Source organism: Corallococcus caeni, from assembly GCF_036245865.1.
Classification (GTDB): domain Bacteria; phylum Myxococcota; class Myxococcia; order Myxococcales; family Myxococcaceae; genus Corallococcus; species Corallococcus caeni.
In genome coordinates this window covers 970112-1200797 of sequence record NZ_BTTW01000001.1, presented here as the reverse complement: position 1 = coordinate 1200797, position 230686 = coordinate 970112, and the positions used below count along the sequence as shown (strand labels likewise).

168 protein-coding genes and 2 pseudogenes (2 of these 170 cut by a window edge) are annotated in these 230686 nt (G+C 71.0%); 76 read left to right on the top strand and 94 right to left on the bottom strand.

Going from position 1 to position 230686, the window contains the following annotated elements; all coding sequences use genetic code 11:
- Together AABA78_RS04745 and AABA78_RS04740 are read right to left on the bottom strand one after the other, a co-directional pair.
- Window positions 1-1030 carry the 5' portion of a S9 family peptidase gene (locus tag AABA78_RS04745; RefSeq protein WP_338261837.1) on the bottom strand. It extends 959 nt beyond the left edge of the window, so only the first 1030 of its 1989 coding nucleotides appear in the window; its start codon is at window positions 1028-1030; the stop codon falls past the left edge of the window.
- 130 nt (window positions 1031-1160) lie between these two features.
- The gene (locus tag AABA78_RS04740; protein ID WP_338261836.1) at window positions 1161-3155 is read right to left on the bottom strand and encodes a S8 family serine peptidase; all 1995 of its coding nucleotides are present in this window, start codon (window positions 3153-3155) and stop codon (window positions 1161-1163) included.
- Between the two features lie 141 nt (window positions 3156-3296).
- Between AABA78_RS04740 and AABA78_RS04735 the strand changes: the two genes are divergently transcribed.
- The 6 genes from AABA78_RS04735 to AABA78_RS04710 all read left to right on the top strand — a co-directional run bounded on the left by AABA78_RS04735 (window position 3297) and on the right by AABA78_RS04710 (window position 8749).
- Window positions 3297-3716: a MarR family transcriptional regulator gene (locus AABA78_RS04735; RefSeq protein WP_338261835.1), complete on the top strand. Its 420-nt coding sequence runs from the start codon at window positions 3297-3299 to the stop codon at window positions 3714-3716.
- A 60-nt stretch (window positions 3717-3776) separates the two neighbouring features.
- A complete protein-coding gene (locus tag AABA78_RS04730) occupies window positions 3777-4190 on the top strand; it encodes a hypothetical protein (RefSeq protein ID WP_338261834.1) in 414 nt (137 codons plus the stop codon).
- A 27-nt stretch (window positions 4191-4217) separates the two neighbouring features.
- Complete coding sequence (locus AABA78_RS04725) at window positions 4218-4823, top strand: TetR/AcrR family transcriptional regulator (RefSeq protein ID WP_338261833.1); 606 nt, start codon at window positions 4218-4220, stop codon at window positions 4821-4823.
- Window positions 4820-5662, top strand: a complete 843-nt coding sequence (locus tag AABA78_RS04720; protein WP_338261832.1) for an alpha/beta fold hydrolase — start codon at window positions 4820-4822, stop codon at window positions 5660-5662. The genes AABA78_RS04725 and AABA78_RS04720 overlap by 4 nt, the downstream gene beginning before the upstream one ends.
- A gap of 81 nt (window positions 5663-5743) precedes the next feature.
- Window positions 5744-6997 (top strand): hypothetical protein, encoded by a 1254-nt coding sequence (locus AABA78_RS04715; protein WP_338261831.1) that lies wholly within the window; start codon window positions 5744-5746, stop codon window positions 6995-6997.
- 84 nt (window positions 6998-7081) lie between these two features.
- Window positions 7082-8749, top strand: coding sequence for a lipase family protein (locus AABA78_RS04710; RefSeq protein WP_338261830.1), 1668 nt, complete (start codon window positions 7082-7084; stop codon window positions 8747-8749).
- A gap of 182 nt (window positions 8750-8931) precedes the next feature.
- Here AABA78_RS04710 and AABA78_RS04705 read toward each other — a convergent pair whose 3' ends face one another.
- Window positions 8932-9843: a TPR end-of-group domain-containing protein gene (locus tag AABA78_RS04705; RefSeq protein WP_338261829.1), complete on the bottom strand. Its 912-nt coding sequence runs from the start codon at window positions 9841-9843 to the stop codon at window positions 8932-8934.
- Between the two features lie 62 nt (window positions 9844-9905).
- A complete protein-coding gene (gene tam, locus AABA78_RS04700; protein ID WP_338261828.1) occupies window positions 9906-10676 on the bottom strand; it encodes a trans-aconitate 2-methyltransferase in 771 nt (256 codons plus the stop codon).
- A 107-nt stretch (window positions 10677-10783) separates the two neighbouring features.
- On the opposite strand from tam, the gene AABA78_RS04695 reads away from it, so the two are divergent.
- On the top strand, window positions 10784-14380 hold the full coding sequence (locus AABA78_RS04695; RefSeq protein ID WP_338261827.1) for a DUF2135 domain-containing protein: 3597 nt from the start codon (window positions 10784-10786) through the stop codon (window positions 14378-14380).
- Here the strand turns inward: AABA78_RS04695 and AABA78_RS04690 are convergent.
- Complete coding sequence (locus AABA78_RS04690; RefSeq protein ID WP_338261826.1) at window positions 14372-15439, bottom strand: alpha/beta hydrolase; 1068 nt, start codon at window positions 15437-15439, stop codon at window positions 14372-14374. The genes AABA78_RS04695 and AABA78_RS04690 overlap by 9 nt on opposite strands.
- Before the next feature lie 122 nt (window positions 15440-15561).
- Window positions 15562-15798, bottom strand: coding sequence for a hypothetical protein (locus AABA78_RS04685; protein WP_338261825.1), 237 nt, complete (start codon window positions 15796-15798; stop codon window positions 15562-15564).
- A gap of 181 nt (window positions 15799-15979) precedes the next feature.
- On the opposite strand from AABA78_RS04685, the gene aac(3) reads away from it, so the two are divergent.
- Entirely contained in the window at window positions 15980-16780 is an 801-nt protein-coding gene (aac(3), locus tag AABA78_RS04680; protein WP_338261824.1) for an aminoglycoside 3-N-acetyltransferase, read from the top strand.
- A gap of 11 nt (window positions 16781-16791) precedes the next feature.
- Window positions 16792-17454 carry a hypothetical protein gene (locus AABA78_RS04675; RefSeq protein ID WP_338261823.1) on the top strand — a complete coding sequence of 221 codons (663 nt, stop codon included), beginning with the start codon at window positions 16792-16794 and terminating at the stop codon, window positions 17452-17454.
- A gap of 88 nt (window positions 17455-17542) precedes the next feature.
- Here AABA78_RS04675 and AABA78_RS04670 read toward each other — a convergent pair whose 3' ends face one another.
- The 4 genes from AABA78_RS04670 to AABA78_RS04655 form a co-directional block, all read right to left on the bottom strand.
- Entirely contained in the window at window positions 17543-18421 is an 879-nt protein-coding gene (locus tag AABA78_RS04670; protein ID WP_338261822.1) for a hypothetical protein, read from the bottom strand.
- Between the two features lie 103 nt (window positions 18422-18524).
- Window positions 18525-18968 carry a putative immunity protein gene (locus AABA78_RS04665; protein ID WP_338261821.1) on the bottom strand — a complete coding sequence of 148 codons (444 nt, stop codon included), beginning with the start codon at window positions 18966-18968 and terminating at the stop codon, window positions 18525-18527.
- Between the two features lie 193 nt (window positions 18969-19161).
- A complete protein-coding gene (locus tag AABA78_RS04660; protein ID WP_338261820.1) occupies window positions 19162-20526 on the bottom strand; it encodes a sigma-54-dependent transcriptional regulator in 1365 nt (454 codons plus the stop codon).
- Window positions 20523-21872, bottom strand: coding sequence for a sensor histidine kinase (locus AABA78_RS04655; protein ID WP_338261819.1), 1350 nt, complete (start codon window positions 21870-21872; stop codon window positions 20523-20525). The genes AABA78_RS04660 and AABA78_RS04655 overlap by 4 nt, the downstream gene beginning before the upstream one ends.
- Window positions 21873-22202: 330 nt before the next feature.
- On the opposite strand from AABA78_RS04655, the gene AABA78_RS04650 reads away from it, so the two are divergent.
- The 7 genes from AABA78_RS04650 to AABA78_RS04620 all read left to right on the top strand — a co-directional run bounded on the left by AABA78_RS04650 (window position 22203) and on the right by AABA78_RS04620 (window position 30764).
- Window positions 22203-23201 carry an HlyD family secretion protein gene (locus AABA78_RS04650; RefSeq protein ID WP_338261818.1) on the top strand — a complete coding sequence of 333 codons (999 nt, stop codon included), beginning with the start codon at window positions 22203-22205 and terminating at the stop codon, window positions 23199-23201.
- Complete coding sequence (locus tag AABA78_RS04645) at window positions 23198-24124, top strand: ABC transporter ATP-binding protein (protein WP_338261817.1); 927 nt, start codon at window positions 23198-23200, stop codon at window positions 24122-24124. Before AABA78_RS04650 ends, AABA78_RS04645 begins: the two co-directional genes overlap by 4 nt.
- On the top strand, window positions 24121-25257 hold the full coding sequence (locus AABA78_RS04640) for an ABC transporter permease (RefSeq protein WP_338261816.1): 1137 nt from the start codon (window positions 24121-24123) through the stop codon (window positions 25255-25257). The genes AABA78_RS04645 and AABA78_RS04640 overlap by 4 nt, the downstream gene beginning before the upstream one ends.
- A 242-nt stretch (window positions 25258-25499) precedes the next feature.
- Window positions 25500-27533, top strand: coding sequence for a hypothetical protein (locus AABA78_RS04635; protein WP_338261815.1), 2034 nt, complete (start codon window positions 25500-25502; stop codon window positions 27531-27533).
- A gap of 221 nt (window positions 27534-27754) precedes the next feature.
- Entirely contained in the window at window positions 27755-28906 is a 1152-nt protein-coding gene (locus tag AABA78_RS04630; RefSeq protein ID WP_338261814.1) for a M4 family metallopeptidase, read from the top strand.
- A 17-nt stretch (window positions 28907-28923) separates the two neighbouring features.
- A complete protein-coding gene (locus AABA78_RS04625; protein WP_338261813.1) occupies window positions 28924-29244 on the top strand; it encodes a protealysin inhibitor emfourin in 321 nt (106 codons plus the stop codon).
- Between the two features lie 191 nt (window positions 29245-29435).
- Window positions 29436-30764, top strand: a complete 1329-nt coding sequence (locus AABA78_RS04620; protein ID WP_338261812.1) for a porin — start codon at window positions 29436-29438, stop codon at window positions 30762-30764.
- Window position 30765: 1 nt separating this feature from the next.
- On the opposite strand, the gene AABA78_RS04615 is transcribed toward AABA78_RS04620, so the two are convergent.
- The 5 genes from AABA78_RS04615 to AABA78_RS04595 form a co-directional block, all read right to left on the bottom strand.
- Complete coding sequence (locus tag AABA78_RS04615) at window positions 30766-33324, bottom strand: polynucleotide kinase-phosphatase (RefSeq protein ID WP_338261811.1); 2559 nt, start codon at window positions 33322-33324, stop codon at window positions 30766-30768.
- Window positions 33321-34721, bottom strand: coding sequence for a 3' terminal RNA ribose 2'-O-methyltransferase Hen1 (locus AABA78_RS04610; protein ID WP_338261810.1), 1401 nt, complete (start codon window positions 34719-34721; stop codon window positions 33321-33323). Before AABA78_RS04610 ends, AABA78_RS04615 begins: the two co-directional genes overlap by 4 nt.
- Before the next feature lie 79 nt (window positions 34722-34800).
- Window positions 34801-35805: a fumarylacetoacetate hydrolase family protein gene (locus AABA78_RS04605; protein ID WP_338261809.1), complete on the bottom strand. Its 1005-nt coding sequence runs from the start codon at window positions 35803-35805 to the stop codon at window positions 34801-34803.
- A complete protein-coding gene (gene hmgA / locus AABA78_RS04600; protein WP_338261808.1) occupies window positions 35802-37112 on the bottom strand; it encodes a homogentisate 1,2-dioxygenase in 1311 nt (436 codons plus the stop codon). Before hmgA ends, AABA78_RS04605 begins: the two co-directional genes overlap by 4 nt.
- Window positions 37113-37153: 41 nt before the next feature.
- Window positions 37154-37621, bottom strand: coding sequence for a MarR family winged helix-turn-helix transcriptional regulator (locus tag AABA78_RS04595; protein WP_338261807.1), 468 nt, complete (start codon window positions 37619-37621; stop codon window positions 37154-37156).
- A 104-nt stretch (window positions 37622-37725) separates the two neighbouring features.
- Here AABA78_RS04595 and AABA78_RS04590 point away from each other — a divergent pair, with 104 nt between their 5' ends.
- The 5 genes from AABA78_RS04590 to AABA78_RS04570 all read left to right on the top strand — a co-directional run bounded on the left by AABA78_RS04590 (window position 37726) and on the right by AABA78_RS04570 (window position 42050).
- Window positions 37726-37887 (top strand): hypothetical protein, encoded by a 162-nt coding sequence (locus AABA78_RS04590; protein ID WP_338261806.1) that lies wholly within the window; start codon window positions 37726-37728, stop codon window positions 37885-37887.
- A 34-nt stretch (window positions 37888-37921) separates the two neighbouring features.
- Window positions 37922-38377: a ZIP family metal transporter gene (locus tag AABA78_RS04585; RefSeq protein ID WP_338261805.1), complete on the top strand. Its 456-nt coding sequence runs from the start codon at window positions 37922-37924 to the stop codon at window positions 38375-38377.
- Between the two features lie 81 nt (window positions 38378-38458).
- Complete coding sequence (locus tag AABA78_RS04580) at window positions 38459-39064, top strand: hypothetical protein (RefSeq protein ID WP_338261804.1); 606 nt, start codon at window positions 38459-38461, stop codon at window positions 39062-39064.
- A gap of 179 nt (window positions 39065-39243) precedes the next feature.
- Window positions 39244-40215, top strand: coding sequence for a M91 family zinc metallopeptidase (locus tag AABA78_RS04575; RefSeq protein ID WP_338261803.1), 972 nt, complete (start codon window positions 39244-39246; stop codon window positions 40213-40215).
- 125 nt (window positions 40216-40340) lie between these two features.
- On the top strand, window positions 40341-42050 hold the full coding sequence (locus AABA78_RS04570; protein WP_338261802.1) for a tetratricopeptide repeat protein: 1710 nt from the start codon (window positions 40341-40343) through the stop codon (window positions 42048-42050).
- 3 nt (window positions 42051-42053) lie between these two features.
- On the opposite strand, the gene AABA78_RS04565 is transcribed toward AABA78_RS04570, so the two are convergent.
- From AABA78_RS04565 to AABA78_RS04550, 4 genes are all read right to left on the bottom strand, one after another.
- Window positions 42054-42545 (bottom strand): styrene oxide isomerase, encoded by a 492-nt coding sequence (locus AABA78_RS04565; RefSeq protein ID WP_338261801.1) that lies wholly within the window; start codon window positions 42543-42545, stop codon window positions 42054-42056.
- 69 nt (window positions 42546-42614) lie between these two features.
- Window positions 42615-44012 carry a hypothetical protein gene (locus AABA78_RS04560; RefSeq protein WP_338261800.1) on the bottom strand — a complete coding sequence of 466 codons (1398 nt, stop codon included), beginning with the start codon at window positions 44010-44012 and terminating at the stop codon, window positions 42615-42617.
- A 52-nt stretch (window positions 44013-44064) separates the two neighbouring features.
- The gene (locus AABA78_RS04555; protein ID WP_338261799.1) at window positions 44065-45345 is read right to left on the bottom strand and encodes an MFS transporter; all 1281 of its coding nucleotides are present in this window, start codon (window positions 45343-45345) and stop codon (window positions 44065-44067) included.
- 11 nt (window positions 45346-45356) lie between these two features.
- On the bottom strand, window positions 45357-46094 hold the full coding sequence (locus tag AABA78_RS04550; protein WP_338261798.1) for a dienelactone hydrolase family protein: 738 nt from the start codon (window positions 46092-46094) through the stop codon (window positions 45357-45359).
- 208 nt (window positions 46095-46302) lie between these two features.
- Between AABA78_RS04550 and AABA78_RS04545 the strand changes: the two genes are divergently transcribed.
- The gene (locus tag AABA78_RS04545) at window positions 46303-47418 is read left to right on the top strand and encodes an alpha/beta fold hydrolase (protein ID WP_338261797.1); all 1116 of its coding nucleotides are present in this window, start codon (window positions 46303-46305) and stop codon (window positions 47416-47418) included.
- A gap of 12 nt (window positions 47419-47430) precedes the next feature.
- On the opposite strand, the gene AABA78_RS04540 is transcribed toward AABA78_RS04545, so the two are convergent.
- Complete coding sequence (locus AABA78_RS04540) at window positions 47431-48180, bottom strand: AraC family transcriptional regulator (RefSeq protein WP_338261796.1); 750 nt, start codon at window positions 48178-48180, stop codon at window positions 47431-47433.
- Between the two features lie 70 nt (window positions 48181-48250).
- On the opposite strand from AABA78_RS04540, the gene AABA78_RS04535 reads away from it, so the two are divergent.
- Window positions 48251-48970 (top strand): hypothetical protein, encoded by a 720-nt coding sequence (locus AABA78_RS04535; protein ID WP_338261795.1) that lies wholly within the window; start codon window positions 48251-48253, stop codon window positions 48968-48970.
- A gap of 18 nt (window positions 48971-48988) precedes the next feature.
- Window positions 48989-49504, top strand: coding sequence for a GNAT family N-acetyltransferase (locus tag AABA78_RS04530; RefSeq protein ID WP_338261794.1), 516 nt, complete (start codon window positions 48989-48991; stop codon window positions 49502-49504).
- A gap of 72 nt (window positions 49505-49576) precedes the next feature.
- On the opposite strand, the gene AABA78_RS04525 is transcribed toward AABA78_RS04530, so the two are convergent.
- The 5 genes from AABA78_RS04525 to AABA78_RS04505 all read right to left on the bottom strand — a co-directional run bounded on the left by AABA78_RS04525 (window position 49577) and on the right by AABA78_RS04505 (window position 56879).
- A complete protein-coding gene (locus AABA78_RS04525) occupies window positions 49577-52009 on the bottom strand; it encodes an ABC transporter permease (protein ID WP_338261793.1) in 2433 nt (810 codons plus the stop codon).
- Between the two features lie 181 nt (window positions 52010-52190).
- Window positions 52191-54917, bottom strand: a complete 2727-nt coding sequence (locus AABA78_RS04520) for a PQQ-dependent sugar dehydrogenase (protein WP_338261792.1) — start codon at window positions 54915-54917, stop codon at window positions 52191-52193.
- A 55-nt stretch (window positions 54918-54972) separates the two neighbouring features.
- Window positions 54973-55512, bottom strand: coding sequence for a hypothetical protein (locus tag AABA78_RS04515; protein WP_338261791.1), 540 nt, complete (start codon window positions 55510-55512; stop codon window positions 54973-54975).
- 99 nt (window positions 55513-55611) lie between these two features.
- Window positions 55612-56148, bottom strand: a complete 537-nt coding sequence (locus AABA78_RS04510) for a hypothetical protein (RefSeq protein ID WP_338261790.1) — start codon at window positions 56146-56148, stop codon at window positions 55612-55614.
- Between the two features lie 176 nt (window positions 56149-56324).
- Window positions 56325-56879, bottom strand: coding sequence for a hypothetical protein (locus tag AABA78_RS04505; RefSeq protein WP_338261789.1), 555 nt, complete (start codon window positions 56877-56879; stop codon window positions 56325-56327).
- A 190-nt stretch (window positions 56880-57069) separates the two neighbouring features.
- Between AABA78_RS04505 and AABA78_RS04500 the strand changes: the two genes are divergently transcribed.
- Entirely contained in the window at window positions 57070-58407 is a 1338-nt protein-coding gene (locus AABA78_RS04500) for an alpha/beta hydrolase family protein (protein ID WP_338261788.1), read from the top strand.
- Between the two features lie 8 nt (window positions 58408-58415).
- On the opposite strand, the gene AABA78_RS04495 is transcribed toward AABA78_RS04500, so the two are convergent.
- Together AABA78_RS04495 and AABA78_RS04490 are read right to left on the bottom strand one after the other, a co-directional pair.
- The gene (locus tag AABA78_RS04495) at window positions 58416-59441 is read right to left on the bottom strand and encodes a prephenate dehydrogenase/arogenate dehydrogenase family protein (protein ID WP_338261787.1); all 1026 of its coding nucleotides are present in this window, start codon (window positions 59439-59441) and stop codon (window positions 58416-58418) included.
- Window positions 59442-59541: 100 nt separating this feature from the next.
- Window positions 59542-61044 (bottom strand): zinc metalloprotease, encoded by a 1503-nt coding sequence (locus AABA78_RS04490; RefSeq protein ID WP_171413170.1) that lies wholly within the window; start codon window positions 61042-61044, stop codon window positions 59542-59544.
- Between the two features lie 485 nt (window positions 61045-61529).
- On the opposite strand from AABA78_RS04490, the gene fusA reads away from it, so the two are divergent.
- Complete coding sequence (fusA, locus tag AABA78_RS04485; protein WP_338261786.1) at window positions 61530-63635, top strand: elongation factor G; 2106 nt, start codon at window positions 61530-61532, stop codon at window positions 63633-63635.
- A gap of 122 nt (window positions 63636-63757) precedes the next feature.
- Window positions 63758-65020, top strand: a complete 1263-nt coding sequence (locus AABA78_RS04480; protein ID WP_338261785.1) for an RNA polymerase sigma factor — start codon at window positions 63758-63760, stop codon at window positions 65018-65020.
- A 64-nt stretch (window positions 65021-65084) separates the two neighbouring features.
- Here AABA78_RS04480 and AABA78_RS04475 read toward each other — a convergent pair whose 3' ends face one another.
- The 3 genes from AABA78_RS04475 to AABA78_RS04465 all read right to left on the bottom strand — a co-directional run bounded on the left by AABA78_RS04475 (window position 65085) and on the right by AABA78_RS04465 (window position 68710).
- Window positions 65085-67247 (bottom strand): DUF4082 domain-containing protein, encoded by a 2163-nt coding sequence (locus AABA78_RS04475; protein WP_338261784.1) that lies wholly within the window; start codon window positions 67245-67247, stop codon window positions 65085-65087.
- Window positions 67248-67394: 147 nt separating this feature from the next.
- The gene (locus AABA78_RS04470; RefSeq protein WP_338261783.1) at window positions 67395-68129 is read right to left on the bottom strand and encodes an alpha/beta hydrolase; all 735 of its coding nucleotides are present in this window, start codon (window positions 68127-68129) and stop codon (window positions 67395-67397) included.
- A 56-nt stretch (window positions 68130-68185) separates the two neighbouring features.
- Window positions 68186-68710 (bottom strand): putative signal transducing protein, encoded by a 525-nt coding sequence (locus AABA78_RS04465; protein WP_338261782.1) that lies wholly within the window; start codon window positions 68708-68710, stop codon window positions 68186-68188.
- A 220-nt stretch (window positions 68711-68930) separates the two neighbouring features.
- Between AABA78_RS04465 and AABA78_RS04460 the strand changes: the two genes are divergently transcribed.
- Together AABA78_RS04460 and AABA78_RS04455 are read left to right on the top strand one after the other, a co-directional pair.
- On the top strand, window positions 68931-70070 hold the full coding sequence (locus AABA78_RS04460) for a glycosyltransferase family 4 protein (RefSeq protein ID WP_338261781.1): 1140 nt from the start codon (window positions 68931-68933) through the stop codon (window positions 70068-70070).
- Between the two features lie 20 nt (window positions 70071-70090).
- The gene (locus AABA78_RS04455; RefSeq protein ID WP_338261780.1) at window positions 70091-71227 is read left to right on the top strand and encodes a glycosyltransferase family 4 protein; all 1137 of its coding nucleotides are present in this window, start codon (window positions 70091-70093) and stop codon (window positions 71225-71227) included.
- A gap of 437 nt (window positions 71228-71664) precedes the next feature.
- Here the strand turns inward: AABA78_RS04455 and AABA78_RS04450 are convergent, their stop codons facing one another.
- Window positions 71665-72909: a glycosyltransferase family 4 protein gene (locus AABA78_RS04450; RefSeq protein ID WP_338261779.1), complete on the bottom strand. Its 1245-nt coding sequence runs from the start codon at window positions 72907-72909 to the stop codon at window positions 71665-71667.
- Window positions 72910-73206: 297 nt separating this feature from the next.
- Between AABA78_RS04450 and AABA78_RS04445 the strand changes: the two genes are divergently transcribed.
- From AABA78_RS04445 to AABA78_RS04430, 4 genes are all read left to right on the top strand, one after another.
- Complete coding sequence (locus AABA78_RS04445) at window positions 73207-75027, top strand: aminopeptidase P family protein (RefSeq protein WP_338261778.1); 1821 nt, start codon at window positions 73207-73209, stop codon at window positions 75025-75027.
- Between the two features lie 142 nt (window positions 75028-75169).
- Window positions 75170-75541 (top strand): hypothetical protein, encoded by a 372-nt coding sequence (locus AABA78_RS04440; RefSeq protein WP_338261777.1) that lies wholly within the window; start codon window positions 75170-75172, stop codon window positions 75539-75541.
- Between the two features lie 229 nt (window positions 75542-75770).
- Complete coding sequence (locus tag AABA78_RS04435; RefSeq protein ID WP_338261776.1) at window positions 75771-79124, top strand: Dauer Up-regulated; 3354 nt, start codon at window positions 75771-75773, stop codon at window positions 79122-79124.
- Between the two features lie 247 nt (window positions 79125-79371).
- Window positions 79372-80958 (top strand): peptidoglycan-binding protein, encoded by a 1587-nt coding sequence (locus AABA78_RS04430; RefSeq protein ID WP_338261775.1) that lies wholly within the window; start codon window positions 79372-79374, stop codon window positions 80956-80958.
- Between the two features lie 60 nt (window positions 80959-81018).
- Here AABA78_RS04430 and AABA78_RS04425 read toward each other — a convergent pair whose 3' ends face one another.
- The 6 genes from AABA78_RS04425 to AABA78_RS04400 form a co-directional block, all read right to left on the bottom strand.
- Window positions 81019-81606 (bottom strand): TetR/AcrR family transcriptional regulator, encoded by a 588-nt coding sequence (locus tag AABA78_RS04425; RefSeq protein ID WP_338261774.1) that lies wholly within the window; start codon window positions 81604-81606, stop codon window positions 81019-81021.
- 60 nt (window positions 81607-81666) lie between these two features.
- Window positions 81667-82860, bottom strand: coding sequence for a toxin-antitoxin system YwqK family antitoxin (locus AABA78_RS04420; protein ID WP_338261773.1), 1194 nt, complete (start codon window positions 82858-82860; stop codon window positions 81667-81669).
- A 93-nt stretch (window positions 82861-82953) separates the two neighbouring features.
- The gene (locus tag AABA78_RS04415) at window positions 82954-84336 is read right to left on the bottom strand and encodes a hypothetical protein (protein ID WP_338261772.1); all 1383 of its coding nucleotides are present in this window, start codon (window positions 84334-84336) and stop codon (window positions 82954-82956) included.
- 124 nt (window positions 84337-84460) lie between these two features.
- Window positions 84461-85690 carry a S8 family serine peptidase gene (locus tag AABA78_RS04410; RefSeq protein WP_338261771.1) on the bottom strand — a complete coding sequence of 410 codons (1230 nt, stop codon included), beginning with the start codon at window positions 85688-85690 and terminating at the stop codon, window positions 84461-84463.
- Between the two features lie 154 nt (window positions 85691-85844).
- Entirely contained in the window at window positions 85845-88001 is a 2157-nt protein-coding gene (locus tag AABA78_RS04405; RefSeq protein WP_338261770.1) for a M13 family metallopeptidase, read from the bottom strand.
- A 167-nt stretch (window positions 88002-88168) separates the two neighbouring features.
- Window positions 88169-90634 (bottom strand): PQQ-dependent sugar dehydrogenase, encoded by a 2466-nt coding sequence (locus AABA78_RS04400; protein ID WP_338261769.1) that lies wholly within the window; start codon window positions 90632-90634, stop codon window positions 88169-88171.
- Between the two features lie 216 nt (window positions 90635-90850).
- Between AABA78_RS04400 and AABA78_RS04395 the strand changes: the two genes are divergently transcribed.
- From AABA78_RS04395 to AABA78_RS04385, 3 genes are all read left to right on the top strand, one after another.
- Entirely contained in the window at window positions 90851-91429 is a 579-nt protein-coding gene (locus AABA78_RS04395; protein ID WP_338261768.1) for a GNAT family N-acetyltransferase, read from the top strand.
- 70 nt (window positions 91430-91499) lie between these two features.
- A complete protein-coding gene (locus AABA78_RS04390) occupies window positions 91500-93026 on the top strand; it encodes a CocE/NonD family hydrolase (protein WP_338261767.1) in 1527 nt (508 codons plus the stop codon).
- A gap of 88 nt (window positions 93027-93114) precedes the next feature.
- Entirely contained in the window at window positions 93115-94722 is a 1608-nt protein-coding gene (locus tag AABA78_RS04385) for a DUF2339 domain-containing protein (RefSeq protein WP_338261766.1), read from the top strand.
- A gap of 24 nt (window positions 94723-94746) precedes the next feature.
- Here the strand turns inward: AABA78_RS04385 and AABA78_RS04380 are convergent, their stop codons facing one another.
- The 22 genes from AABA78_RS04380 to AABA78_RS04275 form a co-directional block, all read right to left on the bottom strand.
- Window positions 94747-95178: an excinuclease ATPase subunit gene (locus AABA78_RS04380; RefSeq protein ID WP_171414110.1), complete on the bottom strand. Its 432-nt coding sequence runs from the start codon at window positions 95176-95178 to the stop codon at window positions 94747-94749.
- A gap of 17 nt (window positions 95179-95195) precedes the next feature.
- Entirely contained in the window at window positions 95196-96434 is a 1239-nt protein-coding gene (locus tag AABA78_RS04375) for a beta-ketoacyl-ACP synthase (protein ID WP_171414111.1), read from the bottom strand.
- Window positions 96431-97162 carry a 3-oxoacyl-ACP reductase FabG gene (gene fabG / locus AABA78_RS04370; RefSeq protein ID WP_338261765.1) on the bottom strand — a complete coding sequence of 244 codons (732 nt, stop codon included), beginning with the start codon at window positions 97160-97162 and terminating at the stop codon, window positions 96431-96433. Before fabG ends, AABA78_RS04375 begins: the two co-directional genes overlap by 4 nt.
- Window positions 97155-97622, bottom strand: coding sequence for a hotdog family protein (locus tag AABA78_RS04365; RefSeq protein ID WP_338261764.1), 468 nt, complete (start codon window positions 97620-97622; stop codon window positions 97155-97157). The genes fabG and AABA78_RS04365 overlap by 8 nt, the downstream gene beginning before the upstream one ends.
- Window positions 97619-98797 (bottom strand): beta-ketoacyl-ACP synthase, encoded by a 1179-nt coding sequence (locus AABA78_RS04360; RefSeq protein ID WP_338261763.1) that lies wholly within the window; start codon window positions 98795-98797, stop codon window positions 97619-97621. Before AABA78_RS04360 ends, AABA78_RS04365 begins: the two co-directional genes overlap by 4 nt.
- Before the next feature lie 6 nt (window positions 98798-98803).
- Window positions 98804-99373, bottom strand: coding sequence for a DUF3261 domain-containing protein (locus tag AABA78_RS04355; protein ID WP_338261762.1), 570 nt, complete (start codon window positions 99371-99373; stop codon window positions 98804-98806).
- Complete coding sequence (locus AABA78_RS04350; protein WP_338261761.1) at window positions 99361-100590, bottom strand: NAD(P)/FAD-dependent oxidoreductase; 1230 nt, start codon at window positions 100588-100590, stop codon at window positions 99361-99363. Before AABA78_RS04350 ends, AABA78_RS04355 begins: the two co-directional genes overlap by 13 nt.
- Window positions 100587-102884: an MMPL family transporter gene (locus tag AABA78_RS04345; RefSeq protein ID WP_338261760.1), complete on the bottom strand. Its 2298-nt coding sequence runs from the start codon at window positions 102882-102884 to the stop codon at window positions 100587-100589. Before AABA78_RS04345 ends, AABA78_RS04350 begins: the two co-directional genes overlap by 4 nt.
- Window positions 102874-103482, bottom strand: coding sequence for an outer membrane lipoprotein carrier protein LolA (locus tag AABA78_RS04340; RefSeq protein ID WP_171414118.1), 609 nt, complete (start codon window positions 103480-103482; stop codon window positions 102874-102876). Before AABA78_RS04340 ends, AABA78_RS04345 begins: the two co-directional genes overlap by 11 nt.
- Window positions 103479-103898, bottom strand: a complete 420-nt coding sequence (locus AABA78_RS04335; RefSeq protein ID WP_338261759.1) for an acyl-CoA thioesterase — start codon at window positions 103896-103898, stop codon at window positions 103479-103481. The genes AABA78_RS04340 and AABA78_RS04335 overlap by 4 nt, the downstream gene beginning before the upstream one ends.
- Window positions 103888-105447 (bottom strand): HAL/PAL/TAL family ammonia-lyase, encoded by a 1560-nt coding sequence (locus AABA78_RS04330; protein ID WP_338261758.1) that lies wholly within the window; start codon window positions 105445-105447, stop codon window positions 103888-103890. Before AABA78_RS04330 ends, AABA78_RS04335 begins: the two co-directional genes overlap by 11 nt.
- Window positions 105419-106366 (bottom strand): lysophospholipid acyltransferase family protein, encoded by a 948-nt coding sequence (locus AABA78_RS04325; RefSeq protein WP_338261757.1) that lies wholly within the window; start codon window positions 106364-106366, stop codon window positions 105419-105421. The genes AABA78_RS04330 and AABA78_RS04325 overlap by 29 nt, the downstream gene beginning before the upstream one ends.
- Window positions 106363-107100: a glycosyltransferase family 2 protein gene (locus AABA78_RS04320; protein ID WP_338261756.1), complete on the bottom strand. Its 738-nt coding sequence runs from the start codon at window positions 107098-107100 to the stop codon at window positions 106363-106365. Before AABA78_RS04320 ends, AABA78_RS04325 begins: the two co-directional genes overlap by 4 nt.
- On the bottom strand, window positions 107097-108800 hold the full coding sequence (locus AABA78_RS04315; RefSeq protein WP_338261755.1) for an ApeI family dehydratase: 1704 nt from the start codon (window positions 108798-108800) through the stop codon (window positions 107097-107099). The genes AABA78_RS04320 and AABA78_RS04315 overlap by 4 nt, the downstream gene beginning before the upstream one ends.
- On the bottom strand, window positions 108793-109344 hold the full coding sequence (locus tag AABA78_RS04310; protein WP_338261754.1) for a COG4648 family protein: 552 nt from the start codon (window positions 109342-109344) through the stop codon (window positions 108793-108795). The genes AABA78_RS04315 and AABA78_RS04310 overlap by 8 nt, the downstream gene beginning before the upstream one ends.
- Window positions 109341-109601: an acyl carrier protein gene (locus AABA78_RS04305; RefSeq protein ID WP_120528038.1), complete on the bottom strand. Its 261-nt coding sequence runs from the start codon at window positions 109599-109601 to the stop codon at window positions 109341-109343. Before AABA78_RS04305 ends, AABA78_RS04310 begins: the two co-directional genes overlap by 4 nt.
- 38 nt (window positions 109602-109639) lie before the next feature.
- Window positions 109640-109903 carry a phosphopantetheine-binding protein gene (locus tag AABA78_RS04300; RefSeq protein WP_171414124.1) on the bottom strand — a complete coding sequence of 88 codons (264 nt, stop codon included), beginning with the start codon at window positions 109901-109903 and terminating at the stop codon, window positions 109640-109642.
- Window positions 109890-110669 carry a lysophospholipid acyltransferase family protein gene (locus tag AABA78_RS04295; RefSeq protein WP_338261753.1) on the bottom strand — a complete coding sequence of 260 codons (780 nt, stop codon included), beginning with the start codon at window positions 110667-110669 and terminating at the stop codon, window positions 109890-109892. Before AABA78_RS04295 ends, AABA78_RS04300 begins: the two co-directional genes overlap by 14 nt.
- Window positions 110662-111399, bottom strand: a complete 738-nt coding sequence (locus tag AABA78_RS04290) for a beta-ketoacyl synthase chain length factor (RefSeq protein WP_338262373.1) — start codon at window positions 111397-111399, stop codon at window positions 110662-110664. The genes AABA78_RS04295 and AABA78_RS04290 overlap by 8 nt, the downstream gene beginning before the upstream one ends.
- 346 nt (window positions 111400-111745) lie before the next feature.
- A complete protein-coding gene (gene mdcG, locus AABA78_RS04285; protein ID WP_338261752.1) occupies window positions 111746-112405 on the bottom strand; it encodes a malonate decarboxylase holo-[acyl-carrier-protein] synthase in 660 nt (219 codons plus the stop codon).
- Between the two features lie 274 nt (window positions 112406-112679).
- A complete protein-coding gene (locus AABA78_RS04280) occupies window positions 112680-114218 on the bottom strand; it encodes a hypothetical protein (RefSeq protein ID WP_338261751.1) in 1539 nt (512 codons plus the stop codon).
- A gap of 85 nt (window positions 114219-114303) precedes the next feature.
- Complete coding sequence (locus tag AABA78_RS04275; protein ID WP_338261750.1) at window positions 114304-116787, bottom strand: ribonuclease H-like domain-containing protein; 2484 nt, start codon at window positions 116785-116787, stop codon at window positions 114304-114306.
- Window positions 116788-116979: 192 nt separating this feature from the next.
- Between AABA78_RS04275 and AABA78_RS04270 the strand changes: the two genes are divergently transcribed.
- A complete protein-coding gene (locus AABA78_RS04270; protein ID WP_014398634.1) occupies window positions 116980-117615 on the top strand; it encodes a helix-turn-helix transcriptional regulator in 636 nt (211 codons plus the stop codon).
- 52 nt (window positions 117616-117667) lie between these two features.
- Here the strand turns inward: AABA78_RS04270 and AABA78_RS04265 are convergent, their stop codons facing one another.
- On the bottom strand, window positions 117668-118192 hold the full coding sequence (locus AABA78_RS04265; protein ID WP_338261749.1) for a phage tail protein: 525 nt from the start codon (window positions 118190-118192) through the stop codon (window positions 117668-117670).
- Between the two features lie 380 nt (window positions 118193-118572).
- Between AABA78_RS04265 and AABA78_RS04260 the strand changes: the two genes are divergently transcribed.
- Window positions 118573-120312 (top strand): collagen-like protein, encoded by a 1740-nt coding sequence (locus AABA78_RS04260; protein ID WP_338261748.1) that lies wholly within the window; start codon window positions 118573-118575, stop codon window positions 120310-120312.
- Window positions 120313-120339: 27 nt separating this feature from the next.
- On the opposite strand, the gene AABA78_RS04255 is transcribed toward AABA78_RS04260, so the two are convergent.
- Complete coding sequence (locus AABA78_RS04255; protein WP_338261747.1) at window positions 120340-120861, bottom strand: GNAT family N-acetyltransferase; 522 nt, start codon at window positions 120859-120861, stop codon at window positions 120340-120342.
- Between the two features lie 201 nt (window positions 120862-121062).
- Between AABA78_RS04255 and AABA78_RS04250 the strand changes: the two genes are divergently transcribed.
- Window positions 121063-121914, top strand: a complete 852-nt coding sequence (locus AABA78_RS04250) for a hypothetical protein (protein WP_338261746.1) — start codon at window positions 121063-121065, stop codon at window positions 121912-121914.
- A gap of 96 nt (window positions 121915-122010) precedes the next feature.
- Window positions 122011-122604 carry a hypothetical protein gene (locus AABA78_RS04245; protein WP_171421255.1) on the top strand — a complete coding sequence of 198 codons (594 nt, stop codon included), beginning with the start codon at window positions 122011-122013 and terminating at the stop codon, window positions 122602-122604.
- 5 nt (window positions 122605-122609) lie between these two features.
- On the opposite strand, the gene AABA78_RS04240 is transcribed toward AABA78_RS04245, so the two are convergent.
- Window positions 122610-123086 carry a DUF6321 domain-containing protein gene (locus AABA78_RS04240; protein WP_338261745.1) on the bottom strand — a complete coding sequence of 159 codons (477 nt, stop codon included), beginning with the start codon at window positions 123084-123086 and terminating at the stop codon, window positions 122610-122612.
- Window positions 123087-123179: 93 nt separating this feature from the next.
- Window positions 123180-124700: a S41 family peptidase gene (locus AABA78_RS04235; protein WP_338261744.1), complete on the bottom strand. Its 1521-nt coding sequence runs from the start codon at window positions 124698-124700 to the stop codon at window positions 123180-123182.
- A gap of 28 nt (window positions 124701-124728) precedes the next feature.
- Between AABA78_RS04235 and AABA78_RS04230 the strand changes: the two genes are divergently transcribed.
- The 4 genes from AABA78_RS04230 to AABA78_RS04215 all read left to right on the top strand — a co-directional run bounded on the left by AABA78_RS04230 (window position 124729) and on the right by AABA78_RS04215 (window position 129882).
- Window positions 124729-126765 carry a carbon starvation CstA family protein gene (locus tag AABA78_RS04230; RefSeq protein ID WP_338261743.1) on the top strand — a complete coding sequence of 679 codons (2037 nt, stop codon included), beginning with the start codon at window positions 124729-124731 and terminating at the stop codon, window positions 126763-126765.
- Window positions 126766-126770: 5 nt separating this feature from the next.
- Window positions 126771-126962, top strand: coding sequence for a YbdD/YjiX family protein (locus AABA78_RS04225; RefSeq protein WP_171420473.1), 192 nt, complete (start codon window positions 126771-126773; stop codon window positions 126960-126962).
- An 86-nt stretch (window positions 126963-127048) separates the two neighbouring features.
- Window positions 127049-128470, top strand: a complete 1422-nt coding sequence (locus AABA78_RS04220; RefSeq protein ID WP_338261742.1) for an RICIN domain-containing protein — start codon at window positions 127049-127051, stop codon at window positions 128468-128470.
- Window positions 128471-128544: 74 nt separating this feature from the next.
- Window positions 128545-129882, top strand: a complete 1338-nt coding sequence (locus tag AABA78_RS04215) for a hypothetical protein (RefSeq protein ID WP_338261741.1) — start codon at window positions 128545-128547, stop codon at window positions 129880-129882.
- 6 nt (window positions 129883-129888) lie between these two features.
- Here AABA78_RS04215 and AABA78_RS04210 read toward each other — a convergent pair whose 3' ends face one another.
- The 5 genes from AABA78_RS04210 to AABA78_RS04190 form a co-directional block, all read right to left on the bottom strand.
- Window positions 129889-143343: a non-ribosomal peptide synthetase gene (locus AABA78_RS04210; RefSeq protein WP_338261740.1), complete on the bottom strand. Its 13455-nt coding sequence runs from the start codon at window positions 143341-143343 to the stop codon at window positions 129889-129891.
- Window positions 143344-143356: 13 nt separating this feature from the next.
- Complete coding sequence (locus AABA78_RS04205; protein WP_338261739.1) at window positions 143357-144592, bottom strand: MFS transporter; 1236 nt, start codon at window positions 144590-144592, stop codon at window positions 143357-143359.
- Between the two features lie 94 nt (window positions 144593-144686).
- Window positions 144687-145763: an ATP-binding response regulator gene (locus tag AABA78_RS04200; protein WP_338261738.1), complete on the bottom strand. Its 1077-nt coding sequence runs from the start codon at window positions 145761-145763 to the stop codon at window positions 144687-144689.
- On the bottom strand, window positions 145760-147229 hold the full coding sequence (locus AABA78_RS04195) for an ATPase domain-containing protein (RefSeq protein WP_338261737.1): 1470 nt from the start codon (window positions 147227-147229) through the stop codon (window positions 145760-145762). The genes AABA78_RS04200 and AABA78_RS04195 overlap by 4 nt, the downstream gene beginning before the upstream one ends.
- A 222-nt stretch (window positions 147230-147451) precedes the next feature.
- Window positions 147452-148786, bottom strand: a complete 1335-nt coding sequence (locus tag AABA78_RS04190; RefSeq protein ID WP_338261736.1) for an MFS transporter — start codon at window positions 148784-148786, stop codon at window positions 147452-147454.
- Between the two features lie 167 nt (window positions 148787-148953).
- On the opposite strand from AABA78_RS04190, the gene AABA78_RS04185 reads away from it, so the two are divergent.
- The 4 genes from AABA78_RS04185 to AABA78_RS04170 all read left to right on the top strand — a co-directional run bounded on the left by AABA78_RS04185 (window position 148954) and on the right by AABA78_RS04170 (window position 156560).
- A complete protein-coding gene (locus AABA78_RS04185) occupies window positions 148954-150222 on the top strand; it encodes a serine/threonine-protein kinase (protein WP_338261735.1) in 1269 nt (422 codons plus the stop codon).
- Window positions 150223-150265: 43 nt separating this feature from the next.
- Window positions 150266-151345, top strand: coding sequence for a PEGA domain-containing protein (locus AABA78_RS04180; protein WP_338261734.1), 1080 nt, complete (start codon window positions 150266-150268; stop codon window positions 151343-151345).
- 173 nt (window positions 151346-151518) lie between these two features.
- Window positions 151519-153543, top strand: a complete 2025-nt coding sequence (locus AABA78_RS04175) for a TonB-dependent receptor plug domain-containing protein (RefSeq protein WP_338261733.1) — start codon at window positions 151519-151521, stop codon at window positions 153541-153543.
- A gap of 71 nt (window positions 153544-153614) precedes the next feature.
- Window positions 153615-156560 (top strand): DEAD/DEAH box helicase, encoded by a 2946-nt coding sequence (locus tag AABA78_RS04170; RefSeq protein WP_338261732.1) that lies wholly within the window; start codon window positions 153615-153617, stop codon window positions 156558-156560.
- Window positions 156561-156585: 25 nt separating this feature from the next.
- Here AABA78_RS04170 and AABA78_RS04165 read toward each other — a convergent pair whose 3' ends face one another.
- From AABA78_RS04165 to AABA78_RS04145, 5 genes are all read right to left on the bottom strand, one after another.
- Complete coding sequence (locus AABA78_RS04165) at window positions 156586-156936, bottom strand: DUF2019 domain-containing protein (protein ID WP_338261731.1); 351 nt, start codon at window positions 156934-156936, stop codon at window positions 156586-156588.
- Complete coding sequence (locus AABA78_RS04160) at window positions 156936-158495, bottom strand: hypothetical protein (RefSeq protein ID WP_338261730.1); 1560 nt, start codon at window positions 158493-158495, stop codon at window positions 156936-156938. Before AABA78_RS04160 ends, AABA78_RS04165 begins: the two co-directional genes overlap by 1 nt.
- Window positions 158485-159798, bottom strand: a complete 1314-nt coding sequence (locus tag AABA78_RS04155; RefSeq protein ID WP_338262372.1) for a hypothetical protein — start codon at window positions 159796-159798, stop codon at window positions 158485-158487. Before AABA78_RS04155 ends, AABA78_RS04160 begins: the two co-directional genes overlap by 11 nt.
- A 225-nt stretch (window positions 159799-160023) precedes the next feature.
- Window positions 160024-161127, bottom strand: a complete 1104-nt coding sequence (locus tag AABA78_RS04150) for a winged helix DNA-binding domain-containing protein (RefSeq protein WP_338261729.1) — start codon at window positions 161125-161127, stop codon at window positions 160024-160026.
- Window positions 161128-161151: 24 nt separating this feature from the next.
- Complete coding sequence (locus AABA78_RS04145; protein WP_338261728.1) at window positions 161152-162114, bottom strand: TIGR03885 family FMN-dependent LLM class oxidoreductase; 963 nt, start codon at window positions 162112-162114, stop codon at window positions 161152-161154.
- 157 nt (window positions 162115-162271) lie between these two features.
- On the opposite strand from AABA78_RS04145, the gene AABA78_RS04140 reads away from it, so the two are divergent.
- Window positions 162272-163936 (top strand): alpha-amylase family protein, encoded by a 1665-nt coding sequence (locus AABA78_RS04140; protein WP_338261727.1) that lies wholly within the window; start codon window positions 162272-162274, stop codon window positions 163934-163936.
- Between the two features lie 43 nt (window positions 163937-163979).
- Here AABA78_RS04140 and AABA78_RS04135 read toward each other — a convergent pair whose 3' ends face one another.
- Window positions 163980-166604: a M12 family metallopeptidase gene (locus tag AABA78_RS04135; RefSeq protein ID WP_338261726.1), complete on the bottom strand. Its 2625-nt coding sequence runs from the start codon at window positions 166602-166604 to the stop codon at window positions 163980-163982.
- Between the two features lie 111 nt (window positions 166605-166715).
- Between AABA78_RS04135 and AABA78_RS04130 the strand changes: the two genes are divergently transcribed.
- Genes AABA78_RS04130 through AABA78_RS04120 form a run of 3 tightly spaced genes read left to right on the top strand, consistent with a single transcriptional unit; the run spans window position 166716 to window position 171203 of the window.
- On the top strand, window positions 166716-167492 hold the full coding sequence (locus AABA78_RS04130; protein WP_338261725.1) for a CPBP family intramembrane glutamic endopeptidase: 777 nt from the start codon (window positions 166716-166718) through the stop codon (window positions 167490-167492).
- 50 nt (window positions 167493-167542) lie between these two features.
- Window positions 167543-169204 carry a DUF262 domain-containing protein gene (locus AABA78_RS04125; protein WP_338261724.1) on the top strand — a complete coding sequence of 554 codons (1662 nt, stop codon included), beginning with the start codon at window positions 167543-167545 and terminating at the stop codon, window positions 169202-169204.
- 1 nt (window position 169205) lies between these two features.
- Entirely contained in the window at window positions 169206-171203 is a 1998-nt protein-coding gene (locus tag AABA78_RS04120; RefSeq protein WP_338261722.1) for a HipA domain-containing protein, read from the top strand.
- Window positions 171204-171207: 4 nt separating this feature from the next.
- On the opposite strand, the gene AABA78_RS04115 is transcribed toward AABA78_RS04120, so the two are convergent.
- Complete coding sequence (locus tag AABA78_RS04115; RefSeq protein ID WP_338261721.1) at window positions 171208-173097, bottom strand: Hint domain-containing protein; 1890 nt, start codon at window positions 173095-173097, stop codon at window positions 171208-171210.
- Between the two features lie 222 nt (window positions 173098-173319).
- Between AABA78_RS04115 and AABA78_RS04110 the strand changes: the two genes are divergently transcribed.
- From AABA78_RS04110 to AABA78_RS04095, 4 genes are all read left to right on the top strand, one after another.
- Window positions 173320-175176, top strand: coding sequence for an OPT family oligopeptide transporter (locus tag AABA78_RS04110; protein WP_338261720.1), 1857 nt, complete (start codon window positions 173320-173322; stop codon window positions 175174-175176).
- A gap of 15 nt (window positions 175177-175191) precedes the next feature.
- Complete coding sequence (locus AABA78_RS04105; RefSeq protein WP_338261719.1) at window positions 175192-179052, top strand: serine/threonine-protein kinase; 3861 nt, start codon at window positions 175192-175194, stop codon at window positions 179050-179052.
- Window positions 179053-179171: 119 nt separating this feature from the next.
- A complete protein-coding gene (locus tag AABA78_RS04100; RefSeq protein WP_338261718.1) occupies window positions 179172-180737 on the top strand; it encodes a hypothetical protein in 1566 nt (521 codons plus the stop codon).
- A 3-nt stretch (window positions 180738-180740) separates the two neighbouring features.
- A complete protein-coding gene (locus tag AABA78_RS04095; protein ID WP_338261717.1) occupies window positions 180741-182156 on the top strand; it encodes a serine/threonine-protein kinase in 1416 nt (471 codons plus the stop codon).
- A 97-nt stretch (window positions 182157-182253) separates the two neighbouring features.
- Here the strand turns inward: AABA78_RS04095 and AABA78_RS04090 are convergent, their stop codons facing one another.
- The 5 genes from AABA78_RS04090 to AABA78_RS04070 all read right to left on the bottom strand — a co-directional run bounded on the left by AABA78_RS04090 (window position 182254) and on the right by AABA78_RS04070 (window position 187464).
- Window positions 182254-183669, bottom strand: coding sequence for a sigma 54-interacting transcriptional regulator (locus tag AABA78_RS04090; protein WP_253895587.1), 1416 nt, complete (start codon window positions 183667-183669; stop codon window positions 182254-182256).
- A gap of 88 nt (window positions 183670-183757) precedes the next feature.
- Window positions 183758-184555 carry a ZIP family metal transporter gene (locus tag AABA78_RS04085; protein WP_338261716.1) on the bottom strand — a complete coding sequence of 266 codons (798 nt, stop codon included), beginning with the start codon at window positions 184553-184555 and terminating at the stop codon, window positions 183758-183760.
- Window positions 184556-184658: 103 nt separating this feature from the next.
- The gene (locus AABA78_RS04080; protein WP_338261715.1) at window positions 184659-185639 is read right to left on the bottom strand and encodes a HEAT repeat domain-containing protein; all 981 of its coding nucleotides are present in this window, start codon (window positions 185637-185639) and stop codon (window positions 184659-184661) included.
- Window positions 185639-186802 (bottom strand): HEAT repeat domain-containing protein, encoded by a 1164-nt coding sequence (locus tag AABA78_RS04075; protein WP_338261714.1) that lies wholly within the window; start codon window positions 186800-186802, stop codon window positions 185639-185641. The genes AABA78_RS04080 and AABA78_RS04075 overlap by 1 nt, the downstream gene beginning before the upstream one ends.
- Window positions 186803-186918: 116 nt before the next feature.
- The gene (locus AABA78_RS04070; protein ID WP_120524240.1) at window positions 186919-187464 is read right to left on the bottom strand and encodes a M23 family metallopeptidase; all 546 of its coding nucleotides are present in this window, start codon (window positions 187462-187464) and stop codon (window positions 186919-186921) included.
- A gap of 278 nt (window positions 187465-187742) precedes the next feature.
- On the opposite strand from AABA78_RS04070, the gene AABA78_RS04065 reads away from it, so the two are divergent.
- From AABA78_RS04065 to AABA78_RS04045, 5 genes are all read left to right on the top strand, one after another.
- A complete protein-coding gene (locus AABA78_RS04065; RefSeq protein WP_338261713.1) occupies window positions 187743-189263 on the top strand; it encodes a M91 family zinc metallopeptidase in 1521 nt (506 codons plus the stop codon).
- Window positions 189264-189273: 10 nt separating this feature from the next.
- A complete protein-coding gene (locus tag AABA78_RS04060) occupies window positions 189274-189930 on the top strand; it encodes a hypothetical protein (RefSeq protein ID WP_338261712.1) in 657 nt (218 codons plus the stop codon).
- Window positions 189931-190051: 121 nt separating this feature from the next.
- On the top strand, window positions 190052-190771 hold the full coding sequence (locus AABA78_RS04055) for a fused MFS/spermidine synthase (protein ID WP_338261711.1): 720 nt from the start codon (window positions 190052-190054) through the stop codon (window positions 190769-190771).
- An 85-nt stretch (window positions 190772-190856) separates the two neighbouring features.
- On the top strand, window positions 190857-192080 hold the full coding sequence (locus tag AABA78_RS04050; RefSeq protein WP_338261710.1) for an NAD(P)H-dependent flavin oxidoreductase: 1224 nt from the start codon (window positions 190857-190859) through the stop codon (window positions 192078-192080).
- A gap of 1219 nt (window positions 192081-193299) precedes the next feature.
- Window positions 193300-194001, top strand: coding sequence for a hypothetical protein (locus AABA78_RS04045; RefSeq protein ID WP_338261709.1), 702 nt, complete (start codon window positions 193300-193302; stop codon window positions 193999-194001).
- Window positions 194002-194345: 344 nt separating this feature from the next.
- On the opposite strand, the gene AABA78_RS04040 is transcribed toward AABA78_RS04045, so the two are convergent.
- Together AABA78_RS04040 and AABA78_RS04035 are read right to left on the bottom strand one after the other, a co-directional pair.
- On the bottom strand, window positions 194346-196184 hold the full coding sequence (locus AABA78_RS04040) for a serine/threonine-protein kinase (protein ID WP_338261708.1): 1839 nt from the start codon (window positions 196182-196184) through the stop codon (window positions 194346-194348).
- 150 nt (window positions 196185-196334) lie between these two features.
- Window positions 196335-198134 (bottom strand): serine/threonine-protein kinase, encoded by a 1800-nt coding sequence (locus tag AABA78_RS04035; RefSeq protein ID WP_338261707.1) that lies wholly within the window; start codon window positions 198132-198134, stop codon window positions 196335-196337.
- 251 nt (window positions 198135-198385) lie between these two features.
- Here AABA78_RS04035 and AABA78_RS04030 point away from each other — a divergent pair, with 251 nt between their 5' ends.
- The 4 genes from AABA78_RS04030 to AABA78_RS04015 all read left to right on the top strand — a co-directional run bounded on the left by AABA78_RS04030 (window position 198386) and on the right by AABA78_RS04015 (window position 204483).
- Entirely contained in the window at window positions 198386-200746 is a 2361-nt protein-coding gene (locus AABA78_RS04030) for a GMC family oxidoreductase N-terminal domain-containing protein (protein WP_338261706.1), read from the top strand.
- A gap of 18 nt (window positions 200747-200764) precedes the next feature.
- The gene (locus tag AABA78_RS04025) at window positions 200765-202306 is read left to right on the top strand and encodes an FAD-dependent oxidoreductase (RefSeq protein ID WP_338261705.1); all 1542 of its coding nucleotides are present in this window, start codon (window positions 200765-200767) and stop codon (window positions 202304-202306) included.
- Window positions 202296-203402, top strand: coding sequence for an alpha/beta fold hydrolase (locus AABA78_RS04020; RefSeq protein ID WP_338261704.1), 1107 nt, complete (start codon window positions 202296-202298; stop codon window positions 203400-203402). Before AABA78_RS04025 ends, AABA78_RS04020 begins: the two co-directional genes overlap by 11 nt.
- A 175-nt stretch (window positions 203403-203577) precedes the next feature.
- Window positions 203578-204483, top strand: coding sequence for an NADP-dependent oxidoreductase (locus AABA78_RS04015; RefSeq protein ID WP_338261703.1), 906 nt, complete (start codon window positions 203578-203580; stop codon window positions 204481-204483).
- 10 nt (window positions 204484-204493) lie between these two features.
- Here AABA78_RS04015 and AABA78_RS04010 read toward each other — a convergent pair.
- Window positions 204494-204667: pseudogene (locus AABA78_RS04010) on the bottom strand (RluA family pseudouridine synthase); the annotation flags it as partial.
- A pseudogene (locus AABA78_RS04005) lies at window positions 204654-205262 on the bottom strand (IS630 family transposase); the annotation flags it as partial. The pseudogenes AABA78_RS04010 and AABA78_RS04005, both read right to left, overlap by 14 nt.
- Window positions 205263-205314: 52 nt before the next feature.
- On the opposite strand from AABA78_RS04005, the gene AABA78_RS04000 reads away from it, so the two are divergent.
- Window positions 205315-205569 (top strand): LexA family protein, encoded by a 255-nt coding sequence (locus AABA78_RS04000; protein WP_338261702.1) that lies wholly within the window; start codon window positions 205315-205317, stop codon window positions 205567-205569.
- Window positions 205570-205625: 56 nt separating this feature from the next.
- Here the strand turns inward: AABA78_RS04000 and AABA78_RS03995 are convergent, their stop codons facing one another.
- Genes AABA78_RS03995 through AABA78_RS03985 form a run of 3 tightly spaced genes read right to left on the bottom strand, consistent with a single transcriptional unit; the run spans window position 205626 to window position 209730 of the window.
- Entirely contained in the window at window positions 205626-206546 is a 921-nt protein-coding gene (locus AABA78_RS03995; protein ID WP_338261701.1) for a hypothetical protein, read from the bottom strand.
- Window positions 206546-207799 (bottom strand): hypothetical protein, encoded by a 1254-nt coding sequence (locus AABA78_RS03990; protein ID WP_338261700.1) that lies wholly within the window; start codon window positions 207797-207799, stop codon window positions 206546-206548. Before AABA78_RS03990 ends, AABA78_RS03995 begins: the two co-directional genes overlap by 1 nt.
- The gene (locus AABA78_RS03985) at window positions 207799-209730 is read right to left on the bottom strand and encodes a hypothetical protein (RefSeq protein ID WP_338261699.1); all 1932 of its coding nucleotides are present in this window, start codon (window positions 209728-209730) and stop codon (window positions 207799-207801) included. Before AABA78_RS03985 ends, AABA78_RS03990 begins: the two co-directional genes overlap by 1 nt.
- A 321-nt stretch (window positions 209731-210051) precedes the next feature.
- Here AABA78_RS03985 and AABA78_RS03980 point away from each other — a divergent pair, with 321 nt between their 5' ends.
- Window positions 210052-210528 (top strand): zinc-binding dehydrogenase, encoded by a 477-nt coding sequence (locus AABA78_RS03980; protein WP_338261698.1) that lies wholly within the window; start codon window positions 210052-210054, stop codon window positions 210526-210528.
- A gap of 10 nt (window positions 210529-210538) precedes the next feature.
- Here AABA78_RS03980 and AABA78_RS03975 read toward each other — a convergent pair whose 3' ends face one another.
- Window positions 210539-212236: an RluA family pseudouridine synthase gene (locus AABA78_RS03975; RefSeq protein WP_338261697.1), complete on the bottom strand. Its 1698-nt coding sequence runs from the start codon at window positions 212234-212236 to the stop codon at window positions 210539-210541.
- 152 nt (window positions 212237-212388) lie between these two features.
- Here AABA78_RS03975 and AABA78_RS03970 point away from each other — a divergent pair, with 152 nt between their 5' ends.
- Window positions 212389-213279, top strand: a complete 891-nt coding sequence (locus AABA78_RS03970) for a hypothetical protein (RefSeq protein WP_338261696.1) — start codon at window positions 212389-212391, stop codon at window positions 213277-213279.
- Between the two features lie 148 nt (window positions 213280-213427).
- On the top strand, window positions 213428-214738 hold the full coding sequence (locus AABA78_RS03965; RefSeq protein WP_338261695.1) for a glycoside hydrolase family 2 TIM barrel-domain containing protein: 1311 nt from the start codon (window positions 213428-213430) through the stop codon (window positions 214736-214738).
- A gap of 10 nt (window positions 214739-214748) precedes the next feature.
- Here AABA78_RS03965 and AABA78_RS03960 read toward each other — a convergent pair whose 3' ends face one another.
- Complete coding sequence (locus AABA78_RS03960; RefSeq protein ID WP_338261694.1) at window positions 214749-217214, bottom strand: hypothetical protein; 2466 nt, start codon at window positions 217212-217214, stop codon at window positions 214749-214751.
- A 196-nt stretch (window positions 217215-217410) separates the two neighbouring features.
- Here AABA78_RS03960 and AABA78_RS03955 point away from each other — a divergent pair, with 196 nt between their 5' ends.
- Window positions 217411-218559: a tetratricopeptide repeat protein gene (locus AABA78_RS03955; RefSeq protein ID WP_338261693.1), complete on the top strand. Its 1149-nt coding sequence runs from the start codon at window positions 217411-217413 to the stop codon at window positions 218557-218559.
- On the opposite strand, the gene AABA78_RS03950 is transcribed toward AABA78_RS03955, so the two are convergent.
- The 3 genes from AABA78_RS03950 to AABA78_RS03940 form a co-directional block, all read right to left on the bottom strand.
- Entirely contained in the window at window positions 218534-220717 is a 2184-nt protein-coding gene (locus tag AABA78_RS03950; protein WP_338261692.1) for an FUSC family protein, read from the bottom strand. The two genes, AABA78_RS03955 and AABA78_RS03950, sit on opposite strands and share 26 nt — an antisense overlap.
- Window positions 220718-220831: 114 nt before the next feature.
- Window positions 220832-221917 carry a hypothetical protein gene (locus AABA78_RS03945; protein ID WP_338261691.1) on the bottom strand — a complete coding sequence of 362 codons (1086 nt, stop codon included), beginning with the start codon at window positions 221915-221917 and terminating at the stop codon, window positions 220832-220834.
- A 133-nt stretch (window positions 221918-222050) separates the two neighbouring features.
- A complete protein-coding gene (locus AABA78_RS03940) occupies window positions 222051-222611 on the bottom strand; it encodes a DUF2378 family protein (RefSeq protein WP_171421927.1) in 561 nt (186 codons plus the stop codon).
- 240 nt (window positions 222612-222851) lie between these two features.
- Between AABA78_RS03940 and AABA78_RS03935 the strand changes: the two genes are divergently transcribed.
- Window positions 222852-224294, top strand: a complete 1443-nt coding sequence (locus AABA78_RS03935; RefSeq protein WP_338261690.1) for a hypothetical protein — start codon at window positions 222852-222854, stop codon at window positions 224292-224294.
- Window positions 224295-224387: 93 nt separating this feature from the next.
- Complete coding sequence (locus AABA78_RS03930) at window positions 224388-225251, top strand: ATP adenylyltransferase family protein (protein ID WP_338261689.1); 864 nt, start codon at window positions 224388-224390, stop codon at window positions 225249-225251.
- A 16-nt stretch (window positions 225252-225267) separates the two neighbouring features.
- On the opposite strand, the gene AABA78_RS03925 is transcribed toward AABA78_RS03930, so the two are convergent.
- Window positions 225268-226482 carry an MFS transporter gene (locus AABA78_RS03925; RefSeq protein ID WP_338261688.1) on the bottom strand — a complete coding sequence of 405 codons (1215 nt, stop codon included), beginning with the start codon at window positions 226480-226482 and terminating at the stop codon, window positions 225268-225270.
- 13 nt (window positions 226483-226495) lie between these two features.
- A complete protein-coding gene (locus AABA78_RS03920; RefSeq protein ID WP_338261687.1) occupies window positions 226496-227044 on the bottom strand; it encodes a hypothetical protein in 549 nt (182 codons plus the stop codon).
- A 146-nt stretch (window positions 227045-227190) separates the two neighbouring features.
- Here AABA78_RS03920 and AABA78_RS03915 point away from each other — a divergent pair, with 146 nt between their 5' ends.
- From AABA78_RS03915 to AABA78_RS03900, 4 genes are all read left to right on the top strand, one after another.
- Window positions 227191-227703: an RNA polymerase sigma factor gene (locus AABA78_RS03915; protein ID WP_338261686.1), complete on the top strand. Its 513-nt coding sequence runs from the start codon at window positions 227191-227193 to the stop codon at window positions 227701-227703.
- On the top strand, window positions 227696-228415 hold the full coding sequence (locus tag AABA78_RS03910) for a hypothetical protein (protein ID WP_338261685.1): 720 nt from the start codon (window positions 227696-227698) through the stop codon (window positions 228413-228415). The genes AABA78_RS03915 and AABA78_RS03910 overlap by 8 nt, the downstream gene beginning before the upstream one ends.
- Before the next feature lie 272 nt (window positions 228416-228687).
- Window positions 228688-230229, top strand: coding sequence for a caspase family protein (locus tag AABA78_RS03905; RefSeq protein ID WP_338261684.1), 1542 nt, complete (start codon window positions 228688-228690; stop codon window positions 230227-230229).
- A gap of 250 nt (window positions 230230-230479) precedes the next feature.
- Window positions 230480-230686, top strand: partial view of an FmdE family protein gene (locus AABA78_RS03900; RefSeq protein WP_338261683.1) — the 5' portion only. 303 nt of this gene lie beyond the right edge of the window; the window shows 207 of its 510 coding nt (coding positions 1-207); the start codon lies at window positions 230480-230482; its stop codon lies beyond the right edge, outside the window.

The following is a 230686-nucleotide window of genomic DNA, read 5'->3' as shown; positions in this document are numbered from 1 at the left end:
CGGCGTCCTGCTCGAAGGCCACCACCCACCGGCGGTCCGCGCGGTCACGGCTGACCAGGGAGAAGTCCCCGTCCGCCACGCGGCCCAGCGCCTCGAAATCCTCGCGCAGGCTCGCGTCCAGCACCTTCCACCGCAGGTGGCCGTCGGTGTTGAAGGCCACCGCCTGGACCACCTTGCGCTCGGGGTGGAAGAGGACGTCCATCACATCCGAGCCCGCGTCCTCCGCGAGCACCTTCTCCGCGCCCGTGCGCAGCACCTTCTCCACCACTCTTGAGGTGTTGGAGCCGTGCGGACTCTTCAGGTACACCCTGGCGCCGTCGCGCGAGAAGCCGATGAAGCCCATGTACTGCGGGAAGACGTTCTCGCGCAGGGGCACCTCCAGCAGCGTCCGCCACGGGGTCCGTACGGAGTCCCGGACGCGCAGCACCGTGGTGCCGTCCGGCTTCTGCGCCAGCGCGCCGCGCACGCTCAGCTTCGCGTCCGCCGTCCAGGTCATCACGTCGCCCGGGTCCTGCGTGTCGAGCGTGATGGCGCCGGTGTCGAGCGACACGCGGTAGATGTCCGAGCCCGTGCGCTCCCGGAGGTTCATCGTCACCAGGACCTCACGCGGCGCGGTGGGCGAGGCCTCCAGCAGCCGGGCGCGGATGCCCTGGAAGGGCGTCAGGTCGCGCACCACGCCAGTCGACAGGTCGGCGGCGTAGACATGGGTGTTCTCGTCGCCGTCGGAGTCTTGAGGGTAGAGGAGGGTGCGCGAGTCCTGCGCCCATTCGTAATACCGGACGCCCCGCTCGGGCTCCTTCGTGATGGCGCGGGTGTCGTCCTTGCCTTGCAGCGTCCGCACCCAGACCTGCATGACGCCCTTCGCATCGGGCGCGACCCAGGCCAGCTTCTCGCCGTCCGGGGACAGCGTCGGATCATCCCGGACGGGGTTGCCGAAGAGCAGCTCCCGGGGAATCACGGGCGGCACGTCCGCCGCCAGCGCGGGCACGGCCCACAGCATCAACACCAGCACCCCAGGGCGCGGCAGCATCGGGTCTCCCTCTATCGTCGTGGCTCGGGACGGAGCGTGGCCAAAGAAAAGCCCAGCAACCCGGTGGGGTTGCTGGGCCCTGGAACAACGCACTTTCGTGCGTGTTCCCGGTTTCGTTTCGTCCGGAGGACTACCGGACGATGTTCAGCGCGGTGTCATCCAGGAAGAAGCTCGTCTGCAGCGACGAGTCCTCCGTGCCGTTGAAGTAGATGCGGACGGTCTGGCCCTTGTACGCGGCCAGGTCGAACGTCCGCTGCACGTAGGCCGTGCCCTTGTCCAGGTTGCTGTACGTGGCCAGCGTGGCCAGCACCGTGCCCGCGCTGTTGCGCACCTGGACGGCCAGCTTGTCGTAGGCCGTGCTGGTCGTGGTCTCCGCCGTGGTGATGCGCGCCCAGAAGGTGAGCGTGGCGCTGCACGCGGAGGCGGGGATGGTGACGTCCTGGTAGGCGAACTCGGTGCGCGTGGCGCCGTAGCCGTTCAGGTAGGCCTTGTAAGTGCCCGTGCGCGGCGCGCTGCCGGACGTGGTGCCGTCGATGACGCCCGACGAGGTGGTCCAGCCCGTGTTGCCGCTCTCGAAGCCCGGGTTGAGCAGGAGCTGCTCGGAGATGGAGCAACTGCCCGTGCCGTTGTTCACCGTCACCGACACCGTGGACGACGTGCCCACGTTGTTCGCCGCGTCATACGCCTTCGTGGTCAGCGCGTAGGTGCCGTTGGCCACCGCCGTCGTGTTCCACGCGAAGCTGTACGGGGCGGCCGTCGCCGTGCCCAGCAGCGCGGTGCCCGCGTAGAACTCCACGCGCGACACGCCCACGTTGTCGGAGGCGCTGGCGCTCAGGGGCGCGGTGCCGCTCAGCGTGGAGCCGCCCGCGGGCGAGGTGATGGACGTCGTGGGCGGGGTGGTGTCACTGCCGCCGCCGCCGGTGATGAAGAGCGTGTACAGCAGCTTGTTGGGCGAGCCCGTCCCCGGGCTGGTGACCTTGTTCGGCGTGGCGTTGTTCACCAGCGCGTCCCGCACCTGCGCGGGCGTCGCGCTGGGGTTGGCGCTCAGGTAGAGCGCCGCGGCGCCAGCCACGTGCGGCGAGGCCATGGACGTGCCGCTCATCGAGGTGCTCGACGTGTTGCCGGAGTTCGAGGCGGAGGTGATGCTCGAGCCCGGCGCGAAGATGTCCACGCACGTCCCGTAATTGGAGAACGACGAGCGGCCGTCGCTGCTGGTGGTGGAGCCCACGGTGATGGCGTTGGGCGCACGGGCGGGCGAGTAGTCGCAGGCGTTGGCGCTGTCGTTGCCGGCGGCGACGACCGTCGTGACGCCCGCGGCGATCAACCGCTCCGTCGCGTCATCGATGGCCTGGATGCCGACGTCGCCCAGGCTCATGTTGGCGACCGCGGGCTTGACGTGGTTGGCCGCCACCCAGTCGATACCGCCGATGACCTGCGCGTCGTTGCCGTAGCCCGTGCAGTCCAGCACCCGCACGCCGTGGAGGGTGACCTTCTTCGCCACGCCCCAGGTCGTGCCGCCCACCGTGCCCGACACGTGCGTGCCGTGGCCGTGGCAGTCCGAGGGGTCGCTGTCGTTGTCGATGAAGTCGTAGCCGTTGCCCAGGCGACCGGTGAACTCCGTGTGGGTCAGCCGGATGCCGGTGTCGATGACGTACGCATGCACGCCGGTGCCGTCGACGTTGTAGGTGTAGGAGCTGTTGCGCGGCAGGTCCCGCTGGTCGATGCGGTCGATGCCCCAGGTGGCGTTGGTCTGCGTCGCCGACACGTGGATGAGGCCGTTCTCCTGCACGTACGCCACGCGCGGGTCGGATAGGAGGCGCTGGGCCTCCGCCTCGCTCATGTTCGCCAGGAAGCCGTGGATGGAGTGCTCATAGGTCCGCAGCACCTTGCCCCCGCCCAGGGACACCAGCTCCCGGGCGATGTTCGCCGCCCCTTGCTGCCGGACCTCCTGGGTGGAGTCGCGCAGGACGACGATGTACTCGTTGGGAACGGCCCGGGCGCGGCGGATCATCTGCGCCGTGTGACCGATCTGCTCGCTGTCGGGCTCCTGGCCTTCTGGCATCGGGCCGCATGCCGCGGCCAGCAACGAGAGGGCACTCACCGCCTGGGTCAGTTTCAGTTTCATTCGGCCTCACGGGAACGTGCGGGCACCGGGACGGATGCCCTCGCACAGTCCGTGTAGTTAGCTTTTCTTGAAAAACCGGTCAATGCGGCCCCAGGCACGGCGGAAGGGTAGAGTCCGCTGTCCCAGGGAGGTGGGAGAACGGTGGCTGCATCCAAGTCGATGGTGGGGTTGACCGCGGGGCTGCTCGTCGGCGGACACAAGGCGGCGCGGCTGTTGGAAGCCGAACTCGAAGCCACCGGGCTCGGTGCGGGCGAAGCCGTGCTCCTGTCCGTGCTCACGGCGGGCCCCATGACGATGACCGGCGTCATGGCCGCGCTGCACATTGGCGCGTCCACGGCGACCAGCCTGGTGTCGCGGCTGGAGAAGCACGGCTACGTGCGGCGCTCCCGCAACCCCGAGGACGGACGCTCCCTGCTCGTCGCCATCACCGGCCCCGGCGAGGTGCTGTGCAAGGAGGCGGAGGCCGCCTTCACGCGACTCGACGCCAGGCTCGCGGAGGCGGGCCGCGACGCCGTCCGGGGCCACCACGCGCTGATGAAGCTGCTGACCGACCTCTCCTGAGCTGCTTCCTTCTACTACGAAAGCGTAGTACGTTTTCGTAGTAAAGAAAGGGAGGCGGCCATGGATGACGACGTATTCCTGGAGCGGTTTTCGCGCGGGGAGGTGAGCGGGTTCGCCCACCGGGACCATGTGCGGGTGGTCTACCTCTACACGCGCAAGGCTGGCGGTGAGGCCGCCGTCGCGCTCACCCGCGCGGGGCTGCGGGCGCTGACAAGCCGGCTCGGGGTGCCGGAGAAGTACCACGAGACCGTGACGGTCGCGTGGGCGCGGCTCGTCAGCGAGCAGGTGGAGGCCGCTCCGGGGCGGGACATCGCCGCGTTCATCGACGAGCACCCACGCTTCCTGCGCAAGGACCTGCTCGACGACTACTACTCCCGAGAGGTCCTCTCCGGCGCCGAGGCGCGGAGCCGGTTCGTCGAACCGGACCTGCGGCCCCTGCGCCTCCCCGGTTCCGAGGTGCGCCCTTTACATTGAGCGAACGTTCACTCAAAGATGCGGGGCATGCCTCGTACGGCGGACGCCAACGCAGCCCTCCGGGAGAAGACGCGGGAGCGCGTGCTCCAGGCCTCGGTGCGGCTCTTCTCCCGACACGGCTTTGATGGGACCCGCGTGCGCGCGCTCGCCGAGGAGGCGGGCATCGCCGTGGGGCTGCTCTATTCGCACTTCGAGTCGAAGGAGGCGGTGCTCCTCGCGCTGATGCAGGCGTCGATGCTGGACGTCGCGCGGACGCTGGAGGACGCGGACCGCGAACCCACCGCGCGAGGGTTCGTCACGGCTCTGCTCACGTCCACTGTGGCGATGCTGGACGCGCACCGGGACCTCTGGCGGCTGAGCCAGGGCCTGCGTCACCAGCCGGAGGTGCTGGCGCGGCTGAAGCTGCCGCTGGAGCACTTCCTGGGCGCCACGCACCAGCGGCTGGAGCAGGCGCTGGCGGCGCGCGGGGTTCCGGAGGCTGACATCGAGGCGCGGGTGCTCTTCGCCACGGTGGAAGGCCTCACCCAGCAGTACCTGCAGCACGAAGGCGGCTACCCCGCCGCCGAGGTGATTCGCGCCATGGCCCAGCGGTGGCCCGGTGCTCTTCGCAAGCGAAAGGCGGACGCCCCATGAAGCGGCTGAAGGTTCCTGGCGGTGAGATGGCGTGGTGGGAGGAAGGGCAGGGCACGCCGGTGGTGCTGGTGCACGGCACGCCCTCGTCCTCGCGCGAGTGGCGGGACGTGGCCCGGCAGCTCACGCCGTCGTACCGCGTGCTCGCGCCGGACCACCTGGGCTTCGGGGACAGCGAGCGGCCCGGGGACTGGCGCACCTATTCACTGCCCTGGCACGTGGAGAACCTGCGCGCGTGGTTCGACCAGCTGGCGTTGGGGCCGTTCCACCTGGTGGTGCATGACTTCGGTGGGCCCATCGCGCTGCCGCTCGCCATCGCGGCGCCGGAGCACGTGCTGAGCCTCACCGTGGTGCAGAGCTGGCAGTGGGACCTGAAGGGGCCCAACGTCGACAACGCGCTGATGCGGTGGCTGTACCTGTCCTGGAACTTCTCCGCGCGGATGCTGGTGAAGATGTCCTGGGGACGCCGCACGAAGCTGACGCGCGAGCTGCACCAGTCCTTCCTGTCGCAGTTTCCCGACCGGGCGTCGCGGATGGGCACCTGGGGCTTCGCGCGCTCCATCTCCCACGAAGGCCCGTGGATGGAGGAGCAGGGCAAGGGCCTGGGCCGGCTCGCGGACGTGCCGGCGCTCGTCGTCTGGGGCAAGGCTGACAAGGTCGTGAAGCCCGAGCACCTGTCGCGGTGGAGGCAGGCCCTGCCCCGGGCTCGCGTGCTGGAGCTGGAGGACGTGGGCCACTTCCCGCAGCTGGAAGCACCTGATGCGTTGGGCACCGCGCTCCGCGAGCACCTGGCGTCAGTGCCGGGCCGTCAGGCCCGGGGAACGGCCACCCCGGGGACGTAGCCGGCGAGCCTGGATGTCAGTCCCTTCCGGGATGATGAGACCTTCCTTGTCATCCGTGAATCATCCCGGGAGGTTGAATACATGAGACAGCTCATCCTGCTCGCGGCGCTCGCCGTCGCGACGACGGCCGGCGCGAAGCCCAATACCTCGCTGTACGCCACGGGGGCGGGACCGGGCGGAGGCCCGGCGGTCAAGACGTTCGACCCGAACAGCAACGTCAACTGGGTCTCCTTCTACGCCTACGAATCGAGCATGAGCACGGGCGTGGAGCTGGCCACGGGCCGTGTCACCACGAACTGGCGTCCGGACATCGTGACCGGCACGAGCGAGGGGGGCGGCCCGCTGGTGAAGGTGATGGACCCGAACAACGGCGCGGTGCTGGCGCAATGGTTCGCCTACGACTCCAACTTCCGGGGCGGCGTCTTCGTGGCCACGGGTGACGTGGACGCGGACGGCTTCGACGAGGTCATCACCGCGCCGGGCCGGGGCATGGGGCCGCTGGTGCGCGTGTGGAAGGTGAACGGCGGCCTGCGGCTGATCAACGAGTTCTGGGCCTATGACCCTGGCTTCACCGGCGGCGTGCGACTGGGCGCGGGCGACGTGACGCATGACAACGTGGCGGAGATCGTCACGGCGCCGGGCTTCGGCGGCGGCCCGCACGTGCGGGTGTTCAACCGCCTGGGCGGCGAGGTGTATGGCTTCATCGCGCCGGTGCCGCGCCGTCCGTATGACAATGGCTTCTACACGAATGGCTACCGTGTGGCGGTGGGCAGCGACCCGTGGGGCACGCCGGAGCTCTATGTCTCCGGCAGCGACTGGCGCTTCTTCACCCACTACCAGCGCAGCGACGACTGCCAGATTCCGCCCATCTTCGTGTCGCCCAACTTCGTGCGGAAGGCCTACTGGGTGCTGACGCCCTACACGCTGGTGATGCGCCTGCCGGACGGTGCCGCCCTGGCGCGCTTCTCCACGGAGGACCTCAACACGGGCTTCCTGGGGCAGGAGGTGTCCTATGGGGACTACAAGAACCTCTGCGAACCCAACGGGCAGGTCGGGTGCAACGTCTTCTCGTTCCCGTACCTGTACGGGGGCCTGGGCTCGGAGCCGGACTACTCGGCGCAGGTGGCTTCGCTGCAGCAGCCGGGCGTGGGACCGCGCCTGCTCGCCGGCAGCCCGGAGTTGAAGCTCGGCAACGGCGTCGCCGGCTGCTACTACCAGACGATGTTCAACCCCGGCACGCTCAAGACCTACGAGCGCTGGGGTGCGCAGCTCGCTTCCTTCCAGCCGTATGGTGCCTTCAACGGCGGAGTGCGGCCCGGCACGAACAACGACTGAGTGGGTCCGGCTCGCTCCCTTGACTCGCTGTCGCGAACGCCTGTTTGATTTCAACTCCTGATACAAGTTCCCAGGAGTCACCCCGTGCCCCACCCCAATGCCGAGACGGCGCTGGAGATGCTGGAGTACTGCCGCTTCGCCTACAAGGCGTACGCCCAGTCCTGCGTCTACCCGATGGATCCGTTCTATGAATCCCACGGGGCCGGGCTGTGGCAGGGCGCGCGGGACCGGGTGCTGGCCCGGGTGCACAAGCTGCGCGGCAGCGAAGCGCACGTCCACAAGTTCGATCCCATCGAATACGACCTGACGACTCCGCCAGACCCCACGTACGGGGTCGTGTACCGGGGGGGCACCGGCGACTCGCCGTACATCCTCTTCCAGCCGCGAGAGCTCGACCGCTCCATCTCCTTCTCGAAGGGCGTGGACCTGGCGGGCGAGGACATCCCCATCAAGGTCCAGGACTTCTTCGGGGAGCAGACCCTGCTGGGCCGCGAGCACTCCCAGGCGACCGGCTCGAAGCGGTGCTGCTATTTCCAGGGCAAGACGGGGATGACCCAGACGCACCCGAAGGCGGGCTGGCCCAGCTGGCTGGGGGCCGCCATCTACGACCCCGAGCACTCGCGGCTGGTGGTGGTCTTTCGCGGGAGCCGGAGCGGCAGCGGTGGACGTGCCCTGGGCCAGGCGCTGGTCAAGAGCACGGGGAGCCCGGACTGGGTCACCGACATGAACCACCTGAAGGAGGTCCGGGTCGGCCGGTTCAGCAACGCGACGCTCTCCGCCGGCTTCTGGTACGCCTACGAGAGCTGCCAGGAGTCGCTGGCCGCGGCCTGCCTGGAGGCGATGCACGGCCGGGTCCCCAAGGAGATCCTCTTCACCGGCCACAGCCTGGGGGGCGCGCTCGCGCAGTGCGCCTACCTGGACCTGGTGGGGGGCGAGCTGCTGGAGAAGGTCTACGCGAAGATCCGGAAGCAGGTGAGCGTCTCCTGCTACGCCCTCTCCGCGCCGCCCGTCGTGCTCGGCGCGAAGGCGAAGGAGCTGCTCACGCTGCACCTCGGCGGGGAGCCGCAGGTGTTCCACCACTTCTCGCCGCACGACGCCGTGCACAACAGCAAGAAGGTGAACCTCTCCACGGTGACGGCCGTGAACTCGGTGGTGGGGACCCTCACCCATCCGCTCACGACCTCCACCCATCTGGGGACGGAGATTCCCCTCAAGGACTGCACCAAGGCCTTCCCGGACGCGCATGAGCCCGAGGAGGTGCGAGCAGGCCTCGTCGCGCTCGTCCGGAGGGAGACCGGAGCGCGCCTGCCGGCGGATCCGGGCTTCTGGCCCACGTTCGACTTCAACCCGACGGGCATGTGGGGGATGTCGGTGCGGCCGGGCGTGGATTCGCTCGCGCAGCATCTGAAGATCGCGCTCATCACCAGTGTCTCGGAAGAGCGGGCGCGGGTGCGCGCGCAGCTCTGGGCGGACGTGGTCAAGGGCAGCGGGAAGAAGAAGGACGACTACGCGGTCCTGGAGGAAACGGACGGCGGCTCCTTCGACGCCTTCGCCAGTGCCTGTGAGCTGGTCGCGGAGCTGAGCAATCCCTTCACGGAGAACCGCAAGCAGAACAAGGACCAGCTGCGGGAGCTGCGCAACGAGATGATCAAATCCTACCAGGGGGCCTCGGGTCACAAGGCCACCTCCAGCGTCTACTTCGTCATGCTCCAGTACCTGACCGCGGCGCAGTACGGGCTCGACATCGTGTGACGCTGGCTCAACTTGCTCATCCGCGCAGTCGAGCAATCACCACGACGTCGCCATCATTGCCAATGCCGCGGCACGCCCCGCTGCCCAGGGCGAGCCTTCTTCGCCCGGGCCCTTCCACCTCGCCTTCGAGGCCGGGACCCCGACGGAATCCCAGGTCAGGGAGGGCGGCGTGCCCTTCGGCGTCACTGCATGCGCAGGACGGTGGGAATCTCTGCGAGTGGCGGGAAGCCCCAACGGGCGCGCTCCTCGTCCGTCACGCTGGGGTCCACCGGGTAGAGCTTCACGACCTTGTCCGCCGGATCGAGCTTGTACTGGGTGCCGAAGCGCTGCGGGCGGTTGGCATTCATCAGCCACCGGTCCCACGCCGCCGCGGCCAGCCACAGGCCCTTGGGGTGACCGCGCTTCGCGGCCTCCGCGCCCATCCGCCGCGCCAGGGCGTAGTCCTCCTGCGTGTCACCGTGCTGGAAGATGAACCCTGCCGCGAGGAAGTCCGCTCCCTCCTTCAGGGCGCCCTGGTCCAGCAGCTCCCGTGCGCGCCGCAGCCGCATGGCATCCCGCTCCGCGATCTTCTTCCAGGCCTCTGGACTCGGCGGGGGGGGCTGACGGTCCGCCTGGTCCTCCGCGAAGAGTCGCTTCAGCTCTTCGTTGGAATAGGGATGAGGCTCCGGCAGCGTGGGCATCCGCTCGGCCAGCGCGACAAACGCCGGGTCGTCGCGCAGCGGCGCGAGGTCCCCGTCCTGCTTCATCCAGGCCACGTCGCGGAAGCCGGACTGGACCGAGTGGGACAGCCAGTCCAGCGCATCCTTCGGCTTCCCGAGGCGCGCCGCCGCGCACGCGGCCGAGTACGCGGCGTCCGGATCCGCGTTGCCCGCGGCCCGGGCCTGCTCATAGAGGGACAGCGCCTCCGCGTACTTCTCCTCGCGAATCAGGGCGGAGGCCCTCCGCGCCTGCGTCCAGCCCGCCATCGGTGCCGAAGGGGCTTCGATGGTCGGAAGGTCGGCGGTCTTCTCCTCGGCGGCCGTGGGCGCGGTGGCTGGGGGATGTGCACATGCGACGGTCAACAGGCAGGACAGGGCGAGGGTCGGGATTCGCATGGCGCGAACTCTACGCGAGGCGGTCTGTCGCGACGCCGCGGAACAAGGCCGCCAGTGGAACGCTAACGCGTCGCGACGATGAACAGCCGGGGGAAGGGCAGCAGGACCGTTCCATCCGGCAGGGCAGGGTAGGCCCTGGCAATCCCTGCCTGATAGCGATTGAGGAAGTCCGCCTTCTCTCCCGCATCGAGCGGTTCGAGGAAGGGCCGGAGTCCTGAGCCCTTGAACCACTCCACCACCGCCCCGGCGCCTCCGGTCAGCGGGTGGAAGTAGGTCGTGCGCCAGACGTCCACCGTGGCCCCGGCGTCGCGCAGCGTGCGGAAGTACCAGTCGGCCTCATGGCGGACCGTCCGTGCGTTCGCGGCGGACCCCAGCTTGCCGGCCCACGGGCCCGCGCTGGCGGTCTCCCGCATCAGCCGGTGCGACGGCTCGTCCAGGTTGTCCGGCATCTGCACGGCGAGGCTTCCGCCCTGGGCCAGCTTGCTCAGGAGCGCGGGCATGACGGCGGAATGGTCTGGCACCCATTGCAGCACCGCGTTCGCCAGGATGACGTCGTAGGGGCCCGGGTCGCTCCAGGTCGCGATGTCTCCCTGTTCGAACCGGAGGTCCGGCAGGCGCTTGCGCGCGGCGGCCAGCATGTCCGGCGAGCTGTCCATTCCGGTGACGGCCGCTTGTGGGAAGCGGGCGCGCAGCAGCTCCGTGGAGTTGCCGGGGCCGCAGCCGAGGTCCGCCGCGCGCTTCACCTCGGACGTGGCAATCCGGGCCAGCAGGTCACGGATGGGACGGTTCCGCTCGTCTTCGAATCGCGTGTACTGCGCCGCTGACCAGTCCATGGGCATCTCCCTGGCCAGGAACCTACTGCGTCATGGCCGCGTCATGGGCGGTCCATGTCTTGGCTGTCGTGCGCTGGCCAGACACGGATGGAGTAGCGTCCCGGCGCATGCGACTCCTCCGCGTTTCCGCCGTCGTGTTGCTGATGGGGCTTCTCGCCTCGGGCTGCAAACGGGACCCGGACGCTCGTCCGCCCGGGGCCGCCGCTCCGGCCGAAGCTCCGGTCGAAGCTCCCGCCAAGGCTCCGGCGTCCTTCATCCAGGCGGGACTGGTGGCCCCCGTCACCGCCGCGGGACAACCGGACACGGGCGAGGTGGACCTCGCGGCGCTGCGCGACTCCGTGGCGGATCCGCAGGTGCTCTCCGAAGCGGAGCTGCAGAAGCTCACGTCGAGGGCCGCGCCTGAACCGGAGGCCGTGACGCCTGCGCCCAGAAGCGCCGCCGACGCTCCCGGGTTGGGGGAGGCGGAGGTGTTGGATACCGAGATGGGCGAGGACATGGCGCTTCGCGAGAACAGTGTTCGCGAGGAACGTGCCCGGCTCCAAGGGCAGCGCTCCGCGGGAGCGCCTCCCGCGGCGGAGCCCGGTGGGGTGGAGGGCGGCGTGGTGGGAGGTGTCCTCGGGGGAGCCCTGGGCGGCCAGCCCGCGGCGCCGCCTCCCAGGGTGGCTCAGCGCGTCCGCTCGGCCCTCCCGAACAGCAAGGGCGGCGGTGATGGCTCCGCCGGGCCGGAGGCTCCCGTGCCCGTGCTGCCTCGCGTGGAGGCCGCGCCTCGCGCCGCCAAGGTGCTGGTGATGAGCGACGACGGCCGCTACCAGCCACTCAAGGCCCGCGCCGTGCGCGTCGTCACGTACATCCAGGGCTCGCGCGCGCGCACCGTGGTCGACCACCTCTTCGAGAACGACACCGGCCGCAGCCTCGAAGGCACGTTCTATTACCCGCTGCCCGGCGGCGCGACGGTGGCGGGCTTCGCGCTGTACTCGGGCGCGGTGACGGTGGACACGCCCTCGCTGTTCCAGTCGCCGGACCTGCTGCCTCCCCTGGGGGATGACTCGACGGAGTCGGAGCGGCTGGCCGCCTCCGCGCCTCCGGCGGCCCGTGGGGCGAAGCGCTCCTGGGGCGACATCCAGGAGGCCCGCGTCGTGGAGCAGAAGCGCGCACGGGAGGTGTACGAGGACGTCGTGCGCCGCAACGTGGACCCCGCGCTGCTCGAATGGTCGGGCGCGTCCACCTTCAGCGCCCGCGTCTTCCCCCTGCCTCCGAAGTCGCTCAAGCGCGTCGTCATCGCGTACGAGCAGACGCTCCTCTTCGACGGCACCCGCCTGCGCTACACGTGGCCGCTGCCTCCGGGCGCGGGCAAGGAGCTGCGCGTCACCGCTCGCGTCCACGTGGACCCGCGTCAGGCGCCGGAGGTCACGGTGCAGCCGGACTCGGGCGCGAAGGCCCGCACGGTGGGCGCGTGGCAGGTCTACGACTTCCCGAAGCTCACGGGGGACGGCGCGCTGGGCCTGGCCCTGAAGCCTCGCGGCGAGGACGCGGACGTGCTGGTGGGGGCCGACAACGCGGGCCTCCCGGGCCGCGCCTTCCACGCGCGGGTGCGGCTGCCGGGCCGGCTCACCTCCGGCGCGGAGGGCCCTCCCACGGGCCGCGCGGTGCTGGTGGTGGACACCTCGCTGTCCTCCGAGGACGGCAACGCGTGGGCCATCCAGGCGGCCACGCTGCGCGCCCTCCTGGAGAAGGACGCGACGTTGAAGGAGTACGCGGTGCTCCTCTTCGACGTGCGCCCCCGCTGGCTGCACGGGCCGGGCTTCCGCCCGAACGACGCCGCCCACCGGCAGGCGAGCTTCGCGGAGCTGGAGCACGTCTTCCTGGAGGGCGCGTCCCACGTGGACGGCGCGCTGGAGGAGCTGGACCGTGCCGGACGTGAATGGCTCAAGCCCGCCGCTCCCGGGGAGCGCGTGACGGCCTTCCTGCTCTCCGACGGCAACATCACCTGGGGGCAGAGCCGCGTGGACGCGCTGCTCTCCCGGCACCCGTGCGTGGAGTCGCTGCGCTGGGTGACGTATCGCTTTGGCGAGGCGGCGGTGAACACCGAACTCTTCGACGCGCTGGCGCGCTCCAGCGGGGGGCGCGTCGTGAACGTCCTGTCCGCGGCGGAGGTGGACGCCGCGGCGAAGGCGCACCGCGCGGCGTCCGTGGTGCTGTCCCGCGTGGCCGTGGTGGGCGCGGACGTGAAGGACCTGGTGGTGGCGGGGCGGCCTCGGCTCGTCTTCCCCGGGCAGGAGTTGCAGGTGGCGGGACGGCTGCCGGGCAAGGGCGACGCGGCGCTGGAGGTGGTGACCCAGGCGGGCACCGGGCCCGAGCGCACGCTGCGCATCCCGCTGCCGTCCGGCGAGGACAGCGCCTTCGCGCCCCGGGCGTGGGCGGAGCTCTTCGTGTCCCGGCTGGTGTCCCTGGATGACGAGCGGTTGGACCGGATGGTGGTGGCGCTCAGCCAGCACTACCGGCTGGCCAACGCCCGCGCGTCCATGCTCGTGCTGGAGTCCGAGGGTGACTACACGCGCTACGCCGTGCGCGACGAGCAGGTGGACCTGGAGAACCTGGAGTCGCTGCGGCGCCGGGAGGAGGACCAGCGCCGCGACAAGCTCCTGGGCATCGCGCTGGATGACGTTCACTCCTCGGGCCGCGCGGTGGTGGCCCGCCTCGCCGAACTGAAGAACGTGCCCGCGCTCCTGCGGCGCCAGCCGCTGCGGGACATGCCCTACGCGGGCGGTGACGAGCGGCTCCAGGCGGAGCTGGCCTACCGCAAGGCGCGGCGGGAGAACCGGGACGACGTGATGATCTACGAGGCCGTGGCCCGCAGGCGCGCCTTCTCCGGCGACACCTGGGGCGCGGTGCGCGCGCTGTCGTCGCCCGTGGAGCTGCGGCCCCGCGACGCGGAGGCGCTGCGGCTGGTGGGGTACGGCCTGCTGGCGCTGGGGCAGTACCCGGCGGCGGCGGAGCTCTTCGAGCACGTGCGCCTCAACCGTCCCTTCGAGGCGCAGGCCTTCCTGGAGGAGGCGCTCGCGCTGGACGCGGCGGGGCGCTACTCGGAGGCCGCGCGCAACTACGAGATCGTCCTGGCGCGCCCGTGGCCGCGTCATGGCGACGAGCTGCGGACGGTGGCGAGCTTCCACTACGCGCGCATGCTGGCGGGGCTGGAGCGGCAGCCCGGGCTCGCGCAGGTGGCCTCCGTGCTCCGTGAGCGCCGCGCCGGCCTGCGGGGCCCCGACGGTGACGCGCTGTTCGCGGACGCGCGGCCCATCGACTACCAGCTCACCACGCACTGGAACTCGGACAACACGGACATCGACCTGTGGGTCATCGAGCCGAACGGGGAGAAGTGCTTCTACCAGCACATGCGCTCGTCGCTGGGCGGCCAGCTGTACTGGGACATCACGGATGGCCTGGGGCCGGAGCTGTACCACGCCCGGAAGGCGGCGCCGGGGCCGTACCACGTGGTGGTGCACTACTACGGCAACCACTCGGCGCGGTACGTGGTGCCCACGGCGCTGCTGCTCGTGAGCGACCGCAACGTCTTCACCCCCGAGGACATGGCCCAGCGGCGCTTCCAGGTGCGCATCCTGCCCAACGCGAACGCACGGCTGTTGTTGCGGCGCGAGGAGCTGGTGGCGGCGAAGGACCGCGTGTCGGCGCAGCCCTCACCGTGACGCCCGGCCTTCCTGCCGGAGCAGCCATGCGCGGATGGCTTCCTCGCAGGCGGCATGGCGGTCCAGGAAGGCGAAGTGCCCGCTGTCCACCTCGAACCAGGTCGCGCGCTTCCCCATGCGCGCGGCCACGTCGCGGGCGAGGCGCGCGGGCATCATCGTGTCGCGCGTCCCCTGCACGAGCAGCACCGGGACCGCTGGCGCCGAAGCCCGGCGCTCCGCGCCGGAGATCAACACCAACCCCCGCAGCTCGATGCCCGAGGACGCGACCCGGCTGCTGAGCACGTGAGCTCCCATGGCTCCGTTGGACAGCCCCGCCAGGTACACGCGGCGGATGCCCCGGCCCTTGAGCCACGCCAGGGTCCGCTCCAGCGTCCTCGCCCCGTCGGCGGTCCACCAGGCTCCCGAGGGGCCCACGGAGGGACAGACGGTCGTCGCGGAGATGGCCCGGGCGGCCTGGGCCAGCTGCCAGCAATACACGGTGAAGTTGCCGGCGAAGCCGTGAAGCATCACCACGGCCGTGTCGGGGCTGGGGTGCTCCGGGGTGATGACCACCGCGTCGAAGGACTCGGGTGACTGGAGCCCCAGCCACGTCGCGATGGCGGGCGTGGCCACCGGGCCCTCCTCCCGGGCGAGCCGCGCGAAGGCGGACTCCAGCGCGGGAAGGAACCCGGCCGCGTCCGAGGCGGGGAGCCGCCGAGCGCGCAAAAGGGCGTGGGCCGCGACGAGCGTCCCGTCCCGTTCGTCCACCAGCCGGTTCAGGTAGCGTGTTCCCGCCGCCGGCAGCTGTTCGGTGTGCACTCGGGGGCTGTCCGCCACCGCGAGCCGGACCGCCGCGACCGCGACGATGAGCCCCAGCCCCGCGCGCGACAGGCCACGGCGCGTCCGCCAGCTCTTCGTGAGGAGGCCCAGCGAGAGCAGGACGCCTCCCAGCGCGTATCCCCATCCGGAGGCCGACGCGCCGATGCAGGCCGCCAGCACGAAGAGGCCGAAGGTGACGGGGGCCGTGACGAGCCCGAGGGCGAAGGCCCATCGGGAGAGAGGATGCCGCGAGGCGTTCATGCCACCAGCATCGCGGTGGGGGCCGCCCGGAGGTCCTTCCCGTGACCGGGCGGTCCCGCGTCAGGCCTGAGCGGTCGCATTCCAGGGCCCGGCGGTGCCAGTCCCTCCAGCGCGAAGCGCGGTCAGGGAGGGCACTGCGAGATGCAGAACGCGCGATAGCTGTTGCAGTAGTACGGGTCGCCGCCGCCGAAGTAGCACTGGTAGTACTTCGCGTCGCACGCGTCGGTACAGGCGCTGGGCACCGCCATCTCGACGACGCGGTTGGCTTCCTCGGGGCTCATCGGCTCCGCGTCCTCGGCGCCGCCACAGCCCGCGAGCACACCGACAGCCATCAGCCCGGCAATGATTGCCTTTCGCATTCGCTTCTCCTGGGTTTTGGGGGAAGGGTGTTGCCCTGTCAGGATAGCGCTGTCTATCAATGCGGGACAATGGGCAGGCGTCTCCTGGAAAGACTCGCGGTCCCCGGAGACCCCTTCAATGCCCGCGCGGGCAGCGCTGTTGCTATCCTCCGCTCCGACGCGACAGGAAGGACGGCTCACCATGACGAAGGCACCCGCGACCCGGACCGACTTGAAGGAGGCGCTCTGGCGGCTGGGCCTGGCAGAGGGCGACCTCGTGATGATCCACGCCGGCCTCCGGAGCCTGGGGCCCGTCCTGGGCGGGGTGAACACCGTGGTGCAGGCGCTGTTCGACGCGGTGGGCACCCGGGGCACGCTCATGGCGTACCTGGACTGGGAGATGGGCGTGGAGCCGGAGGACTTCGAGGACCCGCGCCTTCGGGAGGAGATCCCCACCTTCGACAAGCGCACCGCGCGGGCCAGCCGCGACCACGGCATCCTCGCGGAGACGCTGCGGACGTGGCCCGGCGCGGTCCGCAGCGACCATCCGGACGCGGGCATGGTCGCCATCGGCGCGCGGGCGGAGTGGCTCTGCGCGGACCACCCCTTCCACTACGGCTACGGCCCCGGCTCGCCGCTGGCCCGGCTGGTGGAGGCCGGGGGCAAGGTGCTGATGCTCGGAGCCCCGCTGGAGAAGCTCACGCTGCTGCACCACGCGGAGCACCTGGCGGACCTCCCCGGCAAGCGGGTGGTCCGCTACCAGCGAGCGCTCCTCGTCGACGGGGAGCGGCGCTGGGTGGACTTCGAGGAGTTCGACACCAGCGAGCCGGTGACGGACGCCCTGCGTGCGTCCCGCGTGGACCCCTTCACGCTCATTGGAGAGCAATGCCTGACGGAAGGGATTGGGCGCTCGGGAACGGTCGCCCAGGCGCCATCCCATCTCTTCGATGCACGCGGGCTGTTGCGCCGCGGCGTCGCATGGTTGGAGGAGTACCCCCGCTGAAAGGAGCCGCCGTGATTCTCTTGAAAGCCGCCCTCATCCTGGCCCTGACCTCCGCCAACCCCGAAGCCGCGCCCGCGAAGGCTGGCGCGTCCGCGGGCTGCGCCACCACGAACATCGAGGTCGCGCTCCGCCACCTGTTCGAGCGCTACAAGGACGGGGGGACGCTGGACGTCGCCCGGGACTCCGGCGAGCCCATCACGCCCCAGTTCATCGCGGAGTCCCTCAAGGTGCGCGACGTGCCGAATGGCTACGCGCTGGTGGAGAGCCCGGACCTCATCGAGACCTACGAGGCCGCCCTGTTCAAGAACCCGAACGGCTACCACCTGGTGGTGGTGTCGTCGGGCGCGTCCGTGAGCCGCACGGCGGTCTTCAAGTGCGACGCGGACGGGCTGAAGGCCGACAACACGGCCCTGCAGCTGTCCGACGCGGACGCCATCCAGCTCTACGCCGACGCCGGACTCCTCAAGGCGAACGCGAAGAAGGGCCTGAGCGAAAAGACCCTCAAGGACTGGGCGGGCTCCATCGTCACCCTCGGCCTGCCGCGCAAGGGCCGCGTCATCACCATCAAGGCCAACGTGGACGAGCCGGCCGGCGTGTATGGGAAGAAGCTGGGCACCGTCGACTACGTCGATGGCCGGTTCGTCGTGAGCTCGCTCGCGAAGAAGGCCCGCTGAGGGGCGGGGCCCGCGTCCTGGGACGCGGGCATGCTCGCCGTGAACGGCACGGTCTGCAAGGTTGTCGTCGAGCGGTGCGACAGGCGTCTCAAGGGCAGCCGGAGCTGACCTCGAGCGCGTCGTAGGCCATCCAGCCGTTGCGGCGGGTGCCGGTGGCGGCGATGACGTAGCCGTAGATGAACTTCATGGTCCCCGACTGCTGGCGGTAGCGCCCCACGCTGTCCTGCACCCAGAGCGGGATGTCGATGGAGGGCGCGCCCGAGTTCGTCGGCACGTCCAAGCGCTGGAACTTCGTCCCCGCGGGGAAGTGGTCCACCGCCACGCCGCCCAGGCCGAAGCCCGGCACGTTGAAGGTGAGGTTCACCGAGCGCAGGCCGTTGGCGCGCACGAGCGGCAGGTAGTCACCCGCGCGCTCGTGCTCCGCCGTGCTGTCGTAGACCACCTTCTTGAACTCCAGGGTGGTGTCGTGCGAGTTGCGCACGGCGTAGCACGCCATCGTGCTCAGCCCGGAGCTCAGCGCGGAGACGTGGCCGACCTTCTCCTCGAAGGAGGTGCGCCCCAGGATGGCGGACATGGGCAGCCAGCCCGCACTGCCGTTGGACGTCGACGTCGCGAACGCGTGCAGCTCACCCGCGAAGGTGCGCGTCTGGCCGTAGTTGAAGAGGGAGCGCGTCCGGGTGGACGTGCCCAGGATGGTGCCGTTGCCGTCGCGGATGGGGACGCCCGTGACGATGCCCCACGAGTCGTCGTCGCTCGTGTCGTTGGTCTGCACGCGGTTGCCGCCAGAGGGGCGCAGCTTGCAGTTGTAGGGGCTCTCCTCGCACACCGTCCCGTTCACGCCGGAGAAGGCCGCCTGCCGCGTGGTGGCCAGGTCCTCCGCCGCGATCGTGTCCTCCTCGAACGCCTGGCCGCCACAGGCGACGGAGGCCAGCACCACGGTGCACGACACTGCTCGTTTGAAGTTCATGATAAAAATGGAAATCTGATTTTACCTGCTTTGTCAAACGACAGGGCCGTGGCAGTGCTCGCCAGGTGGCATGGCCGGGTTGCGTCGCGCACGCGCGGTGCGTTCAGGGATTGGAGCGCGCCGGAAACGCCAGCGCGTGGAGGTGCTCCGGTAGCTGTTGTCGCTGCCAGGCGCGCTCGCGGGCGGTGGCCTCCGCGACGTCGGTGGCGTCAGCCGCGCCGTGGGCCGCGGCGGTGGCCGCGTAGGTGGCGGCCTGTGGCGCGTGGGTGACGACGTGGGCGGTGGCGGCGGCATGGCCCGCGGCGCGGGCCGCGGCGCAGGCGGCGGCGTGCGCGCTGGCGTCGCGGGCGGCGGCGTGCGCGGCGAAGGCGGCGCCGCGTGCCTCGCTCATCGTCAGCGCTCCCTGGGCCCAGGCCCGTATGGCTTCAAGGGCCCGGCGGGGACGGAGGTCCTCCGGGAACTTCTGTTCGAAGTGGGGGAGCACGTGCTCGGCGCAGTCAGCGGCCCAGCGGGCCAGGGACTCGTGGTCGGATTTGTCGCGCTGCATGCCCCCGCTCCTTCCAGCGTCATCCACCTCTCGCGTTCTCTGTCATTCCGTGCGGACAGGTCAATGCGGGGGCTGACGCATCAACGCCAAGCGTCCAGGAAGCTACGTGGAAGTCCCACCACGCCGTCACCGTTGCCAGGGTTCATCGAGGTCGCGTTAGGCTCCCGCCATGTCCCGTCGGAGCCGTGAGCCTTCACGGCGCGGGCTCCTCGTCTTCGTTCAAGAGGCCGTGCTTGCGGAGCTTGTCGTGCAGCGTGGCGCGGCCGATGCCCAGCGCCTTCGCGGCCTCCGTGCGCTGACCCTTGGACGCCGCGAGCGCCGCGAGGATGAGCTCCCGCTCATGCGCATCCAGCTTCTCGCGCAGCGTGGCGCCGGTGGACGGGGCCTGGGGCGTGCTGGAGCCTCCGTCGGGTAGCAGCTCCAGGTCCAGCGTGCCGTCGGGGGACAGCACCACGGCGCTCTCCAGGGCGTTCTCCAACTCGCGCACGTTGCCGGGCCAGGGGTGGGTCGTGAGGCGCTCCAGGAGCGCGGGTGTCAGTGGCACCGGCGGCATGCGGAAGCGCTCCGTGTGACGAGCGAGGAAGTGTTTCGCGAGCGCGGCGATGTCCTCCGGGCGGCTTCGCAGCGGGGGCACCTGGAGCGTCACGACCTTGAGGCGGTAGTACAGGTCCTCGCGGAAGCGGCCCTCCGCCACGCGCTGGGGCAGGTCGCGGTGGGTGGCGGCCAGGACGCGGACGTCCACCGGGAAGGAGCGGTCCTCGCCCACGGGCCGGACTTCTCCCTCCTGGAGGACGCGCAGGAGCTTCGCCTGGAGGGGCAGGGCGAGCTCTCCTACTTCGTCCAGGAGCAGGGTGCCGCCGGAGGCCTCGCGGAAGAGGCCTGGACGGGCGCGCACGGCGCCGGTGAACGCGCCCCGCGCGTGGCCGAAGAGCTCCGCCTCCGCGAGCTCCGGAGTGAGGGCGGCGCAGTTGAAGCGCACGTAGGGCTTGTCCGCGCGCGGGGAGGCGCGCACCAGGGCCTCGGCGACGCGCTCCTTGCCGGTGCCGCTCTCGCCGGTGATCAGCACGGTGACGTCGCGGGGGCCCACGCGTTGGATGAGCAGGGCGAGCCGCGCCATCGCGGGCGACACGAAGACCAGCGAGCGCAGCAGGTTCACTTCGCCGGACAGCCGCTCGTTCTCCGCCTCCAGCTGGACCCGCCCGAGCGCGCGACGCACCACGGCCAGCACGTCGTCCACGTCGAAGGGTTTGCGGAAGTAGTCCAGCGCGCCCAGCTTCATGGCCTCCACGGCGTGGCGCTCCGAGCCGTGCGCGGTGATGAGGATGACGCGGGGCGCATGCGGGCGCGCGGCGACACGGCGCAGGAGCTCCATTCCATCCACGCGCGGCATGCGCAGGTCGCTGAGCACCAGGTCCACGGGAGGCTCCACCTCCAGGCGAGCGAGCGCGGCCTCACCGTCCACGGCTTCTTCCACGGTGAGCCCGTCGTCCTCCAGCAGGCCACGCAGTGTGTAGCGCACGCCCGCGTCGTCATCCGCCACCAGCACGCGTGCCTTCACGACAGGGCCTCCTTTCGCGGCGCTTCCACGGCCTGGGACGCAGCCGGAAGGAGCAACTCCGCCACGCAGCCTCCGCCGTTGCGTGCGCGCAGGCTCAACTCTCCGCCGTGCTGGCGCATCAGCGCCCGCGACAGCGCGAGCCCCAGCCCGGAGCCATGGGGCTTCGTGGTGATGCCCGGTTCGAAGACGCGCTCCCGCACCTCCTCCGCGAGCCCGGGCCCCCGGTCGCGCACCTCCACGCGGCCCTCGCCTCCCGGCAGCGTCCAGGCCTGGAGCTCCACCGTGGTGCCCCTGGGCGCGGCGTCCAGCGCGTTCTGCACGACGTCGATCAACACCTGCCGCACCTTGCGCGCGTCGCACCACGCTTCGACTGGCGGCCCCTCCGTGACCCTCAGCGCCACGCCCCTCTCTCCCGCCATGCCCTCGTGCAGCTCGGCCACCTGACGACACAGGCCGTCCAAGGGCACGTGCGCTTCGTTGAGCGGGAGCAGCGGCCGGGAGAAGTTGAGGAACCCTTCGAGGATCTCCTGCATCCGGTCCACCTCCCGGCGCAGCACCGCCAGCCGCTCCGCGGGCCGGCCCTCCACCTCGCGGGCGATCATCGCCGCCAGGCCCTTCACGCTCGCCAGCGGGTTCTTCAGCTCGTGGGCAATCTCTCCCGACAACGTGGTGAGCGAGCGCACCCGTTCCTCGTGGGCCTTCAGGGCTTCATCCCGCGCGTCCAGCGCCGTGCGCACCATGCCCCGGAACGTGTGCCGCATCGTCGTGCCGATGAAGTTCGCCCAGAGCACGAGGAACGTCGTCACCACCAGCATCGTTACGAGCAGGGCGTCGCTGTGCCCCGCGCGCTGTCCTCCTCCAAAGACCGCGGGCACCAGGTCCCTCACCACGCCCGTGAAGGTCACCGCCGCCTGCACGCCCACCAGCGCGAGCAGGTAGCCCGCCCACCTCCGAGCCCTGGCCGGTGGAAAGAGGATCGCCGTGGCGAAGGCCACCGGCAGCACGAGGGGAATGAGCGGGCTCTCCAGTCCTCCCAGCGACAGGTTCACCACCGTGAACAGGGGGAACGCCACCAGCGGCAAGGCCGTGCCCTGCTCGTGTGACAGCACCGGCTGCCGCCGCCACGACGCCGCGACCCCCAGCCCCACCAGCACGAGCCCCAACGCCAGCGCCACGCACCACCGGCGCCACTCCGCCGTGTCGCCGATGAGCCCCAGCGAGCCCATCACCACCGGGAGGGGGCTCAGGAACAACAGCACCTTCGTCACCTGCCGGAACATCCGCGAGAAGGCCTCGCGCTGGACCTGCTCGACGCCGGCGGCCGTGGGCTGGGGTAGGGAATGCAAGGCGCGGCCTCCTGGACCGTGGGCGCTACCCTATGCCCAAGCAAGGCGGATGCCCCAGCCCGCGTGCCCTGGGGCCGCTCCCGCTTCGCCCCTTCCTGTTCGGAGGCCCGTCGCCCGGCGTCGGAAATCCGAACAGGAGAAGGCCCTGCCCCCGGGGGCTCCCCTGGCGTTCAGTGCTGGCACGTCCGGTGCTCAAGGTGACGCCAGGACACAGGGCCTGGACGGCCCCGTGCGCCGGACGCGGACTCCCCGGGACGGGCAGGCGTAGCGTGGAGCCGCCGCGCTCCGGGGGCGCTTCATTCGCGGCATGGGCCGCGCCAGGAGGCTGGGGTGTCGGGACCGGGCAGGGAGTCGAAACACTCGAAGCGAGGCATCATCGCCGGGGCCATCCTGGTCGCCGTCATCGTCAGCGGCATCCTCTGGCTGCGGCGGCCGGTCCCGGAACCGCCGCCGCGCTTCACCGGCTTCGTCGTCAGCGACAACGTCTACATGTCCTCGCCGGTGGCCGGCATGGTGGCGTCCGTCGCGGTGGTGCGAGGACAGCGCGTGGCGGTGGGCACGCCGCTGTTCCGCATGGAGCCCACGTCGCTGGTGGCGCGCGCCGACCAGGCGCGGGCACAGGTGGGGCAGACGGAAGCCCAGTTGCTCGCGCGCCAGTCCGACGTGGCCCGCGCCCGCGCCTCGCTCGCCGCAGCGCAGGCGGAAGCGGACCGCGCGGACGCGGATCTGGCCCGGCTCGTCGCCGTCCAGAAGGCGATGGAGGGCGCCGTGACGCCCCAGCAACTGGACCTGCTGCGCGCCACCGCGACCCGGGCGCACGCCCTGCGCGACGCGGCCCGCACGGACGTGGCCGCGGCGGGCGCGCAGCTGGAAGTCGTCCGCGCCCAGCTCGCCAGCGGGCGCGCGGGCGTCACCGCCGCGGAGCAGCAGGTCGTGGAGCTGGCGCCCGTGTCCCCCGTGGTGGGACGCGTGGAGGACGTCCTCTTCCAGCAGGGCGAGTGGGCCATGCCCAACGCGCCCATCGTCAGCATCATCCCGGACGCGCAGCTGAAGGTGCGCTTCTACGTGCCGCAGGGACGGGTGGCGTCCTTCCCGCCCGGCACCGCCGTGAACATCGCCTGCGACGGCTGCGACCCCGGGATGACGGCGCGCGTGGACTACGTCGCCTCGCGCCCGGAGTACACGCCGCCCATCATCTACAGCCTGGAGACGCGGCAGAAGCTGGTGTTCCTGGTGGAGGCCGTGCCCTCCGCGCCCACGCGGCTGCTGCCGGGACAGCCCATCGACGTGACGCCGCTGAAGCAGGCCCCGGTGGAGGCGGACCGATGAACGAGCGGGCCATCGACGTGCGCGGGCTCAACAAGTCCTTCGGGGACCGGCACGTCGTGCGGGACGTCTCCATCGCCGTGGACACCGGGCGCATCACCGGCTTCCTGGGCCCCAACGGCTCCGGCAAGACGACGACACTGCGGCTGTTGTGCGGCCTGCTCACGCCCGACAGCGGAGAGGGCACCGTGCTGGGCCTGGACTTCCGCGCCCGGGGCGACGCCATCAAGCGCCAGACGGGCTACATGACGCAGCGGTTCTCCCTCTACGAGGACATGACGCTGGAGGAGAACCTGGCCTTCGTCGCGCGCGTCCACGGGTTGGAGCAGCGGCGCGAGCGGGTGGAGGACACGCTCCACCGGCTGGGCCTCTTCGACCGGCGCCGGCAGCTGGCGGGTGCGCTCTCCGGAGGCTGGAAGCAGCGCCTGGCCCTGGCCGCCGCGACGCTGCATGAGCCCCGGCTGCTGCTTTTGGACGAACCCACCGCGGGCGTGGACCCCAAGGCCCGCCGCGAGTTCTGGGACGAAATCCACACGCTCGCCGCGGAGGGCCTCACGGTGCTGGTGTCCACGCACTACATGGACGAAGCCGAGCGTTGCCACGACATCGGTTACATCCTGTATGGCCGCCTCATCGCCCGGGGCACCGCGGACGCGCTCATCCGCGACTCGGGGCTGGTGACGTTCCTGGGGGAGGGGCCGGGCATCGACCGCGCGGCGCACCTGCTGGCCCGGGCGGACGGCGTGCTCAGCGCCTCCGCGTTCGGCGCCGCCGTGCACGTCAGCGGGCTGCAGCGCGAAGCCCTGGAGGCCGCGCTCGCCCCCTGGCGCAAGGAGCCCTTCCGGTGGACCGAGGTGCCGCCCTCCCTGGAGGACGTCTTCATCCAGCTCATGGGTCGCGAGCGCGACGAACGGTACACGTCATGACGGGCTCGCTTTCGCGCATCCTGGCCGTGCTGCTCAAGGAGTTCACGCAGCTGCGGCGCGACCGCATCACGTACGCGATGATCCTCGTGATGCCGGTGATGCAGCTGCTCATCTTCGGCTATGCCATCAACATGGATCCCCGGCACCTGCCCGCCGCGGTGCTGTCCCACGACACCAGTACCCTGGCGGACTCCGTCGTCGCCGCGCTGGAGCGCACCGGCTACGTGGACGTGCGCTACCTGCCGCGCTCCGACGCGGAGCTGGACCAGCTCATCCGCCGGGGACAGGTGATGCTGGGCATCACCATCCCCCCGGACTTCACCCGGCGGCTGCTCAAGGGGGAGCGCGCGCAGATATTGGCGGAGGCGGACGCGTCCGACCCGCAGGCCGCCGCGGGCGCGCTGGCCGCGGTGAGCGTGCTGCCCACGGAGGCGCTGCGCAACGAACGGCTGGGGCTGGGGACGCCCCGGTCCACCGCGCCCGCCTTCGAGGTGGTGGTGCACCGGCGCTACAACCCGGAGAGCCGCTCGCCGTTCCACATCGTGCCGGGCCTGCTGGGCATCATCCTGTCCATGACGCTGGTGATGATGACCGCCATGGCCGTCACCCGCGAGCGCGAGCGCGGCACCATGGAGACGCTCCTGTCCACGCCCGCCACGCCCGCGGAGATCATGGTGGGCAAGCTCACGCCGTACGTCGTCGTGGGGCTGGTGCAGACCGTCGTCGTGCTCGGCATGGCGCGGGGGCTGTTCTCGGTGCCCATGGCGCGCACGCCCGCGGGATGGCTGGCGTTGGCGTGCGGCATCGTGCTGTTCATCGTGGGCAACCTGTCGCTGGGCTACCTCATCTCCACCGTGGCGCGCAGTCAGCTGCAGGCGATGCAGATGTCCATGTTCTACATGCTGCCGTCCATCTTCCTCTCCGGCTTCGCCTTCCCCTTCCTGGGGCTGCCCCGGTGGGCGCGGGCCCTGGGGGAGATCATCCCCGTGACTCACTTCCTGCGCATCGTCCGGGGCGTGCTGCTCAAGGACCAGGTGCTCGCGGACATGGGCAATGACCTGCTGGCGCTGGGGCTGTTCGTGCTCGCGGTGGCGGGCGCGGCGCTCGCGCGTTCGCGCACCACCCTGGATTGACGCCCCACGTCGAACATGACGCATCCGCGAAAGTGAAGGGGCTGGAGCGCCGGGCGATCCAAACGGACCGCTGATTGCAACCTTCTCCGCACCGGAGCCACGCCCCACGTGGTTTCGCGGGTTTCACGCCCGCGTCCGGCCTGGAGATGCCCATGTCCCGTGACAACTCCTTCGCGGCAGGTGCGGTGCGGACTTCGCGCCGGCAGGATGCGCCGCGCTCAAGCCTCTATCGGTGGGGGAGGGTGGTCCTCCCACCCGTGCTCCTGTTCATGACGGCGCTCGCCGCCGGCTGTGGCGACGAGGACTGCGTTCCCCGGACGTGCGAGTCGCAGGGCTTCAACTGCGGTGAGGCGACGGATGGCTGTGGCCAGCCGCTCGAGTGCGGCACCTGTTCGGCGCCCGCCTCCTGTGGTGGAGGCGGCCAGGAGAACGTCTGTGGCTGCACCGCGCAGAAGAAGGAGTGCAGCGCCGGCGTGGAGTGCGGCGTCGAACCGGATGACTGCGGTGGCACCATCAGCTGCGGGACCTGCACGGCGCCGGAGGTGTGCGGCGGGCGCGGCGTGGAGAAGACGTGCGGCATCCCCGCCGCCGCGCGTGAGTGCAGCGACGGCTGGTGCTGGGAGTATCCGCTGCCCCATGGCTACAGCTTCCAGGGCGCGCACTTCCGCGCTCCCGATGATGGGTGGGCGGTGGGTGAGGACGGCTTCATCCAGCACTGGGATGGGACGCGGTGGACGCGCGTGGCCAGCGGAACGCTGAACACGCTGCGCGACGTGCATGCCCTCTCCCCGACGGACGTGTGGATGGTGGGCGAGGGCGGCACCGTGCTCCACTCCACGACGGGCGGGGCCTTCGCGCCCGTGAGCTCCGGGACGACGCGCGACCTGAAGTCCGTGTGGGCCTCCGGCCCGAGCGACGTCTGGGCCGTGGGCGCGAGCGGCACCGTGCGGCGCGACCGGGGCAGCGGCTTCCAGGGCGTGGACGCGTCCACGACGAAGGACCTGAACGGCGTGTGGGGCAGCGGGCCCGCGGATGTCTGGATGGTGGGACAGTCCGGCACGCTGCGCCGCTACGATGGCAACACCGTCGCCGGCATCGACGCGGGCACGACGGACATCGACTTCCACGAGGTGACGGGCACCGGCCCGAACGACGTCTGGACCGTCGCCTCGGATGACCCCTGCATCTTCTGTGACGACTTCGGTCAGGTGTTCCGCACCACGCCCGCCGGCATCGAGCAGTCGCTGCGCTCGTCGGATCAGCTCTTCTATGTGTACGCCGCTTCGCCCTCGCTGGTGCTGACCGGCGGGGAGGACTTCGGCTACGTCTACAACGGCACGAAGTGGACGGACACGGACGAGGACGCCGTGGGCCCCATCACCGGCAGCGGGCCTGACAACGTGTGGTCTTTTGGCCGGGGCGGACAGATGCAGAAGTGGACCGGGCAGGCGTGGAGCTCCACGGCGCCGCTGCGCACCCTGAACGCGGCGCGGGCCATCCATGGCACGGGGCCGTCGGACGTGTGGGCGGTGGGGGACTCGGGCCGCGTGCTGCACTGGAACGGCGGCGGCTGGATTGAGCCGAAGCTGGACTACTCCCCCGTCGACAGCGTGTCGGGTGTCTACGCGGCCTCCCCGACGGCCGTCTGGCTGACGTCAACGTTCCACGACCGCATCTACCGGTTCGACGGAGCCCGCTTCAACACGGAGTTCGTTCCGGAGGGAGGGAAGGACCTGTACGCCATCCACGGCGCATCGGCGACGGACCTCTGGGCGGTGGGCGCGTCCGGCCAGGCCGTCCACTCCGACGGCGCCACCTGGACGCGGCAGCCCACGGGAACCGAGGCGAACCTCAACGGCGTCTGGGTGCAGGGCCCCTCGCTGGCCATCGCGGTGGGCGACGCCGGCAACATCCTGCGCTGGGACGGCGCCGCCTGGAGCGCGATGACCTCCAACACCAGCGCGTCCCTGAAGGCCGTCTGGGGCAGCGGGCCCACGGACATCTGGGCCGCGGGCGCGGGGGGCACGCTGCTGCGCTACAACGGCACGCTCTGGCTCCCCGTGGCCAGCGGCACCTCGTCCCAGCTCAACGGCCTGATGGGGCGCTCCGCCACCGAGGTCTGGGCCGTGGGGGACAACGGCACGCTGCTGCGCTTCGACGGCGGCAAGTGGACCGCGGAGACCACCGGCACCCGCCGCGTCCTCCGGGGCGTGTGGGCGCCGTCGTCCTCGGAGCTGTGGCTGGTGGGGGACACGGCGGTCCTGCACAAGCCCTGACACCGGCCCTTCGCGCGGGGGGAAGCGCGAAGGACCGTGGCCATGCCTGACCGGCTGCGCGAAGCGCCGCGCGGCGGGTCATGACACCGCGCGAGCAGGCCCGGGCGCGAGGCGCCGCACGGGTTCCCTGGCGACCGGGGAGCCCTTGCCGCCCCGTGTCCCGAATCCGGCTTGCCGTCATCACCATCGTCTTCGTGTACCCCCACAGAAGGAGATGGGTGATGTGTTGCAACACTCGAATCTGGCATTCCCACCACTGCATCCTGCCGCCGTACGTCAGCCGTCAGATTGCCCAGAACGGTTCGCCACAGCAGCGCGCGCAGGCCCTGCGGACGCTCTCCATCGACAACACCCTGCGCGCCATCCGCCTGTCGAGCAGCGGTGCGCCCCAGGCGGCGAAGCGCCTCATCCCGGGGCCCATGGTCGTGGAGAGCCAGAAGCGCCGCACCATCTACAACGTGAAGAACTCCGAAGCCCTTCCGGGACTGGAGGTCCGCAGCGAGGGAGCGAATGACACCGGCGACGCGGCGGTCGACGAGGCCTACCTCGGCCTGGGCGCGACCTACGACCTCTACTGGGATGTCTACGGGCGCAACTCCATTGACGGGAACGGAATGCCCCTCAACGGGCACGTCCACTATGGCAGCGGCTACGACAACGCCTTCTGGGACGGCGAGCGCATGGTGTTCGGCGACGGCGACGGCGAGCTCTTCAACCGCTTCACCATCTCGGTGGACGTCATCGGGCACGAGCTGACCCACGGCGTGACGGAGCACGAGGGCCCGCTTGCCTACTTCTCCCAGGCGGGCGCGCTCAACGAGCACATGTCGGACTGCTTCGGCTCGCTCGTGAAGCAGCGCCTGTTGAACCAGACGGCGGACCAGGCCGACTGGCTCATTGGCGCGGGGCTCCTGACGGACAAGGTCCAGGGCAAGGCCCTGCGCTCCATGAAGGACCCAGGCACCGCGTTCGATGATCCGGTGCTCGGCAAGGATCCGCAGCCGGCCCTGATGAAGGACTTCGTGAGCACGTGGGAGGACAACGGCGGCGTGCACATCAACTCCGGCATCCCCAACAAGGCCTTCTGCCTCGCGGCCATCAACCTGAAGGGCTTCGCGTGGGAGAAGGCGGGCCTCATCTGGCTGGAGACGCTGCGCGACTCCCGGCTGAAGCCCAACGCCTCGTTCCTCTCCTTCGCCCGGCTCACCGTGACGGCGGCCGTCCGGCTCTTCGGCAGCGGCGACGAGGAGCAGATCGTGCGCGACGCCTGGAACCAGGTGGGCATCAAGGTCTCCAAGGAGCGCGCGGGCGCGCCGGCCTGGACGCCGCAGCTGCCGAAGCAGGCCACGCAGCCGGTGCAGCGCAAGCACTAGCCCCTGGGGTCGACGGAATGCGAATCGAGCTCAAACGGGACGGGGGCATCGCCTTCTTCCCGGGCCTCGCCAGGCCCCGCACGGTGGACCTGGCGGCCCTGCCTCCCGCCACCGCGGAAGCGCTCCAGCGGAAGGTGCGGGAGGCCCGTTTCTTCGAACAGCCGGCCACCGTGGGAGGAGGGCCCACGGCCGGCGCGGACCGGACGCGCTACACCGTCACCATCGAGGACGACGGCGGACGGCGGCACTCGGTCCAGATGGTGGAGCCGGTGACGGAGCCGCACCTGCGCTCCCTGCTGGAGCTCATCCAGAAGGCCGCGCGGGGCAGCGCCCGGTAGCGCAAGCCCTGGCCCGTGTCACGAACGTGTGACACGCAGCGCTCGTTCCTGTGACAGGGCGGCGTCTCCGGTAACGGTGTGGCAACAACGGCCCGCGGTGTGTGGCGGAGGGCCGCTCCCTTCGGTAACGGGAGCGCCACATCGGGACCGGGCGGGTCCCTCCCCGTTCCCCGCCCGGCTCCCACGCACCCATGACCTTCACCTCGTCCCACCGCTCCGTCCTTCAGGCCCTGCTGGCTGGTACCGCGCTCCTCTTCTCCTCCGCCGCCCTGGCGCTGGCCCAGGAGACTCCGCCCGAGTCCGCGCCCGTGGGGGAGGCTCCGCCGCCCGCGGAAGCTCCCTCGCCGGTGACTCCCGCCGTCGCGCCGCCCCCGGAGGAGGAGAAGAAGAAGGACAAGCCCTGGTACGAGACGCTCCGCCTCCGGGGCTACACGCAGGTCCGCTACAACCGGCTGCCCAGCTTCCGGGTGAACGACTCGCTCATCAACGAGCAGGGGGACCGCTTCCTGGGCAAGGACACCGGGTTCGGCATCCGTCGCGCGCGGCTGGTCATCTCCGGTGACGTGCACCCGCACGTGTCCGTGTACCTGCAGCCGGACTTCGCCTCCGTCATCGGGGACCAGTACAACGTCGCCATCATGCGGGACTGGTACGCGGACATCTTCGTCGACTCGGCGAAGGAGTTCCGCTTCCGCGTGGGCCAGTCCAAGGTGCCCTTCGGCTTCGAGAACCTCCAGTCCAGCCAGAACCGTCTGGCATTGGACCGCAACGACGCCATCAACAGCGCGCTGAAGGACGAGCGCGACCTGGGCGTGTTCTTCTACTGGGCGCCCGCGTACATCCGCGAGCGCTTCAAGTTCCTCGTCGACAGCGGCCTCAAGGGCTCCGGCGACTACGGCGTCGTGGGCCTGGGTGTCTACAACGGCCAGACGGCCAACCGCGCCGAGCGCAACAACAGCCCGCACGGCGTCGCGCGCGTCACCTGGCCCTTCCTCTTCGGCTCCCAGTACGTGGAGGTCGGCGGCGGCGCCTACTACGGCCGCTTCAACCTGAGCGCGGCCCCGCGCGAGGACGCGGCCTATGCGCTCGCGCGCGGCAACAACCTGGTGGATGCGCGCGCCATCGTCAGCCTGACCGTCTACCCGCAGCCCCTGGGCTTCCAGGCGGAATACAACGTGGGCCGGGGCCCGTCGCTGGGCACGGGGCCGGATGACTCGCTGCTCATCGACAGCCGCAACCTGCAGGGCGGCTACGCGCAGCTCATGTACAAGCTGGACGGCGTGGTGGGCGTGTCGCTCATCCCCTACGTGCGCGGCACCCTCTACAAGGGCGGCAAGAAGTTCGAGACCAACGCCCCGCGCTACGACGTGCGCGAGCTGGAGCTGGGCGCGGAGTGGCAGATCTGGAAGGCCCTGGAGCTGACGGCCGCCTACGTCATCGCCAACCGCACGTCGTCGCGCTACCCGTATGAACAGGAGCAGGGGCACGTGACGCGCCTCCAGCTCCAGTTCAACTACTGAATCAGAGCCGCGGATCCACGGGCTCGCTCTCCAGGGCGAGCACGCCGAAGACGCACTCGTGCACGCGGCGGAGCGAGTCCTTCTTCGTGAAGCGCTCCAGGCCCTCCACGCCCAGCGCGAACTCACGCAGCGCGAGCGAGCGCTTGGTGGACAGGCCTCGCTGGCGCAGCCGGTCCAGGTTCGCGGGCGCGGTGTACTCCGGGCCGTAGATGATGCGCAGGTACTCCGGGCCGCGGGACTTGATGGCGGGCTGCACCACGCCCCGCCGTCCGCGCACCGCGAAGCCCAGGGGCTTCACCACCATGCCCTCGCCGCCGCGCGCGGTGAGCTCCTCCCACCACCGCACGCCGCCGGCCACCGCGTCCGCGTCCTCCAGCGCGACGAGGCGGTAGGGCGTGGCCATGAGGAAGGACGGATCCGCGCGGCACACGCGCGCCAGCGTCTCCATGTGCCAGACATGGTCCTTGTCCACGTGGGTCGCGCCCTCCGTGGCCAGCAGGTGGAACGGCGCCAGCCGCACGTCGTCCAGCGACGCCACCGGCCAGCAGTAGCGCCGGTAGGCCTCCACGTAGCGCTGCACGTGGGACGCCTTGTCCGTGAAGCGCGTGGACAGCTCGCCCAGCGGCAGCCCCCGCGCCGTGGCCTGACCCAGCACCGCCACCACGTCCTTCAGCGCCGCGCGGGAGGCCGCGCCCACGGCGGCGTACGGGTCGCGCAGCAGTTCCTGGGCCTTGAGCGACCAGGGCATCAGCTCGCAGTCCAGGCAGGCCCAGTCCGTCTTCAGCTCCTCCCAGAATCCGGACGCGTCCAGCGCCGCCCGGACGCGCGCGAGGAACGCGGCCTCCAGGGCCTCGTCGGTGAAGAAGCGCCGGCCCGTGCGCGTGTAGCAGACGCCCGTCTCGCCGGACGTGACGCCGAAGCGCCGTCGCGCGGCCTCCGCGTCGCGCGCCAGGACGACGACGGCGCGCGAGCCCATGTGCTTCTCCTCGCAGACGACCTGGGCCACGCCCTCCTTGCGGTAGTAGTCGAACGCCTCCTGGGGATGCTCCAGGAAGCCGGGCCGGTCGCTCGTCTCCGACGGGGACATGGTGGGCGGCAGGTAGATGAGCCAGCGTGGGTCGATGGCGAAGCGGCTCATCGCCTCCAGCGCGGCGGTGGTGTTCTCCTCGCGCAGGGTGACGTTCGAGGCCAGCCGCGTGGAGATGATGCGCTTGCCCCGGACGTCCTCCAGGTCGAGCACGTCATCCGCCTGCTGTTGCGCGCTCAGGCCCGACGGGGCGGTGGCGCCCAGCGGCTTCACCGCCTCGCAGTACGCGCGCAGGGCGGGCACGGACACCAGCTCCCGCTCCGGGTAGCGCAGGGCGCTGAGCTGGCCGCCGTAGACGCAGCCGGTGTCCACGCACAGCGTGTTGTTGACCCACTCGGCCTCCAGCACGGGCTGGTGGCCGTACACCACCGACGCGCGGCCCCGGTACTCCGCCGCCCAGTTGAAGCGCACCGGAAAGCCGTACTCGTCCGTCTCGCCCGTCGTCTCTCCGTACAGGGCGAAGGCGCGCACCCGGCCGGAGCCCCGGCCCTGCATGCTCTCCTTCATGCCCGCGTGCGCCACCACCAGGCGCCCGTCGTCCAGCACGTAGTGGGACACGAGCCCGTCGATGAACTTCGCCACCCGCTGGTGGAACTCCGGCGGCTCCTTCTCCAGCTGTTCCAGCGTCTGGGCCATGCCGTGGGACACGTTGACCTTGCCGCCGCGCAGCTTGCGCAGCAGCTTCATCTCGTGGTTGCCCGGCACGCACAGCGCGGCGCCGGCCTCCACCATGTCCATCACCAGCCGCAGCACGCCCGGGATGTCCGGGCCGCGGTCCACCAGGTCGCCCAGGAAGACGGCCTTGCGGCCCTCCGGTGCGCGCACGTCGAAGCCCGGCGTGCCGTCTGAGCGCGGATGCACCGCGTAGCCCAGCTTCGTGAGCAGTGCCTCCAGCTCCTCACGGCAGCCGTGGATGTCGCCGATGATGTCGAACGGCCCGCGCTCGTGCTTGAGGTTGCACCAGAGCGGCTGACGCTCCAGCACGACGGTGTCGATGGCGTCCGGCTTGAGGACGTGGAGGTGGCGGAAGCCCTCGCGCTCCAGACCGCGCATCGAGCGGTGCATCTGCGACACCTGGTTGCGCACGAAGCGGAAGCTGGCGGCGCGGTCCGGCCGCTGCTGGTTGCGCTCGATGCAGGTGCGCTCCGGCACGTCCAGCACCAGCGCCACGGGCAGCACGTGGTACTCGCGCGCCAGCTCCACGAAGGCCTTGCGGGACTCCGGCTGCACGTTGGTGGCGTCCACCACGGTGAGCAGGCCCCGCGCCAGCCGCTTCGCGGCGACGTAGCGCAGCGTCTCGAAGGCGTCCTTCGTCGCCTCCTGGTTGTTCTCGTCGTCGGACACGAAGCCCCGGTAGGTGTCCGAGGAGAGCACCTCCGTGGGCTTGAAGTGCCGGCGCGCGAAGGTCGTCTTGCCCGAACCGGACGGCCCGATGAGCACCACGAGGGACAGCTCTGGAATGTGGACGTTCATCGCGCGAAGACCGCCATCTGCGTCGGCGCGCCGACCTCCGCGTCGTTTTCTCCCACGGGCAGCAGGCGCACGGTGTAGCCGAAGCGCTCGCACATGCGGGCCGCCCAGGCCTCGAACTCGGCGCGGGTCCACTCGAAGCGGTGGTCGCGGTGGCGGAAGGTGCCGGCGGGGAGCGAGGTGAAGCGCACGTTGTACTCGGCGTTGGGGGTGGTGAGGAGGATGAGGCCCGGCCGCGTGTGCTCGAACAGCACGCGTTCGAAGGCCGCGAGGCGCGGCAGGTCCAGGTGCTCGATGACCTCGATGACGGTGGCGGCGTCGAAGCCCGCGAGCCGCTGGTCCCGGTAGAACAGCGAGCCGTGCAGCAGCTTCACGCGCTTGCGCTGCAGGTCCGGCATCTTCTCGATGCCGAGCCGGTCCTGGGCGATCTCCAGCGTGCGGTGGGACACGTCCATGCCGACGACCTCCGTGAAGCGCCGGTCCTTCAGGAGGGCCTTGAGCAGCCGCCCCTCGCCGCAGCCCAGGTCCACCACGCGCGCGGCGCCTTGCTCCTGGAGGACGGTCATCACCGCCTGGAGGCGCTGCTCGTTGAGGCTCAGGCGTGACTCGAGCACGGCCTCTTCCGCGTTGCGCGCCTCCTGGCGCTCCTCCGGCTCCGGGGCCTCGTCGCCCGCGAGCCGCTCCAGGGCCTCGCGCGCCAGGCTGTGGCGGTGGCGCAGGTAGCGGCGGGCAATCTGTTCGCGCTCCGGGTGCGCGGCGAGCCAGCCCTCGCCGTGGCGCAGGAGCTTCTCCACCTCCTCGTCGCCGACCCAGTAGTGCTTGTCGTCGTCGAGCACCGGGATGAGGACGTACAGGTGCGAGAGCAGGTCGCCCAGGCGCACGTGGCCCTCCAGCGTCACGGTGAAGTAGCGGCTGTCTCCCCACGCGGGAACGGTCTCATCCAGCGCGTGGCGGGTCGCGGTGACGGTGTACCCGAGCGGCTCGAAGAGGCGGCGCAGGAACGTCTCACCGCCCCGGCAGGGCAGCACCGACAGGCGCGCGGAGAAGGGCAGCGGTTGCGCGGCCAGCTCCGGCCGGTCCTTGCTGCGTCCCGACAGGGCGGTGCCGAAGACGCGGGACAGCGCCACGCTCATGAAGGACGACGCCACGTAGGGCCGGTCGTTGACGTACTGGTCCAGCGTGCCGCCCTGGCCGCTGGACGACGGCCGGCCGCGCACCAGGGCGACCGGATCCACCTCCAGGAGGAGCGCGGCCGTGGTGCGGCCCGCGGAGGCCTCCGGGTAGAAGACGTGCGCCAGTCCGAAGGGAAGCTCGAAGGACTGGGGCCGGTCGGGGTTCTTGTGCAGCAGGTAGCCCAGGTCCGTCGCGGGCGTGTGGGTCGTCGATAGGGTCAGGAGCATGGAGGCGCGCGTGAATCCTGCTGCGCGCCTGACGGGTGGAACAAGGGGCCCTGACGAAAAGGGGACCCTCCTTCCCCGCCTACTCCCCGACGCCCTGGTCGATGGCGCCGAAGATGCTGTTGCCGGCGTCGTCCCGCATCTCGATGCGGACCCGGTTGCCGCGTTTGAGGAACGGCGTCTTCGGCGCGCCGTCGCGGAGCGTCTCCACCACGCGCACCTCCGCGATGCACGAGTAGCCCGCGCCGCCGTCCCGCACGGGCTTGCCGGGGCCGCCGTCCGGGCCCCGGTTGGACACCGTGCCGGAGCCCACGATGGTGCCCGCGCACAGCGAGCGCGTCTTCGCCGCGTGCGCCACCAGCGTGCCGAAGTCGAACGTCATGTCCACGCCCGCGTCCGCGCGGCCGAAGGGCTCGCCGTCGAGGAAGACCTCCAGGCGGCGGTGCAGCTTGCCGTCCCGCCACGCGGCTCCCAGCTCGTCCGGTGTCACGAACACCGGCGAGAACGCCGACGCGGGCTTGGACTGGAAGAAGCCGAAGCCCTTCGCCAGCTCCGCCGGAATCAGGTTGCGCAGCGACACGTCGTTGACCAGCCCCACCAGCACGACGGCGCCGAGGGCCTGCTCGCGCGTGGCGCCCAGCGGCACGTCGCGCGTCACCACCACGACCTCGCCCTCCAGGTCGCAGCCCCACGACTCGTCGGCGAGCGGGATGGGCTGACACGGCCCCAGGAAGCCGTCGGAGCCGCCCTGGTACATCAGCGGATCCGTCCAGAAGGAGGGCGGCAGCTCCGCGCCACGCGCCTTGCGCACCAGCTCCACGTGGTTCACGTACGCGGAGCCGTCCGCCCACTGGTAGGCGCGGGGCAGGGGCGCCGCGCACCAGGTGGGGTTGAAGCGCTCCGACTTGAGCTCCCCGCGCTCCAGCCGCTCCGACAGCGCGCGAAGGGCCGGCGCGTGGCGCTCCCAGTCATCCAGCGCGGCCTGGAGGGTGGGCACGATGGCGGAGGCCTCCGCGTACCGGGAGAGGTCCTTCGTCACGACGACCAGCCGGCCGTCCCGCCCCACGTCGAGCGACGCGAGCTTCATGGCTGGCCGCCTCCCGTGGACGGCACCTTCGCCTTGGGCAGGTCCGCCCAGCAGGCGTCGTAGTCCGCCTGGAGGGCGGGGCTCTCCATCGCCTGCCGCGTGGGCGCGATGACCCAGCGGGTCTCGAACATGAACGCGAGCGTGTTGTCGATCTTCTTCGGCGTCAGCTCCGCGGCGACGGCCGCCTCGTAGGTCTTCCGGTCCGGGCCGTGGGCGCTCATGCAGTTGTGCAGCGACGCGCCTCCGGGCAGGAACGCGTCCGCCTTGGCGTCGTAGACGCCGTGCACCAGACCCATCAGCTCGCTCATCACGTTGCGGTGGAACCAGGGCGGCCGGAAGGTGTGCTCCGCCACCATCCACCGGGGCGGGAAGATGACGAAGTCGCAGTTCGCCGTTCCCGGCGTGTCGCTGGGCGACGTGAGCACCGTGAAGATGGACGGATCCGGGTGGTCGAAGCTCACCGTGTTGATGGTGTTGAAGCGCGCCAGGTCGTACGTGTACGGCACGTAGTTGCCGTGCCACGCGACGACGTTGAAGGGCGAGTGGTCCAGCGTCGTCTCCCAGAGGTTCCCCTGGAACTTCTGCACCACGCGCGTGGGGCGCTCCACGTCCTCGTACGCCGCGTTCGGGGCCACGAAGTCGCGCGGGTTCGCCAGCCCGTTGGAGCCGATGGGGCCCAGCTCCGGCAGCCGGAACGCCGCGCCGTAGTTCTCACAGACGTAGCCGCGCGCGGGCCCGCCGGGCAGCTCCACCCGCATGCGCATGCCGCGCGGGATGAGCGCGACGTGGCCGGGCGGCACCTCCAGCACACCCAGCTCCGTGACGATGCGCAGCGTCCCGGACTGCGGGACGATGAGCAGCTCGCCGTCCGCGTTGAAGAACGCCGTGTCCGTCATGGACGCCGTCGCGGCGTAGAGGTGCACCGCCGCGCCCGCGCCCTCGGCCGGGGAGCCGTTGCCGCCCAGGGTGAAGAGCCCCTCCAGGAAGGTGGTGGGCGCCGTGGGCATGGGCGCCGGGCTCCAGCGCAGCCGGTTGGGCGACGGAGGCACCTCCCGGAACGGCCCGCTGCGCAGCGCGCGGGACTCCACGGGCCGGTACGCCGGGTGTCCCGCGCTGGGCCGCAGCCGGTACATCCACGTGCGCCGGTTCACGCCGCGCGGCGCGGTGAACGCGGTGCCGGAGAGCTGCTCGGCGTAGAGGCCGAAGGCGACGCGCTGGGGCGTGTTCTGGCCCACTGGAAGCGCACCGGCGACAGCCTCCGATGCGTGCTCATTCCCAAAGCCTGTCAGGTGGCGGACGTTTTCCATGGCGTCCGAAATAGTAACAGATGTAACCAATGCGGCAAGGCTCAGGGGGCGCGCTCGAGGGCCCGGATGGCGGCGCGCTCCACGCGCTCCAGCAGCGAGCGCAGCACCGCGCGTTCAGCGGGTGACAGCTCCGCGAGCACCTCCGCCTCCGCTTCGAGCGCGGCCGGGGCCACGCGCCGGTAGAGCCCGCGGCCGGAGGCGGTCAGCGTCAGGCGCCGCGAGCGGGCGTCGCTCTGGCTCGTGGCGCGCCGCACCAGGCCGCGCTCCTCCAGCGAGCGCGCGGCGCGGCTCACCGGCACCTTGTCCATCCGCGTGCGCTGGACCAGCTCCCGCTGCGAGCGCTCCCCGTCTTGGCCCAGGACGGCGATGAGCCGCCACTCCTGCGTGGAGAGGCCGTCCTCGGCCGCGTACACGCGCGCGATGCGTTGGCTCACCACGTTGTCCGCGACCGACAGGCGATAGGGGAGGAAGTCGTCGAGGGTGAGGCTCGCGGTGCGTGCTTTCTTCATCGGGCCCCTGACTATAGCCAGCGCCGCCCGTCCGTCTGCCCACCCAGGCGGGCGGACGCGGCCCCGTTGCAGGAGCGGCCAGGGGCGCGGACCTTTCAAGCACCATGGCCACGAGCAAGCAGCGCGCCGCCGGGCGCAAGAACATCAAGAAGGCCGCGACCGCCGCCAAGCGGAAGCGCACGCTCACGAAGCTCCCCAAGAGCACCCGCACCGCCCTGGCCAAGCAGGCCAACAAGGTGAAGCGCTCCAAGGCGAAGGCGCGCTGAGCCGGCCGGACGGGCCGACGGGGACGGGAAGGGGATGCCGCTCTGGCTCCAGGCCGGACTGTGGGGGCTGCTCGCCGTGGGCGCGCTGCTCGACGGCATCCCGGAGTCCATCGTCATCGGCGTGAGCCTCATCGCCGGAGGCGCCGTGAGCCTCGTGGCCGTCGTGGCCGTCTTCCTCTCCAACGTCCCGGAGGGCCTCTCCTCCGCCGCGGGGATGCGGCAGGCAGGGCGCTCCAGGGGCTACGTCTTCGGGGTGTGGGGCGGCATCGCGCTCATCTCCGGCCTGGCGTCGCTGCTGGGCTACATCGTGTTCCGGGGCTTTGCTCCCGGCGTGGTGGCGGGCACCACCGCCGTGGCCGCTGGCGCCATCCTCGCCATGCTCGCGGACACGATGATGCCGGAGGCCACCGAGGGCGCCCATGAGCTCACCGGCCTCATCACGGTCGCGGGCTTCCTCGCCGCGTTCATGCTCACGAAGCTCGGCGGGTGACCGGCGCCACGGGGGCGGACTCTCCGGGGAAGGCGTGGGTGCTAGGCTCGCGCTCCCATCCGTCTTCGGAAGGTACCCTCCATGCTGTCGTTGCTCGCCGCCGTCCTGCTGTCCTCCGCGCCCGTGTCCCCGTCGTTGTCGCTGCTGGCGCCCGAGGACGGACCCGCGCACTCCGCGCGGCTGCTGGTGGCGCAGGCCCCCGCGGCGGATGCCCAGGAGGTTCCCTTCCCTGCGTCGTCCTTTCCGGATGGAGGCCTGGACGCGCGCATCCAGGAGCTGACGCAGCGGGTGGGCCTGCTCCAGGAGGAGATTGACGGCATCCGGCTGGGCCGCCCGCGCAGCTCGAAGATCATGACGACCTTCGGCTTCATCCTCGCGGCGGCGCTGATCCTCGGCATTCCGCTGATCATCGACGGCCTGATGGATTCCGGAACGGACCGCGAACTCAAACTCCTCTTCGGCGTGCCTCTGACGGTCGTTGGCGTCGCGGGCGTGGTGATGATCGTCACGGGCTTCAGCCGGGGAGGGCGCATCGCGCGGGAGAACAAGGCCCGCCGCCAGGCGCTCATCGACGAGAAGACCCAGCTGGAGGCGGAGCTGCGCGACCTCCGGGCCCGCCGCGACGGCGCACGGACGCGGCAATGGCAGCCCCGCCCCTCCATCCCCCTCTTCGCCGTGAACTTCTAGGCCGGCCCCCCTGGTGACAGCGGACATCAGGGGCCCGACAGCAGTCATCAGGGCAGGGCCCCGGGGCGCGGGGCAACCCCCTGGAATCACGAGGACGCCTTGCGTCCCCGGGGCGCTCCGGAGGCGGCACGGCGGTTGCTCTAGGGATGGGCACACGTCATCCGCATCCGAGGCCCCCCATGAAGCTGCGCTCCTCCTCCTTCTCCGCGCCGTCCCTCTCCTCCGGTTCCCGCACGCGCAGCCCCAGCGCGCCCCCCAAGCTGGAGACGCCCAAGACGGTGAAGCCGGAGACGGTGTCGAAGCCGAAGGCGCCCACGGCCTCGGAGCTGCAGGCCGGCAAGAACAACCTCAAGCCCGCGGACCACGGCGTGGTGCACCCGGACCTGCCGGGCATCCGGACCCGCCGTGACAGCGGCCAGTCCGGCGCGGACTTCGCGGACTTCACGCAGGACGCGCGCAACTCCACGAACAAGCTGATGAGCCGCCCCGTGGGCAACCAGATGATGACGGAGCTCAACGGCCGCACGCAGCACGTGAACCCCGGCGCGACGGGCACGCCGCAGAAGCCGCTGACGGTGGCGGACATCTACTCCGGCCGCGACGAGTCCATGCCCATGTCGCAGCGCCCGCGCTACGACGGCACGCTCTCGTCCCTGCGCCAGGCGTACCGCTACGACGGCCAGGCCAGCTCGGGGCAGGCCAGCCGCATCAACTACAACGAGAAGGACCCCGGCCAGCGCTTCAACAGCCTGGGCCACGAGTCCGTCCACGCCTGGCGCGCCGCCAATGGCACGCAGGTGAGCCCGCTGGCGGTGAGCAAGCACTCCAACGCGGACGTCTTCAAGCGCTACCCCGACCACTCGGCCGGGATGAAGGACACCGTGGAGACGCGCCTGCAACTGCGCGAGGAGTTCGAGACCGTCGGCCTGCGCCCCACGCCGCGCATGCCCAATGCCCCCACGGAGAACGCCATCCGCGCCGAGCACGGGCTGCCCGCGCGCCAGGACTACTCGGGCTTCCGGCCCGGCGCGAACAAGAACGACGCGAACTTCGAGAACTACGACCTGGGCTCGGATGACCGCGGCCGGTTCCAGAAGCTCATGGGCACGCCCTCGCCGCTCGGGAAGATCGTCGGCGACCTGGAGAAGTAGGCGCTCCGTCGGGAAGGGCCCCGGGCAGGGGTGTCGCCGCCAGGTTTGACACCCTCCCCGGGTTGGATTGCCGCGCGCGCGGCCACCCCCCACCGTTGCCTTGAGATTGCAGGCCGGGGGACCTCATGCGCGCGCGACTCCTGTTCATCCTCATCCCGTCGTTGCTGGCGTCGGGGACGTATGCCGGAGCGCAGGACCCACGCCCGCCGGAGGAAGGCCCGGTCGCGCACGGAGCGCATGGCAAGCCATCCGCCCTTTCGAGCATGACGGCGCTCGCCCAGGGGGCCGTCCTCTTCGACGACCTGGGGAACTTCCAGCGCAAGGTGACCACCCGGTCTCCCGAGGCCCAGGCCTTCTTCGACCAGGGCATGCGGCTCACGTATGCCTTCAACCACGACGAGGCCGCGCGCTCGTTCGCTCGCGCCGCCCAGCTGGATCCGTCCTGCGCCATGTGCTTCTGGGGCACCGCCCTGGTGCTGGGGCCCAACTACAACGTCCCCATGCTGCCGGACCGGGCCGCGACCGCGTGGACCGCCCTGCAACGCGCCCAGGCGCTCGCCCCCTCGGCGTCCCCCGTGGAGCAGGCGCTCATCGGCGCGCTGTCCCGACGCTATGGCGGGCCCGAGCCCCGCACGCCCGACGAGATGAAGCCCTTCTCCCAGGCCTACGCCAATGCCATGCGCGACGTGGCGAAGCGCTTCCCGGATGACCTGGACGTGCAGGTGCTCTTCGCTGAATCGTTGATGAACCTCAACCCGTGGAAGCTGTGGACGCTGGAGGGCAAGCCGGAGCCGGGGACGGAGGAGATCGTCTCGCGGCTGGAGGCGGTGCTCGCGCGCGCTCCGAACCATCCGGGCGCCAATCACTATTACATCCACGCCGTCGAGGCCTCGGAGCACCCCGAGCGCGCGCTGCCCTCCGCGGAGCGGTTGCCGGGCTTGATGCCGAACGCGGGCCACGTCGTGCACATGCCGGCGCACATCTACCAGCGGGTGGGCCGCTACGCGGACGCCTCGGAGAGCAACCGCCGCGCCATCCAGGCGGACAATGCCTATCTGCGCCAGGTGGACCCCATCGGGTACTACCCGATGTACCTCGCGCACAACTGGGGCTTCCTGTCGTTCTCCGCGTCCATGGAGGGACGGCGCGAGGAATCCATCCGCGCCGCGCGCGAGTCCTCGGGCGTCCTGCCGCCGGAGATGCTGACGCAGATGCCCGGCATGGACTTCTTCGCCTCCGAGCCGCTGCTCGCGATGGTGCGCTTCGGCCGCTTCGACGCGTTGCTCGCCGAGCCCCGGCCGGACGCGAAGTACCCGGTGCTGACGGGGATGTGGCTGCACGCGCACGGGCTGGCGCTCGCCGCGAAGGGGGACTTCAAGCAGGCGCGCGCGGAGCACGAGGAGCTGGTGAAGCTGGCCGCGAGCGTCCCCGACACGCTGACCGCCGGGAACAACTCGGCGAAGGACGTGCTGGACGTGGCGGCCCGCGTGCTCGACGCCTCCATCGCCGAGCGCCAGGGCCGCGCGGACGCGCTGTCACGCTGGGACGACGCGGTGCGCGCCGCGGACGAGCTGGCCTACTCGGAGCCCAGTGACTGGTTCTATCCCGTGCGCCACTACCAGGGCGCGGCGCTGCTGGACGCGAAGCAGTACAAGGCCGCGGAGGCCGTCTACCGGGAGGACCTGCGCCGCAACCCCGGCAACGGCTGGGCCCTCTTCGGGCTCATGCAGTCGCTGAAGGGGCAGGGCCGCACGGCGGAAGCCTCCGCCGCGCGCCAGCGCTTCGAGACGGCCTGGGCGAACGCGGACATCGCGCTCACTCGCACGGCCTTCTGACGTTCAGCGCGCTCCAGTCCGGCGAAAGCCATACACCCACGCGCCGGCGGCGACGAGCACGGGCAGCACCACCGACACGGTGAGCGCGCCGAACACGGCGTCGTTGGTGGGCTGCCCGATGAGGTCCACGCCGGACACCCGCAGCCACGCCTTCACGCAGGTGATGCCCCAGTTGGCCCAGTTGGCGACGATGACCGCCCAGGCCAGCCGCCGCTGACCCACGGGGCCGTAGCGGAGCATGGGCAGCGTCCACGCGACGCCCAGCAGGAAGAACGTGCCCATCAGCGCGTTCAGGTGCGCGGCGAGCGCCATGTGCGGATCCGCCGGCACCTTGCCCGTCATCGCCGCGGAGACGTAGCCGCCGGTGAGCAGGCCCACCAGCATCAGCCAGGCCGCGGCGTGGGCCATGAGCCGGGCCGCGGGCTGGACCAGCGGAACGACGGTGGATTCAGGGACGGCGGCGTCGGAGAGGGGACGGGCGGAAGCAGTGCGCATGGTGGGCGGAGCGCCATCCTCGCACCCGGGCGCGCGCGGACGCCAATCACCCCCTCCTGACTCCCAGCGTCAGAAGCGGGCTTGGAGCAGCACGTTGACGCCCACCTCGCTGGCGGGTTGGAGGACTGGCTCGCCGATGCCGGTCACGTCGTCCTCGAAGACGGTCCGGTTGGGGTCGTGGGTGTAGGAGACCTCCGCCAGCACGCCCGCCACCGCCCCCAGGTCCCAGCGGGCCGTGGCCTTCACCGTCACCATCGGCTTCGGGTCCACCCCTTCAGGCAGGAAATCGAGCTGGTTGGGGCCATGGAACACCGCGGTGTAGTTGCGGCCCGGGAGATCCAGTGGCGCGTTCCGGAGCGAGGCGGGCCGGGTGACGCGCAGGAGCAGCCCGGGCGTCAGCCCCCAGGCCTGGAGGTGGTAGTCGCTGCTCAGCGTGCCGGACACCTCCGCGCGCGTCTCCGCGCCGCTCCGGAAGTCCTGGTACGGCGGGAACCCGGGCACGTCCACCTGGATGAAACCCGGCGTGCGGACGTAGGCCAGCGCGTGCGCCCGCCAGAAGCCCTGTTTCACCCGCGCCTCCAGGGCACCCGCACCCGACGTCTGCGTGCGTCCCTGGGGCGGGGCGGTCTCCGGATCCAGCAGGCCCTGGGACACGAGGCTGCCTTCCAGCGACACGGAGGCGCCGAAGCCCCCCGGGTACGCCTCCGGCTGGAAGAAGCGCTCGAAGAAGGTCGGGTCTCCCGTGTAGAGCGTCAGGTCGACGTTGTTCCCCACGGGCTCACCCCGGTGCCAGAGCGCGCCCAGCGAGGCTCCGCGCACGGGGACGTGCAGTTCGACGCCCTGGGGCGCGGCGCCGGGGACCTGCCCCCGGTTCATCACGGTGCCCTTCACGGCGAGCCGCAGCTCGGGCGTGACGTCCAGGAAGCCGCCCGCGAGCAGGGCGTAACGGCGTGAGAAGTCCAGCCGCAGGTCATCCAGCACGTTGGCGGACTTGAGCGCCACGAAGGCGTCCCACCGCCGCCGGGACAGGCGCAGCTCCAGCGCGGACTCGTTCCCGCCGCGGCGGGGGAAGGCCACCCGCTCCCAGGTCACCGGCCAGGTGAAGCCCATGTAGAGCCGCGGCGTGGTGATGGGGTGGACCGCCACGGTCAATCCCTCTCCCGCCTCCCATCCCGAGGGCCGGTAGCGCAGCCGGAAGTTGCTGCCGAAGTCCTGCAAGGCAATGCCCTGGGTCAGGGCCGTGGAGAGGAAGAACGACAGCGTGGCTTCCGCACGCAGGCCCGAAGCGAGCTCCGGCGTATGGCCTTCCAGCGCCGCGTGGAAGCTCGTGGCCGAGCCGTCGGCGTCGATGTCCTCGTCGAAGGCGTAGAAGGACAGCCGCGCCTGGAAGGGCGGCTCGGTGGGCGTGGGTTCGGACGTCTGTCCCAGGCAGAGCAGCAGGGGCAGCGTCAGGAGTGGAGCCGTCATGGGCGCGCGCGTCTAGCACGTCTGCCCACGACTGGCATTTCCACCCGGTGTCTCAGGTGACGACGTCGATTCGGCTGTGGCGCCGGGTGTCTGGCATCACGGTGTAGACGAGCAGCGAGCAGAAGATGCAGGCCGTGACGTACCAGAAGAACCACGCCTCGTGCCCGGCCAGCTTCAGGCGCGTGCCCACGTACTCGGCGGTGCCGCCGAAGAGGGACACCGTCAGCGCGTAGGGCAGCCCCACGCCCAGCGCCCGGATGCGCGCGGGGAACAGCTCCGCCTTCACCACCGCGTTGATGGACGTGTAGCCGGAGAGGATGATCAGCGCGGCCAGCACCAGCAGGAACGCGGTGAAGGCGTCCCGCGTCCGCGTCAGCGCGGTGAGCAGCGGCACGGTGCACAGCGTGCCCAGGATGCCGAACCCCATCAGCACCGGCCTGCGGCCCACCCTGTCGGAGACGAAGCCCAGCACCGGCTGGAACAGCATGTAGAGGAACAGCGAGCTCGCGGAGATGAGCGTGGCCTCATCCCGCGTCAGCCCCACGGAGTTCACCAGGAACTTCTGCATGTAGACGGTGTACGTGTAGAAGGCCAGCGTGCCGCCCATCGTGAGCCCCACCACGACGGCGATCTCCTTCGGGTGGCGCAAGAGCTCCCGCATGGGGTGGTGCTCGGACGGCTTCGCGGCCTCGCGGGTGAAGGCCTCCGTCTCCACCATGTTGCGCCGCATGTAGAAGCCGAAGATGGCCAGCGCCGCGCCAATGCCAAACGGGATGCGCCAGCCCCACGCCTCCAACTGCGGGCCCGTCAGGAGCAGCCGCTGCAACACCAGCAGCGTCAGCGTGGCCAGCAGCTGCCCCAGGATGAGCGTGACGTACTGGAAGGAGCTGTAGAAGCCCCGGTGTTGGGATGTGGCCACCTCGCTCAGGTAGGTGGCGCTGGTGCCGTACTCGCCGCCCAGGGAGAGCCCCTGGAGCAGCCGTGCGAGCATCAGCACGACGGGCGCCATCACGCCGATGCGCGCGTACGTGGGGCACACGGCGATGACCAGCGAGCCCAGGCACATCAGCGTGACGGACACCGTCAGCGCGGACCTGCGGCCCCGGAGGTCCGCGTAGAGCCCCATCAGCCAGCCGCCCACCGGCCGGATGAGGAAGCCCAGCGCGAACACCCCGGCGGTGTTGAGCTGCCGCACCAGCGGGTCCGCGTCCGGGAAGAACGCCTGCGCGAAGTACAGCGAGAACGCCGAGTAGACGTAGAAGTCGTACCACTCGATGAGGTTGCCCACCGAGCCGCCGAAGATGGAGCGCAACCGCTGGTGCATCGCGGACATCGGGCTTGCGCTCAGGCCTTCAGCGTGCGGCCGAACAGGTCCACGATGCGGCTCCAGTGCGTCTCCGCGACCTCCGCGTTGAACGCGGGCGTGCCCGGCACCGTGTAGCCGTGCTGCGCGCCGGGGTAGAGCTCCGAGCGGTGCTTCACGCCCGCGTCCTTCAGCGCCGCCTCCAGCGTGCGGATGGCGTCCGCGGGCATGCTGTTGTCCTGGTCCGCGTGGCCGAAGTACAGCTCACCCTTCACCTGGTTCACCAGGCGGTGGGGGCTGTCGGGCGCGTCCGTGGCCAGCCGTCCGCCGTGGGACGAGGCCACCGCGGCGATGCGGTCCGGGAAGTCCGCGCCCATGCGCACGGCGATGCCGCCGCTGAAGCAGTAGCCGGCCACGCCCGCCTTCGGCCCCTTCACGAAGGGCTGGCGGAAGAGGAAGTCCAGCTCCGCGCCCGCGTCCGCCTTCAGGCGCTCCGGCGTCAGCGCGCCGATGAGGCCGTAGACGCGCTTGCGGAAGGACTCGTCCGCGAAGGTGCCCTTGAGCTCCAGCTTCGACGCGGGGGCTTCCCGGTAGAACACGTTGGGCAGCAGCACGACGAAGCCGGACTTCGACAGGCGCCGGGCCATGTCCTCGAAGGCGGGCCGGACGCCAAAGGCATCCGTCAGCATGATGACCGCGGGCCACGGCCCGGTGCCTTCCGGCTGGAACAGCTTCGCGTCCATCACTCCATCCGCGGTCTTGATGTCGACGTCCTGCATGGCGTGGGTGACCTCCAGCGCGGGCGGTACGTGGGGCCCGGCAGGAGGGTGACACCACACGCGCTGGCGATGCGCCATCCGTTTCGCGCCACGTCCCCACCTCCCCGTGCGAAACGGACAGTTGCTTCCTCGCGAGCCGGGAGGTGTGTCCGTGCGGGCCTCCTGGCAAAATCGCGCGCAGTTGGCGGAAGCAGGAGGCAAGGTGGGCATGCATCGCGAAGGCGCGGCCGTGGTCCGGACCCTGGTGCTGCTGGGCGTGCTGTGGGGCGCTGGCGCGCGGGCGGAGGTGACGCGCGCGGAGTTCCTGGTGCCTTCGGAGGAGGGCATCGAGGTGTCCGTCCGCGAGGTGAAGGACTCCGGCATGCAGGTGGCGAACCTTCCGCCGCTCGTCCTCCTGCACGGCGCGCGGGTGCCGGGGCGCGCCTCGTTCGACCTGCCGGTGGAGGGCGGCTCCATCGCGGCGGAGCTCGCTCGGGCGGGGCACGCCGTGTACCTCATGGACGCGCGGGGCTATGGCGGCTCCACGCGGCCCCTGGCCATGAGCACGCCCGCGAAGGGCCGGCCCCTGGTGGGTTCGCACGAGGTCGTCCAGGACGTGCACGCGGTGGTGGCCTGGGTGAAGGCGCGCACGGGGCAGCGCCGCGTGGGGCTGGTGGGGTGGGCCACCGGAGGGCACTGGGCGGGCATGTACGCCAGCCTCCACCCGGACGACGTCAGCCACCTGGTGATGCTCAACGCGCTGTACGCGGGCAGCGCGGAGCACAAGCTGCTGGGCAGGGGCACGGACTTCGAGGATCCGAAGCGGCCGGGGTGGTTCAACGCGGAGGGCATGGGCGCGTACCGGTGGAACACGGGCGCGTCGCTGATGGCGGTGTGGGACCGGCAGCTCCCGGCGGAGGAGGCGGAGCGGGCGAAGTGGCGCGATCCGGAGGTGGCCGCGTCGTTCCAGCGCGAGGCGCTCGCGAGTGATCCGCTGGGAGCCTCGCGCACGCCGTTCGCCTTCCGGGCGCCGTCCGGGGCGCTGGAGGACAGCTTCTACCTGGCCACGGGCCGGCAGCTGTGGGACGGGGCCTCCGTCACGGCGAAGGTGCTCCTCCTGCGCGCGGAGAACGACTTCTGGAGCCGGCCGGAGGACGTCACGCGCCTCCAGGAGCACCTGAACCACGCGGCCAGCGTGAAGGCCGTGGTGCTGCCGGGCGCGACGCACTTCGTGCACCTGGAGCGGCCGGAGCGGGGCCGCCGCCTCCTCATGGACGAGCTGCTGCGCTTCACCGGCGCCCGCGTCACGCCCGCGCCGAAGCCCTTGAAGCCGGTCCAGCCGTGAGGTGGGGCGCCGCTATCGCCGGGGCGTGTCGGGCCCGCCCAGCTCGCGCGTGAGGGTGACGGGGCTCACCCCGGTGACGCGCTTGAAGGCCACGGAGAAGGCACTGGGCGTCGTATAGCCCACCCCCAGGGCGGCCTCCGTCACGCTGATGCCCTCGGCGAGCAGCTCCGCGGCGCGCGCGGCCCTCGCGGCTCGCAGCCATCCACCCCAGGTGTGCCCCGTGTCCGCGCGGAAGCGCTGGGTGAAGGCACGCCGGGTCATCCCGGTACGCAGCGCCGCCCGGTCCAGGTCCGGCGCCGCGCAGAGGTCTTCCGCCACGCGTGCGCACAGCTCCAGCAGCCGCGGGTCACGGGGCAGGGCGGGCCAGGCCAGCACGGGCAGTCCGGTGAGCAGCTCATCCAGGAGGAGCGCCGCCGCCAGCTCCCGCCGCCGTGCACGGCCCGCCGTCAGCTCGGGGAGCGTGGCGAGGAGCAGGGGGCTCGTCGTGAAGCGGCGCGGCCGCGACGGCAGTAGCGCGGAGGCCCCTTGCGCGATGAGGACGCCCCGGAAGGCCGTGGGGGAGAGCGCGGTCGCCGCGTGGGGCTGTCCCGGCGGAACCCAGACCGCCTGCCCCGGCTCCAGCCACGAGGACCGGTGCCCCAGCGTGAGCTCCATCCGTCCCTCCGTCGCGACCAGGAGCTGGCCCTCGCCGTGAAGGTGCGACGTGATGTGCTGACCCGAGGCGTGGTCGTGGAAGTCTGGCGCGACGGTGGAGTCCTTCATGGGCCCGGTCTCGAATGTGCGCCGCCCGCGCGCGAAGGCGGGTGGGGCCCCGGGAGTCTACCTTCGCGCCATGCCCCATGCCCTTCCGGCCGAAGCCACGTCCGGCCCCAACGCCCGTTCCCTGGAGGTGACGGGCGCCGTCGTCTTCGGGCTCTACGTCCTCGCCCAGCTCGCGCAGAGCGTCATCCTGGCCCGGGCGCCGCTGGAGTCGGACACCGCCGCGACCTTCGCGTTCGCGCTCTCTTCCTGGGACCGGTTCCGGGCCGCGAGCCTGCTCGCGTGCTTCATCTGTCTGCCCGCGGGCTACGCCGCCGTCCACCAGCGCCTGGGACGCCAGGGAGGCTGGGCGCTCGCGGGCCTGATGTGGATCCTCGTGTTCCTGGCCGTGGAGATGGCGGTCCGCTCGTGGGAGTTCGGCGTCGTCGCCTCGTGGCAGCGGGACTGGCTGGCCACCACCGACGCCGCGGAACGCACCCGGCTCGCGGGCCAGGTGAATGCCTTCTCACAAGGCGTGGTGGCCCTCTACCTTCCCCTGCTGGCCGCCCATGCGCTGGCGTCCGGAGCGTTCGCGCTGGCATTGCGAGGGCGCGACCGCTGGAGCCAGCTGGCCCGCGTGGGCTTCGCGCTCAACGCCTTCCGCGCCTTCCTCCGGCTGGGCGCGATGCACCTGGGACTGGAGGGGCTGGCCCCCGTCGCGAGCGCCCTCTACCTGCCGCTCACCGTGTTCCATGGCCTCGCCGTGGCGGCGTGGCTGGCGGTGCCTTCCCGGCCGCCACGCTCCGGGCCATGAGCCGCTAGACTGGCGCGGATGATTTCCATCCGGAGACTCGAACAGGGGACCCCCGAGGAGCGGCAGGCGCTGGCCGAGCTGCTCATCGATTCCGTCGAAGGAGGCGCGTCGGTGGGCTTCCTGCCGCCGCTCTCGCTGGACGCGGCGGCGGAGTACTGGCGGGGCGTCCTCGCGGCGCTGGGCCCGGGGCTGGTGCTCTGGGTCGCGGAGGTGGATGGGCGCATCGACGGCACCGTGCAGCTCGCGCCGTCCCTGCGTCCCAACGGGCTGCACCGCGCGGAGGTGCAGAAGCTGCTCGTGCATTCGCGAGCCCGGGGACAGGGGCTCGCGTCACGGCTGCTCCAGGAGGTCGAACAGTTCGCCCGGGGACAGGGGCGCACCCTGCTGGTGCTCGACACGCTGGCGGGCTCGAAGGCGGAGGCCGTCTACCGGCACTTCCAATGGCAGCGCGCCGGAGAGATTCCGGACTGGGCGCGGCACACCGACGGTGAGCTGCACCCCACGGTCCTCTTCTTCAAGCGCCTCACCCCGTAGCCCTCACGGCGCGCGAGGGCAGGGCGGGTCGTCAGGGCAGTGGCCGTCGGTGTCGCGCGCTGACTCCTCCGCTCAGTCAGCCCGGAGCACGACCGCGGGGGGCACGTTCGCGGCCCTCCGCGCGGGCAGCAGCGCAGCCAGGAACGCCACGACGCCGAGCACCGCCACCACCAATCCATACGTGAGCGGATCCGTGGGCCGCACTCCGTTGAGCAGGTGCGACAGCGCGCGGCTGGCGCCCCATGCGAGCCCGAGCCCCAGCATGAGCCCCACCGCGGTGAGCCGCAGGTAGTGGCTCAACACCATTCCCATGAGATGGCTGGCGCGTGCTCCCAGTGCCATGCGGATGCCCAACTCGCGCGTGCGCTGCACCACCGCGTAGGCCACCACCCCGTAGAGCCCCACCGCCGCCAGCACCAGCGCCACCCCCGCGAAGAGGCTCGCCAGCAGGAGATAGAAGCGCAGCGGCGCCACCGTTCCATCCACCACCGACGCCAGCGTCCGCACGCTGCCCACCGCGAGGTTCGCATCCAGCGCCCGGACCTCCGTGCGCACCGCCCTCGCCAGCGCGAGGGGCTCTCCGGAAGTGCGAAGCACCAGCGTCATGTCCGTGGTCCGCGCCTGCTCATAGGGCACGTACACCTCCGGCGCGGCGGGCGCCGCCAGTCCCTCCGTGGCCAGGTTCGCCACCACCCCCACCACCCGGCCCCCGAAGGCGCCGTTGCCCAGGTCCATGTCCGTGTCCACGGTGCGTCCCAGCGGGTCCTCTCCCGGCCAGAAGCGCCGCGCGGCCTCCGCGTTGATCAACACCGCGCGCCCCCCAGCGCCCCGGTCCTCCGGCAACAGCCCCCGGCCTCGAAGCACGGACACGCGCAGCGCCTCCAGCGCCCCCGGTGTGATGATGCGGATGCTCGCCTGCCAGGGCTCCGTGCCCGGCGGCACCGGCCGCTGGGGGTCGCGCACCGCGAGCGTCCAGCGCTTCCCCTCCATGGGCAGGCCACTCACCGCGCCCGCCGCCTCCACGCCGGGAAGGGCTCGCAGCCGTTCGAGAAGCCCGTCGTAGAACGCCGCGGGCGCAGCGCTGCCCATGGCATAGCGGATGGGCGGCAGACCGAGCTTCGCCGTCAGCACGCCCTCGGACTGGAAACCCGGGTCGATGCGCCGCAGGTGCACGAAGCTGCGCAGGAGCAGGCCCGCGCTTACCAGCAGCAACACCGCCAGCGCCGTCTCCGCCACGATGAGCGCCGCGCGCGTGCGGTGGTGGTGCGCGGCGCCTCCAGCGCCCTCGCCCACGGTCCGCAGCACGCGCGCCAGCTCCACTCGCGACGTCTGCCACGCGGGCACCATGCCGAAGAGGAGCGTGGTGAACACCGACAGGCCCGCGGTGAACGCCAGCACGGTGCCGTCGAGCGACACCTCGTCGATGCGTGGAATGTTCCGGGGCCCGAACGCCGCCAGCGCATCCAGCGCCCACATGGCCGCGAGCAGCCCGCCTACGCCGCCCAGCACCGACAGCAGCGCGCTCTCCATCAGCAACTCCCGCGCGATGCGCCCCCAGCTGGCGCCCAATGCCAGGCGCACGGACGTCTCCCCCTCGCGCGACGCGGCCCGCGCCAGCAGCAGGTGCATGAGGTTGGCACAGGCGATGAGCAGCACCAGCCCCACCGCGCCCAGCATCACCAGCAGCGAGGGGCGCACCTGGCCCAGCAGCACGTCGCGCAGCAGCTCCACGCTCGCGCCCATGTCCGCGTTCGTCGCCGGGTACCGCGCCGCCAGGCTCCGCGCGACCGCCGCTGCATCGACCCGCGCCCCCTCAAGGCTCACGCCCGGCGCGAGCCGCCCGTACACCTCCAGCCAGTGCGCGCCGCGCGCCTCCGGCTTCGTCATGGACTCGTCCTGGACGAGCGGAGTCCACAGCTCCGCGTGCGAGGGGAAGTCGAACCCCGGCGCCATCACGCCCACCACCATCCACGGCAGGGACCCGCCCAGGTTCAGCGCACGGCCCAGCACGTCAGGGCTGCCCCCAAAGCGGCGCTGCCAGAGCGCGTAGGACAGCACCGCGACCTGGGGCGCTCCTGGCCTGTCATCCCCGGCGTGAATCGCGCGGCCCAGCTGCACGCGGGGCCCCAGCACCTGGAAGAACCCGGCCGTCACCAGCCCGGTCTGCACCTTCATGGGCGAGGCCTCCGTCCGGTCCGCCCCGAGCGTCACCATCGCGGGCGCCACGCCGGCGAGCCCCTCGAAGGCCCGCGTCTGTTCGCGCAGGTCCATCAGGTCCGGCGGCGAGGTCGGCCCCGGACCCTGCCGGCCCACGCTGAACAGCCGCACGAGCCGGGCGTCGTCGTGCATGGGCAATGGCCGCAGCAGCACCGCGTGCACCACGCTGAAGATGGCGACATTGGCGCCAATGCCCAGTGCCAGCGTGGCCACCGCCACGAGGGTGAAGGTGGGACTGCGGCGCAGCCGCCGCAGCGCGAGCCGGAGGTCCTGGAGGAGGGAGGCCATGGCGGACGTGCTTGAGCATGGCGCATGCCATGGGGCCGGGACAGCCACTCCCAGGCGACAGGTGGGATGAACACACCACGCCCCTGACCGGCGCTGGGAATCCGCATCCCGTATCCGGACACGAAGAACGGCGGGAGGGCGTCCAACACGGGCGCCCTCCCGTTCGTGTTTCAGCGGCGGCTCATTCCGCGCGCGACCGCTTGCGACGGGTGGCCAGCGCGACCAGCGCCAGCCACGCGAGCGGGGCCACCGGGGCCGCGCCGCAGCCGCAGCCGGAGTCCTCCTCGGGCTGGGGATTGCTCGTGCCCGCGTCGGTGCCACCGGTCCCCGCGTCCGTGCCGGCATCCGGCTCGCAGCTTCCGTCCCCGACGCAGACCGTCACCGTGGCCTCGGCCGCGACCCCCAGCGTGTCCACCACGACGAAGCGCACGGTGTGCGGGCCCGGCGCCAGTCCCGTGGTGTCCCAGCGGTTGTGCTCGCCACCGAAGTGGAAGTGGTTGTCCGAACGGATGTCTGTGTATTCCAGCGTGCCGTCCACGTAGAACTCGGCGCGGGTGCAGCCCACGTCGTCCACGCAGTCGCCGAAGAACTCCGCCATGGCGCCGGACACGCGCTCGCCGTGGGTGGGACGCGTGAGGACGGCGCGCGGCGCCTCATCCGCCTTCGTGGTGATGCTGAAGGTCTGCTCCGCGTCCGGCGGCACGCCGTTGGCCACGCGCACGTGCACGTCCACGGTGCCCGCCGCGGACGGCGTCCAGGTGATGAGGCCGGTGGCCGCGTCGATGCTCATGCCCTGCGGCAGCGCGCCCTCCAGCGAATAGGTGGGCACCGGCCTGCCCACCGCCTCCACGTCGTAGCGGTACGCGGTCCCCACCACGGCGGTGGTGACGGGCGTGGAGGAGATGGCGGGCGCCAGCGGTTCGTCGTCCGCCTCCACGGCCTCCAGCGTGCGCGCGTCCAGGCCCGGCATGGCGACCGTGATGGTGGCCACTCCGTCCACGTTGTCCGCGTCCTGCGCGGCCTGGAGCGTGACGGTCTGAGGCGTGCTCCAGTTGGAGACGGTGAACGTGAGTGTGCCCCCGGAGGCCACGGTGAGGTCCGCGTCTCCCTGGGTGCGCGCCACGGTGACGGTGACGGTCGATGGGGGCTGGCCGGACAGGGCCACGGTGAAGGGGGCGGTGCCGCCCTCGGGCACGGAGACGCGGGCGGTGGACAGCACCAGCCGGGGCGAGTTGTTGTCGATGGTGGTGGCCACCACCGCCTCGTCCGCCAGCCCCGCCGAGGACACGGTGAAGGTGGCGGTGTCCGCGACCACGTCCGCGTCCTCCGCCGCCTCGAGCAGGACGACCTGCGGCGCGCTCCAGTTCTCCGGAGAGAAGGTGAGGGTGTCACCGCCCAGCACGCGCAGGTCCTCGGAACCGCCCAGGGCCCGGGCCACGCGCACCGTCACGGGCGCGGCCGGCGCCTGGGCCAGCCGCACGGTGAAGACCGCGCGGCCTCCCTCCATCAGGCGCAGGTTGAGGCCCGACACGACCAGCTTCTGGCCGGTAGCCGCGGGCGTCACCCGCCGCACGACGCTGGCGGTGTGCCCGATGGCGTAGAGCGCGCCGTCCGGGCCCACGGCCATGTCCACGCTGGAGGAGAAGCCCGTCCCCCACGCGTCCACCGTCGCCACCGAGTCATCCGCCGCCAGCGTGGCGCGCGTCACCTGGCCGGAGTTGTAGTCGCCGAAGAAGTAGTTGCCGCGGTACTCCGGCGGGAAGAGGGTGGCGTCGTAGAAGGTGCCGCCCGTGATGGAGCCGCCCAGGGCCTGCGTCGTCGCGGTGCCCCCGCCGCTCGTCGCATCCGGCAGGCCCGGCTGGGCCACCGTGAAGGTGGTGGTGCCAGGCGCGTTGTTGGCGCTGGCGACGTAGAAGGTGCCGTTGAAGCTCGCGTCCGTCACGCCTTCGAAGGTGAGCCGCTCCCCCTTGCGAAAGCCATGCGCCCCCGTGGTGGTGAAGGTGGTGACGCCGCCGCTGCGCACCGCGCCCGTGGCGGTGAGGTTTCGCGTGTCCACCCCGTTGGTGCGGTACTTGATGACGGGGGTGATGGAGTCGTTGGTGACGGGCTGGTTGTTCTCGTAGTCGTTGTAGCCGGCGTGGCTGCGCCGGTTCACGACGAAGACCTGCTCGTAGTTCGTGCCCACGCCGTTGACCCACAGCAGGCCGTTGACGGGCTGGAACGTGAAGGTGAACGGATTGCGCAGTCCGCGCGCCCAGACGTATTCGCTGTTGGGGCCCACGCCGTCGTTGAACGGGTTGTCATTGGCGGGCGTGCCGTCCAGGTTGGCGCGGCTCACCTTGGCCGCCATCGACGTCAGGTCCGCGTCCACGCCGGTGCCGTTGCCCAGGTCGCCTATGGACCAGTAGAGCTTGCCGTCCGGGCCGAAGCCCAGCCCGCCGCCGTCGTGGTTCTGGCCGTTCGTGGGCAGCTTCGTGACGAGCTCCGTGCGCGCGATGCCCGTGCCGTTGGAGTCCGTGTATCGGACGATGCGCTGCTCGGAGGCGGAGACGGTGACGAAGAAGTAGACGTACCGGTTGACCACGTAGTTCGGGTCGAAAGCGATGCCGATGAGCCCGCACTCGCTGTTGGTGTAGACCGAGGGCTCCGTGGCGAACGTGCGGGTCACCAGCGTGGAGGTGCCCGGCTGCGTCTCCAGCGCGCCGTCCTTCAGGGCCACCGTGCGCACCACGCCGTTCTTCAGCGTGATGAACAGGCGCCCGGAACCATCCGGGGCCCACGCCATGCCCGTCGCGGCGGACAGTTGGTTGGAGGAATAGCTCGTTTCCACGAAGCCGGCGGGCACCGCGGCCCGGGCTGGCGAAGACATCATCAGGAACAGCAGTGAGGCCATGAGGGGGGTACGCATGGCCCCGAACCTACCGCACCCGCAGTGGGGGCCGAGGCCCCACGCGGAGGAATCCCTACCGCGTCGCGGTGAAGTTCCGCTTGATGCTGCACTTCGGGATGCCGGCGTCACTGTCGGGGTAGACCGTCAGCGCATACTCGCCCTCGATGCTCGCGGGGGCCGAGGCCTTGTCGGGCGCGGGCGCCAGCATCCGCGCCTCGAGCTGGACGGAGTAGTAGCCCTTGTCGTCCGGGAGGGGCTGATTTCCGTAGAGGCTGAGGTCCAGGCGGTACTCGCCGAAGTAGAGGCCGGTCAGCTCCACGTCATTGAGCGTCGTCGTGACGGTAGGGTTGTCAAAGGCCAGCACGAGCGGGCCCGTGGGCAGTCCCAGCCCCAAGGCCTCGCAGTCGGCGCCGGGAGGCGAGCTGTCCGTGAACTGGAGGTGATAGGAGCCCGCGATGGCGCAACCGTCCTCACATTCGGAGGGGCCGCTGTTACAGCCCGGGTTCCCCAGGCCGCTGCCCATCGTCATCATGCCCACGGCGAGCAGCACGGGAACGCGGAGGAACGTCATGGCCTTCGAGGAGCGGGCGCTGCGCGGGGACTCGGTGTGCATGGAAGACTCCGGGGGAAGCGGGGAGGCGTGAGGATAGCCCAAACGCCTGCCCGCCTTCGCACCCGGAGTCCGTCATGTTTCACGTCGCGGTGTCACGCGCTACAGCGTGGCGTTGCCGGACACCACCGCCGTGAAGGCGCAGGGGATGTTGCTGGAGAGCGTGGTGCAGGAGGACGGCTGCGCCGGGGTCCACGTGGTGGCGTTGAGCTTGATGGCCGCCTGCGCGCGCTGACGGTAGACGCCCGCCGCGTAGGGCGTGGGGTTGGCCGTCTGGCCGCCGAAGTCGGTGTTCGTCTCCGGGTAGCAGCTGCGGCTGCCCGGCAGCGCCGTCCAGGTGACGGTGCCCGTGCTGCTCACCGACCGCTTCTCCACGGTGGAGCAGACGTAGATGATGGGGTAGTCCTGGTCGCAATCCCAGACAGAGGCCTGAGCGCTGATGGGGCCTCCCACGTCATACGTGTAGGGCGTCGTCGCTTCGACCACGCACGTCGTACCCGGGATGGCCTTCGTCACTTCGGACTGCACCTGCGCGACGTCGCCTCCGGCGGGCGCCGGCTCCTTGGCCTCCGGCGCGGGACCACAGGCGCTGAAGGCAAGGGCCACCACAGCGAGGCTGCACGTCTTGAACTTGAACATGGGGGAGGGTCTCGAGGGGAAATGAGGCTGAAGGTGCTGTCGCCCCCACCGTTGGAATCCCATGCACCTCCATGGGTTCCAGGTGAAAGGCGACTAGCGTGTCAGCAAGGTAAATCCTCTAAAGCCCTGTCGTCCACCCACGCGTTGCGAGGGCGTGGGGTCCACGCCCCGTGAAGTCAGGGCCGACGAGACGCCACGCTGGGCGCGGCGACCATGGCCTGGCTGAGCTTCTGGGCGCCGTCCGAGAAGGCGCCCCGTGCGACCTCCTGCCCGGAGGTGCTCAGCACCTGGGCGAACACGCGGCCGAAGCCCTTCTCCAGCCCCATGGCCTGGTGCGGTTCTCCCTTGGAGTCCGCGACCATGTAGAGCGAGGAGTCCAGCTCCGGGGGAGGCGCTTCGCCCTTCTCACGGAACAGCTCCTTCATTGCGTTGAGCGACTCGTCGTGGCTCTTGCGGAGCTCGCCGCGCGCCATGCCCTTGAAGAGGCCCGGGACGTCGCGCAGGTCCACGTGGATGACGACGATGGGCTTCTTCTGGCGCACTTCATAGATGAACTGGGAGGCATGCTGGCGCAGCTCTTCCCGGGTGCCCTTGTTGGCATACAGCACCAGGGTGGGGCGGCCCTGCCCGATGGGCACTTCCTTGCCGAACACGTCCTTGAGTTCAGCGGCGGCGGCCGGGAGTGCTCCCAGCAGCCCAAGCAGGCAGGTCAGCAGTGCGGTCTTCTTCATGCAGTGGCTCCAGAAGTTGAACAAACGCATTGGGTCCACCAACAGCGCCATTTCCACCCTGAATCCCGAGCGGTGAATTCAAACCCGCGCCGGTGACGGCTGCTTGAGAGGGGACAGGGAGCCGGGTGACAGAAGGGCCGCCCCCCGGTGTTCGACCCGCCAGCATCCACTTCGCTGGAGGTCGCAGACCATGGGCATCTCATTGGATCGTCGCTCCCTCATCCAGGCCAGCCTGGGACTGACCGGGGGGCTCGCGCTGCTCCGGGGCTCCACCGCCACCGCGGCGGGACGGCCATCCACGACCGCCACCGCCGCCGAGGAGCCCAGGCCCTGGTGGGAGCTGGGGCTGATGGCGGACCCCATCATGGAGAGCCAGTTGCTGCACTTCCTGGCCGCGACCTACAGCGCCCAGGCCGACATCAGCGAGGTGCTGGACACCGCGACCCGCATCGTCGCGGGGGATGACTGGAGCTGGCCCAACGAGTGGGTCCGCACCGCCGACCGCATCCGCGCCATGGGCGACACGAGCCTGTCCCGCCGCCATCCCATCAGCGCGGGCAATGCCTACCTGCGCGCCGCCAACTACTACCGCGCCGCGCTCATCCACCACCCGGACCCCACCCACCCGAGCGTGGTGGCCACCGGGCGCAAGGCGGTGGAGGCCTACGACAAGGCGCTCCCGCTGCTGAAGCTTCCGGGCACGCCCGTGCGCATCCCGTACGAGGGCACCACGCTGCCCGGCTACTTCTTCCGCGCCCCGAGCGCCCGGAGCATCGCGCCGCTGCTCATCTTCCAGCAGGGCCGCGACGCGTGGCCGGAGGAGTCCAAGTACGTCATCGACGCGGCGCTCGCGCGCGGCTACCACTGCCTCATCGTGCACGCGCCCGGCCAGGGCATGGCCATCCGCGAGCAGGGGCTGCCCTTCCGCCATGACTGGGAGCACGTCATCCGCCCGGTGGTGGACTTCGCCCTGTGCATCGCGGGCGTGGACTCGCGGCGCATCGCGCTCCTGGGGTGGAGCATGGGCGGAGCCCTGGTGCCGCGCGCCGCCGCGTTCGAGCGGCGCATCAAGATCCTCATCCCCAACCCCGGCGTCCTGGACTGGGGCGCGGCGTCCTTCGAGCAGTTCAACACCTACTTCCCGGACGTGATGCCGCTGCTCGACAGCGACCCCCAGGCCTTCGACGCGGCCATGGCCCAGTTGATGGATCAGGTGTTCCTGTACCGCTGGTACATGAAGGACGCGATGTTCAAGCACGGCGTCAGCACGCCGTCGGCCCTGCTCTTCGAACTGCGCCGGTACGACAACACCCCCGTCGTCCACCGCATCCGCTGCCGCACGCTGGTGATGGACGGCACCGGCGAGGCGTTCTCGCAGGGCCAGGCCCGGCTGCTCTTCGACGCGCTGGAGTGCCCGAGGGACTACATGCTCTTCACCGCCGCGGACACCGGCCTCCTGCACTGCCAGGAGGGCGCGCAGGCCGTCGCCAACCACCGGATGTTCGACTGGCTGGACGAGTACCTCTAGCGCCGCCGTCAGCGCAGGCCGCTGCCCAGCACGGCGCGGAAGATGGCCTCCACCTCCTGCGCGTCGACGCCCAGCTCCCGGGCCCACGCGCGGCGCACGGCGAGCAGCGCCTCCGTGCGCGCGGGCTCGTTCCCGGACACCTGCGCGCGGCGCTGACGGCGGGCCAGCTCCTCGCGGCGGGCGAGCAGCTCCACCAGCTCCCGGTCGAGCGCGTCGATGTGGTCGCGCGGCTCCCGGGGGGCTGGCGCCGCCGGTTCCAGTCCGGGCGCGGCGACGCTCGACGCCTTGGTCTCCTCCACGGAGGGCGCGGCTTGCAGGTCGCGGTGGATGCCCTGGAGCGCCGCGAGCAGCCGCCCGCGCGCCTCCGTGGCGAAGGGGTTCTCCTGCTGGATGGCGTTGAAGAGGTGGCCCGCGTCCGCGCGCACGGTCTCGATGGTGCGCGACAGCGCCTTGAAGCTGGCCGGCGCGAAGGGCACGTCCGCCGCCGCGCCCGAGTCCACCATCCCCTTGGCCACGAAGAACGTGAGGGCGTGCGTGCGCGCCATCACCCGGTCATGGCCTTCCGGCGTCTGTTCAATGACCTCGCAGCCCAGCCCCTCGTAGAAGCGCCGGGCGCGCGGGGCTGCTTCCGGATGCAGCGGGTTGGGGCAGAGCACGACGCGCATGGGGCGCTCGGCCATGGCCAGGCTCAAGGGGCCGAAGAGCGGATGCGTGCCCACCCATGGCACCTTGGCGCCCAGCACCTCTGTCAGCGCCTCCACGGGCTTCACCTTCACGCTGCCCACGTCCAGCACCAGGTGCTCCGGCCGCAGGTGGGGCTTGAGGGCGCTCAGCACGTCCCGCATCTGGGGCACCGGCACCGCGACCACCACCAGCTCCGCGCCCTCCAGCAGCTCATGCACCGAGCGCGCGCGGAGCGGCTCCGGGATGTCCGCCACCGGGTCCAGGGCGCGGTGCTCCACCCCCACCGCCTCCAGCAGCGTTCCCAGCGCGCGTCCAAAACGTCCGTATCCCACGAGGGCGACATGCGGCATGCGCCGGAGTCTACGCGGGCAGGGGCTGGATGAACGACCGCCGGGTCCCTCCTGAAGAGGAACCCGGCGGGGAGGACTTCCCAGGGAGTGAGGTCCTGGACTACCGCTTGAGGAGCATCTGCTCCGTGAGGCAGGAGTCTGTCTTCTCCGGGACGACGAAGAAGGGCTGCTGGCGGCTCAGGCCCTGGGTGGTGCCCAGCCAGCCGTCGCCAATCTGCCCGGCGCCGTCGTACACCAGGGCCAGCCAGTCATTCTGCGCGGCCGGGAAGAGGTCCAGGGTGTCGAGGTCGCGGTTGAGGTCCCGGGCGTAGGACGTGGTCTGGATGACGCCGTCGTTGTTGATGTCCAGGTTGGCGCTCGCGGTGCCCGCGACCTGCACGCCCTTGATGCGCACGCCGATGTGCGCCAGGTCCGCCTCCGTGGTGGGGAAGACGGGCGCGAAGGCGGCGGCCTCGTTGAGGGAGCCCTCGCTGACGGACGCGACGCGGACGCGCGAGTAGTCCATCACGTTGTCCACGCCGTCGATGCGCAGGCCGAACGTCTGGTACTCGTAGTTCATCACGCTCAGGTAGTTGGCCTTGTAGTTGGCGTCGTCGGTGCCGCCGTGGCGCAGGCCGATGTTGTGTCCCAGCTCGTGCATGAGCGTGCCGGCCTGCTGCAGCTCCGTGCCGCCCGGCACGGACCAGCCGCCCAGCGTCACGATGAGGTCATGGGCGGGGATGCCGCGCGACAGGCCGCTGGAGGTCGTCGTGCCGTAGGTGTTCGCGAACAGGGCGTAGTGGAAGAAGGGCGCCCGGCGCGACGCGAAGTACTTGCTCTTGATGGTGTCCACGCCCACCCAACCGGTGTCCAGGTTGGAGATGGCGTCCGCGGCGGCGATCTGCGAGTCCAGCACCAGGTGCAGCGCGATGCCCGTGGAGCCGTTGGGGTTGGAGACGGGCGCGTTGGCGAAGGCCGTCGTCACGCGGTCCAGCGCCGCCTGCGTGGGCTTGCGGTCCGCGTAGTAGTCCACTTCCACGAAGACGTCCTTCTTGCGAGGGTCCGCGCCCCAGTAGTGCAGGTCCACGCCGCCGTAGCCGTACAGCTCCGCGAAGTCGCTGATGCGGTCGCCGTCCGTGTCGGAGCTGTTGGGGTTGGTGCCGTAGCGGGACTCGGCCGCGTCGCAGACGCCGTCGCCGTCGGTGTCCGTGGCGAAGAGCGCGCACAGGTACACGGGCTGCACGGCGGAGATGTCGTAGCTGTTCCCGTCCTGCGTCACCGTCTCGTACTTGGGCCGGTGGTAGACGGTGACGGAGCGGTAGCCCGTGCGCGAGTAGACGAGCCGCAGGGCCTCCTCGCCGGAGGCCGGCAGGATGATCTGGATGTGGTCCTCGCCGTTGTGGTTGCCGTACGCGTCGAAGACGTAGAGGCCGGACGAGTCCGTCTTCTGGAACGTGGGGTTGGTCCCGCAGCCATTGCCGGAACAGATGCCGGAGGCGACGGTCACCGTCACGTCCTGCACGGCACTGCCGGACGCCGCGTCGTAGATGTAGCCGTAGACACACCCATTCAAGCCGACGAGAGCCATGGAGGCCGTCAGCAGGCTCTTGTGAAACGTGGACATACTTCCCCCTCGGAGGAGTCAGGGGCTGGCGTCTGGCGCCAACCGCCACGTCTACGGCACGCGCGACGGATATTCTTTCCGGGGATTTATTTCCGGGCGTGAAACACGGCGGAGCCCGCCAGGTTGACAGTGGGGTCCGTCTGTCTTACTCCTATTGAGTCATGAGGCCCGTCACCTTCCATGCCCTGCCGACCCTGAGCGCCTTCGCGCCGGCGGCGGACGTGCGCCTCGCCCCCCGTCACGAGGTTCTGCTCGATATTTGAGCAGGCGGACCGGATTGCTCCGGTGCGCGCCGTGGCTGGTTGCACGCGTGCCGTGAGCCCCGTCTCCGCCCGAAAAGTCCCCGCGGTGCCTTCGTGCGTCCTCGTGCCTTCCTGGACGTGTGCGCCCTGAGGCCCGCCGCGGGCTGATTCCTCTCATCCAACCGGCGTCTCAATCCAATACACCCGCGGGCCTCGCTGCCCGGACGGGAACGGGAGTCTTCCATGCCTCGCACCACGCGCATCGAGCGGTACCGCAACATCGGCATCATGGCCCACATCGACGCGGGCAAGACGACGCTCACCGAGCGCGTCCTCTTCTTCACCGGCCGCATCCACTCCACGGGAGAGGTGCACACGGGCTCCACGGAGATGGACTGGATGGAGCAGGAGAAGAAGCGCGGCATCACCATCACGTCCGCGGCGACGACGGCCTTCTGGCAGCCGCGCCACGGGCGGGAGGCGGGCGTGCCCCACCGCATCAACATCCTGGACACGCCGGGCCACGTGGACTTCACCATCGAGGTGGAGCGCTCGCTGCGCGTGCTGGACGGCGCGGTGGCGGTGTTCGACGCCAGCCAGGGCGTGGAGCCGCAGTCGGAGACGGTGTGGCGTCAGGCGGACCGCTACGGCGTGCCGCGCATCGCGTTCATCAACAAGATGGACAAGGTGGGCGCGGACTTCTCCGCGAGCGTGCAGTCCATGGTGGACCGGCTGGGCGTGCGCCCGGTGGCCGTGCAGTGGCCCGTGGGCGCCGGCGCGGACTTCCAGGGGCTCGTGGACCTGGTGCGCATGCGGATGGTGCGCTTCCAGGGCGATGACGGTGGCTTCGACGACGACGCGCCCGTGCCTCCGGAACTGTTGGAGGCGGTGCTGCCGTACCGCATGCGCCTGATTGAAGTCTGCGCGGACGTGGACGAGGGCGTGCTGGAGAAGTTCGTGGACGGGCGGGTGGAGGACATCACCGTGGAGGACCTGGAGCGCGCGCTGCGCTCGGGCACCCTCGCGCGGACACTGGTGCCGGTGCTGTGCGGGTCGGCCTTCAAGAAGAAGGGAGTGCAGATGCTCCTGGATGCGGTCGTCAGCTACCTGCCGTCACCCGCGGACGTGGCCGTGGTGGAGGGCTTTGCGCCCGGCACCGGCGAGCGCGTCAGCCGTCCCGTGTCGGACTCCGGTCCGCCAGCGGCCCTGGCGTTCAAGTTGATGAGCGACAAGGCCGTGGGCGGCATCGTGTTCCTGCGGGTGTACTCCGGCACGCTGCGCGCGGGCACCGTCCTGCTCAACCCCGTCACCGGACGGCGTGAGCGGGTGGGGCGCCTGATGTTCATGCACGCCAACCGCCGCGAGGAGGTGGCGGAGGTGCACGCGGGCGACCTGTGCGCGGCGCAGGGGCTCAAGGGCGTTCGCACGGGCGACACGCTGTGCGACCCGGACGCGCCGGTGGTGCTGGAGGCGTTGAACGTGATGGAGCCCGTGGTGCAGCTCGCCGTGGAGGCGCGCTCCCCCGCGGAGCTGCCGAAGCTGGAAGAGGGCCTGCAACGGCTGGCGGCGGAGGACCCGTCGCTGCGCCTGGGCGTGGATGCGGAGAGCGGCCAGGTGCTGCTGTCCGGCATGGGTGAGCTGCACCTGGAGGTGGTCGTGGACCGGTTGAGGACGGAGTTCGGCGTGGAGGCGCGCGTGGGACAGCCCAAGGTGGCGTACCGCGACACGCTGCGGGGCGCGGTGCGCCAGGAGTACCGCCACGTCCGCCAGTCCGGCGGGCCCGGACAGTACGCGCGCGTGGTGCTGGACGTGGGGCCGGCGCCGCGAGGGGCGGGGCTCGTCTTCGTGGACGCCACGAAGGGCGGCACCATCCCCCGCGAGCTGGTGCCCGCGATTGAAAAGGGCGTGGCCGGCGCCATGGCGCGCGGCGTGCGTGAGGGCGTGCCGCTGGTGGACGTGGAGGTGCGGCTGGTGGATGGGGACACGCACGTGAAGGACAGCACGCCGCAGGCGTTCGCGGTGGCGGGCTCGCTGGCGCTCCAGGAGGCCGCCCGGCGCGTGGGCGTGCAGGGGCTGGAGCCGGTGATGGAGGTGGAGGTGGTGACGCCGGAGGAGTTCCTGGGCGACGTGCTGGGCGACCTGGCGTCGCGGCGGGGACGGGTGCTGGGGATGGAGGCGAAGGGGACGGCGCGGTGCGTGTCCGCGCGTGTGCCCATGGCGCGCCTGTTCGGCTACGTGACGGCGCTGCGCGGCCGCACGCAGGGACGCGCCCAGGCCAGCATGCGCCTGGGGGCCTACGAGCCGGTGCCGGAGTCCGCCAGCGCCTCCCACGCCGAGGCGCGGGCGTGAGGTGACGGCCCCGGGCTTCCTTCCGGAAGGGGAGGCCCGGGGCCGGGTCGTTGTGCGGGAAATCGCACCCCGTGTCGATTTCCGGGGCGCCCATTCGACGTGCATTTGATTGAGTCCGCGCCGTGACGGTTTCCAAGGCGCAGGCCGCGGTGCACGCGGTGTGGAGAATCGAGTCCGCCCGGCTCATCGCCGGGCTTGCGCGCATGGTGCGCGACGTGGGGCAGGCGGAGGAGCTGGCGCAGGACGCGCTGGTGGCGGCGTTGGAGAAGTGGCCGGTGTCGGGCGTGCCGGAGAATCCGGGCGCGTGGCTCATGGCCACCGCGAAGCGCCGCGCCATCGACGAGATGCGCCGGCACAAGCTGCTCGCGCGCAAGCACGAGGAGCTGGGGCACGGACTGGAGGAGGCGGAGGTGCCAGACCTGGACGCGGCCCTGGACGACGACGTCGGCGACGACCTCTTGCGCCTCATCTTCACGTCCTGCCACCCGGTCCTGTCCCCGGAGGCGCGCGTGGCGCTCACGCTGCGGCTGCTGGGCGGTCTGACGACGGATGAGATCGCCCGCGCGTTCCTGGTGCCGGAGCCCACGGTGGCCCAACGCATCGTGCGGGCCAAGCGCACGCTGGCGGAGAAGGGCGTCCCCTTCGAGGTCCCCCGGGGCGAGGAGCTGGCGACGCGGCTCGCGTCGGTGCTGGAGGTCGTCTACCTCATCTTCAACGAGGGCTACGCCGCGACGGCGGGTGACGGCTGGATGCGTCCGGAGCTCTGCCAGGACGCGCTGCGCCTGGGCCGCATCCTGGCGGAGCTGGCGCCCGGGGAGCCGGAGGTGCACGGGCTGGTGGCGCTGATGGAGATTCAAGCGTCGCGGGCCCGGGCGCGGGTGGGGCCGTCGGGCGAGCCCGTGCTGCTGCTGGAGCAGAACCGCGCGCTGTGGGATCAGCTCCTCATCCGCCGCGGGCTCGCCGCGCTGGAGCGCGCGGAGAAGGCGGGGGCGCCGGGGCCCTACGTGTTGCAGGCCTCCATCGCCGCGTGCCACGCGCGGGCGCGCACGCCGGAGGAGACGGACTGGCAGCGCATCGCGGCGCTCTACGCGGTGCTCGCGCGGCTCACGCCGTCACCGGTGGTGGAGTTGAACCGCGCCGTCGCCCTGTCCATGGCGTTTGGTCCCGCGGTGGGGTTGGAGCTGGTGGAGCAGCTCGTGGCCGAGCCGTCGCTCAAGCACTACCACCTGCTGCCCGCCGTGCGCGGCGACCTGCTCCAGAAGCTGGGGCGTCTGAAGGAGGCCCGGGCGGAGTTCGAACGGGCCGCGTCGCTCACGCGCAACGCGAAGGAGCAGGCGCTGCTGCGCTCGCGTGCCGCCGCGTGCGCGGGTGACCGGCCGTCGTAGTCCCGAGCTTCGGGGCGTGGCGGGCATCCGTGAAGCATGCCCGCCCGCCCTTTCCGTCACGCGCTCAGGGGCGCGGCGACAGCTCCAGGTTGTCGAAGTTCGTGTCCCACCCGTTGGACGTCGTCAGGGTGAAGACCGTGCAGGGCGCCGTCCAGCTCGGCACCACGTGCGTCACCTGTCCCGCCGTCAGGGGGAAGGTGAGGGTGGGCAGGTCGATGCAGCTCAGCGTGAGCGTGGCGCCGCTGTCCCACGTGAAGGCCTCCAGGCCCAGGACGCGCCGCTGGCCGAAGATGGACAGGCTGGCCTGGGTGAGGCCGCCGCCGTTGAACGACACGCTCTTCGTGTCGAACCCGCCCCAGGGCGACGCGATGTACCAGCGATCGAGGCCGAAGTGGATGGGGCCGTGCGGGCCGTTGAACGTCTCGTCCTGGCCGGGGAACGTGTCGAAGGTGACGAGGTTGGTGGACGGGCCCACCGGGATGGCCAGCGCGTGGGTGTTGTTGCCCGGCGTGGCGTCCGTCTGCGAGGACGCGACGGTGGCCTGGCTGGTGAACGTCCCGGCGCTGAACGGGATGGCCTGGACGTTGATGGTGAAGCTCGCGCCCGGCGCCAGGCTGGGGGTGGTGCATTGCAGGTCGCTGAAGAACGAGCAGCTCCCGCCGGGGCTCCCCGGCGCGTTCGCCGAATAGAAGAAGTAGCTCAGGCCGGTGGGCACGGGGACGTCGAGCACGACGTCGGTGGCGGTCGTCGTGCCCTGGTTCGTCACGGTGATGTCGTAGAAGAGGACGTCGCCGTTGGCGCCCGTGCCATCCGGGAACGCCTGCGTCACGCTCAGGTCCGCCGTCGCGGGGCCGCCGGGCGTCGAGGGGACGAACGTCACGTCCACCCAGAAGTTGGTGTTGAGCCACGCCTCCGTGGGGAACGCGCTGCCGTTGAGGTTGCGCACGCCGTTGCCGCTGGCCTCCACCGTGGAGGGGGCGTGCAGCGGGGGCACGTCCACGCCCGCGGTGTTGAAGTAGTACGGGGTGATGGCGTAGCGACCGCCGGTGGCGAAGTACGACACGACGTAGGTCGTGTTCGCGGCCAGGCTCACCGGCGTGGCGAAGGACAGCTCGCGCCAGCCGAAGCCCGTCTCGGCGGGCGTCGTCTCCGTGGTGGCCAGCAGCGTGCCGGTGGCGCTCCACAGGTGGCCCACGTGCGGGCCGGTGTCGGTGCTGCCCTTGTAGTAGCGGACCTGGGTCACCGTGCCCGCCACGTCGGTGCGGAACTTCACGCCGACCTCCGTGGGGGTGGCGTCGGCGTTCTCGTACTGCGGGTCGCCCGTCACGCTGTTCCACAGGCTGCACGGGTTGCAGGTGGTGTTGGCGAGCGTGGTGGCGGTGACGGCCGTGGAGGCCACGCTGACGTTGCCGGCGGCGTCACGGCCGCGCACGGTGTACGTGTACGCGGTGGAGGGCGTCAGGCCGGTGTCGCGGTAGCGCACGGTGGTGCCGGGCAGCTCCGCGATGAGCTGGCTGCCCCGGTACACCAGGTGCCAGCGGGCATTGCCCTGCGTCTCGCCGCTGCCGTCCACGGACGCGTACCACGTCAGGTCGATGGCGGTGGGCGAGTTGGGCAGGGCGGTGACGTTGGTGGGCGCGCGCGGGGGCGTGACGTCGTTGGGCTGGAAGGCCACGTCCACCCAGTAGTTGCTCGCGTTGAACGTGTTGGTCGGGAAGCCGCTGGTGCTGCCATAGCGGTAGAGGCCGTTGGTAACCGCCTCGGCGTGCAGGGGCGGCGCATCCAGCGCGGCCGCGAAGCCGTTGCCCGTCACCGCGTAGTGACCGGCGGGCGCGTAATACGAGACGACGTAGTTCGTGTCGGCCGCGATGGTGACCGGCGTGGTGAAGCGAGCCTCCTGCCAGCCGGAGGCCGTCTCGTTCTGGAAGGTGACGGTGGCCAGCAGCGCACCGGACGCCGTCCACAGGCTGCCGGTGTGCGTGCCCGTGTTGCCCGCGCCCTTGTAGAAGCGCACGCCCATGATCCGCCCCGGCGCGTCGCTGCGGAAGCGCACCCCCAGCTCCACCGCGCCGCTGTCATCCGCGGCCGCCACGGCCGGAAGCGCGGTGGTGCCCAGGAGCGACCGCTCACCGGTCAGCAGCGGCTGCGCGGCCGCCGTGGCCTCCGGTGTCTCCGGAGTGGGCGGTTCCGCGGGAGCACAGCCCGTCTGGATACAGGTGAAACCCAATACGAACGTCGCGACCCATCGTGATGCACTTCGAAGCACGTCGAACTCCCTTGTCTGTGAAACCCGGCGGGGGCTTCGCATGTCGTCAACAAGGAATTCAAGCTTTTCAGGGGTGGTTGATATTTCTCGCGTGACTGAGGGCAAAGGTCAGGGCGCTCGGGACAATTCCGCCAGGAATTGAAACAGCGCCGTTTGTTCCGACGGGAGGGCCAGCAACCATGTATGGCCTTGGCCGGGCAGCTCACGCACGTCCAGTCTCAGTCCGGCCGTACGCCAGGCTTCGCGCGCCGTTCGCCACAGGGGTGCGCTGCCATCCGTCTCGCCGATGAGCGACAGGATGGGGACTCGTGCGTGCGCGGAGGTCCGGGGCGGGGTGTGTTCATCGCCGCGCGACAGGCGTGGGGCGCCAGCGACCAGGACCAACGCCCGGAAGGCTTCGGGGCGCGCCGCCCACAGCTCGAGCGCCATCTGCGCGCCCGCGCTGAAGCCCAGCAGCACCGGCCGTTCCGCATCCACGCCGGGGACACGCGCCACCTCCGGCAGCGTGCCGAGCATCATCCGGTTGGCATCCGCGCCACTCCAGCCCTCCGCGTGCTCGCGAGGGAACGTCAGCAGCGCGAAGCCCTGAGCAGCCAGGGCGTCGGCCAGCGGCTCCACCAGCGTCAGGCCATCCGTGCCCGTCGGATGCAGCCACATCACCAGGCGATGCGGGTGTTCCGGTGAGGCCTGTCCGGAGACGAAGAGGCGGTAGGGCAGGCCGTTCGCGGGAGCGCCTGTCCGCGTCGGGGTGGCCAGCTCCACGGGAGGGCGGGACACGGAGGCGCACGCGGTGGTCAGGACCGCGGCGAGGAGGGCGGGCAGGAGGGCTCGGCGGGGCTTCATTCCCGGAAGGCTGCCACGTCCCTGGCGGTGGGGGTGCCCGCCGGGGCAGGACTGCTTCAATGCAGCAGCGCGAACAGGAGGTTCGACAGGATGATCAGCAGGAGCGGTCCGAACATGGAGAGCAGGATCAACCACGCGACGACCCTGCGCTTCCGACCGCGCTGAACCTGGGCGTCCGAATCCTTGAGGTCGGCGCAGTCCTCACAGAGGCCGGCATTGGCTCCATCGCAGCGCTCGCACAGGAAGTTGCCGCACCGCTTGCAGGCCTGCGTGGCGTGCTGGCCGTGCACCGCGCAGTGGGCTCCCTCAGTGTTGGGCTCAAGCGTCACGGCGATGCCGTTCCCGGGCGGTTCCTCCTGCGGCACGCTCTTGAGCAGCTCCCGGGCGCGCTCCATCTCGTCGGACGGGACCAGCACCCGCACCTCGATGTAGGCCCCGGCCACGCCCAACATGGACCGGTGCTGCTCGCCCTGGACGATGCACGGGATGCCGTTCGCTTCGAGCATGCCCCGCAGGAGCGCGGCCTCCGAGGAATCACCGCAGGTGGTGAGCAACTGGAAGTCGTGATCGGGGATTCCCAAACGGGGCTCCGGTGGGGACCCCAATTGGGGCCTGTAGGCGTCGGATGCACACGAGTCTCCGGCAGGACAGAGGCCGCGTGCAAACGGGCCGGACTCCCTCGGGGCACGGGCACGCCTCCACCCTCCGCGAAGGACCTTTCCACTGTCTGACATCCGCCGGGACGGGGACCGCCCGCGGGGGGTTGTGGGCCTGGGGTGCGTGCCTAGCTTGCCCGCGTCCATGACGAACGAACTGCACCCGACGGCGCGGCCTACGCGCGTGGCTCACGTGATGTATGGCCTGGAGATGGGCGGACTCGAACAGCTGGTGGTCCGGCTGTCCCAGCATGGCCGCGAGCGGGGCATCGAATCCGTGGTGCTGGCCCTGGGGCCGGACGGTCCGGTGCGCGAGCTGCTCCAGCGCGTCAACGTCCCCACGGTGTGGCTGGGAGGCCTGGCCGGCATGACGCCCACGGCCATCCGCCGGCTGGCCCAGGAGGTGGACGCCTTTGGCGCCGACGTGGTCCACGGCCACGACGTGGGGCCCTGGCTCAACGCCGTCGCCACCCGGACGCTGCGTCCGCGCACGCCCGTCCTGGGCACCTTCCACCAGACGGTCGAGCCGCAGGGCAAGCTGCGCCCCGCGGCCATGGCCGCCGCCATGTTCACCCAGTCCCTGGTCGCATGCGGCAGCGAAGTGCGCGCCAGCCTGGAGCGCTGGAGCCCGAAGCTGCTGTCGAACGTGGTCACCATCGAGAACGGCGTGCCGCTGGAGGTCGCCACGGGCGAGGAAGCCCGCAGGGCCGCGCGTGAGCGCCTGGGTCTTCCGCAGGACGCCACGGTGGTGGGCTACCTGGGCCGCCTCTCCGAGGAGAAAGGCCCGGACCTGCTGGTGGACGCCTTCCTGCGCCACTTCGCGGACGCGAAGGACACGCACCTGGTGATGATTGGCCCGGGCCCCATGGAGGCCACGCTGCGCGCTCGTGCCGCCGCGTCCCCGCTGGCCGGACGGGTGCACTTCACGGGCGCGCTGCTGGAGGCGAGCAAGCTCTTGCCCGCGTTCGACGTCTACGTGCAGCCGTCCCGCCGCGAGGGCCGCTCTCTGTCGCTGCTGGAGGCGATGGCGGTGGGGCTGCCCACGGTGTCGCACGCCATCCCGGCCATCCGCGAGGTGCACCGCGATGGTGAGACGGCGCTCCTGGTGCCGTCCGGGGACGTGGATGCGCTCGCTGGCGCGGTGAAGCGCCTGGCCCACGACGCGGACCTCTGCTCGCGCCTGGGTGAGGCCGCGAAGCGCGAGGTGCAGCGCTACTCGCTGTCCACGATGGTGGACACGTACGCGAGGCTCTACCGGGGTGCCGCGGCTCGCGCCCAGGCGTGAGCGGCACGGGAGAACGACGGGTGCCGCACTCCACCATCCTCCATGTGCGCAGCACCTGCGGCCTGTACGGCGCGGAGCGGGCGTTGCTGTCGCTGGCCGCGTCCACGCCGTCGCCGTGGCGGGCGCAGGTGTGCAGCCTCGTTTCGCCCGGACGGGTGGACGTGCTCTCGGGCGCGGCGCGAGAGCAGGGGTTGGACGCGCTGACGCTGGAGGTGCCCGGCCGCTTCAGCGCGATGGCCGTGGCCACGCTCGCCTCGGAGGTCCGCCGACGGGGCGTGGGGCTGCTGCACGCGCATGATTACAAGTCGCTCACGCTGGGCGCCGCCGCGAGCGCGCTCGCCGGAGTGCCGTTGGTGGCCACGTACCATGGGGACACCGGCGCCACGCCCGCGCTGATCGCCTACGAGGGGCTGGCGCGCGTGCTGGGCAATTGCACGAGCGCGGTGGCGGCGGTGTCGCGCGAATTGACCGCGCGCCTGCGCCGCTATGTCCACCGCTCGCCGGTGGTCTACATCCCCAACGCGCTGCCGCTCGCGGATGCGTGCACGGAGGAGGAGCGGCTCCAGGCCCGCGAGGCATTGGGGCTCGCGCCGGAGGGGTCCGTCATCGCGCTGGTGGGGCGTCTGTCAGTGGAGAAGGGGCCCCAGGTGCTCCTGGACGCGATGCAGCGCCTGGCCCGGACGCCCGGCGCGACGGTGCCCACGCTGCTGCTGGTGGGCGATGGCCCCCTGCGCGAGTCGCTGGAGGCGCAGGCGCAGGGACTGCCGGTGCGCTTCCTGGGATTCCGCTCGGAGGTCCGCGCCGTGTACGCGGCCGCGGACGCGGTGGTGATGCCGTCCCTGCGGGAAGGCATGCCGCTGGTCGCGCTGGAGGCGATGGCGCTGGGGCGGCCGCTGGTGGCGTCCGGAGTCGGCGAACTTCCCCACGTGCTGGGCACGGGGCGTGGGCTCGTGGTGCCACCGGGAGACGCGGGCACGCTGGCCTCGGCGCTCGCGGGACTGCTGGCGGCCCCTGGTTGGAGGACGCGGATGGCGCAGGCCGCGCGGGAGTACGTCATGGCCCACCACGCACCGGAGCGGATGGCGAATCGCTACATCGAATCGCTCTACCTGCCCGCTCTCGTGGATCAGCCTCACACCCAGGCAGCGGCCGGGTAGGGCGATCCAGGCCTGCGGTGAAGGTCCACCGCCTCCTGCACGGCCGCGCGGTGTCGTCCGGCTCCGGTCCGGCGTGGATCCAACCTGTCCGGTGGTCGGACAGGTTTCTGCCGCGAGGTTGAAGCGGAGGCACCCCTGCCATGCCGGGCCCAACTGGTCCGACAGTCGGACAGGTTTCTGCCGCCCGGCTGGAGCGGGGGCCTTCCTGCCATGGCGGGTCCAACTGGTCCGACAGTCGGACAGGTTTCTGCGGCCCGGCTGGATCGGGGCCCCCTGCGATGCCGGGCCCAACTGGTCCGACAGTCGGACCAGTTCGCGTAGGACGCCGCGGAGGGCGGCCTGCCGCGGGTTCTTGCCTTCTCAGCCTTGGAGACGGACGCCGAGGCTGAAGGCTTCGGCGCGCGGTCGCGGCCCACCGCAGTTCGCCCGGGATGGGCTCAGTTGGCTTCCGACCCCGAGGGCTTGTTCTCGTTGCCGCGCACGACCGGCGCGTTCAGGTAGAGCTCGCCCAGGCCTGCCCCGATGCCGTCCCACGCGAAGGACTCCGCCATGCGGCGGGCGTTCTGCGCGAGCCGGCTGCAGAGGTCCGGATCCTGGCGCAGCCGGCGCAGCGCGGCGGCGAACTCCTGGGGCGACTCCGCGAGGAGGACATGCTGCCCCTCCACCACCGGCAACCCCTCCACCGCGAGGCGCGTGGCCACCACGGGCACGCCCGCCGCCGCGGCCTCCAGCACCTTGAGGCGCGTCCCGCTGCCCGCGCGCAGGGGAATGGCCGTCGCCAGCGCACGCGCCAGGTACGGCGCCACCGACGGCACCGAGCCCGTCACCACCAGCCGCTCGTTCTCCAGTGCGCGCACGGACGCGGGCGGGCTGCGGCCCACCACCAGCAGCTTGCCCGCCGATAGATCCGACGACACCAGCGGCCACACCTCGCGCGCCAGCCGCAACACCGCGTCCTCGTTCGGCCACCAGTCCATGGAGCCCACGAAGACCAGGTCGTCACCCATGGCCTCCCGGGGCGCGAAGTCCGGCAGCTTCACTCCGTTGGGCACCACCTGCACGTGCTTCGCTCCCAGGGCGCGAAGCTGCTGGGCATCCACGTCCGAGCACGCCAGCACCGTGTCCGCCTGGCTCACGCACTCGCGCTCCAGCCGCTCCACCCGCTGGAACTGCCAGTTGAGGAACGGCCGCAGCAGCGGCGCGCTCAGGGGCGCCATGCGCGCGAGCACCTGGCTCTCCACGTTGTGCTCGTCGATGACCAGGTGCGCGCCCGGGTTGAGCTGCCGCGCCAGCGGCAACAGCTGCGCCATGTGCAGGTGGTCGAAGTGGATGATGTCGAAGGGGCCGCGCTCCGTCAGCACCTTGCGAAGGGCGTCACTCAGGCCCTGGCGCGCGAAGCGGACGTAGGTGAGCGGCGTGCCCCGCAGGAAGGCCCTGCTGCTGTTCAAGGTCTCCCCGAGCGCCACGCGCGGCAGGTCCACCAGGTGCAGCCTGGAGGCCGGCACGCCCAGCCCTCCCAGCCAGCGCTTGAAGCCCTCCGCGTCGTTGCCCGTCCGGTGCACCGCGAACACTTCCAGCTCGAAGCGCGAGGCAAGCGCACGCACCAGCTCGAGCGTGCGCAGGGTGCCGCCCGTATCCGAAGGCAGCGGAACGTAGGGAAGGATGGCGAGAACGCGTCGCACGGTGGAAAACCAGACCTGCTCAGGAGACGGGTGGACCTGGGCCGCGTGCTCCTCACCACGGCCACCGGCTTGGTAAGCACCTGCACGCCAGCGGCCCAGGGGCTCGCGGCGCTTTCCCATCAATGGACAACAGATCGCGGAGCCGCGACGCGACGGGATGCCGCACCGCGTCTTCAGTGCGACAGCGGCATTCCCGGGAGTCTTGATCCGGGGGGCACCCGGGGTGCGAGGGCCTCGAAAAGGCGCGCTGTTTCCGGCATGAGGACGCGGGCGGCGCAACGACGGACGGAGGAAGCCATGGGCCTTGAGCAGACGCAGGGGGCCGCGGCGCGCGAGCGCATCGCGCGGCTGCGGCAGGTGATGCGGGAGCGCGGTGTGGCGGCGGTCTGGGTGCCGACGAGCGACCCGCACCTGTCCACCTACCTGCCGGGCCGCTGGAAGGGACGCGAGTGGGCGTCTGGCTTCACCGGCTCGTTGGCCACGCTGGTGGTGACGGCGGACTACGCGGGCCTGTGGGTGGACAGCCGCTACTGGGATCAGGCGGACGCCCAGCTGAAGGGCAGCGGCATCGCGACGGTGCGTACGACGAACGCGCCCGGGCAGTCGCACCTGGACTGGCTGGCCACGAACGTGCCGCCGGGGCAGGTGGTGGCGGTGGACGGGGCGGTGCTGGGCCTGGGGCTGGCGCGCTCGGCGGCCACGCAGCTGACGGCGGCGGGGGTGGTGCTGCGCACGGACCTGGACGTGGTGGCGGAGGCCTGGGCGGACCGGCCGCCCCTGCCCGCCGCGCCCGTGTACGCGCACGCGCTGTCCCCGGTGCCCCGCACCGACAAGCTGCGGGCCGTGCGCGCGGAGATGGGCGTGCTGGGCGCGACGCACCACTTCATCTCCACGCTGGATGACGTCGCGTGGCTGACGAACCTGCGCGGCGCGGACGTGGACTACATCCCGGTGTTCCTGGCGCACCTGCTGGTGGAGCCCGGCGGGGCCCGTCTGTTCATCGGGGCGGGCAAGGTGCCGGACGCACTGCGCGCGGAGCTGGAGGCGGACGGCGTCACCCTCCACCCCTACGACGAGGCGTCACGCGCGCTGGGGGCGCTGCCGGAGGGGACGCGGCTGCTCGTGGACCCCCGGCGCATCACCCACGGGCTGCGGCAGGCAGTGGGCAAGGGCGTGAGCGTGGTGGAGGGGCTCAACCCGTCCACCGTGGCCAAGTCGCGCAAGACGGACGCGGAGCTCGCGCACTTCCGCAATGCGATGGAGCAGGACGGGGCCGCGCTGTGCGCGTTCTTCGCCTGGTTCGAGTCCGCCCTGGGCCGCGAGCCCATCACCGAGCTGACCGTCGACGAGCGTCTCTCCGCCGAGCGGGCCAGGCGTCCGGGCTTCGTGTCGCTCAGCTTCTCCACCATCGCCGCGTTCAACGCGAACGCCGCGATGCCGCACTACCGCGCGACGCAGGCCTCGCACGCGACGGTGTGCCTGCCGGGGCAGCAGCCGCGGGGCCTGCTGCTCATCGACTCCGGCGGGCAGTACACGTCCGGCACCACCGACATCACCCGCGTGGTGCCCGTGGGGGAGACCACCGCGGAGCAGCGGCGCGACTTCACCCTGGTGCTGCGCGGGATGATCAACCTGTCCCGGGCCCGCTTCCCCCGGGGCACCCGCTCCCCGAACCTGGACGCGCTGGCGCGGACGCCGCTGTGGGCGGAGGGGCTGGACTACGGCCACGGCACGGGCCACGGCGTGGGCTTCTTCCTCAACGTCCACGAGGGGCCGCACGGCGTCTCCCCAACGATGCCCAACGACCCCACCACGGCGCTGGAGCCGGGGATGATCACCTCCAACGAGCCCGGCCTCTACCGCCCGGGCCGCTGGGGCATCCGCATCGAGAACCTCATCGCCGCGGTGCCCGACCGCAAGACGGAGTTCGGCGACTTCCTGCGCTTCGAGACGCTGAGCCTCTGTCCCATCGACACGCGGCTGGTGGACCCGGCCCTGCTGTCGCGGGAGGAGACGGACTGGCTCAATGCCTATCACGCCACCGTGCGCGAGCGGCTCCAGCCCCACCTCCAGGGCGCCGGACGCGACTGGCTGCTCCAGCGCACCCAGCCCCTCTAAAGCCGCGCGGCTCGCGGCCGGACGGAATGGGCACACACCCCGGGCCTCAACGCCTGTCAGGCCAAGCCGTAGGCCCTGGCCCACGGACAGTGTCCGCTGGCGGGGAGTGGCGAGGCGCCGGGACATGGGATGGATTGGGCCCATGTCTCCGTCCCCGTCGCCGAACCGCTGGATGCTGACCGCCTTCCTCCTCTGGCTCCCCGGGCTCGTGCACGTCTTTCCCCTCATGGGGGTGTACGCGCTGATGTTCGGCCGGAGCTTTCCCCTGATGATGCTCACCGGCCTGGCCGTCACCGGGCTGGCCCTGGGCGCCATCCAGGCCCTGGTTCGCGACCCCCGCGATCCCCGGGCCCTGCTGATCACCCCGGCGTCCTTCCTCGTGGGCTGGTCTCCCCTGGCGCTGCTCATGGGCGCGGAGGCTTCGTTCCCCGCCGTGGCGGTGCTCACCCTGGTCAGCTCCGCCGGGTGCGCCCTGCTGGGCCAGTGGATGCTCCGCCCATCCGCCAGGGCATGACGCAGCCGGACGGGGCGCGGGGGCCTTCCCGGGGGACATCCATTGTGTCCGCTATGTCTTTGCGCGTCATGCGGGGCGGCGATCCATGTAACCCGGTGAGGGGCAATCACGTACCAGCCGCGTCCTCCCCCGTGATTCGCGAGAACGCGGAGAGTCAGGCAACATTCGCCGCGAAATGTAGAGAATCCCGGGGACATTCTCGGTTCTTGAAAAGGTAGGAGCTTCGCCCATGTCTACCCCGATTGATGGTTCCGCCGCCGCCGCTGCCCGCGCCGCCGCCGAGGCCGCCGCGCGCGCCGCCGCGGAAGCCGCTGCCCGTGCCGCCGCCGCCGCGAAGGCCGCCGCCGAGGCCGCCGCGAAGGCCGCCGCCGAGCAGGCCGCGAAGCTGCAGCAGCAGTCGCAGGCGAAGCAGCCCACGGTGAAGCTGTTCCAGAACGACCAGTTCTCCTCGGGGGGGCCGCAGAACCGCAACGGGGTGAACCGGCTGACGGGGGAGAGCACCTCGCCGTTCGCCACGCCGCTCACCGCCAATGGCAACGCGCGCCCGGTGAGCGCCCCGGCGGGGCAGACCGTCGCGGCCCCGGCGGCGGACCCGAAGCCGCCCCACGCGGAGGCGCTGCCCGACAAGGCGGAGGACCTGCCCAAGCTCTTCCCGGAGCTCAAGGACAAGAAGAAGGAGGACCTGCAGAAGGCCTATGACTCGCTCAACAAGCTGGGCACCGGCTCCTTCTCGGAGAAGGCCACCGCCCTGGGCGAGCTGGCCTCGCAGTTCCCGGAGACGGTCCCCAACGCGCTGGAGCGCCTGGGCGTCAAGGACGACAAGCTGGCGAAGCTGGCCACCAACGCGGACGCGCTCACCTCGCTGGGCAAGCTGACGGACCCCAAGGCGAGCACCGTCGACAAGGCGCAGGCCGCCCTCACCCTGGCGAAGGCCACCGGCGACACCTTCGCGCCGGAGGACCTGAAGGGCGTGCTGGGCACCGCGCTCAAGGGCCTGCCCGCCGCGGAGAAGCTGGTGGGCGCCATCGGCAAGTGGACGGACCCCAACGCCTCCGCCACCGACAAGGCCACCGCCACGCTGGAGCTGGGCAAGGCGCTCAAGGACTTCGCCGGGGACAAGTTCCCGGCGCTCTCCAACGACCTGCGCAAGCTGGACGGGTCGCTGCGCGCCGCGGGTTCCGCCATCACCCTGGCGGACCCCAACGCCTCCACGCAGGACAAGGCGCTGGCCGCCGCGCAGCTCCTGGCGGAGGTGCCTGACCTCAAGAAGGACCTCAAGGCCTTCACGGACGTCCTCAAGAACGCGGGCGTGAAGAACCCGGCGGACGTGGCCCAGCAGGGCACGCAGCTGGCCAACGTGAAGGTGAAGGGGCTGGATCCGCAGCTCGCCTCCAAGCTCACGCCGGATCAGCTCAAGAAGCTGGACGCGGCCGCCACCAAGCTGGGCGGTCCGGAGTCGCTGGAGGCCGCGCTCAAGGGCATCACCGACCCCAAGGCCCTGGACAACCTGGTGGGCCAGCTGGGCAAGGCGGACGCCGCGGCGGGCAAGCGCATCGTGAGCGCCCTGGGCGGCATGGAGCACAAGGTCCTCAACGAGGTCCTGTCGGATCCGAAGACGACCGAGCAGTTCGCGAAGCTCGCGGGCAAGCTGGACGACGACGCGGGCAAGGTGCTGTCCAAGCTCGTGACGGACATGGACTCCGGCGCGCTCAAGGCGCTGCTCAAGTTCACCGACGGCGTCGGCGCGGACGCGCTCAACACCACCGTGAAGGGCCTGGGGCCGCTGCTGGACAAGGCGGGCAGCAAGCTCGTGGGCCAGGGCCTCAAGGTGATGGAGAAGGTGCTGGGCAAGGTCGGCGTGGAGATCACCGCCGACGTGGCCGGCAAGGTCTTCAAGAACCTGGCGAAGGTCGTCCCGGTGGCGGGCGCGCTGCCCAACGCCATCGACGCGGTGAAGTACGAGAAGGAGTCGCTGGACCTGCACGGCAAGAACAACGACCTGGGCTACTTCGCGCACACCGCCGCGGTGCTGAACACCGCGGACGGGGCCCTGGGCATCGCCCTGGACCTCACCGGTGTGGGCGTGGCCGCGGACGTGGGCGCCAGCGTGCTGCTGGGCGCCGCCGAGCTGGCGATGGACATCGGCTTCAGCCAGGAGAAGGAGAAGTTCGAGGCCGACCCCAAGGGCTACAAGGCCCCGGACTGGATGAAGGCCGTCAACCTGGCGGGCGCCGCCGCGCAGGGCCCCGCGGGCCTGGCGCACATGGCCGCGTACTACGGGCCGGAGGGCACCGCGCAGCTCATCCAGTGGGGCGTGGAGAAGGCCGCCAAGGGCGCCGTGAAGGCCGCCGAGTTCGTCGGCGTGTCCCAGGCGGAGCTGGCCGGCGAGGGCCTCAAGGGCGCCGCGAAGGTCATCCACAAGCTGGCGGACGTGGTGCGCAACCCGTCCAAGTACGGCGAGGCCGCGGCGAAGGCGGCGACGGAGGCCTTCAACACCGCCATCGAGAAGGGCGGCGAGCTGGCGAAGGAGGCCAAGGAGGTCCTCGACGGCGTCATCGACGGCGCGAAGAAGCTGGGTGAGAAGGGCCTGGAGACGCTCAAGTACATCGCCCAGAACCCGGGCGAGGCCGCGAAGAAGGCGCTCGACGGCATCAAGAGCGTCGTGAACTCCGGCGTGGACCTGGCCACGGACGCGGGCAAGGCGCTCTACAAGCAGGCCGTCTCCACGCTCAACGACCTGAAGGCCGGCTACGACAAGCTCACCGGCGCCGCGAAGGAGAAGGCGAAGGAGCTCATCGACGGGGCGACGACGCTCGTCTCCAACACGGTGAACAAGGCCAAGGAGCTGGGCGAGAAGGGCCTGGAGCTGCTGGCCTGGACGGCCCAGAACCCGGGCGAGGCCGCGGCCAAGGCGAAGGAGGCCATCGGTGACGCCCTGGCCAAGGGCGGCGAGCTGGCGAAGAAGGCCTGGGGCGCCGTGAAGGACCTGGGCGCCAAGGGCGCGGAGCTGGCGGAGGGCCTGGTGAAGGGCCTGGCCAACGCGGGCGAGCAGGCCGTGGAGACGCTCAAGTACATCGCCAACAACCCCGGCGAGGCCCTCACCAAGGCCGGCGAGTGGGTGGGCGGCGCGCTGTCCGACATGGCCCGCAAGGGCGGCGAGCTGGCCACCAAGGCGGCCGGCGCCATCAAGGACTTCGTCGACAACCGCGTGACGTGGGCCAAGGACTTCGCCAGGGACCTGCTCAAGGATGGCGTGGAGTCCTTCAAGAACGTGGCGAAGGCCTGGAAGGACAACCTCACGGAGGGCGGCAAGGAGCTGCTCGTCGCCGTGGCGGACCTGGGCGACGCCGGCGTGGACGCGCTCAAGGACCTGGCCGGCGTGGGCGGCCAGCTGGCGGAGGCCGCCGTCGGCCACCTGGGCGACCTGGCCAAGAAGGGCATCGATGCCGCCAAGGACGCGCTCGGGGCGCTGGCGGACCTGCCCGGCGAGGTGGGCGACCTGGCCGGCGACGCCTTCAACACCGTGAAGGACTTCCTCGGCAGCCTCATCCCGGACGACATCCCCGGCATCCCGGGCATCTAGTCCGCCGCGTCACAGGCCTGTAGCACCGCACGGGGTCTGTTCCTTCACGGGAACAGGCCCCGTTCGCGTTCCGGGCCCCGGGTCCTTGTCACCCAATCGTGACCAATCCCATAGCCAAGACAAGTTTGAGCGGAAAATTACGCACAGGTTAAACTGTGAGATCTTTATTTCCAGATCTCGCGCAACTCGCGGGGAGGGGTCTGGATAATCGGGGCAGGAATCACAGCCGCTACCGAGGAATCCCCGCATGAGCCTCAACGCGACCACGTCCACGCGCACGAACTCCGTCTTCTCGAACCGTTCCCAGGCGGTGACGACGAGCGCGGTCCGCAACGCGAACCCCAACGCCATCCTGTCGCAGTACAAGCCCACGGGCGCTTCCGCGCGCACGGCGGCGCAGGACGGCCTGCAGCCCGGCGTGGCCGCGTCGACGAAGATGGCGCAGACGGATCTGGCCCGGCTGCAGAAGTTCAAGGGCAACATCGAGGCGGCGGCGGCGAAGCACGGCCTGCCTCCGGCGCTGCTGGCGGCCATCGCGAGCCGTGAGTCGCGCGCGGGCGCGGCGTTGGACCGCACGGGCCACGGCGACGGCGGCAACGGCTTTGGCGTGATGCAGGTGGACCACCGCTACCACACGACCAAGGGCGGCCCCACCAGCGCCGAGCACATCGACCAGGCGGCGGGCATCCTCAAGGGCTACGTCAACGACATGAAGAAGGCGCACCCGGACTGGTCCGAGGCGCAGCAGCTTCGTGGCGCGGTGGCCGCGTACAACTCCGGCCCCGGCAATGTCCGCACCCAGGCGGGCATGGACGTGGGCACCACCGGCAATGACTACTCCAACGACGTGTGGGCGCGCGCGCAGGCGCTGGCGCCGCACTTCGGCGGTGCCGCGACGAACACGACCACCAACACCAACACCAACACCCCCACGCGCCCGTCGCAGACCGCCGACACCTTCGAGCCCGCCGCGAGCACCCAGAAGCCGGGGACGAAGTGGACCGCCGCGCCCTCGATGGACCAGGTGAAGGTGCGTGGCAACAACCTGCGCGAGGGCATGCAGGGCCCGGCGGTGAAGCAGCTCCAGGAGATGCTGGGCGTCCCGGCGGACGGCAAGTTCGGCCCCGTCACCAAGAAGGCCGTGGAGGACTTCCAGCGGGCGAACGGCGTGAGGGCGGGCAGCAACGCGGGCCAGGTCGGCCCCGACACGCTCAAGGCGCTGCAGGGCAAGCGCACGGGTGGCACGAACTCCACGGGCGGCACGAACACCACCGGCGGGACGAACAACACCCAGGGCACGAACAACAACGGCGCGGTGCTGGGCAACGGCGTCCGCATCAACACCAACGACCCCACGCTGAAGAAGCTGGCCACCTCGCGCCTGAACAACGGCGAGACGGGCTACTGCGTGCGCACCACGCTGGACAACATGAGCCGGCTGGGCATCCCCAACACGCCGGCGGCGACGGGCAACGACCCGAACAACCCCCGCGGCGGCATGGCGCAGATGCTGCGCAACGGCTGGGAGTCCATCCCGTTCCCGGGCGCCACGCAGAAGGCCATCAAGAGCCCCTACGGCAACGCGACCGCGAACGTCGTGTCCGCGGACCAGTACCGCAAGCTCGTGGCGGACGGGAAGGTGCCGGACGGCGCCATCATCTTCCAGACGCGCCACGGCTGGGACTACAGCGGCGGCTCCAAGGGCAACGACATGGGCGTCGTGCGCAACGGCGGCAAGACGACGCACAACTACAAGGACATGAACTCCATCATCTACTCGGACTGCAAGGAGGTCGTCATCCTGGTCCCGAAGGGCGCCATCCAGCGCGACTGATGCGCGGGTGAGCTGAGCCGTTCAAGGCCCGGACCGCGGAAGGACGCGGGCCGGGCTTCTTCATGCGCGGTCGCCGGTGAGCAGCTCCGCGCCCAGCTTCTTCGCCGCGTCCAGGAACTCGTCCCCCAGCTTCGTGCCGCGCACGGCGCGCGCCAGCGACAGCGCCCCGTACATGAGCGCGATGGCGGCCAGCGCCTTCTCCCGGCGCCGTGCCCCCGACGAAGGCAGCAGCTCCGCGTACGACTGGACGAACCCCTGGAGCTCCGCCTCCAGCGCGCCCCGGTAGGGCTCCCCCATGCGCGACACCTCCGCGGTGATGCTGGGCAGGGGACACGTGGGCGTGACGGCGTCGCGGTGCTGGCGCGACAGGTAGCCCCGCAGGACCTTCAGCGCGGGCGCGTCCGGCGCGTCCTCCTTCGCCTTGCGCAAGAGTGCGTTCCACGCCAGGCGGGCGGTGCCCCGGAGCGTCTCCGTGAAGAGGTGCTCCTTGGAGTCGAAGTGGCCGTAGAAGCCGCCCACCGTGAGCCCCGCGCCCTTCATCACGTCCATGATGGAGCTGGCCTGGATGCCGCGCTCCAGCAGCAACGTGGCGGCGGACGCGAGGATGGCGTCGTGCGACTTCTGCTTCTGCTCCGTCTTCTGGGTCATGATGGATGATGGCAGTAATATTGCCGCCATCCTCCGTCAAGACGGCGCTCCCTCGCGCGCCTACTTCTTCTTCTTGCGCGAGCCGTCCTCGTAGAAGGCCTCGTCCTCCACCAGCCCGCCGTCAGGCTCCCAGCGCTTGCGCTCGGTGACGCGGCCCTGCGCCCACTGCGAGTCCTCGATGAGGGTGCCGTTCTCCGCCCACACCTGGCGGCGGCCTTCGGCCTTGCCCTTCACATAGTGCTCGCGGCTCTCCGGTCCGCCGTCCGGGAGGAAGGTCTCCGTGACGCCGTCGGGGTCGAAGCCGTTGTTCCACTCGCCCTTGAGCAGGTTCCGCCGCTCGCGCAGCGAGCCGTCGTCCTCGAAGAAGGACTCCACCGCGCGGTCGCCCGTCACCACGAGCTCATGCTTGCGCTCGCCGTTCTGGAAGTACTCCACGCGCTTCACCTGCTGACGGCCCTTCCAGGTGACGACCTGCTTCTTGCCGCCGTCGGTGAAGAACTCCGTCTCGTCGCCCTCCCGCTCGCCCTGGACCCAGGTCGTGGAGTTGAGGGCCTTCCCGGCGGCGTACCGTGTGCTCACGCCGTTGAGCACGCCCGCGGCGTACGCATTCGTCGCGGTGCGCTGCCCGTCCTTGTCGAAGAGCTCCGTCACGCCCTCGCGCCGCCCGTCCTTCATCGGGATGACGGCGCGCTTCTGCCCGTTCGGGTGGAAGAACACGAGCGGCGAGGGCCCCTTCCAGACGCAGTCCTTGAGGCCCGCCTCCCAGGACGACTGCAGGCCGCAGCCCGCCTTGGTGAGCCGCCCGGTCTCGTCGTAGTCCGCGAAGGTGCTCTTCGCGTCCTCCTTCTGCCGGTCCACGCGCCGGGACACCTTGCCGTTGGGGTGGTAGCGCAGCTCCTCGCCCTGCGCGTTGTCGTCCACGTAGTGCCCGGTCTCCACCAGCCGGCCGTCCTCGTAGCGCTTGAAGCCGCCGTGCCGCTTGCCGGCCTGGTACTCCTGCTCCACGGCGCGGCCGTCGGACCAGCGGCGCACCTCCCAGCCGTCCTGCTTGCCGTTCTTGAAGGCGACGGTGTGCGTCTCCTTCTTCGTGTCCTCGTCCACGCAGCGCACGGTGCCGGTGAGGTTCGCGGTCGAGTTGCCGTTGTCCAGGTTGATGGGCTTGCCCTGGAACGAGCAGCGCTCGATGGCCCACGCGGGCGCGGAGAGGAGGGGCACGGACAGCACGAGGAGACGCATCACGGATGGCGCGCGCATGGAGGACTCACGGATGGAAGAAACGGCTTCCGGGCCCACACCCGCCACGAAGCGTGGCGAGGGGGCCCGGAGGGAGGCTGCGAGGACAGGAGGTTATTCGAAGGTCCAGGCGAGGCGGCCCGTGCCCGGGCCGATGCGGGTGTTGCCGGCCGCGATGTCACTGCCGCGCACCCAGCCCGTCCGGCCGTCCATGGGGTCGGTGACGAGGTACTCGCGGTTGGCGCCCTGGCCGCGCGCGTCGGACATCACCATCGCGTGGCCGCCGCCGCCGTTCCAGAGGACGGCGAAGGGCACGTCCACGCCGTCGCGCAAGAGCCGGTCCGCGCGGTCCAGCGCGCCCTGACGGGCCTGGGGCGTGTCCGCGATGGTCTGCGTCGCGTAGGTGCGGTTGCTGTTGGGGGAGACGCCCCGGTTGAACATGTCCCGCATGGCGTCCGGGGAGACGCCCAGGCTGTCGCCCGTGCCGCCCTGGCGAGGCCGCGCGATGCCGCCGTTGTTCTCCAGCACGCGGCGCTGCTCGCGGCCGATGTTCGTGTTCGCGTCCAGGCTGTGGATGGGCTCGCGGTGGAGCTGTCGCGCGTAGATGGGGTCCGCGTCCGCGTGGGCCACCTGCGCCGCGGTGGGCGCGCACGAGTCGTCGAAGCGCTGCTGGAGCGCGCGCGAGCCCGCGTTCACGTCGATGGCGGTGGACTGGGTGAGGAGCGTGGCGCGCGGCGTGCCCGCGATCTCCCGCCCGAAGCGCGCCACGTCGTCCATCTCCCGGGTCGTGTCCCCGAAGGCGTTGCGCACGCGGTCCAGGACGCCGGGCGACGCCAGCTCCTGGTTGCGTGCCCCCACGGCCTTGAGGATGAGCGCGCGCTCCGTCTGCACGTCCGCGTTGGGCACCGGCTGGCCGTCACGCGTGCCCGCGTTGCGCAGGGTGGCCTGGAGCGCGGTGAAGTCCTGGCCCGTCATGCCCACGATGGCGCTCGCCGCGGCCCGGGCCTGGGCCGGGCCCAGGATGCCTTCCTGCCCGGCGGCGCCGGTGCCGCGAGGCTCCGCCACGCCGCGCGTCAGCGTCTCCACCGTGTCCATGCTCAGCCGGGCCGGACGCGCGGCCTGCATCGCGGACAGGTCCAGGTACGTGCGCGTGGCGCGGTCCGCGTTGGGCGTGTTGAGGACGTGCTGGTTGAGGAACTGCGTGGCGCGCTCGCGCTCGGGCGCCGGCATCGCGGCGAGGCGGGCCTGGAGGGCGGTGTTCGTCTCCGGCTGCAGCGGCTCCGCGCGCGAGTTGGCGGCGGGCGCGGCCGGCTGCGTGGCGGGGGGCGGCGCCGTGCGCTGGGTGCGGCCGCGGCGGCCAATCCCGCCGGCGTCCGCCTGGAAGGTGTCGTTGGTCGCGTAGCCCAGGGAAGGACTGATGGGCGCGCGCGGCGCGACGGGCTGCGACTCGGGCAGGCGCGTCTGCGGGACACCAGCGGACGGAATGCGGACGGACACGGACTTCCCCCTCTGCACAAAACTGGAACCCCCGGATTGTCTCACGGGGGGTGGGGGATGTTGCGTCCGCGTCGGAAAAAACCTCCCTGCCTGTGTGGGCTGGGGACCTACCCGGCGTGGGGGCTCAGCGCGCGGCGACGGGCTGCGTCTCCGGCCTGGGCTCCACGGTGGCCCTGGCGGCGGCGATGGCGGCCTGGATGTCCAGCTTGCCGCCGGTGATGACCTTGCCCTTGAGGTCCGGGTCCTGCTCCACCGTCTTGAGGATGAGGTCGCGCACCTGCACGGCCGTCAGGTCCGGGTTCTCCGCGAACATGCGTGCGGCGGTGGCGGCCACGGTGGGGGTGGCCATGGAGGTACCGCTCATCTCCTCCCAGTCGTTGCCGGGCACGGTGCTGAGGACGTCTTCACCCACGGCGGCCAGGTCCACCACCTTGTCGCCGTGCGACGAGAAGCGGGCCAGCTTGTCGTTGTTGCGGTCCATGGACGCCACGGTGAGGACGTTGGGCAGGTCCACGTTGGCGGGCATGTCCGGCACGTTGTTCATGTTGCTGCCGTTGCCGTTGGCCGTGGCCGCGACGAGCAGGATGTCCGCGTCCGCCAGCTTCTGGATGGCGGCCTGCCAGCGCTTCTGGGACGCGGCGTCGCGGTAGGAGTCGCCGAAGCTCGCGTTCGCGGCGCGGATGTTCACGCCGTGCTCGGTCTTCATCTTCACCAGGTAGTCCACGGAGCGCTCGAAGTTGGTGAGCAGGTCCGCGCCGTCGTACAGGCCGCCCACGCTCAGCACCTTGGCCTTGCCCGCGGCGATGCCGGTGTTGCCCTCGCCGTTGTCCTCGGCGGCGATGATGCCCGCCACGTGCGTGCCGTGGTCCGTGCCCTCGCCCTTGAACACGTCGCCCTTGCCGGTGCCCACGTTGAAGCCGTGGATGTCGTCCGCGATGCCGTTGTTGTCGTTGTCGATGCCGTCCCCGTCCACCTCACCAGGGTTCGTCCACATCGCGTCGTCCAGGTCGGTGTGCTTGTAGTCCACGCCCCCGTCGATGACCGCGATGACAGGCTCGCCCGTGAGCTTGGGCTTCGGCTGCGACGGGTCCACCTGCTTCGCGTCGACGACCTTGTTCGCGCCCGGCTTCACCGCGACGTTGGAGGACCCGAACGTGAAGGCCGAAGCCGGAACGCTGGCGCCCGGGGGCGTGGGGCGGCCCGTCGGGCGGTCCACGAAGTTGGACGGCCGCGCACCCTGGGGCTCGAAGCCGTCACGCACCGTCAGGGGCTTCGCCTTGGGCCCCTGGACGCGGGAGGTGTCCGTGCGGGCGGTGGGGGCGATGGAGGCGGGCGACTTGCGGTTGATTTCCATGATGTTCCTCCGTGGGGGGCGGAGCTGCCTACTGACTCCCACATTGTCGCATCACGCTCTTTTAAGTTTCGCCTCGATGGTTTTTCGGGAGGACGCGCGGTCCCCGTGCACCGGACGCACGGCCTTCGTGCGCCCGGTGCGGGTGGGACTGCGACTACCAGACCTTCACGCGCTGCTCCGGCGTGAGGTAGAGGCCCTGGCCGGGCTTCACGTCGAACGCCGGGTACCACGCATCCAGGTTGCGCACCGTGGCCGCGCGGAACATGCCCGGCGAGTGCCCATCCGTCACGAGCAGCCGGCGCAGCAGCGGCTCGCGGAACTTGTTGCGCCACACCTGGGCGAAGCCCATGAAGAAGCGCTGCTCGCCCGTGAAGCCGTCCAGCGTGGGCGCCGGCTTTCCGCCCAGGGACATCACGTAGGCGTCATGCGCGATGGAGATGCCCGCCACGTCGGCGATGTTCTCTCCCAGCGTCAGCTCGCCGTTCACGTTCATGTCCGGCAGGGGCTTGTACGCGCTGAACTGCGCGGCCAGCGCCTGGCCCGCGGCCTTGAACTGCTCCAGGTCCTTGGGCGTCCACCAGTTGGCCAGCTTGCCCTGCGCGTCGAACTGCGCGCCCACGTCGTCGAAGCTGTGGATGATCTCATGCCCGATGACGGAGCCGATGCCGCCGTAGTTCACGGCCGGGTCGGCGTTCGGGTCGAAGAAGGGCGGCTGGAGGATGGCGGCCGGGAAGATGATGGAGTTCTGCTGCGGCGAGTTGAGCGCGTTGACCTCCTGGGGCGTCATGAACCACTCCTTGCGGTCCACGGGCTTGCCCAGCTTGGCCAGGTTGCGCTTGTGCTCGAAGAGCTCCGCGCGCTCCGCGTTGCCGAAGGCGTCTCCCTTGACGATCTCCAGCCCGGAGTAGTCCCGCCAGGTGTCCGGGTGGCCAATGCCCACCTGCACCGTGCCCAGCTTCTCCTTGGCGCGGGCCTTGGTCTCCGGGGACATCCACGCGAGCGCGTCGATGTGGCGGCCCAGCGCGGCCAGGATGTTGCGCACCATCACGTCCGCCTCGGCCTTGGCGGCCGGGGGGAAGTGCTTCTCCACGTAGCGCTTGCCCACGGCCTCGCCCATGGCGCCGTTGGTGAAGTCCACGCCGCGCTTCCAGCGCTCGCGCAGCTGCTGCGCGCCGGACATGGTGCGGCCGGAGAAGTCGAAGCCCGCGTCCACGAAGGGCTTCGACAGGAACTGCGTGCCGCGCATGATGGCGTGGAAGGCCAGGTAGTCCTTCCACGTCTGGATGGGCTCGCTGCCCACGAGCTTCGCGATGCCGGTGATGGCGGACGGCTGCCAGACGATGAAGTCCTTCTGGGGCGTGAGGCCGGCGCCGGCGAAGTACGCGGCCCAGTCCAGGCCGGGCGCCTTCTTCGCGAAGTCCGTCTGCTTCCAGGGGTTGTTCACCTTGGCCACGTCCTGCGTGTCCTGCGCCGCCCAGTGCACCTGGGCGATCTTCTTCTCCAGGGCGAAGATGGCGCGCGCCTTGGCTTCCGCGTCGGCGATGCCGGCGTTCTTCAGCTGGACGGCGATGTGCTGCTGGTACTTCTCCCGCACCTCTTTGAAGCGCGGGGTGTCCTTCAGGTAGAAGTCGCGGTCCGGCAGGCCCAGGCCGCCCTGGAGGACATAGGCCGCGTAGCGGCTGGGGTCGTTCAGGTCCTCCGCCACCCAGAGGCCCAGCAGGCGCTCCGTGGTGGACTGCCCGGTGTTGAGGGGGTCCACGTCGCTGCGCAGGGTGGTGCCCAGCAGCGTGGCCAGGTCCTTGCGGTTGGCGACGGCCGCGATGCGGTCCAGCTCCGGCTTGAGCGGCGTGGCGCCGCGGGCCTCGATGGCGGCTTCGTCCATGAAGCTGGCGTAGAAGTCACCCAGCTTGCGCTCCTCGCTGCCGGCCGCGGCGTCCGACTTCGCGGCGGCCTCCAGCAGCGCTCGCGTCTGCTGCGAGGCGTCCTCGGCCAGCCGCGTGAACATGCCGTAGGCGGAGCGGTCCGGAGGGATCTCCGTGGTGTCCACCCACTTGCCGTTGACGTAGCGGTAGAAGTCGTCGCCGGGGGCGACGGACGTGTCCATGCCCGGCGTGTCGACGCCGAAGCTCCCGAAGTGCGGCTTGGGAGCGGCGGGGGCCGCCGGAGCGGGGGCCGGGGTGGTGGCGGCCTGGGCCTGCGGCGGGGACTTCTCCGCGGGAGCGGTGGAGGCGCACGCGGTGATGAGCGCGGACGCGCAGACGCCGAGCGTCATGCGCGCGGCGCCAAACGGCGGTCTGGAACGGAACGACATGGAGGCTCCTGGATGTGCCCGAACGGGGTGGCGCACTCTGGCGCACGCGGGCGCGTCCCCAACAGCGCAAACGGCGGTTTCATCCCAGCCATTGCGTTCCAGGCGTCCATCTCGCTCGCGGGCCGGGGTTGAACCCCGGGACGATGGCGCGGTGCGGTGCCCCCGGCTCAGCGGCTCCAGCGGAGCGCCGCCACGGCATCGGCATCGTGTTCGTAGTACTCCATGACCACCGTGTGCTCGCCGGCGCTCATCCAGCGGCCCACGACGAAGCTCGTGGTCGACTGGTCCTTCCACGCGTTGATGATGCGCGAGCCGTCCACGTACACGCGGATGCCGTCATCCGCCTGGGCGAAGAAGTAGAACAGGCCGGACACGAAGTAGAACCGCCCCGTCCAGCGCACGGAGAAGTCGTCGACTCCCACCTCCGGCACGGGGCGGCCCGTGCCCCAGGACTTCGAGAGCGGCGCTCCCTCGCAGCGCACCCGCGCCGGGGCGCCCTCCAGGTCCCGGTTGCCGAAGTACTCCGCCCGGTACTGTCCCTGCGGGCACTCCATGGGCGCGACGGACTCGAAGACGGCCGTGTAGCTGGCGTCGCTCGGACCGGCCTGGATGACGTGCTCCGCGGCCCCGCCGTCGGACCACTCGCGGAACTCGAAGGTGCCTTGCGGCGACAGAGCGCCCAGGGTGTGCGTGGAGCCGACGATGACCGGACGGACGCGGGGCGCCGGACCGCTCGTGCCGTCGAACACCAGCTCCAGCCCCGGCGGGGACGTCTGGAGCGTCACCTGCACCAGCTGCGGATCCACGGTGATGAGCCGGCTGCTCGTCAGCCCCGTCGAGTTCATCGCGGTCAGCTTGATGTCGAAGTGCACCTCGTCACCGTGGTCCGGGACGGTGAAGGAGCCGGTCGCCCCCGTGCTCGTGGAGTACGGATGGGTGTGGCAGGTGCCCGACGTGCAGTGGCGCAGGGTGATGGTCCACCTCAGCCGGTCGCCGGGGATGGGGCCCTCGGTGGGGTCCACCGCGGAGCCCGAGTAGGTCACCACGTCGCCGACCTTGAAGCGGTACGTCGGCGCGGGCGAGTCGATGGTCACGACCGGGAGCGCGTTGCCCACGGTGACGCTCACCGCGGCGGAGTGGCTGCCGCCGCGCCCGTCGCTGACGGTCAGCCGGGCCACGTAGAAGCCGGTCACGGCATACGTGTGCTCCGGGGCGGGCAGCGTGGACACGGGGGAGCCATCTCCAAAGTCCCAGCTGTACTGGAGCGCGTCCCCGTCCGGGTCGCTGGAGCCCGCGCTGGAGAAGCGCACGAGCAGGGGAGGCTCACCCCGGCCCGGCGTCGCCGAGGCCACCGCCGTGGGCGGCGTGTTGCCCGCCGTGTAGCGGATGCGGCGCAGCTCCCCCGCGAGGATGTCCACGAAGAAGAGGTTGGAGTCCGGCCCGATGCCGAGCTCCACCAGCCCACCCACCCCGGTCGCGAACTGCGTCACGCTGTCGGGCACGAGCTGATCATTCGCATCCACCCGCAGGGAGCGGATCCACTGCTGGGTGTAGTCGCCGAAGAAGTAGGCGCCCTGCCACGTCTCCGGGTACGCGGTGCCCGTGTAGAAGGCGCCGCCCGTGGCCGTCTGGCCGACGCCGTGGTCCCAATAATAGATCGGAGCCCTCACCGCGCCGGGCCCCCGGGCGTAGAGGGCCTGACAGACGGGCTTGGGTTCGTAGCCGTGCTGGCGGAAGGGGCCCTCGTAGCAGGGCCAGCCCAGGTTCGACCCCGGCAGCGCGACGTTGATCTCCTCGTAGGTGCCCCAGCCGACGTCGCCCAGGTAGGGCGTGGAGGTGCCCGGGCGCAGGCTGAAGCGATAGGGATTGCGCAGCCCCAGCGCCCACACCTTGGAGCGGTTGGCGCCTGCGTCTCCGTTCCAGAACGGGTTCGAGGCCACGCCCTGGCCGGTGCGGGTGACGCGCAGCACCTTGCCCGCGAGGGAGTCCAGGCTCTGCGCCCGCAGCGCGTCGTCATCGACCGCGTCGAAGCTGGCCCCATCGCCTGACGTCACGAAGAGGGTGCCGTCCGGCGCGAAGCGGAGGCTGCCCACGGAGTGCGAGGCGCTGTCGGAGGGAATGCAGTCCGCTCCCGCGGGCAGGTCATTGCAGGAGTTGGCCACGGCGGTGCCGAGCAGCACGAACTCGCTGGCGGGCGAGGCCATGTCCCCCACGGCGCTGTAGCGCGCCAGCCGCGACGTCTTGGGGCCGGCGTCATCCGTGTCGGCGGCGTCGTACGTGTAGAGCAGGTAGATGTAGCCGTTGGTGGCGAAGGCCGGATCCACCGCCAGCCCCAGCAGCCCGCGGTCATGGTGCGAGTTCACCCGCCCCTGGATGTCGAGGAAGGGCACGGGCTGGAGGACGCCGTCCTTGAAGAGCCGGACCACGCCTGCCTTCTCCGCGATGAGGAGGCGTCCATCGGGGAGGCTCGCGAACGTCGTCGGGTACTGCAGGCCCGCGACCACCGGCTCGGAGGAGAAGCCCGCGGGCAGGGCGAGGGGCGCCAGAGGCTGGGCCTCGGCGCGTGGCCACCCTCCCAGACACAGCGCCAGCAGGACAGCGAGGCACGGCGGACAGCGTCGCGGTGACAGCATGAAAGCATCCCTCCAGGGCGGGAGCGTCCGGGATGCGGGAAGCTGTCAATGCGCCTCCCGGCGGGCATCTGGCCCCCGGGCCCCGGGTGGCTGTCAGCCAATGCGCGGAGAGATGAAGGCCGGGGATCGACTACGTTCAGGCGGTTGGCCATTCATGGAGGAGTCATGACTCCAACCGCGTTTCGTCCCGCATACACAGTCCAGACCGAGCACACCGTGCTCCGCTGCTGGTCGCCGACCGACGCTCCGCTGGCACTCCGCACCATCGAAGCCAATCTGGAGCACCTGCGTCCCTGGATGGAGTGGGCGAAGCGCTATCCCATGACCGTGGCGCAGCAGGCGGGGCAACTGCGCCGGATGCGCGGGCTGTTCGACCTGGGACAGGACTTCGCCTACGGCGTGTTCAATCGCGACGGCTCCGAGGTCCTCGGAGGCACCGGACTGCATCCCCGGGTGGGGGAGGGCGCGCTGGAGATCGGCTACTGGATTTCGGCTGGCCACACGGGCGGGGGGCTCGCGACGGAAGTCGCCGGAGCCCTCACCCGCGTCGCCTTCGAGTTGGAGGGCGTGCGCCGGGTGGAGATCCACTGCGACCCCCGCAACGTGCCCAGCGCGGCGGTCGCCCGGAGGTTGGGTTTCGTCCACGAAGGCACGTTGCGGCAGCGGCTCGTCGCACCCGACGGCGTGCTCCGGGACATGATGGTCTGGACGCTGCTCGCTGACGAGTACCCGACAAGCCGTGCCGCCGCGACCCCCGCCGAGGCCTTCGACGTGCTGGGACAGCAGCTGCTCTGAAACAACAAACATCAGCCCCCGAGGTGTCTCCATGACGTTGAAGCCCCCTGCGTGGTGCAAGCGTTTGCCCGTGGTCCTGTTGTTCCTGCTGCTGCCGCTCACGAGCGTGGCCCTGCCGACGACGGGCTTCCGGTTCGTGGACATCCCCGCGAGCGACGGCACGGTCCTGAAGGCCAACTACGTCGCGCCCACCACGCCGGGCCCTCATCCGGCCGTGGTCTTCATCTCGAGCTGGGGGCTCAACGACCTGGAGTACCTGGCCCAGGCCAGCGCGCTGGCGCAGAAGGGCTACGTGGCGCTTTCCTATACGCCGCGCGGCTTCTGGGCGTCCGGCGGTGGCATCGACACGGCGGGCCCCGCGGATATCGCGGACACCTCGCGCGTCATTGATTGGATGCTCGCCAACACGACCGCCAATCCCTCGCGCATCGGGCTCGCCGGGGTCTCGTATGGGGCGGGCATCTCGCTCATCGCCTCCGGGTTCGACCCTCGCGTGAAGGCGGTGGCGGCGCTCTCCGGCTGGTCGGACCTGGTGGCGTCTTTGTTCGGCGGGGAGACGCGGCGTCCTCAGGCGGTGGCGCTGCTGGACCTGGCCGCGACGCTGCTGGGCCGTCCGAGCCCCGAGCTGAGCACGACCATCGACAACTACTTCGCCAACCAGGACATTGAGTCCATCAAGGCCTGGGGCCGCGTGCGCTCGGCGGCGACGTACCTCGACCGGATCAACGTCAACAAGCCCGCCATCCTGATGGCCAACGCCTACGGTGACAGCCTCTTCCCGCCCAACCAGTTGGTGTCGTTCTACGGCCAGCTCACCGGGCCCAAGCGGCTGGAGCTCGCTCCGGGCGACCACGCCGTCGTGGAGGCCACCGGCCTGGTGGGCCTGCCCAACCCCGTCTGGTCCAGCGTGACGCGCTGGATGGACCAGTACGTCGCGGGCGTGGACACCGGCATCTCCCGCGAGGCGCCCGTCGTGCTGCGCACCTACGACGGTGACGTGGAGGGCTATGCTTCGTGGGCCCAGGTCTCCCGGAGCTCGCAGCGCTACGGCCTGGGCGCCATCCGCGTGCTGGATGGCACCGGCACCCTGGGCGGCTCGCCTACGTCGGGCGGCTCGCGGGTCGTCTGGTCCGGCTTCGACACCTCCGCCGACGCGGGCGTGGCGCTGCTGACCAACGGACTCCAGGCGCTGAGCGGCATCCCGCCCGTGGTCTGGCTGCCGGGCGTGAACCGCCTCAACGCGGGTGTCTGGACGTCGTCCACCACCCTGAGCGGCCTCGCCATCCGTGGCTCCGTGGCCCTGCGCCTGCGCGTCACGCCCTCCACCTCCTCGGGGACGGTCGTCGCGTATCTGTATGACCTCCTGGGGGACTACGGCGGCCTCATCACCCACGTGCCCCTGAGCTGGAAGGGCGCGACGCCGGGCGTGCCGCTCGACCTGGACCTGGCGTTCCCCGCCACCGCGTACGACGTCCCCGTGCTGCACCGGCTGGCGCTCGTCGTCGACACGGAGGACCCGCTCTACCTGGACGCGAACAGCACGGGCGCGACGGTGTCGCTCGGCGGGCCGTCCTGGTTGGACCTGCCGCTGCGCTGAGCGCTCCGGAGCAGGGACGGGGGGCGCGGTTCAGGCGCCCTCCGTCGTTCCAGGGGGCAGTGTTGGCGTGTTAACGCTCCCGGCGCCCATGGGAACCGCCGCCTCGGAGCGCACCCGCGTCGTCCCGCTCGTCCTCGTTGGCGGCGTGCTGGCGCTGCTGCTGTCGCACCACTCCGCCCTCCTGTCCGGGCTGCGCCTCATGCAGGGGGACGAGGGCGACGTGCGCTTCTGCAACTACATCCTGGAGCACGGCTGGCGCTTCGTGTCGGGAGACCCAGCGCATGCGCGCTTCTGGGATCCCCCCATGTTCCACCCCGAGCCCAACGTCGCGGCGTACTCGGAGGTGCTCCTGGGCGTGGCGCCGCTCTACTGGGTGTGGCGCGGCTTCGGCCTGGGCGCCGAGCTGTCGTGGCAGGCGTGGGCGCTCGCCATGGCCGCGCTGAACTACGCGGCGGCGGTGTGGCTCCTGCGCCGGGGGTTTGGCCTGCGCGTCCTTCCGGCGGTGGTGGGCGCGGTGCTCTTCACGGCCGGCGCGCCGCGCGTCAACCAGCTCAACCACCCGCAGCTGGAGGCACAGTTCTTCGTGCTCCTCGCGGTGGGCGCGGTGGTCGCGCTGACGCGGCCGGAGACGGACCGGCGGCGCGGGGTGGCCTGGGCCGGGCTGCTCGTGGGCGCGTGCGTGGCGCAGCTCTACGCGGGCTTCTACTGGGGCTGGTTCCTCTTCTTCTTCCTGCTGCTGGCGTTCATCGCCGGGCTCATCCTCCGGGACACGCGCGGCCCGCTCCTGACGGCGCTGCGCCGCCACCTCCCGGCGCTCGCGGCCTTCGGCGTCGTGGGGCTGGCGCTGCTCGCGCCCCTCATCCTGCACGCGCGCCAGGCCATCGGCACGGTGGGCCTGCGCACCTTCGCCGAGGTCGTGCCCATGGTGCCGCGCGTCTGGAGCTGGTTCTACATGGGCCCGGACAGCTGGCTGTACGGGTGGATGGACGGCTTCTCCCGGTTCCGGCGCTTGCCGCTGGGGTGGGAGCACCGGCTGGGCTTCGGCTTCGTCACCCCGGTGCTGGCGGGCCTCGGCCTGTGGCAGGCGCGCTCGCGGCCCGCCGTGCGGCTGCTGCTCGTCGTGGCGGTGGCCACCGTGCTGCTCGCCTCGCGCTACCCCGGTGGGTACACGCCCTGGTGGCTCGTCTTCCACGGCGTGCCCGGCGCGGCGGCCATCCGGGCCCTGGCCCGCATCGGCATGTGGCTGCTGGTGCCCGCGGCCGTGGGCCTGGCCCTGTACCTCCAGCGGCAGTGGGACTCCGGCCGCGCGGCGCTGGCGGTGGGCCTGGGCGCGCTGTGCCTGCTGGAGCAGGGGCTCACCAGCCCCACGTATGACTGGCATGAAGCCCGCGCGGACGTGGAGGCGGTGGCCGCGCGCATCCCGCCCGGCTGCGCGGCCTTCTTCTACGCGCCGACGTCCGGCAAGGCGCGGGAGTGGAAGTACCAGCTGGACGCGGTGTGGGCGTCCTGCGAGCGCGGCGTGCCCACGGTGAACGGCTACTCGGGCAACGCTCCGCGGGGCTGGAGGCTCCAGGACAACCGCCGCTTCAACGCGATGGCCGCCGAGCGCCTCGACCGCGACCTGGAGGACTGGATGCGCTCGCGGAACCTGGCGCCCGCGAGCGTCTGCCGCATCCAGGTGCCGGCGCGGCGGTAGCGGCCGCCGCGCGCGGGCACGGGACTACTTCGCGATGGTGGCGTAGTCGCCCTTGAGCGCGACGCCCGTGACGAAGCTGCCGGCGTGGCACTCGATCTCGGTGGCGCTCTTGCTCTCCACCTTCTTGTAGTAGCTCACGATGTGGACCACCGCGTTGGCGCCGTTCTTCTTCGCGCCCTCCTGCAGGGCGATGAGCGCGGAGAGGGCGGCCCACTTGCAGGCGTAGTCATCCGACTTGCCCACGCCGTTGGTCTTCTTGTTCGTGGTGTCGCTGCCCAGCGTCTTGAGCACGTTGGGCGTCTTCGCGCCTTCCAGGTAGAACTTCACCGTGCCGTCCAGCTTCTCCTTGGCTTCCGGCAGGGCCATCACGTCCGCCAGCTTCACCTTGGTCACGGTGTCGCGCGCCAGCGCGGGGGAGGCGGCGGTCAGGGCCAGCAACAGGAGGGCTTTCTTCATCGCGGGGTCTCCAGGCATCAAGGCCAGCGGCGGAAGATCAACGACGTGTTGATGCCGCCGAAGGCGAAGTTGTTGCTCATCACCAGGTCCGTCTGCAAAGCACGTCCCTCGCCCATGACATAGTCCAGGGGCGCGCACTTCGGATCCACGGAGTCCGCCGTCAGGTGCAGCGTCGGCGCGAACCAGTCCGAGCGCATCATCTGGATGCTCATCCACGCCTCCAGCGCGCCGCAGGCCCCCAGCGTGTGGCCCATGTAGCTCTTGAGGCTGGAGATGGCGACCTTGTCTCCGAAGACGGCCTTCGTCGCCGCGCTCTCCGCCACGTCACCCGTGTCCGTCGCCGTGCCGTGCGCGTTGACGTAGGGGATGGCGGAGGCAGGCACGCCCGCGTCCTCCAGCGCCAGCCGCATGGCCTCCGCCATGGTGTCCGCGTTGGGCTGCGTGACGTGGCGGCCGTCGCTGTTGGTGCCGTAGCCCAGCAGCTCCGCGTGGATGGTGGCGCCGCGCGCCTTCGCGTGCTCCAGCTCCTCCAGCACCAGCGTGCACGCGCCCTCGCCCAGCACCAGCCCGTCGCGCTGGGCGTGGAAGGGGCGGGGGGACTGGTGCGGCGCCTCGTTGTGCTTCGTGCTGGTGGCGAAGAGGGTGTCGAACACCGCCGCGCCCGTGGCGTCCAGTTCCTCCGCGCCGCCCGCGAGCATCGCCACCTGGCGGCCCAGCTTGATGGCCTCGTACGCGTAGCCGATGCCCTGGCTGCCGGAGGTGCACGCGCTGGACGTGGTGATGATGCGGCCGGTGATGCCGAAGAAGACGCCGATGTTCACCGCCGCCGTATGGGACATCATCCGCAGGTACGTCGTCGCGGTGATGCCCTCCGTCGTCTTGTGGGTGATCATCTTGCCGAAGTCGCCCATGTTCTCCGGCGTCCCCGCGGAGGAGCCGTAGGCGATGCCCATCCTGCCCCCCTTCACCAGGGGGTCGCCCAGCAGGCCCGCGTCCTGGAGCGCCAGCTCGCTGGCCCGCGTCGCCATCAGCGCCACGCGGCCCATGGTGCGCGTCGTCTTGCGCGAGTACGCGGACGGCGGCAGTTCGAAGGGCAGGGCGGGCGCGCCCAGCCGCGTGTTCAGGCCTTCGTATTCCTTCCAGGGCTCCATCACCTGGACGGCGTTCTGACGCGCACGCAGCCGCGCCTCGACCGTCTTCCAGTCATGTCCCAGGGGGCTCAGCGCACCGACTCCGGTGACCACCACGCGCTTCATCCGATCATCCCCCCGTTCACGGAAATCACCTGCCGCGTGATGTAGCCCGCGTCCTCCGCCATGAGGAAGCTCACCGCGGCGGCGACCTCCTCGGGCCTGCCCATCCGGCGGGCGGGAATGATCTTCAGCGCCTCTTCCAGCACTTCCGGAGGCACCATCTCCGTGTCGATGAGGCCCGGCGCCACGCAGTTGACGGTGATGTTTCGCTTGGCCAGCTCCACCGCCAGCGCCTTCGTCGCGCCGATGATGCCCGCCTTGGCGGCGCTGTAGTTCACCTGGCCCCGGTTGCCCATGAGCCCGGACACGGACGCCAGCGTGACGATGCGGCCCGGCTTCTTGCGGCGCACCAGCGGCATCGTGAGCGGGTTGAGCACGTTGTAGAAGGCGTCCAGGTTGGTGTGGATGACGCTGTCCCACTCGTCGGCCGTCATGGCGGGGAAGGCGTTGTCGCGCGCGATGCCCGCGTTGCACACCACGCCGTAGTAGCAGCCGTGGGCCTCCACGTCGGCCAGCAGCGCGGCCTGCGTGCCCGCGCGGTCCGCCACGTCGAACTGGAGCACGCGCGACTCGCGGCCCGCCTCGCGCACCTGCGCGGCCACGGCGTCCGCTTCGTCGCGCTTGCTGCGGCAGTGCACCACGACGTCGTAGCCGTCGCGGGCCAGGCGCAGCGCGATGGCGCGGCCGATGCCCCGGCTGGAGCCCGTCACCAGCACCGTCTTGTCACCCATCTGTGTTGCCCCTTCCCAGGTCCTGCCCCGGTTGCGGCTCGTAGACCGTCAGCGCCGCCGTGGCCACCTGCTCCGTCCCGATGCGCAGGGTGCAGTCGAACTGGCCCAGCCCGTTGTCCGCGGAGAACTGGCGGTGGACCTCCACGCGCAAGGTCTCCCCCAGCTTGAAGACGGGGCGGCTGCACTCGTAGCGGCGCGTGCCCAGGAGGAAGCCCACCCGGGGCGTGCCGCCGCGCCTGCGCGCGTGCCACCCGGCCCAGGCGGCCACGGCCTGCGCCATGTACTCGATGCCCACCCAGCCGCCCACGGCGCCGTCGGCGAAGAAGAGGCTGTCCTCGCGCACGGTGACCTCCGCGACGAGCGAGTCCGTGTCGCCCTCCAGGGCGCGGTCCAGCAGCCGCATGCGCCCCTCGTGGGGCACCAGCGCCTCGATGGGCTCGTTGATGACGATGCGCATCATGCGCGCTCCAGCACGAGGGCGGCGTTGCTGCCCCCGAAGGCGAACGAGTTGCTCAGCACGCGCTGGACCGGGCGCCCCAGCGCCTCGCCCGGCTTCACGAGCGACAGCGCCGGTAGCGAGGGGTCCACGGCCCCGTCCCAGAAGTGCGCGGGCAGCCGGCCCTCCGGGTTGTCCACCAGCGTGAGGTACGCGAAGGCCGCCTCCAGCGCGCCCGCGGCCCCCAGCGTGTGGCCGGTGAGCGGCTTGGTGGAGCTGGCCTTCACGGCCGGCCCCATGAGCGCGTGCACCGCGCGGCTCTCCATGGCGTCGTTCTGCACCGTCGCGGTGCCGTGCAGGTTCACGTAGTCCACCTGCTCCGCGGACACCCCCGCGCGCTTCAGGGCCTCCTGGATGGCGGCCATGGCGCCCTTGCCGCCGGGCTCCGGCGCGGAGATGTGGTGCGCGTCGGAGGACTCGCCCCAGCCGGACAGGCGCACCGGCCCCGGCTCGCGCGTCATCAGGAACAGCGCCGCGGCCTCGCCGATGTTGATGCCGTGGCGGTGGGCGCTCATCGGGTTGCAGCGCTCCTCGCTCACGGAGTCCAGCGCGCGGAAGCCCGCCACGGTGAAGCGGCACAGCGAATCCACGCCGCCCGTCAGCACCGCGTCCACGGTGCCCGAGCGCAGCAGCCGCGCCGCGCTGGCCAGGGCCTTGGCGCTGGAGGAGCACGCGGTGGAGATGACGTAGGCCGGGCCGCCCAGGCCCAGCAGCTGCGTGAGCGCCAGCGCCGGGGAGCCCAGCTCCTGCTGGTGCAGGTGGAAGCGCGAGGGCAATTCGCCCGTGGCCAGGTGGCCGGCGATGGCGCGCTCGCTCTCGCCGATGCCGGAGGTGCTGGTGCCCAGCACGACCGCCACGCGCGCGCGGCCGAACCGGGCGATGGCCGCGTCCACCGCGGGGCGTATCTGCTCCAGCGCGGTGAGCAGCAGCGCGTTGTTGCGGCTGTGCTGCGAAGGGGGCAGGGCGTCCTGGGCCGCGAGCGGAGAGGTGACGACGCCCAGGTGCAGCGGGCGGTCCGCGAACCCCTCATGTGAAGCGACGCCGGAGACGGTGTCCGCGAACAGGGCGCGGGTTACCTCCTGCTTCCCGGAGCCCAATGCGCAGACGAGGCCCAGCTGGTTGAGGAAGACAGGAGGCATGGGGTGTCACTCGTCCGCGACGTGGGACTCGATGGTGAGCTGGTAGTGCTCGGACAGGTTGGTGAGCTGCGTGCGCCCTTCCCAGCGCGGTGCGCCATCGTAGCGCACCGTCACCCATTCCCTGCCGTTCTTCGACAGGGACCGCTGTCCCGGCCCATCCTCCAGCGTCCAGCCGGCGGGCAGGGCGGCGCGCACGGCGTCGGCCGGCCAGTAGACGAGCTGCACGTCCCGGAGCACCAGGGCGGAGTTGAACTGGGCGGGCAGGCGGGGGTCGCGCTCCTCGTCCAGGGTGGCGCCGTCCCAGCGCAGCGTGAGGATGCGGTGACCCATGGCCAGCCCGGCCAATTGCAACCCGGCCGGATCCACCTCCATCAAGGCCTCCAGGGAGCGGGGGCCGCCCGGGTCCTGCTCGTGCGCGAACACCAGCCGCTGCGCCAGGCTCACGGACGCGCCGAGCGCGGCGGGGGCCAGGCGCAGCTGTGGCAGGGGCTCGCCGGGAGCGGCGGGCCTGGGCCGGGGCGTGGTGGTGCAGGCCACGAGGCCCGCGACGAGCAGGGCCGGAATCAGGCCGCGCACAGGGCCTCGAGCACGCCCAGGCGCCGCTTGCTGTCCGCGACGTAGGGGTTGTTCTTGTCCCACGCGTAGCCGGCGAGGATGGCGGAGATCATCCGGCGCACGTCCGGGGACGGGTTCGGGTGGAAGATGATGTTCTGGAAGCCGCCCTCGTACCAGGACTCCACGAAGGTGCGGAAGGTGTCCACGCCCGCCTTGAGCGGCTTCGCGTAGTCGTTCTCCCAGTCCACCTTCTCCCCGGCGAACTCCCGGGCGATGCAGGCCGACGCGAGGCTCGCGGACTTGAAGGCGATGGTGACGCCCGAGGAGAACACCGGGTCCAGGAACTCACCCGCGTTGCCCAGCAGCGCGAAGCCCGGGCCCCACAGCGACTTCACGTTGGCCGCGTAGCCGGTGAGCTTGCGCGTGGGCGTGTCCCAGACCGCGTCCTTCAGCAGGTTCTGCAAGGACGGCGTCTCCTTGACGATGGCCTGCAGCCGCTCCGTGTCCGTTCCGGTGTACTGCTCCAGGTACTCCTTCTTCGCGACCACGCCGAGCGAGCACCGGCCGCCGGAGAAGGGGATGGTCCAGTACCAGACGTGCACGTGCTCCGGGTGCGTGGTGACGCGGATCTTGTTCCGGTCGAAGGTGCCCGGGGGGATGCGGTCCTCGACGTGGGTGAAGATGGCGCCGCGCACGGGGAAGTTGGACGGCGTCTCCAGGTTCAGCAGGCGCGGCAGCACGCGGCCGAAGCCGCTTGCGTCCAGGATGAAGCGCGCCTGCACGCGGTACGTCTCGCCTTCGGGCGGGCGCACCGTCACCTCCGGCTTCTCGCCGGAGAAGTCCACGGTCAGCACCTCGTGGCGGAAGCGCACGGTGGCGCCCTTGCGCTCCGCGGCCTGGGCCAGCACGTGGTCGAAGTGGCCGCGCTGCACCTGGTAGGTGGTGCCCCAGCCGGGGCTGAACTTGTCGCGGAAGTCGAAGTCCGTGTAGCGCCCGGAGCGCTCGAAGGCCGCGCCGTTCTTGAACTGGAAGCCCGCCTCCACCACGTCCTGGAGGAAGCCGGCCTCCTCGATGTACTGCATGCTCTGCGGCAGCAGGCTCTCGCCAATGGAGAAGCGGGGGAACTGCTCGCGCTCCAGCACGAGGACCTCACGGCCCTGCTTGCGAAGGAGGCCCGCCGCGACGGAGCCCGCGGGGCCCGCGCCGATGATGAGGATGTCCGCTGATTCAGTTTTCAATGTGTGGCTTTCCCGGGTGGTAGTCGGAAGCAAGGGGTGAGGATCCAGATGGTGACCTCGCCCAGCAGCATGGCGAGGCCGAACGAGCGCAGCGCGGGCGTGGCGGACAGGCCCAGCAGCCCGAAGGAGAGGAGCGTGCTCACGCCGGCCAGCGCCACCGCGAGCCACGCGGAGCCGTCACCGGGGTGCTCCAGGAGGAAGATGCCGTAGTCCACGCCCATGCCCAGAAGCAGCACCAGCCCGAGCACGGTGAACAACTGCAGCGGCGCGCCCGCCCAGCCGAAGATGGCGAGCGTCAGGAGCGTGCCCAGCACGGACGGGACCCACGCGCGCCACGCCTGGCGTCCGAAGCGGGCCACCAGCGTGAGCAGCACCGCGATGTAGCCCGCGACGATGAGCCCGCCCATGATGCGGCGGTAGCGGCTGAGCAGGCCCGAAATCTCCGCCGTCTTGTCCACCCAGCGGATGCCCTCCAGGCCGTGCGCCACCTCTTCCAGGCGGGGCAGCACCTTGGGGTCGTTGAGGCCGCGCAGCATGAGGACGCTGTACCGCGCCTTGCCCAGCGTCCCCAGCCACTGCTGCCGGATGGCGCCCGCGGCGGGCCCGGAGAGGAAGTGCGAGGGCGTGAGCGGTTCCGGGGAGAACGCGGCGCGCGTGGGCGCTTCCCCCGTGGAGGCGCTGACCGCGGCGACCGCCAGGGCTTCCGCGCGGGCGCTCAGGGCCGCGTCCTCGCGCTGCTGCGCTTCGGACGGGAGCCAGTCGGACACGGCGCGGTAGCCCGCGAACACCTTCTGGGCCACCAGCGCGTCCAGCTTCGTCTTCAGCGCGGCCTCGCGCGCGAGCACCTGTTCGTCGCTGTCGCCCTGCACGAGGAAGAACTGCGCCGGGCTGGGCAGCCCCAACAGGCGCCCCAGTTCGCGCTGATCCGCGATGAGGTTCGCGGGCGCGCCCTGCAGCTGCCGCAGGTCGTCCCGGGGCTCCAGCTTCCAGATGCCCACGGCCACGAGCACCGTCAGGACCGCGCCGGACAGCCACCAGCCCTTGGTGGACGCGATGCGCGGCCAGCGGGTGATGGACGCGGAGAAGCGCTCCGAGAAGGACGTGACGGGCAGGGCGCCCGTGTCCAGCGAGGGGAACCAGCACACCACGGTGAGGAACGCGGCGGTGAGGCCGGCGGCGGAGAACACCGCCATCTGCCGCAGGCCCGGGAAGGGCGCGACGCCCAGCGCCAGGTAGGCCACCACGCTGGTGACGAGCGCCAGCACCATGCCGGGCAGCAGCGAGCGCATCACCGGCCCGCGCTCCGACGGGGCCTTGCCCTGGCGCGCGGCGAAGTAGTGGAAGCCGTAGTCCTCCGCCACGCCGACGAGGCTGGAGCCGAAGACGAGCGTGAGCAGGTGCACCCGCTCGAACACGAGCGCGGTGACGCTGAGCGCCACCGCGCAGCCCAGCGTGAGCGACAGGCCCACGAGCACGATGGGCCGCAGCGAGCGGAAGGTGAGCCAGACGAGGATGAGCACCGCCGCCAGCGACCCGAAGCCGATGGTGGACATCTCCCAGCTCGCCTGCGCGGCGGCGGCCTCCGCGTACAGCGGCACGCCCGCGGCCACGAGCCGGCCTCCGGGCACCGTGGCCTCCACCTTCGCCCGCGCCTGCTCCACCGTGGCGGTGACGCGCGAGCCGTCCCCCAGCGCGAAGGCGGACACCTTGCTCTTCCACATGAGGAGCACCCACTCGCGGCCCTCGCCGGACAGCCACATCCGTCCGTCGCGGGGCCGGGCGGACGTCTCCGCCGCGCGGGCCTGCCACCAGTCCTGCCACAGGCCCAGCGGATCCGCGTTCCAGTCCGTCAGCTGCGCGCCCGCGGGCTGGTACAGCTTCATCAGCGCCGTGCCGCCCAGTTCGTCCGCCGTCGCGCGCGCGAGCCACTGGCGCTGCGCGGGCGTGAGCAGCCGGTCGCGGTAGGGTCGGTAGAAGTCCACCGCCTGGTCCAGCGCGGAGGTGTCCACCATCGCCGGCTCCAGCAGGTCCGCGGCTCCTGAGAGCACGCGCGTGGCTTCATCCGCGGCGCGCTGCGCGGACGGCCAGTCCTGGGCGCCCACCAGCAGCACCACCTGCCGGCCGGCGTCGTCCGCGAGCTTGCGCGTGGCGGCGTCCACCTCCGGCGCCTGCTCGTCCTCCGGCAGGAGCGCGAGCACGTCGGTGTCCAGGCGCGCCGAGCGCCAGAACTGCACCTGGTGCACGCCCACGGCGAGCACCACCAGCGCCCAGAAGATGGCCAGCTTATTTGCCAAGACGTTCCGCTTCCGTGGCATCGGGGGGCGGCGTCTGCGCCAGTTGCTCGAACGTGATGACGCTGCTGTCGCCGCGCGTCTCGTCCAGCTGCACCTGGCGCACGTACCCGTCACCCTCCAGGTGGATGTGCTTGAAGACGCGCGCGAGCCCCGCGTCCGTGGGCGTCAGCTCCAGCTTCCAGCCCTCGGCGCCCACGAGCGCGCCCTCCACCTTGAAGCGCTTCTGGAGCGACGCGACGTCGCCCGACAGGAGCGCGAAGAGCAGCTCGTTCACCGCCGCCAGCGCGGGCTCCTTGGTGGAGTCCAGGTGGTAGGCCGCGCCGCCCGTGCCCTGCTCCGCGCTCAGCGACTTGCGCGTGAGCGTCAGGGTGGAGGCGAACGGCTTGCGCGTGTTCCACAGCACGCCCTGGTCGCGCGCGAGGAGGAAGTCCCCCCTGGACACGAGCGGCTTCTTGAATCCCGCCACGGTCTTCTTCTGTTCGAACTGGCCACGCACCAGCGGCGCGTCCACCAGCCGCGCGCGCACGTCCTTCACCAGGTCCGCCGCATGGGCGCTCACGGACAAGAGCGACAGCATCAACACGAGGAAGGGCTTCATCCCGGCCACACTCCCAGCTTCTTCCAGAGGACTTCCGGGCAGACGTACTGCATCTCGCCCGTCTTCAAGGACACGGCCACCTGGAGCGTGTGGGCCTGGTTCACCTTGCGCCCGGTGTCCGCGTCGCGCAGCAGGTAGTCGAAGCGAAGGCGGTTCTCCCACTCCGTGATTTCGGCGCGCACGATGATGCGCTGCTTGTAGGAGATGGGGGCCACGTACTTGAGCTTCATCTCCACCACGGGCCAGCCGTACCCGGACTCGCGCATCTGCGGCCAGTCGTAGTCGTGCTTGCGCAGGATGACGGCGCGCGCCAGCTCCAGGTACTTCACGTAGTGGCCGTGCCAGACGATCTCCATCATGTCGAGGTCGTGGAACGGCGGATCAATCTCCAGCTCGCAGCTCAGGTCAGGCTTCATGCAGCCTCCACTCGCGGCGGCGGATGGCGGTGATGAGGCCCTGCAGCTCGCCGTCCAGCGCGCGGTCCTCCACCAGGAGGGGGATGCGCGCCTCCAGGTCCGCGTGCATCGCGGCCATCGCGGGGCCGGGCTTCGCGTCCGCGTCCAGCCGCTGGCGCAGGGTGACGCCCTGGCGCGCGGCGATGAGCATGGCCGCGGCCACCTGCTCCGTCAGCTCCAGCACGCGCAGGCAGTCGCGCGCGGCGATGGTGCCCATGCTCACCTTGTCCTGGTTGTGGCACTCCGTGGAGCGGGAGAAGACGGACGCGGGCATGGTCTGCTTGAGCGCCTCCGCGGTCCACGCGGAGACGCTGATCTGCGCCGCCTTGAGGCCGTGGTTGATGGCCGCGCGGGCGCCCATGGACGCGGAGAGGTTCGCGGGCAGCCCGTGGTTGAAGCGCGGGTCCACCAGCAGCGCGAGCTGACGGTCCAAGAGGTCCGCCACGTTGGCCACCGCGTTCTTCAGCCCGTCCATGGCGAAGGCGATGTGGCCGCCGTAGAAGTGGCCGCCGTGCAGCACCCGCTCGCCGTCCGGGTCGATGAGCGGGTTGTCGTTGGCGCTGTTCAGCTCGTTCTCGATGAGCGTGCGGAAGTACGGCAGCGCGTCCTCCAGCACGCCGATGACGTGCGGCGCGCAGCGCAGCGAGTACCGGTCCTGGAGCCGCTGCTCATTGCGCGGCGGCCGGTCCGATACCAGATCCGCGCGCAGCCGGGCCGCGACGCGCTGCTGGCCGGCATGGGGCTTGGCCGCGAAGAGCGTCTCGTCGAAGTGGTGCGCGTTGCCGGCGCTCGCCAGCACGTTGAACGCCGTGAGCCGCGTGGACAGGCGCGACAGGTACTCCGCGCGCTCCCACGCCAGGCACGCCAGGGCCGTCATCACGGCGGTGCCGTTCATGATGGCCAGGCCTTCCTTCGGCCGCAGCTTGAGGGGCGCGATGCCCAGCGACTGGAGCACCTGCGCGGCGGGCTTGCGCTCGCCCCGGTGCCACACGTCGCGCTCGCCGCAGAGCACCGCCGCCACGTAGGACAGGGGCGTCAGGTCGCCGGACGCGCCCACGGAGCCCTCGGCGGGAATCATGGGCAGCACGTCGTGCTGGAGCAGCAGCTCCAGCTGGGTGAGCAGCGGCACGCCCACGCCGGAGAAGCCCTGCGACAGCGACGCCAGCCGCGTGGCCAGCACCGCGCGCGTCTCCTCCGGCGTGAGGAACCGGCCCGCGCCGATGCCGTGGTACGTGTAGAGGTGGTGCGGCAGCTCCGCGACCAGCGCTGGCGGGATGGACACCGTCACGGAGTCGCCGTAGCCGGTGGTGACGCCGTAGATGACGCCGTCCTCCGCCAGCAGCCGGTCCAGGAACGCGGCGCCCTTGGCGATGCGCTGGCGGAAGGCCGGGGCCGTGCCCAGTTCCGCCGGGCGCTCACGGCGCGACAGGGCGCCCACGTCCTCGAGCGTCAGCCGGGTGCCGTCGAAGCGGACCGGGGTGTCAGACAGTTGGGGGCTTCGCGGAGACATGCACCTGATCCCAGAAGGGAAAGAAGTTGAACCAGTCGTAGGGCGCGCGCTGGAGGAGCGCCGTCACCCGGGCGGCGTAGTGGCGCGCGCAGTCGGTGAGCGCGGCCTCGCGCTTGCCCCGGGGCAGCACGACGCGCTCGAAGAGGCGCTCGAAGTGGATGGTGTAGCCGTCGCCCTCATGGATGCAGCCCAGCAGGTAGAGCGGACACTTGAGCAGCGCCGCCAGCACGTACGGACCCACCGGAAATGGCGCCGGGTGGCCGAGGAAGTCGACGCTCACGGTCTGGCTGGAATTCACCGGGATGCGGTCGCCCGCGATGACCACGAACTCGCCCGCCTCCACGCGCTCGTTCAGCGCGACGGCGGTGGCCGGGCCCATGTCGGTGACTTCCATCAGCCGGAAGTCGTTCTCCGGGTTGAGGCGCTTGAGCAGGCGGTTGAACTGCTCCGCGTGCAGCGTGTGCACCAGGATGTTGAGCTTCACCTCGCCCCGGCGCTCCGCCATGGTGCGGCAGAGTTCCAGGCAGCCCATGTGCGCGGTGACGATGACGCCGCCCTTGCCCGACTTCGCCGCCTCGTAGAGCTCCTCGCGGCCCTCGGTGCGCACGCGCTCGAAGCGGTAGCGGCCGCTCACCGCGAGCAGCTTGTCCAGCATGGTCTCCGCGAACATCAGCACGTGGCGCACGCTGTCGCGCCAGCGGGGCTTGCGCCCCAGGCCCCCCGTCGCGGCCTGCATCCGCTCCAGGTACTCGCGCGACGCCTGACGCAGCGCCGGCCTCCGGAGCCAGTTCACCAGCACCACCGGGTAGAGGCAGGCGCGGAACGGCCAGCGGCCCAGCAGCCGATGGATCCAGTACAGGAGCCAGATGCCCGCGACGAAGGTGGTCTCGCCCATCTCCGCCCAGTGGCGGGACTTCATCTCGCCACCTTCCGCCAGAGGAGCACCGGCAGCCGTCCCAGCATCCCGAAGAAGAGCCGGGCGTGCATGCCGGAGATGCGCACGTTGTCCCAGAGCACGTCGAAGTGGGAGATGCCGTCGGTGGGGTAGCGCACCTGGGTGGGCTGGTTGAGGATGTGCATGCCGCGCCAGAACAGGCGCACCAGCACCTCCACGTCGAAGTCCATCCGCTTGCCGATGCGCACCGAGTCGATGAGCGCCACGGTGGGCTTGAGCGGATACACGCGGAAGCCGCACATGGAGTCGCGGATGGCGAACGACAGCGTGTTGATCCACACCCAGATGTGCGTGGCATAGCGGCCGTACAGCCGGCCCTTGGGCACGGACTCGTCGTAGACGGGTGTGCCGCACACCAGCGTGTCCGGCTGCGCCTTCGCCAGCGCCAGGAAGCGCGGGATGTCGTTGGCGTTGTGCTGGCCGTCCGCGTCGATTTGCAGCGCGTGGCTGTAGCCCCGCTCCAGCGCCGAGCGCAGGCCCGCCATCATCGCGCCGCCCTTGCCCTCGTTCTGGGGCAGGCGGACCACCGCCACGTGCTCGCTGTCCTCGCGCGCCAGGTTGTCCAGCACCGCCGCGCAGCCGGGCTCGCTGCCGTCATCCACCAGCACGCAGGGCAGCCCGTGGCCGCGGACGGCCTTCACCACCGCGCCCACGGCCTCGCCATGGTTGTAGACCGGAATCACCGCGCAGACCTTCATCCGACCGCTCCCCCCAACACGATGCGGCCGCTGGCGTGCGAGCCCGCGGCCGACGTCAACTTGAACCCCAGCCGCCCGGACTCCTTCGCCCAGGTGAGCTCCACCGTCAGCTGCGCGCCGGGGGTGATGACCTGCTGGAACTTCAGCGCCTCCAGCCGCAGGAAGTCCGGCGGCAGCGCGAAGTGCTCGCGGCCCAGCAAGAGCGCCCACTCCAGCTGCACGACGCCGGGCAGGATGGGCGAGCCCGGGAAGTGCCCGTCGAAGTACGGCGAGTTCGCGGGGACCTCCACCGCCAGCAACGCGCGTTCGCCGGAGCGCTCCATCACGCGGAACGGGGGTCGCTTCGGGTCGAAGAGGGCGGTGAGCGCCGCCTCGGTGGACTTGCCCTGGGAGTTGACCGGCATGGCCTCCAGATACCGGAACCGGCGCGGCAAGGCACTGGACTCGAAATGCGGGGCCAGCTTCTCGCGCAGCGCCTGACTCAGGGAGCGCCTGCCGCCCGCCTCCTGGAGCCGCCAGCCTTCCGCGTCCGGCACGCCCACCACCGCGAGGACCACCCGGTGGCCCTCCGTGAGGGGCAGCACCCGGGCCTCGCGCAACAGCCCCCCGGCCACCAGCGCCCGCTCCATGGCGGAGAGCGACACGCGCTTCTCCTCCAGCTTGAGCAGCCGGTCGCGGCGCCCCAGCAGCTCGAAGCCGCCGGGCACGGCCCGCGCGCGGTCCTCCGTGGTGAACCAGTCGTCCGCGGGCAGGTGGGGCGAGCGGACATGGAGCGCGTCCTCGTCGGCGCGCACCTCCACGCCCGGCATCGTGCGCCACGACGCGGTGTCGTCCGTGTCGCGCCTGCGCCACGCGACGCCGCCCGTCTCCGAGCTGCCGTAGACCTCCACCGGCGCGCGGCCCAGCAGGTCGCGGCAGGCCTGGAGCGCTTCGGGGGTGAGCGGCCCGCCGGAGGAGAACAGCCCGCGCAGGTTCCCCCGCACGGAAGGCCAGTCCAGCGTCGCCGGCAGCCGCTTCAGGTGCGCGGGGCTGGCCACCAGCAGGCCGGGCCCGGCCTGGAGCGCGGCCAGGATGTCCTCCGGATAGGGCAGGGCGTGCGCGTCGAACGGGCGGCCCGACGTCAGCGGCCACAGCACCCGGAACAGCAGGCCGTAGATGTGCTGGTGCGACACGGTGGCCAGCACCGGAACGTCCCCCGTCTCCGCGTCGAACAGCGCGCCCAGCGTGGCGACTTCACTGGACAGCTGCGACAGGCGCTTGGGGATGGCGGTGGGGTCCCCACTGGAGCCCGACGTGTAGACGACCAGCGCCGCGAGTTCGGGCGACAGCGGCTGGAACGTTGCGGAGCGCGCGTCCTCGCTCATCGCCGGCGTGAGCGGCATCAGGCCCTGGGGGGCCCGGCCCGCGAAGCCGTCCACGTGGGCCTTCAGCGCGTCCAGCGTGGCGGGGCGCGCGTCCGCGGGCAGGTAGACGCACGCACCCGCGTGCCAGGCGCCCAGGAGCGCGGTGGCGAAGTCGAAGGTGTCCTCGGTGAAGAGGGCGTAGCGCTGGCCGCCGTGCGCCGCGAAGGCCGCGCGCCAGCCGGCGACCCTGGCGCGGAGCGCACCGAAGTCCCGCATGCCGTCCTCGCTCCGGGCCACGGGATGCCTGGAAGGACGGCCGTGGGCGAGGAGGTGTTCGAGCGCGAGCGGCTCAGCCATGGGCGTGCCGTGCGCGCACCCGCTGCCGCACCACCCACTCGCCCGCGAACAGCAGGCCCATGAGGCCGTAGGCGATGAGGCCGTTGTAGAGCGCCCAGGTCGCGTCGCTCGCGAAGAGCGCCGTGGTGAACGCGAGCGTGCCGTTGAGGACGAAGAAGCCGCACCACACCTGCGTCACCCGGCGCGTGTAGGCCACGCCCGACGGCGGCAGGTCCTTCTCCCGGATCCGCGCCAGGCGCTCGATGACGCTGGGCGGATACACCAGGCTGGTGAGGAATACGGTGAGCAGCACCGCGTTCACCAGCACCGGATAGAGCTTCAGGGGCAGCGCGTTGTTGCCCAGCATGCTGGAGCCCGCGAGCACCAGGGCACCCACGGCGGCCGCGAGCCACATCTTCTCCCGCGTGGCCACCGCGCGCACCACCGCCATGGCCGCCAGGGGCAGCGCCATCCAGCGGGGCTCGAAGTGGCCCAGGCCCAGATAGACGAGCGGCGGGTAGGCGAGGCTCACGAGCCCCAACAGCACCGGACGCAGACGCTTCACGCTGCGGCGGAGTCGCTGCCGAGCAGCCCGTACAGCGCGTCCACCACGTCCTGCAGCGTGCGCACCGAGCGGAACACCTCCGGCGGAACGCGCTGGCCGGCCACCGGCTTCAGGCGCACCAGCAGGTCGATGGCGTCAATGCTGTCGATGTCCAGGTCGTCGTGCAGCCGCGCCTCCGGGATGATGCGCGACGGCTCGATGTCGAAGGTTTCCTGGAGGATGGCGCTCAGGCGCTCGAACAGCTCGTGCTTGGTCATGGGGGTGTTTCCTCGCTTAGGTTTTTTGGAAGGGAGCTTCAGGACCGGGTGCGGTGGGTGCTGACGAAATCCGCGAGTGCTCGAACGCTGGCGAAGTGACGGCGATTCTCCTTGGAGTCGCTCGCCAGCACGACGCCATAGGACTTCTGCAACGCGAGCCCCAGCTCCAGGGCGTCGATGGAGTCGAGCCCCAGGCCCTCGACGAACAGCGGCGCGGCGGGATCGATGTCTTCCGGCGTGAGGTCCTCGAGATTCAGTGTCTCGATGACCAGACGCTTGATTTCCTGCTCAAGCTCCAACATGGCCCTGGCTCCCCCTGGAGAAATGGTCGTGCAGACGGGTGGTGAGCTGGCGCGCGGCCTTCGCCGCCTCGCCCGCGTCCACGTCCTGGGACGACACGTGGATGTCGTCCTCGACGCGGATGAAGTAGTGCATGGGCTTTTCGGGCACCTTCCACCAGGGCGTGCCCTTGGTGAGGCCCCGCGGCTCGCAGCGGATGATGACCGGCGTGATGTCGCAGGGGCCGCGCACCGCGATGTTGGCGGCGCCGCGCTGCAACTGCATGGTCCCGTCCAGCGGCGTGCGCGAGCCCTCCGGGAAGATGATGAGGTTGTTGCCGGCCTTCACGGACGCGATGCAGTCCTGGATGAGCCCGGGCCCGGAGTCGTTGCACAGGTAGCGCGTGGCCCGGATGGGGCCGCGCGTGAACGGGTTGTTCGCCAGGCTCGCCTTCACCACGCAGTCCGCGTTGGGGACCAGCGAGATGAGGAACACCACGTCGATGAGCGACGGGTGGTTGGCCAGGATGAGCAGCCCGGAGCGCGACAGCTTCTCCACGCCCTGCAGCTCGTAGCGCAGCACGCCCAGGGCGCGCATGTAGCCGATGAAGAAGCGGAACGTGTGGTGCACCGCGAGCCGCGCCAGCCGCTGCTGCCGCTTCGGTTCGCGCACGAGCAGCTGGAGCAGCGGGAAGTAGAGGAGGCGCAGCGCCAGCCCGCCCAGCCCGAAGGTGGCGAAGGACAGTCCGGTGGCGAAGATGCGCCACAGCCGGTTGAGCTTCTCAAGCATGGCGTTCCCACCGCCAGCGCCGGCCACCCGTCGCGTGCTCCCACCGCGAGGCCCCGGAGACGAGGAAGCGCAGGACGTGCAGGTCCGCCGGGAGGGCGTCGGGCGCCTGCGGCGTGACGGGCGCGTCCGACGGGCCGGTCGCGCAGCCCAGGTGGATGGCGTCCGGGCCCGTGCTGGCCGAAAGGAGGCAGGCCCAGGCGTGGGGGAACGCCACGTCCCGCGCGAAGTGCTCCCACGGGGCGGGCACGGGCTCGTCGTAGACGACGACCATCACCCGGGGGACGCCGTCGGACAGCAGGCCGCACGCCTCCGTGAAGGCGGCCTCCACCGTCTCCTCACCCGCGGCGATGGCGCCGTAGGCGGACGTGTCCCCCCGCGCGATGGAGTAGAGCGCCCCGATGGCGTTGTGCACCGACAGGCTGAAGGACGTGGGGGACAGCGGCTCCGAGCGCGCCAGCTGCGTCAACAGCTCCACCGAGCGGCCCAGGTCCCCGTAACGCGACGCGAAGAGGACCGGCGCGTCCGGCGCGTCCACGTGCGCGTCGTAGGCCGCCTGCAACGCGATGCGTCCCAGCCGGTCCACCCGGCGGCGCATCATCGCGGGCATCGCGGCGAGCGCGGGCGTACCTTCGGCCGGGAGCGGGTGAGGCTTCGCGAGCCACGTTTCCCAGGAAGCAGGGTTGACGAGGCCGGGGGCCCATGCGGCCCAGCGTTGAACGGAGAATCCCATCATCATCGTGACGGGAGGCCCCCAAGCGCTCCCAAAGACAACCTTTACCAAACCATTCACAGGGTGACAATTGGCCCCCCCGTCCAAGCAGCCGGGACGCCGGGAGGCCGCCCCTCCGCCTGCCCTTCGGACGCCGCAAGCCCACGGACTTGTTGACGAAACGCGCAACGGTGGCTCCGCTTTCAGGTTCTTGCAGGTTTGTCCAGGGGGGCGCGCCTCCGGCGATCCCGCAGGTCTGGAAAAGCCCTGCGAGGCATTCGGAGTGGCGGGTGGAAACGGGTCGTGACCGCGCGCTGCGTGACGGCCCGCGGGCCGCGTGTATTCACGCGGGGGCGCTTCGCCGGGCCTAGGACTCGGCGGGGAAGAGGGCGCGCAGCTCGCGGAGCGTGCGGGGGCTGGCGCCCCGGGGGCCGGTGACCCAGATGCGCTCGGGCTCCAGCGCGAGCTCGCGCCAGGACACGGCGCCGCCGTCGGGCAGCAGCACCTCGCCGTCCAGCCGCACCACCGAGTGGCGCCGGGACACCGCCTCCAGCCCGAACAGCAGCCGCTCCACGTCCGACCAGCGCGCGGGGGCGAAGAGCAGGTCCACGTCCGACAGCGGCCGCACGAAGGGCACGCCCGAGCGGTGCTGCCAGGCCAGCGAACCGAACACGCCCACCGTCAAGTCGAGCGCGGTGCCCAGGGCGATGACGTCGTCCAGCGCGGGCCCCCAGGCGCCGGGAGCGGAGGGGCGCACCTCCTGCACCGTGGGCGGCGGCAGCCGGCGCTCCACCGCGGGCAGGGCCACGTGCAGCGACAGGTGGCGGCGGTCGGGCAGGGTGAGCGTCAAGCGCAGCTCGTCGTCCCGGTCCGGGATGTCCTGGCGGGCGACGGCGAAGGGCCGGCCCTGCTCCCGCCACGCCGTCACCTGCGCGAGCACGTCCGGACCCGGCGGGGAGCGCAGCTGCTCCGCCCAGCCGGCGCCCAAATACACCCAGTCGTGCCGCATCGGACGTTCACCGTCCATCAGCGGGCGTCTCCTCGGGCCGGGTGGAGCACGGGCCTCCCTCCGCGGCGCGGGACGGGGCCACCCCCGGGGCTCGCGGTTGCGGAAGGGGAACGGAGGACGTCACTGCCCGATTCATTACCCGGATTCACGCGTCCGGTGGGGCCCAACCTGCACGACGCGCCGCGAGAGCCTCCTCGTCCGGTGCCTCTCCCCGGAAATCCGGGTGGGAGCCGCGCGCACGCCTCGGGCCTTCGTGAGGGCTTCCCCTCAGGGTCTCCCCTGACGCGGGGCGCTAGCGGGGCTTCTGGAGGATGGGGCTCACGGCGCTCACGTGCTGGCGGCGCATGTCGATGAGGATGTCGTAGTTGCGCGGCTCCGGGGCGACGGGGCCGGCGGCGAAGCGGTAGAGGCCGCTGACGTCGCGCTCGCGGGGGAAGCGCTCCTTCACCAGGGCCTTGAGCATCTCCTTGGCCACCCACTCCGCGTCCACGGAGACGGAGCCGAACTCGTCCAGGTAGTGGAACGGCGCGGTGGAGTCCGACTGCCTGGCGGTGAGGACGAAGACGCGCGGCTTCCTGTCCGGGACGACGAGGCTGGCGCCCTGCTCCATCACCGCCAGCTCCCGGCCCTGGGGCAGGGCGAACAGCTCCAGGGACTGCTCGTGCGCGAGCAGGGCGCTGAAGGCCACGAACGCGGTGAGCAGCGCCGTGGCCATGCGGGGGCCATGCCTGGGCCACATGGTGCCCAGGTTCACCAGCGACGCGGCGAAGAACACGGCCCACACGCCGGTGAGCGCGTTGAGCGTGCGGTAGGTGGGCCACCGCTCCCCGGCGAGGAAGCTCACCGAGTACGCCGCGCCCGACAGCGTCACCAGCGCCAGCAGCCACCGCCCCACGCCCACGCGCCCCGAGCGGCGTCCCTCCACGGCGACGCCCACGCCCAGCAGCGTCAGCGTCAGCACCACCATGGCCCGGTAGCCGTCCATGTCGCCCACCGGCGCCTCGTTGAGCGCGGACAGCGCGAGCGCGTTGGGGAACACGTGCATGAGCGCCCAGACGGTCTTGTCCACCCAGTGCTTCTCGAAGGTGATGCGGGGCGAGGGTGGGAAGGTGCCCGTCTTGAACAGCACCTGGGTGACGACGTACGCGAGCGCCAGGCCCGCGCCCATCACCAGCAGGTGCTTGAGCATCCAGCGCGCGGTGTCCTTCAGCGACACGTCGCGGTGCACCACCAGCGACGCCGCCAGCAGCACCGCGGAGAACAGCCCGCTCACCTGATAGATGAGCGTCGCGGTGGCCATGCTGCCCACCGCCGCCAGCGCGAGCGGCCACCGGATGGGGGCGTCCTCCCCCGGCGGGCCCATGGCGCGGCGGGCGAAGGCGAACGCGCCCAGGCCCAGCATCAGCGCCACCGCTTGCGGCCAGCAGATGCCCCAGTTGGCGATGACCTGCGCGGACGGCGTCACCGTGAGGAACCCCGCCAGCAGCGCCGCGGAGCCCGTCCGCCAGCCCTCCTTGCGCAGCAGCAGGAACACCGCCGCCGCGAGCACGCCCAGCCCGGCGACGCCCATGAGGCGCAGCCCCATCAGCCCGTCGATGCCGCCGGCCGCCTTCGCGGACGCCTCCAGCATCCAGCCGTAGAGCGGGCGGCCCTGCGAGGCGCAGACGCGCAAGATCTTCCCCGGCTCCTCGCGCGCCTCGCGCAGGATGGCGTAGTCGTCACGCAGCCCATAGCGGTGGATGACCGCGCTCCAGTAGATGAGCCAGGGGAGCAGGAGCAGCAGGGCCACGGTGCCGGGAACCACCAGCGCGCGTGGCGTGGGACGCTTCATCAACGAGAAGGCCATCGAGGTTGACGCAACGTAGCAGAACCCTCCCCACGACTCCCGGAGGAACCGGGACACGACAACGTTCCAGTCACGGTGAGAAGGGCGGGGCTCCAACCACCTGCGCGTCCTCGCCGAACTCCGGGCCCGTGGGCTCGCGGATGACGTTGAGCACGGGCCGGGCGTCCGCGAGGGACGGGGTGAAGAGGGAGGGCTGGTCGGGGTCCGCGAACACGGTGGCGAAGTCCTCCGGGTCAAGGCCGCGCGCGAGCCGGGCCGCGAACGAGTCCTTGAGCAGGCGCACGTAGTACTCGACGTCGTAGTCGCGCGCGTCGTCGCCCGCCGGCTCGCCCGGGGCGGGGCGCGGGCCGGGCTCGCCGTCCTCGGCGTCCGCTTCCTGGAGCAGGCCCGCGCGGCCGCCCGTGGCGCGGTAGATGCGCACGCGCTCGCCCAGGGACCAGTGCTCGCGGCCGTTGGTGAGCAGGGCTTCGTAGGCCAGCTCCTTGCGCTGCTTGCGCGTGGCCAGGTACTGCGAGGGGGACTTGGTCAGCCGCACCTGCGCGGAGACCTGGAAGGTGGGCACCTGGCGCTGGCGCAGCGCCATCACCGCGTCCACGTAGGTGTCGCGCACGGCGCGCACGTCGCCGGCCAGCAGGTGCTGGAGGGCCTTGCGCAGGAAGTCCTCGCCATAGGGCTCCGCGCGGCTGGAGCGGAACGCCACGCCGCGCAGCAGCAGCGGCCCGGCGTAGGGCTGGAGCGCGTAGTTCTTCGGCTCGTGCGACAGCATGGCGGCGTAGCGCCCGTCGAACTCCAGCCGCACGCGCGGCGGCAGCAGGCTCGCGACCTCCGTTACGACGCGGCGCTCGTCGGCCTCCGTCCAGGCTTCCGGCACCGCGAAGTAGACGCCGTCCGTGTCGGCCTCCAGCAGCGTCACGCCCCGGTGCGCGAGCTCGCGGCACAGGAGGCCCAGCAGCTCGCGCCCGCGCCGCGTCACCTCGTTGGCGGCGTGCACGTCGGAGAAGCGCGTGAGGCCCACCGCGCCCAGGTAGCCGTAGGCGGAGTTGATGAGGATTTTCATCGCCGCGGAGAACGCCTCGTGCGTGTGGCGCTCCGGCGAGCCGGGCGGGGCCTTCTTCGCCTTCGCCTTCGCGTCCAGGCGCTGATCCACCAGCCGGTCCACCAGCGCGAGCAGCGCGTTCAGCCGGTCGCGCCGGGGGCCGATGCGGTACTCGCGCATGAGCGACGGGTAGAGGCTGGCCACGTCCGCCTTCACGATATGTCGCGCGACGCCGGTGGCGAACAGGTGCAGCGCCGCGCCGCTGTGGGACGTGCCGTCGCTGGTTTCGTGCGCGGGCAGCGCCGCTCCCGAGCGCACGTAGGCGCGCACCAGCAGCGGATCCAGCACGCCCGTCGCGGGGCCCGCGTCCGCCAGCCGCTCGTAGCGCCGGGGGGCCATGCGCGCGAGCGCGAACGCCGCGCCGCCCAGGAGGTGCGCCAGGCCCGCGGCCTCCGTCACGTCCTCGCGCGCGTAGCGGCGCACGCGCTCCGGGTCCTTCAGGAAGACCTCGTGCACGCGCGCGCCGGGAATGAGCTCGCGGTCGGGCCCGGACAGGCCCAGGTGCTTCGCCACCGCCTTGAGGCCGTGGCCGGGCAGGTCGCGGGCGGAGAAGTCGTGGCGGCGCACGGCGTCCAGCGTGTCGATGAACTCGCGGCCGGGGACGGTGTAGCGCGCGCGGCGCATGGCGTCCGCTTCACGGCCTCCGGGACCCCGGTTCAGCGCGGCGCCCCTGGCGGAAGGGCGGTGGCGCAGGCCCGGCAGCCCCGCGCGGCCCAGCGCCAGCGGCACGTTGAGCCTCTTGGCGCGCTGATCCAGGAAGGGCAGGTCGAAGCCGTGCAGGTTGTGGTTCTCCACCACGTCGGGGTCGGCCTCGCGGATGCGCGCGACCAGCCGGCGCAGCAGGTCCGCCTCGCCCGCGTCGCCGTCCGCCGTCACCTCCAGCGTCTCCGCGCGGCCGTCCGGATCCCTCAGCGCGACCAGGAAGATGCGGTCCTTCGAAGGGTCCAACCCGGTGGTCTCCAGGTCGAACTGGAGCCGGCGCAGGTCGTCGAAGACGAGGTCGCGGAAGTACGCGCGCCCGGTGGCCACCAGGTACTGCTCCTCCGGGGGCAGCACCAGCGCCGTGGCCGGGCCCAGGTCGCGCAGGTGGCCCACGCGTGAATCCAACCGCTTCGACGCGCCCTTGAGCACCGCGGACGCGAGCGCGCGGCCGTCCTCCGCGCTGACGACGAAGCGCAGCGAGCCGGGCCCCTCCAGCTCCCGATACGTCACGGCTCCTGGCGCGGGCGGCCCGCCTTCGGGCCTCAGCGCGTCCCCCAGGTGCTCCAGGTCCTGGAGCGACGCGAGCAGCAGCCAGGGGCGGTACCTCGCGTCCTCGCGCAGCCGCGCGTGCGTGCCCGGCTGCCGCTTCCAGATGAAGGCGCGCCCATCCGGCTCCGCCCAGACGGACACGATGCCGGGCGTGGGGTCCCATCCCCACAACCACTCGTCCTCCTGCGGATGGGGCGGCGGGACCATGGGCAGGGGCTCAGGGGCGGGGAGGCGCGGCGCGCGGACGCTGCTCCTGGCGCTCTTAGGCGCGCGGGTGCCCGCTTCGCAAGGGTGGGCGGACAGGAGCGGCGGGGCGCTGTCGGAGGGGCTTCGCATCGCTGGGGCTCGGCCCCAGCTTGAGGCCCCTGGCTGACAGCGGTATGTCAGGATTCAGCAGCCATGCAACGCACCGAGCGACTCTTCGCCCTCGCGGAGTACCTGAGGGGCCGCCGCACCGGCGTCACCGCGGAGGTGCTGGCGGAGCGCTTCAGCGTGACGGTGCGGACCATCTACCGGGACCTGGACGCGCTGCGCGCCGCGGCGCTGCCGGTGGGCGCGGAGCGAGGCCGGGGCGGGGGCTACGCGCTGGACCGGGGCTACAGCCTGCCGCCGGTGAACTTCACCGCGCGCGAGGCGGCGCTGGTGGTGGCGCTGGGGCGGTTCGCCATCGGCATGCGGCTGTTGCCCTTCACGGGGACGCTGGAGTCGGCGCTCGACAAGGTCCGCTCCGCGCTGTCCACGTCCGCGCAGCGCGAGCTGCTGGACCGGCTTCGCGAACTGACGTTCCTGGGCGTGCCGTCGCTGCCCACGCGCAAGCCCGTGCGGGAAGCGCTGGAGCGCGCGTGGTTCGAGCGCCAGCCGCTGCGCATCACCTACGTGGACGGCAACTTCCTGGAGACGGTGCGCGAGGTGCGCATCGAGTCCGTGGTGATGGACCGGCACGAGACGCGGCTGGACGCGGTGGACCTCGCGTCCGGCGAGCGGCGCCACTTCCGGTTGGACCGCATCACCCGCGCGGAGGTGGTGGGCGCCTGAGGCGCGAAGAAGGGGCCGCGTCCGTGGCGCGGCGCCCTTTCCGCGCCGGACGTCAGCCGCGCGAGGGGAAGATGCCCTCCGTCGCGATGATGAAGTTCACGGTCGTGTACGGGTTCTGGATGGGCACGGGCTGGCTGCCGCCGGAGATGCCCACGGACTGGGGGCCCATCACCGTGCTGGGGGTCGTGACGTAGGGCGTGGGGGTGGTGCCCGCGGGATAGGCGGCGAGGTACGCGCCCTCCGGGCTCTCCGTGTTGCCCTCCTGCATGCTGGCCATCAGCGGGTGGGTGTGCGCCGGCATCTGCGTGGAGATGAGCGTCACCGACGGCGTGCCGGACACCTCTCCCAGGGTGTGCGGTGCCAGGCCGGGGCCCTGTCCGGGCGCCATGGGGAAGCGGCCCCGCATGTCCGGCAGCGCGAACGTCGTCGTCCCGTTGCCGCCGTACGTCGTGCCCAGGATGGCGAACAGGGCCTGGTTCTGCGCGATGGACAGCAGCGAGCCGTCGCAGAACAGCCACCCGCGCGGTGCGAAATTGCCTCCAAACATAACGATCTGCCCGATGTACGGCTCAGACATGGTGCCCCCTGGTGTGACTGTCGGTGTTGGTCGTTGAACAGACCATGGGCGGCACCCCCAGTGAAAGCGCGCGGCGCGTCATCAGACAAACCGACCTGACGTGTGAGAAGCTTCACAGTCCGTGACGGCTTTTTCTCCTACGCCGCACGTCGCCGCACTGCCTGTCCTTGGGGAGGACCCGATCCATGTCGCTTCGAGCCTTTTTGCCCTTCCGTGGGGCGTTCTCGCGTTTTCGCGTGGTTTCGCTCTGCGCGACGTTGATGGTGACTGCCTGCACGGAAGGAACGGGCGACGGCCCGCCGGGACCCGAAGGTCCTCCGGGGCCCGCGGGCGCGACGGGGCCCCAGGGCCCGGCCGGCCCGCAGGGTGAGAAGGGCGCGATGGGTGAACCCGGCCTGGTGGGTCCTCAAGGGCCGCAGGGCCTGTCGGGTGTGGGCGCGACGGGCCCCCAGGGGCCGCAGGGCGTTCAGGGTCCGGCGGGCGCGATGGGCCCCCAGGGGCCCATGGGCCTGATGGGGCCCATGGGGCAACAGGGCAACGTGGGGCCCGCTGGTCCTGCGGGCGCCAAGGGGGACACGGGCCCTGCGGGGCCCAAGGGCGACACGGGCGAGAAGGGCGACATCGGAGCGACGGGCCCCAAGGGCGACACCGGCGCGACCGGCGCGACCGGCCCCGTGGGGCCGATGGGTGACACGGGCGCGATCGGTCCCGCAGGGCCGCAGGGCGCGAAGGGTGACACGGGCCCGGCCGGTCCGACGGGGCCCGCCGGAGCGACGGGGCCTGCCGGAGCGACGGGTGACACGGGCCCGGCCGGCCCCATGGGGGCGACCGGGCCGACGGGCGCCACGGGAGCGACGGGGCCCGCGGGAGCGACGGGCCCCGCGGGACCGAAGGGCGACACGGGCGCGGCCGGTCCGACAGGCCCCGCGGGCGCGGTCGGTCCAGCGGGAGCGACGGGCCCCGCGGGACCGAAGGGCGACACGGGTGCGGTCGGAGCGACGGGCGCCACGGGAGCGACGGGCGCCACGGGCGCGACGGGCCCCGCGGGACCGAAGGGCGACACGGGCGCGGCCGGACCGACAGGCCCCACGGGCGCGATTGGCCCCGTGGGCGCGACGGGGCCCGCGGGACCGACCGGTCCACAGGGTGCCACGGGACCGCAGGGACCGCAGGGACCGTCTGGCACGCAGGGGCTCTACGGCGATGGCTCTGCGGGCGCTTTCAACGTGGGTGTGGGGCAGACGGTAGACCTCACAAGTCCCTCGGCTGCATCCCTGCTGCCCTCGGGCTTCAACCTCCAGTTCAGCGGCATCACCATCAGCGGGACGCTCATCGTTCCCAGCGGCACGGTGCTGCGCTCCACCGGAGACATCACGGTGAACGGCACGGTGATCGTGAAGCCAGGGGCGGAGGACCTGGGCGGCGGTGAGGCGCCCGTGGGCAGCGCCCGGACGGCGGCGGCTTCCTACAACGGTGGCGCGGGCCTGGCCGTGTTCCAGGCCGCTCAGGTGCGCCGGGTGCAGTCGGCGTCGGGCGGAGCTGGTGCGCGCATTTTCGCGGGCGCGGGTGCTGACGGTGGCGCGGGTGGCGGCGCGCTGCTGCTGGCCGCGCGCGGCAACATCCGCATCCCCGTGTCCGCGATCATCGACGCGGATGGAGTGGACGGCGTGAACCCGCAGACGGCCGGCGCGTCCATCGTGGGCACGGGCGGTGGTGGCGGCGGCATCGTGCTGGTCGCGGCGAAGGGAAGCATCACGCTGGGCGGCACCATTCGCGCGACGGGCGGCAGGGGCGCGGATGGCTTCAACGGCAACGGCGGTACGGGTGAGGGCGGTGGCGGAGGTGGCGGTGGCGGCATCGTCCACTTCATCTCCTCCTCGACCGCCAGCGTGACTGGTTCCGTGGTGGTGTCGGGAGGCACGGCGGGGAACAACGCGGCGCCCACAGGAGGTCAGACCACCATCCTCACGGGCGGCGGAGGCGGCGGCAGCGGCGGCAACGGCGGCAACGCGGGAGGCATCATCCCGGGCACGGCGACGAACGGGAACGCCTCCGCGGGCACCGGCGGCTACTTCCTCCAGACGGTCGTCCCGGAGCCGGAGTCGCTGCTGGGCCTGTGAGCACGGGCCTTCACGGGACCGGCGTGCTCACCTGACGCCGGTTCCGGAGTCGCCCTCCGGAGCCCGCCACTCAAGCTCCAGGTACGGCGACGTCGCGTCACCTCCCGGCACGGGCGTGAAGCCGTGCCGGGTGTAGAGCCGCAGCGCCGGGTTGTCGCGCGTGACGTGCAGCCGCACGGGCACGCGCGCTCGCGCCGCCTCCGCCTGGATCCCCTTCAAGAGCTGCGTGCCCAGGCCGCGTCCCCGGTGCGAGGCAAGCAGGGCCATGTCCACCAGCAGCACCTCCTCTGGCGTGTGCACCCGCCACTGGCGGCCCACGGGGACGCCTTCCACTTCGATGAGGTCATGGCCCTCCGAGGGGTACTTCGCCGCGTGGTGCCGGGCCTGGGCCTGGTACTGCATGCGTAGGAACAGCTCCGCTTGCGCGGGCGGCAAGCCCCAGGCGGCCAGCTCCTGATCGCGCGTGCTCGCATAGAGCGTGAAGAGGAACGCATCGTCTTCAGGTGTGACGGGGCGCAGGCGTGGCGCGAAGGGCGGGGGCGTCGTCACGGTGGGTCCTTCCGCGTTGCGTGAGGGGCCACAGGCCAGGACGCCCCTCATGGGCCCTGGACCATATCCGTCACGCTTCCCCGGCCGCTCCCCCACCTGCCCGGTCCTGATGCGATGCGTTGCCGTGCGGCCTCGCAACTCCCGGCGGCTTTCCGCGATAATCCCAGTCAAAGCAGCACTTGTTTTCTGGGGAGAGAAGCCATGGGGGTTGACGGAATTGGCCGCGGCGGCGCACGCCCGGTGGTGAGCACGGATGCTTCGCAGAACGCACGGCCGGTGGTGAGCCCCCGTCCGCAGACGAACGCGAACCCGGTCGGTGATTTCTTCAAGGACTCCTTCGACAAGGCCAAGAGCACCGGCGGCGTCATTGGCGGCATCATCGGTGGCGTGCTGGGCGGCCCGGTGGGCGGCATCATCGGCGGCCAGGTGGGCGGCGCCATCAGCGACGCCATCCAGGCCTCCAAGGACGCGGCGAAGCTGAAGGAGACGAAGGACGTCCTGAAGAACTCGCCCACGGGCGCGGCGGCCGTGAAGTACATGGAGGACCACAACATCCCGGTGGAGTTCGCCGACGGTGGTGGCTCCTACTGGGACGGCAACAAGATCGTCATCGACCGCAGCCAGGATCCGCAGGAAGCGGCCCTGACGCTGGTGCATGAGATCAACCACGCGAAGGCGACCATCGACGGTCCCCGCGCGGATGTGCAGAACCAGACGCGCGACGACTACGTGAGCACGCTCCTCAACGAGGAGACGCGCGGCACGGTGGACAGCATCCGGGCGAAGAACGAGCTGGTCGCCGCCGGCGACAACGTCACCGCCACCTTCCCGCTGGAGGCCGAGTACAACGCCGCCTCCAAGAAGGCCATCGACGAGGCGAAGGCGAAGGACCCGTCGCTCACCGAAACGCAACTGCGTGAAATCGGCGACAAGGCGGGATACGATGCGGTCCTCAACGGCTTCAAGACGGGCGCGGTGGTGACCAGCACCAACGGTCAGAACTACCCCGACTACTACGGCCAGGGCTGGGACGCGGCGCACCCGTCACGCTAAATGCATCGTGTCCTCGTCGCAGCCTTGTGGGTGATGGCCACCACGCACTGTGACACGGCCCGGCCCGCGAAGGCCGGGACCCAGGAGGAACCGAAGGTGAATGCGGACGCCGAGACGTTGCAGCGCATCGAGCGGGTGGACCCGGTGCACGCCGGGACCATCCAGCAGAACCTGGCGGCGACGGCCTTCACGCGCCAGCCGCTGGGCTTCTACCAGCGCTTCCAGCTGGTGACGGTGGACGTGCGGTTGCCGCACCGGGCGCTGCGCTTCAAGTACGCGGACGACGGCAAGGTCGCGGTCAACCTCACGCCGGCCACCGCCGAGGCCATCTACAAGCTCAACCAGGACGAGGCGCTGAGCCTGGAGGCCGCGGAGGTCCCGGCCTACCTGCGCTTCTTCGTGGAGAACACCGAGGGCGGCAAGCGCCGGCTGGTGGAGCGCGCGGAGGACGTGCAGTGGCTGCCCGCCACGAACACGGACGCGGCGCTCGGCGCGCGCAAGGCGGAGGCCGTCGCGAAGCTGCACCCCGTGAAGGTCTCCGAAGGCGCGGAGGGCTTCCAGGCGTCCGCGCTGGTGCTCGTGGGCAACCAGCTGCTCGCGTGTGACTTCACCGTGCGCAAGGGCGGCAAGGTGCAGCTCGTGAATCAGCAGGTGGCGGCGGAGTCGCTGCCCGTGCCCGCCGTCCGCTGAGCCGCTCAGGCCTTCTTCGTGCGCTTGCGCGTCGCGGTCTTCCTCGCGGTGGCGGGCGCACGCTTCTTCGCCGTCGCACGGCGGGCCGCCACGGCGGTCCGCGTCTTCTTCGCACCGGAGCGCCTGGCGGCGGGCTTCGCGCGCTCCTGCGTCGCGTGGTAGCGCTCCAGCAGCTTCGTGCCCTTGGCGGCCAGCCGCTTCGCTCCGGCGGTGTCCTTGGGCACGGGTTCGCCCCAGGCGCGGGCGGACAGGGCCAGGCGCGTGGGCTCCCCCTTGTCGTTCACCATGGGCCCGCGCGGGTGGGTGAAGTGGCGGCGCAGGAAGCTGCCCTTGCGGCGCAGCTTCTCCGGCGTGTCCGCCTTGCCCTTCACGCCGGGCTTGAGGTTCGCGCCCTCCTTCTCGTGGAACCACTCGCGGCCCGCCGCCGTGAGGCCCCCCTTCGGATCCTTCAGGCGCTGACGGGTCGGGGAACGGGTCGGCATCGCGCGTGCTCCTCTCGGACTGGGGTGGAGGCTTCCGAAGGAGAGGTAGGTCGTCCCGGTCGCGTTGGCACGGGGTGACAGGCCGCCTGCTCCCTACGGGGTGGGCTTCTCCTCCGGAGGCAGCAGCGAGTCCGCCAGCGCACGGATGGCGCGCGCGTGGGCATTCCACGGGGCCTTGTCGCCTCCGAAGACGTCCAGCGGGCGCTGGGGAGGAAGTCCCCGCGCTTCGAAGTCCTGGCCCTTCGTGTCCGTGTAGTGCTCGTTCGACAGGTGGACCGTCCACCCGTTGGGCAGCGGCTTGACGAGCATGTCGGAGAACGCGCCCCGCGTGGCCGTGCCCACCTGGACGACGTTCGGCAGCGCGCGCAGGGCCAGCGTGAGGACCTCGCCCGCGCTGACCGTGACGTCGCTCGTCACCACCTGGACGGGGCCGTGGAAGGACGGACGCGGCGTGGGCTGGAGGGTGAACACCTGGGGCGGGACGTCCTTCGCGCCCGTCGCCCACTTGGCGTACGCGCGCCGGGGTTGATCCGTGAAGCGCTCCGCGAGGGCGCGAGCGACGGCGTCATGGCCGCCCCGGTTGTTGCTCACGTCCAGGATGAGCACGTCCGCGGTGCTGAAGGCCGTCAGCGCTTCATCCAGCACCGGCTCCAGCGCGGCCAGCTCCTGGGCCAGGGTGGGCGTCTGCCCTTCCGCCCCGGCGACGAAGCCGCCCATCGTCAGCACGTTGAGGTAGGCGACGCGAGGCGCGGCGAAGCCCCAGAGGACGCGCTGGTTCGCTCCGACGTGCCCTTCGCCGCGCAGCACGGTCTGGAGGATGCCGTCGCGGTACGCGCGCATCCACTCGCGCTGCACCTCCCGCTCGGGCCGCCCCGTCGCCAGGGCCGCCTGCTCCAGCATCGCGAACGTGCCCGTGGGGCGCGCCTTGTACGTCAACGTGTCGGAGGCCGCGTCGTCCGCGACCAGCTCCACGTGCGCGTCGTTCAGCGACCGCAGCGCGTCCGCGAAGAGGGTGAACAGCGCGCGGCCGTCCATGTCCTGCGTCACCCGCGAGCGCTGTGCATCCAGCCGGGCCAGCCAGTCCGGGTCGCGCTGGGGGAAGGAGGCGTAGTGCTCCGCGAAGGTCGCGCGGAACACATCGAACAGCTCCAGCGCGCTCCATGCGCGCTGCACGTCGCAGTCCGCGGGCAGGGTGGCCAGCCGGTCGAAGCGGTAGCGCGTCTCCCCCGGCGCGGAGAGGAAGTCCCGGACGTTCGCGGAGGGCCCCGGCTCCTGAATGCTGAACAGCTCCTGGAGCTCCGCCGTCGTCGACGGATCCGGATAGCACCCCGCCGCCGTCTCGTGGTGCAGCCGCATCCCCTCCGGCGTCACCGTGAGCAGCCAGCCATAGCCGCGAGAGCGCCACACGCCGTATCCGCCCGACGCGAGGTCCTTCGACGTGGCGCGCGGCGCGGCACATGCGGCGAGCAGGCCCACGAGGACGAGGGAGATGACCTTGCCGCGACTTCCTCCACCACCAGACACCCCGGCGCGAGCAGGGCGGGGGGAGGCGGAGCGTGCGCTATAAACCCCGCGCGGGGTGGGGGTGGCCTGCCCGCCGACGGGAGACATCATGGGTGGAGTCGCTCGGAAGTTGGGGTGGGTGGCCTTGGCCCTGGCGGGGGCCTTCAGCCTGGGCGTGGTGGCGCTGCACCGGGGGGAGTCCATCAGCGCCATCTGGCTCGTGGTCGCCTCGGTCGCGGTGTTCATGCTGGGATATCGTTTCTACGGCCGGTTCATTGCCGAAAAAGCGCTCCAACTGGACCCCTCGCGCGCCACCCCCGCCGAGCGCCGCAACGACGGTCTGGACTACGTGCCCACGGACCGGTGGGTCGTGTTCGGCCACCACTTCGCGGCCATCGCGGGCGCGGGCCCGCTGGTGGGGCCGGTGCTGGCGGCGCAGATGGGCTACCTGCCCGGAACGCTGTGGATCCTCGCGGGCGTGGTCGTGGCCGGAGCGGTGCAGGACTTCGTGACGCTGTTCCTGTCCGTCCGCCGCGACGGCAAGTCGCTGGGCGACATGGTGCGCATGGAGCTGGGGCCCGCGGCGGGCGTGACGGCGATGGTGGGCGTGCTGATGATCATGATGATCATCCTCGCGGTGCTGGCGCTGGTGGTGGTGAAGGCGCTGACGCACAGCCCGTGGGGCACCTTCACCGTGGCGATGACCATCCCCATCGCGGTGATGATGGGCCTGTACCTGCGCTACGTGCGCCCCGGCAAGGTGCTGGAGGTGTCCATCGTCGGCTTCGTCCTGCTGATGCTCAGCATCTGGCTGGGCGGTCAGGTGTCCGAGTCCGCCGCCTGGGGCCCCTGGTTCACCTTCGACAGCCGCACGCTGGCGTGGCTGCTCATCGGCTACGGGTTCTGCGCGGCGGTGCTGCCGGTGTGGCTCCTGCTCGCGCCGCGCGACTACCTGTCCACGTTCCTGAAGATCGGCACCGTGCTGCTGCTGGCGGTGGGCATCGTGCTGGCGGCGCCGCACATGAAGATGCCGGCGGTGACGAGGTTCGTGGATGGCTCCGGGCCGGTGTTCTCCGGCAGCCTGTTCCCGTTCCTCTTCATCACCATCGCGTGCGGCGCGGTGTCCGGGTGGCACTCTCTCATCGCGTCCGGCACCACGCCGAAGATGCTGGCCACGGAGGGCGACGCGCGGCTCGTGGGCTACGGCGCCATGCTGATGGAGGCCTTCGTGGCCATCATGGCGCTCATCGCCGCGTCGGTGCTGGAGCCCGGCGTCTACTTCGCGATGAACTCGCCCGCGGCGCTCATCGGCACCAGCGCGACGCAGGCCGCGACGACGCTCAGCCAGTGGGGCTTCGTCATCACCCCGGAGGTGCTGGAGCAGACGGCGCGCGACATCGGTGAGACCACCATCCTGTCGCGCGCGGGCGGTGCGCCGACCCTGGCGGTGGGCATGGCGCAGATCCTCCACGGCCTGGTGTCCGGGAAGGGGATGATGGCGTTCTGGTACCACTACGCCATCCTCTTCGAGGCCCTCTTCATCCTCACCACCGTGGACGCCGGCACGCGCGTGGGGCGCTTCATGATCCAGGAGCTGGCGGGCCTGGTGTACGCGCCGCTCAAGCGCACGGAGTCCTGGGGCGCCAACCTGCTGGCCACCGCGCTGTGCGTGGCCGCCTGGGGCTACTTCCTCTACCAGGGCGTGGTGGATCCGCTGGGCGGCATCAACACGCTGTGGCCGCTGTTCGGCATCGCCAACCAGATGCTCGCCGCGGTGGCGCTGACGCTGGGCTGCGTGGCGCTGGTGAAGATGAAGCGCGAGCGCTACGTGTGGGTGCCCGGCATCCCCGCCGCGTGGCTGGTGCTGTGCACCCTCACCGCCGGCTTCCAGAAGGCGTTCGGCGGCGACGTGCGCGTGAGCTTCGTGGCCCACGCGCGGGCCTTCTCCCAGGCGATCGCCGAAGGGCGCGTCATCGCCCCCGCGAAGTCCGTGGAGGAGATGGAGGCCATCATCCGCAACGACTACCTGGATGCCGCCCTCACCGTGTTCTTCATGGTGGTCGTGGTGGCGACGGTGCTCTTCGGCGTGCGCGCCGCGCTCCAAGCCTGGCGCTCGCCGGTGGCCACCTCGCTGGAGACGCCCTACGTGGCCGCGGCCCTCCCGGTGAAGCCGTGAGGCTCATGCACGCGCTCCAGCACGGCTGGCGCCAGGCCGTACGCACCGCGCGCTCGATGATTGGCGTGCCCGACTACGACACCTACGTCGCCCACATGCGCCGTCACCACCCGGACCGCGCGGTGATGACCTATGCGGAGTTTTTCAACGACCGCCTCGAAGCCCGCTACCGCGCCGGAGGCGGCCGGTGCTGCTGAGATGATGAGTCGTTGAGTCTTCCAGACAAAACTGCTTAGTGGGTTTTACGGGTCAAGCCCGTTCAACCCCTTCGCAGGAGTCTGCCGTGTCTCGTACCTCGACGCCGTTCCGGACGTGGGCGCTGGGCGCCGTGTTTCTCGCATCGCTGGGAGGCTGCTCGGGCCCCGAGGACGTGGCTGGCGCCGGGGAGCCCGTGGGGCAGGTGGAGTCCGCCGCGCTGTCGACGCGCGTGGTGGGCTATCTGCCGACGTGGGCGGGGGACGTGAACACGCTGCAGTACTCGAAGCTCTCGCACATCAACTACGCGTTCGCGCTGCCCACGGCGTCCGGTGGGCTCACGGGGGTGAGCAGCGGGGACGCGCGGCTGCGCTCGCTGGTGACGCTGGCGCACGCGCAGGGTGTGAAGGTGCTCATCGCCGTGGGCGGCTGGAACGACGGCAACGACAGCGGCTTCGAACAGATGGCCGCGAACGCGAGCGCGCGCACGGCGTTCGTGAACAACGTGGTGAACTTCGTCAACGCGGCCGGGCTGGACGGCGTGGACATCGACTGGGAGTACCCGGACCCCGGCACGTCGGGGAGCAACTACGCGCTACTGATGAACCAGCTGGGCACCGCGATGCACAGCCGGGGCAAGCTGCTCACGGCGGCGGTGGTGGCGAACGGCTACACGGGCGGCGGCGTGCCGGCGTCGGTGTTCAACGACGTCGATTTCCTCAACATCATGGCGTACGACGGCGGGCAGCCGCATTCGACGTATGACCTGGCGGTCCAGTCGCTGAGCTACTGGAAGGGGCGCGGGCTGCCGGCGTCCAAGGCGGTGCTGGGCGTGCCGTTCTATGGCCGCTCGCCGTCGAGCTACGTGGGCTACTCGGAGCTCGTCGCTCGCGACCCGCAGGCGCCCTACAAGGACAACGTGGGGGACGTCTATTACAACGGCATCGCGACCATCCAGGCGAAGACGCAGCTGGGCAAGCAGAACGGCGGCGTGATGATCTGGGAGCTGTCCCAGGACACGTCCGGGAGCACGTCGCTGCTCAACGCCATCTACTCCGTGGCGCAGGGCACGGGCGGCGGCACGGGGGCGTACCGGCTGGTGAACAAGGCCTCCGGGCGCTGCGTGGACATCAGCGGCCCCAGCACGGCGGACGGCGCCATCATCCACCAGTGGGCCTGCCACACGGGCGCGAGCCAGCAGTGGTCCATGGAGGCGACGGACAGCGGCTACTACCGCTTCGTGTCGCGCTACAGCGGCAAGGCGCTGGACGTGAAGGACGTGAGCACCGCGGACGGCGCGGGGCTCCAGCAGTGGTCCTACGGCGGCGGGAGCAACCAGCAGTTCAAGCCCGTGGCCCTGGGCAACGGCTATCACCGGCTGGAGGCTCGCCACAGCGGCAAGGTGCTGGACGTGACGGGCTGCCAGCAGGGCAGCGGTGACGGCACGCTGCTCCAGCAGTGGACCTGGTCCAACAACGACTGCCAGCAGTTCCGGCTGGAAGCGCTGTAGTGGGTGCTGTGGCGGGGCCGGTGGAGCGCCGGCCCCGTCGCTCACCGGGCGCGGATGGTATACGGGCGCCCTCGATGGCTGACTCCTCCTCTCCGTGGTCGCGTCTGCTGCGTCGTCCCATCGACCTGGGATGGGAGCGGCTGCGCGCCCCGTATGCGACGGCGCTGGGGGTGTGCTTCGCGGTGCTGGCGCTGCGCTCCCACGCGCGGCTCGTCCAGGCCCACCTCTGGGCGGAGGATGGGACGGTGTTCCTGGCGGACGTGCTCGCGCATGGCGTTGGCGCCACGTTCATGCCCTACGCGGGCTATCTGCATGTCGTTCCCCGGCTGCTGGCCTGGGGCCTGTCGCTGCTGCCCATCGAGGCGTTCGCGCTGGGGCTGGCGTGGCTCACGCTGGGAATCGACGCGGCGGTGTTCGCGCTCATCGCGCGGGTCCGCTGCCGCTGGCTGGTGCCCCATGACGGGGTCCGGATCCTCGCCGCCGTGGCGCTCTGTTTCCTGCCGGGAACCTGGGAGGTGATGGGCAACCTGGCCAACCTCCACTCCGTCCTCTTCTACGGGGTCATGCTGGTGGCGCTTCAGGACCTGGAGCGCCCGCTGGGCCCCGCCGACGGCGCGGTGCTGCTCGCGGCGGCTTCGAGCGCGGGCGAGGGCGTGTTGCTGGCGCCGGTCTTCCTGCTGCGGGGCGTGATGCGGTGGCGCGCCGGTCAGCCCCCGCGCGCGGTGCTGGGCGAGGGCGCGGCGGCGGTGGCGCTGACCGTGCTGGCGGGGGTGAACATGGTGCTCTTCCGCCAGTCGGGCATGGCCGCTTCCGACTTCGCCGCCTGGCCGCTCCCGCGCATGGCCGTGCACCTCTGGAACACCTTCAACGTCCGCTACGTGTTGCACCCGGTGCTGGGCGACGGCGGGACGCTGTCGTACTTCCGCAGGCCGCTCGGGGTCCAGGTCGCGGTGGCGGGTGGGCTTGTCGCCGTGCTCGTGATGGGACTTCGCCGGGTGCCCGCGCGGCAGCGGGCGTTGCTGCTGGCCGCGTGCGCGTGCGTCTTCCTGTTGATTCCGCTCACCTGGTACGTGCGCTCCGGGGCCGCCGGCTACCCCACGTTCGGCGCGTTCCGGGACCCGGGTGTGGTGGAGGACCGCTACATGCTGTTCGCGCTCCCGGCGGGGCTCGTCCTCTGGGTGGCGGCGCTGGCGCGGTTCCGCCCCGTCTTCGCCGCGGGCCTTTGCGTGTGCGTGGTGGTGCTGGCCCTCCCCCGGTGGACCTTCGAGCCGTGGGGGCCCGAGCGCGACTGGGCCCGGACCGCCCACCTCATCCGCGAGGCGCGCGTTCCGCCGGGCGCGGAGGCGGCCGTGCCCATCAATCCCACCGGGTGGTGGATCCGGGTGCGTGGCGCCTCGCACCCGGCGCCGTGACCGCTGTCAGGCCGGGCCCTGGGCCTTCGCAAGCGCATCGCGCAGCTTCGCGGCCAGCACCTGGAGGTGCGGGGGCTTCAGGAACGAGTAGTGGTCCCCGGGCACCGTGTGCGCGTCCAGCCCGCCGGGCGCGTAGGGGGCCCAGCCGTGGTCCCAGCGCGAGTCCTCCGCTTCGAAAAGGGTGAAGGGCCCGCTGGCCGGGGGCGGTTCGTAGACCCAGGCGGCGTGCAGGTGGACCTCGAACGCGTGGCGCATCTCGCGCAGCGGTTGCTCCGCCGCGAACAGGGGCTGGCTGGCGGCTTCCAGGGCCTCCATCCACTGCTCGGGTGAGAGCCCGTCGTTCGCGGGCAGCGGCTGGCCGGAGGCGCGCAGCAGGTCCTCCAGGAACAGCGCGCTCAGCCGCGCCTTCGTGTCCGCGTCGTCGGGGTTGCCCGAGTGCAGGCTCGCGGAGGTGTCCAGCAGCGCGAGCAGCGCGACCTGTTCACCTTCGCTCCGCAGTTGGTGGGCCATCTCCCACGCGATGCTTCCGCCCATGGACCAGCCGCCGAGCAGGTAGGGGCCATGGGGTTGGACCTCGCGAACCGCGCGCACGTAGAGGGCCGCCATCTCCGGGATGGACTCACAGGGCGGCTCCGCGCCGTCCAGGCCACGGGCCTGGAGTCCGTGGAAGGGCTGCTCCGGTCCCAGGGCACGGGCCAGCTCCGCGTAGGGCGCGACGTTGCCTCCCACCGCGTGGACGCAGAAGAAGGGACGGACACCCTGCTCGCCCTCCTGGAGCGTGACGAGGGGCGACCAGCGTGCGCCGCCGTCCCGGAGCAGGCCCGCCAGGTGCTCCACGGTGGGGTTCTGGAAGAGCGCCGCCACGGGCAGCGGACGGCCCAGCCTGGCGCGAATGGCGGACTGCAACCGCAACGTCAGCAGCGAGTGCCCGCCCAGCTCGAAGAAGTTGTCGTGCACGCCGATGGGATGCACGCCCAGCACCTCCTCCCAGATGCGCACGAGCTGTAGCTCCAGCGGCGTCCGGGGACCGACCAGGGCTCGCGTGGACTCGCGGCCTCCTTCCGGGGCGGGCAGCGCCTTGCGGTTCACCTTGCCCGACGGCGTCAGGGGGAACTTCTCCATCGCGACCCAGCGCGCGGGCACCATGTATTCAGGCAGCCGCTGCTGGAGGAAGCCGCGCAGCGCGCTGACGTCGGGCGACTTGCCGACGGCGCCCACCACCCAGGCCACCAGCCGCTTCTGGCCGCTCCCGTCGTCTCGCGCGTCGACGATGCAGTCCCGCACCGACGGGTGCTGCGCCAGCGCCGCTTCGATTTCTCCCAGCTCGATGCGGAAGCCGCGCACCTTCACCTGCGCGTCGCGCCGGCCGAGGAACTCCAGCGAGCCGTCCGGCAGGTACCGGGCCCAGTCGCCCGTGCGGTACAGCCGGCCTCCTGGCGTGGGGCTGGAGGGGTCGGGGATGAAGCGGTCGGCGGTGAGGCCGGGCTGATCCAGGTAGCCGCGGCAGACCTGGACGCCGCCCACGTACAGCTCGCCCGTCACGCCCCGGGGCACCGGGCGCAGGTGCGCGTCCAGCACGTGGACGGGCACGTTGCTCAAGGGGCTTCCAATGGAGGGCAGGTCCGGCCACGCCGCCGGGTCTCCCCTCAGCGACAGCGACGTCACCGCGTGGGCTTCGGACGGTCCGTAGTGGTTGTGCAGCACGGCGCCCGTACGCTTCATGAAGCGGCGGAGCGCGGGCGTCATGCGCAGCTGCTCGCCCGCGACCATGATCTCCCGGACGCGCGTGGGGAAGGTGCCCTCGCGCTCGGCCACCTCCGCTAGGTTCTGGAGCGCGACGAAGGGCATGAAGAACCGCTCGATGCCCGCGCCCTCCAGCAGCGCGAGGAGCTGGCTTGCGTCGCGGCGGACCTCGTCGGTGAGCAGCACCAGCTCACCGCCCGCGGCCCAGGTCGCGAACAGCTCCTGGAAGGACACGTCGAAGCTCAGCGCGGAGAACTGGAGCGTGCGCGCCATCGGAGCCACCGAGTCCCCCACCTGCCAGTGGAGCAGGTTCACCAGCGCCTCGTGGTGCATCGCGATGCCCTTGGGCGTGCCGGTGGAGCCGGAGGTGAAGATGACGTAGGTGAGCGCCTGCGCGTTGCCCAGCGGGGTGGGACGCGCGTCGGCTTCGCGGGCGAGGACGTCCGCCTGCGTGTCGAGCTCCAGCGGCAGCGCGGAGCCGCCATCCAGGACGCCGCGCAGCGCCCGCGACGTGAGCAGCACCGCCGCGCCTGAAGCCTGGAGCATCGCGGCGAGCCGCTCCGGCGGATAGGCCGGATCCAGCGGCACGTAGGCGCCCCCGGCCTTGAGCGTTCCCAGCACCGCCACGGCCAGCTCCAGCGAGCGGTGCAGATGGATGCCCACGCGGACATCGGTGCGCACGCCGTGCCGGCGCAGGTGGTGCGCGAGCTGGTTCGAGCGTCGCTCCAGCTCTCCGTAGGTGAGCGTCTGCGCTCCGAAGCGCACCGCGATCGCGTCGGGTGTGCGCGTGGCCGTGGCCTCGAAGAAGGCGTGGACACTGGAGACGGCGGGGTAGGGCACGGAGCGGAGCGTCCACTGCGCGAGCTGTCGTTGCTCCGCGTCGGTGAGCAGGGGCAGCGTGGCCAGCGGGGCGTCCGGTGCCGCGAGCGCACTTTCGAGGAGCTGTGCGTAGTGATCCGCGAAGCGCGCGACCGTGTCCTCGTCGAAGAGGGCGGTGTTGTACTCCCAGGCGCTCGACCAGCCTTCGGGCGACTCACGCACGAAGAGGGTGAGGTCGAACTTGGCCATGCCGGGCTCGAAGGTGAGCGCGCGCACGGAGACGCCGGGCAGCTCCCAGGGCGCACCCGCGTTCTGGAAGACGAACATCACCTGGAACAGCGGCGAGCGGCTCAGGTCCCGCGAGGGGACGAGCGCGTCGACGAGCTGCTCGAAGGGCATGTCCTGGTGGGCGTAGGCGCCGAGGCAGGCCTCGCGCACGCGGCCCAGCAGGGAGCGGAAGTTCTCCGCGCCGGAGGCGTCCACGCGCAGGGCGAGGGTGTTGGTGAAGAAGCCGATGAGGTTCTCCACCTCGCGACGGCCGCGCCCGGCGATGGGCGTGCCGATGACGAGGTCCTCCTGGCCGCTGTGGCGGGCGAGCAGCGCGTGGAAGCCCGCGAGCAGCAGCATGAAGGGCGTGACGCCCGCATCACGGGCCAGCGACTGGATGGCGGCCGGGAGAGAAGCGGGCAGCGGACGTGAGAGCTGAAGGCCCTTGAAGGACTGCACAGGCGGACGCGGCCTGTCCGTGGGCAGGTCCAGCGTGGGAGGTGCGCCCTCCAGGTGTTGCTTCCACCACGCGCGTTGCTCCTCCAGCGCGGCTCCCTGCATCACCTGACGCTGCCAGGTGGCGAAGTCCGGGTACTGCACGGGGAGCCGGGGCAGGGCGGGGGCTTCGTGCCGCAGGCTCGAGGCGTAGAGGGCCTTGAGCTCACGCACCAGGATGTCGATGGACCAGAAGTCACAGACGATGTGGTGCATGACCAGCAGCAGTGCGTGCCGCTGCGGCGCGGTGCGTACCAGCGTGGCGCGCACGAGGGGCCCATGCTCCATGTCGAAGGGCTTGCGCACCTCCGCTTCCGCGCGCTGGCGGAGCGCTTCGTCCGAGCCCTCCTCGAACGTGAGCGTCAGGGGCTGGTGCTCACGGACGTGCTGCACGGGCTGGCCGTGCGCTTCGGTGAAGGTGGTGCGTAGGGCTTCGTGGCACTGGACGAGCGCGTCCAACGCGGCCTCCAGCGCGCGGGCCTCCAGCGGCCCCTCCAGCTGGAAGAAGAAGGGCACGTTGTACGCGTAGCCTTCCGGATCCAACCGCGCGAGGAACCACAGCCGCTGCTGTGCGAAGGACAGCGGCAGGGGCTGCTCGCGCGACACCTCGATGATGGGCGGCGTCGGCGTCCCCTGGCCTCCCTTCTTCAAGGCCTCCAGGCGCTCGGCGAAGCGGGCCACGGTGGGCGCTTCGAAGAGCAGGCGCACCGGGACGTCCTGCTGGAGCACGTCCCGCAGTCGCGACACCACGCGCGTGGCCAGGAGCGAGTGGCCTCCCAGTTCGAAGAAGTTGTCGTGCGCGCCCACGCGGCTCACGCGCAAGAGGGGTGCCCAGAGCTCCGCGACCAGGGCCTCCCAGCCCTCGCGTGGCGCGACGTAGGTGCCCTTGCTCCCGCCCGCGTCCGGTGCGGGCAGGGCCTTGCGGTCCACCTTCCCCGAGGGCGTGAGTGGCAGCCGGTCCAGCTTCACGATGGCGGAGGGCACCATGTGTCCCGGCAGCCTCGCGACGAGACCTGCGCGCAGCGCGACCGGTTCCGCCTCCGCGCCCACGACGTAGGCCACCAGCCGCTTGTCTCCAGGGACGTCCTCGCGCACGACGACGACCGCGTCCGTGACCCCGTCGGAGTCCTTGAGGGCGGTCTCGATCTCTCCCGGCTCGATGCGGAAGCCGCGCAGCTTCACCTGCGAATCGTTCCGGCCCAGGAAGTCGAGCACACCGTTGGCGCGCCACCGCGCGCGGTCTCCCGTCCGATACAGCCGTGCTCCCGGTGTGGTGCTGAACGGATGCGGGACGAAGCGCTCCGCCGTCAGGTCCGGCCGGTGCAAGTAGCCCCACGCCAGGCCGTCACCGCCCACGTACAGCTCGCCCGCGACGCCCACGGGCGCCGGGGCTCCCAGCGCGTCCAGCACGTAGGCCTGCGAGTTGGCGATGGGATGGCCGATGGAAATGGGGGCTGTCGCGTCACCGGGCACGGTCAGCCGGTACGCGGTGGAGATGGTCGTGTTCTCCGTGGGGCCGTAGGCGTTGACGATGACCTGACCCTCGTCCAGCAGCCTGCGCGCGGCCACGGGGGACATCACGTCTCCGCCCGTGATGAGCTGCCGCATCCTCGCGAGCGCCTGGGGCTGCGCCATCGCCATCTGCTCCAGGAGGGCGGTGGTGAGGAAGAGGGTGGTGATGCCGCGCGCCTCCAGCGTCCGGGCCAGCTCCTCCAGCGAGGGCGGATGCGGACCGAAGACCACCAGCTTCGCGCCGTGGACCAGGGCGCCCCACAGCTCCAGCGTGGCGGCGTCGAACGACGTGGGCGCGAGCTGGAGGAAGACCTCCTCCGGCCCCAGCCGCGCGTAGTCCACGCCGGTCACCAGGCGCACCACGCCCCGGTGCGGGATGCAGACGCCCTTGGGCCGGCCGGTGCTGCCGGACGTGTACATGACGTACGCGAGCGCCTCCGCGGGGATCTCCACGTGGGGCGGGGCCACCGGGGCGTGGGCCCAGTCCCGTCCCTCCGCGTCGAGCAGCACCGTCCGCGCCGATGTGCGGGGCAGCGACTCCACCAGCTTCGGCTGCACCAGCACGACGAGGACCTGGGCGTCGCGCATCATGAAGTCCAGGCGCTCGGCCGGGTAGGACGGATCCAGCGGGACGTAGGCGCCCCCGGCCTTGAGGATGGCCAGCGTGGCCACCACCAGCTCCACCGAGCGGCCCGTGCACAGGCCCACGCGGCTGCCCAGGCCCACGCCCATTCCTCGCAGGTGGTGCGCCAGTTGGTTGGCGCGGGCATCCAGCTCCGCGTACGTCAGCTGGCTGCCTTCGAACTCCATCGCGATGGCCTGGGGCGCGCGCGCCACCTGCTCCTCGAAGAGGGAGGGCAGGGACGCGTCGCGCGGGTAGTCGGAGCCGGTGTCGTTCCAGGTCCCCAGCAGTTGCTGACGCTCCTCCTCGGAGAGCAGCGGGATGCGGGCGATGGGCCGCTCGGGCTCCGCGATGGCGGACTCCAGCAGGCGCGTGTAGTGGTCCGCGAAGCGCGCGACCGTGTCCTCTTCGAAGAGGGCGGTGTTGTATTCCCAGACGCTCACCCAGCCTTCGGGCGACTCGCGCACGAAGAGGGTGAGGTCGAACTTGGCCATGCCGGGCTCGAAGGTGAGCGCGCGCACGGAGACACCGGGCAGCTCCCAGGGAGCGCCTGCGTTCTGGAAGACGAACATCACCTGGAACAGCGGCGAGCGGCTCAGGTCCCGGGAGGGGACGAGCGCGTCGACGAGCTGCTCGAAGGGCATGTCCTGGTGGGCGTAGGCACCGAGGCAGGCCTCGCGCACGCGGCCCAGCAGGGTGCGGAAGTTCTCCGCGCCGGAGGCGTCCACGCGCAGGGCGAGGGTGTTGGTGAAGAAGCCGATGAGGTTCTCCACCTCGCGACGGCCGCGCCCGGCGATGGGCGTGCCGATGACGAGATCCTCCTGGCCGCTGTGGCGGGCGAGCAGCGCGTGGAAGCCCGCGAGCAGCAGCATGAAGGGCGTGACGCCCGCATCGCGCGCCAGCGACTGGATGGCGGCCGGGAGAGAAGCGGGCAGCGGACGCGAGAGCTGAAGGCCCTTGAAGGACTGCACGGGCGGACGCGGCCTGTCCGTGGGCAGGTCCAGCGCGGGAGGAGCGCCCTCCAGGTGCCCCTTCCACCACGCGCGCTGCGCCTCCAGGGCCTCGCCGTGCAGCCAGTCGCGCTGCCAGATGGCGAAGTCCGGGTACTGCACGGGGAGCTGGGGCAGGGCGGGGGCTTCGTGCCGCAGGCTCGAGGCGTAGAGGGCCTTGAGTTCGCGCACCAGGATGTCGATGGACCAGAAGTCACAGACGATGTGGTGCATCACCAGCAGCAGCGCGTGCCGCTGCGGCGCGGTGCGTACCAGCGTGGCGCGCACGAGGGGCCCGTGCTCCAGGTCGAAGGGCTTGCGCACCTCCGCCTCCGCGCGTTGGCGGAGCGCTTCGTCCGAGCCTTCCTCGAACGTGAGCGTCAGGGGCTGGTGCTCGCGGACGTGCTGCACGGGCTGGCCGTGCGCTTCGGAGAAGGTGGTGCGCAGGGCCTCGTGGCGCTGGACGAGCGCGTCCAACGCGGCCTCCAGCGCGCGGGCCTCCAGCGGCCCCTCCAGCTGGAAGAAGAAGGGCACGTTGTACGCGTAGCCTCCCGGATCCAACCGCGTGAGGAACCACAGCCGCTGCTGCGCGTAGGAGAGGGGCACTGCTCCGTCGTGCGGAACGTGCACCAGGGGCGGCGGCTTCGGGCCCGCGTCTCCCTGCTTCAGGGCCTCCAGGCGCTCGGCGAAGCGGGCCACCGTGGGCGCTTCGAAGAGCAGGCGCAGGGGCACGTCCTGATGGAGCACGTCCCGCAGGCGCGACACCACGCGCGTGGCCAGGAGCGAGTGGCCTCCCAGGTCGAAGAAGTTGTCGTGCGCGCCCACTCGGCTCACCTTCAAGAGGGGCGCCCACAGCTCCGCGACCAGGGCCTCCCAGCCCTCCTTGGGGGCCACGAAGTCGTCGCCTCGCGTGGGCTCGGGGGCGGGCAGGGACCGGCGGTCCAGCTTGCCCACGGGCGTCAGCGGCAGCCGCTCCAGCTTCACGAACGCGGAGGGCACCATGTGCCCCGGCAGCTTCGCGGCGAGGCTGGCGCGCAGGGCGCCCGGCTCCGCTTCCTTGCCCACGACATACGCCACCAGCCGCTTGTCGCCGGGCGCGTCCTCGCGCACGACCACGGCCGCGTCCTCCACGCCGGGCAGGCCGCGCACGGCGACCTCCACCTCGCCCGGTTCGATGCGGAAGCCGCGCAGCTTCACCTGCGTGTCGCTCCGCCCCAGGAACGCGAGCAGCCCGTCCGGCCGCCACCGCGCCAGGTCGCCGGTGCGGTACAGCCGCTCTCCCGGCGTGGTGCTGAACGGGTGCGGCACGAAGCGCTCCGCCGTCAGCGCGGGCTCGTTCAGATAGCCCCACGCCAGCCCGTCGCCGCCCACGTGCAGCTCGCCCGCCACGCCCACCGGCGGCGGCTCCGGCCGCGCGTCGAGCACGTACGCCTGCGTGTGTCCGATGGGACGGCCGATGGGCACGGGATGGACCGCGTCACGCGCCGTCTTCAGCTCGAAGGAGGTGGAGAACGTCGTGTTCTCCGTGGGGCCGTAGACGTTGATGAGCTCGCGGCCCGTCTCCAGCATGCGCCGCGCCGCCACCGGGGACATCACGTCCCCGCCCGTCATCACCTGCCGCACGCCCGCGAGCGCGCGGGGCTGTGCCAGCACCATCTGCTCGAACAGCGCGGTGGTGAGGAACAGCGCGCTGATGCCCTCGCGCTCCAGCGTGGCACCCAGCTCCTCCAGCGAGGGCTGATGCGCCGGGAAGACGACCAGCTTCGCGCCGTGGAGCAGGGCGCCCCACAGCTCCAGGGTCGCGGCGTCGAAGGAGATGGGCGCGAGCTGGAGGAAGACCTCCTCCGGCCCGAACCGCGCGTAGGACGTGCCCGTCACCAGCCGCACCACGCCCCGGTGCGGGATGCACACGCCCTTGGGCCGGCCGGTGCTGCCGGACGTGTACATGACGTAGGCCAGGGCCTCGGGGGGCACGGTGAGGCGCGGGGCCTGCGTGGACTCCTTCGCGAACGCACTCCACGACGGCTCCAGCACCACCACCCGCGCCTCCACCGCCGGAAGCTTCGACTCCTGGCCCGGCTGCACGAGCAGCACCGGCAGCCGCGTGTCCCGGACCATGAAGAGGAGGCGCTCGGTCGGGTAGGAGGGATCCAGCGGGACGTAGGCGCCTCCGGCCTTGAGGATGGCCAGCGTGGCCACCACCATCTCCAGCGAGCGGCCCGTGCACAGGCCCACCAGGGTGCCCAGGCCCACGCCCAGGCCGCGCAGGTGGTGCGCGAGCTGGTTGGCGCGGGCGTCCAGCTCCGCGTACGTCAGGTGGCTGCCTTCGAACGCCACCGCGATGGCGTGCGGCGTGCGCGCGGCCTGCGCCTCGACGAGGGCGGACAACGAGGCGTCGCGCGGATAGGCGGCGCGGGTGTCGTTCCAGTCCACCAGCAGCCGGTGGCGCTCCTCCTCGGAGAGCAGCGGGATGCGGGAGAGGGGCTGCTCCAGCCTGGAGACGGCGGCCTCCAGCAGGCGCGTGTAGTGCGCGGCCATGCGCGCCACCGTCGCCTCCTCGAAGAGGGCGGTGTTGTACTCCCAGAGGAAGCCCAGGCCGTCCTGGGCCTCCTGCGCGAAGAGGGTGAGGTCGAACTTCGACATCCCCGTCTCCACGTCCAGCGGCTCCACGGCCAGCTCCGGCAGGGCCTTCGCCGGGGCGCCTCCGGCGTTCTGGAGGACGAACATCACCTGGAACAGCGGCGCGCGGCGGGTGTCCCGCTCGGGCTGGAGCGCGTTCACCAGCTGCTCGAAGGGCAGATCCTGGTGGGCGAAGGCCTCCAGCGTGACGTCGCGCGCGAGCCCCACGAGGTCGCGGAAGGTCGCGTCCCGGGGCGCGGTGATGCGCAGGGGCACCGTGTTGATGAAGAAGCCGACGAGCCCCTCCAGCTCCTGGCGCTGACGGCCCGCGAGCGGCGCTCCGATGACGACGTCGTCCTGGCCGCTGTAGCGGGAGAGCAGGGCGTGGAAGCCCGCCAGCAGCATCATGAAGGGCGTCACGCCGTGACGCTGACCCAGCGCCTCCACGGCTCGTGACAGCGCGGGCGAGGCCTTCCAGGCCAGGTGCGCGCCCTCGAAGGTCTGCACCGCCGGACGCGGCAGGTCCGTGGGCAGCATCAGCGCGGGCGGCGCGTCCTGGAGCCGGGCCTTCCACCACCCGAGCCGCGCGTCCATGCCCGAGCCCACCCAGGCCAGGCGCTGCCAGCGCGCGTAGTCCGCGGGCTGGAGGGACAGCGCGGGCAGCCGCGCCTCGGCCCCGCCCGTCTCCTCGCGGTAGAGCGCCGTCAGCTCGCGCTCCATCACGCCCAGCGACCAGCCGTCGCAGATGATGTGGTGCAGCGTGACGAGCAGGGCATGGTCCCCGTCTCCCACGCGCACCAGCGTTGCTCGCAGCAGGGGGCCCTCGGCGAGGTCGAAGGGGCGGCGCACCTCCTCCTCGGCCCGGCGCGTGAGCGCTCGCGGCGAGGACACCTGCTCGCGGCGCAAGGGCACGTCCAGCGCCATCGCGATGCGCTGCACCGGCTGGCCCTCGTGCTCCACGAACGTCGTGCGCAGGGCTTCGTGGCGCTGGACCAGGCGCTGGAGGCTGCGCTCCAGCGCGCCCGGGTCCAGGGGGCCCGTCCAGCGCGTGAACCAGGGCAGGTTGTAGGAGAACCCTTCCGGATCCATCCGGGTGAGGAACCACAGGCGCGCCTGCGCGAAGGACAGGGGCGGCGTCTCGCCATCCGACCGAGGCACGAGCGGCGGCTCCGCGTCCGGGCCGGCCTCCGGCTTCAGCGAAGCCAGGTGCTCCGCCAGCTCCTCCACGGTGGGGAAGGCGAACAGCGCGCGCACGGGCAGGTCCACCTGGAGCCGGTCGCGCAGCCGCGCCGTCACCTGCGTCGCCAGCAGGGAGTGGCCGCCCAGCTCGAAGAAGTGGTCCTGCGCGCCCACGCGCGGCAGGCCCAGCAGCGCGGCGAAGACGCCCGCCACCTCCGTCTCCAGCGGCGTGCGCGGGGCCACGAAGGCCCGGGCTCCTTCCGCGTCCTCGCCCGGCGCGGGCAGGGCGCGGCGGTCCAGCTTGCCGCTGGGGGTGAGGGGGAACGCGTCCAGCAGCACGAAGGCCGCGGGCACCATGTACTCGGGCAGCCGTTCGCGCAGCGCCGCCTTGAGCGCCCCGGCGTCCACGGCCGCCCCCGGCTGCGTCACCACGTAGGCCACCAGGTGCTTGCCCCGGGCCGCGTCCTCGCGGGCCACCACCGCCACGTCCTTCACGCCCGGCAGCCTCGCCACCGCCGCCTCCACCTCCGGCAGCTCGATGCGGTAGCCGCGCAGCTTCACCTGCGCGTCGCGCCGGCCCAGGAACTCCAGCGTGCCGTCCGGCAGGTACCTCGCGAAGTCACCGGTGCGGTACCTCCGCGCGCCCGGGTGAGGGCTCAGCGGATCCGGCACGAAGCGCTCCGCCGTCAGGTCCGGCCGGTGCAGGTAGCCTCGCGCCAGCCCCGCGCCGCCAATGAACAGCTCGCCCGCGACGCCCACCGGCACCGGCTCGCCGCGCGAGTCCAGCAGGTACGTGCGCGCGTTGGTGATGGTGCGGCCAATGGGCGGCAGGTCCGGCCACGCGTCCGGGTTGCCCTTCAGCACGTGGGCGGAGGCCGCGTGCGTCTCCGTGGGGCCGTAGTGGTTGTCCAGCACGCACCCGTCCAGCGCGTGGAGCAGCCTGCGCAGCGCGGGCGTCATCCGCAGCTGCTCGCCCGCGGTGTTGATCTCCTTGAGCGACGTGGGCACCAGGCCCTCCGCGTCCGCCACCTCCGCCAGGTGCTGGAGCGCCACGAAGGGCAGGAAGATGCGCTCGACGCCGTGGGCGCGCATCAGCGTGAGCAGGGCCCGGCCGTCGCGCCGCGTGTCCTCCGGCATGAGCACCAGCTCTCCGCCCGCGGCGAAGGTGGGCAGCATCTCCTGGAAGCACACGTCGAAGCTGAGCGCGGAGAACTGGAGCGTGCGCCCCCGGGGCGCGGCGGAGCGGCGCACCTGCCACTGGATGAGGTTGAGCAGCGGGCGGTGCGGCATGGCCACGCCCTTGGGCACGCCCGTGGAGCCGGACGTGAAGATGACGTAGGCCAGCGTGTCCGGGCCTCCCACGGGCGCGGGCGCCGTGTCGGGCGTGCCGGGGTCGTCCTCCAGGAACAGCCGCTCCACGCCGTCCTCCGGCAGGCCGGACGCCAGCGAGCGCCGGGTGACGAGCACCTTCGCGCGCGACGTCTGGAGCATCAGCGCCAGCCGCTCCGGCGGATAGGCCGGGTCCAACGGGCAGTAGGCCGCCCCCGACTTGAGGATGCCCAGCACGCCCACCGCCAGCTCCAGCGAGCGGTCCACGCACAGCCCCACCGCCGTGTCCGGCGCCACGCCGCGCGCCCTCAGCGCATGGGCCACGCGGTTCGCGCGGGCCTCCAGCTGCGCATACGTCAGGTGCGCGTCCCCGAAGCGCACCGCCACCGCGTCCGGGCTTTTGCGCACGCTGTCCTCGAAGAGGGCGTGCACCCCGGAGCGCACCGGCACCTCCGCGAAGGTGTCGTTCCAGTCCACCACCGCGCGCTCCCGCTCGCGCGCCGTCAGCAGGGGTAGCGCGGACACGGGGGACTCGGGCCGGGCGATGGCGCCCTCCAGCAGCCGCGCGTAGTGCGCGGCCATGCGGGCCACCGTCGCCTCGTCGAAGAGGTCCGCGTTGTACTCCCAGCGGGCCTCCATGCCGCCTGCGTCCTCGTAGAGGAAGAGGGTGACGTCGAAGCGCGCGACGCCGGGCTCGAAGTCCACCTCCGTCACGGTGAGGCCGGGCCACTTGAGCGCGGCCCACGGCGAGTGCACGTGCACGAACATCGCCTGGAACAGCGGCGAGCGGCTGGGGTCGCGCTGGGGCACCAGCAGGTCCACCAGCTGCTCGAAGGGCATGTCCGGGTGCGCGTACGCGCCCAGGCACACGTCGCGCACGCGGCCCAGCAGCGCGAGGAACGTCGGGTCACCGGACGCGTCCAGCCGCAGCGCCAGCGTGTTGGCGAAGAAGCCGATGAGCCGCTCCACCTCGCGACGGCCGCGCCCCGCCACGGGCGTGCCCACCACCAGGTCCTCCTGCCCGCTGTAGCGCAGCAGCAGCACCTGGAACGCCGCTAGCAGCGCCATGTACGGCGTGACGGCGGCCTTGCGGCTCAGCTCGCGGAGGCCCGTGGCCAGGGCCGGGGGCATGGGCAGGCGGTACACCGCGCCCCGGGACGTCTGGCGCGGCGGACGGGGCCGGTCCGTGGGGAGCTCCAGCGCGGGCGGCGCTCCCTCCAGCCGCTGCTTCCACCACGCGCGCTCGGCCTCCAGGACGTCGCCCGTGAGCGTCTGGCGCTGCCAGTGCGCGAAGTCCGCGTACTGCGCCGGCAGCTCCGGCAGCCGGGGCGCTTCGTTCCGCGTGAAGGCGGTGTAGAGCGCGCCCAGCTCGTTCGCCATCCACCCCAGCGACACCGCGTCGCAGACGATGTGGTGCGTGACGAAGAGCAGCGCGTGCTCGTCGGGTGAAAGGCGTGCCAGCGTGGTCCGCACCAGCGGGCCGCGCTCCAGGTCGAACGGCGTGCGGGCCTCGGCCTCCGCGCATTCGCGAAGGGCGCGCTCCCTCTCGGGCGCCTCCCCCTTCGTGGACAGGTCCACCGCGCGCAGGGGCACGTCCAGCGCAGGGGTGATGCGCTGCACCGGCTGGCCGTCCACGGTGGCGAAGGTGGTGCGCAGCGATTCATGCCGGGCCACGACGCCCTGGAGGGAGCGCTCCAGCGCGCCCGCGTCCAGCGCGCCCTTCAGCCGCACGAAGAAGTAGACGTTGTACGTGGCGCTCGTGCCCTCCAGCTGCGCCAGGAACCACAGGCGCTGCTGCATGAAGGACAGCGGGAGCGCCTGCGCCCTGGAAACGAGGGGCAGCGGGGCGCGCTTCTTCCCCGGCGTGGCCGGCGAGGAGGTCGTCATTCGGGAGGCTCCGTTACACTTCGAAGGCGGCGAAGCCGCGCGAGCGCAGGGCGCGCCGCAGCACGGCGAGGACGAAGAACCCCAGGGCCGCGCTCGCGGTGACCCACCGGATGCCCCAGCGGTCCCCCAGCGCGCCCTGCACCCACACGCCCACCGTGAAGCCCACGAAGAGCAGCATCGTGCTCAGGCTGGCGATGCGCGCCTGGAGCTCGGTGGACACGCGGGCCAGGCACAGCGCGGACAGCCCCGTGAGCGTCAGCATGTAGAGGGCGCCCAGCGCCATCACCGCGACGGCCGCGACCGGCAGCGACGGCGACAGCCAGTACGCCGCCGCCGTCGGACCAATCAGCAGCAGGCCCACCTCCAGCAGCCGGGCCTTGCCCATCCGGTCCGCGAGCGCCCCCGCGCCCAGCGCCGCCACCAGCGAGCCCACGCCCTGCGCGGTGACGAGCACCGACGTCGCGCCCGCGTCCAGCTGGAACACCTGGATGGCCATCACCGGCGCCAGCGCCGTGAAGGGCGCGATGCACACCGCGATGGCCAGCGTGCCGCCCAGCGCCACCACCAGCGCTTCGTCCGCGAGCGCGACCCGGAACCCCTGGAGGATGCCCGCCCACAGCCCGCCGAAGTCCGCCGGCTTCCCCGCCGCGGTGGCCCGCACGCGCGTGAGCGACAGCAGCACCGCGCCAAAGGACAGCGTGTTGATGAGCAGCGCCCACGCCACGTCCGCGTGGGCGATGACGAGCGCCCCCAGCGCGGGCCCGCAGATGCGCCCCAGGTTGTTCTGCGCGGCGTTGAGGCTGAGCGCGCTGTGCAGGTCCTCCTTCGGCACCGACACGGCGATGAGCGCGGAGTACGCGGGCGTGAAGAGCGTCACCGCGCAGCCGTTGAGGAAGGACACGACCGCCACCCAGCGCACCGTCAGCCCGCCCGTGAAGGCCAGCGCCGCCAGCACGCCCGCGAGCACCAGCTGCACCAGCGCCCCCACGCCCACCGCCCGGCGCCGGTCGAACCGGTCCCCCAGCGCTCCTCCCAGCGGCGCCAGCACGATGGCCGGCAGGAACGTCAGCGCCGCCACGCCCCCCGTCCACTCCGCCCGCCCCGTGACCTTCGTCACGTACACGCCCAGCGCCAGCACCTCCATCCACGTGCCGATGTTCGACAGCGCCGCCCCGCCCCACAGCAAGGCGAAGTCGTGGTGCTTCAGCACGCGCAGCGAGGACAGGCGGGACGATGGAGGCGTGGACACACTCGCTTTCTAATTCACCGAGAGCGCCGGGTGTTCAAGGACTTCGAAGCTGGTCGGTTTGGGCGGGGTTGCGGCGGAATCGTGCAGTGCTGCTTCAGTTCCGCCGGGGCAGACGGAGGGTGAAGGTGGAGCCCTCGCCCAGGGTGGAGCGGGCGGAGAGCGAGCCGCCGTGCAGCTTCGCCAGGGCGGCGGCGATGAAGAGGCCCAGGCCGTGGCCGCGCTCGCGGTCCTCGTCCGCGCGCTGGAAGCGGTCGAAGACGTGGGGCAGGGCGCTGGCGGGGATGCCCACGCCCCAGTCGCGCACGTGGATGAGGACGAGGCCCGGGTTGAGCGTGACGCCCATCTCCACGTGGCGCGACGTGCCGCTGTACTTCACCGCGTTGGACAGCAGGTTGTTGAGCACCTGGCGCAGCCGCTCCGCGTCCAGCAGCAGGGGCTCCAGCGGCTCGCCGTCGTGGAAGGTGAAGTCCATGTCCGGCTGGAGCTCGCGCCACTCCTGGATGAGCTCCTGGAGGAAGGGCGCCAGCGCCGTGGGCTGTAGCTTCAGCTCCAGCTTGCCGTCCGCCAGCCGGGAGGCGTCCAGGATGGACGTCACCAGCCCGTTCATCCGATCCAACTGGCGCAGGACGGCCTCCGCGGAGCGGCGCTCGTCGTCGATGCCGCGCTTCTGCACCTTGCGCAGCAAGAGCTGCGTGTTGAGCCGCGCGGAGGAGAGCGGCGTCTTCAGCTCGTGCGCCACCCAGTTGAGCATCTCCTCGCGCGCCAGGCTCACCGAACCGGACGCATCGCGCGCGGCCGGGGCGGCGTCCGTCCGTTGCTCCACGCGGTACTTGAGCGCGCTGCTCACGGCCTGCTCGAAGGTGCTCAGGTCCACCGGCTTCGCGAGGAAGGTCTGGGCCGCTTCACGCCCCTGGGGGCGCGCCGCGCTCAACAGCAGGAACGGCACGTCCGAAAGGGTCGGCTCGGAGCGCATGGCGTGCAACAGCTGCATGCCGGTGCGCCGGGGCATCATGTGGTCGCTGACCACCAGGTCCGGCGTCTCCGTGCGCGCCAGCAGCAGGGCCTCCTCGCCGTTGTGCGCGCGGATGACCCGGTGGCCCAGGTCCTCCACCACCTCGGAGAAGACCTCCAGGAGCGCCTCTTCATCCTCCGCGATGAGGACCAGGCTCATTCACCCAGCCCTCCCACGGTGGTCCCCAGCGGGCGGGCCTGGCCTGTCAACAGTCCTACCGCGGAGCGCACCGGGGCGAGCACCTTCACGCCGGTGTCCTTGATCTGGAACTCTCGCAGGTCGGGGGAGTACTCGCTGTCCCGCATCTTGAGCACGGACATGATGCGGTGCATCTGACCGTGCAGCTCCACGTAGCGCAGCAGCAGCAGGTTCTCTCCCAGGATGGCGACCGGCGCGTCGTTGAAGTCCAGCTCCGTGCCCACGATCTTCGGCACCTCGCGGGTGAAGAGCGAGGTGACTCCCCGCATCCGCAGCCGCATCGCGAGCGAGGCCAGGAAGGTGCGCCGCCGTCCGGGGTCGATGATGGACAGCTCCAGGTCGGTGAGCCCGTCCAGCACCAGCCGCTGGACCTTGAGCGCGTCCACCTGCCGCAGGATGTCCCGCACGAGCACGTCCGCCTCGAACTCCATGGGGGGCACGTACCGCAGCGTCAGCCGCCCCTCGCCCAGCAGGGGATCCACGTCCAGCCCCACGCGCTTGGCGCGCGCCATGAGCATGGCCGGCGCGTCGAAGAAGGAGACGAAGAGCGCCCGCTCGCCGTGGCGCGCGGCGTCCGCGGCGAAGTGCGTGGCCAGCAGCGTCTTGCCAATGCCCATGCTCCCCGCGAGCATCGTCGTGCTGAGCTCCGGGAGCCCTCCGTGCATCAGCGCATCCAGCTCCGGCAGCCCGAAGCCCTTGCGCTTGAGCGTGGGCGGCTCGTCCCGGAACTCCAGCGGGACGGCCTCCAGGCGCGGGATGAACTCCACGCCCCCCTCGTGGATGGTCATGGTGTGCTCGCCCGTCAGGTGGGGCCGGCCGCGCAGCTTCACCACCTCCACCCGGCGCACGCGGCGCGAGCCGTGGACCTGGACGGACAGGGACACGATGCCGTCCACCGTGGTGGCCTCCGGCAGCGCCATCAGCCGCTCCAGCGGATACTCCGTGGTGAACAGGCCGATGCAGTTGCTGGCCGCCAGGCCGATGCCCAGCTCGTAGAGGAACTCGCGCAGCCGCGCCTCGTCCTGCCAGAGGTCCCGGATGGAGCGCAGCCCGTCGATGAAGAGCATGGCTGCGCCGCGCTCGCGCACCGTCTGCAGGAGCAGGTCCCGCGCCTCCTTCGGGCCCCGCTTGAGCGCGGAGTAGGCGCTGATGATGAAGAGCTTCTCGCCCAGCACGTCCGGCTTGAAGAACTCGAAGCTGGACAGGGCCCCCATCAACTTGTCGTGCGGCTCCGAGGTGACGGTCGCCAGCACCACGGGAATACCGCGCGCGGCGGCCATGAAGGCCACCTGACTGCACAGCACCGTCTTCCCGGACCCGGGCGTACCGGTGACGATGAAGGACTGGCGCGGAGGGATGCCTCCGCCCAGGAGGACGTCGAAACTGGGAATGCCGCTCTGGAAGAGGGCGGACTCACTGCTGGGCATGCCAGGTTCCGTCAGGCGGCGTGGGAACATCGCGCGAGGCTTTCGCCGCTCGAAAGCACGCGCCGGGACAAGATGCGCACGGGCAACAGGGCCTGCCCGGGGCACCCTCCGTTTTGTTGCCGCATAACCGACACTTCCGACGGGAGCCATCACGACGAACCCGGGTGCCCGGCGTACCGCCAACCGGTCAACACCTCTGGCCGCGGGGCGGGCGGGCGGACGTCAGCGGGAGGGCGTGGGCGGAGGGGCCGCCTCGCTGGCGGTGAAGCCCCGGAAGCGCAGCAGCGCCACCACGAGTCCCACCGCGCAGACGCCGGAGACGTAGTGCGCGGGCGCGAGCGGGCTCTCTTTCATGGCCAGCGTGACGGCCAGCGGCGTGAGGCCGCCGAACAGCGCGTAGGCCACGTTGTAGGAGAACGACAGGCCGGAGAAGCGCACCGCCGGGGGGAAGGCCTGCACCATCACGGCGGGCACCACGCCCGCGACGCCCACGCAGAACCCCACGCCCGCGTAGAGCGGCACCAGGTGCTCGGGGGAACTCGCCACGCCCCGGTAGAACAGCTGCGCGGCCACGAGCAGCACGCCCGCCCCGATGCCCATGGCCCGCGTGGCCCCCAGCCGGTCCGCCAGCAGCCCGTAGCAGACGCAGCCCACGGTGAGCGTGAGCGTGGCCACGCTGTTGGCCGCCAGCGCCCGCGCGGGCGGGATGCCGTGCAGCTGCTGCATCAACGTGGGCGTCATCAGGATGACCACCACGATGCCCGCCGTCAGCACCCAGGTGAACAGCATGGACACGACGACGGCGGGCCCGTGGCCCCGGAGCGCGGCCTTGAGCGGCAGCTCCTTCACCAGCGCCTTCTTCTGACGCATCTCCTCGAAGACGGGCGTCTCCTGGAGCCAGCGGCGCAGGAACACGGCGAGGAAGCCGAACACGCCGCCCACGACGAAGGGCACGCGCCAGCCGTACGCCATCACCTGCTCCGGCGTGAAGACGGTGTTGACCGCGGTGGCCACCAGCGACCCCAGCAGGATGCCCAGCGTGAGCCCGGAGGTGAGCGTCCCGCACGCCAGCCCCACGCGCTGCTCCGGCACGTGCTCGGAGACGAAGACCCACGCGCCCGGCACCTCCCCACCCACCGCCGCGCCCTGGAGCAGCCGCAGCGTGAGCAGCAGCAGCGGCGCCGCGTACCCCGCGGTGGCGTACGTGGGCAGCAGGCCCATGCACAGCGTGGGCACCGACATCAGGAAGACGCTCAGCGTGAACATCCGCTTGCGCCCGGTCCGGTCCCCGAAGTGCGCCATCACGATGCCGCCCAGCGGCCGCGCCAGGTAGCCCGCCGCGAACAGCCCGAACGTCTGCAGCTGCCGCAGCCAGTCCGCCGTCTCCGGGGGGAAGAACAGCCGCCCCATCACCCCCGTGAAGAACACGAAGATGATGAAGTCGTAGAACTCCAGCGCGCCCCCCAGCGCCGCCAGGCCCAGGGTGCGGACGTCCTGGGCGGACAGGGGACGGGGAGCGGCCAGCGGGGACGGGGCGTCGGAGGAGGGGGTCGCCATGCGCGGGAGGACCGGGAGGATATGCCGGGACACCCGCCAGGGCCCCATCCGTTACGTTGTTAAGGTGTATTCACCGCAAAACCTGTTGACACGGTGTGCGAAACTTGTGAGCCGGGCATGTCATCGGTATCTTCCCGGAATTACGAGTTCCGTCCGGGGAGTACAATTTGGACAGGGTTGATACCGCGACGCCTCCGCCGGCCGCACCCGGAGTGGACAGCCGCTTCGGGAAGTACCGCATGGTGCAGCGGCTGGCCGCGGGCGGCATGGCGCACATCTTCCTTGCGACGCTGGACGGGCCGGACGGCTTCTCCAAGGCGTGCGTCATCAAGCGCATCCTGCCGGAGTACGCGAACCTGGAGCCCTTCGCGCGGATGTTCGCGGACGAGGCGAAGGTGGCGGCGCTGCTCACGCACCCGAACATCGTGCAGGTGTTCGACTTCGGGAAGATCGACGGCCAGTACTACCTGGCGATGGAGTGGATCCAGGGCCAGTCGTTGGACCGCATCATGCGGCACGCGGCGGCGTCGAACATGCCGCTGGGCCCGCGCGTGACGGTGGACGTGGGCATCGCGATGTCGGACGCGCTGACGTACGCGCACGCGAAGACGCTGTCGGACGGAACGCCGCTGAAGCTGGTGCACCGGGACATCACGCCGGGCAACGTGCTGGTGTCGCGCGACGGCATCGTGAAGCTGGCGGACTTCGGCATCGTGAAGAGCTCCGTGAACCTGGAGCGCACGGTGGCCGGGGTGGTGAAGGGCAAGTACGCGTACATGTCCCCGGAGCAGATCACCAACCGGGAGCTGGACCACCGCTCGGACCTGTATTCGCTGGGCATCGTCCTCTACGAGCTGTCCACGGGGCGCCGGCTGTTCAAGCGCGACACGATGGAGGCCACCATCGTGGCCGCGTCGCAGGGGGACGTGCCGCCGCCGTCGCAGGTGGCGCCGGGCTTCCCGCCGGAGCTGGAGCGCATCCTGCTCAAGCTGCTCGCGAAGGACCCGGCGCAGCGCCACCAGACGGCGCGCGAGCTGCACGACGAGCTGGAGCGCTACCGCACGGCGCAGCACTGGACGTCCGGCGGCCGGGAGCTGGCGACGCTGATGGCCACGCTCTTCCCGCCGGATGCCTCCGGCCGGGTGTCCACCGCGGTGGCGGTGCCGGGCTCCATGCCGGGCTCCTCCAGCCTGGTGGGCTCGGGCGTCTCCAGCGCGCCGCCGGCCATGGTGCCGGAGCACGCGGTGGACCTCCAGGAGTCCAGCGCGCTGGTGCCCACCGGCGTGCTGCCCCGGAGCACCGGGACGGGGTCCACCACGGGCGTCATCCCGGCGCCGGAGCAGGTGGCCGCGCCCGGAGCGTTCCCCTGGGGGCTGGCCGCCGCGGCGGGCGTCGCGCTGGTGGGCAGCGCGGTGTTCTGGCTGTTCATCGCGTGAAGGGCGGGCGCACCGTGTCGTCGTGGGAAGCGGGACAACGAACGTGAAGAATCAGAAGACCTGGATCGCCGTCATCCTGCTGGGCACCGTGGCCGTGAACGCCGGGGCGTACCTGATGGTCCGCTCGCGCAAGGCCGCGCAGCCGGAGCCCGTCGCCACGCGGCCCCCCGTCCCCACGCCCGACGTGGCCCCGCCGCCGCCGCCCGTGGCGGCGCCGCCGTCGGAGGACGCGAACGCGGGGCTCGTGCGGGCGCTGCGCGCGTCGGGGCTGGCCGCGCTGGAGGACCGCGACTACGACCGCGCGGTGGCGCAGTTCACCGAGGCGCTCAAGCTGCGCCCGAACGACAAGGACAGCGACCTCACGCGCCTGCTGGGCATCGCCACCGACCTGCGCTCGCGCGACCAGGGGCATGCCGCGCAGGCGCCCACGCCGCGGGAGCCGTCGCCGGGCCGCGCGACGCCCCGCACGCGCGCCGCGAAGCTCGCCGCCGCGCGGGCCGCCCGTGAGCAGCAGGCCGCGCAGGCCGGTCCCCAGGAAGAGGCGAAGGGCGGGCTGCTGCTGGTGACGTCCACGCCGCCGGGGCTGGTGGTGATGGTGGATGGCAGGGCCGTGGACCTGACGCCCGCGCGGCTGCCGGTGTCCGCGGGCACGCACCGCGTGGTGCTCGCGCAGGGCGAGCGCCGCCTGTACGAGGAGACGGTGGAGGTGGACGCGGACGCGGTGCGCTCGCTCAACCGCGACCTCACCGCGGAGCTGACGCCCGCCGCGCCGAAGCCGGCCGCGGTGCCCGTGGCGGCGGTGGTCCCCGCCTCGCCCCCCGCCGCGAGCGCGGCGCCCGCGGGGGGGCCCGTCGCGCCCGCCCACACGCCGGAGCCCACGCCGCCGCCGGAGCCGTCCGTGGCGAAGGCCGCCGTGGCGCAGCGGGGCGACCTGGAGGTGACGTCGCCGGGGCTCTACGGCGAGGTGTGGATCAACGGCCGGCCGTATGGCTTTCCGCCCATCTCCGCGCAGGCGCTGCCGTCAGGCCCCGCGCGCGTGGAGGTCCGCGTCAACGGCGAGGTGAAGCGGCGCATGACGGTGGAGGTGGAGCCGGGCCGCAGCACCCGCGTGCGCGTGAAGTGAAACAAGGCTCACGCCCGCATTCGACGCAGTGCGCGTAATCCCAGAACTTTCGGACGGGGCTGGAGCCGGTACACTCGGTTTCACGCGGAGGCTGTCTCCCCCCGGGACAGGGCCCGCGTCTCCCACCTTCGAGAGGGTTGTTTCGTATGGGCTTCACCAGGCACGGGCGTCGTGTGTGTGTATGGCTTGCGCTGCTGGGCGCGGGCACGGGCTTCGCGCAGACGGAGCCCACGCTGGACCCCGGGCCTCCGGAGACGCCCTCCGTGGACGAGCAGCGCGAGGAGCAACTGGACGACGAGCCGGAGGTGCACAGCCAGGTGGCGTCCTTCGCCATCACGAAGCTGCACGACTCGCCGGCGGTGGTGACGGCCATCACCGCGGATGAGATTCGCGCCTCCGGTGCGCGCGACCTGATGGACGTGCTCTTGAACGTGCCCGGCTTCTTCTTCGGCGTGGACGTGCAGGGCACGGTGGGGCCGGGCTTCCGGGGCCTGTGGGGCCAGGAAGGCAAGGTGCTGCTCATCATCGACGGCAAGGAGATCAACGAGCAGCTCTACTCCACGATGCAGCTGGGGCACGAGTTCCCGGTGGAGCTGATTGAGCGCATCGAGGTGGTGCGCGGCCCCGGCTCCGTCATCTACGGCGGCAACGCGGAGCTGGCCGTCATCAACGTCATCACCCGGGGCATCCAGGGCAGCACGGACGCGCTGGCGGTGGGCACGTACGGGCAGCTGTCGCACGGCCTGGGCCGCCGGAGCCTGACGCTGTCCGGGCGCAAGGTCTTCGAGAGCGTGGCGGGCCTGAGCGCCTTCGCGTCCGCGTCGCTGGGGCAGGGGCAGCGCAGCGACGCCGTCTTCGACGACTTCTACGGCGGCTCCGCGAGCATGAACGGCGCGTCGCGGATGGATCCCACGGTGGTGCAGGCGGGCGTGGGCTACCGCGACCTCCAGCTGAGCGTGCTGTACCAGCGCCAGGACACCTCGTCGGTGGTCTCCGTGGACCAGGTGCTGCCCGCGCCCGCGGACACCGACTTCGAGTCCTTCCACGCGGAGCTGAGCGACCGCTTCCGGCCCACGGACCGGATTGAAATCATCCCCCGGCTGAACCTCACGCTGGGCGAGTCGTACCGGGACTCGGACGAGGACTCGGAGTTCTTCTACGACAAGCGCTACCGGCGCCTCCGGGGCCGGGCGCTGGCGCGCTGGGCGGCGTTCGACTTCCTCCAGCTCACGGGCGGCGTGGACCTGGCGTTCGACCAGGGGCAGCTGCGGGGGCCCGCGGGCATCGGCCTGCAGGAGCCCTTCAACGGCGACCAGGACGTCGTCTCCTACCGCAACGTCGCGGGCTTCGTGGAGGCGTACTCGGACAACCCCATCGCGACGGTGGTGGTGGGCGCGCGCTTCGAGGACCACAGCTTCTTCGGCAGCTCGTTCGTGCCGCGCCTGGTGCTGCTCAAGTCCTTCGGGCCGGTGAGCGGCAAGGCCCTCTACAGTCGCGCCTTCCGCGCGCCGGGCATCGAGAACATCTCCCTGGGCGAGGACGTGCGGCCGGAGCGCACCACGGTGTACGAGCTGGAGGCCACCGTGCGCCTGGGCGAGGGCCAGAGCTTGAGCGCCAACGCCTTCGACGTGGGCGTGACGGACCCCATCATCTATTCGTACGACGTGGACACGGGCTCGGAGGCGTACCGCAACCTGGGCCGCCTGGGCAGCCGGGGCGTGGAGCTGGACTACCGGCTGCGCGGGCCGTGGGGCCGCGCGCAGGTGGGCTATTCCTTCTACCGGCCCGGTGGCCGCAACGACGTGGAGGACTACCTGGTCCCCGGTGAGCCCAAGGCCTTCACCGGCCTGCCCACGCACAAGGCGACGCTGACGGGCACGGCGAAGGTGCTGCCGTGGCTGTCCGTCAGCCCCACCGCCGTGCTGGTGGGCCAGCGCTTCGCCGTGGGCGCACCGGACGAGGAGGGCGTGTCGGAGGTCCAGTCGCTGGCCCCCCGGCTGCTGCTCAACCTCTTCGTGCGCGCGGAGAACGTGGGGACGAAGGGCCTGGAGATTGGCGCGGGCGTCTACAACCTGCTGGGCAGCGACTTCCGGGTGGCCCAGCCGTACAACGGCGGACACGCGCCCCTGCCGGTGTTCAGCCGGGAGTTCCTGGTGAAGCTCACGTACGTCTTCGAGCCGTCGTACGACGACGAGTAGCCTGGCCGTCAGACGGAGCGCATCCGACGTTGCGCGAGGGCGTGGCGGGGCGTAGGGAAGCCGTCCCCGCCATGTCCGAGAACACCCAGCTCCTCGAAGCCGTCCGCAAAGAAGCCAAACCGGGCCTCTGGTCCAGGGGCGTCAGCCTCGCGCGAGATGGCGCGGTGGCGCTCCAGTCGCGCACGGCCTCGGAGATAGAGCTGCGCGTGAAGGTAACGGGCCGCGCGGTGGCCTTCACCGTCGTGCTCTACCCAGGCGACGAGGCGTGGGAGTGCGACTGCCCCAGCCCGGTGGACCCGTGCGAGCACGTCGTCGCGGCGGCCATCTCCCTGGACAAGGCGGAGAAGCAGGACGCGCCGCTGGAGGCGGTGGCCGAGCGCTGGTCGCGCGTGGTGTACCGCTTCACGCGCGTGGAGGGGGGACTCCAGCTGCACCGCGTCCTGGCGCACGCGGACGGCACGGAGGAGCCGCTGGAGGACCTGACGGGCCGCATCGCGAAGCCCCAGGGCGGCGTCACGTTGCAGGTGGAGCAGGTGGACCTGGTGATGGAGCGCCTGCTGGAGCGGCGCACCCGGGGGCCGCTGCTGGCGGAGAAGCTGGACGCGCTGCTCAGGGCCCTGGAGCCCGCGCGCAACGTGCTGCTGGACGGCCGGCCCGTGGCGGTGTCCAGCGAGGTGCTGCCCCCGCGCGCGAAGGTGGAGGACCGGGGCCAGCAGTGGGTCATCACCATCACGCGCGACCCGCGCATCACGGAGGTGGTGAGCCCCGGCGTCGCGCTGACGGCGGAGTCGCTGGTGCGCCTGGGCGAGACGGCGATGACGGGCGCGTGGCTCCAGCACCTGCCGCTGGTGCGCACCTATTCGCCGGAGCAGCTGGGCGAACTGTCCGCGAAGATTCTGCCGGAGCTGGCGCGGCGCATGCCGGTGGACATGAAGAGCCGCCGCCTGCCGGCGCTGGACCGCGACCTGAAGCCGCGCATCCTCCTGGAGCTGAACCAGCTCACCCAGGGCCTGTCGGTGCTGCCCACGCTGGTGTACGGCGCGCCGCCGTCGGTGCGCATCGACAACGGGCGCATGGTGTACCTGCGCGGCGCGGTGCCGCTGCGCGACGAGGCCGCGGAGCAGAAGCTGCTGCACCAGCTGCGCGACGAGCTGAACCTGGTGCCCGGCCGAAGGCTCACGGTGCAGGGCCCGGAGATGATGCGCTTCGCGGACAAGCTGCGGAAGTTCCGGGGCGACCTGGGCGGCGACGCGGCGGGCATCGTCAGCCCGGACATGCGCCTCAAGCCGTCGCTGCGCGTGGAGGGCGGCGCGTCCGGCGCGGGCGTGCCGGAGGTGCGCTTCACGCTGGAGTTCGAGGTGGAGGGTGGCAAGGGCGGCGCGCGCACGGTGGACGCCGCGGCCGTGGTGCGGGCGTGGACGGAAGGGCTGGGGCTGGTGCCGCTGGACGGAGGCGGCTGGGCGCCGCTGCCGCGCGCGTGGCTGGACAAGAACGGGCAGCGCGTCGCGGCCCTGCTGGCCGCGCGTCAGGCGGACGGGCGCGTCGCGAACCACGCGCTGCCGGAGCTGACGCAGCTGTGTGAGTCGTTGGATCAGCCGCCGCCTCCGGGCCTGGACAGGCTGGCCCCGCTGGTGGAGGGCTTCGAGAAGCTGCCGCCGCCGGTGCTGCCCGCGGAGCTCAACGCCACGCTGCGCGCGTACCAGCAGCAGGGCGTCAGCTGGCTGTCGTTCCTCAAGGGCGCGGGGCTGGGCGGCATCCTCGCGGACGACATGGGCCTGGGAAAGACGCTCCAGACCATCTGCATCCTGGGCCCGAAGTCGCTGGTGGTGTGCCCCACGAGCGTGCTGCCCAACTGGGTGGCGGAGCTGCAGCGCTTCCGGCCGTCGCTGAAGGTCTGCGTGTACCACGGCCCCGGCCGCAAGCTGGACCCCACGGCGGACATCACGCTCACCACGTACGCGCTGCTGCGCCTGGACGCGCCGGTGCTGGGCGCGCCCACGTGGGAGGCGGTGGTGCTGGACGAGGCCCAGGCCATCAAGAACCCGGAGAGCCAGGTGTCGCGCGCGGCGTTCGGGCTCAAGGCGAACCTGCGGCTCGCGCTCAGCGGCACGCCGCTGGAGAACCGCCTGGACGAGCTCTGGAGCCTGATGCACTTCACCAACCCGGGCCTCCTGGGCGGCCGCCGCCAGTTCGAGGAGAAGACGGCGCAGCCCATCGCGGACGGCAAGCCGGGCGCGGCGGAAGGCCTGCGCCGCCGGATCCGCCCGTTCATCCTGCGCCGCCTCAAGAAGGACGTGGCGCCGGAGCTGCCGCCGCGCACGGACTCCGTGATGCACGTGCAGCTGGATGAGCGCGAGCGCTCCGTCTACGACGCGGTGATGGCCGCGACGCGCGCGGAAGTGGTGGCGCTGCTCAACGAGGGGGGCAGCGTGCTCAAGGCGCTGGAGGCGCTCTTGCGGCTGCGGCAGGCGGCCTGCCACTCCGCGCTGGTGCCGGGCCAGCACGCGAAGACGTCCTCCAAGGTGCAGACGCTGGTGGATGCACTGGAGACGGCGGTGTCGGAAGGGCACAAGGCGCTGGTGTTCTCGCAGTGGACGTCGCTGTTGGATCTCATCGAGCCGGGGCTCAAGGAAGCGGGCATCGGCTTCGAGCGGCTGGACGGCGCGACGGCGAACCGAGGCGAGGTGACGTCCCGTTTCCAGGGACAGGACGGCGCGCCGGTGCTGCTGATGTCGCTGAAGGCCGGCGGCACGGGCCTGAACCTGACGGCGGCGGACCACGTGTTCCTGATGGACCCGTGGTGGAACCCGGCGGTGGAGGCGCAGGCGGCGGACCGTGCGCACCGCATCGGGCAGGAGCGGCCGGTGATGGTCTACCGGCTGGTGTCCCAGGGCACGGTGGAGGAGAAGATCCTGGGCCTCCAGGAGAAGAAGCGCGCCCTGTTCGAAGCCGCGCTCAGCGAGGCCTCCGGCGCCGCCGCCATCACCCGCGAGGACCTGCTCCAGCTGTTCGCGTGAAGAGTTCCCTGTGACAGGTTACTCATCAGGCAAGGTCGAGAGCCCACGAACCATTCTGCCAATTCCGCAAGGTTTGCTGGGCTCCAAGGGCCGCTAGACCTTGGCCCTTTGCTGCATCTTCCAGGACCGCTGTGGCTTCGGCGGTCTTATGCCGAAGCAGGAACGCAGCCGCAGTGACCCTGACATCCATACGGGCGTGCGAAAACAGCGCTGCCAATGCGTCACGGCCCGCATCGCCCCTCTCGCGCAAAGACATGAACGCGGCAAGCGCCTTTTCGGCGTGCTGATTGCCCGCCCTTGCATCCCCCCGGAGGATGCAGTCCGTCTGAGCCGCGATGCTCTGGGCGAACTGCTCCACGAACTTCTCAAGCGACATCACCAGACCCCATTCTTCACGTTCTCAATGGCCCGAAGGCCGAAGTCACGTTGAACTTCGAAGGACTGAGTGCTCAACCATTCTCGCACTGTCGTGAAGGTGTTGGTGATGTCGAATCGCTTCGAGGAGAACAGGGCGCTGACTCCAGAGTGAAGCCCCTTGTCGAGTGGGACGACGTTCTCCCGGTTGTGGAGCGCCTGTGGCCCGAAGCGAGCCGCGTTTCCTTCCGTCTGCTCCACGATGTGATGCCACTCCTTTCCCTCACCGGCCGGTCCCATGGCCCGTTTGAAGGACTTGAAGGACGAATAGCCCTTCGGCCCACTCGACGGCGCGGGCCCCTGTGAGTCTCCGCCGCCACCACCTCCCGAGCCCGCTGCGTCATCGACTCGCTGGAGGATGATGGCTGCCCCGGGACCGACGCTCAACACCGCCGTCGCGCGGCCCGCTGGCACCGCGATTCTCTCCAGCGCCAGCACACCCTCCGCTGATAACGAGAGCACCGGCACCGTGGCCTCCGCGCCCACCGCGATTCCCTTCAGCGTTCGCGTCGTGGCCGACGCCGCGCCCCAGGTGAAGAGCATCCCCGTCGTGAGCCGCGACACTTCGCGGATCTGCTCGCCACGGGTCATGGACTGGAAGCGCCCCGAGTACGCGGGCGATGACGCGATGAGCGCCGCCACTCCCGCGGGCAGGTGGCTCAGCCCCGCGATGCTGTCCACGGGTCGCGTGAGCAACTGGCCCAGTGCGTGGTACAGCTCCGCGAACGCATCCTCCGCTCCATCCAGGGTGCGGCTGATGACGTCCGCGTCGTCGTACACCTCGGCCAGGGGGCGCCAATCCGAAGGCTGGAGCTGTGCGTCCACGGCCCGGAAGACGCCGCTCCTGCCGCTGTAGAAGCGGCCCAGCTCGAAGCCATGCGCGCGGAAGGCGCCGTCCTTCCATTCAACCGTTGCAACCTTCTGCTGGGTGCGTCCGTTGAGGGCCCACGCCAGATAGCCGTCGGGTCGCAGCACCGCGATCTGTGCCCGGGAGAAGCGCTCCACCCGCAGCAACAACTCCTGCCGCCTGACTTCGCCTCCCTCCATCACCTCTCGCAGAAGGAATCCTGCGGCCATCCGAGGCGGGAAGGTGCGCAACGTGACGGTCTTGCCCAGCAGCACCCCCAGCAGACGCGCGGCCTGTGCGGGTGTCAGGACGCCTCCCAGGGGCCGTTCGTCGCGCGCCTCCAGCCCCGCGTTCGTCAGCAACTGCTCCCAGCCGTCCGGTTGCACGTCGTCGGGACGGGGGGCGTCCGCCATGGCCACCGCGCGAACAGGGCTCGCTCCCGTCACCACTTCGCGCACGGCCTTGCGGCGGTACAGCGGCGGCGCCTCCTCGGGAGGTGTGACGCGCGGCACTGGCGCGGATGCGTGCGGCGCCTCGTCGTTCGACACTCGCGCCCCAGGGGCGTCCGTGGCCGTGCTGGACGTGTAGCTCAGCGTCCTTCCGTGCCCGGCAGGCACCGAGGCACAACCGGTGAAGAGGAGGGCCACGCACGCGAGCAGGGCGTCAACGCGCATTGTCCGCCCCCAGGCCCACCGACGCGAAAGCCCCCGGACGCAGCGTCCCGTCACCTTCCGGGAACAACAGCGTCCCCCCCGTGGCCACCGCATAGAGCTTCCCCGCCAGGATTCGCCAGCGCGCTTCCGCCGCGCCCAGGTAGCGCGCCCCGGGCTGGCCCATTCCCACACCGAGCCCCTTCACCGCGACCTCCAGGCTGCGCTCCAGGAACTGCACCGCCACGCGCCCGTCCGCATCCATGCGGCCCCAGGAGAAGGCTTCCGCGCTCAGCGATAGCGACAGGTGCCGTTGCAGGCCGCGATAGCCCACGGCATCCCAACCCACCCGCGCTTCCGCCTGGAGCGAGTACCCGTCCGGGAAGCGGGCGGAGGCCAACGGCACCCCTGCCGGGTCCGCTGACTGGAAGCGCGCCAGTTCGTAATCCGGACCGAAGAAGCCCTGCCGGAAGCCACCCTGCTGCCTGCGTGCCTCCAGGCGCAGCGACACGTCATGTGTCGGTGTCACCGCATCCGCCCCTACGCCCAGCACCGCGCCCCAGGCGCCTCCGACACCCGGCCGTCCTCCCCAACCCGCCAAGAGGTGCGCTTCAATGCCCGGGCGCCTGAGCACCACCGCCGTTCCATCCAGGTGCGCCAGCGTCACGGAAGGCGCATTCCCTCCGGCCCGTCCCCAGTCATGCACGGTCGAAACAGCGAGCGAGTAGCGCCCCTGCGACTCGCCGGATCCAAGGAGAACGCGTCCCACGTCCAGCGCGACCTCTCCCCCCATCATCCGCGCGCCCAGCACATCGGAGGCGAAGGCCTCCGTGTAGAGCGGTCCCGCGGTGCCCGTGAGGAAGCCGCCCGCGGGGTGGTAGTCAGGATTCGTCCTGTTGGAGTAGCGGCGCACCAGATGCGCCGACAGCAGGCTGTAATCCTCCAGGGCCCCCAGCCAGATACCCACGGGCGCAGCGTCCGAGCCCAGCTTGAGGCCACGTACGAGTTGGCCCCAATCGGAGAGACGGTCCCAGTCCTCGCGTCGCACGCGGCCCGGGCCGCCCCATGCTCGCAGTCGGATGGGGGCGCCCAGGTTGAGCCCGAACTCCGGGCCGCCATCCAGGATGAGCGTGGGCTCCAGTTGGACGAAGCCTTCGGTCTCACCGTCGCCTGAGCGCGGAAGGAGCGCGAGCGTCGCCACCTCCAGCCGTGCCAGTGAAGACCAGGAGCGCGTTGGCGGCGCGGGCTCGGAGTCGGAAGACGCCGCGGCCTCCCCTCGAAGAGGCAGAAGCCATAGCCACAGCACCGCCCACCCGCGGTTGCCCATCGCTCGCGCCTCCTGGCTGCACTCCGATGCGAGGTGCAGAGCCCGGTCATAACCGCCGGAGCCGATGCCTCGGCCCAACCGGGCGATGAAGGCCCCCTGGGGCATGTGAGCCGTCGAAAATCGGGACTTCCGATTGTTGGCTGTCGTCTCCCAGCCCGGTGCGCTCCAGGGTTTGGCGCCGTCGTCACCTTGTCGGGGGGCACGTCGTCGTGAGGACTCCCGGCACTACTTCGCGAACGTCACCGCCACCTTCGCGGCGTCCGGGTCGCTGAAGCGCAGGAGGTCCTCGCCCTCCTGCACCAGCGCGTCGCGGACGGGCTTCTTCAGTGCATCGAAGGCGTTGCAGACCAGCGTCGCTGCGCCCATCTTGCGCTCGGTGGTCCAGGTGCCCGCGGTGCGCCCGTCCACCAGGAACACGTTCAGCACGCGCAGGTTCTTCGTCGACAGCAGCGCGCGGTGCTCCTCGGGGACGACGCGGGTGCGGTCCGCGTGGGCAAGGATGAGGTTGTCGAAGTCCGGCAGGAAGCGCACCGGCGCGGGTGTGTCCTCGGGCGGGCGCGGGGCCTTGGGCAAGTCGAAGAGGACGCGCTTCTTCGCGTCGCGGAGTTCCACCAGCTTGCCGCGCACCTTCTCGAAGGCGTCCTTCAGCGGCTTGATGCCGGACCAGGCCTGCATGTCCGCCACCGTGGCGGGGCCGAAGGCGGCCAGGTAGCGCAGCACCAGCGGGGACGCGTCGTCGTCGGTGGAGAGCTTCTCTCCCAGCCAGGACTCCGCCAGCGTGAAGCCGGCGTTGCCCGGCCAACCCCACTCCAGCCCCTCCTCGGGCACCTGGACCAGGGGCAGCAGCATGCGCGTGGCGAAGCCCATGGCCCGCTCGTCCCCGCCCACGTGGTGCTTCAGCAGATGCGCGCGCACCTCCTCGAAGGTGCGGGGCTGCTCTTCAAGAAAGGGCTTCGCGGTGGCCAGCAGCGCGGGCAGGTCCAGCGCCGTGGCGCGCTCCTTCAGCACGGAGCGCATGGCGGCGGTGAGCAGGGGCACGAAGAGGCCGCGGTAGCGCAGGTAGTCCTTCGCGGTCATCAGGTGCAGCGTGCCGCGCATCATCGTGCCGCGCGCCAGCTCGCGCTTCAGCGCCAGCTTCGTGAGGCTGTCGCGCTGGAAGCCCTGGAGCCGGGACCACAGGGCCAGGTACGGCGGGCGCGCGAGCTGGGCCTGGAGCCCCACCAGGTGCTCGATGGCGCGCGGCACGGTCAGCTTCTCGCGCGTGAGCAGCAATTGACGCGCGAGCAGGGCGCGGTTGAGGGCCTGCTGGGACAGGACGTCGCTGGGCATGCGCCCGAGCATACCCAGCGGCCTTCAGCGCGTGAGCGCGGGAATCACCTTCGCGCCGAACGCTTCGAGGAACCCGTCCTGGTCGCGGTTGACGTTGTGCAGGTACAGCCGGTCGAAGCCCAGGCGCAGGTCCTCGCCCAGCCAGTCCACGTGCTGCTGGAGGCTGCTGGACACGCGCAGCGGGCCGTCCAGGTCGTGCGGCTGCACCACGCTCGCGGCCTCCGCGAACTGCGCGGGCGTGCGCAGGTCGGTGAGGACGCTGTTGGAGAAGATGTTGGCCGCCCACTGGTTGCAGGCTCCCTCGCGGGCGAGCTCGTCGTCGGACGCGTAGGACAGCTGCACCTTGAGGAACATCGGCTTGCCCTCGCCGCCGCCCTCGCGGAAGGCGTCCACCACCTTGCGCAGCTCCTCCGTGGGCCGGGCCGTGGTGATGAGGCCGTCCGCCCAGCTCCCCACCCACTCGGCCGTCCTGGGCGTGACGGCGGCGCCCACGAGCAGCGGCATGTCCCTGGGGCGCGTGTAGAGCTTCGCCTCCTCCACGGTGACGAGCCCCCGGTGCGTCACCGTCTCACCGCGGAAGAGGGCGCGCATGATGTCCACGCACTCCTTGAGGCGCGCGTTGCGCAGGTCCTTGGCGGGCCAGCCGGTGCCGGTGATGGCTTCGTTGAGGTACTGGCCGCTGCCCAGCGCCATCCACGCGCGGCCGGGGAACATCTCGTTCAGGGTGGCCAGGGCCTGCGCGACGATGGCCGGGTGGTAGCGCTGGCCCGGCGCGGTGACGGAGCCGAAGGACAGCCCGGTGGTCGCGAGCGCGGCGCCCATGAACGCCCAGGCGAAGCCGCTCTGGCCCTGCGCCTCCGTCCACGGGTGGAAGTGGTCGGAGTTGAGCGCGGCCTGGAAGCCCGCGGCTTCCGCCTTCTGGGACAGGCGCAGGAGTTCGCTGGGGGTGAACTGTTCGTGCGACGCGTGGAAGCCGATGAGTGACATGCGGGCGCCACCCTGGAGCGGGAGCGCCCCCTCCGCGAGGCCCGTCCTCGCGCGAGTGTTGGCTGAACGAAGTCTGATTGCCCCCGGGTGTGGGGTTCCGCACGGCCGTCTCATCCGAACAGCCGACGCCTGCGAGCGGAGGGCTAAAGGGAACGGAATGATTGAAGACCTCTGGTACAAGAACGCGGTCGTCTACTGCCTCGACGTCGAGACGTTCATGGACGGCAACGGCGACGGCGTGGGGGACTTCAAGGGCCTCAAGCGCAAGCTGGACTACCTGGCGGGCCTGGGCATCACGTGCCTGTGGCTGTTGCCCTTCCAGCCGACTCCCAACCGCGACAACGGCTACGACATCAGCGACTACTACGGCGTGGACCCACGCCTGGGAGACCTGGGCGACTTCGTGGCCTTCACGCACGAGGCGAAGCTGCACGGCATCCGCGTCATCATCGACCTGGTGGTGAACCACACGTCGGATCAGCACCCGTGGTTCCAGGCGGCGCGCAAGGACCCGGACAGCCCCTACCGCGACTACTACGTGTGGGCGAAGAAGAAGCCCAAGGACGCCAACAAGGGCATGGTCTTCCCGGGCGTGCAGCCCTCCACGTGGACGTACGACAAGGAGGCGCGCCTCTGGTACTTCCACCGCTTCTTCCACTACCAGCCCGACCTCAACGTCGCGAACCCGGAGGTGCGCGAGCAGATCCTCAAGATCATGGGGTTCTGGCTGGAGCTGGGCGTGTCCGGCTTCCGCGTGGACGCGGTGCCCTTCCTCGTCGAGCTGAAGGGCGTGAAGCACCCGGACGTGAAGGACCCCTACAAGCTGCTGGAGGAGATGCGCGAGTTCCTGTCCTGGCGAAGGGGCGACGCCATCCTGCTCGCGGAGGCCAACGTCACCATGGACGAGGTGATGGAGTTCTTCGGCGAGAACGACCGCATGCAGCTGGTGTTCAACTTCCTGGCGAACCAGAACTTCTACCTGGCGCTCACGCGCGGGGACGTGACGCCGCTGGTGCAGGCGCTGAAGTCGGCGCCCAGGCTGCCGCACACCGCGCAGTGGGCGAACTTCCTGCGCAACCACGACGAGCTGGACCTGGGGCGCCTGTCGGACAAGGACCGGCTGGAGGTCTTCGAGGCGCTGGGGCCGGACAAGGGCATGCAGCTCTATGACCGGGGCCTGCGCCGCAGGTTCGCGTCGATGCTGGACGGCGACCGCCGCCGCATCGAGGTGGCCTACAGCCTGATGTTCACGCTGCCGGGGACGCCGGTCCTCTGGTACGGGGACGAGCTGGGCATGGGGGAGAACCTGGCGCTGGTGGAGCGGCAGGCGGTGCGAACGCCCATGCAGTGGAGCCCGGAGCCGCACGGCGGCTTCACGCTGGCGGAGGCGCCGGTGAAGCCCCTGGTGTCGGAGGGCCCCTTCGGCTTCCAGCACGTGAACGTGGCGCAGCAGCGGCGCGACCCGGCCTCGCAGCTCAACTGGACCGAGCGCATCATCCGCGCGCGCAAGGAGTGCCCGGAATTGGGGTGGGGCGCGTGGAAGGTGCTGCGCACGGGCAACAAGGGCGTGCTGGCCATCCGGTACGACTGGAAGGGCAACGGGATGGTGGTGCTGCACAACCTGTCGTCGCGGCCCTGCACGGTGAAGCTGGACGTGGGCGGTGACGAGCCGTGCACGCTCTTCAACGTGCTCAGCGAGGGCCACTCCCGGCCCGAGGACGACGGGCGCCACGTGCTCACGCTGGAGGGCTACGGCTACCGCTGGTTCCGCGTGGGGTTGGAGAACCCGGCGCGCAGGCACCGGACGGAGCCGCTGCCCTGAAGGTGAGGGAAGCGGCCCCGCCGGTGTCACCGCGTCAGCGACGTCAGTTCAACTCCACCTTCTGGAAGATCCGCTCCGGCGGGGCGACGCCGTCGGAGAAGTCCAGGATGGTGGTGGAGTAGGTGGGGTCCCACGAGGAGCCGTAGAGCACCTGGTCGTGTCCCAGGCCGCGGAAGTCACCCACCAGCATCCGGTTGGCCAGCAGCGTCGGGTAGTAGCTCACGCCCTGGGCCTCGCTGTAGCGCACCTCGGCCGGCGCGACGCCGTCGAAGAAGTCCGCGATGAGCATGGCCGGGCCGGTGGTGCCGTTGTTCACCAGCAGGAGCTGATCATAGCCCAGGCCCCGGAAGTCTCCCGCCGCTTGGTTGTCGTCCGCGTCCGTCAAGCCGTCGAACAGCGTGAAGGCACCGGACATCTCCACGTAACGCACCTGCGCCGGCGCCACGCCCGTGCTGAAGTCGAGGATCTTCACCCGCGCGCCCGTGCCGGAGCGGTTGATGCAGAGCACCTGGTCGTAGCCCCGGTTCTGGAAGTCGCCCACGTAGAGCTTGTCGTCCGGCTCGGAGCAGTCCTCGAAGGAGTTCGGCATGCTCCACGACTCGTGGTAGCCGGTCTCCGCGGGGACGGCGCCGTCGCTGAAGTCGCTGATCATCACCCGGCCCCCGACGCCGGAGCGGTTGAAGAACAGCACCTGGTCGTGGCCCCGGTTGAGGAAGTCACCGGCGAGCTGGGTGTCCTCCGGGTCGTGCCAGCCGTTGAGCAGGGCGTTCTGGCCCCAGGACTCGAGGTAGCGCACCTCGGCGGGGACCGCGCCGTCGCGGAAGTCGGTGACCATCACCCGGCCGCCCATGCCGTCGTTGTTGATGAAGAGCATCTGGTCGTAGCCCAGGCCCCGGAAGTCCCCCTGGAGCTTGATGTCGCTGGGGTTGTGCCAGCCTCCCAGCAGGGGCGAAGCGCCCCAGGCCTCCTGGTAGTGGAAGAAGGGGAAGCCGTTGGCGTTGACGTAGCCGGAGACGAGCACGCGCGGGCCGTAGCCCGACCCGTCGATGGCGAGGAGCTGGTCCGCGCTGCCCGCGCCCGCGAAGACGCCCGCCTTGTAGACGGAGGGCATGGCCAGCCGGAACGTCTTGGGCGCGTTGACGAGCAGCGGGCTGTTGCGGCCCTGCTGATCCAACGCGTAGATGCGCAGCGTGTGGTCCTGGCCGTCCACGTAGACGTCCGGGATGCGGAAGGAGAAGCCGTTGGCGCCGGACGCCATGGGGTAGGCGTTCTTCACGTCGGCGCGGTAGAGGTTCGCCACCACGTTGGCCACGGACGCCGGGTTGCCGTCGATGGAGTAGTAGACCGTGATGGACGCCGAGGGCGAGTCCAGGTCCAGCGCCCAGCCCGCCACCGTGCCGTCGCCGGAGATGCTGTCGAGCGTGCCGAAGGCGCCCGGCAGGTTGAAGGTGCGCGGCGAACCCGCGAGCAGCGGGTTGTGGATGCCCTGCGCGTCGATGCCGTAGACGTACATCGTGTGGTTCTGGCCGTCGCGGTAGTACGCCGGCACCGGGAAGTAGAACCCATGGTCGCCCAGGATGCCGTCGTACGCGGTGTTGACGTCATTGCGCGAAACGTTCGCGGTCGCGGCGGCACCGAACGCACCGGAGCCCGCCGGCCCGTCGATGTAGACGTGCACGTCCACGGAGACCTCCGGCGACGCGGTGTCGAACGTCCAGCCCTTCACGTAGCCGGTGGAGGTGATCTCCTCGAAGTTGCCCTTCATCTCGCCCGGGTACATCGACGCGGCGGAGGCGACGTCGCCCGCGCTCAGGCCGTTGCGCTGGCCAATGGCCTGGCCGCCCTTGGGGCGGATGGTCTGCAGGGTCGCGCCGGTCACGGGGTCGGTCTTGCCGAACGCCGTCGTGCCGTAGTGCATGATGGACCCGTAGTCATAGGGCCCGAAGTTGTCGCCGTCGCTGATGTGCTGCTCGAAGTTGTGCTCCTTGCCGGGGAGGATGTTGTCCCAGAGGATGTCCACGAAGTCGTCGCGGAACTCGCGGCTCTGCTCGTGCCAGAAGCCGATGGCGTGCCCCAGCTCGTGGATGACCGCGCCCAGGCCGCACGCGCCCTCCAGCGTGATGAATTGCCGGCCTCCCTGGCGGCCCACGGCCGACGAGCAGCCCTGGCCCTTCACGAAGTAGACGTGGTCGGTGGAGGAGGGCGTGCTGGCGGAGATGGGCACGAAGCGCAGGCCCGTCTTGCGCTGCCAGTGCCGGATGGCGTCGTTGACGACGTAGTTGTCATCCAGCGACCCATAGACGTGCACGTACGGGACGACGCCGTTGGGCCAGCGCTTGCTGCTGCCGGTGACCTGGATGCTCTCCGCGGAGACGCGGTTGCCGGCCTGGGCCTTCACCTTCGGGGACTCGCGCTCCACGTCCTCCACGGTGCCCAGGATGATGTCGCCCTCGAAGAGGGCCAGGCCGTTGACGGCCTCGTACTTCACCTCGCGGGCCTCCGCCTTGGGGCCAATGCGGACCCACGCCGAGCGCACGCCGGAGATGGCGGGCGCCTGCGGGGCGGGCGGAGGGGGGGTTTCGGCGGCGTCTTCAGGACGGCAGGCGGTGCCAAGGCAGGCCACGGCCGTGAGCGCCCGGATGAGCCGGGCGTGCTGGGTGATGCGCATGTGGGAATCCCCCTCGTCGGGTGTCGCGGTGACTCGCGGTGCAATACGAAGGGACCCGCGAAAGCTGGCTGTTCGTCGGAGGAAGTTCCCGCGCTAAGAGGGGCCTCCGCCATGAACTCCGCGCCTCCTGAATCGCCGCTTCCCTCGCGTGTCGCGCCGCGCTGCGCGCTCGCGTTCGCCGTGCTTTACGCCTGCTACGAGGCACCGGAGGGCATTGGCGGCCGGCTGCTGGGGAGCTTCGCGGTGACGGCGGTGCTGATGATGCTGTTCCATGCCGTGGCCTGGGGCGTGGGACGGTGGCTGGGTTATCGCAACGGCTTCCATGCGTATGCGTTGGAGTGGAGGCCTTCCGCGCTCGCGAGGGCGCTGGCGGTGATGCTGGTGCTCAAGCCGGTGTCCGTGCTGGTGGGCGTGGCGCTGGGCGTGATGAGCGTGCAGCCCCTGGAGAAGCCGCAGGTGGGCACGGCGCTCCTGGTGGCGGTGCTGGGCGTCGCGGTGTCCACGTTCGTGCCGTCGCTGGCGGAGGACATCGTGGCGCGAGGCTTCTGGTTCCGCGCGTGGCCCGTGGCGGGGCAGGGCGTGGGCTACGTGGCCCTGTCCGCGGGCGTGTTCGTGCTCACGCACGTGTACCGGCTGGGCAACGGTCCGCTGGAGTGGCTGATGTTGTTCTGCACGGGGCTGGCGTACGCGGCGGCGGTGGCCCGCACGGGCTCGCTGTGGGGCGCCGTGGGGCTGCACTGGGGATGGAACCTGGCGAACGGGCTGCTGGACCTGCAATGGGACGTCAACGCGGTGGGGCAGGGCGGCCGCTGGCTGTCCGCCGCGACGGGCCTGGTCGCGCTGGGGCTGGTGGTGCTGCTGCCGAAGCGACGGGACTCCACGGTGTAGGTGGCGGGTCGCGGAGCTTCGGGTTACAGACCCGGGGGAGGAGGCTCGCGATGCCCGCTCCCCTGACGCGGCGCCCGGAGACGAAGTCGTTCAGCATCGAGGACCTGCTCGACCGCGTGCGGCGCGGCGAGGTGCGCATCCCCGACTTCCAGCGCCCGCTGCGGTGGACCGCGGAGGACGTGCGGGACCTGCTGGACAGCGTGTACCGGGGCTATCCCATCGGGACGCTGTTGTTCTGGCGCCGGGACGCGCCCGCCGCCAACGTCAGCTTCGGCCCCGTGCGCATCGACGCGCCCTCCACCAGCCAGGGCCTGTGGGCCGTGGATGGACAGCAGCGCGTGACGGCGCTCGCGGGCGTGCTGCTGCATCCGGCCTACGGAGACGACGCCGGACGCGATGACTTCCACCTGTACTTCGACCTGGAGACGGAGGAGCTGCATCCACCGCCGGAAGAGGGCACGCCCCCGCCGCACTGGCTGCCCATGAACGAGGTGCTGGACAGCGAGTCGTTGCTCCACTGGCTCAACCGCTACCCGGACCGGGAGGCGCACCCGGAGCACCTGCGCGCCGCCATCCGCCTGGGCAAGGCCATCCGCGAGTACCAGGTGCCCGCGTACGTCGTGGACACCGCGGACGAGAAGGTCCTGCGCATCATCTTCAAGCGCCTCAACACCGCCGGCCGGCCGCTCACGGATGAAGAGGTGTTCAACGCGCTGTACGTGGGCTCGCGCTCGCTCAGCCTGGAGTCGGTGACGCAAGGGCTGCGGGAGCTGGGCTTCGGCGCCATCCCGGAGTCGCTGCTCCTGCGCGCCGTGCTCGCCGTGCGCGGCCTGGACTTCACGCGCGGCTACCAGGAACAGCTCAACCAGGACGATGAGCTCACGGAGACGGTCCGCCGCACGGACCGGGCGCTTCGCGATGCCATCGTGTTCCTCAAGCGCGATGCGTTCATCCCGCACCTCAAGCTGCTGCCCGCGCCGGAGAACTCGCTGGTCCTCCTGACGCGGTTCTTCCAATTGCACCCGGAGCCCTCGCCGCGCTCGCGGGAGCTGCTGTCCCGCTGGTTCTGGCGCCACATCGTCTTTGGCGGCTGGGAGCTGAAGCCTCCGGAGGCCCTGCAGGTCTTCGCGGCAATCCGCTCCGACGAGGAGCGCTCCCTCCAGACGCTGCTGGCCCAGGTGCCGCCTCCGCTCATCCGCTGGTGGATGGAGACCGGCCTGCCGGTCATGCCCCACGCCACCGTGAGGCCTCCGCTCGTCCTTCGCATCGCGATGCTGTCCCTCCAGCCGCGCCACCTGCTGACGGGCGCGGTGCTGGACCCGGCGGAGCTGCTGGAACAGAAGGGCGAGGGCTTCCAGCTCCTCCTGCTCCCGGATGACGAGCGGTGGCGCACGCAGCGGGCCCAGGACCGCAGGACGGTCCGGCGCCTGATGGAAGGGACCTTCAACTACCTCTTCCATCCCCCGGTGGAGGGACGCTCGCTCCTCCAGGTGCTCGAAGCGCAGCCGCCTCCATCCGAGGAACTCCTCCACAGCCACGGCCTCACGGCGGAGGCCCTGGAGTCCCTGCGGCGCAATGACGGCGCGTTCCTCGCCTTGCGTCAGGCCGTGCTGGAGCCCGTCCTGCGCCAGTTCATGGAGGCCCGGACGCGCTGGGACGAATCGGACCGGCCTTCGCTCCAGTCGATGATCATCGACGACGATGAGGACTGACATGGACCCCACGCTCCCCGTGTCCACCACCGGCATCCTCGACGTCCTCATCGGGGACGTGCACGTCGGCACGCTCACGCTGCTCGCGGACGAGCGCATCGAGTTCAGCCTCTCCGAGGACTACCGCCAGCGCTACCCGCGCCCCGTCCTGGGCCAGTTCTTCGAGGACGACCTGTCGCGCCGCCACACCAGCCGCATGCGGCTGCCGCCGTTCTTCTCCAACCTGCTGCCCGAAGGCCCGCTGCGCGACCTCATCTCCGAGCGCCAGAACATTGCCCGGCAGCGCGAGTTCTTCTTCATCGCGCACCTGGGCGCGGACCTCTCCGGCGCCGTCATCGTCCGCCCGGCGGGCGAGCTCGCCGGCCACGACGCGCCCCTCACGGACGTCCCCGCCGAACCCGCGTCCGACGGTGAGCCGCTGCGCTTCTCGCTCGCGGGCGTGCAGCTCAAGTTCTCCATGCTCCGGCGCGACCGGGGCATGACGCTGCCCATGGGCGGCCTGGGCGGCGACTGGATCGTCAAGCTGCCGGACAACCGCTACGACCGCGTGCCGGAGAACGAGCTGTCCGTGATGACCTGGGCGCGCGCCACCGGCATCGACGTGCCGGAGCTCCAGCTGCTCAAGGTCTCCGACCTGCACGGCCTGCCCGAAGGCATCACCCTGCGCGAGGACCTGGCGTACGCCATCCGTCGCTTCGACCGTCCGTCGCCCGGCCACCGCGTGCACATGGAGGACCTGGCGCAGGTGCTGGGGCTGTACTCCGACGAGAAGTACAAGAAGTACAACTACGAGACCATCGCCAACGTGCTGCTCAAGGTCGCGGGCCTGGACGCGCTCCAGGAGTTCCTGCGGCGGCTGGTGTTCATCATCGCGTGCGGCAACGGCGACGCGCACCACAAGAACTGGTCGCTCTACTACCCGGACGGCACGCACCCCACGCTGTCGCCCGCGTACGACTTCGTCTCCACCATCCAGTACATGCCGCAGGATCAGCTCGCGCTGAACCTGGCGAAGTCCAAGCGCTTCGAGGACGTGTCGCTCCAGAGCTTCGAGCGGCTGGCGCGCAAGCTGGGCCTGAGCGACGAGGACGTCCTCCCGGTGGTGACGGGCGCCGTGGAGGTCGCGCTCGACGCGTGGACCACGCTGCGCGCGGACCTGCCCATGCCGGAGCTGTTCAAGCAGCGCATCGAGGAACACTGGAAGCGCGTCCCGCTGCTCCAGGGCAACGTGAAGCGCAGCGCGGGCGAGCTGCGCCAGACGGCGAACGCCTTCTTCACCCTCTACAGCGAGCTGCCCCGCCTGGGCCCTGGCAGCGACGACTGCACCCGCGAGGCCCTGCGCCGCCTGGCTCCGCCGCCGCCCTCGCCGCGCGTGCTGGACCTGGGCGCGGGCACCGGCCGGCAGTCGCTGGTGCTCGCGCGGGAGCTGGGCACCCGCGTCACCGCCGTGGACCTGCACCGGCCCTACCTCGACCGGCTGGAGCGCGAGGCCCGCGAGCAGGGGCTGTCGGACGCCATCGTCACGCGGCAGGAGGACATGGGCGCGCTGACGCTGCCGCCCGCGTCCTTCGACCTCTTGTGGTCCGAGGGCGCCATCTACGTGATGGGCTTCGGGCAGGGGCTGCGCCAGTGGCGGCCGCTGCTCGCGCCCGGCGGGCAGGTGGCCGTCACCGAGTGCTCCTGGCTCACCGACGTGCGGCCCCCGGAGGCGGTGCGCTTCTGGTCGGCCGCGTATCCGTCCATGGCCAACGTCGCCCAGAACCGGGCCACCGCGGAGGCTGCGGGCTTCACGGTGCTGGACACCTTCACGCTGCCCGCGTCCGCGTGGTGGGACGACTACTACACGCCGCTGCTCCAGCGCATCGACCGGCTGCGCCCCACGGCGGACGCGGCGCTGCGCGAGGTCATCGCGGCGGCGGAGCAGGAGGTGAACCTGTACCGCCGCCACGGGGACAGCTACGGCTACGTCTTCTACCTGCTGCGCTCGCGCGAGGCGTGACGCCCTAGCGGAAGCTGTTCAGGTAGTCCGCGTGCCACGCGGCCGGCAGCGCGGCCAGCACGTCCACCGGAACCGGCTTGTGCTTCTGCCGCGCCAGGTCCGTCTGCATGCGCGCGTCACCCACCACGAAGCCGTTGGCGATGAGCGTGTGCTCCTTCACGCCCACGTCCAGCAGCTCCGTGTCCGTGCCCAGGGTCAGGTTGTAGACCTGGCCCGCGTAGGGCACGCGCTCCACGGAGGCCAGCGTCGCCTCGCCGTCCTTCGTGAGCAGCACGTCGCCCACCGCCAGCTCGCCCGCCGCCACGACGCCGCGGGTGCGGCTCACCATGGGGTGCGTGTTGGTGACGAGCACGTCGCGGCCCGGGCCCGCCTTCAGGCGCACCATGGGCTGGGACTCGGTGCCCTTCGTCACGGTGGTGACGGTGAGGGCGCGGCCCCCCGCCTGCGAGAGCACCCGGTCACCGACCTTCACGGACTCCACGGGGACGGACTTCCCATCCGCGCGCAGCACGCGCGTGCCCGCCGCGAGGCAGCTGTTCTTGAAGTCCAGCACCGCCAACCGGCGGAAGCCCACGCGCGTCACCGGGCTGAAGCCGCCACCGGAGCGGGGGCACGTCGCGTTCACGGTGGTGAAGGCCTGCATGGCCACGTCCTGCTCGTTGGCGAGGCAGTCCGTGCCCAGGTCCATCAGCCCGTTGAAGGGAAGGCTGGACGCGTCCACGCCCGCGCCCAGCGGCAGGCTGCCCGTGAGCACCGTCTGGCCGGGGGTGGTGGTCGCGACGTTGTTCACCTTGCAGCGGCCGCCCGCGCTCAGGAGGACGATGTTCACCTCGCTCTTCACCGCCTGCACGGTGCAGTTGGACGGCAGGCCCGTCACGTAGGTGCCCCGCGCCGGCAGGTACAGCTTGGCCGAGTTGAACGCGCCCGGCGTGGGCCAGTACGCCGTCGTGTCGGGCTTCCACCGGTTCGCGGCCACGGACTGCAGGGCGTCCACCGCCGCCACGCCCGTGTAGCCTCCGGCGAAGGCGGTGATGTTGCCGGCCGCGTCCTTCTTCGCCAGCGTGTAGTCGCAGTCCAGCGCGCCCGTCGCGGAGCCGCGCTCCAGGCAGGTGCGGATGGCGTTGCCCGGCAGGCTGGTGCCGATGAGCTCACGCGGGTGGTCGAAGTTCAGGCCCGGCGGCAGCAGCAGCACCGTGGTGTCCGCGGTGGAATAGAAGGTCTCCATCCGGCCGCTGGCCTCGTCGTAGGCCATGGCCACCGAGTCGTAGTACAGGACCCGGTCCGGCCCGGCGTCCAGCACCACGTTCAGCGGATCCGTCTCCAGCGTCTTGGCCAGGTACGCCTCCGTGGCGGTGGTGGCCAGCAGCTGGAACTCCTGGCGGTCCGGCGTCGTGGAGTACGCGTTGAAGTCCACGTAGGAGTAGTCCGAGCCGCCCGCGCAGGTGATGTAGCCCGAGCCCTCGAAGGTCGTCGCGGCGGTGCCGTGCGCGACCTCCTCCAGCGGCAGCAGGTGGCCGCACCACTCGGTGGGCGTCGTCTGCGCCTTCACGTCGCCGGCGGCCTTCTGTGCGAGCACGCGCTCCCGCTGCTGCGACAGGCTGGAGAACAGGCGCGGGGAGTTGGCCGGGGTGTTGCCCGCCGCCTCCAGGCGCTTCATCAGGAAGGCGTACTGGTCCGCGTCGCCCAGGTCGAGCGGCATCTGCGTGCCGGCGTGCTGCTGCTTCCACTGCGCGTACCGCTTCGACATCTTCAGCGAGTCGGTGGCCCGGTCCTGGCGCACGGCGGCCGTCGGCGCTTCGCGCGCGGGCTCGGCAGTGCAGCCGGCCATGAGGGGAGTCGAGAGCACCATCGCGGACAGGGCGAGGCGCTTCCAGCGGGGGTTGACTTGGAGCATCGGGGAACTCCGGAACCGGACGCCTTCTCACCATGAGTCGTGGCTCGGTTCACGGATAGTGTATATGCAGGAGTTCCGGATGTCCCATGAAATCAGGTTGAAGTCTGTGACATCTCCGTGCCTGTGATTGGGAGGGGGACGACAGGGATTGAGACCTTCTGGGTTACAAGCCGGGCGGGAAGGGTGGCGCGGAGGGGGATGAACGGGGAGGATGGGCCGCGCATGCCGGCCCCTGCTCCCCGCGCCGTCCCCGCCGGGGACGCGCCCACCGACGCCTCGTTGACGCTGCTGAGCATCCCCGGGGCTTCGCAGGCGGAGGTGGACACCTACTGGCTCAACCACGTGTACCAGGGCGACCGGCTGCCCCAGCTGACGCTGCGGGCGGTGGCGCTGGGCGCGGGGCTGGGCGTGCTCACCTGCGCCACCAACCTCTACGCGGGCCTGAAGACGGGCGTGGCGTTCGGGGTGGCCGTCACCGCCGCGCTGCTCGCGTCCGCGACGCATGGGGCGCTCCGGCGCTTGAGTCCCCGCGTCGCGGGCGCGCCGCTGTCCCTGCTGGAACTGGGCTGCGCGCAGACGGTGGCGTCGTCGGCGGGGTACGCGACGGGGGGCGCGCTCGTGTCGGTGCAGGGCGCGTGGCTGCTCACCACGGGGCACCACCTGCCCGGGGTGACGCTGCTGGCGTGGACGTTCCTGCTGTCCGCGCTGGGCGTCCTGTTCGCGGTGCCGCTCAAGCGGCAGCTGGTGGACCGGGAGCAGCTCCCGTTCGCGTCGGGGACGGCCGCGGCGGCGACGGCTCGCGCGCTGCACGCGGGCGGCGAGGCGGCGGGGCCCCGGCTGCGGATGCTGGGCGTGGGCGGGCTGGTCGCGGGGCTGTTGACGCTCGCGCGCGATGGCTTCGGGCGCGTGCCGTATGCGTATGCGTTTCCCGGGACGCTGGGTGGGGTGCCGCTGGAGCGGCTGGGGTTCGCGCTGGAGACGGGGTTGATGCCGGTGGGCGGGGGCGCGCTCTTGGGCGTGCGGGTGACCGCGTCCATGTTGCTGGGGGCGCTCGTCGTCCACGGCGTCGTCGCGCCCCGGTTGATGGCGGCGGGCGTGGTGGCTCCGGACGGGGACTTCCTCGCGTGGGCGCTGTGGCCGGGCGCGGCGGCGCTCACCACCGCGTCGCTGTTGCAGTTCGCGCTCCAGGCCCGGGTGTGGGGCCGGGCGCTGCGGGGACTCTGGGGCGGGGCGTCGCGGCAGGCGCCCCATCCCATTGAAGCGCTCCAGGTGCCCGGGCGGTGGTGGGTCGCGGGGATGCTGGTGCTGACGCCCGCGACGGTGGCGCTGGCGCGGGTGGGCTTCGACGTGCCGGTGCCGCACGCGCTGCTCGCGGTGGCGCTGTCGTTCGTGCTGTGCCTCATCTCCTGCCGCGTCACGGGCGAGACGGACGTGAGCCCCGTGGGCGCGCTGGGGCAGGTGACGCAGTTGACGTACGGCGTGCTGCTGCCCGGGGACGTGAAGGCGAACCTGGCGACGGCGGGCCTCACGGTCAACGCGGCGTCCTCGTCCGCGGACCTGCTCACGGACCTGAAGGCCGGGCACCTGCTGGGGGCGAATCCGCGCCGCGTGTTCCTGGCGCAGCTCCTGGGGTGTGTCGTGGGGGCGCTGGTGGTGGTGCCGCTGTTCTACCTGCTGGTGCCGGACCCGTCCGTGCTGGGGTCGGAGCGCTTCCCGGCGCCGGCCGCGACGGTGACGGCGGGCGTGGCGCGGGTGCTGGCGTCGGGGCTGGGCGCGGTGTCGGCGGACCTGCGAAGCGCCATGGCCTGGGCCGCGCTGGCGGCGGCGGTCCTCACGCTGGGCGAGCAGGCGCTGCCGGAGCGCCTCCGCCGCTGGACGCCGTCCGCCGTGGGGGTGGGGCTGGCCTGTCTGCTGCCGGCCTCCACGTGCCTGGGGTTCTTCCTGGGCGGGCTGGGGTGGGAACTGGCCCGCCGGTGGAGGCCAGCGTCGGAAGGGCCTGGCGTGACGCTGGCGGCCGGGCTCATCGCGGGCGAGGGGCTGGTGGGGGTGGGCATCGTGCTGGCGCGAGCGCTCTGGTAGCCTTCGGGCATCCGCATGCGCTGTCCGGTCTGCCACCGCCGCCTCGCGCCCGGCGCGGCGTGTCCCGTGAATGGCGTCGCCGCCGGGTCCGGTCTTCCCCTGGAGCCGCTGGCGATCCCCGACGTCCCCGGCCTGTCCGGTGCCGCCCTGTTGGGGGTGGGCGGCTTCGCTCACGTCTTCACCGCGGTGCGCGAGGTGGATGGCCGCGAGGTGGCGCTCAAGGTGGGCCTGGGGCCGCACCATGCGCGCTTCGCCCACGAGGCGGAGGCGCTGCGGCGCGTGGGGCCGCCCACGGTGCCGGCGGTGCTGGAGGAGGGGCGGGTCGGGGGCAGGCCGTTCCTGGTGCAGGAGCTGTTGCGAGGGCAGACGCTCGCGGCGTGGATGGCGGCGCTGCCGGGGACGGGCGCGGCGTCCGTGGCTCGGGTGCGGGAGCTCTTGACGGGGCTGTGTCCGGCGGTGGCGCGCGTGCATGCGGTGGGGCTCGCGCACCGGGACCTCAAGCCGGAGAACATCTTCCTGCGCGAGGGTGGCGCGCTGAGCCTCCTGGACTTCGGGCTCGCGCGGAGGCTGGAGGACGGGCCGGCGGAGGAGGCGGGGAACCGCGCGGGCACGACGGTCTACATGGCGCCGGAGCAGTGCCTGGACGCGCGCGAGGCGGGCACGGCGGCGGATGTCTACGCGCTGGGCGTGCTGCTCTTCGAATTGCTCACGGGCACGCCGCCGTTCCATGGCAGCGCGGACGAGGTGCGCGAAGGACACGTGAGCCGGCGTCCGCCGCGCGTATCCGAACGGGCGCACGTCCCGGTGGCGCTCGACGCGGTGGTGGCGCGGTGTCTGGCCAAGGAGCCGGCGGAACGGTACGCGAGCGCCGGGGACGTGCTGGCCGCGTTCGAGGCCGCGTGCGCGGAAGGGCCCGCGCTCCCCGGAATCGTCGGAGCGAAGGACGCGAGGCCGGCGCAGGCGTCGACGACGTTCGCGGGAGCGCGCCCGGTGGCGGTGCTGGGCCTGCGCACGGCGGCGTCGGTGGACGGGCTGGCGGCCACGCTGGAGCCATTCGGAGGGGTGCTGGCGCGGGTCGCGGCGGGTGGGTACCTGCTCGTCTTCTGTGAGTCGTTGTCCGCGGAAGCGAACGTGCGCGCGGGCGCGCTCGCGGCACGGAGGCTGGTGGAGTCCGGAGAAGCGGCGGCGGCCCTGCACGTCGCGGTGCTTTACGTGCATCCCGGCACGGCACTGCCGCGCATCGCGGGCGCCGCGCTGGAGCGGCCGGAGACGTGGTGGGGACGGGCGGTCGCGCCGGGCGAAGTGCGCGTGACGGCGGAGGCCGCCGCGAGGCTCGAGCCCGGCTGGGTCGAGCCCATCGCGAAGCAGGACGACAGCGAGGCCGAGTCCGAGAAGCGTGCGCCCATCGCGCTGCAATCGGCCGCGGAGGGCGCACGCGCCGTGGACGCCGCGCACGAGGCTGGAACGGTCTTCCGCCTGCGCCTCCATGACGAGGAGGGCGCGCGCGTTGATGGGGAACCTCCGCCGTTCGTGGGCCGCGACGCGGTGCTGGAGGCACTGGTCTCGGATGCGGAGCGGAGCCTTTCATCGTCGGTGCCAGGCCTGGGCGTGCTCACGGGTGAAGTGGGGCATGGCAAGTCGCGGCTGCTCAAGGCGCTCGCGTCCCGGCTGGAGGCCGAAGGTCGCGCGCGTGTCGTCCGCCTGCGCGCGCCGCCTCCGGATGCGTCGGTGTCCAGCTCCCTGCTGGATGCCCTGCGCGCCGTCGTGGGCCGTCCGTCCGCGGATCCCCGTGCCCTGGCCGACGCGCTCCTGGCCCAGGCCCGGGAAGCACCGCTCGTGCTGCTGCTGGACGACGCGCACCTCGCGGATCCGTTGAGCCTGGATGTCCTGGAGCGCGCCACGCTGGAAGGGCCCCGGGCGCCCTTGTGGATGTGCCTCGCCGGGCGCCCCTCGCTGCTGGGCCTGCGCCCCCACCTGGGCGAACGCAGTGCCCTCGCCTCCCGCCATCCGCTGCCGCCCCTTCCTCCCGAGGCGAGCCGCGCGGTGCTCGTCCACCTGCTGCGCCCGGCGGAGCACATCCCCGAGCCCGTGCTCGCGCGCCTGGAACACCTGGCGCAAGGCGTGCCCCTGTCCCTCGTCGAGCTGGCGCGCGCTCTCCGCGCCGCCGGGGCCCTGCGGTCAGCTCCGGGCGGTGGGTGGTACGTCGCCCCGGACGCGCTGCTGGACGTCTCCGTCACGCCGCTGTTCGAGCGGCTGGCCCCGCGCGTGCTCGCGGGCCTCCCGGAGGTCCACCGCGTGCTCGCGCGGCTGTGCGCGGTGCTCGGCACGGAGGTGGACGTGGGGCGGGTGGACGCGGCGCTGCGCCACCTGACCACCGGGCCGGAGCTGTCGCGCGCGGCCTCCCTGGACGCGGGCGCGGGCCTGCAACGCCTGACCCGCGCGGGCCTCCTGCGCCCCTCGGGCCCGGGCCGCTTTGCCTTCCGCCACCCGCTGCTGCGCGAGGCCCTGGAGGCCCTGCTGCCTCCCGCGCCCCGGCGCGCGCTGCACGCCGCCGCGCTCAAGGCCAGCGTGGGCGAGGACGTGGCCGAACGCCGCCGCCGTGCCCACCACGCGGCGGTCTGCGGCGCCCACCAGGAAGCCGCGCGGGACTACCTCGCGCTCGCGGAGGAGGCTCGCGCGGGCCACCTGCCCGTGGAGGCGGAGCAGCACTACACGCGCGCGCTCGCGCTCCTTCCGGAGTCCGACGACGCGCGCCGGGCCCAGGCGCTCGCGGGACGCGGCAAGGTGCGCCATCGCCTCCAGCGCTTCCGTGAGAGCCTCGCGGACCTGTCCGCCGCGCGTGCCCTGGCCCGCGTCCGGGGCGACGCGGCGCTCGAAGTGGACCTGCTGCTGGAGGAGGCCACCGCGCGCGACTGGATGGAGGACTCGGACGGCTCCGCCGCGTGCACGCGCGAAGCCCTTGACGCCATAGAGCCCCTGGACGCGCCGCGCCTGTCGCTCCGGTGCGGCCTGGCCCGGGGCCGCCTGCACGTGCGCCAGGGCGAGTGGGCCGCCGCGGCCCGCGTGCTCACGTCCACCGCCGAAGGCGCGGAGAGCGCCAGGGACCACGAGACGCTGGTCGTGTCGCTGGCCCTGCTGGGCTCCGCGCTCACCTTCCTGGACCGCGCCCCGGAAGCCGCCGCGCGCTTCGACGAGGCCCTGGAGCGCTGCGAGGCCGCGGGCGACGGGCTGCACAAGGCCGCCGTGCTCAGCAACCGCGTCCTCCTGTGGCTGCGCCAGGGCGACGTGCCGCGCATGGAAGCCGACCTGCGCCGCGCCATGGCGCTGGGCCGCGAGCTGGCCCACGCGCAGATGGAGCGCTGGTCCACGTTCAACCTGGCCGAGGTCCTCTACATGCAGGGCCGCCTGGACGAAGCGCTCCCCTTCGCGCAGCGCGCGTACGAGCTGGGCGTGCGCTTCTTCCGTGAACACCCCGTGCCCGTGGACGCGCTGCTCCTCGCCCGCATCCAGGCCGCCGCGGGAGACGAGGCGGCGGCGGCCCGGCAGCTCGCCTGGATCTCCCAGCGCTGTCCGCCGGAGTCCCTGCCGCCCACCGCCATCATGCGGCGCCTCGTGGAGCTCCAGGTCCATCAGCGGACCGCCGGCGCCTTCCATGCAACGGATTGGGAAGCGCTCTGCACGGAAGCGGACGCGCTGGCGTCGCCGGACGAGAAGGCGGAGATCCTCCTGCAGGCCACCGGCATCGCGCGCCGCACGGGTGCCATGGCCGAGGCCCGCGCGTGGCTCGAACGCGCCGCGCCCGCCGTGGCGGAGGCCCCCCTGTGGTCTACGTGTTTCCACGCACTGCGTGCCGCGCTCGCACCGGCAGCGCTGTAACGGGAAACGCTACTCAGGTCCGCGCCCGTAACCTTTCGCGCTACAGGGAGACAAGAAGGCCGCGCCTGGGGTTTCCTTCGCATCCCATTTCCGATTCCTGCCCAAGGAGTGTTCGCGCGATGGCCTCCTCCGTCCTCCGAGTCCCCTGGTGTTTCCTCTTGCTGGCCCTGACCGGCTGCGAGCCCGCGCTCCCGGACGCCACCGGCGTGGGGCCTCGCGCCGAAGAGAAGCTCGGCACGCGTGAGTCGGACATCCGCATCGCCAACTCGCTCACGACGCAGGAGCTGGTGGTCAACGCCATCGCCGCGAACCACGACGCCAACGAGGCGCTGGCCACGAGCTCGCTGGAGTCCCTCTTCGACCCCGACGTGATGGTTCCCAGCGGTGAGGCCACGCTCATGCAGAACCAGCTGCGCGACCCGTTCGCGCAGCGCTTCATGGCGTACCTGGTGGGCTGTGCGCTGGGCGAAGGGGAGACCCTCGAGTGGCTCAATCCCTTGCAGCCCTCCGGCTCGCAGCGCAGTGAATGGGCGGGCTCCGCGGGACTCTGTCCGTGGTGGCGCACGGAGGTGCCGGGCGACGCGTGCCTCAAGCGCGTGACGGCCTGCCTCCTGGCGCGCAACAACAGCCGGGGCTTCCGCGTGGAGCTGTCCATGCGCGGCGAACTCCACGAGCCCGAACTCGGCATCGCGGAGCCGTTCACGCTGGATGCGTGGACGCAGCCCATCGACCAGCTGCCGACCGCGACCTCGCCGGTGAGCAGCTCGGTGCCGTGCGCGAGCCGGACGTCTGGCGCGGGGCGGGACTGCGGCTGGACGATGCACTCGGTGGGCTGGTGCCCCGCGGGTCAGACCATCGCCGTGGGCGCGGGTGGCCCGCCGAGCTGCCCCTCCGGGACGCCGCTGGGCTCCAGCTCGGACGCGCGCATGGTGCTGCGCGTGTGCCGGGGCATCGCCGGCTGTGACAGCGCAGACACGCGGCACGTGGCCTCCAGCCAGGGCTGCTCGGCCGGCTCCACGAACCCGCTGCCTTCCCCCGCCACGGACCCCTCCATGAGCTTCACCTGTCCGTCGTCGGGCGGGTACTTCACGGTGATGACGGCGCCGTGGGACAGCGCCGCGGAGGGCACGGCGAACGTGGGCTTCACGGCCGGCGTGCAGGCCCCGCTCTCCGAGCGCGCCGTGTACCGGATCCGCGAGGGCGCCTTCTACGGCAACCTCTTCGGGAGGTACGCGCTGCGCGACGACATCAACGTGACCGTGACGCTGGCGGCGGGGAAGCGGGACGGCTACGTGATCAACCGGCCGCCGTCTCCCCAGGCGGAGCCCATCTTCAAGGACCTCTACGCCTGCTACGACCCGGGCTGGGTGTCCGGCCTGGCGTACGCGACCTACCGCGTGTGCGCGCTGCCGGGCACGCACGAGGACTGCGCGGCCAGGGTGACGGGGCCGTGCTGGGGCAGCGACACGGTGGCCACGAACCGGTGCGAGATGCAGGACGGTCCGCTCCTGGGGGGGGACGGCGACTTCGAGAAGTGCCGGGACGGGGCCAACGACCCCTGGGCGGAGCCCGTCACCGTCTACCTCAACGGAGCATGTGACCTGGTGGATGCCCAGCACCGCGACCTGTGCAAGCGCAGGTCGGAACCGCCGCCGCCCCAGGACGGCGTCACGAGCAAGCGCTAGCCCATGGCGGGCAACGGCGAGGAGGCCCTCTACGGTGAGGAGCTGCGGCCCGGCGCGCTCGTGGGCGAGTGGGTCGTGGACCGCGTCCAGGTGCAGGGCCCCGTGTCCGCGCTGTACCGGGCGCGGCACGCGCGCTCCGGCGTGCCCGCCGCGCTGAAGGTGCTGCACCCGCAGGTGGCCGCGGCGGCGGTGGCGCTGCGGCGCTTCCGGCGCGAGGCGGCCACGTTGCAGCGGCTGAGCCACCCGCACATCGTCACGGTGCTGGGGTACGGCGAGCTGTCGGACGGCCGGCCCTTCATCGCCATGGAGTGGCTGGAGGGCCAGGACCTGGCGGCGGAGCTGGCCACGCGCGGGCCGCTGTCCCCGCGCGAGGTGCTGGCGGTGATGGAGCAGGTGGGCGCGGCGCTGCGGGTGGCGCACGCGGCGGGCGTGGTGCACCGCGACCTGAAGGCGCAGAACGTGGTGCGGCTTGGGCCCGGACGCGGCGGCCCCGCCGTGAAGCTGGTGGACTTCGGCGTGGCGAAGGGGCTGGTGCCGGGCGCCCCGGGCAGTTCGTCGCTCACGCACACCGGCGTGGTGCTGGGCACGCCGCTGTCCATGGCGCCGGAGCAGATCCGCGGCGAGGTGCCGGACGCGCGCACGGACCTGTACGCCGTGGGCGTGCTCCTCTTCCAGTTGCTCACGGGCGTGCCACCCTTCCAGGGCACCACCCGCCACGAGGTGGAGCAGCTGCACCTGCACGCCCCTCCGCCGCGTCCAGGCGAGCACGCGCCGGTGTCCGCCGCGCTGGACGCCGTCGTGCTGCGGTGTCTGCGCAAGGCGCGCGAGGAGCGCTACCCGGACGTGGACGCGCTGCTGGAGGACCTCCGGGGCGCGGTGCTGGGCGGCGCGGCGCCGGTGGAGGTGCCGCGCGCGGTGGGGCTGTACGTGGAGGCCCGGCTGACGGGCGAGCCGGGCCCCGCCGCGATGGAGGACCTGGACGCGGGCCTGGAGCGCGCGAGCACCCTGGCGCGCGAGGCCGGGCTGGAGGTGCGGGTGCTGGGCGGCGCGTGCCTGCTCGCCGTGGCCAGCCTCCCGGACGACGTGCGCCGCGAGCGGGAGCTGCGGGCGCGGGTGCTGGACGTGGCGCTCGCGCTGACGGGCCGGGACGCCTCCGCCGCGCGCTCCCACGTCACCGTGCACGTGGACCGGCTGACGGCGCGCGACGAGCCCCACGGCTGGGCGGACGGCGCGGCCTCCGCGTGGGACGCGGAGGGTGGGGAAGGGGGCCTGCTGCACCTGCCCGGCTGGGTGCGCGACGACGGGGAGGAAGGGACGCCCGTCGTCACCGGCCCGGCGCTGCGGGGGCTGGAGATGGACTTCGCCGCCAGCCTCCTGCCGGACGCACCGGAGCGCTGGCGGCTCTCCGCCAGACGGTAGGGAGGGCGGGTGCCGGGCGCGGTCCTGGGCAATGGGTCCGACTGTCGGACCCGTTGGGCCGCTTCGCCTCCGGCAGGGGGGCTACCTCATGGCCCCCTCAAGGCTTGATGCCGTGCCTGCGCAGCAGTCGGTAGAAGTGCACGCGGTCCATGCCGGCGGTGACGGCGGCCTGGGCCACCTTGCCCTGGTGCTTCTCCAGCAGCGCGCGCAGGTAGCGGCGCTCGAAGTCGTCCACCACGCGCCGGCGCTGCTCCGCGTACGGCCGCGACAGGTCCACCTCCAGCGGGCTGCCCTCCGGACGCGAGTCCTCCTCCGCCAACGGCAGCGCGTCCTCGAACACCAGGCAGCGCTCCAGGTGGTTGCGCAGCTCGCGCACGTTGCCCGGCCACGCCGCGTGCCGCAGGCGGGACAGGAACTCCTGCGTGCGCAGCGCGCCCGTGCGCTCCGGGTCCGCGCCCAGCGACTCCAGGATGCCCGACACCAGGAGGGGCAGGTCCTCCGGCCGCTGGCGCAGGGAGGGCATCGCGATTCTCAGCACCGCGAGCCGGAAGAACAGGTCGGAGCGGAAGCGGCCCGCGTTCACCTCCGCGCGCAGGTCGCGGTGCGTGGCCGCGATGAGCCGCACGTCCACGGGCTGGTAGGTGTTGCTGCCCACCCGGCGGATCTCCCGGTTCTCCAGCACGCGCAACAGCTTGGGCTGCAGCTCCGGAGGCAGCTCGCCAATCTCGTCCAGGAAGACGGTGCCTCCGTCGGCCTCCTCGAAGACGCCCGCGCGCCGGCTCACCGCGCCGGTGAAGGAGCCCTTCTCGTGGCCGAACAGCTCGCTCTCCAGGATGTGCGGGGGGATGGCGCCGCAGTCCACCACCAGGAACGCCGCGTCCCTGCGCCGGCCGGCCTGGTGGATGGCGAGCGCCGCCTGGCTCTTGCCCGTGCCCGTCTCTCCCTCCAGCAGCACCGTGACGTCGCGCGCGGAGGCCCGCTCCATCATCGCGAAGCAGCCGCGCATGGCCACGGACGTGCCCACCAGCGTGCCGAAGCGCGTCAGCTCCGACAGGGGCAGCCGGTTGCTCTCCGCGCTGAAGTCGAACCGCAGCACCACGCGGCCCAGCCGCAGCAGGCTGCCGCTGCGCAGGATGCCCTCCACCACCTGCACGCCGTCCACGATGACGCCGTTGAGGCTGTCCAGGTCCTTCACCTGCGGGCCCTTGGGCCCGATGCGCACCTCGCAGTGGAAGCGCGACACGGTGGAGTCCTCCACCGCGAAGTCGTTGAGCGGGTGCGAGCCCACCGAGCAGGTGTCCGCCGTGGACTCCCACACCGTGCCCGCGCCCGGGCCCTCCACCACGGACAGGCGGAAGCGGCGCACCGTGGGCAGGTCCCCCGGACGGCGGGCCTGCTCGTACGGCAGCGTCACATGGAGCGCGGCTTCCGCCCCCTCTTCGTCCGGGCGGGCGCCCTTGTCCTTCGACTCCCCGGGGGGCCCGTCGATGCGGGTTCGATCCGACACAGACATGCGGTTGAAACTACCACGTCCGGGTCCCCCGGGGCGGGCAGCCGGATGTCGGCCAGGACACAGACTCAGGGCACGCGCACCGCCCGCGTCAGCTCAGCGTCACGTCCAGGAACATCATCAGCACGAAGCCCACCATCAGCCCGGCGGTGGCCTCCTTCGCGTACTCCTGGCGGTGGCTCTCGGGGATCATCTCGTCGCTGACGACGTACAGCATGGACCCGCCCGCGAACGCCAGCGCCCACGGCAGCACGCCCGACGCGAACGACGTGGCGAAGAAGCCCACCAGCGCGGCCACCCCCTCCACCAGCCCCGTGTAGAGCGCCACCAGCACCGCCTGCTTGCGGCTGTACGCCACGCCCATCAGCGCCAGCGCGACGACGAAGCCCTCCGGGATGTCCTGCAACCCGATGCCCACGAGGATGGGCACCGCGATGGTCATGGAGCGGCTGCCCACGCCGGTGCCCACCGCCAGCCCCTCCGGGAAGTTGTGCAGCGCGATGGCCAGCACGAACAGCCAGATGCGCTTCAGGTTCACCGCCTCCGCGTTGCCCTCCTGCCCCTTGATGAAGTGCTCATGCGGGATGAAGCGGTTGCACAGGTGCAGGAAGAGGCCGCCCACCAGCATGCTGCCACCCACCACCACCGCCGGAAGGAAGCGTGAATGGGTGCGCTCCTCCGCCAGGTGGATGGCGGGCACGATGAGCGAGAAGGCCGTGGCCGCGAGCATCACGCCCGCGCTGAAGCCCATCAGCACGTCCTTGGAGCGCTGGGAGATGCTGCGCGCGGCCAGGGCGGGCAGGGCGCCCAGGCTGGTGGAGAGGATGGTGACGGCGCTGCCAACGAGCGCCAGGGCGAGGGTGGACGAGCCGAAACCGCTGTCGGACATGGCCCGCCCAACCTGTCGCACTCCCCGGCGCCCGGCCACCTTTTCGGCGGGGCCGGACGCGGGGATGCCCGCCATGGAACAGCACCGCCCCAAGAAGACGCACTCAGGGCGACAGGCGCTGCTTCTCCCGCAGGAGCAGGTGCCACTCCTGGAGGTTCAGCTTCAGCGCGGACAGCCACGCGTCGATCTCCGGATCCAGGCGCGGATCCACGCCGCGCAGGGACTCCAGCAGCGGCCGGGCACCGGACTGGCCCAGCCGCGCCAGCCCCTCCAGCGCGGACTTGCGCACCGCGAGGTCGCTGTCGCTCTTGTACAGCGACGTGAGCGAACGGCGCGCGCCCGCGGACTCGGAGCCCGGCACGCCGCCCAGCGCCTTCGCCGCCGCCGCGCGCAGGCCCGCGTCCTCCGAGCGCAGCTGCTGGGTGAGCTTGCGCACCGCCTCCGGGCTCGCGGCCTCCATGGAGACCTCGCCGAGCAGCCGCTTCGCCACCGCCGGGTCGTCCGAGGCCGCGGCCACCTTCACCGCGGCTTCCGCCAGCTCCGGGTTGTGGCCGAAGTAGATGCCGGCGCTCTCCGTCACCAGGTTCTCCACCACCGCCTGCCGCACCTCCGGCGCGCTGTCGCGCACCAGCTGCTCGTAGGTGACGACGCCGCCGTTCTTCGCCATGAACTCCACCGACGGCGAACCCTGGAGCGCGCGCACCGCCGCGGCGCGCAGGCCCGGGTCCACGTCCTGGCTCGCGCGGGAGAGCAGCGGCTGGAGCAGCTCCGGCTTCTGAGCGTTGCTCGCCTTGGTGGCCAGCGCCGCGCCCACGGCCTCCAGCACGGCGGGGTCGCGCTCCTGACTCACCGCCCGGCCCAGGGCCTCCGGCGGCAGCGCGATGGCGGCCTCCTTCAGGCGCAGCCGCGCGTACTTCCGATACGCGGGCGAGCCCGCCTTCATGGCGACGCGCACCTCGTCCAGCATGCCCTCCACCGTGCAGGCCGTCTGGGTGGGCGCGGCGATGGGCGCGCCCTGCGCCAGGGCCAGCCCCGGCAGGAGCGACAGCCAGAGGACGCGGGTCTTCGTCATTCGCGAGCCCATCAGTGCGGCGCTCCTTCCTCGACCACGCAGTCGTGGTGTTCCTTCTTGCCCAGCCAGATGCGCGCGAAGTCCGTCGTGCCGGTGGCGTACAGCGCCTTGAAGTCCAGGGAGTCCTGCCGCAGACGCGGGTCCTTGCGCGCGAACTCCTCCACCAGGGGCAGCGCGTCCGCCCCGGCCGCGCGCACCGCGAAGCGCAGGAAGGCCCATCTCACGCACAGGTCATGCTCGCCGTCGAAGGCGGCGCGGTAGGCGGCCAGGGCCTTCTGCGGATCCTCGGTGACGGCGAGCCGGAAGGCGGCCATCTCGCGCACGTCGCGCTCCTTGTCGGTGCGCATCACCTTCGCCAGCGCGTCGATGGAGTCCGAGTCCAGCAGCGGGTCGGAGTACGACGGCATCTCCAGCGCGAGCAGCCGCACGGCCGTGTCGTCCGACGTGGTGCCGATGTCCAGCAGGTCCTTCCAGTACGGCGCATAGGTGCCCGTGCGCTCGTAGTCCTCCTTCATCACCCGGCCCAGCGTGCGCGTGGCCACCCACGCGGCGGAGTCCGCCGAGTCATCCAGCGCGATGGCCTTGAGCCGGCCCCGCGTCTCCGGCGTGAAGCGGTGCTGCGTCTCCAGCGCGTCCAGCGCGGAGGCTCGGTCCGGCGTGGCCAGGGACTTGTCCTCCGCCACCGCGACCAGCTTCTCCGTGACGCGCGGGTGGCGCACGGCGGGCGCGGCCTTGAGTGCCTCCAGGTAGATGGCCGGCTCCGGAGGCGCGGCCTTCACCGCCCACTCCACCAGTTGCAGCGCGCGGTCCGGATCACTGCCCACGAGCTCCGTCAGCCGCTCCTGGAGATAGGCCACCAGCGCGGTGTCGCGCGCCTGGATGGCGGCGGCCACGGCGGCGTGCAGCGACTCCATCGTCGCGGAGCGGTCCAGCGCGGCCAGCCCGTCCCAGCACCCGGGCATTGGAATCTCCTCGCGCGGTCCGGCGCGCGCGGCGGGCGGAGGGCCAGCGGCGGCGTTGCCGGTGACGGCGCCAGGCGCGGAAGGAATCGCCGCGACGGGCAGCGGAGGACCGGCGTCATCGGGCCCGGCCGCGCCCCGCCACCACACGACGCCCAGGGCGACGAGGAGGACGAGGCCGGCGAGCGCGACCTTGAAGAGGGGACGAGAGGTCATGTCGAAGGGAGGCTCACGCGGAGGGGAGAAGGGACGGGCGCAAGCGCGCCAGCCGTCGGGGACGTGACGCCGGGCAGGGGACATGGAGCCCCTGCCCGGCGGGCACGGCACGCGGACTACAGCGTGGGAACGCCCAGCCGGTTGTTGCAGTAGGCGTTGGTGCCGCACGTGGTGCCCACGCTGGTGTACCAGGCCGACTTGCGCGTGCCGTACTGCCGGTTGTCCGAGTGCGAGTGCGGGCCGGTCGCGCTGCCCGTGCCGCCCACGAGCCCCAGCGCGCAGCGGTCGCACGTCTTCGTGCCGGAGCTGACGTTGGCGTAGAAGTGCAGCTGGCGGAAGTCCCAGCCGTTCGCGCCGGACACGACGTAGTAGTTGCCCGCGCCGCCGTTGCAGGTGGAGCCGTAGCAGGCCGCCGCGCAGCCGCCGTAGTAGTAATAGTAGTAGTTGCCCACCAGCATGCCGCGGTGGTTCCACTCGCCGCAGGAGCTGTTGCCCACGTCGAGCGCCGTGTGGCTGCTCCCGGTGCAGTTGTAATAGGTGGTCGAGTTCACGTAGGCCGCCGTGTCACAGATGGGGCCGTTCGCCGTGGCCGCCGTTCCCGGACTGGCCCACGCCGCGGCGGCCAGCGCCACCCCGGCGGACAGCAACGTCTTCAGCTTCATGCGGTGCTCCCTCCCGTCAGCCGCCCTCCGTATCCCCGTGAATGGGGGCAGGGCGGTGAAGCTGTAATACATGAAATACCTGTCTTGATCTCGAAATTCGAGAATTGAGAAGTACAACGATTCCAGGGGCTTCCGTGCCGCGCCGTGTCGTTCCGGGGTGGGCGACGCAACTGGCGGCAAACGTTCACGACAATCTGGAATGTCGGCGTTCGTCCGACCCCTGGCGCCCCGTCGCCGGGACCTCTGGCCGGGTGTCCCCGTCACCTGGGAGAAGCGACATGACCACGATTGGAAAGCCCGGCTCGCGCCCTGTGTCCCCTGTGTCCTCGCAGCCGGCGAAGACGCCCGTGGCGCCCGTGAAGCCCAACGCGGTGAAGGCCGCCGTCTCGCAGCGCATGTCGGACGGCTTCGACGCGGGGCCCCGGACGGGCGCGCGTCCCCAGGTGCTGACGGAGGTCCGCACCACGGAGACGGCGCTGAAGAAGGACAAGGGCCTCGGCGGCTTCTTGGGCGACCTGGGTTCGTCCATCGGTTCAGCGGTCGGGAAGATCGCCAAGGACGTGCAGAAGGCGCTCGCGCCGCAGGTGAGCACGAACGCGGACGGCCGCACGGTGGTGGACCTGGGCGCGGGCAACAACACCGCGACGGTGTCGCAGAACAAGGACGGCGGGCTGACCATCAAGTCCGGCAGCGACACGGTGACGCTCACCGCGGAGCAGGCCCGGGGCGCCATCATCAACGGCGGCGCGGGCAATGACTCCATCACCGTGGACGCCAGCGTCACGCAGGACCTCACCCTGGACGGCGGCGAGGGCGACGACAAGCTCGTCGGCGGCAAGGGCAACGACACGCTCGTCGGCGGCGCGGGCAACGACACCGTCATCGGCGGCGAGGGCAAGGACACGCTGCAGGGCCAGGACGGCGACGACTACCTGGAGGGCGGCGCGGGCGATGACCGCATCCTGGGCGGCGAGGGCCGCGACGTGCTCTACGGCCTGGACGGCAATGACTACGTGTCCGGCGGCAACGGCCGGGACTACATCGACGGTGGCGCCGGCAACGACCGGGCCTACGGCGGCGAGGGCGACGACCAGGTCATCGGCGGGCGCGGCAACGACACGCTGAGCGGCGGCCGGGGCAACGACGCGGTGGCGGGCGGCGAGGGCACGGACACGGTCCGCGGCGGCACGGGCACGGACAAGCTCTACGTCGAGGAGAACGAGACCACCGCCGACGCGGCCGAGGGCGAGCGCGAGATCGTGGACATGACGAATGCCGACCAGCGCGGCTCGTCGGTGTCCGTGACGGGCAGCGCGGAGTTCCAGGCGCGCACGCAGTCGGACCTGGACGCACTGCGCTCGCTGCCCGCGGGCCAGGAGCTGTTGGGCACGCTGGACGCCAGCGGCAAGACGACGGTCATCCGCGAGACGTCCGGCGGCAACAGCGCGGGCGGCACGAACTTCAACGACGGCTTCATGAACGCGGACGGCACGCCGGGCAAGGGCACGGACGCGCAGGTGAACTACAACACCACGCGCATCTCCCTGGGCACCGAGGAGTGGATGAACCGCCCGCCCGTCGTCGGCCTGTTCCACGAGCTGGTGCACGCCTCGGACATGAACAACGGCACGCTGGCGCTGGGCTCCAAGAACGGCACGCGCAACCTGGAGCCCTCCGCGGTGGGCCTGCCCATCGACCTGGACCAGGACCCCTCCACGCCGGACGTGGTGCAGGGCGGCCGTCCTGGCGAGAACGTCCTGCGCGACGACCTGAACCTGCCCACCCGCCCGCGCTATTAGGATGCGGAGGATGAGGACCTTCCGCCGCGCGGGTGCCATCATGGCGCTGGCGTTCATCGCGGGGTGCGCGCGGGCGCCAGCGCCGCCCGTGGCAGCCCCGGCGGCCTCAGGAGGACAACGCGTGGCCCAGGCGGACGTGGAGCTGAAGGTGGAGTCGGTGGCGCGCGAGGCGGACACGCTCGCCGTCACCTACGCGGTGCACAACCGGACGCCGAAGGCCGTGCTGCTCCTGGACGGCCTGTGGGACGTGGGCTTCAGCGGCCACCTCACGCTGGCGCCCGAGCGGGCCTACGTGGACCTGTCCGGCGGCAAGGTGGTGCTGTCGCGCATGCTGCTGCCGGTGCCGGAGGATCTGGCGGTGGAGGCCCCGGAGGTGCCCGCCGTCACCCGCGTGGAGCCGGGCGCCACGGCGAACCGCCGCGCCGTCGTCCCGCTGCCCCTGCGCACCGCGCTGCCGTACCCCACGGGCCCGGAGGAGACGCGCGAGCTTTCCACCGTGCGCGAGGTGTCCCTGCGCGTGGGCTACCTGCCGGACGCGGACGCCCTCACGCTCAGCCAGGGGAAGGACTCCCAGGGCACGCCCGTCCAGACGCCCCAGTACGGGCCGGCGGTGACGGCGCAGCGCGTGCTGGACAGCGGGCCGCTGCCGGTGACGGGCGCGAAGTAGGGAGCCCACGGCCCTGGCCTCGCCGGACGAACGCGATGACGGCTCCGGACCCGTCATCGTCACCGAGGACTCGGAGGGACGCCGCTCGCTGCGCTTCGGCGACGGGGGCGCGCGCCAGAGCGTGGTGTGGCCTGGCGAACCCCTGCGGCTGGAGCTGCCGTACACCCGCATGGCGATGGTGGCGCTGGCGTTCGTGCCCCGGCCGGAGAACATCCTCGCCATCGGGCTGGGCGGCGGCGCCATCCCCATGTTCCTGCGCGCGGTGCTGCCGGACACGCACATCGACGTGGTGGAGCTGGACGCGGCGGTGGTGGACGCCGCGAAGGCCCACTGCGGCTACCAGGAGGACGCGCTCCTGCGCACGCACGTGGCGGACGGGCGGGCCTTCATCGAAGCGGACGGGCCGCCCTACGACATCATCATCCTGGACGCGTACGGGGCGGACCAGATTCCCGGGCACCTCTGCACGCGCGAGTTCCTGGGCGCCGTGCGCGCGCGGCTGACGCGAGGGGGCGCGGTGGTGGGCAACGTCTGGGAGTCCGCGGCGAACCCGCACTTCGACGCGATGGTGCGCACCTACCAGGTGAGCTTCCACGGCCTGTCCCTCTTCGAGGTCCCCGCCAGCACCAACCGCATCCTGGTGGGGCTGGAAGGCCCCTCGAAGCTGACGCGCGAGGCGTTGGTGGAGCGGGCGCGGCGGGTGGAGCGGGAGCTTGGCTTGCCGTTCCGGTTGAGCACCCTGGTGGCGCAGCGCTACCGGCCCCTGACGCGGCGGCTGGCGCGGGGGCGGGTATTGACGGACGCGGGGCTGGGGCCCGGCGGCCTCATCCCGGAGGAGTGAGGCCGCTCTGCTGGCCAGTGAGCACGGCCCCGCCCGGCCGCGGCTGAATCGGGGGGCGGCGCTGCTAATCTTGAAGGCTCGGTACGTGAGCATCCTTTCGGGAGACGCGATGAACGGCGCGAACGACGGACGACCCGGCCAGCCCCCTGGTTCCTCCGAGGACGAGGCGCCGCAGGCGGACGGCGAAGCCGAAGCCGCGGGCCTGGAGGCCCGTCCGAAGCCGAAGCCCATCTACGTACTGGAGGGCAACACGCTGAAGACGCGGCTGACGCGCGACATGGGCATCCACTATCCCTTCGTCGGAGCGGGCATGGCGTTCGTCTCCCTGCCGCCGCTGGTGGTGGCGGTGTCGGAGGCGGGCGGCCTGGGAATGTTGGGCACGGCACCGGAGCCGCCGGGAGTGCTGGAGGCGCGGCTGAAGGCCATCCAGGCGGGCACGCAGCGCCCCTATGGCGTGGACTTCATCGTGGACAAGCTGGAGCCGCACGGCTTCACGACGCGAGACCACGTGGACACCTGCATCGCGGCGAAGGTGCCGGTGGTGGTGTTCCACTGGACGATGCCGCCGCGCGAGTGGATTCAAGCGCTGCAGGCGGCGGGGACGCGGGTCTGGGTGCAGGCGGGCACGGAAGACCTGGCGAGGCAGGCGTTGGACGCCGGGGTGCAAGGGCTCATCGCGCAGGGGCGGCAGGCGGGTGGGCGCAACCTGGGCAGCACCCCGACGCTGGCGTTGGTGAAGGCGTTCCGGAAGCTGACGGACGCGGTGCCGGTGCTGGCGGCGGGAGGCATCGCGGACGGGTTCAGCGCGGCGCGAGCACTGCACCACGGCGCGGACGGAGTCTGGGTGGGCACGCGGCTGGTGGCGTCGGTGGAGGCGTACGCGCACCCGCTCTACAAGCAGCGGCTGGTGGACGGTGACGCGGGCGACACGGCGATGACGACGTTGTTCGGACCGGAGTGGCCAGGCAAGCGCATGCGGGTGATCCGCAACCGCGTGGTGCGCGAGTGGGCGGGACGCGAGTCGAGCGTGCCGGCGACGGTAGAGTCAGAGACCATCGGGACGACGCGGCTGTTCCCGGGCGTGCTGGACGTGCGGTACGTGATGCCGAAGTTCAGCTCGTTCTTGCCCACGCCGGACACGCAGGGCGACCTGGAGGAGATGAGCCTCCCGGCCGGAGGCGCGAGCATGTCGCGCATCGACACCGTGCAGCCCGCGGGACAGATTGTGGTGGAGATGATGGAGCGCGCGCGGCGGTTGCTGGAGTCGCCGGAGGGGCTGGACGAAGCGGACGAGGACGACAGGGGTTGAACGATTGCTTCGACTCTGGATCGCCTTCAAGTTGGCGTCGAGTGAGACGACGCGTAGCATCCGGCGAGGGCTGAGCGCTACGGCCGCTTGAGTCCGGGCTCAATGTACCTGTCACCCTGCGCAGGTAGTTGCGCGAGACGCCTGCGGATGACCAGCCCTGCATCCCAATGGGGAAGAATTCTCAGTTAGCATAACGGCAGAAGTGTGGGGCCATTCGCAGGTCGGATATGGACAGTGCACTCTTCACCTATGGCTGGAGTGAGGGGCTTCATTGTTGGGGTTTTCGCCAACCCGATGTCTTGACAACCCTACCTTGCACACAGGCCGCCTCCAGGTAGATGAAAAATCACATTGGCATTATATGCGCTCTACTTTGAGCTTGTCGGAGCAGATAACTCCCGTCTCCGAATGGGGCTTCTCGCGCGGTGGTGAAATCTGGGGCACCCACGTCCTGGCCCAGGTACATCATGAGGATCTCTTCGAGCGAACTCGCTAGATCGCCTGCAAGTTGAGCCCGCTCTACGTCGCCTCGACTCCTGAAACGGTCGCTTCGTTGCTGTGCGTGGATTACTAGAATGCTGATGTATCGTTCCAGCGCAACGGGTGCCAACTGCGTTCGTGCGACAAACGCAGATGTCCATGACCCCAGGATAAATACCGGTATGGGCGCCCACCATGCGTGCAGAAGTGCAGTTATCACTGCCGCGAATCTAAAAATATTGACGCCTGCTACGAGACTGCTTGGCCATCCGTCGGTGACTGCGTTTTGAAGCCCGTTGGGCATGGCCTTGCTTGCTATTGGATCAACCAGAACCTTGCCCAGCCAAAGGCCGGTGCAGTGAAGCCTCAGGCAGAACGGTGCGATCAGCCCGCCGACGACCGCCATTCCTAGTGAAATAATGAGCCACATAGTCTCTTGAGTGAGCTGTCGTCCAAGTGGAACCACCGAAGTCTATTTCCGGTGGGGCGTCCGGTGCATCTAAGTTTTTATAGCAGAGGTTGACCTTGGCATCTAATGCTGGTTCTAAGGAGCAAGATGCGAAGTTGTGAGGTCCAATGATTTCACGCCGCAAGGCTGTAGCGACCGCGAGCCCCGCTAGGAACGATGCGGTGCTGGTCGAAGCAGGGGAGTCGGCGAGGCAGCTTGGGCCAGGAGCATGATAGGCTCCCTGATTGATGTCCACGCTGATTCCATCGGGGGAAATCAATGCCAGAGAGTATGAAATCTATTTTCCTATCTGCCGCCAAGACGCTCATTAATTCCTTGCTTATTGCCGCCGTGGCACTTGGTGTCGTTGGCGTAGGGTATAAATTCTTCCGGCCAGTTCCGCTCACAGGCGGTGAGTTGGCGGTGTCATTGGCTCGGCAAAGCATGCAGACTGGTGTCGAAGACTTCGCCGGTATGGCGAAGCACTACCTGAACATATCGGAGGAGGACATGCTGGATAGCCTTGCCCAGTCACGATTCCGCGATGCTCGTGGAGTTCTTGTTGTAAAGGGATGGAGTGCGAAGGAGGTAGAGGGAGGGCTCTACTTGGTTAGCTTCGAATGGTCCAATCCCGCCAACGATGGGCAGCTCGGAATTTTCTTTGAGGTTGATACAAAGAATCGATTCGCGCGCCCCATTGTTCCCGATGACGAGCTCTCCCTTAAATACGGTGTCCTGTCGAAAGACGAGTTTGAGAAAGCTGAAGCGGTCACGCGCGATGCAATCAAGCGCAAGTACCCCGATGCCGCTATGGAGTATGCCAATCATCTCCTTACCATCAGTGGCAAGCCCGGGGGCGACTACGATCCGAATGAGGTGGCACAGTCCGTCCATCGAAGCCTCAAGGAAGCCTTTGAACACCGTAAAGATCAGTTCCTTCGGGTAAAGATGGTTAAGGGAACCTCTGTGGGTGAATACACAGCAAAGTACTGACGCCGAGATTCATTGACTGAAGGAGAAGTAATGGCAGGGCCACGCGGCGAGCGTCCCCAATGTGCATCGCTCGCTGCGCGGCATTGCCTCTTCGCCTGGGCCAGTTCGTTGGTGGTGCAACGCGCTCGTTTCCGACACTGGCGATTTAAATTAATTCACCACTGCTTGAAGGAATTGAGGTCCGGATCATAGGCAGCAGATAGGTGATTCCTATTCATTCGCGTCGACGCCGTCTTGCGATACGTGATCGCTAGCTTGCGTGACAGGAGTGTATCCTTACAGCGCGTAGCAAAACACGGAAGCCGTGCTGCACGACGAACCCGGCGCCGAACCTGTTTGGAGGCTCACTTCGGGAAGCGAGCCTTCAACTGCTCCTGCCACGCATCCAGCGCCTTGTTCACGTCCATGCGCTCGGTGGCGGTCTCGGCCTTCGCGGCATCCGTGTAGAGGCCCACCAGCTTGCGCACGAGGTCCGGCGCGACGTCCTGACCCTGGGTGCGCTTGCGCAGCTCCGCCACCAGTTTGTCCAACCGTTGGGCCAGCCGCTGCTCGGAGGCGTTGGTCCGGGGCAGGCCAGGCAGCGGGGGCAGCACGAGCGGCGGAACCTTGGGCATCTCCGGAACGACGACCACCGGGGGCGCGTCGTGCCGCGCGATGCGTTGGGTCAGCTCCTTCTCGATACCATCGAGCGCCAGATGGATGCGCGCGCGTTCGGACTCCTTCGTCGCGTCCACGGCTGCGCGGTACTGCTGGATCAACTTTCCGCGCAGCTCTCCCTCCGCGTCCACGTCCTTCGCCCTTGCGCGCTGCTGCTTGAACAACCCGAACAGCCGCCGCGCCAGCTTCTTCTCGGATGCTGTCGCCACTGGCAGCGGAGGCAGTCCGGAGGCCTTGCCCTCCGTCTCGGACGTCGCCTCCACTTCCTCATGCGCCTCCTGCACGGGCTCGCTCGGCACGACCGGAGTCGGAGTCACTGGAGCCACTGGTGCTGGCGCCGCCACCACTGGCGCAACGGGCACGGGCGGACGTTGCACCACGAGCGGAGGCGTCTCCCCAGGCCGCGTCAGCCACCAGAGCCCCGCGCCCGTTACCATGACCCCAGCGACCGCCGCCGCCACGAGCGGTGCCACCTTCCGGCGGTCCGCGAGCAATGCCGCGAGCCCCGGCGGCCGGGGCGCCGTGGGAGACGTGGGAGACGTGGGCTCCTCCCGCTTCTGCACCGCGGGTACTCCAAGCCCCAGCGTGCCCGGAGACCGCCCCAACGAAAGCGCCTTCAATCGCTGCCGCACCTCTTCCGCGGAGGCAGGCCGCTTCGCAGGCGCCTTCTCCAGCAACTGGAGCACCAGCGCATCAAGCTCCGGCGGAATGCCCTCCACCATCGACGAGGGCGACAGTGGCGCTTGTTCGACGTGCGCGAACATCACCTGCACGTTCTCACCCTGGAAGGGCCGCGCGCCGGTGAGCATCTGGAACGCCATCACGCCCAGCGCGTACAGGTCCGTGGCCGGGCCCACCGTGCCGCCACGGATCTGCTCCGGGGCCATGAAGTCCGGCGTCCCCAGCACGGAGCCGTCCGCGTGCGTCAGTCCGTCTTGCGACTGCAGCACCTTGGCGATGCCGAAGTCGACCAGCTTGAGCGTGGGCGCCGCGTCCGGCCGCTCCACCATGAACACGTTCGCGGGCTTCAAATCGCGGTGCACCACTCCCGCCCGGTGCGCCGCCCCCAATGGCGAGAGGATCTGATCCAGCATCCAGACCGCAGTCCCCACGTCCAGCCGTCCTCGCGCGCGCAACACCTCCGCGAGCGACTGGCCCTGAAGCAGCTCCATCACCACATAGGGCCGGCCGTCCGGCAGCGTCCCGAAGTTGAAGATGTCCAGGATGCCCGGGTGCCGGATGGCGTTGACCGACCGCGCCTCCACCACCAGCCGCTGCTCCTGCTCCGGCGACATCAGCTCCGCGCGCAACACCTTCACCGCGGCCTGCTTGCCGATGATGGGGTGCTCCGCCCGGTACACCACCCCCATGCCACCCGCGCCAATGCGCTCCTGGATGAGGAACTCGCCCAGCTGCGCCCCCAGCAGCGGATCCACCTTCGGCGCAGGGGGGGCCATGGCCACCGGCACCTCCCGCTCCGTCAGGGCCCGGTGCGCCCCCGTCTCCGGAATTCTTCGCGTCTTCATGGGAAAGCCCGTTTTGCGGTGACAGTACCGCGAGCCAGGGGACGCCGTCGCGTGCCCTGGGGGCTTGCCGGTTGTTTGCTCGTCGGCCAGTCGACGCGGGTTTCCCCTTACTTCCAGTGACCCGGTCCTTTTCCTCCCAGCTGCCGTTGATCAGCGGGGGAAGCGCGACGTCAGGCGCTCCTGCCACGCATCCAGCGATTGATGCACGGTCATGCGCTCGGTGGCGGTCGTGGCGTTCGCCGCGGACTTGTAGATGTCCACCAGCTGCTTCGTGAGCTCCGGCGCGACGTCCTGATTCTGCGTGCGCGTGCGCAGCTCCGCCACCAGCTTGTCCATGCGCTGGGCCAACCGCTGCTCGGAGGCATTGCCCTGGGGCAGGGTGGGGAGTCTGGGAATCACGAGCGCCGGGACCCGGGGCTGCTTTGGAGGAGCAACGGCGACGGTGACAATCTTCGGGGGCGCGTCGTGCAGCGCGATGCGCTGGGTCAGCTCCTTCTCGATGTCATCCAACGCGACATGGATGCGCGTCCGCTCGGAGTCTGTCTTTGCTTCGGCGGCGGCCCGGTACTGCTGCAGCAGCCTGCCGCGCAGTGCTCCGTCCGCATCCACGTCCTTCGCTCGCGCCAGCAGCAGCGTGAACAGAACTGCCTGCCGCTGCTCCATCTTCTTCTCGGAGGGAGTCTCCGCCGGTAAGGGCGGCAACTTCGTGGACTTCGCCAGGGTCGCTGTCGCCGTCTCCGCCTGCGCTGCCTCCTCGATGACCTCGGGCGGCGCCTCGACAGGGACCTGCGCCGCCAGGACCGGCGATGGCTCCACGGGCAGTGTCTCCACCTTCACCGGCTCGGAAGGCCGCGGAGGCGCCATCACCTGCGGCTGCTCCGGCTTCCCTGAATGCGTCCCCCACCCGTAACCCACCCCCAGCAGCGCCATCCCAACGAGCGCAGCCACCGCGATGGACATCCTGCTCCGGCGAACCGGCGGCGAGACGGCCGTGATCCCCTGCGGTACCGCCCGTGACTCCGCGCTCGGCGGCGGTGCTGCCTCTGTCTCCAGGCTCGCGGGCGGTCGCGCCAGCCCCCGGAGCTTCATCCGCACGGCGGTCGCGGACTCAGGCCGCTTCGCGGGCTCCTTCTCCATCAACTGGAACACCAGATCATCGAGCTCCGGCGGAATCCCCTCCACCCGCGACGACACCCGGGGAGGGATCCGCTCGACGTGCGCGAACATCACCTGCACGTTGTCACCCTGGAACGGCCGGGTGCCCGTGAGCATCTGGAATGCCATCACCCCCAGCGCGTAGAGGTCCGCGGCCGGGCCCACTTCGCCACCGCGAATCTGCTCCGGGGCCATGAAGTCCGGCGTCCCCACCGTGGAGCCGTCCGCCCCTGCCTGCGCGTCCTGCTCCTGCATCACCTTGGCGATGCCGAAATCCACCAGCTTGATCAACGGCGCCGCGTCCGGCTGCTCCATCAGGAACACGTTCGCGGGCTTCAGGTCGCGGTGCACCACCCCCGCCCGGTGCGCGGCGCCCAGCGCGGCCAGGACCTGATCCAACACCCACGCCGCCGTCCCCACGTCCATCCGGTCCCGCTCGCGCAGCCGGTCCGCGAGCGACTGGCCCTGGAGCAGTTCCATCACCACGTACGGCCGGCAGTCCGGCAGCGTCCCGAAGTTGAAGATGTCCAGGACGCCCGGATGCCGGATGGCGTTGACCGCCCGCGCCTCTACCAGCAACCGCTGCTCCTGCTCCGGGGACACCAGCTCCGCGCGCATCACCTTGATGGCCGCGTGCTTGCCAATCAGCGGGTGCTCCGCCCGATAGACGACCCCCATCCCGCCCGCGCCCACGCGTTCCCGGATGACGAACTCGCCAATCTTCGACCCCACCAGCGGATCCGCCGCCGGAGCTGCCGCCTCTGAGAATGGCTCGTGCTCCAGGGCCGGTCGCATGGGCTCGATGCTACCGGTCCAGGTCCATGACGTCCCGCGTCCAAACACGCCGGTTGCCCGCCCGCCCGCTGATGGATCCGTGCTCTTCAAGGAATGCGGTTCTTCAGAGGGGAAAATGTGGATCCACGGAGGGGGGAGGGCCTCAAGGAAACGGGGGGGACCCGTTGTAGAGTCAGGTCCGTCCTTTCCTGGACGTTCCCGGGTCGCGCTTCTGCATCCCTGCTCCCCAGGGATCGCACCCGAGGGGGAACATGGCACCGGCATACGACGCCCTGGTCATCGGCACCGGGTTTGGCGGCGCGGTGGCGGCCTGTCGGCTCGCGCAGGCGGGCCTGACCGTGCGCGTGCTCGAACGCGGACTGCGCTACCCGAAGGGCAGCTTCCCTCGTGACTTCGAGGACCCCCGCAACGGCTGGCTGTATCAGCACCGGCAGGGCCTCTTCGACATCAAGTTCCTCAAGGGGATGAGCATCGTGCAGGCCGCGGGGTACGGCGGCGGCTCGCTCATCTACGCCAACGTGCACCTGCGCCCGCCCGCGGAGGTGTTCGCGTCCGGGTGGCCGGAGGGCTATAGCCGGGAGGCGTTGGATCCGTACTACGACCTGGTGGCGCACATGCTGGACGTGCAGCCCATCACGGCCTCGGCGCGCGGCCTGCCGCCCAAGACGAAGCGGATGCAGGAGGTGGCCAAGAAGCTGGGCCGCGAGGCGCAGTTCTTCCACCCGAACCTCGCCGTGCGCTTCACCCCCGCGGGCGAGCCGCTGCCCAACAAGTTCGGCGTGCTCCAGGAGGGCTGCAACTACTGCGGCGAGTGCGACATCGGCTGCAACCGCCGCGCGAAGAACACGCTGGACTTGAACTACCTGGCCGTCGCCGAACAGCGGGGCGCGGAGGTCACGACGCAGGCGGAGGTGACGCGCATCGAGCCGCTGTCGCCGGGCTACCGCGTCACCTTCACCGACCACGCCAGCGCCGGCATGCAGCGCACCGTGGACGCGCGCCGCGTCTTCCTGTGCGCGGGCGCGGTGAACACCACGGAGCTGCTGCTGCGCAACCGCGACGTGCTCGGCACACTGCCGGACCTGAGCGCGCGGCTGGGCTCGCGCTATTCCGCCAACGGGGACTTCCTCGCCTTCGCCTTCGACACGAAGGAGCCGTGGGACCCCGCGGTGGGCCCCACCATCACCACCGGCATGGTGGTGGAGGAAGGGCAGGGCAAGGACAAGACCTGGTTCCTCTTCCAGGAGGGCGGGCACCCGGTGCAGGCGGCGGGGCTGATGCTCGCCATGGATCCGGACCGCGCGATGACGCTCCCGGCGGACCTGCTCCAGCGCGAGCTGGTGAAGGTGCTGCGCACGCGCTCGAAGGAGATGGCCTCCATCGAGAACGAGCGGGGCCGCTTCCAGGCCGTCTTCCTGGCCATGGGCCGGGACAAGTCCAACGGCCGGCTGTCGCTGTCGCCCATCACCCGCGAGCTCCAGGTGCAGTGGGACGTGCCCGCGAACCTGCCGCTGTACCGCACGCAGGAACAGCTCTGCGAGGACGTGGCCCGCGCGCTGGGCACGCGCGCCGCGTACAACCCGCTCTGGGAGCGGCTGCACCTGCCGGTGTCCGTGCACAACCTGGGCGGCTGCGCGATGGCGGAGGAGCCCGCGTACGGCGTCCTCACGCCTGACGGCGAGGTGCACGGCTACCCCGGCCTGTACGTGATGGACGGCGCGGCGCTGCCGGTGGGCATCGGCGTCAACCCGTCCTCCAGCATCGCCGCCGTGGCCGAGCGCAACATGGAGCAGGTCATCCGCCAGGTGAAGGACGCGCCGGGCTGGGTGGCGCCGGAGCGCGCGCCCGTGAAGGCTGCGCCCGCGTACCCGCCTCGCGCCAGCATGCGGATGATGCCGGACGTGGAGACGGTGGCCTCGCCGGTGGTGCCGGGGACGGATCCGCTGGGCGACGTGGTGATTCCGCCCGGTGGCACGGTGGCGTCTCCCACGCCGGTGGTGGGCCTGCGCTTCACGGAGCGGATGAAGGGCTTCCTCCAGCCGGGGCACCCGGCCCCGGACGACTTCGACGGGGCGGCGCGGGCGGGCCAGCGCGCGGGGCAGACGGCGGAGTTCGTCGTCACCATCACGCTGCCCAACCTGGACCGCTTCCTCGCGCAGGAGTCGCATGGCGGCATCGTGCAGGGCACGCTGAACCTGCGCGGCTTCACGCCGCCCGGGGGCGCGGCGGTGGAGAACGGCGTCTTCAACCTCTTCGTGGGCACGGAGCGCTTCTACGAGCGGCGCATGCTGTACCTCCTGCCCTTCACCGGCGTGGACGGCCAGCCGTACCTCCTGGATGGCTACAAGGAGGTCAACGACGACGCGGGCTTCGACGTGTGGAGCGACACGTCCACGCTCTACACCGTGCTGCGCAAGGGCCACGAGCGCTCCGGCCCCGTCGTGGCGAGCGGCATCATCCGCCTGCACCTGCCGGACTTCCTCCAGCAGCTCACCACGTTCTCCGTGCTGGGCACGTCGTCACCGCTGAAGCAGGCGGACGCGATGCGGCGCTTCGGCGGCATGTTCATGGGCACGCTGTGGGACGTCTTCGCCCGCGCGAAGTTCGACTGAGGGGGGCTCACCGTGGGCATGGCGAAGCGTTACGACGTGGTGGTGGTGGGCTCCGGCTTCGGTGGCTCCATCACCGCGCTCCGGCTGGCGCAGGCGGGCAAGTCCGTGGCGGTGCTGGAGCGGGGCCGCCGGTATGCCCCGGGCCAGTTCCCCCGGGACGTCACGCGCGCGGATGAGCTGCTCTGGCACCACCCGGTCCGCCCGGAGGCGCGGGGGCTCTACGACGTGCGCTTCCTGTCCGGCATCGGCACGGTGACGGCGAGCGGCGTGGGCGGCGGGTCGCTCATCTACGCCAACGTGCACGTGCGGCCGGACCCCATCGTCTTCGACCACCCGCGCTGGCCCCGGGGCTTCAGTCGCGAGGCGTTGGACCCCTACTACGACAAGGTGGCGCGCGAGCTGGACGTGAAGCCGTTCCCCGCGTCCATCCCGCTGAAGAAGCGCGACCTGTTCCAGCAGGCCGCCCGGCGCATGGGCCGCCAGACGTTCGACCCGGACGAGGCCGTCTCCTGGACGGAGCCCTCCGCCCCGGGCCGCAAGGCGTGCCAGCGCTGCGCGGAGTGCGAGTTCGGCTGCCAGCACGGCGCGAAGAACACCCTGGACCTCACCTACCTGGCGCGCGCGGAGAAGCTGGGCGCCACGGTGTGGCCGGGCCTGTCCGTGTCCCACGTGCAGCGCGTGGCGGGCGGCTACCGCGTGCACTTCCAGGACCTGGCCACCGGGGAGAAGACGTCCGTGGAGGGCAGCCGCGTGGTGCTGTCCGCCGGGGCGCTGGGCACGGTGGAGATATTGCTGCGCAGCCGCGACCGGGCCCGCACGCTGCCGCTGGTGAGCGAGTGGCTGGGCAAGGGCTACTCCGGCAACGGCGACTTCCTGGGCTCGCTGCACGGCAGCCGCGAGGAGATCCTTCCCTGGGCGGGCCCGGACGTGGCCACGGTGATGCGCTTCTTCGACGCCGCGCCGCGCTTCACCATGGTGACGGCCACGTTCAACCAGCCGGCGACAGCGGTGCTCGCGGGGATGGGGCAGCCTCGGCTGGGGCTGCTGGGCGGCGTGGGTTCCCCGCTGTGGACGAAGCTGTGGCCGCTGATGCACGGCGCGTTCGCCAAGGGGCTGTTCAACAAGCCGCTGGGCGCCGGCGTGGACCCCGCGCACACGAGCAACCTGTTCGCCATTGGTCAGGACAACGCAAACGGGCACATGGTGCTCAAGGGCGACCGGCTGGACATCGAGTGGGACTACGCGAACGAGAACGTGGCCCTGGTGAACCGGATGACGGACGCGATGCGTGAGCTGGCATCGCAGTATGGCGGCACGTTCGCGCCGCTCGTCACCTGGGAGCTGTTCCGCCGGCCTTTCACGGTGCACTCGCTGGGCGGGGCGCACCTGGCGGAGTCGCCGGCCCGGGGCGTGGTGTCAAAGGAAGGCGAAGTGTTCAACTACCCCGGACTGTACGTGGCGGATGGCTCCGTCATCCCCACGTCCATCGGTTTCCATCCGGTGATGACCATCAGCGCGGTGGCCGAGCGCATCGCGGAGGCGGTGGCCCATGGCTTTTGATTACCGAAGCGGCGCGGCGGTGTCGCGGACGCTGTCGCAGGACGTGACCCTCAAGGGTCTGCCCGTCCCGGAGCGGTACGACTTCCTCGCGGGCGACGGCGTGCCCCTCAGGCTCACCCGCTACGTGGGGGGCACGAAGGGGCCGGTGCTGCTGGTGCACGGCGCGGGCGTGTGGAGCGGCATGTTCATGCTGCCCACGCTGAAGGAGAACTTCGTCCAGCACCTGGTGCGCCACGGCTACGACACGTGGCTGCTGGACTGGCGCGCCAGCGTGCAGCTGCCCCTGCGCCAGTTCACGCTGGACGACGCGGCGGACCACGACATGCCGGCGGCGGTGCGGCGCGTGCGTGAAATCACGGGCGCGGAGTCGGTGCAGGCGGTGGTGCACTGCGCGGGGTCCGCGGCGTTCTTCATGTCCATGGCCGCGGGGCACCTGTCGGACGTGCGCACCGTGGTGGCGTCGCAGGTGGCGCTGCACCACCACACGCCGGCCGCCACGCGCTTCAAGGCGCTCTTGCGCGTGCCGGAGCTGCTGGACGCGGGGCTGGACTCGCTCACGCCGGACGAGGCGTCCCGCACGCCGCTGTTCCAGGCCGCGTTCACGAAGGTGGCGGGCTTCCTGCGGATGGAGTGCGACAGCCCGGTGTGCCACCGGCTGTCATTCATGTACGGGCGGCTGTACCGGCACGCGCGGCTCAACGCGGAGACGCACGCGCGGCTGGAGGAGCAGTTCGGCCGCTGCAACCTGCTGACGTTCCGCCACCTGGGGCAGCTGGCGCGCGGCGGTCACGCGGTGAAGTTCGACCACGGCCGCGCGGGCAACCTGCTGCGCTACGGACAGGCGCGTCCGCCGGACTACCTGGACCCGCGGCCCTTCCAGCGGCCCATCACGTTCGTCTCCAGCGAGCAGAACCGCACGTACCTGCCGTCCTCCACGGAGCGCACCTTCCAGTGGCTGCGCGAGGCGAACGGCGCGCGCTGGTACCAGCGCCGCATGCTGCCCGGCTACGGCCACCTGGACACGTTCATGGGCAGCACCGCCGCCGAGGACACCTACCCGGTGCTGCGCGAGGCGCTGGAGTTCCAGCCCCGCTGACGGCGACCGCGTATTCCCCCCGGTCAAGCGCGGGGCTGCCTGCTTCCACGCTGGCATGCATCGGGGAGCAGGAGGCGGGGCGACCGCACGGCGACGATGGCGCCCCCTTCGTGGGTGCTTACCGTTGGGCCGACGTTGGAGTTGTCTTCCCTCGCTCGCCTGTGTGGAGGCCCGGATGAAAGCGGTCGTGCTGAAAGGCTATGGGGACGTGGACGTGCTCGCGGTGCAGGACATGCCCGAGCCGAAGGTGGGGCCGGGCGAGCTGAAGGTCCGCGTCACCGCCGCGAGCATCAACCCGGTGGACTGGAAGATCCGCCGGGGGGACATGAAGGGGCGGATGGACCTGAAGTTCCCCGCCATCCTCGGCCGCGACGTGGCCGGTGAGGTCGTCGAGGTGGGCACGGGCGTGGAGGCCTTCGAGCCGGGCGACCGCGTGATGGGGCTGGTGAACGCCGGCTACGCGGAGACGGTGGTCGCGCCCACGGAGTGCTGGGCGAAGGTGCCTGACAATCTGGACCTGAAGGACGCCGCGGCGCTGCCGCTGGTGACGCTGACGGGCACGCAGCTCATCGAGGAGCACGTGCGGCCCTCGCAGGGGGACACGGTGCTCGTCACGGGCGCGCTGGGCGCGGTGGGACGCTCCGCCATCTTCGCGGCGCGGGCGCGGGGCGCGCACATCTGGGCGGGCGTGCGGAAGAAGCAGGTGGACGAGGCCCGGACGCTGGGCGTGGACGGCGTCGTCGCGCTGGATGATCCGAAGGACGTGGCGAAGCTGCCCACGCTGGACGCGGTGGCGGACACGGTGGGCGGCGAGGCCGTCGCGGCGGTGCTCGGCAAGGTGAAGCACGGTGGAACGGTGGGCAGCGTGGTGGGAGAGCCGAAGGGCGCGAAGGAGAAGTGGCTCGTCGTGCGCAGCTTCATGGCCCACCCGGATGCGCACCGACTCTCGCAGCTCGCCGAGAGCGCCGCGAAGGGCGACCTGGTCATCCCCATCAGCCGGACGTTCAAGCTGGACGACGCGCGCGAGGCCCAGAAGGTCGCGGAGCAGAGCGGCGTGGTCAAGGTGCTGCTCGTCAACTGACGCGGGCGCTTCAGAACGGGGCGGCGCGGGTGAAGGACACGCGCTGCCCCGTCGCCGGGTGCGTGAAGGACAGCGTCTCGGCGTGCAGGTGCAGGCGCAGGCCCGCGTGTCCGTACAGCGGATCTCCCACGATGGGTGCGCCCAGGCCCAGGGGATGGGCCGCGTGGACGCGGAGTTGGTGGGTCAGGCGTGCGCGCCTCGCCGATGAGCTGCACCGGCGTCTCGTCGAAGCACACCAACGGGAGCGCCTTGTCCGCAGGGGCTGCGTACAACTCCAGCACGTCCTCCATGCGCGCCACGTACTCGGCATCCACCTTGGGGATGCACCACATGCGCTTCTGCCATGGCTTCAGCTCGTTCTCCTCCAGGCGTCGGCGCACCGTCTCGCGCGAGAGGCCCTCGTGCTCGGTCAGCCGAACCATCTCGTCGGCGAGCAACTGAAGCGTCCAGCGCGCCCGTCCTGCTGGCGGCCCCGAGCACGCGGTGGCTACCAGCAGGGCTTCCTCCTTGCCACTCAACTTGCGCTCCGCCCCCGCGCGCTGCTTGTCGTAGAGCGCGTGCTTGACGCCTCCTTCCACGAACCGGCTCTTCGCTCGGAAGATGGTGGAGAGGCCCACCTGCACGCTTTTTGCGATGGCCTCGTCGGTGCGCTGGGCGTGTGCGGCCAGCAGCACCTGGGCGCGCTTGACGTGGCGTACGCGCGCGGTACCCCCGGCTACCAGGGCCTCCAACTCCTGCTTCTCCTCTGCGGTGAGGGTCACATTGTGGCGTACATTCATGGGCGTCCTGCGCTCCAGCAAACGGTGGAGACGGACTACCCACGGGCACCTCGTGTCGACTCCCTCCGACCCACCGCGCTTCACGGAACTACAGGGCCAGTACCTGGCCTTCATCTACGCCTACTCGCGTATCCACCGACGGGCGCCAGCCGAGGCCGACATGCAGCGCCATTTCGGCACCAGCCCGCCCACCGTGCACCGCATGGTGCTGGAGCTTGAACGCCTAGGCCTCATCCGGCGCAGCGCCGGCCAAGCCCGCAGTATTGAATTGCTCGTGCGGCCCGAAGCCCTGCCCATCCTGCGATAGGCAGGGCCTATATCAACCGGTCAAAACCTCTGTGCCGATGTACTAGACTCCTTCTCTTATTTGGGGCGCCGGTAGTTCCCTGAGAGAAGCCGCAGGACTCCGTCTGACAGGTCGAGGACGACGTCAGCAATGCGAGTGATTGACTTGTTGATTTCATCCAGGCTCTTGTCAATCGACACCAAATACTCGTAACTCGGTTGTGGAGGATTGGGCGGAAGAATTGGCTCAATCGGAGTGGATTTGGCGGGCAAGTTTTCTTCTGGCTTTGCCCACGGCGTCAATGCGCTACTTAACGGAATTATCTGAAAATTTCGAGTGTCTATGTAGCCGTCAATCTTGGCGCCCGCTCGCTCCGCCTCACTGCGAGTGCCAAGGACTACGTTTGCACCGAGAGTGGCAAGCTTGGCGGTAGAAACGCCTTGGACACCTTTCCACTTGCGAACGGACTCAATCACCATTGCCCAGTCGGTCGTCGCGCCGGTAGGTTCTTCGGTGATGTTGAATTTCCTGTCTGTCAGAAATGTCGAGGCTCTGAGTTGTGTTTGTATTTCGGCTGGATTGCGTCGAAATGTTGCCGCGAAATGGGTCGACAGTCTTCCTGTTAAGTTAGACAGTCGAGCAATATTTTTGCCGAGTTCGTGGTCGCGCCAGTCGATTCGAGAGGTTGCGAGGACGATGACTAGGTTTGGACGTCCATGTTTGTCTTCGTATCGCTCTGCGGCCATCATGCCGATTTCATCAGAGCGTACAAGCATGCATCGCTGATTGGATAGTTCATGGTTGGGGAGTCCGTAGAGGGGTTCGAGTACAGACGGCCATGATTTAAATTTGTGCAGTTCCCCTTCGAGTGTGAGGAGGAAGTCGTCCTTCGCTGGGACGATTCTCTGGAATTCGTCGCTGTCTTCTGAAATGCGAAAACCCTTCGTCCAGACGCTTACGATTGCATCTAGTGGGTTGTGCGGGGTTTCGTTGAGCATTACTCAGCACTCCATGCGGAAAGAATTTGCTTCCAATGCTGCAGGTCTTTGTTGTCGCGATGGAAGCTTAGTGCCCTGTTGACGACGGAGAGGGCATTGTCGCGATCTCTTTCGTATGAAATTGCGAGCAGCAGTAGTTCATTCCAGACAGGCAGGGCTTCGGGGAATCGATTCGCAATGTCCTCGAGTTGTGTCCGATAGTTAGTTCGCTTGGTTTCGTTTAGCTCGGCGCGCCTGAGCGCACGTGCCTGCTCAGTTAGAGTGGCGTGCAGAGCTTGCCAGTCACCGTTCTCGGATGGACTGGTTGGTCGTGGAAAAACAGCCGTCGCATCCTTTGTTTGCTGCGCGACTGGTGCCGCAAGGGGCGGGGGGAAGGGGGCCTCAATTGGCCCGGCCGAGCGCAGGGTTGACGCTAGAGTGGTGAGACTTACGCTTTGGCCTGCGATAAGGCGGCTATATGCATCGAGAAGTGCAATTGCGTATGTGTTCTGCTTGAAGGATTTAAGCCAGTCAAGTGGGTCGATGGGGTATGGGATTGGGCCAAGGCAGCATTCTGCCGCAACAAGCATGATTTCTGATTTTATTTTGCGCGTGGCGAGGTCGGTGTTTAAGTGGATTGCCTGGCCGTCGAAATTGTTGGTGTTGACGACCTCTGCCTTCAATGGACTGGGTAGTCGCCATGCCTTGAAGGCGGGTAGGGTGACTGGGATGCGGCCTGCATCTTCAAAGTAAATGCTTTCGATGTCTAAATATACGGGCTTGCCGCCATTTGTGAGTCCCAGATTCCTCGCACATACGTCGAAATGATGCCATTTCTGCGCACCCGCCTCGATGTCTGGATCAAGATCGCGCAGAATGGTGATGGCTAGATCGGGAGTCGCAAGCCCTTTGTCGACTAGAGTCTGTATGACGGTTACCTGCTCCATTGCCAGGAGCAGGCCCTTGTCTAGTATCATTCTGGCGTCAAGAACGGCGACTGATGGGATGCTGGGGGATTGAGCTATGCGCTGCACACGCATTAGAATCTGTCGAAGGCGCTCCGCATCGGTGATATCGCGGGTCTCTCGACCTGCTGCCGGGCCAGCCGCATGAATAAATTTAATGAAGGCTGCTACACCTCCCTTTCGATGCCAACGCGCAGTTGCTAGTGTCGCCCAGTTTCGGCCATTCATCATGCCGTCGCCATTGACGACATTAATGTCTGACCACTCGCCAGCTGGTAAGATGGTGCGCAGGAAATTCTGGTAGTCCATTAATTGGCTCCCAATCCAAACGGCCGGTAGACGGTCCACCGCTCAGCCTCAAAAGTAGCAACAAGTATTCTTCCGTTGGGGCTCCATTGCATTGATGTGGGCATTTCCTCTAGCAGTGGGGAGTACGCGCTTTCAGTCGAAATCCAGGTGCCAGCCATGAACTTTGCAGTAAGCAGGCGCATGTCCGGCAGTACGACGGAAAATACAGGAGCCGATGATGCTACTGCTATTGAATCAATATCTCCGGCTACTTTGGGGATTGTGAATATCTTTCCTGCTGCAATCGCTGTCAGGATGTTGGTTGAGGATATTGTCACTCCCATGCCGGCCTCATTGAGCGTTGTTTGCGTGGTGTCGTATGTAAAGGCGAGAGGCGCAGGAATTCGATCCCCGAAAGTGCCGTCGCCGCGGAGAGACACCCCTTCGGAGTGTTTGCCATTCATGGCGACAATTAACGAAGTTTGAGGTAGGTATCCCAGTTCTGTGACAGGGGTTTGATCGATAAACCCTCCAATGTGGTCGACCATTTGCCATTTGCCGTTGGTTAGCCTGAATGAGCCGATTCGACCAGAGCCAGATGAGTCAATGCCAATAATCTGGCCTGGGCCTGTAGGGGTCCAAGAAGTCAGGGTTGTTGGGAGTGAGGCTTTGGAGATGTTCCCTCCTCTTGAGCCATGCCAAATCCAGTCGGCGTTTGAGCGCAGTCCTGTTGTGATGGTGCCTGCGTGCACCTTTGTCTGAATCTCGAATTCAAATGGGTCTATGTCGAAGTCAACAAGCTTTCCGCGTTTTTGAATTCTCGGTTCCGTGTTTTGGGCGGTGGGAATCTCCGATTCGAAAATGTCGCCAGTTGCTTTAATGAAGGTGAACGATACTGACTTGTGATCCGTTGATGACGCCGTCGCTACGAATCCTGGCGCATTGCTTTGTTCGCTAACAACTCGAAGTTCGGCGGCTACCGGATTCGCTGTTAGCGAACCGGCAAGTTCTGCTGATTGCAGTGAGAGTGGAGGTATGCTTGCGTGAATGGCTTCCTTAGGGCGCTTTAGCGCTTGCCATACTGCCCACGCCATCGGCCTTAGTATGCTTTCGGGGTTCCTTTCGCCAATAGGCGGTAGTGCCCCTGAGTCAGTTGCTTTTCCAATGACGGAGACCCGTGAGAGACTGTTTGGAAATGTGCGATGCTCGCTAAGTAGAACCGAGAGGCGATTGTGTGCTTCGTCAGCCGCCGGGTTTGCGTCTGGGTATTTGTCTGACTGTGTCAGCATTACGGATGTGGGGATTCCAAGCGCTGCGCAGTCCTGTACTTGGCCAACTACCGCGTCGCGGTATCGTTTCCCGTCGCTTGTCTGAGCTGTAAGCTGATCTGGACGAACCAGGATAATGCATGCGTGCGCTGTTCTTAAGACTTCACGGGCCTGCTCGTCCCCCTCTCTAAAGCTGCCTCCTCGCAAGTCGGGCATTAATAGGTATCCGACGGTGCCCAATATTGTTCGCAGGTCGAATAGATATGGCACCCCCTCATCTGTGCCTGGAGGCCATTCGCCACCCTCAATGAATCGTTCAATGAGTGGCGTGAGTCTGGTTTTGGTTGTCGCTGCGGCGGCCGCAAGATTGAGGCCTCGGTAGATCGCGCTTTCTGCTTCCATCTTCTGCAAGGCGGATGTGTTTGTGACCAAAGCAAGGCCTAGGCCGTGCTTGAAGACGTCTAGGAAGTAGTGTGTGGTCAGGAGTGCGACGGTTTTTCCGTCGCCCGTCCAACCCCAAATAGGGATGTTGAGTAGGAGTTCTTTGTCTTTGTGTTTGTTTGTGAGTGATGCTTTTATGGATTCAAATAAATTTTCTGAGTCAGGAGAGATCGAAGATTCGCCTTGTGATGGGGCGACTGCTGCTGGAACCGGTGCTTCGTTCGTTTCTTTTTTCTTGGCCATGGGGAGTGTTGGTGAGTGATGGATTCTGTGGGCTCTTGTCTGCGATGGAAGAGTGGCTCGGCGTGTCGTGAGGATGGCAGGATCGTAATTTAGAGCGTACTATTTTGTGTATCGAATTTTGGTAGGGCTGCCCAGGGATGATTCGCTGTGCGTACACGAGTGCAGCTGGCTAGCTCGTATACTTAGGGGGAGGGTCGAGCGTGACCATTCTTGGTTCGCTACGGTTCGGCAGTATTCCTCTTTGCAGTACATCGCACGAGCGCTAGGGTAAGTGCTGATGAATGGATGCTGATTTTTATAAAGTCTGCCCTACTTCCTACGGTGCTCGTCACGGGCGCGCTGGGCGCGGTGGGGCGCTCCGCCATCTTCGCGGCGCGGGCGCGGGGCGCGCACATCTGGGCGGGCGTGCGGAAGAAGCAGGTGGAAGAGGCCCGGAAGCTGGGCGTGGACGGCGTCGTCGCGCTGGATGATCCGAAGGACGTGGCGAAGCTGCCCACGCTGGACGCGGTGGCGGACACGGTGGGCGGCGAGGCCGTCGCGGCGGTGCTCGGCAAGGTGAAGCACGGTGGAACGGTGGGCAGCGTGGTGGGAGAGCCGAAGGGCGCGAAGGAGAAGGGGCTCGTCGTGCGCAGCTTCATGGCCCACCCGGATGCGCACCGACTCTCGCAGCTCGCCGAGAGCGCCGCGAAGGGCGACCTGGTCATCCCCATCAGCCGGACGTTCAAGCTGGACGACGCGCGCGAGGCCCAGAAGGTCGCGGAGCAGAGCGGCGTGGTCAAGGTGCTGCTCGTCAACTGACGCGGGCGCTTCAGAACGGGGCGGCGCGGGTGAAGGACACGCGCTGCCCCGTCGCCGGGTGCGTGAAGGACAGCGTCTCGGCGTGCAGGTGCAGGCGGAGGCCCGCGTGCCCATACAGCGGATCTCCCACGATAGGCGCGCCCAGGCCCTGTGGATGGGCCGCGTGGACGCGGAGCTGGTGGGTGCGGCCGGTGCGCGGATGGAAGGCCACGCGCGTGTGGCCCGCTTCGCGGCGGAGGACCTCCCAGTCAGTGACCGCGGGCTTGCCGTGCACGGGGTCGACGATCTGGCGGGGACGGTCGTCCAGGTCGACGCGGAGGGGCAGGGTGATGGTGCCCGCGTCTGCCTGGACCGGGCCGTCGATGAGCGCCACGTAGCGCTTGGCCACGTCGCGGTGGAGGAACTGGCGCTGAAGCGACGCGTGCGTGCGGCTGTCGAGCGCAGCGACGAGCAGCCCGGAGGTGTCCAGGTCCAGCCGGTGCGCGAGCAGCGGTCCCGTGGCGTGCGGATATCGTGCGCGCAGGCGGGTGAGCACCGAGTCCAGCAGTGCGACGTCCCGGCCCGGCACGGACAGCAGGCCGCACGGCTTGTCGATGACGACGATCCACGCGTCCTCGAAGACGACGGAGAGCTCCGGCGTGGGCGCGGGCGGCGGGACGAAGACGCGCGGCGCGGAGACCTCCAGACCCTCCAGCATGAACGGGAGCAGGGGGCCGCACTTGTCGCGGCACGCCGGATAGAACGCGCCCTGGATGCGGCCTCCGGACGCGGGCGGCGTGCCCCACCAGAACTCCGCGAGCGCCACCGGCTGGAGGCCATGCGCGAAGGCATGGGCGAGCAGCTTCGCGCCCGCGCAGTCACCCGCGCCGGAAGGGGGCTCCGCGCCGCCGTAGAGTGAACGGAGGGGGCGGGTCTCTCCGCGAGCGTTGGTGATGGCGTAGGTGTCGTGGAACTGCTTCATGAAGCCGCGCGAGACGATGCGCCGCAGCCGGTCCAGGGCGCGCACGCGACGCTCTGCCTTCGCGCGGGCAGGGGCCAGCTGGCGCCGTGCCTCTTCCTGCGCCGCGTCCCACCGGCGCTTCTCCGCCTTGTCGCCCCGGCTCTCCTGGTCGATTGCGTGTAGCGCCTCCGCGCGTGCGGCGGCCGTGAGCGCGGGGGAGGTGGGTTGAAGGTCTCGCGCGTGGGGGGCCTCCACGGCTGCGAGGGGCTCCATGTGCACGGGCATGGCCAGAATCGCCGCCCGGCGTTCGTGACGCTGGCGGCGACGGGCGTCATGGCGCAGGCGCATGGCTTCGCGCTCCGTGGCCTCGCGAATCTGGCGGGCGTCGTCGGCCTCGCGCAGGCGGCGCAGCTCCTCGGAAGTGCTCCAGGCTTCGGCGCGGGCCAGCAGGGCCTTCACCGTGGCATCCGCCACCGGCTCCACGCGGGCGCGCGCCTCACGGTCGAACACCGGGGGAACGAAACCCGGCACGTCCCAGCGTCCCGCGAGCATCGCGGAGAAGGCTCGTAACACCCCTGGTGTTCCGTCCGGCTGCCGCACCACGAGCACGCCGAACATCTTCCCGCCGTCTGGACCTTGAAGGATGTCGCTCGGCAGCCCGGGGGCGATGAAGCCCTCCCGGAGCGTGGCTTGCAGCGACTCCGCGGCCCGGCGCGCGAGGGCGTGCGGACCCAGGGCGTCGAAGGGGCTCGGGAACGAACCGGGCATTTCCTCCGCGCGGGGGGCCGGTTCCAGTGCGGTGACAAGCGGGTCCACGGCGCCGGAGTAACACGAAACCGCAGGCGGGCCCCACCGGTCCTGAAGGCCCGGCGGGCAGGCTGGCTGCCATTGCAAGCCCATGTCAGGATTGCGCGCAATTCATGCCCACACACCTTTCGTCCATGATGGCTCGCCTTGCAGGGCATCCGCCGCGCCTCCGGGCCGCCGCGCTCCTTGCGATCCTCGCCACGACCTCTGCCGCCGCCGAGGAACCACCGGCCCCCACGCCTCCCAGCAAGGTCAGCCAGGAGGCATGTCCGCCCGCGCTCCGCGTCGTGGTGGATCCCCAGGAACTGAAGAGGCAGGTGCGCGCCGCGAAGACGACCGTGGGGTTGCGGAAGCTCCTCCACCCGCTGGGATTGGACTCGGCGTGGGAGCGGCAGGAGTGCCTGAAGGAGGAGGGGCCAGCGTCCGCGCAGCTCGACGTCTTCCGCGCACGCATCCTGTCGGCGGACGCGCAGGACTTCATCCTCCAGGCCCGGGGACAGGCGTGTGATGCGCTGAAACTGCTGGATGGGGTGGTGCTTCATCCGCTTGGCAGCAAGAACACCTTCTGCGCCATTCCGATGAAGTTCCTGCCGGGCGTGGTGGAGAGCCAGTCCTTCCGGGTCGTGTTCTCCTTCGAGAACCTCACCGACCCGGTACGGCAGGTCTTCCGGGTCGAGCAGACCGACGCGGACTCGCGCAACGAATACCAGACGCTGTCGTATTGGGAGGCGCAGGAGGGTTCCCTGCGCTCCATCTTCACCATCGAATCGGGAAGCCACATGGGCTTCGTTCACGGCTCGACCGAAGTGAAGGTCACGCCCGTGGGCGATGCGTTCCCACGCATCCTGGAGGTCAAGGAGTCCAGCAGGGAGTGCGGCAAGGTCATCGACATGCCCTCGGGCGAGAGCGTCTATGAGCCCAGTTGCACGGACGCCGAGAACGAGGTGCGCATGTGCTACCGCCGCAAGTCACCGGGTGCCCCTGGCGTCTACGACAAGTGCTAGGCCCCTGAAGCCGTGGGCCTACTGAGTGGTTGGCTGCGGCACCACCACAGGCCTGGCCGGAGTCTTCCAGTCCTGTCCGACAGTCGGACAGGTTCAAGACAAGCCGCGCTCGGGTCCGGATGGAAGGGGCTCTACACTCATCGCTTCCATGGCCATTGCCCGCCCGTTCGCCGCCGGCGTCCTGCTGTTGACCGCGCTCCTGTTTCCCTCGTGGAACGTGGAGGCTCGCACCGCCATCGTGAAGGCAGGGGAGGGGTGGAAGCTGGTGGTTGACGGCCAGCCTTACGTTGCGAAGGGCGTGACGTTCAGCGGCACGGGTGGGCCCGCGAAATTCGACAGGGATTGCGAACAGCTGCGCGCCCTGGGCGTCAACACGCTGCGCACCTGGGGCACTGGCGAGGAGACCCCCGCGCTGCTCGATGCCGCGCACAAGCATGGCCTGCGTGTCCTCGTGGGGCTGTGGCTGCGGCCGGGCCGTGCGGGCATGGAGAACGACGACGCGTTTGACTACGCGCGCGACGCCAGGGGCCGCGAGGCACAGCTCCAGGCCACGCTCGCGCAGGTGCGCCGCTTCAAGGACCACCCCGCGGTGCTCGCGTGGGGACTGGGCAATGAGGTCATCCTCAATTCACCAGACGAGCCGTCGAAGGTCGCCTACGCGCGCTTCCTGGAGAAGGTCGTCCGCGCGGTGAAGAAGGCGGACCCCGGGCACCCCGTGCTGTCCGTGGATGCGTGGACGCTGGGCGTGCCGCTCTGGGAGAAGTACGTCCCCTCGTTGGATGCGTATGGCTTGAACGTCTATGGCCGGGGCATCCATGCGCTGGCGGACGCGGTGAAGCAGGCCGGCGGGCGCAAGCCGTGGTTCATCACCGAGTTCGGTGCCCAGGGCGAATGGGAGGTCCCCAAGGACGCGCGCGGCATTCCACAGGAACCAGGAGACGGGGAGAAGTATGCCGTCATCGTGGACGGCTGGCGCAACGCCCTGGCGCCGCATGTCCAGGCGGGCCGGTGTCTGGGATTGTTCGTCTTCAACTACAGCGCGGCGCTGGACCACACCGGACTGTGGCTGGGAATGCGGTCCGGCACCTCCACCCGGCCGGCGTGGCACGCGGTGCGGGAGGCGTACACGGGCGTGAAGCCGGAGCCCGCGCTGCCGGTGCCGGTGCGCCTGGAGGTGCGGGGCGTGGAGAAGGAAGGCCCCGTCACCTGGGCGAACGTGGCCTTCGACGTGACCTCCGCAACGCCGCTGGACGTGTCCTTCGCCTACAACTTCAGGGGCGCGGCGACCCGAACGGAGCGCGACCGCGTGACGGTGCTGGAGTCCCGGAAGGGGGCCACCCCCGGCACGTGGCGCGTGCGCCTGCCGGCCGTGACGGGCGCCATCAAGCTGTATGGCCTGGCGAAGGACGGTGCGGGGAACCTGGTCGCCGCCACGACGTCCGTAGCGGCCGCGCCCTGATTCGATGAGCTCATGGCCTGGACGGCAGGTCCTCTGGGAACTGCCGCCGCCATCCAGGCGCGAGGTTGGCGTTGGCCTTCAGCGCGGCGTCGCGGTCCGCCCGGGCCTGGGCCGAGGCCGGATCCTTCGTGCGCAGGAGCGCCGCGCGCAGCAGCCGGGCTTCGGGCCAGTTCGGACGCTCCACGAGCAACGCGTCCGCCAGCGCGAGTCCTCGTGACAGGAGCGGCTCCGGCTCCTGCTTCGCGGCCTTTCTCGCCGCCGCCCACTCACGGAACAGGTGCCCCGCCTCCAGGCGGGCCTCCCGACTCGAGGGCTCTACCTCCAGGGCCTCCGCGTAGTGCTTCTCCGCATTGCTGAATTGCGTCTCCGCCTTCTCGGGATTCGTGCGGGCCGAATGGCGAGCCACCAAGCGCAGTCGTGCGCCGTAGGCGCGATGAAGCAGGACGCGGTCCATGCTGAACTGTTCCAGCCCGCCGAAGTCTGTCATTGCTCGCTCGAGCGCGGGCTCGGGGTCCAGCCCCTGCTCCAGCAGATGGTGCGCCAGGCTGAAGGACGCCTTCATCCGGCCTTCGGCCCGCTGCTCCTTCCAGGTTCGCAGGTGGGGGTTCACCTGGCTGTAGAACGCGTCCGCCCGGTCCGCCTCCTCGGTGGGATCCGCGCCCCGCAGCCAGGCGTATTCCGCCCGCGCCGCGTGGACCGCCGCCTGTCCGAACCTGCCCAGGTCCAGGGTGGGCTCCAGCGTCGCCGCCTGGGCGTGGGCCGCCTCCGCCTGGTCGAGCAGGGCGGTGGGGTCCCCACCGTGCTCCCAGGTCTCCTTCGCCTGCTCCAGCAGGATGAGCCCCAACTCGTGATGCAGGGACGCACTCCGTGCTCCATGGAGGAGTCCATTGCGGATGAGGACCGCGGCCTGGTCGAATCTCCACGGGGCCGTCTCGCCCCGGGCCCGCTGCCGCAAGGCCTGCGCCACTTGGATGCGCGCGCCCAGGCGCCACACCTCGGGTGCCTTCTCGAAGCCGCCCCTCATGGCCTTTCCGAAGGCACCTTCCGCCTGCTTCAGGTCCGCGTCGCCATCCTTCGCCGTGGGATTCGAACCCCGGGCCAGGAGAAGCGCTCCCATCCGGACCCAGTACGCGGGAACGCGCTCCTCGAGCGCGAGCGCGCTTCGATAGGCTTCAATGGCCTGCTCCTGGTGCTGCCAGCCATTGGAGCCTGCCCTCCAGCTCCCCGCCTGTCGGTCGGCGTCCGTCCAGACATGGAGGAGCCGGGCGCGCAGGAGATGGAAGCCGAGATCTCGTGCGGGTGGAGGCACGGTCTCCAGCCGCTTCAGGGCCTCCGCGAGCTTGTAGAAGTCCACGGGGCTCTGCTTCAGGACCTCCTCCGTCTCCTGCACCATCACCCGGCTCCACTCCATGTGGCCACAAGGGCTCGATGGATCCAGCGCCAGGGTGTGTTGCGCGGCCTCGATGGCCCTGCTGCGCAGGAAGAGGAAGGCTCCATAGGTATTCGGGCGCTCCGCGAGCAGGGTGAGGAAGCGCGCCTTCTCGCAGGCGAATCCGGCATGGCCGGGATCCACCCGGGCGGCCATGTCCAGCGCCTCGAGCCCCTGCTTCGCCGAGTCCGGCGCCTCGTATCTGTCGGCTGGGGACAGCAGCAGCATGGGCCCGCCGGCGGCGGATTGCGTGAGGTTCAACGCGGCCTTGTCGAAGCGCACCTGCGCCAGGTGGGCGGGCGCGAAGCTCTCCGCCGTGGTCCTGGCGTCCTGGATGGCCTGGAGTCCAGCCGTCAGGTCCACGCGCGCCTCGGTCTTCCTTCCCTCCTTCCACCGCTCGGCGGCGCGCAGCAGGAACACGTCCGCGCGAAGCAGCCGCGCCTCCACGAACCAGGGATGGTTCGTGCCTACGACCTCCAGGAGCGCGAGCGCCGCGTCCAGGCGGCCCTCATGCAGCGCGACGAGCGCCGCGCCGTACTTCGCTGACGGGAACTCCGCCCCCGCCGCCTGTCGCAGCAGCGTGAGCACCGGCTCCCGGTAACGCTGCTCCGCGTCCTGCTCGCGCGCCTTCCGTTCGTCCTTGTCGGGAGCGGCGAGCGCCTCCACGCGCAGCGCGCGGTAGCGCTCGCTCAGGATCTGCGCTCGGGCCCACGCCACGCGAGGCTCGCGGAAGCCCGCGTTCCAGGCGGCCTCCAGGTGCGCCAGGGCTTCCGCCTCGCGACCCAGGGCCCGCTCCCCGGCCCCGAGCGCGTAGTGGCCGGGCCCCTCGGCGCCTCCGAGCGCCATCTCCTTCGACAGGGTCGCCATCCAACCGAGCAGCTCCGCCTGTTCCGCGCGTACGTCGTGCAGGCGGGCCATGCCCATCGCGCGGGCCCGGGCCTCGATGCGCTCCGCGGCGCCGGTGAAGTGCTCGGCCCAGGCGGTGTCCCGCTGGGATTGCCGGTCCGCAGTGCAGGCCGACGCCGCGATGAGTAGCAGCACCTGCAAGGCCCGTACGGCGCTCGTGGGCCTTCCAGGGGTCGCGTGGCTCGGGGTGTCTTTCAAAGCGGGCGGCTCCTGGTGCGTTCCGGGGCGGGTGCGGCCCGGAGCGTGTGCCTTTCCAGGATACAAAGCCTTGCGCCGTCATGGGGTGCTCTCCGCGTCCATTCCAGACGGCGCGGCTTCATGGCTAGAGTCCGGCGCCATGCGTTGGCCTCTGCTCTTTCTTTTCCTGCTGGTGGTCCCCACCGGCTGTGCGCACCGGCTGCGCCCGTCCGACCTGCCGCCACCGGCGGCGAGCCATGGTCATCTGGCATTGGCCATGGAAGCCTTCCTGCGGGACCCGGCCTCCTACGAGCAACGGGTGGCGCGAAACCCGGTCCTCGCTGGTGGCATCTCCTCGGGGACCTCCCTGGAGGCTCCGGTCCTGGAGCTGGAGGCCGGACAGGCGCCAGGGGTCTTCAACGACGCCGTCCAGACCCTGGCAGGGAAGCCCACCGAGGCCCAGATCGTCCAGGCCTTGGGCGACCTCCATGCGGCATGCGACGCGGACCATGAGCCGGCGTGCCAGTTCCTGAAGGAGCAGAACCTCCCGCCGGCCCGGATCCAGGGCTGGGTGACCCACCCCAAGGAGAGAAGCCTGTCCTTCCGGAGCGAGTACGCCGTGGTTGTCCTGCAATGCCGCATCGGCCTGGATGGGCGCGTGCGGGACTGTCAGGTCATCGAGGATGGCTCCGGGCACCCCTCTCAACACCTCATCGCGCAGCTGGGGGAAAGCCGTTACCGGCCTTGGACCCTGGCGGGACACGCCGCGTCCACCTCGTATGCCTTTACCTTCAACCTCCGCTATGGAGGCCCCGCCGATGATGAGCTTTCGCTGGAGCAGAGGCTGGGCTGGGCGCGGCTGCGGGTGGCCCATTTCCCCCAGAGCGGCGGGGCCTGGACCAACCTCGCCATGCAGCTCGCCGTCCACACGCCGGAGGATCCGGACTACCCGAAGGTGCTCGCACAGGCCCATGCCCTGGCCCCCAGATTCCAGTGGACGGCGACGGAGATGGCCTGGCTCCGCGTGCAGGCCGGGCAATACGCGGCGGCCCTGATGGCGCTGCGCCCCGCGCTCCGCCGCTCCGTGATGGGGGAGCATCCCAACCCCTACGTGCTGGAGACCGCCGCCGCCGCGCACTTCGGGCTGAACCAGTGCCCCGAAGCGCTGGCGGAACAGCAGAAGGCCGTGGACCTGCTGCCCGCGGAGTGGCCCGCGCAGGAGCGGGAGCGCTTCCAGCGCAAGCTCCGGGACTACCAGTCCGGCTGCGCCGCTCCCAAGGCCGTCAGCGCAGCGACGGGTCCTCGCTGATCCTCGCCACCGCGCCGTGCAGGATGCCCAGCTGCCGGGGCACGCGCTCCAGCAGCGCTCCCAGCACCGGATCATCGCTCGTGCGCGGCAGCGCCAGGGCCGGGAGGGGCGGGGGTTCGCGCCGCTCCTGCAACGCGCGGGCGAGCAGCTCCAGGCTGTCGCTGGCCCGCTGCGCCAGTTGCTGCGGCAGCACCGACGTCGTCCTCCCTTCGAAGCGCCCCGTGCCCAGCGCCGTCACCGCCAGCGCGAACCTCCGCGCGTAGGTGAGCAGCGCCATGCCCGGCTCCAGGTGCCAGGGCGGGCCCCGGTACTCCGTCATCAACCGCTGGAAGGAGGACTCCGCCTCCAGCAGCGCCTGGTCCAGGTGGCGGCGCTCCTCGTTCACCGCCGGCTCCGTGCCGCTGCGGTGCGTGGCCAGCTGTTGCAGGTACTTCCCGTCCGCGCGCAGGGCGGAGGCCGCCGCGTCCGGGAAGCGGCGGCGCTCCGGGCTGGGCCACAACGTCCACGAGCCCACCAGCGCCAGCGCCCCCGCGATGAGCACGCCCAGCGTGCGCTGCGACGCCACCGTCCAGTCCCCGGAGCTGAGCGTGGCCATCAGGAGGTAGTCCGGCGTGAGCAGGACCTGGAACGCGCCGAAGTTCAGCGGCAGCAGCGCCACGGAGATGGCCGTCAGCCCGCTGATGACGCCAATCATCAGCGGCGGCGTGTGCACCGTGGTCGCGATGAGCGCCGCCAGGCTCGCGCCCACCAGCGTCCCCAGCGTGCGCTGGAGCACGCGCTCCTCCGTGCTGCCCGCGTAGGGCTGGAGGATGGAGATGACCACGAGGCTCACCCAGTGCGCGTCGCCCACCTGCAACGCCCGCGTCAGCCCCAGCGCCGCCGTGGCCACCATCCCCGTGCGCAGCGCGTGCCGCAGCACCACCGAGTTCCGGTGCAGGTGGTCCCGAATCGGCTGCCACGGGGAGCGCCCCGGCGCTTGCTTCGCGCCGCCCACCGTCCCCCTGCCACGCGCCGACACCGGGTCGCCGAAGAGCAGGCCGGACGCCGTCTCGTGCGCCACGCCCGCGTACTCGCGCAGCCGGTCCAGCAGCGTGGCGACGTGCGTGGACAGCGGCCCCTCCGTGGTGCGCCGCACCGCCGGCGCGGCCATCCTCGCTGGCTGCCGCCTGCGCCGGGGCCCGAGGGGCAGGCCGGGCGGGGCGCGCATTCCCTCGTTGCGCTCCTGCACCAGCGCCCGCGCCACCCACAGGTCCATCGCGGCGAAGGCCTCGCACAGCCGCGCCACGCGCTCGCGCGTCGCGTACAGGTGCGGGTCGCGCCCCACCACCTGCATCGCCTCCGCCAGGGCGCTGAGCAGCGCCACCATCGGCTCCGCCAGCTCCACCAGCACCAGCAGGTGCTCGCCGCGCTGGGTCTCGTCCGGCCTCCCGCGCCGCGTGGCCGCGAGCACGCCGCGCGCCCGTTCGATTTCCGGGCGGATGCCCCCATGGCGCTTCAGCCCTTCCGCCCAGGCGTCGGGCGTGGCCCCCTCCAGCGTCGCCCCGCGCAGCTCCTCCGCCGCGGTCGCGAGCCCCGCGTATACGCGCGCCACCGCCCGGCGCGCGGGGCGGTAGGGCCTCAGCGGCCACAGCAGCAGCGACAGCGCCATCGCCCACAGGCCCCCCAGGAGCAGCGCGGCCCCGCGCAGCACCGCCTCCCGCAGCGAGGCCGCGGGCGCCCCCAGCGACACGACGAAGATGACGGCGAGCTGTCCCCCCACGGAGCCCGCCGTCTCACCGTAGCAGCGCGCGAAGTTCGCCGCCGTGACGCCCACGAGCAGCAGCGTGGCGTCCACCAGGTACGTGTGGCCCGCGGGCGCGGCGAGCATGCCGACCAGCGACCCCAGCACCGTCACCGCGCCCATGACGCGCGCCCGCACGCGGTAGGAGCCGCCCTTGTCCGCGAGCGTGACGAGCAGGCCCGTGAGGCCCGCCCAGCCGGCTTCGGGCACCGTGAGCAGGAAGGACAGACACAGGGGCAGGGCGGTGGCGACGGCGGCCCGGATGCCCGCCCACAGGGCCGGTCTCCCGGGCTCCACCCGGAAGAGCGACTGGAGGTGTCTCAGCATCCGGTGATAGGGCATGGGGGAGCGTCGGGCCGCACCCCAGAGGGTGGCCACGGCCGTCCCCCTCCACAGCCAGGGGAGGCTCCTCCCCCCGATGAGCGGACGGCGCCACGGGCCCGGGCCCGCGAGCCCCTCCCTCCCGGAAGGCCGGGGCAGGCGTCCCTGGCTTCAGCCCGTTCCCAGGGCCGGTTCGTCCTCGGAGTCGCCGGGCGCGTCCTCCGCTTCGAGCGCGGTGCCGTCCCACGGGATGTAGCGCACGCCCGGCATCGGCTCCGGGCCGTGGAACTCCAGCGCGCCCACGGTGGACGTGAGCTTCTGCGTGGGCCTCCACGCCGCGAGCGGATGCGGGCGGGAGAAGAGCTGCACCTCGCACCGGGCCACGTCGCTCTGGGCCACCAGCACGTCCCAGCCCGTGGGGTCGCGGTACGCGTAGCCCACCAGCGTGCGCGGGTCGCACCACGCGCGGCCCTCCATGGCCACGGTGGCGGACGCGGCGCGGAAGGTCAGCTCGCCGGACGCGGGCGACGTCACGCTCGATAGCAGCACGTGGGGCATCTCGTGGAACGTGTGCTCGGTGTCGCGCGTGCGCAGGTAGATGGGCGACAGCTGGGGGTGGCCCCGCTTGCGCTTCGCGCGCACCGCCATGACCTCCAGCCGCGCGGCCGGGTCCTCGCGGAAGCGCGGGCAGTACAGCCACGTCAGCTCCTCCAGCCGCCGGTGGCCCCACAGGTGCTTCTGCAGGCCGGGCGCGCCCTTCACGTCGATGCGCTCGCCGTCCACCGTCACCGTGCCCTCGAAGGTGACGTCGTCGTGCACGTGGGTGACGTGCGTGGGCAGGGGCAGGAGCGCGGTGCCGCGCGGCTCGCGGCGCACCGGCCCGGGGCTTCCGCCCTGGAAGCGCAGGTCCCACGCGATGGCGTGTCCACCGCTGGCCACCTGTCCGTGGCAGTGGCCGGGCGTCAGCTCCGAGTCCGCGATGCGCACGCCGCCGGAGGGCAGCGCCGTGAAGGCGGAGGCCGGGTGGATGGCCTTGAGCGCCACCGCGGGCCTGTCCTTCGACGCGCAGTCGAACGCCGCCGCCCACATCGTGGCGCGAGGCTCGCCGCCGCTGCCCGGGGCGGGGGTGAACAGGGTGTAGCGCAACCACCAGGCACGGTCTCCGCCCGGGTCGAGCACCACCAGGAACCAGATCTCGAAGAACCCCCGCTGATGACCGTTCCAGCGCGGCAGGTTGGCGCGCTCGCTCGACGGCATTGGATGAAGCCCCCTCTTGCGCGGCCGTTCACGGCCCGGACACCGCGCCCAGGCCTTCACGCTGGCAGATGGGGCCCGGTGCGAGCAAGAGGCCCCGGGGTCGCGGATCCGACGAGGGAAGCCTCGCGCGGACTCAGGATCCGGGGGCGCCCCAGGACACGCGGTAGGTGACGCTGTCGTCGTCGAACTGGACCACGTCCACCTGCGTGGCGGGGCCGCTGGCGGCGCGCACCGTGGCCAGCATCACGCCCTGCTTGAAGTAGCGCAGCAGGCCGGGCTCGTTGAGCCACAGGTCCGCCTCGCGCTCGCCGCGCTCGGTGATGCGCACCTCGGTGTAGTTGTTGCCGGTGCGGAAGCTGTGCTGCGTGCGCAAGAGCATCCGCTTGGGCCCGATGAGCCGCAGCACGCCCAAGAGCGCCCGGCCCACCATCGTGTCGCGGTAGCCGTCGATCATCCGCTCGCCCAGCATCCGCCACGCCACCTGCTCCGGCTGCTCCGGGTGCAGCGCCTTCGCCGTCAGCGCCACGCAGCGCGTCCACGTGTCCAGCGAGTACGCCGGCTGCAGGGGCCGGTCCAGGTCCAGGCCCTCCTTGCGCAGCTGCTCCTTGAGGGCGAAGGGCACCTTCCCGGAAAGTCCCCGGACGAAGAGTCCTTCGACGATGGTCGGGAATACGAGTTTCTCGGCGGTGGCCATGGGGGCCATTCCGCCCAGCACCGCTGGTTCTGGTCAAGACCTACCGCCCGGGTGGCGTCCAACGCCCGAAAGCGCGCTCGCCCTCCAGGGCCATTCCGTCCCGTTCCCGCGCGCGTGAAACATCGCGCGTGTCCGTGTAATTCAAGCAAGCGGTGTAAACACTCCCAGGCGTCGCCGGGCGCGGGCATCTGGTAGCGTCCAGGCTCCCCCGGCTCCCCTCAGGCTCCCCCGCAAGCTCCGATGACGTCCCGTGTCCTGACGTGCCTGCTGCTGTCCGTGCTGTGCGCGCTCCCGGCGGCTGCCGCCCGTCCGGTGCCCGCCCCGGCCGCGGAGGGGATGGCGATGCTCCAGCGGATGGACACGGCGCGCGTCCAGGGCAGCCCCAGCACGCTGCGCACGGAGCTGGACGCACAGGAAGCGAAGGCGCCCAGGGATCCGATGCCCCGGGTGTACCGGGCCTTCCTCGCGCTGCCCTCCGACGAGAGCTTCGCCGAGTTCAAGGCGCTGGCGGTGGTGTACCCGGAGAACCCGTGGCCGCACGTGGGCATGGGGCTGGTGTACGTGCGCTGGGGCATGCTGAAGGACGCGGCCGCGCCGCTGGAGACCGCGCGCAAGGTGGTGCCCGGCTTCGCGCCCGCGCTGTGGGCGGACGGGCTGCGCCTCCAGGCGGAAGGCAAGGCTCCGGAAGCCGAGGCCCGGCTGCGCGAGGCGCTGGCGAAGCTGGACGTGCCGCGCTTCCGCACCGACCTGGCGCTGCTCCTGGCGGGCCGGCCCGGGGGCGCGGCCGAGGCGCGGGCGCTGCTGGTCCGCTCGGTGAAGCAGTGGCCCGAGCAGCCGGAGGCGCTCCAGGTGTTGTCGCGGCTGGCCCGCGAGGCGGGTGACGCGAAGGCGGGCGCGGAGGCCGGGGCGCTGCTCGTCGCGCTCCAGCCGCACGACCGCGAGGCGCACCGGCGGCAGGCGGACGCGTGGCTCGCCGCGGGGGACAAGGCGCAGGCGGTGAAGATGCTGGAGCGCTACGCGACGCTCGGGGGCGCGGAGCCCGCGGTGCTCGCCACGTGGGTGCGGCTCAACGTGGAGTTGAACCGCCCGGAGGACGAGGCGAAGGCGCTGGTGCGCTTGGCCGCCGCGACGCCGAAGGATCCGGAGCCGCTCTTGCGGCTGGCGACGCTGGCGGAAGGCAAGCAGGACGCGGCCGGCACCGAGGCGCGCCTGGACCAGGCGGCGGCGCTGGCTCCGGAGCGCGCGGACATCCAGGTGCGGCGGGCGCGGCTCCTGCTCAAGCAGGAGCGCTACTTCGAGGCCGTGGCGGCGTACCGCGCGGCGCTCGCCGCCCCGGAGCGGCCCGTGCCGGAGGCGGCGGAGGAGGCCGCGCAGCTCGCCAAGAAGCTACGGCTGCCCGCGGCGCCCGCGAAGGGCACGGTGGAGCAGATCTACGACCGCGTGTCGCTGGGGCTGGTGGCGCTGTACCTGGAGCACCTGATGGAGAAGCCGGACCTCAAGGGCAACCTGAAGGTGCGCGTGGACCTGGACCCCACCGGCAAGGCCACGAACGTGGTGGTGCTCTACGACAGCCTCCAGGACGTGCTCATCACCCACCACGCGCACGTCGCCTTCATGGACGCCCAGTACCCGCCCGGCAGCCCGTCACCGGAGTACCAGTACGTCTTCCGCCCTCCGCGCTGAGGCGGACATCGCGGCGCTTCTCCTACCGAAGACGGGTTGACGCTGGCGGCGCCGGACGGCACAGACTCCAGGCCCCACGTCAGGAGCCCGCCCGTGAACGCCGCACCGCTGACGCCCGCCGCCCTGTGGCCCCGCACGCTGTCCGTCACGCGGCACGCGCTGGAGACCGGGGCGCTCCAGCCCATCGCCACGGAAGCGCGCACGCTGCCCATCGCGAACACGACGTTCCAGGTGCGCGTGCTGGGGCGGGTGGCGCTCAAGGAGCGCAAGCGGCCGGCGACGTCCAACGCCGAGCCGTTCAATCCGTTCGCGAACCCGGAGCCGGACCTCGTGCTGGGGGACGTGCCGCCCGCGCACGTGTGCCTGCTCAACAAGTTCAACGTCGTGGAGCACCACCTGCTGCTGGTGACGCGGGCCTTTGAATCGCAGGACGCGCTGCTGACCCGCGCGGACTTCGACGCGCTCTCCACGTGCCTGGAGGGGCTGGACGGGCTGGCCTTCTACAACGCGGGGGAGACGGCCGGCGCGAGCCAGCGGCACAAACACCTGCAACTGGTGCCGCCGCTGGGACCGGACGGCCTGCGCGCGCCGGTGGAGTCGCTGCTGCCTTCGCTGCCGGGGCCCGGCCGCGTCATCGCCGCGGAGTCCTTGCCGTTCGCGCACCTGCTGGCGGGCCTGGGGCCGTGGGGGGCGCCGGGGCAGGGGGAGCGGATGCTGGCGGCCTACCGGCTCCTGCGGGAGGCGCTGGGCCTGGGCGAGCACGCGCCGTACAACCTGCTCGTCACGCGGGACTGGATGCTGCTCGTGCCCCGCAGCCGCGCGGAGCACCTGGGCGTCAACGTCAACGCGCTGGGCTTCGCAGGGTCGCTCCTGGTGCGCACGCCCGAGCAGTTCGACGCGGTCGCCGCGCTGGGGCCCCTGGAATTGCTGCGCCAGGTCGCGGGCCTCGCTCCGTAGGTCGAGTTCTACGCGGTCATCCTGGAGAAGAAGTCGCCGCCTTCGTGCGGTAGCGCAGCCCGACGAGTGCCGCGACGAAGCCCGCCGCGGCGCCCACGCACAGCGCCTGGCGCGGACCGAACGTGTCCGCGACCCACCCTACGACGGGGGCCCCCAGGGGCGTGCCGCCCAGCGCGATGGCCAGGAGGATGGCGAGCACGCGCCCGCGCATCGACGGAGCGGTGGACAGCTGCACCAGGCTGTTCGCGGTGGTGGTGAAGGTCTGCGCCGACACGCCGATGACGACGAGCATGACGCCGAAGAGGGCAAAGGCAGGCATCACCGCCGCGAGCATCAGCCCGGCGCCGAACACCGCGGCCCCGATGACGAGCAGCCCGATGCGGGGCTGCGCGCGCCGCGCGGAGAGCAGCGCGCCCGTCACGGAGCCGAAGGCCATGATGGACGTCAGGAGCCCGTAGCCGCTCGCGCCCTGGCCGAAGACGCTCACGGCCATGGTGGAGATGAAGATGGGGAAGTTGAGCCCGAAGGTGCCGATGAGGAAGAACATGATCAGCACCGCCTTCAGGTCGGGCCGCCTCCAGACGTAGACGAACCCCTCCAGCAGGCCCCCACGCGTGCCTGGCGCCCGGTCCCGCACGTGCAGCTCGTTCGCGCGAAGGAGGCTCAGCGAGCAGAGCACCGCGCCGAACGACGCCGCGTTGATGACGAACATCCACCCGGAGCCCACCCAGGAGATGAGCACCCCCGCGATGGCGGGCCCCAGCATGCGCGCGGCGTGGAACGAGGTGGAGTTGAGGGCCACGGCGTTGGAGAGGTCCTCCTCGCCCACCAGCTCCGCCACGAACGTCTGGCGCGCGGGGGCATCGAACGCGGTGACGCAGCCCAGGAGGAACGCGAACACGTCGACGTGCCACAGCCGCACGTGCCCCCAGAGCGTGAGCAGCCCCAGCCCCAGCGCCAGCGCCCCCAGGGTCGCCTGTGTGGCGAACAGGAGCTTGCGGCGGTCCAGGTGATCCGCCGCGAAGCCCGTCAGGGGGAGCAGCAGCACCTGCGGCGCGAACTGGAGCGCCATCACCACGCCCACGGCCGTGGCGTTGTTGTGGGTGAGCTGGGTGAGGACGAGCCAGTCCTGGGCGGTGCGCTGCATCCACGTGCCCACGTTGGACACGATGGCTCCGGCCGCCCACGTCCGGTAGTTGAAGCCGCGCAGCGAACGGAACGTGCCCTTCATCCCGGCGGGTATCTCACCCGCACGACTCTCCCGCCAGCGCGCAGCGGGTGGACGCACAGGGCGTGAACGGAGGACTGGAGCCGCAGCCCGTGGCGGCGCAGCGGCACGTGGTGACCCGGTGCGTGGACGGATCGCAACACGGCTCGTAGGGCGGGGCCGGCGGGCCCGCGTCCACGCCCGCGTCGGTGCCGGCGTCCACGCTGGTTCCTCCATCGGTGGTGGTGCCCGCGTCGGTGGTGGTGCCCGCGTCGGTGGTGGTGCCCGCGTCGGGGCTGCCCGCGTCTTCGCCGCTGACGCCACCGTCGGGGTCATCGTTGCCGCCGTCCTGGCTGCCGGCGACGGGTGTGCAGGTGTCCTGGGGGGAGGGCGCGCAGGTGCCGGACGCGCAGGCCCGGAAGGGCCTCTCGCAGCCGCCGGGCTCCTCGCAGCGGCAGGTGTCCACCTGGCGTTGCACGCAGCAGACGGCCCACGACGCCTCGTCCAGCAACGCCGGGTCCTCGTAGAGCGGGTCGAAGCAGGCGCCCAGGAGCGCGATGAGTGTGGCGAGGACGAGTCGTTTCACGGCGCTTGGGACACCCGGTGCGGCCAGCCTGGGACATGCCGCTGGGGTGGGACTAATATCCCACGGCCCATCGCGAAGGCGACGCGATGTCCCAGGCCGCCGGGGCCGGGTGTCTCAAGGACGAAAAGGAAGGTCGGACCAGGCGGATGGGGAGCGGGCTCGACGCGGAGGAGCTCAGGCAGCTCTACGAGCGCTTCGCGCCCGTGGTGCACCGCCGTGCGCTCGCGCTGCTGGGACGCGATGCCGATGCGTGGGACATCGTCCAGGAGGTCTTCGAGCGCATGCTGACGGCCGGCGCGCGGTTCCGACGGGAGGCCCGTCCCATGACGTACGTGTACCGCGTCACCACCAACCTGTGCCTCAACGCGCTGCGCTCGCGGCAGTTGCGGGAGCCGGCGCTCCTGGAGGCCCCGGAGGCCGCGGCGCTCACCCCCAGCCAGTGGGAGGCCGCGGACTTCATCCGCCACCTCGTGGGGCGGATGGGCGAGCGCGAGCTGGAGGTGGCCACGCTGCACTTCTTCGACGGGCTGACCCAGGAGGAGATCGCGGGGATGCTGGACGTGTCGCGCAAGACCATCGTCCGCGACCTGGACTCCATCCGGAAGAAGGCGGCGGAGCTGGGGCGGCTGCCGGATGCACTGGAGGCGGGGCGTGGCTGAGCACCTGACACGGCTGGAGCTGGACGAGTGGCTGTCGGGGCTGGATGCCTCCGGCCGCGCGGAGCGGCACGTGGCCGCCTGCCCGGCCTGTGGGGCGATTGCCGAGCGGATGCGGCAGGCGCGCGTGTCGAGCCTGGGCGAGCCCCGCGCGAAGGCGGTGCTGGCGAGGCTGGAGGAGAAGCGGGCCCGCTCCGCGAAGCCCCGCTGGAGTTGGGGCGTGCCGTTGGTGGCGGCGCTGGCGGTGGGGCTCGCGCTGGTCGTCTACGTGCCGCGCGGGACGGAGGACGGCGTGCGGTTGAAGGGCACCGTGGCGCTGCGGCTCCTGTCCGAGCAGGGCGCGCCGGTGCTGGACGCGAAACCCGGCGAACACGTGACGCTGGCGGTGGGCACGGGGCCATACCGGAACGTGCTGGTGCTCGCGGTGGATGAAGCGGGCGCGGTGGACCGGCTCTGGCCGCAAGAGGGCGCGACGAGCGGCACGGTGGAGCCGGGGGCGGAAGTGAAGCTGTCCCCGCCGCTGGAGGTGACGCCGGGGTCGGTGGCGCTGCATGCGTTCTTCTCGGATGCGCCGCTCGATGCAGAGCAGGCGCGCGAGGCACTCACCGCGCGCGTCGCGGAGGCTCGGGAGAAAGGGCAGGGAGCGTTGGACGTGGCGACGCCCGGTGACATCGGGAAGGCCCAGGCGCGCACGCTGCTGAGGGTCGTGCCGTGAGACGGGCGCTGGGCCTGGGCGTGCGGGTGTTCACGGCGTTGGGCCCGCTCCGGAGGCCCGCCAGGGAACGGGCTCCGCACCGCTGGGTTTTGGGACTGGGCCAATGGGCGGGCGCGGTGCTGTTCACGAGGCTGGGCCTGTTCCGGAAGACAGCCAAGAAGGGGACTCCGCATCGCTGGGTGCTTGGGCTGGGCCAATGGGTGGGCGCGGTGCTGCTCCCGGTGCTGTGGCCGCTCCGAAGGACCGCTGAGGAGGGGGCTCCGCGTCGCTCGGTGCTGAGCCCATGCATCCGGGCGCTCACGGTGCTGCTGTTGGGGCTGTGGCCGCTTCCGGGCGCCGCTGCGGAGGAGGCGCCACGCCGCTGGGCGCTGGTGGTGGGAGAGAACCAGGGCCTTTCAGGTGAAGAGCGGCTGCGCTTCGCGGAGGCGGATGCGCGGCGGATGCGCGAGGTGCTCCAGGAAGTGGGCGCCGTGCCGCCGGAGCGCACGGTGACGCTGCTGGGCGCGGATGCCGCGACGCTGCGGGAGGCCCTGAAGGGCTTCCAGGCACGGCTCGCGGTGGAGGCCTCGTCGCGGGACTGGCTCTTGCTGTACGTGTCGTCGCACGCGGGTGACGGCAGCCTGCACCTGCGCGGCACCGAGCTGCCGATGCGCGAGCTGGTGGACTTCCTCAAGGGCGCGCCGGTGGGCGTGGGGCTGCTCATCCTGGACTCCTGCCGCTCCGGGCTCGCCACGCGCCTGAAGGGCCTCAAACCCGTGGTTGCGCCGGTCACGATGGAGGCCTCGGACCTGGAGGGGCGGGTGGTCATCAGCGCCTCAGGCGCGGATGAGTACGCGCAGGAGTCGGATGCACTGCAGGGCTCCTTCTTCACGCACCATCTGGCGGCGGGGCTGCGCGGCGCGGCGGATGCATCACGCGATGGGCGCGTCACGCTGGAGGAGGCCTACCGCTACGCCTACGCGAGGACGCTGGAGTCCACGCTCGTGTCACCAGGAGGCGTGCAGCGCCCCACGTTCCGGATGGACCTGCGCGGACGCGGCGAGCTGGTGCTCTCCGAGCCCAATCAGGCGCGCGGCCGGTTGACGCTCGACGTGAAGACGCCGGGACGCTGGCTCGTGGTGGCGTCGGAGAGTGGCTCGCTGGTGGCGGATCTGGAGAAGGGTGAGGGCCCCACGACGCTGGCCGTGGCGCCCGGCACGTACCGGCTGCTGCTGCGCGCGGACGAGGGATACCTGGAGCGGTCGGTACGGGTGCCGCTCGACGGAACCGTCTCCGTGGGGGGCACGCCCCTGGAGGAGGCCGCGAGGCTGCGGCTCGCGCGCAAGGGGGGAGCGGGGTCGTCGCTGCTGCTCGCGGTGGGGCCGTCGTTGACGTCGGGCCTCGTGGCGGGGCTGTCGTCCATCGCGGGCCTGGACGTGCGCCTGGTGCGGGAAGGGCGGCTGTTCTCCGGCGTGGACACGTCGAGCCTGGCGCTCGGGGTGCGCAGGGGGACGGGCAGCGGGGTGGCCTTCCAGCAGACGGAGCTGGAGCTGCGGTTGGGCGCGGGGCCGCACTGGAAGCACGGAGCCTGGACGTTCAGCGGCGCGCTGGAGGCCGGGGCACTGGCCGTCTTCCAGTCGCGCATCCCGGACGAAGAAGCACGCTTCGGACTGGAACCGCTGGCGCTCGTGACCGGGGGCGTGAGGCTGGACGTGCGAAGTCGCCTGTCGATGCTCCTGAGCGCCTCCGCCGGAGGCGTCATGGCGAAGCGAGACTCCGGCACGGCACTGGTGCCCAGGGCCTCCGCGTCGCTGCTGGTCGGGTACTCGCTCTAATCCGCCGGACACCCAGCTCCTCCCCCGATGCTGTCCCAACTGGTCCGACAGTCGGACCAGTTGTCGCGGGTCGGCCGGGACGGAGGGCTGCTCAGCCGTGGTCCTCCCGACCTGTCCGACTGTCGGACAGGTTCGCGCGGTACGCCGCGTGGCCAGGGCTCGCGGCCGGAGGCCTGGGTGGAGTCGCGGGTCGTCAGGGCCCGAGGCTTCCAGGTAGAACGCTCCGCCCGTCCTTCCTCCGGAGCCACCCATGACCCTGCACCGCCATCTCCTGCTCTCCGTCACGCTGGGCCTCACCCTGGGCTGCGCGAGCACGAAGCCCACTTCGACCCCGCCCGCTGAACCGGGCGCGCTGGAGCGGGTGGCGCTGGTGCATGGCGGTGCGGGGCCGTGGGCGGTCGCGGGCTACCGGATGGGCGAACACGCGCTCCAGCAGCTGGGCCTGCCCCGGGGCAGC

What these genes read in the sequence shown, in the direction of transcription:
- AABA78_RS04715 (WP_338261831.1), top strand. Translation starts at nt 5,744, where the DNA reads ATGAGACAGCTCATCCTGCTCGCGGCGCTCGCCGTCGCGACGACGGCC.
- AABA78_RS04035 (WP_338261707.1), bottom strand. Translation starts at nt 198,134, where the DNA reads ATGCGACCGGCCCTGGAGCACGAGCCATTCTCAGAGGCGGCAGCTCCG.
- AABA78_RS04270 (WP_014398634.1), top strand. Translation starts at nt 116,980, where the DNA reads ATGCAACGCACCGAGCGACTCTTCGCCCTCGCGGAGTACCTGAGGGGC.
- AABA78_RS04540 (WP_338261796.1), bottom strand. Translation starts at nt 48,180, where the DNA reads ATGAAGGACTCCACCGTCGCGCCAGACTTCCACGACCACGCCTCGGGT.
- AABA78_RS04445 (WP_338261778.1), top strand. Translation starts at nt 73,207, where the DNA reads ATGGGCCTTGAGCAGACGCAGGGGGCCGCGGCGCGCGAGCGCATCGCG.
- AABA78_RS04235 (WP_338261744.1), bottom strand. Translation starts at nt 124,700, where the DNA reads ATGATGTCTCCCGTCGGCGGGCAGGCCACCCCCACCCCGCGCGGGGTT.
- AABA78_RS04110 (WP_338261720.1), top strand. Translation starts at nt 173,320, where the DNA reads ATGCCGGCCCCTGCTCCCCGCGCCGTCCCCGCCGGGGACGCGCCCACC.
- AABA78_RS04335 (WP_338261759.1), bottom strand. Translation starts at nt 103,898, where the DNA reads ATGAAGCCTGACCTGAGCTGCGAGCTGGAGATTGATCCGCCGTTCCAC.
- AABA78_RS04500 (WP_338261788.1), top strand. Translation starts at nt 57,070, where the DNA reads ATGGGCATCTCATTGGATCGTCGCTCCCTCATCCAGGCCAGCCTGGGA.
- AABA78_RS04685 (WP_338261825.1), bottom strand. Translation starts at nt 15,798, where the DNA reads ATGCGAAAGGCAATCATTGCCGGGCTGATGGCTGTCGGTGTGCTCGCG.
- AABA78_RS04340 (WP_171414118.1), bottom strand. Translation starts at nt 103,482, where the DNA reads ATGAAGCCCTTCCTCGTGTTGATGCTGTCGCTCTTGTCCGTGAGCGCC.
- AABA78_RS04170 (WP_338261732.1), top strand. Translation starts at nt 153,615, where the DNA reads ATGTCCGAGAACACCCAGCTCCTCGAAGCCGTCCGCAAAGAAGCCAAA.
- AABA78_RS04130 (WP_338261725.1), top strand. Translation starts at nt 166,716, where the DNA reads ATGAACTCCGCGCCTCCTGAATCGCCGCTTCCCTCGCGTGTCGCGCCG.
- AABA78_RS03955 (WP_338261693.1), top strand. Translation starts at nt 217,411, where the DNA reads ATGCGTTGGCCTCTGCTCTTTCTTTTCCTGCTGGTGGTCCCCACCGGC.
- AABA78_RS04195 (WP_338261737.1), bottom strand. Translation starts at nt 147,229, where the DNA reads ATGCCCAGCAGTGAGTCCGCCCTCTTCCAGAGCGGCATTCCCAGTTTC.
- AABA78_RS04380 (WP_171414110.1), bottom strand. Translation starts at nt 95,178, where the DNA reads ATGAAGAAAGCCCTCCTGTTGCTGGCCCTGACCGCCGCCTCCCCCGCG.
- AABA78_RS04570 (WP_338261802.1), top strand. Translation starts at nt 40,341, where the DNA reads ATGCGCGCGCGACTCCTGTTCATCCTCATCCCGTCGTTGCTGGCGTCG.
- AABA78_RS03940 (WP_171421927.1), bottom strand. Translation starts at nt 222,611, where the DNA reads ATGGCCACCGCCGAGAAACTCGTATTCCCGACCATCGTCGAAGGACTC.
- AABA78_RS04525 (WP_338261793.1), bottom strand. Translation starts at nt 52,009, where the DNA reads ATGGCCTCCCTCCTCCAGGACCTCCGGCTCGCGCTGCGGCGGCTGCGC.
- AABA78_RS04625 (WP_338261813.1), top strand. Translation starts at nt 28,924, where the DNA reads ATGCGAATCGAGCTCAAACGGGACGGGGGCATCGCCTTCTTCCCGGGC.
- AABA78_RS04080 (WP_338261715.1), bottom strand. Translation starts at nt 185,639, where the DNA reads ATGGGCTCGCGAATGACGAAGACCCGCGTCCTCTGGCTGTCGCTCCTG.
- AABA78_RS04135 (WP_338261726.1), bottom strand. Translation starts at nt 166,604, where the DNA reads ATGCGCATCACCCAGCACGCCCGGCTCATCCGGGCGCTCACGGCCGTG.
- AABA78_RS04320 (WP_338261756.1), bottom strand. Translation starts at nt 107,100, where the DNA reads ATGAAGGTCTGCGCGGTGATTCCGGTCTACAACCATGGCGAGGCCGTG.
- AABA78_RS04125 (WP_338261724.1), top strand. Translation starts at nt 167,543, where the DNA reads ATGCCCGCTCCCCTGACGCGGCGCCCGGAGACGAAGTCGTTCAGCATC.
- AABA78_RS04640 (WP_338261816.1), top strand. Translation starts at nt 24,121, where the DNA reads ATGACGGGCTCGCTTTCGCGCATCCTGGCCGTGCTGCTCAAGGAGTTC.
- AABA78_RS04325 (WP_338261757.1), bottom strand. Translation starts at nt 106,366, where the DNA reads ATGAAGTCCCGCCACTGGGCGGAGATGGGCGAGACCACCTTCGTCGCG.
- AABA78_RS03970 (WP_338261696.1), top strand. Translation starts at nt 212,389, where the DNA reads ATGCCCACACACCTTTCGTCCATGATGGCTCGCCTTGCAGGGCATCCG.
- AABA78_RS04065 (WP_338261713.1), top strand. Translation starts at nt 187,743, where the DNA reads ATGACCACGATTGGAAAGCCCGGCTCGCGCCCTGTGTCCCCTGTGTCC.
- AABA78_RS04430 (WP_338261775.1), top strand. Translation starts at nt 79,372, where the DNA reads ATGAGCCTCAACGCGACCACGTCCACGCGCACGAACTCCGTCTTCTCG.
- AABA78_RS04200 (WP_338261738.1), bottom strand. Translation starts at nt 145,763, where the DNA reads ATGAGCCTGGTCCTCATCGCGGAGGATGAAGAGGCGCTCCTGGAGGTC.
- AABA78_RS03935 (WP_338261690.1), top strand. Translation starts at nt 222,852, where the DNA reads ATGACGTCCCGTGTCCTGACGTGCCTGCTGCTGTCCGTGCTGTGCGCG.
- AABA78_RS04400 (WP_338261769.1), bottom strand. Translation starts at nt 90,634, where the DNA reads ATGCTGTCACCGCGACGCTGTCCGCCGTGCCTCGCTGTCCTGCTGGCG.
- AABA78_RS04590 (WP_338261806.1), top strand. Translation starts at nt 37,726, where the DNA reads ATGGCCACGAGCAAGCAGCGCGCCGCCGGGCGCAAGAACATCAAGAAG.
- AABA78_RS04375 (WP_171414111.1), bottom strand. Translation starts at nt 96,434, where the DNA reads ATGAAGCGCGTGGTGGTCACCGGAGTCGGTGCGCTGAGCCCCCTGGGA.
- AABA78_RS04585 (WP_338261805.1), top strand. Translation starts at nt 37,922, where the DNA reads ATGCCGCTCTGGCTCCAGGCCGGACTGTGGGGGCTGCTCGCCGTGGGC.
- fusA (WP_338261786.1), top strand. Translation starts at nt 61,530, where the DNA reads ATGCCTCGCACCACGCGCATCGAGCGGTACCGCAACATCGGCATCATG.
- AABA78_RS04695 (WP_338261827.1), top strand. Translation starts at nt 10,784, where the DNA reads ATGCGACTCCTCCGCGTTTCCGCCGTCGTGTTGCTGATGGGGCTTCTC.
- AABA78_RS04075 (WP_338261714.1), bottom strand. Translation starts at nt 186,802, where the DNA reads ATGACCTCTCGTCCCCTCTTCAAGGTCGCGCTCGCCGGCCTCGTCCTC.
- AABA78_RS04330 (WP_338261758.1), bottom strand. Translation starts at nt 105,447, where the DNA reads ATGTCTCCGCGAAGCCCCCAACTGTCTGACACCCCGGTCCGCTTCGAC.
- AABA78_RS04280 (WP_338261751.1), bottom strand. Translation starts at nt 114,218, where the DNA reads ATGAAGCGTCCCACGCCACGCGCGCTGGTGGTTCCCGGCACCGTGGCC.
- AABA78_RS04260 (WP_338261748.1), top strand. Translation starts at nt 118,573, where the DNA reads ATGGGTGAACCCGGCCTGGTGGGTCCTCAAGGGCCGCAGGGCCTGTCG.
- AABA78_RS04435 (WP_338261776.1), top strand. Translation starts at nt 75,771, where the DNA reads ATGTCTACCCCGATTGATGGTTCCGCCGCCGCCGCTGCCCGCGCCGCC.
- AABA78_RS04060 (WP_338261712.1), top strand. Translation starts at nt 189,274, where the DNA reads ATGAGGACCTTCCGCCGCGCGGGTGCCATCATGGCGCTGGCGTTCATC.
- AABA78_RS04040 (WP_338261708.1), bottom strand. Translation starts at nt 196,184, where the DNA reads ATGAAGACGCGAAGAATTCCGGAGACGGGGGCGCACCGGGCCCTGACG.
- AABA78_RS04690 (WP_338261826.1), bottom strand. Translation starts at nt 15,439, where the DNA reads ATGAACGCCTCGCGGCATCCTCTCTCCCGATGGGCCTTCGCCCTCGGG.
- AABA78_RS04030 (WP_338261706.1), top strand. Translation starts at nt 198,386, where the DNA reads ATGGCACCGGCATACGACGCCCTGGTCATCGGCACCGGGTTTGGCGGC.
- AABA78_RS04505 (WP_338261789.1), bottom strand. Translation starts at nt 56,879, where the DNA reads ATGAAGAAGACCGCACTGCTGACCTGCCTGCTTGGGCTGCTGGGAGCA.
- AABA78_RS04275 (WP_338261750.1), bottom strand. Translation starts at nt 116,787, where the DNA reads ATGGTCCCGCCGCCCCATCCGCAGGAGGACGAGTGGTTGTGGGGATGG.
- AABA78_RS04560 (WP_338261800.1), bottom strand. Translation starts at nt 44,012, where the DNA reads ATGACGGCTCCACTCCTGACGCTGCCCCTGCTGCTCTGCCTGGGACAG.
- AABA78_RS04210 (WP_338261740.1), bottom strand. Translation starts at nt 143,343, where the DNA reads ATGACGACCTCCTCGCCGGCCACGCCGGGGAAGAAGCGCGCCCCGCTG.
- AABA78_RS04555 (WP_338261799.1), bottom strand. Translation starts at nt 45,345, where the DNA reads ATGTCCGCGATGCACCAGCGGTTGCGCTCCATCTTCGGCGGCTCGGTG.
- AABA78_RS04250 (WP_338261746.1), top strand. Translation starts at nt 121,063, where the DNA reads ATGGGGGTTGACGGAATTGGCCGCGGCGGCGCACGCCCGGTGGTGAGC.
- AABA78_RS04105 (WP_338261719.1), top strand. Translation starts at nt 175,192, where the DNA reads ATGCGCTGTCCGGTCTGCCACCGCCGCCTCGCGCCCGGCGCGGCGTGT.
- AABA78_RS04300 (WP_171414124.1), bottom strand. Translation starts at nt 109,903, where the DNA reads ATGTTGGAGCTTGAGCAGGAAATCAAGCGTCTGGTCATCGAGACACTG.
- AABA78_RS04360 (WP_338261763.1), bottom strand. Translation starts at nt 98,797, where the DNA reads ATGCCTCCTGTCTTCCTCAACCAGCTGGGCCTCGTCTGCGCATTGGGC.
- AABA78_RS04510 (WP_338261790.1), bottom strand. Translation starts at nt 56,148, where the DNA reads ATGTTCAAGTTCAAGACGTGCAGCCTCGCTGTGGTGGCCCTTGCCTTC.
- AABA78_RS04520 (WP_338261792.1), bottom strand. Translation starts at nt 54,917, where the DNA reads ATGCGTACCCCCCTCATGGCCTCACTGCTGTTCCTGATGATGTCTTCG.
- AABA78_RS04610 (WP_338261810.1), bottom strand. Translation starts at nt 34,721, where the DNA reads ATGCTCCTGACCCTATCGACGACCCACACGCCCGCGACGGACCTGGGC.
- AABA78_RS04225 (WP_171420473.1), top strand. Translation starts at nt 126,771, where the DNA reads ATGCACGCGCTCCAGCACGGCTGGCGCCAGGCCGTACGCACCGCGCGC.
- AABA78_RS03965 (WP_338261695.1), top strand. Translation starts at nt 213,428, where the DNA reads ATGGCCATTGCCCGCCCGTTCGCCGCCGGCGTCCTGCTGTTGACCGCG.
- AABA78_RS04620 (WP_338261812.1), top strand. Translation starts at nt 29,436, where the DNA reads ATGACCTTCACCTCGTCCCACCGCTCCGTCCTTCAGGCCCTGCTGGCT.
- AABA78_RS04145 (WP_338261728.1), bottom strand. Translation starts at nt 162,114, where the DNA reads ATGTCACTCATCGGCTTCCACGCGTCGCACGAACAGTTCACCCCCAGC.
- AABA78_RS04670 (WP_338261822.1), bottom strand. Translation starts at nt 18,421, where the DNA reads ATGAACTTCAAACGAGCAGTGTCGTGCACCGTGGTGCTGGCCTCCGTC.
- AABA78_RS04120 (WP_338261722.1), top strand. Translation starts at nt 169,206, where the DNA reads ATGGACCCCACGCTCCCCGTGTCCACCACCGGCATCCTCGACGTCCTC.
- AABA78_RS04515 (WP_338261791.1), bottom strand. Translation starts at nt 55,512, where the DNA reads ATGCACACCGAGTCCCCGCGCAGCGCCCGCTCCTCGAAGGCCATGACG.
- AABA78_RS04530 (WP_338261794.1), top strand. Translation starts at nt 48,989, where the DNA reads ATGATTTCCATCCGGAGACTCGAACAGGGGACCCCCGAGGAGCGGCAG.
- AABA78_RS04240 (WP_338261745.1), bottom strand. Translation starts at nt 123,086, where the DNA reads ATGCCGACCCGTTCCCCGACCCGTCAGCGCCTGAAGGATCCGAAGGGG.
- AABA78_RS04550 (WP_338261798.1), bottom strand. Translation starts at nt 46,094, where the DNA reads ATGCAGGACGTCGACATCAAGACCGCGGATGGAGTGATGGACGCGAAG.
- AABA78_RS04305 (WP_120528038.1), bottom strand. Translation starts at nt 109,601, where the DNA reads ATGACCAAGCACGAGCTGTTCGAGCGCCTGAGCGCCATCCTCCAGGAA.
- tam (WP_338261828.1), bottom strand. Translation starts at nt 10,676, where the DNA reads ATGGACTGGTCAGCGGCGCAGTACACGCGATTCGAAGACGAGCGGAAC.
- AABA78_RS04615 (WP_338261811.1), bottom strand. Translation starts at nt 33,324, where the DNA reads ATGAACGTCCACATTCCAGAGCTGTCCCTCGTGGTGCTCATCGGGCCG.
- AABA78_RS04160 (WP_338261730.1), bottom strand. Translation starts at nt 158,495, where the DNA reads ATGCGCGTTGACGCCCTGCTCGCGTGCGTGGCCCTCCTCTTCACCGGT.
- AABA78_RS04295 (WP_338261753.1), bottom strand. Translation starts at nt 110,669, where the DNA reads ATGCTTGAGAAGCTCAACCGGCTGTGGCGCATCTTCGCCACCGGACTG.
- AABA78_RS04495 (WP_338261787.1), bottom strand. Translation starts at nt 59,441, where the DNA reads ATGCCGCATGTCGCCCTCGTGGGATACGGACGTTTTGGACGCGCGCTG.
- AABA78_RS04535 (WP_338261795.1), top strand. Translation starts at nt 48,251, where the DNA reads ATGCCCCATGCCCTTCCGGCCGAAGCCACGTCCGGCCCCAACGCCCGT.
- AABA78_RS04410 (WP_338261771.1), bottom strand. Translation starts at nt 85,690, where the DNA reads ATGGAAATCAACCGCAAGTCGCCCGCCTCCATCGCCCCCACCGCCCGC.
- AABA78_RS04725 (WP_338261833.1), top strand. Translation starts at nt 4,218, where the DNA reads ATGCCTCGTACGGCGGACGCCAACGCAGCCCTCCGGGAGAAGACGCGG.
- AABA78_RS04265 (WP_338261749.1), bottom strand. Translation starts at nt 118,192, where the DNA reads ATGTCTGAGCCGTACATCGGGCAGATCGTTATGTTTGGAGGCAATTTC.
- AABA78_RS04645 (WP_338261817.1), top strand. Translation starts at nt 23,198, where the DNA reads ATGAACGAGCGGGCCATCGACGTGCGCGGGCTCAACAAGTCCTTCGGG.
- AABA78_RS04070 (WP_120524240.1), bottom strand. Translation starts at nt 187,464, where the DNA reads ATGAAGCTGAAGACGTTGCTGTCCGCCGGGGTGGCGCTGGCCGCCGCG.
- AABA78_RS04405 (WP_338261770.1), bottom strand. Translation starts at nt 88,001, where the DNA reads ATGTCGTTCCGTTCCAGACCGCCGTTTGGCGCCGCGCGCATGACGCTC.
- AABA78_RS04140 (WP_338261727.1), top strand. Translation starts at nt 162,272, where the DNA reads ATGATTGAAGACCTCTGGTACAAGAACGCGGTCGTCTACTGCCTCGAC.
- AABA78_RS04460 (WP_338261781.1), top strand. Translation starts at nt 68,931, where the DNA reads ATGACGAACGAACTGCACCCGACGGCGCGGCCTACGCGCGTGGCTCAC.
- AABA78_RS03975 (WP_338261697.1), bottom strand. Translation starts at nt 212,236, where the DNA reads ATGCCCGGTTCGTTCCCGAGCCCCTTCGACGCCCTGGGTCCGCACGCC.
- AABA78_RS04575 (WP_338261803.1), top strand. Translation starts at nt 39,244, where the DNA reads ATGAAGCTGCGCTCCTCCTCCTTCTCCGCGCCGTCCCTCTCCTCCGGT.
- AABA78_RS04155 (WP_338262372.1), bottom strand. Translation starts at nt 159,798, where the DNA reads ATGGGCAACCGCGGGTGGGCGGTGCTGTGGCTATGGCTTCTGCCTCTT.
- AABA78_RS04605 (WP_338261809.1), bottom strand. Translation starts at nt 35,805, where the DNA reads ATGAAGCTCGCGTCGCTCGACGTGGGGCGGGACGGCCGGCTGGTCGTC.
- AABA78_RS04385 (WP_338261766.1), top strand. Translation starts at nt 93,115, where the DNA reads ATGGGAACCGCCGCCTCGGAGCGCACCCGCGTCGTCCCGCTCGTCCTC.
- AABA78_RS04490 (WP_171413170.1), bottom strand. Translation starts at nt 61,044, where the DNA reads ATGTCCACGTTTCACAAGAGCCTGCTGACGGCCTCCATGGCTCTCGTC.
- AABA78_RS04425 (WP_338261774.1), bottom strand. Translation starts at nt 81,606, where the DNA reads ATGACCCAGAAGACGGAGCAGAAGCAGAAGTCGCACGACGCCATCCTC.
- AABA78_RS04095 (WP_338261717.1), top strand. Translation starts at nt 180,741, where the DNA reads ATGGCGGGCAACGGCGAGGAGGCCCTCTACGGTGAGGAGCTGCGGCCC.
- AABA78_RS03925 (WP_338261688.1), bottom strand. Translation starts at nt 226,482, where the DNA reads ATGAAGGGCACGTTCCGTTCGCTGCGCGGCTTCAACTACCGGACGTGG.
- AABA78_RS04740 (WP_338261836.1), bottom strand. Translation starts at nt 3,155, where the DNA reads ATGAAACTGAAACTGACCCAGGCGGTGAGTGCCCTCTCGTTGCTGGCC.
- AABA78_RS04315 (WP_338261755.1), bottom strand. Translation starts at nt 108,800, where the DNA reads ATGGCTGAGCCGCTCGCGCTCGAACACCTCCTCGCCCACGGCCGTCCT.
- AABA78_RS03990 (WP_338261700.1), bottom strand. Translation starts at nt 207,799, where the DNA reads ATGGACTACCAGAATTTCCTGCGCACCATCTTACCAGCTGGCGAGTGG.
- AABA78_RS04015 (WP_338261703.1), top strand. Translation starts at nt 203,578, where the DNA reads ATGAAAGCGGTCGTGCTGAAAGGCTATGGGGACGTGGACGTGCTCGCG.
- hmgA (WP_338261808.1), bottom strand. Translation starts at nt 37,112, where the DNA reads ATGGAAAACGTCCGCCACCTGACAGGCTTTGGGAATGAGCACGCATCG.
- fabG (WP_338261765.1), bottom strand. Translation starts at nt 97,162, where the DNA reads ATGGGTGACAAGACGGTGCTGGTGACGGGCTCCAGCCGGGGCATCGGC.
- AABA78_RS04290 (WP_338262373.1), bottom strand. Translation starts at nt 111,399, where the DNA reads ATGGGATTCTCCGTTCAACGCTGGGCCGCATGGGCCCCCGGCCTCGTC.
- AABA78_RS04595 (WP_338261807.1), bottom strand. Translation starts at nt 37,621, where the DNA reads ATGAAGAAAGCACGCACCGCGAGCCTCACCCTCGACGACTTCCTCCCC.
- AABA78_RS04580 (WP_338261804.1), top strand. Translation starts at nt 38,459, where the DNA reads ATGCTGTCGTTGCTCGCCGCCGTCCTGCTGTCCTCCGCGCCCGTGTCC.
- AABA78_RS04420 (WP_338261773.1), bottom strand. Translation starts at nt 82,860, where the DNA reads ATGCGCGCGCCATCCGTGATGCGTCTCCTCGTGCTGTCCGTGCCCCTC.
- AABA78_RS04100 (WP_338261718.1), top strand. Translation starts at nt 179,172, where the DNA reads ATGGCCTCCTCCGTCCTCCGAGTCCCCTGGTGTTTCCTCTTGCTGGCC.
- AABA78_RS04630 (WP_338261814.1), top strand. Translation starts at nt 27,755, where the DNA reads ATGTGTTGCAACACTCGAATCTGGCATTCCCACCACTGCATCCTGCCG.
- AABA78_RS04165 (WP_338261731.1), bottom strand. Translation starts at nt 156,936, where the DNA reads ATGTCGCTTGAGAAGTTCGTGGAGCAGTTCGCCCAGAGCATCGCGGCT.
- AABA78_RS04115 (WP_338261721.1), bottom strand. Translation starts at nt 173,097, where the DNA reads ATGCTCCAAGTCAACCCCCGCTGGAAGCGCCTCGCCCTGTCCGCGATG.
- AABA78_RS03995 (WP_338261701.1), bottom strand. Translation starts at nt 206,546, where the DNA reads ATGCTCAACGAAACCCCGCACAACCCACTAGATGCAATCGTAAGCGTC.
- AABA78_RS04365 (WP_338261764.1), bottom strand. Translation starts at nt 97,622, where the DNA reads ATGATGCGCATCGTCATCAACGAGCCCATCGAGGCGCTGGTGCCCCAC.
- AABA78_RS04470 (WP_338261783.1), bottom strand. Translation starts at nt 68,129, where the DNA reads ATGAAGCCCCGCCGAGCCCTCCTGCCCGCCCTCCTCGCCGCGGTCCTG.
- AABA78_RS04665 (WP_338261821.1), bottom strand. Translation starts at nt 18,968, where the DNA reads ATGCAGCGCGACAAATCCGACCACGAGTCCCTGGCCCGCTGGGCCGCT.
- AABA78_RS04720 (WP_338261832.1), top strand. Translation starts at nt 4,820, where the DNA reads ATGAAGCGGCTGAAGGTTCCTGGCGGTGAGATGGCGTGGTGGGAGGAA.
- AABA78_RS04440 (WP_338261777.1), top strand. Translation starts at nt 75,170, where the DNA reads ATGTCTCCGTCCCCGTCGCCGAACCGCTGGATGCTGACCGCCTTCCTC.
- AABA78_RS04025 (WP_338261705.1), top strand. Translation starts at nt 200,765, where the DNA reads ATGGCGAAGCGTTACGACGTGGTGGTGGTGGGCTCCGGCTTCGGTGGC.
- mdcG (WP_338261752.1), bottom strand. Translation starts at nt 112,405, where the DNA reads ATGGACGGTGAACGTCCGATGCGGCACGACTGGGTGTATTTGGGCGCC.
- AABA78_RS04045 (WP_338261709.1), top strand. Translation starts at nt 193,300, where the DNA reads ATGAAATCTATTTTCCTATCTGCCGCCAAGACGCTCATTAATTCCTTG.
- AABA78_RS03945 (WP_338261691.1), bottom strand. Translation starts at nt 221,917, where the DNA reads ATGCCGTCGAGCGAGCGCGCCAACCTGCCGCGCTGGAACGGTCATCAG.
- AABA78_RS04020 (WP_338261704.1), top strand. Translation starts at nt 202,296, where the DNA reads ATGGCTTTTGATTACCGAAGCGGCGCGGCGGTGTCGCGGACGCTGTCG.
- AABA78_RS04565 (WP_338261801.1), bottom strand. Translation starts at nt 42,545, where the DNA reads ATGCGCACTGCTTCCGCCCGTCCCCTCTCCGACGCCGCCGTCCCTGAA.
- AABA78_RS04085 (WP_338261716.1), bottom strand. Translation starts at nt 184,555, where the DNA reads ATGTCCGACAGCGGTTTCGGCTCGTCCACCCTCGCCCTGGCGCTCGTT.
- AABA78_RS03915 (WP_338261686.1), top strand. Translation starts at nt 227,191, where the DNA reads ATGGGGAGCGGGCTCGACGCGGAGGAGCTCAGGCAGCTCTACGAGCGC.
- AABA78_RS04545 (WP_338261797.1), top strand. Translation starts at nt 46,303, where the DNA reads ATGCATCGCGAAGGCGCGGCCGTGGTCCGGACCCTGGTGCTGCTGGGC.
- AABA78_RS04705 (WP_338261829.1), bottom strand. Translation starts at nt 9,843, where the DNA reads ATGCGAATCCCGACCCTCGCCCTGTCCTGCCTGTTGACCGTCGCATGT.
- AABA78_RS04150 (WP_338261729.1), bottom strand. Translation starts at nt 161,127, where the DNA reads ATGCCCAGCGACGTCCTGTCCCAGCAGGCCCTCAACCGCGCCCTGCTC.
- AABA78_RS04215 (WP_338261741.1), top strand. Translation starts at nt 128,545, where the DNA reads ATGGCTGACTCCTCCTCTCCGTGGTCGCGTCTGCTGCGTCGTCCCATC.
- AABA78_RS04090 (WP_253895587.1), bottom strand. Translation starts at nt 183,669, where the DNA reads ATGTCTGTGTCGGATCGAACCCGCATCGACGGGCCCCCCGGGGAGTCG.
- AABA78_RS04730 (WP_338261834.1), top strand. Translation starts at nt 3,777, where the DNA reads ATGGATGACGACGTATTCCTGGAGCGGTTTTCGCGCGGGGAGGTGAGC.
- AABA78_RS04190 (WP_338261736.1), bottom strand. Translation starts at nt 148,786, where the DNA reads ATGGCGACCCCCTCCTCCGACGCCCCGTCCCCGCTGGCCGCTCCCCGT.
- AABA78_RS03985 (WP_338261699.1), bottom strand. Translation starts at nt 209,730, where the DNA reads ATGGCCAAGAAAAAAGAAACGAACGAAGCACCGGTTCCAGCAGCAGTC.